Below are 226203 nucleotides of genomic sequence, written 5' to 3'. Positions count from 1 at the left end.
CATCGGCGTCTCCGGCGGCACGGTGCCCGAGGAGGTCGTCGCCACCATGGCCGACGACGCGATCATCTTCGCGATGGCCAACCCCAACCCCGAGGTGCACCCCGAAGTCGCGCACCGCCACGCGCGGGTCGTCGCGACCGGGCGCTCCGACTTCCCCAACCAGATCAACAACGTGCTGGCCTTCCCGGGCATCTTCCGGGGCGCCTTCGACGTGCACGCCAGCGCGATCACCGAGGGCATGAAGGTCGCCGCGGCCGACGCGCTCGCCGCGCTCGTGGGCGACGACCTCGCGGAGGACCTGGTCATCCCGTCGCCGTTCGACCCGCGGGTCGGGCCGGCGGTCGCCGCCGCTGTGGCCGAGGCCGCACGACGAGACGGTGTCGCGCGGGTCTGATCCCCCGATAGCGTCGGCACCATGTTCGCTGTCTACGCCGACTCCTTCGCCAGCTCCGCCGACGACCCGCTGACCGGCCTCGTGCTGGGCGAGCGCCCCGACCCGGTCGCCCCCGAGGGCTGGACCACCGTCACCGTGAAGGCCGCCTCGCTCAACCACCACGACCTGTGGTCGCTGCGCGGAGTGGGACTCAAGGCCGAGGCGCTGCCGATGATCCTCGGCTGCGACGCGGCGGGCTACGACGAGGACGGCAACGAGGTCGTCGTCCACGCCGTCGTCTCCGACCCGGACTGGACCGGCGACGAGACCTTCGATCCGCGCCGCTCACTGCTCTCCGAGCGCCACCAGGGGACCCTGGCCGACCAGGTGATCGTGCCGCGGCGCAATGTGGTGCCGAAGCCCGCCTCGCTGTCCTTCGAGGAGGCCGCCTGCCTGCCGACGGCGTGGCTGACGGCGTACCGGATGCTGTTCACGCAGGGCGGGCTCAAGGCCGGCGACACGGTGCTGGTGCAGGGCGCCGGCGGTGGCGTCGCGACCGCGCTGATCGCGCTCGGCCGGGCCGGTGGGCTGCGGGTGCTCGCGACCTCGCGCGACGAGGCGAAGCGGGCCAAGGCGCTCGAGCTGGGCGCCCACGAGGTGTTCGAGTCGGGAGCCCGGCTGCCCGAGAAGGTGGACGCGGTGATGGAGACGGTCGGTCGCGCGACCTGGTCGCACTCCATCCGCGCGCTGCGTCCGGGCGGCCGGATCGTGATCTCCGGTACGACCTCGGGCCCGAACCTCGACGACGCCGAGCTGACCCGGATCTTCTTCCTCCAGCTCAGCGTCGTCGGCTCCACCATGGGCACCCGCGGCGAGCTGGCCGCGCTGGTCAACCTGCTCGACAGCACCGGCGTGCGGCCCGTCATCGACCGGGTGCTGCCGATGACCGAGGCGCGCGACGGCTTCGCCGCGATGGCCAGCGGCGACGTGTTCGGGAAGATCGTCTTCACGCGCTGAGGCGGGCTGCAGGCTGAGGCGGGCGCCATGGCGGGGCTCGGGTTGGTGACCCCTTTTAACCATTGGCGGGAATGACTGTCGGTGCTGGACGATTGACTCCTGTCAGCGCCCGATGGGGCGGGCCGATGAACTTCCTCGGTCCGCCGTGTCGAATCGGGGACGGCTGGTTCGTCGTACGAATGAAGCGACGGCCAGCCCGAGCCACCCGGCGTCCCAGGGTCGGCCACCGCCAGCCCCTGCCACCCAACCGATAGGACCTGTCATGACTGCGCCCTCCGGACCCGCTGAGACCGGCGACATCGCCGCGTTCGAGCAGGAGTTCACGAGCGCCCCGGCGACCCCGGGACGGACTCCGCTCGTCATCAAGCTGCTGGTCGCGGCGACCTTCGTCGTGATCCTCAACGAGACCACCCTGGTCAACGCGGTCCCTCGGCTGATGGAGGACTTCCGCATCACCGAGACCACCGCCCAGTGGTCCCTGACCGTGTTCATGCTGACCATGGCCGCGGTCATCCCGGTGACCGGCTGGTTCCTCCAGCGGGTGACCACGCGCACGGCGTACGCCACCGCGATGATCACCTTCAGCGTCGGCACCCTGGTCGCGGCGGTGGCCCCGACCTTCGGCGTGCTGCTCGTCGGCCGGGTGGTCCAGGCGGGCGGCACCGCCGTGATGATGCCGCTGCTGATGACGACCCTGATGACGGTGGTCGCCGCCGAGGACCGGGGCCGGGTGATGGGTCAGGTCACGCTCGCCATGTCCTGCGCCCCGGCGCTGGGCCCGGCGGTGTCCGGCATCCTGCTGCACTTCGGCTCGTGGCGGCTGATCTTCGCGGTGGTGCTCCCCATCGCCGTCCTGGTCGGCTACGTCGGCCTGCGCCAGCTCGAGAACGTCGGCGAGACCAACCGCAGCCCGATCAGCTGGCTCAGCGTGGTGCTCGCGGCCGGCGGCTTCAGCACCTTCGTCTTCGGGCTGAGCAAGGTCGGCAACGCCGACTGGCCCGAGCCCGCGCTGCTCATCGCCGGCGGCGTCGTGCTGATCGCGGCCTTCGCGCTCTACCAGCTCCACCTGCAGCGCTCGGACCGGCCGCTGATGGACCTGCGCACGCTCAAGGTCCGCAACTTCACGGTCTCGCTGATCCTGATGTCGGCCGGCTTCATGGCCTTCCTCGGCTCGATGCTCCTGCTGCCGCTCTACTTCCAGAACCTGCGCGGGCTCAGCGAGCTGCAGACCGGCCTGCTGGTCATGCCCGGTGGCCTGGCAATGGGCCTGCTCGGCCCGCAGGTCGGCAAGGTGTTCGACCGGATCGGCGCCCGCCCGCTGGTGATCCCGGGCTCGGTCGCGATGGTGGCGCTGCTGTTCGCGCTGAGCCGGATCGGCGTCGACACGCCCTACGTCCTGCTGGTCGCGCTCCACGTCGCGCTGATGGCGAGCCTGGCCACCATCTTCACGCCGGTCTTCACCATCGGCCTGGGCGACCTTGCGCCGCAGCTGTACTCCCACGGCAGCTCGCTGCTCGGCACGCTCCAGCAGGTCGCCGGCGCCATCGGCACCGCGCTGCTGGTCGTGATCATGACCAACCGCAGCGAGAGCCTCGCCGAGTCCGGGAGCTCACCGGCCGACGCGTTCATGGGCGGCCTGCAGTGGGCGTTCTTCGCGGGTGCGGTGATCGGTGTCGTGGTGATCGCGATGTCGCTGCTGCTGCCGGCCAAGGCCGACACCCCGGCGGGTGCTCACGGCGGGCACTGACCGCTCGGCGTGGGGTGCAGGAATCGCCGGTCGACCGGCGATTCCTGCACTTGTCGGGCGTTGCAACGCCCGACAAGTGACAGAACTACGCGTCAAGTGTGGCCGATGAGGCTGGAGCGACCTCATCGAGGAACGCGTCGAGCAGCGGCCAGCTGACCTCGGCGGCCTTCGGGCCGGCGACCAGGCCGAGGTGGCTGAGGCCGTCGGCCGCGGCGTACCGGGCGCCGGGTACGACGTCCACCCCGGCCCGCACGGCCGGCCCGTCGGCGATGTTGTCGGTCCGGCTGCCGACGAACAGCACGGGCGTGCGGACCTCGCCGAGCCGGATCTCGCGCTTGCGGCTGAGCCGCACGGTGCCGGTGGCCAGCTCGTTGCGCACCATCAGCCGAGTGTGGATCTGGTGGTACGCCCGGCCCGGGTAGCCCGGCATCTCGCCGATGAAGTCGTCGATGGCGCTGGTGCGGGCCAGGGCCTCGGTGTCGAGGATGTTCCTCGCCAGGTGTACGGCCTTGGTGAGCTCGCGCTTGGGCGCCATCGCCCGGTAGCTGGCGCGCACCAGGTGCCGGGGTACGCCGCCGAGGGCGGCGGTGGGCGCGGTGACGGCGCGGCTGCCGAGCAGGCGGTCGGCGACGACCAGCGGCTGGACGGCCGGGACCTGCGCGTAGTCGATGGGCGTGCCGAAGGCGGTCAGCGACGTGATCGGCAGGTCGGGGTGGGCGGCCGCGGTGAGCAGGCTCAACGTGCCGCCGAGCGACCAGCCGACCAGGTCGACGCCGTCGGCGTGGTCCCCACCGGCGGCGTGGTCGGCCAGCACGGCGCGGATCGCGGTCGGGAGGATGTCGTCGACCCAGGCCTCGAAGCCCATGCCGCGGTCGGCGAAGGTGATCCGCCCGTAGTCGACGAGGTACGTCGCCCGCCCGGCCTCCAGCAGGTGGGCGGCGAGGCTCTGGCCCGGGCGCAGGTCGAAGCAGCGCGCGGAGACGGCCAGCGGCGGGACGAGCAGCACCGGGCGGGCCGCCCGGGCGGTGGTGGTCCGGTCGTAGCGCACCAGCCGCCGGTGCGGGGCGTCGCAGAGCACGGTGGCCGGGAGGCCGTCGTACTGCTCGACGCCGTCGCCGAGGGGGGAGATCGCCCAGGCGTTGCGGGCGGCGGTGCTCAGGAGGTCGGTCGCGGTCGGCACCGCGACATGGTGACTGCCGGGTGGACCGGGCGTCCATCGAACGTGACGAGCGTGACGCTCATCCGATTGCGGTCACCAGCAGGGGACGATGTCCTGTGCGCCGGCCACGCCGTCGAAGACCTCCATCAGGGTGCCCCGCATCGTGCGGACCTGCGGGTCGGCCCACGCCATCGTGGTGTCGGCCGGGCCGCCGTTGCCGGCGATGGTGACCTTGCGGGCGGTGACGTGAAAGACGACGCGGTGGGCGTTCGTGCCGGGGAAGCAGGCCGAGGCGCGGTGCTTGGTCGCGGCGGTGGCCTGGTCGATGCCGCTGCCGGCCGGGACGCCCTTGTAGCGCAGGGCGACGATGGCCTGGAAGCCGGACGGGTGCGGCGAGGCCGCCTCCCAGGTGCCGGTGATCCCGATCGACAGCCCGTGGGTCCGGCTCGACGGCACCACGAAGACGACCTTGCCGTCGCGCACCGGGCGCGTCTTGCTGGCCCACCAGCGCTCGCGCAGACCCTGCTGGACGAAGACCTGGCAGCCCTCGCAGTCGGCGACCTTGACGACGACCCGGGTGCGGCCGGCCGCCGCCGAGGCCGGCGTCGCGACGAGGAAGGTGGCGAGCAGGCCCGCGACGAGGGCGAGGACGGCGGCGACGGCGGGGGAGGTGCGGCGGGCCGGGACGGTCATGGGGTGCTCCTGGAGGTGGGGGACGGTCCATCTGGAAGACGCGTGCGCACCCCGCCGGGGTTGCCTCACGTCGTACGCGAATGCCAGTTGCGGGCGCCGACCAGCATCATCCGCAGCTGGGTGCGGGCGGCGTCGGCGATCCGCTCCTCGGCGGCGGAGCCGGGCTCGGTGCCGAGCAGGCGCTCGGCGGTGGTGACCATGGAGCCCACGATGAGCTCGGAGAGGACCTGGAGGTCGCGCTCGGACCAGGTGTCGGTGCCGGGCAGGTGGGCGATGTCGGTGGCGAGCTCGCGTTCGGCGAGCTCGATGCCGCGGGCGATCGCCGTACGGACGGCGGCCGGCCCGGCGAACCGCTCGCGGGCGATGAAGCCGTAGTGGGCGTGGTCGTGGCGGACCTGCTCGACGAGCACCGCGACCGAGCCGTCGATGATCGTCGCCGCGTCCTCCCCGGCGGTGTGGCGCAGCTCGCGCAGCAGCGCGCGGAGGGTGTCGAGGGACTCCTCGACCAGCGCCAGGCCGAGGTGCTCGATCGAGGGGAAGTGGCGGTAGAAGGCGGTCGGCACGATGCCGACCTCCTTGGCGACCTGCCGTAGCGAGATCGCGACCAGGGTGGAGTCCTCGGACAGGTCGAGCGCCGCGTCGAGGATGGCGCGGCGAGTCCGCTCCTTCTGCTCCACGCGGGTCTGGGCCATGGCCCGATCCTACGTGAGTGTACATGTGTGCACTGTCACGTGGTCGGGTCGTTGACCAATGCTGGGCCGACGGGAGAGAGTTTCGGAGTACGGATGTACACCCAAACTTCCGCCAATGAAGGAGGCGCGATGTCCGCGCTCATCTCTCCGCCGGTCTCCGGCGGCGCGGGTCCGCTGGTCGGCCGGCTGCTGCGCTCGCGGCTTGCCGCGGCACTGACCACCCCGCACGGCGTCGACCGGTATCTCGAGCGGCTCAACCCGATGTGGGCGGCGCACGAGGTGCGCGCCCGCGTCGTCTCGGTCCACCGCGAGACCAGCGGGACCGACTCCGCCCCGGTCGCCACGCTGACCCTGCAGCCCACCAGCACCTGGCGCGGCCACCGCGCCGGCCAGCACGTTCTCGTCGGCGTCGAGCTCCCCGGCTCGGCCAAGCGGCACACCCGCGCTTTCTCCATCTCCTCGGCCGCGTCGGCGCCGGGGGAGCGGTTCACGCTCACGATCCGAGCGCACGTCGAGGGCCAGGTGTCGTCGTACCTCGTCCGTGAGGCGCAGCCCGGCACCTTGCTCCACCTCAGCCAGGCGCAGGGCGAGTTCACCCTCGTCGAGAGCCCGGCGACGCCGACGATCAGCCGGCTGCTGTTCATCACCGGTGGCTCCGGCATCACCCCGGCCATGTCGATGGTCCGCACCCTGCTCCGCGACGGGTACGACGGCCACGCGGGCCGCAAGGTGACCTTCCTGCACTTCGCCCGCAGCCCCGAGGACCAGATCTTCGCCGACGAGCTCGCCGCGATCGCCGCGGCCGACAACGGCGTCGACGTCCACCTGCGCTACGGCGACCAGCTGTTCAGCGAGTTCGAGCTGCGCCGCCTGGTGCCGGACTTCCGCGACACCGACACCTGGCTGTGCGGCCCCGCGGGCCTCGTCGAGCTGGTCAAGAACGCCTACGCCGACCCGGCAAGCAGGGAGCTCTCGCCACGGCTGCGGATGGAGTTCTTCAAGCCCGCCGTCGCCCGGGCCGCTGCTCCGGGCGAGGAGGTCGCGGGCGAGGTGTCGTTCACCCGCTCGGGAGCGACCGCCGCCGCCACCGGCGCCAGCCTGCTGGAGCAGGCCGAGGAGCTGGGGCTGAAGCCGGAGTTCGGCTGCCGGATGGGCATCTGCTTCTCCTGCACCCGCACCAAGACCGCCGGCACCGTCCGCAACGTCCTCACCGGCGAGGAGTCCTCCCTGCCGGACGAGGAGATCCGCATCTGCGTCACCGCCGCCGCCGGTGACTGCCACATCGACCTGTGAGGAGACTCCCATGAGCACCGAGACCCTGAGCACCCCCCTGGCCGACGAGAAGTACCACGGCCTCACCGCCGAGCAGATCGAGCAGCTCGGAACCGAGCTCGACGCGCTGCGCCAGCGGGTCCTCGCCGACCTCGGCGAGGCGGACGCGGCGTACCTCCGCAAGGTGGTCACCACCCAGCGCAAGATGGAGATCGCCGGCCGCGCGCTGTTCTACCTGCCCGTCGTCGGCTGGCTGCCGGCCGTCGCCTGCCTGAGCGTGTCGAAGATCCTCGACAACATGGAGATCGGGCACAACGTGATGCACGGTCAGTACGACTTCCTGGGCGACCCGGCGTTCAACTCGCGGATGTTCGACTGGGACACCGTGTGCCCCGGCGAGCAGTGGAAGTACAGCCACAACTACATCCACCACACGTTCACGAACATCGTCGGCAAGGACCGCGACGTGGGCTACGGCATCCTGCGGATGGACCCCGACCAGAAGTGGCACCCCTACTACCTCGGCAACCCGCTCTACGCGTTCTTGCTGATGACCTTCTTCGAGTGGGGCGTGGCGCTGCACGACCTCGAGGTCGAGAACATCGTGTCCGGAAAGCGCAAGCTGTCCGACAACAAGCCGCTGTACCCCGGCCTGATCCGCAAGATCCGGCGCCAGGCGGTCAAGGACTACGTCCTGTTCCCCGCGCTCACCGGCCCGCTCTTCCCGCTGACCTTCGCCGGCAACGCGGTCGCCAACCTGGTCCGCAACGTGTGGGCGTTCAACATCATCTTCTGCGGCCACTTCCCGGCCGGCGTCGCGTCCTTCTCCGAGGAGGAGACCGCGAACGAGACCCGCGGCCACTGGTACCTGCGCCAGATGCTCGGCTCGGCCAACATCAAGGGCGGCAAGCTCATGCACCTGATGAGCGGCAACCTCTCGCACCAGATCGAGCACCACCTGTTCCCCGACCTGCCGGCCCGCCGCTACCCGGAGCTGGCCGTCGAGGTCCAGGAGATCTGCGAGCGCTACGGCCTGCCCTACAACACCGGTCGACTGCACCAGCAGCTGTGGAGCGTCTTCAAGAAGATCTGCCGCTACTCGCTGCCCGGCGGTGACGCGAAGGTCGCGCCGGTCCGCGGCCCCGGGACCGTGACCGAGGACTCGTTGGCGGCCTGAGCCCGCGCGGGGGACACTGACGCCATGAGCGACGGACGCGACCACCTCAGCAAGGCCGAGATCACCAAGGACGCGCTCCAGGCGGGCGCCGAGGCCGCGGCCCAGACCGTCGGCGAGGTCGCGAGCATCGTGACCCGCGCCGTCGGCGAGGTGGCCGCGGCCGTCGGCGGCTTCGCCACCGAGATCTTCGAGATCAAGGACTCCTCCCAGCGCGCGCTCGCCGAGCACGGTGGTGGCGCCCAGGTCGAGCCGGGTGCTGACGTGGCGGCGTTGGAGGAGGGCGACGTCGCCGAGTAGGCGGGTTGTCCCCAGCCTGTGCACAACTGGTCTGGCCACCTGCGGTTTGGGACCAAACCGCGTGCCCCGGACCCGAAATGTTGCGGTTTGGGACCAAACCGCAACCTCCCGCGTTCCACTCAGTCGAACGCGAGCCGAAACCCCGCCATCCGGAACGACCCCAGCTGACGGGCCTCCCGCATGAACCCGAGCGGCCCGTCGGCGGCGAAGGTCCACCGCCCGCGACACGGCAGCGCCTTGGCGCTGCCCTTCATCACGACGTTCGCGGTGTCCGGGTGCTCGGCGATGCCGGGCTGCTCGACCAGTCCGGTGAACGGCATCCGGATCGCGGCGCGGGAGATGTCGGTGAAGCTCGCCTCCACGATCGGTCGCCGCTCGACGGTGGCGGACCAGTCGGTGGAGGTGACCGGGCTGCGGAAGCTGGTGTCGAGGTCGAAGTCGCACAGCTCCTTCGGGATCGCCCACAGCGCCCGGCCGCCGGCCTGCGACGCGGGGGAGTCGACCCAGATGTCGGTGATCGTCACCGCGCCCTTGCCTGCCTGGTTCTTCACCGTCCGGGCGAGCAGCAGCTCGTGGTAGGTCAGGGGGCTGGGCTCCTCATAGGAGACCAGCGCGACGCCGTACGTCCCGGCCGAGTGCCGCTCGTCGATGTCGCGCGCGAGGCGGAACACCGAGAGCCAGAGCGACCCGTGCATGTGCCAGGGTGCCGGGGGATAGGCGGTCACTGGTCCTCCAGGAAGAGCTGCGCGGTGTGCTCGAGCTCGGCCTCCATGGCGGCCGGCAGGTCGTCGGTCAGCTCGTCGGCGATCGGGCTCTGCTCGCGGGGTCCGAGCCCGGCCGCGGCCTTCTCGACGGCGCCGGCGACGTCGATGACCGTCGCCTGGCGGACGTAGGGCTTCTCGAGCTCCTTGGCGACGTACTTCGCCACGAACCGGCGCAGCTCGCCCTCGACGTTGGCCGCCTTGCTGGTCAGCGAGGCGCGCAGGCCCTGCGCCTTGAGTCGTACGACGACCTGGGTGGCGGGCGGCGGCGTCACGTCGAGCGCGATGGCCAGGTCGGCTCGGCCGTGGGCGGTGATGACGAGCGGCACGGTGATCTCGGCATCGAAGTGCTGCTTGTCCATGCCGAGGTCGATGCTGAACTTCAAGGTCACCGGCAGGTCGACGTGGAAGGACACCGGGTCGGCCCCGACCCGCTCGCCGGTGGCGGTGCCGATGGTCCCGCGTGCGGTGACCTTGGCGATCCGGCCCGGTCCGACGCCGAGGGGCCCGACGTCGATCGGGCGCCCGGCCAGCACGTTGACGCCGGCGAGCACCCGCTCGGCGGTCACGGCGGTGGCGAAGAACCGCTCGCCCCAGGCCGCGTAGTCGATCAGCTCCTCGCTCACGCGGGTGACACTAGTGGGTGGCGCGCCCGCGCGGGCCGGTCGCCAGTCCGCGGCTGACCAGGTCGAGGGTGCGCTCGAGCGCGGTCTCCCGCTCCGCCGGGCCCAGGTCGGACAGTGGCCCGTCGGTGAGCAGCATCGCCAGGCCGTGGACCGCGGCCCACGGACCGGCCTCCGCGCCGGGCCGGTCCTCCGGGGCGAGGTAGCCGACCGCGACGAGCTGGTCGAGCATCTCCCCGAGCAGGACGTACGGCGCCGGCTCGCCCATCCCGTCGCTGCCGGGGTCGCGCAGGCCGCCGGTGAAGCAGGTGCGGAACACCCCCGGCTCCTCGATCGCGAACCTGACGTAGCCGCGCCCGGTCGAGCGCAGCCGCTCCACGGCCAGGGTGACGGGGTCGCCCTGGGTCGGCACCTCGGCGAGATAGTCGGCCATCGCGGCGACCATGCCGTCCATGGCCAGGGCACGAGCGGCCTCGAGGAGGTCGGCCTGGTTCTCGAAGTGCCGGTACGCCGCGGTCGGGGTGACGCCCACCTCGCGTGCCGCGCCGCGGATGGTGACCGCGTCCGGGCCGCCGGTCGCGGCCAGCTCGGCCGCCGCCCGGATCAGCGCATTGCGCAGGTCGCCGTGGTGGTAGCTCCGCTTCGAGGTCGTCACGGGCAACATGTTGACACCCGTACACATCCATGCCAAGTTAACACCCACAAAGTTTACGGGCGCACACATTGGAGGAGCGCGATGTTCAGCTGGATAGGTGGAGTGGTGACGAGGCGGGCGCGCACGGTGCTCGGCCTCGGTCTGCTGGGGGTGGTGCTCGCGGCGGTCGTCGGCGTCGGCGCCTTCGGCAAGCTGCAGACGGCCGGCTTCGACGACCCCGACTCGGAGAGCAGTCGCGCCGCGAGCCTGCTCGAGGAGCGGTTCGCCGGGGGAGCCGACTACGTGTTCGTCGTCGAGGCCGTCGGCGGCGACATCGACGCCCCTGCCGCGGCCCGCGCGGGAGCCGCGCTGACCGAGCGGCTCCGTGCGGACCCGGCGCTGGCCGACGTGGCGTCGTACTTCGACACCCGGGCCGGTCCGATGCGCTCGACCGACGGTCGCTACGCCCTGGTCACGGCCTCGCTCGCGCCCGGCACGGAGGCGGACCCGGGCGCCGTGATCGACGCGTACGCCGGGGCCGACGGGCCGCTGAGCGTCGACGTCGGCGGCGGCGAGGTGGTCGGCGAGGAGGTCGGCGCCCGGATCGGCCAGGACCTCGGGTTGGCCGAGAGCATCGCGATCCCGCTCATCCTGGTGCTGCTCGTGCTCGCGTTCGGCAATGTCGTCGGTGCGCTGGTCACCCTCGCGGTCGGCGTCGCCGCGATCTTCGGCACCTTCGCCGAGCTGTCGATCCTCGGCTCCGTCACCGACGTCTCGATCTACGCCGTCAACCTCACCACCGGCCTCGGGCTCGGCCTCGCCGTCGACTACGGGCTGCTGATGGTGGCCCGGGTGCGCGAGGAGCGGGCTGCGGGACGCGCCCACCCGGACGCCGTACGCCGAGCGGTGGAGACCGCGGGCCGCACCATCGCCTTCAGCGCGACCACGGTCGCGGTGGCGCTGGCCGCACTGCTGGTCTTCCCGATGTACTTCCTGCGCTCGTTCGCCTACGCCGGCATCGGCGTCATGCTGATCACCGCCTTCGCCGCGATCGTCGTCCTCCCGGCGGGCATCAGCCTGCTCGGCGACCGGATCGACGCCTGGCGGGTGCCGCGGGTGCGTGGCATCCGTGGCGAGGAGGCACCGGCCTGGGCCCGCCTGGCCCGGTTCGTGGCGCGGCGGCCGCTGCTCAGCGCGCTGCCCGTGCTCGCCGGCCTGCTGGTCGTGGCGATCCCCCTCGCCGGCATCGAGCTCGGTACGCCGGACGACCGCGTACTGCCCACCAGTGCGACCAGCCGACAGGCCGGTGACGTACTGCGCTCGTCCTTCGCCGGCGACGGCACCCACCCGATCCAGGTGGTCACGACCACGAGTGTTCCGGAGGCCGAGCTGACGTCGTACGCCGCGACGTTGGGCCAGCTGCCCGACGTGGTCCGGGTGGACGTCCAGGCCGGCCGGGACGCCGACCTGGTCGCGGTGGTCACCGACCTCGACCCGATGTCCGCGGCCGCGCGGGCCCTGGTCGACGAGGTACGGGCGGTGCCGGCGCCGGGCGGCGCCGAGGCGCTGGTCGGTGGTGCGAGCGCCGAGCTGCACGACCAGATGACGGGGATCGGCGACCGGCTGCCGCTGGTGGCGGGCTGGCTGGTGCTGACGACGCTCGTGATCCTGTTCCTGTTCACCGGCAGCGTGGTCCAGCCGCTGCGGGCGCTGGTCCTCAACGCGGTTGGGCTGGGCGCCACCCTCGGTGCGATGGTGTGGGTGTTCCAGGACGGCCACCTGTCCGGGGTGCTCGGCTTCACGCCGCAGCCGATGGACAGCTCGATGATGGTGCTGCTGTTCTGCGTCGCCTTCGGGCTGTCGATGGACTACGAGGTGTTCGTGATGAGCCGGATCAAGGAGATGCGCGACCGGGGGCTGGCCAACGACGAGGCGATGATCCACGGCCTGGCCCACACCGGCCGGATCGTCAGCACGGCGGCGGCGCTGATCGCGATCAGCTTCTTCGCCTTCTTGGTGAGCTCGGTCAGCTTCATCCAGTTCTTCGGCCTCGGCACCGGGCTGGCCATCCTGATCGACGCCACCCTGGTCCGCGGCGTACTCCTCCCGGCGAGCGTCCGGCTCCTGGGCGAGCGCTCCTGGTGGGCGCCGGGGCCGCTGCGGGCCCTGCACCGCCGGGTCGGCCTTTCCGAGTCGGTGCCGTCGGTCGCGCCGACCCGGCAGAAACTGGCTCAGGAATTGCGCTGACCCGGCAGAAACTTGCCTGAAAAAGCCGCCGACCCGGCAGAACTTTCTGCCGGGTCGGCGCGATTCTCACGCAACTTCGTGCCGGGTCGGCGTCAGTCCTCGGGGTCGTCGAGGCGGGCCAGCCAGGTGGCGAACCGCTCGACGGCCGTCTCGAACTCCGGGTGGGTGTCGACGAACTCCTGGAGCCGCTCGCCGAGCCAGGCCAGGGTGACCTCCTCGTCGCCCCGGCGCCGCTCGAGCTCCTCGATCCCGCGGTCGGTGAAGTACATCAGGCGAAGGCCTCGCCGATGAGGACCTTGGCCTCCTCCTGGTGGCGCTTGGCCGTGCCGACGGCCGTGGTGGAGGACGCGGCCCGGGTGACGGGCTGGATGGGCCGGCCGAGGTGCGGGACGACGTTCAGGTAGAACGACGGCCACGGGCCCTGGTTGTAGGGCTCGTCCTGGACCCACTTCACGGTGGCGTTCGGGTACTTCGCGAGCTCGGCCTGCACGGCCTCGGTCGGCCAGGGGTAGAGCTGCTCGACGCGCAGGATCGCCACGTCGTCGCGCTCGGACTTCTGCCGCTCGACCATCAGGTCCCAGGTGAGCCGGCCCGAGACGAGCAGCACGGTCTTCACCTTCGCCGGGTCGGCCGTCGCGTCGCCGATCACGGGGCGGAACTCGCCGGAGGTGAAGTCGGCCGGCTGCGAGGCGGCCTCCTTGCGCTTGAGCATCGACTTCGGCGTGAACACGATGAGCGGCTTGTGCTCCCCGCCGAGGGAGTGGCGGCGCAGCAGGTGGAAGTACGACGCCGGCGTCGACGGCTGGGCCACGACCATCGAGTCCTCGGCGCACAGCGCGAGGAAGCGCTCGATGCGGGCCGAGGAGTGGTCGGCGCCCTGGCCCTCGTAGCCGTGCGGCAGCAGCAGCACGACGCCGGAGTCCTGGCCCCACTTGGTCTTGCCGGCCGAGATGTACTCGTCGATGACCGACTGGGCGCCGTTGACGAAGTCGCCGAACTGCGCCTCCCAGAGCACCAGGGCGTCGGGGCGGGCCACCGAGTAGCCGTACTCGAAGCCGAGCGCGGCGTACTCCGAGAGCAGGCTGTCGTAGACGAAGAACTTCGCCTGCTCCTCGGTCAGGTTGGCCAGCGGCGTCCACTCGTCGGCGTTGACCCGGTCGATGATCGTCGCGAAGCGCTGCACGAAGGTGCCGCGGCGCGAGTCCTGGCCGGCCAGGCGCACCGGCCGGCCGTCCATGAGCAGCGAGCCGAACGCGAGGATCTCGCCGGTGCCCCAGTCGATCGGGCCGTCGGCGATCGCGGCGGCGCGGCGCTGGAGCTGGGGCATCACCTTCGGGTGGACGGTGAACCCGTCGGGCGGGGTGACGTAGGCGTCGGCGATCCGCTTGAGGACCTCCGGCGTGACGGCGGTCTGGGTCTCGCCGACCGACTTGTCCGGGTAGTCCGGGACGGTGGTCCACTCCTTGGGGGCCTCCGACGCCTCGCGGACCTCGGTGAACACCCGCTCCAGCTGCTGCTGGTAGTCGCGCAGCACCTGTTCGGCCTCCTCGATCGTGATGTCGCCACGACCGATCAGGGACTCCGTGTAGAGCTTGCGGACCGAGCGCTTCTGCTCGATGAGGTCGTACATCAGCGGCTGGGTGTACGACGGGTCGTCGCCCTCGTTGTGACCGCGGCGGCGGTAGCAGACCAGGTCGATGACGACGTCGCTGTTGAACGCCTGGCGGTACTCGAACGCGAGCCGCGCGACGCGGATGCACGCCTCGGGGTCGTCGCCGTTGACGTGGAAGATCGGCGCCTGCACCATCCGGGCCACGTCGGTGCAGTAGAGCGTCGAGCGCGACGAGCCGGGCGAGGTGGTGAACCCGACCTGGTTGTTGATGACCACGTGGATCGTGCCGCCGGTGCGGTAGCCGCGCAGCTGCGAGAGGTTGAGCGTCTCGGCCACGACACCCTGGCCCGCGAAGGCCGCGTCGCCGTGGATGAGCATCGGCAGCACCGGGAACTCGGCGCCACGGTCGAGCACGTCCTGCTTGGCGCGGGCGATGCCCTCGAGGACCGGGTCCACCGTCTCGAGGTGTGAGGGGTTCGCGGCGATCGACACGGCGATGGTCTCGCCGGTGCCGGCCACGAAGGTGCCCTCGGCGCCGAGGTGGTACTTCACGTCGCCGGAGCCCTGGACCGTGCGCGGGTCGATGTTGCCCTCGAACTCGCGGAAGATCTGGTTGTAGGACTTGCCGACGATGTTGGCCAGCATGTTGAGCCGGCCGCGGTGGGCCATGCCGATCGCGACCTCGACCAGGCCGGCCTGCGCGGCCGCCTCGGCGATCTCGTCGACGACGGGGACCGTGGTCTCGCCGCCCTCGAGGGAGAACCTCTTCTGACCGACGAACTTGGTCTGCAGGAAGGTCTCGAAGGCCTCGGCCTGGTTGAGCTTCAGCAGGATCCGCAGCTGCTCCTCGCGGGGCGGCTTGCTGTGGGGCTGCTCGACGCGCTCCTGGATCCACGCGCGCTGCTCGGGGTCCATGATGTGCATGTACTCGATGCCGGTGGTGCGGCAGTAGGAGTCGCGCAGGATGCCGAGGATGTCGCGCAGCTTCATGAACCGCCGGTCGCGCCCGCCGAACGAGCCGGTGGGGAACTCGCGCTCGAGGTCCCACAGGGTCAGTCCGTGCGACTCGATGCGCAGGTCGGGGTGGCTGCGCTGCTTGTACTCCAGCGGGTCGGTGTCGGCCATCAGGTGGCCGCGCACGCGGTAGGCGTGGATCAGCTCGAGGATCCTGGCCTGCTTGTCGATCTGGTCGTCGTGGGACGTCGCGATGTCGGCGTTCCAGCGGATCGGCTCGTAGGGGATGCGCAGCGCGCGGAAGATCTCGTCGTAGAAGCCGTCCTGGCCGAGCAGGTACTTGTGCACCTGGCCGAGGAACTCGCCCGACTGCGCGCCCTGGATCACGCGGTGGTCGTAGGTCGAGGTCATCGTCATGATCCGGGAGATCGCGTTGCGCGCGATCGTGTCCTCGGACGCGCCCTGGAACTCCGGCGGGTAGTCCATCGAGCCGACGCCGATGATCGCGGCCTGGCCCTGCATGAGGCGCGGCACCGAGTTGTTGGTGCCGAGGCCGCCGACGTTGGTGAGGCTGACGGTCGTGCCGGAGTAGTCCTCCATGGTCAGCTTGTTGTCCTTGGCCTTGCGCACGATGTCCTCGTACGCCGTCCAGAACTGCGCGAAGTCCATCGACTCGCACGCCTTGATGCTGGGGGCGACCAGCTGGCGGGTGCCGTCCTTCTTCTGCTGGTCGATCGCCAGGCCCAGGTTGATGTGGGCCGGCGTCACCATGGTCGGCTTGCCGTCGATCTCGGCGTAGGTGTTGTTCATCGCCGGCAGCGCCTTGATCGCCTTGACGATGGCGTAGCCGATGAGGTGGGTGAAGGAGACCTTGCCGCCGCGGGCGCGCTTGAGGTGGCTGTTGATGACGATGCGGTTGTCCCACAGCAGCTTGACCGGGATGTTGCGCACCGAGGTCGCCGTCGGAACCGACAGCGAGATGTCCATGTTCTTGGCGGTCGCGGCCGGGATGCCGCGCAGCACCGTCAGGGTCGGCTCGTCGCTGGCCGTCACCGGCGCCGGGCGCGGGGCGTCCTTGGGGGTCGGGGCGGGGGAGTCGGCCTTCGGCGGCGTCGGCGTCGTCGAGGAGGCGGGGCTCACCTGGGGTGCGGGGGTGGCCTTCGGGGTGGCCGGGGTGGTGGCGGCAGCGGCCGGGGCGGCGGGCGCGGGAGCCGTCGTCGTGGCGGGCGCGGCGGCCGGAGCGACCTTGGTCGCCGTGCCGTTGCCGCTGCCGTTCCTGAAGAACGTCGCCCACGCGGGATCGACGCTGCTCGGGTCGGCCTCGAACCGTTCCTTCATCTCCTCCACGAGCCACTCGTTGGCTCCGAAGTCCTCAGGAACGGGAGATCCGGTGGACTGGTCTGACGACTGCGTCACGACGTGCTTCGCCTCTTCCGATGAGCTGGACCTACCCGCCGCCGATAGCGGGTGGCTGTCGACCGCCAAGGCTAGTCCCAAGGGGAAGCAAATACCGCCCCGTGGGCACCCTTTGCCGCCAGGTGTTGCGCATCAGACATCGAGCGGGTGTCCCGAGCGTGTGGAACGTGTTCTCGTCAGGCCGTCAGTACGCCGTCGCGCGCCTCGCGCGCACCCCGTCCGGCGAGGGCGTCCGCCCGCTCGTTGCCGGGGTCGCCGGCGTGCCCCTTGACCCAGTGCCAGGCCACGTCGTGGCCGGCCGCGGCGGCGTCGAGCCGGCGCCACAGGTCGTCGTTCTTGACCGGCGCCTTGGCGGCCGTGCGCCAGCCGTTGGCCTTCCACTTCGCCACCCAGGACAGGATCCCGTTGCGGACGTAGCTGCTGTCGGTGTGGAGGTCGACCGCCGAGGGGCGGTTGAGCAGCTCGAGGGCCTGGATGGCCGCCATCAGCTCCATCCGGTTGTTGGTCGTGGCCGGCTCGCCGCCGTAGAGCTCCTTCTCGTACCGCCCGTACCTCAGCACCGCACCCCAGCCGCCGGGTCCCGGGTTCCCGAGGCAGGCGCCGTCGGTGTGGATGGTGACGCGGGAGGTCGGGTCGGTCGGCACATCGGGATCGTAGAGCGCCCGAGACGAGAAGAACCGCAGGCCGTGGGCCTGCGGTTCTCGTGGCGCCTCCGGCAGGATTCGAACCTGCGACACCTGGTACCGGAAACCAGTGCTCTATCCCCTGAGCTACGGAGGCATGCGCCGCGACGGTGAGGTCGGTGGCGCGATGAGGAACCCTACCGGTCGATATCCGTGCAAAGGAAACCGGTGCCCCTCGATACGCTTTGCCGGTGACTCCAGCGCAGCTCTCCACCACGATCGTCGACGCACTCTCGACGCTCGTCGACCGGGGCGATCTCGCCCTGCCCGACGGCGTCCCGAGCGAGGTGACGGTGGAGCGACCGCGGCAGAAGGGGCACGGCGACTACGCCACCAACGTCGCGCTGCAGCTCGCCAAGAAGGCGGGTACGAACCCGCGGGCGCTCGGCGAGCTGTTGGCGGCTCGGCTCGAGGAGGCCGACGGCATCGCCGGCGTCGAGCTGGCGGGTCCGGGCTTCCTCAACATCACCGTCGAGGCGGGTGCCCAGGGCCAGGTGGCGGCCGACGTGGTGGCCGCCGGGCCGGCGTACGGACGCACCGACACCCTCGGCGGGCAGAAGATCAACGTCGAGTTCATCTCCGCCAACCCGACCGGTCCGCTGCACCTCGGCCACACCCGGTGGGCGGTGCTCGGCGACGCGATCGGGCGGGTGCTCGCGGCGGCGGGCGCCGACGTGACCCGCGAGTTCTACATCAACGACCGCGGCGTGCAGATGAACCACTTCGCCGACTCGATCATCGCGGCCGCTCTCGGCGACGACAAGCCCGCCGACGGGTACGCCGGCGCCTACATCACCGATCTCGCCCAGGCCGTCGAGGCGGCCAGCCCCGGGATCTTCCAGCTCGAGGGCGAGGAGCGGCGGGCCGCCGTGCGCGCGAAGGGCTACGAGATCCAGCTCAAGGAGCAGCAGGACCAGCTCGACGGCTTCAACACCCACTTCGACGTCTGGTTCTCCGAGCTCTCGCTCCACGAGTCGGGCTCGGTGCCCGAGACGCTGGCGCGGCTCAAGGAGCTCGGTCACGTCTTCGAGCAGGACGGCGCGCTGTGGATGCGCACGACCGACTTCGGCGACGACAAGGACCGGGTGCTCATCAAGTCCGACGGCGAGCTCACCTACTTCGCGTCCGACACCGCGTACTACCTCAACAAGCGCGCACGTGGGTTCGACCACTGCATCTACCTGCTCGGCGCCGACCACCACGGGTACGTCGGCCGGCTGCGTGCGATGGCGGCCTGCGTCGGCGACGACCCGGACCAGACCCTCGACGTGCTGATCGGCCAGCTGGTCAAGATCCTCAAGGACGGCGAGGAGCTCAAGCTCTCCAAGCGCGCCGGCAACATCGTCACCCTCGACGAGCTGGCCCAGGAGATCGGCGTCGACGCGCTGCGCTACTCCCTGGCGCGCTACCCGGCCGACTCGCCGCTGACCCTCGACGTCGCCGAGATCACCAAGGCGTCCAACGACAACCCGGTCTACTACGTGCAGTACGCCCACGCCCGCACCAGCGCGATGATTCGCAATGCCACCGACCTCGGCATGACCCTGCCCGGCGACGCGTTCGACCCGAGCCTGCTGTCCCACGAACGCGACGGCCAGCTGCTGCGGGCGCTGGCGGAGTACCCCCGCGTCGTGGCCAGTGCCGCCGAGCTGCGCGAGCCGCACCGGGTCGCGCGCTACCTGGAGGACACCGCCTCGGTCTTCAACAAGTGGTACGACACCAAGGAGTGCCGGATGCTGCCCCAGGGCGACGAGCCGGTCGGTCCGGCCAATCTCGCGCGCCTGGTGCTCGTCGTGGCCACCCGGACCGTGCTCGCCAACGGTCTCGACCTGCTCGGCGTCTCCGCGCCCGAGCGGATGTGATGGGACGCGTCCCGCCCGGCGACTACGCCGGCACCTCGCCCGTCTGGCTGCGCGAGCCGGCCGACGTCAACGCCCTCGTCCCCGTGCTGTGGTCGGCGACCGCACGCAAGGACGACGGCGTGCTGTCGGTCGGGGGCCTGCCGGTCCCCGACCTGGTCGCCGACGTCAACACCCCGGCGTACGTCCTCGACGAGGACGACTTCCGTGCGCGGGCCCGCGCCTTCCGCGACGGCTTCGCGGGCTACGACATCTACTACGCCGGCAAGGCGTTCCTGTGCACCACCGTCGCCCGCTGGGTGGCGGAGGAGGGGCTGCGCCTCGACGTGTGCAGCGACGGTGAGCTGACCGTCGCGCTGCGGGCCGGTACCGACCCGGCCCGGATCGGCTACCACGGCAACAACAAGACCGCGATGGAGCTGCGCCGCGCGGTCGACGCCGGCGTGGGCCGGATCATCGTCGACTCCTTCCACGAGATCGAGCGGGTCGCCGACGTGGCCCGCCAGCTCGGCGTCCGCCAGGGCGTGATGGTGCGGGTCACCGCGGGTGTCGAGGCGCACACCCACGAGTTCATCGCGACCGCCCACGAGGACCAGAAGTTCGGCTTCTCGATCTCCTCCGGCGACGCCTTCGAGGCCGCGTCGCGCGTCGTCGCCGCCGAGGGGCTGGAGCTGCGCGGCCTGCACAGCCACATCGGCTCGCAGATCTTCGACACCTCCGGCTGGGAGGTCGCCGCGCGCCGCGTGCTCGCGCTGCACGCCCGGATCGCCGTCGAGCTCGGCCAGGAGCTGCCCGAGCTCGACCTCGGCGGCGGCTTCGGCATCGCCTACACCACCCAGGACGACCCGGCGGAGCCGGCGGTGCTGGCCGAGCAGATCACCAGGATCGTGACGGGGGAGTGCGCCGCGCTCGGCATCGCCGTCCCGCACCTGTCGATCGAGCCCGGGCGTGCCATCGTCGGCCCGGCGATGTGCACCGTCTACACCGTCGGCACGGTCAAGCGGGTCCAGCTCGACGGTGGCGCCACCCGCACCTACGTCTCCGTCGACGGCGGGATGAGCGACAACATCCGCACCGCCCTCTACGACGCCGACTACTCCTGCACCCTCGCCTCCCGTGCGTCCGACGCGGCGCCGGTGCTGGCCCGGGTCGTCGGCAAGCACTGCGAGTCGGGCGACATCGTGGTCAAGGACGAGTTCCTGCCCGGCGACGTCGCACCGGGCGACCTGGTGGCGGTCCCCGGCACCGGCGCCTACGGCCGGTCGATGGCCTCCAACTACAACCACGCCCTCCGCCCGCCGGTGGTCGCGGTCAAGGACGGGCAGGCCCGCGTCGTCGTCCGCCGGGAGACGGTCGACGACCTGCTGGCGACCGACCTGGGCTGACTACCGGGAGCGCCCGACCAGCCGCACCGGCCCGTCGCCGTACTCCTTCAGCACGTCGCCCGGGTTGGCCAGCGAGCACGACTTGAGCGACAGGCAGCCGCAGCCGATGCAGTCGTCGAGGGTGTCGCGCAGCCGCTCGAGCCGGCTGATCCGGTCGTCGAGGGCGCCGCGCCAGGTCCGGGACAGCCGGGCCCAGTCGGCCTTGGTGGGCGTGCGGCCCTCGGGGAGGGTGGCGAGCGCGTCGCGGATCTCGGCGAGGGACACCCCGACGCCCTGGGAGACCCGGATGAACGCGACCCGGCGCAGCACGTCGCGGTGGTAGCGGCGCTGGTTGCCGGCGGTGCGGATGCTGGTGATCAGGCCTTCCCGCTCGTAGTAGTGGAGGGCGGAGACGGCCACGCCGGAGCGGTGGGCGACGTCGCCGGAGGTCAGGTCGTGGCTGCGGAGGGCGCGGTTCGGGTCCATTGACCTCAACCTTAGTTCAGGTTGTCGAATGACGTCATGCACGCGATCCGCCACCACGCCTTCGGGCCCGCCGACCTCCTCCGCCTCGAGCAGCTGCCCGACCTCGACCCCGCCCCCGGCCAGCTCCGGATCGCCGTCGAGGCCGCGGGCGTCCACCTGCTCGACACCTCGATCCGGGCGGGGGAGTCCTTCGGGCTCGGCCAGGCGCCCGAGCTGCCCGTCGTGCCCGGCCGGGAGGTCGCGGGGACCGTCGACGGGGTCGGCGCCGGGGTGGACCGGAGCTGGCTGGGCCGACGCGTGGTCGCCCACCTCGGCCTCGCCGGCGGCGGGTACGCCGACCAGGCGGTCGTCGACGCGGCCCGGGCGTACCCGCTGCCGGACCACCTCGACGCCGCCACCGCCGTCGCCGTCATCGGCACCGGCCGCACCGCCGCCGCGATCCTCGACCTGGCCCGGATCGCCACCGACGACCTGGTCGCCGTGACCTCCGCGGCCGGCGGCCTCGGGACGCTGCTGCTCCAGGGCGCCCGCAACGTCGGCGCGCGGGCGGTCGGCGTCGCCGGCGGCCCCGACAAGGTCGCCGTCGCAGCCCGCCACGGCGCCGACCCGGCGCTCGACCGTCGTACGCCGGGCTGGGCGGAGGCCGTCCCCGGCCCACTCACGGTGGTCCTCGACGGCGTGGGTGGCGAGGTCGGGCAGGCGCTCTACGAACGGCTCGCGCCGGGCGGCCGGCTGGTCCGCTACGGCTGGGCGTCCGGCGTCCAGAACACCTACGACGACCCGGCCCGCCCCGTCGTCGACGTGCTCGGGCCGCCGATCATGAGCCGGCTCGCGGAGTTCGAGCGCGCGGCCCTGGCCGCGGCGGCCGACGGCTCCCGGGTGCCGCACGTCGGCAGTGCGTTCCCGCTCGCCGAGGCGGCCGCGGCCCATCGAGCGCTCGAGGCGGGCGCCACCACGGGCAAGGTGGTCCTCCTGGTCGAGCGGCCGGCGACGTGACCGCTCTCGACGACGCCACGACGACCTCGCCGTGGCGGGGCCGGCACGCCCGCACCACCGTCGGCGTGTTCTCCCTCGCCTTCCTGTTCGCCTTCGAGGCGCTCGCGGTCGCGACGGTGATGCCCGACGTGGCCGACGACCTCGACGGGCTGCGCTGGTACGCCGTCGCCTTCGCCGCCCCGCTCGCCGCCTCGGTCGTCGCGCTGGCGGCGGCCGGCGCGGAGGTCGACCGCCGCGGCCCCGCCCCGGCGCTCCGGCGCGGGCTGGTCGTCTTCTGCGCCGGCGTCGTGATCGCCGGCCTGGCGCCGTCGATGCCGGTCTTCCTGCTCGGCCGCCTGGTCCACGGCTACGGCGGCGGCGTGCTCGGGGTGGCTCTCTACGTCGTGATCGCGCAGGCCTACCCGGAGCGGCTGCGGCCGCGGGTGTTCGCGGTGCTCACGACCGCGTGGGTGCTGCCGGCGCTGGTCGGTCCGCTGCTGGCTGCCCAGATCGCGGCCGCGGTCGGCTGGCGCTGGGTGTTCCTCGGCGTGCCGCTCGTCGCGGTCGCCGCCTGGCTACTGGTCGCCGACGCCCCCTCGCGCCCCGGCGTGGACCGGTCCGAGCCGGGCCGGCTGGCGTGGGCGCTGCTGGCCGCGGGCGGCGTGCTGCTGGTCAGCCTGGCCGGCCAGCGCACCCTGCCCGCCTGGCCGCTCCTGGTGGTGGCCGGGCTCGCCGCGATCGTCGGCGGGGCCCGGCGCCTGCTGCCCGCGGGCGCCTGGCGGATGGGCCCCGGGCTGCCGGCCGTCCTCGGCTCGCGGGCCGCGATCGGCACCGCCTTCGCCGCGGCCGAGGTCTACGTCCCGCTCCTGCTCACCCTGCGGCGCGACCTCTCGCTCGCCGAGGCCGGCTGGGTGCTCACCGTCGGGGCCGTCACCTGGTCCGGCGGCGCGGTGCTCGCCGCCCGGTGGTCGGTCCTCGCGGACCAGCCCACCCGGGTCCGGCTCGGCGCGGCGCTCCTGGCCGGCGGGGTCGGTGGCTTCGCGCTGGTCGCCGCGCCGGGCGTGCCGCTCGTCGTACCGGTGCTCGGGTGGGCCGCCGCCGGGCTCGGCATCGGCATGGCCTTCTCGACGCTGTCGGTGCTCGCCCTCGCGACCGCGCGGGACGGCGAGGAGGGACGCACCTCCTCGGCGCTGCAGCTCAACGACTACCTCGCCAACAGTGCCGGGCTGGCCCTCGGCGGCGTGGTCTTCGCCGGGTTCGCGGTGTCGGCGCCGGTTCCCGCCGCCACCGGGCTGGTCCTCGCCGCGGCCGTGCTGGCCGCGCTGGCGCTGGTGCCGGCCACCCGGCTGCGCTAGACCGACGCCCGCAGCGAGAACCGGGCGCGGTACTGCTGCGGAGACAGCCCGACCCGGTCCCGGAAGTGCTTGCGCAGCGCCGCGGCGGTGGCGAAGCCGGCGCGCTCCGCGACCAGGTCGACGACGGCGTCGCTGGTCTCCAGCAGCTCCTTGGCGCGCTCGACGCGCGCCTGCACCAGCCAGTTCCCGAGGGTCAGGCCGGTCTCGTCGCGGAACCTGCGGGTCAGGGTCCGCACGCTGACGCCGAACGCCGCGGCGACCTCGTCGAGGCTGACCGGGCGGTCGAGGCGGTCCAGGAGCCAGGCGCGCACGTCGGCGGTGGTCCCCGGACCCTCGGCGACGACCGGCCGCGCGACGAACTGCGACTGACCGCCCCCGCGGTGTGGGGGAGCGAGGGTCGCCCGGGAGACGTCGGCGGCGACGGCGGCCCCGAGGTCCTTGGCGATGATGTGCAGGGTGAGGTCGACGGCGGCCGACGCACCGGCCGCGGTCAGGACGTCGTCCTCGTCGACGAAGAGCGCGTCCGGCCGGAAGTCGATCCGGGGGAAGGCGACCCGGAAGTGCTCCGCCATGCGCCAGTGGGTGGTCGCCGCCCGGCCGTCGAGCCGGCCGGAGGAGGCGACGGTGAAGGCGCCGGTGCAGTACGACACCACCCGCTGTGCGGTGTGGTCGGCGAGACCGATCGGGTCGCCGCCGTCGGGGGCGGTGTCCCACGGGGGGACGACGATCGTGTCGACCTCGGCGAGCACCGAGCGATCGGCGCGGACCGCGACCGAGAAGTCGGCGGAGGTCGGCACCGGCCGTCCGTCCAGGCTGCAGGTCACCACCTCGTAGGCGGGCCGGCCGTCGACCTCGGCGGCGCCGAAGAAGCGCGAGGCGACGCCGAGCTCGTAGGCGTAGACGCCGGGCAGGGCGACCACGCCGATGCGGTGGGGGCGAGGCGAGGGCATGGCCAGATCATGACATATATCGTCCATCTGGCCACTGGTGAGTGACCTCGCCGGCCGGAAGGCTGGGGGCACCCCAGGCGGACGAGCCTGGACGAACCTGAAGGAGGAGCGATGCGCGCAGTGCGCTACACCGGGGCCGGTGCGGCCGCCGAGGTCATCGAGCTGGTCGAGCTGGCCGAGCCGGTGCCCGCCGACGACGAGGTGCTGGTCCGGGTAGCGGCCGTCGGGCTGAACCCGGTCGACGTCAAGATCCGAGCGGCGGGGACCGACTTCGGGCCGATCGAGTACGCGCTCCGGCCCGGCTGGGACGTGGCCGGCGAGGTGGTCGCCACCGGGTCGGCGGTGACCTCGCTGGAGGTGGGCGACGCCGTGTTCGGCCTGGCCCGCTTCCCGCGGGCGGCGCACACCCTCGCCGAGCTGGTCGCCGTGCCCGCGGCCGACCTCGCGAAGGCGCCGACCTCGTGGAAGGTCGAGCAGCGGGGCGCCGCTCCGCTCGCCGTGCTCACGGCCTGGCACGCCTTCGCGGCGGCCGGCCTGGTCGGCGACGCGACCGGCCGGCGGGTGCTCGTGCTCGGCGGCGCCGGCGGGGTCGGCCATCTCGCGATCCAGGTCGCGAAGTCCCGCGGCGCCCATGTGGTCGCGACGGCGAGCCCGGGCAAGCACGCCGTGCTCGCCGGCCTCGGCGCCGACGAGCTGGTCGACTACCGCGACGCGGAGGCGCTCGCGGCGATCGAGCCCGTCGACGTCGTGCTCTCGACCGTCGACGACGGTGTTCCCCCGTTGGGCGCGGTCCGGGAGGGCACCGCGGTCGTCACGATCACCGGCTTCCCCGACGGCGCCGCCGAGGAGCTGCGGGCCGTGGGCGCGACCGGCCTGGAGCGGATCATGGTCGCCGCCGACGGGGCCGCCCTCGCCGAGGTCGCCACCCTGGCGGACGCCGGCCGGCTGACCGTGCTGGTCGAGGCGGCCTTCCCGCTCGACGACGTCGTCGCCGCCCAGGAGCGGCTGGAGACCGGGCGGGTGACGGGGAAGGTGGTCGTCACCCTGCCGTGATCGAGCCCTGACCGAGCCCTGACCGAGCCCTGGCCGAGCCCTGACCACGAGCCCGACCCGGGGCCGGACGGCCGCAAGGTGTCCGCGTTCTGCCGTCGCTGACGGGACACTCCGCCGCCGCCGATACGATCAGCGGGTGAACAGTCCTCTCAAGGTTGCCGTGCTCGGCTGCGGTTCCGTGGGGTCGCAGGTGGTGCGACTGCTCGGCGAGCAGGCCGACGACCTTGCGGCCCGGGTCGGGGCCCCCGTGGAGCTGGTCGGCGTCGCCGTACGACGTCTCGACAGCCCGCGCGAGGTCGAGGTGCCGGCCGGGCTGCTCACGACCGACGCCGAGGGCCTGGTCGCCCGCGACGACGTCGACGTGGTGATCGAGGTGATCGGCGGCATCGAGCCCGCCCGGTCCCTCATCCTGTCCGCGCTCGAGCACGGCGCCTCGGTCGTCACGGCCAACAAGGCGCTGCTCGCCGAGGACGGCGCGACGCTCTTCGAGGCCGCCGAGAAGGCCGGCCGCGACCTCTACTACGAGGCGGCCGTCGCCGGAGCCATCCCGATCCTGCGCCCGCTGCGCGAGTCGCTGGCCGGTGACAAGGTGACCCGGGTGCTCGGCATCGTCAACGGCACCACCAACTTCATCCTCGACAAGATGGACACCTCCGGCGCGGGCTTCGGCGACGCGCTGGAGGAGGCCCAGGCGCTCGGGTACGCCGAGGCCGACCCCACCGCCGACGTCGAGGGCTTCGACGCCGCCGCGAAGGCCGCCATCCTGGCCAGCCTGGCGTTCCACTCCCGCGTGACGGCCAACGACGTGCACCGCGAGGGGATCACCGAGGTCAGCGCCGGCGACGTCCGCTCGGCGCGCGACATGGACAGCGTCGTCAAGCTGCTCGCGATCGCCGAGCTGCGCAGCGACGAGCAGGGCGAGGAGGCGGTCAGCGTCCGCGTCCACCCCGCGATGATCCCCAGGTCGCATCCGCTGGCCAGCGTCCGCGAGGCCTACAACGCGGTGTTCGTCGAGTCCGAGGCCGCCGGCCAGCTGATGTTCTACGGACCCGGCGCGGGGGGCGCCCCGACCGCCAGCGCCGTCCTCGGTGACCTGGTCACCGTCGCCCGCAACCACCGCCAGGGCACCCGCGGCGTCGGCGAGTCGGCGTACGCCGACCGGGCCGTGCTGCCGATGGGGGAGACCCGCACCCGCTACCACGTCGCCATCGACGTCGACGACCGGGCGGGCGTGCTCGCCGCGGTGGCGCAGGCCTTCGCCGAGCACGGCGTCTCCATCCAGACCGTTCGTCAGGAGGGCCGGGGCGACGACGCCCAGCTCGTCGTCGTCTCGCACGAGGCCACGGACGCGGCGCTGGCCGCCACCGTCGACCACCTGCGGGACATGGACATCGTGCGTGAGGTCACCTCGGTGATGCGCGTCGAGGGAACCGAAGAGTGAGCATGAGCAACACCCCCAACGGTCAGGCCAACGGACAGTGGCGCGGCGTCATCGAGGAGTACCGCGAGCTCCTCGACATCCCGGCCGGCACTCCCGCCGTCACCCTGCGTGAGGGCGGCACGCCCCTGGTCCACTCCGAGTGGCTCTCCGGCCTCACCGGCGCCCAGGTGTGGCTCAAGGTCGAGGGCAACAACCCGACCGGCTCGTTCAAGGACCGCGGCATGACCACCGCACTCTCGGTCGCCGTCCACGAGGGTGCCGAGGCGGTCGTGTGCGCCTCGACCGGCAACACCTCGGCCTCGATGGCGGCGTACGCCGCGAAGGCCGGCGTCACGCCGATCGTGCTCGTCCCCGAGGGCAAGATCGCGGCCGGCAAGATGGCGCAGGCCGTGCTCCACGGATCCCAGGTGATCCAGGTCCGCGGCAACTTCGACGACTGTCTGCGGATGGCGCGGGAGATGGCGTGGAAGTACCCCGTCGCCCTGGTCAACTCGGTCAACCCGCACCGCCTCGAGGGCCAGAAGACCGCCGCCTTCGAGATCGTCGACTTCCTCGGCGACGCCCCCGACTTCCATTTGCTGCCGGTCGGCAACGCCGGCAACATCTCGGCGTACTGGCTCGGCTACACCCAGTACGCCGGCCTCGGCCGGGCCTCGAAGAAGCCCGTCATGCGCGGCTTCCAGGCCGAAGGCGCGGCGCCGCTGGTCACCGGCGAGCCCTTCCCCGACCCCGAGACCCGCGCGACCGCGATCCGGATCGGCAACCCCGCCTCGTGGAAGCTCGCCGAGGCGGCCCGCGACGAGTCCGGCGGCCGGTTCGCCGCCGTCTCCGACGGCCAGATCCTCGCGGCGCAGAAGGCGCTCGCGGCCAATGACGGCGTCTTCGTCGAGCCCGCGTCGGCCGCCGGAGTCGCCGGCCTGCTCGCGGAGCTCGACGCCGGGGAGTCCTACGCCGGCGCCACCGTCGCGATCACGGTCACCGGCCACGGTCTCAAGGACATCGCGACGGCCCTCGACGGCCTGGTCCTGCCCGACGTGGTGGTCGACGCCGACGTCGACGCCGCCGCCGCGGCCGCGGGCCTGTGAATCGATGACCTTCGTGGAGGGCCCGGTCCGGGTCCGGGTGCCCGCGACGTCCGCCAACCTCGGCCCCGGCTTCGACACCCTCGGCCTGGCCCTCGACCTGCACGACCGGCTCGAGGCCGAGGTGCTGCCCGAGGGCCTGGTCGTCGAGGTCCGGGGGTACGGCGAGGGGCAGGTCCCGCTCGACGAGCGGCACCTGGTGGTCCGGGCGATGCGGGTGACCTTCGACCGTCTCGGCAAGCAGCCGAGCGGACTCCGGCTGTCCTGCACGAACGTGATCCCGCATGCCCGTGGCCTCGGCTCCTCCTCGGCCGCGATCGTGGCCGGGGTGTGGCTGGCCCGGGAGCTGGTCGCGGGCGGGCGGCTGCTGCTCGACGACGCGGCGCTGCTCGACCTCGCCGCCCGGCTCGAGGGCCACCCCGACAATGTCGCCCCGGCGCTGCTCGGCGGCTTCGTGATCTCCGGGCAGGACGCCGACGGCACCTTCTGGGCCGTCCCCGGCAGCGTCGACCCGCGGGTGGGCGCGGTCGTCTTCGTCCCCACCACGCCCGTCGAGACGGAGGCCGCGCGTGGGCTGCTGCCGGCCGAGGTACCCCACGGCGACGCGGCGGCCAACGCCGGCCGGGCCGCGCTGCTGGTCGCGGCGCTCTCCGGGCATCCCGAGGAGCTGCTGCGGGCGACCGAGGACCGGCTGCACCAGGAGTACCGCCGGCCCGCCATGCCCGAGAGCCTCGCGCTGGTCGAGGCGCTGCGTGCCGACGGGGTGCCCGCCGTGATCTCCGGCGCGGGACCGACGGTGCTGGCGTTCACCGACGGCCCCGGCTCCCTCGCCACCGAGGAGCTGCTCGCCCGCTGCCCCGAGTGCTGGGGCGCGCACGCGCTCGCGGTGGCCGGTGTCGGCGCCGCGCCGGACCTGCCCGCGACGCGGTGATCCTCGCCAGCGTGGTGGTAGATTGACGCAGCGCCGCAGTTCTCGGCGCCCCGGCGGGCTCGGTCCGCCCCTCTTTCAGGCTCGCACCGGCCGCCGGCCGGACGGACCTTCGCAGAACCAGACCAGTGCGTGTTCCGCCGTCGTGCGATCGCGGAACCCACGAGATACGTGGGAAGGACTCACGTGACCGAAACTCCCGAATCCACCGCGCCCGCCGCTGCCGCGGCCCCCAAGAAGCGCTCGGGTGGACTCAACGCCATGCTCCTCGCCGACCTCAAGGCGATGGCCTCCGGCATGGGCATCCGCGGCGCCGGCTCGATGAAGAAGGCCGCCCTCGTCGACGCGATCAAGGCCGCCCAGGCCGGTGCGGCGACCCAGCGCAGCGCGCCCGCCGAGCAGCCGCAGGCGGCCCCGAAGGCGGAGGCGGCCCCGAAGGCGGAGGCGGCGCCGAAGGCGGAGGCGGCGCCGAAGGCGGAGGCGCCCAAGACCGACGCCCCGAAGGCGGAGGCGCCCCGGGCCGAGAAGGCCGACAAGGCCGAGAAGCCGGAGCGGACCGAGCGGACCGAGCGCTCGGAGCGCGCGGAACAGCCCGAGAAGCCCAAGGCCGACGAGCCCAAGGCCCAGCAGAAGCAGGGCGGCCAGCGTCAGCAGAAGCAGGGTGGCCAGAACCAGCAGCAGAAGCAGCAGGGCGGCCAGCCGAAGCAGGACCAGCAGCAGAAGCAGGACCAGCAGAGCAAGCAGCAGCAGGACCAGGCCCGGCCGGCCGCGGCCGCCGCTGACCACGACGACGCCGACGACGACGGCGACGGCGAGGGTGGCAGCCGCCGCAACCGGCGCCGCCGGGGCCGCGACCGCGACCGCACCAACCGCGCGGGGCGCGAGCCCGACACCGAGGTGCGCGAGGACGACGTGCTGGTGCCCGCGGCGGGCATCCTCGACGTACTCGACAACTATGCGTTCGTCCGCACGGGCGGCTACCTCGCCGGGCCCGACGACGTCTACCTGTCGCTGTCGATGGTGCGCAAGTACGGTCTGCGCCGCGGCGACGCGATCGCCGGCCAGGTCCGCCAGCCGCGCGACGGCGAGCGCCGCGAGAAGTTCAACCCGATGGTCCGCATCGAGTCGGTCAACGGCGTGGACCCGGAGCAGGCCAAGAACCGGGTCGAGTACACCCAGCTCACCCCGGTCTCGCCGACCGAGCGGCTGCGGCTCGAGACCGGGCCCGACGACCTGACCGGTCGGCTGATCGACATGGCCGCGCCGGTCGGCAAGGGCCAGCGCGGCCTGATCGTCTCGCCGGCCCGCGCCGGCAAGACCACGCTGCTGCAGTCGATCGCGAACGCGATCACGGCCAACAACCCCGAGTGCCACCTGATGGTCGTCCTCGTCGACGAGCGCCCCGAGGAGGTCACCGACTTCGAGCGCTCGATCAAGGGCGAGGTCATCGCGAGCACCTTCGACCGGCCCGCCGCCGACCACACCACCGTGGCCGAGCTGGCCGTCGAGCGCGCCAAGCGCCTGGTCGAGCTGGGCCACGACGTGGTGATCCTGCTCGACGGGCTGACCCGCCTGGGCCGGGCCTACAACCTGGCGGCGCCCGCCAGCGGCCGGATCCTGTCCGGCGGCGTCGACTCCTCGGCGCTGTTCCCGCCCAAGCGCTTCTTCGGCGCCGCCCGCAACATCGAGAACGGCGGCTCGCTGACCATCCTCGCCACCGCCGTCGTCGACTCCGGCTCCCGCGTGGACGAGGTGATCTTCGAGGAGCTGCGCGGCACCGAGAACCTCGAGCTGCGGCTGCGCAGCGACTTCGCCGAGAAGCGCCAGTTCCCGGCGATCGACGTCGTCGCCTCCGGCACCCGCCGCGAGGAGCTGCTGCTCGGCAAGGAGGAGCTCGAGATCATCTGGAAGCTGCGCCGCGAGCTCGCCGAGGGCGACCGGGCCGAGGCACACGCCGCACTGCTGCAGCGGCTGCGGAACTCGCGCACCAACTACGAGTTCCTGCTCAAGGTCCAGCGCGACTGAGCCGGCTCGCGCGTACGGCACCCGGCATTTGGGTGGCGTACGCGCGAGCCGTAGAATCGTCTGTTGGCTCCGGTTCACGCTCCACAACCCGTGGTGCGACCCGGACCCCCGTGAGAGGACACCATGAAGAAGGACATCCACCCCGAGTACGTCGTGACCCAGGTGACCTGCACCTGTGGCGCCTCGTTCACCACCCGCAGCACCGCCACGTCCGGCTCGATCCACGCCGACGTCTGCTCGCAGTGCCACCCGTTCTACACCGGCAAGCAGAAGATCCTCGACACCGGCGGCCGCGTCGCCCGCTTCGAGGCCCGCTACGCCAACGTCGGCAAGAAGTAGCCGGCTCCGAGCGCCGGCCGTCCGCCCCGTGCGGATGGCCGGCGTTTCGCTTTGTCCCGGCCACTTGACGGGCATTTCTGGCACTTGTCGGCCGTTGCAACGCCCGACAAGCGTCGGAATCGCCGGTCGACCGGCGATTCCTGCAGCCGCACCACCACCCGAGGAGTCCAGGTGTTCGAAGCCGTCGAGGGCATGCTCACCGAGCACGCCGACCTCGAGTCGAAGCTGGCGCTTCCCGAGACCCACGCCGACGCCCGCCTGGCCCGCACCCTCAACCGCCGCTACGCCGAGCTGAACGCGGTGATCGCGACCTGGCGCGAGTGGCAGCGCCACGGCGAGGACGCCGAGGCGGCGCGGGAGCTGGCGGCCGACGACCCGGCCTTCGCCGAGGAGGTCGAGTCCCTCCTGGCCCAGCGCGAGGACGCGGCCGAGCGGCTGCGCCGGCTGCTCGTGCCGCGCGACCCGGCCGACGACAAGGACGTGCTGCTCGAGGTGAAGTCGGGGGAGGGCGGCGAAGAGAGCGCGCTGTTCGCCGGCGACCTGCTCCGCATGTACTCGCGCTATGCGGAGCGCCGCGGCTGGAAGAGCGAGATCCTCGACGCCACCGAGTCCGACCTCGGCGGCTACAAGTCGGTGACGGTCGCGGTGAAGAGCCCGGGCAGCGCCGAGCCGGGGCAGACGCCGTACGCCCTGCTCAAGTACGAGGGCGGCGTGCACCGCGTGCAGCGGGTGCCCGTCACCGAGTCGCAGGGCCGGATCCACACCAGTGCGGCCGGGGTGCTGGTGATGCCGGAGGCCGAGCAGGTCGACGTGGAGATCAACGACAACGACCTGCGCATCGACGTCTTCCGCTCCTCGGGGCCGGGCGGCCAGAGCGTCAACACGACCGACTCGGCGGTGCGGATCACCCATCTGCCGACCGGGATCGTGGTCAGCTGCCAGAACGAGAAGTCGCAGCTGCAGAACAAGGAGCAGGCGATGCGCATCCTGCGGGCCCGGCTGCTCCAGGCCGCCCAGGAGGCCGCCGACGCCGAGGCCAGCGACGCGCGCCGCAGCCAGGTCCGCACCGTCGACCGCTCCGAGCGGATCCGCACCTACAACTTCCCGGAGAACCGGATCTCCGACCACCGCACCGGCTACAAGGCCTACAACCTCGACCAGGTCCTCGACGGCGACCTCCAGCCGGTCCTCGACTCCTGCGTCGAGGCGGACCTGGCCGCCCGGCTCGCCGCGCTCGAGGACTGAGATGCCGGCGAAGCAGCTCGTCCGGGTCGCGGCGCAGCGGCTCGGCGAGGCCGGGGTCGCGAGCCCCGAGCACGACGCCGCCGAGCTCCTGGCCCACGTCCTCGGTACGACGCGCGGCGCCCTCCTGCTCGACCCGCCGGTGAGCGCCGACCAGGCCCAGCGGTACGACGACCTGCTGGCCCGCCGGGCCGCCCGGGAGCCGCTGCAGCACCTCCTCGGCGCGGCCTGGTTCCGCCACGTCGAGGTGGCGGTCGGCCCGGGCGTCTTCGTGCCGCGTCCCGAGACCGAGCTGCTCGCCGGCTGGGCGATCGAGCACGCCGCCGCCCTCGCGGCCACCGGAGCGCGACCGCTGGTCGTCGACCTGTGCACCGGCTCCGGGGTGATCGCGAAGAGCATCGCCGACGAGGTGCCGCAGGCGCGGGTGCACGCCGTCGAGCTCGACCCGCCCGCCCACGCCTGGGCGGAGCGCAACCTCGCCGGCACGGGCGTCGAGCTGCGCCTCGGCGACCTCGCCACCGCCTTCGACGACCTCGCCGGGCAGGTCGACGTGCTGGTGAGCAACCCGCCGTACGTCCCGCTGGAGGCATGGGAGTCGGTGGCTGTGGAGGCCCGCGACCACGATCCGCACCTGGCCCTGTTTTCCGGGGCCGACGGGCTGGACGCGATCCGGGTGATCGCCGCCCGTGGCCTGGTGCTGCTGAGGCCGGGCGGGGTGGTCGGCGTCGAGCACGCCGACGCCCAGGGGGAGTCCGCGCCGGCGGTGTTCAGCCGCGGCGGGCGCTGGGAGGAGGTCCGCGACCACCGCGACCTCGCCGGCCGGCCGCGGTTCACCACGGCACGCCGCCCGCGCCATGAGCGCGAGGCAGTGGAAGGATGGAGCGCGTGAGTGCCGAGCGGTTCCCGACCGAGACCGACGAGGAGCGCGAGGCGGCGCTGGACGCGGCGAGCCGTGCCGTCCGGCTGGGCCGCCTGGTCGTGCTCCCCACCGACACCGTCTACGGCGTCGGCGCCGACGCCTTCGACCCCGAGGCGGTCACCCGGCTGCTGGCCGCCAAGGGCCGCGGCCGCGAGATGCCGCCGCCCGTGCTGGTCGGCACCAAGGGCACCCTCGAGGCGCTCGCGACCCGGGTGCCGGCGTACGTCACCCCGCTGGTCGAGCGGTTCTGGCCGGGCGCGCTGACCATCGTGTGCCACCAGCAGCCCTCACTGCAGTGGGACCTGGGGGAGACCCGCGGCACGGTCGCGATCCGGATGCCCGACCACGCCGTGGCCCGCGAGCTGCTGGACCGCACCGGCCCGCTCGCGGTGAGCTCGGCCAACCTGTCCGGCAGCCCCGCCGCGCTCGACGCGGACGCGGCGCTGGAGATGCTGGGGGAGTCGGTGGCGGTCGTCGTCGACGCGGGCGCCTCGCCGGGCGGCGTGCCGTCGACCATCGTCGACGCCACCGGCGAGCGGCCCCGGCTGCTGCGGCTGGGCGCGATCCCGGTCGCCGACCTCGACGCCGCGCTCGCCGACCTCGGCGTCACCGTCCAGGTCGAGCCCGACGACGCGCCCGACGAGCCCGAGGAGCCCGAGGGTCAGGGGGCCGCACCCGCCGATGCGTGAGTACCTCGTCGTCTTCCTCGTCGCCGCGATCGTCACCTACCTGCTGACGGTCGTCGCCCGGGAGATCGCGCTGCGCACGGGCGCGGTCGCGAAGGTGCGCGACCGCGACGTCCACGCCGAGCCGATCCCCTATCTCGGGGGGCTGGCGATGCTGGGTGGGCTGTGGGCGGCCTACCTCGTCGCCCAGCAGCTGCCCTTCCTGAGCACCCGCAACCCGTTCTCCGACGACGCGCTGTCGGTGCTGGTGGCCGGGACCCTGGTCTGCGCGGTCGGCGTGGTCGACGACATCTTCGACCTCGACGCGCTCACCAAGTTCGGTGGCCAGGTGCTGGCGGTGGGAGTGCTGGTGTACGCCGGCATCCAGTTCAAGTACTTCTACCAGGCCACCGGCGAGGTCTTCTCCCTCGACCTGGCGCAGGGGGCGCTGCTGACCGCCTTCGTGGTGCTGGCGACGGTGAACGCCGTCAACTTCATCGACGGGCTCGACGGGCTGGCCGCCGGCGTGATCGGGATCAGCGCGTCGGCGTTCTTCCTGTTCTGCTACGCGCTCTCGGTGCTCAACGACGTCAGCCGGGCCACGACCGGAGCACTGCTCTCGGCGGCCCTGGCGGGCGCCTGCGTGGGCTTCCTGGTGCACAACTTCCACCCGGCCCGGCTGTTCATGGGCGACAGCGGCTCGATGCTGATCGGGCTGGTCCTCTCGGCCACCGCGATCACGATCACCACCCAGTTCGCGCCCGGCGACCTGGCCCAGGGCGCCGACGGCACCCGGTCCAGCCTGCTGCCGGTGCTGCTGCCGTTCGCGCTCCCGATCCTGATCCTGATCGTGCCGCTGGGCGACCTGGTGCTGGCCGTCGTACGACGCACGCGGGCCGGGCGCTCGCCGTTCGCCCCCGACAAGCAGCACCTCCACCACCGGCTGCTCGAGATCGGGCACTCCCACCGCCGCGCGGTGATCATCATGTGGCTGTGGGCCGGGCTGATCGCCTTCGGCGTGGTGCTGGCCAGCGTGTTCACCGGCCCGGTGGTGTGGGCCGGCCTCGGCGTGGCCCTGGTGGTGACCCTGGTGCTCACGTTCGCGCTGCCGCACGTGCACGACCCGGCGGAGGCCGCCGGTGACGGGGCCGCGGCACCCGCGGACCGCACCCCCGATTCGGAGCCCTCCGGGACTTTGTGATAACTTTCACGAACTCCCGGAGAGCAGTCTCCGGGACCGCCCAGGACGCACCCGAGCAGAACGGCCGCCGATGCTGACGACCGAGACCCGGACCCACCGCGTGGTGACGCGTGCAGCCCTGGTGGCCGCCGTCGCCGCGGTGCTCCTCGTCGCGGTCGCGGCCCTGGTCGCCGGCTCGGCGGCCGCGCTCGGCGCCGCCGTCGGGGGAGTGATCGCCGTCGGCGTCTTCGCCTTCGGCTCCTTCGCCGTCGAGCTCGTCTCGCGGCTGATGCCGACCGCGTCGCTGCTGTTCGCGATGGTGACCTACACCTTCCAGGTGGTGGCCATGGCGCTCGTCTTCGTGGCGCTCAACGAGTCGGGCCTGCTCGACGACGAGCTCGACAGCACCTGGGTCGGCGTGGCCATCATCCTCGGCGCCTTCGTGTGGATGACGGTGCAGATCGTGCTGGCCACGACGGCGCGGATACCGGCCTTCGAGCCGCGTCCCGGCGCCCCGGTCGAGGGCGGTGCGCGGTGACCCTGAGCTGCTGCTATTGTCCGGGTCGCAATGAGTCAGCCCGAGGAGAAGCCCCAGGGCGATCCGTGGCATGCGTTCGGCTACGTCGTGGCCGGGGTCGCCTTCTACGGCTTTCTCGGCTGGCTCGCAGACCGCTGGCTGGGCACCACGTTCCTCGTGGCGGTGGGCATTCTCGCGGGTGCCGCGCTGGGGATCTTCATGACGGCCAGGCGGTTCCGCACGATGCCACCTGCGCCACCAGCATCACCAGCTCCACCCGACAGCCCGAAGCCCGACAGTTCCGACGAGCAGTGACCGTAGAGGAGACCTGGTGACCATCGCAGCCAGTGCCACCATCGCCGCCGAGGGTGGAGAGGGGTACACCGCCCCGGGGCCCAGCCTGTTCGACCTGCCCGGCATCGCCGGCACCGAGGTCACCAAGCCGATGGTCCAGCTGTTCCTCGCGGCGATCCTGGTGTTCGGGTTCTTCTACCTCGCCGCCCGCAAGCGCGCGCTGGTCCCCGGCAAGCTGCAGTTCGCCGGCGAGGGCGCCTACGGCTTCGTCCGCAACAGCGTGGCCCGCGACATCATCGGCAGCCACGACTTCCAGAAGTTCGTGCCCTATCTCGTCACGGTCTTCTTCTTCATCCTGGTCAACAACATCTTCGCGACCATCCCGTTCATCCAGTTCCCGACCTTCAGCCGCGCCGGCATGGCCTACGCGCTGGCGGGTCTGTCCTGGGTCGTCTACAACGGCGTCGGCATCGCGCGGCACGGCTTCCTCGGCTACCTCAAGCTGCAGAGCGTCCCCTCGGGCGTGAGCCCGGTGATGTACCCGCTGCTGGTCCCGCTGGAGTTCTTCTCCAACATCCTGGTCCGCCCGGTCACGCTCGCGCTGCGTCTGTTCTGCAACATGTTCGCGGGCCACATCCTGCTCGCGCTGTTCGCGACGGGTGGCCTCTACCTCATCGAGCACGTCGGGGGGATCGGCTACGTCGCCGGCCCGCTGGCCTGGGTGCTCGCGATCCTCGTGAGCTTCCTGGAGATCCTGGTCCAGTTCCTGCAGGCCTACGTGTTCGTCCTGCTGAACGCCATGTACATCCAGGGCGCGCTCGCCGACGAGCACTGACGCTCCGCCCCGACCACAACCCCACAGTTCTCACCAAGAGAAAACAACCCGAAAGGAAAGTAGCCATGGGTGGCTCTCTCAACATGATCGGTTACGGCCTGGCTGCCATCGGCCCGGGTATCGGCATCGGTCTCATCTTCGCCGCGTACATCAACGGCGTTGCCCGCCAGCCCGAGGCGCAGAGCCGCCTCCAGTCGATCGCGATCCTCGGCTTCGCGCTCGCCGAGGCCCTCGCCATCATCGGCATCGCCCTGGCGTTCGTCCTCAAGGCCAGCAACACCTGAGCCGAACCGGCCGCCTCCTGTCAGCTCGAGATCTAGGTCAGGTCCATGAAGTCACTTTTGGTCATCGCCGCCGCTGAGGGCGAGGAGCACAACCCGCTCGTCCCCGAGTGGATCGAGGTCGTGCTCGCCCTCGTGGTGTTCGCGATCCTGTTCTTCGCCATCAAGAAGTTCGTCGTCCCGAACTTCGAGAAGACGTTCGCCGAGCGCTCCGCGGCGATCGAGGGCGGCATCGCCGCGGCTGCGACCAAGCAGGCCGAGGCGGACGCCAAGCTGGCCGAGCTCGAGCAGCAGCTGGCCGACGCCCGTCACGAGGCCGCGCGCATCCGCGAGGAGGCGCGCGAGCAGGGTGCTGCGATCGTGGCCGAGATGCGGGAGCAGGCCCAGGCCGAGTCCAACCGCATCCTCGAGCACGGCAAGGCGCAGATCGAGGCCGAGCGCCAGCAGGCGGTCACCTCGCTCCGTGCCGAGGTCGGCACCCTCGCCACCGGTCTCGCCGGCCGCATCGTGGGCGAGTCGCTCGACGACGACGCCCGCCAGGCGCGAGTCGTCGAGCGGTTCCTCGCCGAGCTGGAGACGGCCGACGCCTCCGACGCGGGCAAGGACGCCTGATGGTGTCCTTCCGCGGCGCCTCCGCAGACGCCATGGCCGCCCTCACCGACCAGGTCGGTGGGGTGGCCGAGGCGTCGGCCTCGGCGGTGGCCGGCGACCTGTTCTCCGCGGCCCGCACCGTTCGGGACGAGCCGGCGCTGCGCCGGGTCGTGACCGACCAGTCGGTTCCGGCCGAGGCCCGCTCGGGCCTGGTCGGCGACCTGTTCACCGGCAAGGTCGACGCGGCCACGGTCGGCCTGCTGCGCGACGCGGCCGGCCGGCGCTGGACCCGTCCGCGCGACCTGGCCGACGCCCTCGAGCAGCTCGGCGTCGTCGCCGCCGTCCGGTCCGTCGGCCTGCAGGCCGGCACCCTGGTCGACGAGCTGTTCGCCGTCCGCCAGCTGGTCAACGCCAACCACGGCCTGCGCGACGCGCTGTCCGACCCGGTCCGCTCCGCGGCCGACAAGGGCACGCTGGTCGACACCCTGCTCGCCGGCAAGGTGCTCCCGACCACCGTCCAGCTGGTCAAGCAGGCCCTGTCCGGCTCCTACCGGACCGTCGTCTCCGCGCTCGAGGACTACGAGCGCACCGCAGCCCAGGTGCAGGGCGAGGGCGTGGCCACGGTCCACGTCGCGCGCCCGCTCACCGAGGCCGACCAGCAGCGCCTCGCCTCCGCACTGACGCGCCAGTACGGCCGCCCGGTGCACCTCAACATCGTCGTCGACCCCGGCGTGCTCGGCGGCATGAAGGTCGAGATCGGTGACGACGTCATCGACGGGACCGTGCTGTCCCGCCTCGACGACGCCCGCCGCAAGATCGCCGGCTGACCCGGCCGATCGCCGTACCACCCACGACTTCACAGCTGTAGACAAGAGAGAAGGCACCTGAGATGACGGAACTCTCCATCCGTCCGGACGAGATCCGCGACGCCCTCGCCAAGTACGTCGCTGACTTCCAGCCCGCGGCCGCGAGCAAGGAAGAGGTCGGCACCGTCGCCTCCGCCGCGGACGGCATCGCCCGCGTGTCGGGCCTCCCGTCGGCCATGGCCAACGAGCTCCTCGAGTTCGAGGACGGCACGCTCGGCCTCGCGCTGAACCTCGAGGACCGCGAGATCGGTGTCGTCATCCTCGGTGACTTCGACAAGATCGAGGAGGGCCAGACGGTCCGCCGCACCGGTGAGATCCTCTCCGTCCCCGTGGGCGAGGGCTACCTCGGCCGCGTGGTCGACCCGCTCGGCAAGCCGATCGACGGCCTCGGCGAGATCGCCACCGAGGGTCGCCGCGCCCTCGAGCTGCAGGCCCCCGGCGTGATGGCCCGCAAGTCGGTCCACGAGCCGCTCGCCACCGGCATCAAGGCCATCGACTCGATGACCCCGATCGGCCGCGGCCAGCGCCAGCTGATCATCGGCGACCGCGCCACCGGCAAGACCACGGTCGCGATCGACACGATCATCAACCAGAAGCAGAACTGGGAGTCGGGCGACCCGACCAAGCAGGTCCGCTGCATCTACGTCGCCATCGGCCAGAAGGGCTCGACCATCGCCTCCGTGCGTGGTGCCCTCGAGGAGGCCGGCGCGCTGGAGTACACCACCATCGTGGCGGCTCCGGCGTCCGACAGCGCGGGCTTCAAGTACCTCGCCCCCTACACCGGCTCGGCCATCGGCCAGCACTGGATGTACGCCGGCAAGCACGTCCTCATCGTGTTCGACGACCTGACCAAGCAGGCCGAGGCCTACCGCGCCGTGTCGCTGCTGCTGCGCCGCCCGCCGGGCCGCGAGGCGTACCCGGGCGACGTCTTCTACCTGCACTCCCGCCTGCTGGAGCGCTGCGCGAAGCTGTCCGACGAGCTCGGCGCCGGCTCGATGACCGGTCTGCCGATCATCGAGACCAAGGCCAACGACGTCTCGGCGTTCATCCCGACCAACGTCATCTCGATCACCGACGGCCAGATCTTCCTGCAGTCGGACCTGTTCGCGGCCAACCAGCGTCCCGCGATCGACGTCGGCATCTCGGTCTCCCGCGTCGGTGGCGCGGCGATGACCAAGGCGATGAAGGCCGTCACCGGCTCGCTCAAGGTCGACCTCGCGCAGTACCGCGCGATGGAGGCCTTCGCGATGTTCGCCTCCGACCTCGACGCCGCGTCGAAGCAGCAGCTGGCCCGCGGCCAGCGGCTGATGGCGCTGCTCAAGCAGCCGGCCTACTCGCCCTACCCGCTGGCCGACATGACCGTCTCGCTGTGGCTCGGCACCTCCGGTCGCCTCGACGCGGTCGACACCGGTGACGTGCTCCGCTTCGAGCGCGAGTTCCTCGACTACCTGCACCGCTCGCACGACGGCATCCTCGCCGCCATCCGCGAGACCCAGAAGTTCGAGGACGAGGACGGCCTGGCCGCCGCCTACGACTCCTTCCTGAGCCAGTTCGAGACCTCCGACGGCGGCAGCATCAAGGTCGGGCACGAGCCCGAGGCCGAGGCGCTCGCCGACGACGAGCTCGAGCAGGAGCAGATCGTCAAGCAGAAGCGGGGCTGACGCATGGCCGTATCGCTGCGTGAGTACCGCGCGCGGATCAAGTCGACGGAGTCGATGAAGAAGATCACGCGCGCCATGGAGCTCATCGCTGCGTCCCGGATCATCAAGGCGCAGCAGCGGGCGCAGGCGGCAGCGCCGTACGCCCGGGAGCTGACCCGTGCCGTGTCGGCGGTGGCGACGTTCTCCAACGTCGACCACCCGCTGACCCGGGAGGAGGAGAACCCCAAGCGGGCCGCCGTCCTGGTCATCACCAGCGACCGCGGTCTGGCGGGTGCCTACTCCTCGAGTGTCATCAAGGAGACCGAGCGGCTCGCCGAGCGGCTGCGGGCCGAGGGCAAGGAGCTCGACTTCTACCTCGCCGGCCGCAAGGCCGAGGCGTACTTCAAGTTCCGCGGGCGTCCGTACGTCCAGGCCTGGACCGGGTTCTCCGACCAGCCGACGTACGACAAGGCGGCCGAGATCGGGGCCGCCCTGATCGAGGCGTTCTTGAAGGAGCAGGGCGAGGAGGGTGACGTCGATGAGGTCCACGTCGTCTACACCCGGTTCCGCTCCATGCTCACCCAGGAGCCGACCGCGATCCGGCTGCTGCCGCTCGAGGTCGTCGAGGGCGAGGAGGCCCCCGAGGCCGACGAGCTGCTGCCGCTCTACGAGTTCGAGCCGTCGGCGGCCGAGGTGCTGGACGGGCTGCTGCCGCAGTACGTCCAGAGCCGGATCTTCTACGCCCTCCTGCAGGCCGCGGCCTCCGAGCTCGCCGCCCGTCAGAAGGCGATGAAGTCGGCGACCGACAACGCCGAGGAGCTGATCAAGAAGCTCACCCGGATCGCCAACCAGGCACGCCAGGCGGGCATCACCCAGGAGATCAGTGAGATCGTGGGTGGCGTGAACGCGCTCGCCGACGCCCAGGCTGCGAACGACTGACCCACCAGAGAAAACATCAACGGAGTAAGACATGACTGCAACGGTTGAAGAGACCACCGCCAGCGGTGCGGCCTCGGTGGGTCGGATCGCTCGGGTCATCGGCCCGGTCGTGGACATCGAGTTCCCGACCGACGCGATGCCCGACATCTACAACAAGCTCGAGGCCGAGATCACCCTCGACGGCGAGACCTCGGTCCTGCCGCTCGAGGTGGCCCAGCACATCGGCGACGGCATGGTCCGCGCCATCTCCCTGAAGCCGACCGACGGCCTGGTCCGCGGCCAGACCGTGTCCGACACGGGCAGCCCGATCTCGGTCCCCGTCGGCGACGTCACCCTCGGCAAGGTGTTCAACGCCACCGGCGACTTCCTCAACCTCGCCGAGGGCGAGACCGTCGAGGTCACCGAGCGTTGGGGCATCCACCGCAAGGCGCCGGCCTTCGACCAGCTGGAGTCGAAGACCCAGATGTTCGAGACCGGCATCAAGGTCATCGACCTGCTCGCGCCGTATGTCACCGGTGGAAAGATCGGCCTGTTCGGTGGCGCCGGCGTCGGCAAGACCGTGCTCATCCAGGAGATGATCGCGCGCGTCGCCAAGAACCACGGTGGTGTGTCGGTGTTCGCCGGTGTCGGCGAGCGCACCCGTGAGGGCAACGACCTGATCGTCGAGATGCAGGAGGCCGGCGTCTTCGACAAGGTCGCCCTGGTCTTCGGCCAGATGGACGAGCCGCCGGGCACGCGCCTCCGCGTCGCCCTGTCCGCGCTGACGATGGCGGAGTACTTCCGCGACGTCCAGGGCCAGGACGTGCTGCTGTTCATCGACAACATCTTCCGGTTCACCCAGGCGGGCTCCGAGGTCTCGACCCTGCTCGGCCGGATGCCGTCCGCGGTGGGCTACCAGCCCAACCTGGCCGACGAGATGGGCACCCTGCAGGAGCGGATCACCTCGACCCGCGGTCGCTCGATCACCTCGATGCAGGCGATCTACGTCCCCGCGGACGACTACACCGACCCGGCCCCGGCGGCGACCTTCGCGCACCTCGACGCCACGACCGAGCTCTCCCGTGAGATCGCGTCGCTCGGCATCTACCCGGCGGTCGACCCGCTGACCTCGACCTCGCGGATCCTCGACCCGCAGTACATCGGGCAGGCGCACTACGACTGCGCGATCCGGATCAAGCAGATCCTGCAGCGCAACAAGGAGCTCCAGGACATCATCGCGATCCTCGGTGTCGACGAGCTCTCCGAGGAAGACAAGATCATCGTCTCCCGCGCCCGTCGCATCCAGCGGTTCCTGTCGCAGAACACCTACGTCGCCAAGCAGTTCACCGGCATCGAGGGCTCGACGGTTCCCGTGGCCGAGACCATCGAGGCGTTCAACAAGATCGCCGACGGTGAGTACGACCACGTCGCCGAGCAGGCCTTCTTCATGTGCGGTGGTCTCGACGACGTCGAGCGCAACTGGGCCGAGATCCAGAAGAGCCTCTGATCATGGCTGACACCACGGTCGAGCACCTGCACGTCGAGCTCGTCGCTGCCGACCGGACCGTGTGGTCCGGTGAGGCGGCGATGATCATCGCGCGCACGCTCGACGGAGACATCGGCGTGCTGCGCGGTCACGCGCCCACGCTGTCGCTGCTCTCGGCCTCCGTGGTCGAGATCCAGGTCGCGAACTCCAACCAGCTCGTGGTCGTCGCCGTCGACGGTGGCTTCCTCTCGGTCGCCAACGACCGCGTGTCGATCCTGGCCGAGCGGGTCGAGCTCGCCGAGGACATCGAGGTGTCCCAGGCGCGCATCGACCTCGAGGAGGCCAAGCGGCTGCTCGACTCGAGCAACGAGGCCGAGCAGCGCGTGCGTCACGCCGAGGCGCGGATCCGCGCCGCGGAGAAGGTCGCGTAGAAGGTCACTGACACGCAGATGGCATGGTGGGAGTGGCTGCTCGACATCTGTGGCGCGCTCCTGCTGCTGTGTGTGCTGTACGGCGCCGGACTCATCGTCCGGCGCCGTACGCTCTCCCGGCACGGTGGCACCTTCGAGCTGAGCCACCGGCTGCGCACCGAGCAGCCCGGCCGCGGCTGGGTGCTCGGTCTGGGGCGCTACTCCGGCGAGACGCTGGAGTGGTTCCGGATCTTCACCCTCTCGCGTCGCCCGCGCCGGTCCTGGCGCCGCGACGAGCTGGAGTACGACGGTCGCCGTGAGCCCGTCGGCACCGAGCAGGCCTCGCTGTATCCCGACCACCTGGTCATCCGCTGCCACTCGCCCGAGGGCGAGGTCGAGCTCGCGATGAGCGTCTCCTCGTTGACCGGCTTCCAGGCCTGGCTCGAGGCGATGCCTCCCGGTACCGACTGGAACCGGCGCTAGTCTCCGGGTGTGGACCCGACCTGCGCCGACGTCACCGTCGGGTCGCGGGTCGGTCGCACCGTCCTCGCCGCGGCGATCCTCGGCTCCTCCCTCGCGCTGCTCGACAGCACCGTCGTCAACGTCGCCCTGCACCGGATCGGGGAGGACCTCGACGCCAGCCTCGGCGAGCTGCAGTGGGTCTCCAACGGCTACCTGCTGAGCCTGGCCTCGCTCACCCTGCTCGGCGGCTCCCTGGGCGACCGGTTCGGTCGCCGTCGGATCTTCATGACCGGCGTCCTGGGCTTCGCGGTGACGTCCCTCGCCTGCGGGCTGGCGCCGAGCGCGCCGGCGCTGATCCTGGCCCGGGTCGCCCAGGGGATCGCGGCCGCGCTGCTGGTGCCGGGCAGCCTCGCCATGATCCAGGGCGCGTTCGCGCCCGCGGACCGTTCGCGCGCGATCGGCACCTGGTCGGGGCTCGGCGGCGTCGCCACCGCGATCGGTCCGTTCCTCGGCGGCTGGCTGGTGCAGGCGGTGAGCTGGCGGTGGGTCTTCCTGATCAACCTCCCGGTCGCGCTGGTCACGCTGGCCGTCGCCCGACGGGTGCCCGAGACCCGGGACCCGTCGGCGGTGCGTGGCTTCGACGCGTCCGGAGCGGCACTCGGCGCGCTCGCGCTGGGTGGGATCACCTATGCCCTGATCGAGTGGACCACCTCGCCGGGCGTCGCGGCCGCCGCACTCGGCCTGGGCCTGCTCGCCGGGGTCGGCTTCTGGCTCGACGAACGCCGCTCGCACGCGCCGCTGCTGCCGCCCGGGCTGTTCGCGTCGCGCCAGTTCAGCGCCGCCAACGCGATGACCCTGCTGACCTATGCCGCCCTCGGCGGGGTGCTCTTCTTCCTCGTCCTGCAGCTGCAGACCGTCGCCGGTCTCGGTCCCCTGGAGGCCGGTCTCTCCACGCTCCCGATCACGGTCGTGATGCTGCTGCTCGCCGGTCGCGGGGGAGCGCTCGCCGGCCGGATCGGACCCCGGCTGCCGATGACCGTCGGACCCCTGCTGTGCGCGCTCGGTGCCCTGCTGCTCAGTCGGATCGACGCCGACCTCGACTACTGGACCGAGGTGGCGCTGCCCCTCACCGTCTTCGGCCTCGGGCTGGCCGCGCTGGTGGCTCCGCTCACGGCGGCGGTGCTGGCCGCCGTACCTGACGAGCACGCCGGCGTCGCGTCGGGCGTCAACAACGCCGTCGCGCGCGCCGGCTCCCTGCTCGCGGTCGCCGCCCTCCCGTTCCTGGTCGGGCTCTCGGGGGCGGACTACCAGCGTGCCGACGTCTTCGAGGCCGGCTACCGCGCCGCGATGCTGTGCTGCGCGGGCCTGCTGGTCGCCGGGGGTGCGCTGTCGTGGCTGCTGATCCGCAACCCGGAGGACCGGCGCGCCACGCCCGCACCTTGAGGGCGGCGGAGCCGCCTCAGTCCTCGAACAGCCCCCGGATGTCGTCGGCCCCGATGGAGGTGCTCATCGCCCCGTCGCCGTCGATGACCTGCGCGAACAGCTCGGCCTTGCGGGCCTTGAGCTCCATCACCTTCTCCTCGATGGTGTCGCTCGCGACCAGGCGGTAGACGTGGACGTGGCGGGTCTGGCCGATCCGGTGGGCGCGGTCGACCGCCTGGGCCTCGGCGGCGGGGTTCCACCACGGGTCGAGGACGAAGACGTAGTCGGCCTCGGTGAGGGTGAGACCGGTGCCGCCGGCCTTGAGCGAGATGAGGAACACGGGGGAGTCGCCGGAGCGGAACCGGTCGATCACGGCGGCGCGGTCGCGGGTGGTGCCGTCGAGGTAGGTGGTGGCGATGCCGACGTCGTCGAGGCGGGAGCGGACCCGGGTGAGGAAGGACGTGAACTGGCTGAACACCAGGGCGCGGTGGCCCTCGGCGGTGATCTCGGCGAGGTGCTCGACCAGGACGTCGAGCTTGGCCGAGCCGACCGCCTCGTGCTCGTCGTCGACGAGGGCGGGGTCGAGGGCGAGCTGGCGGAGCTTGGTGAGGGCGCTGAAGATGGCCACCCGGTTGCGGTCGAAGTCCTCGACCAGGCCGAGGATCCGTTGCCGCTCCTTGGCCAGGTGGGTGTCGTAGATGCGGCGGTGGGCGGCGGCCAGGTCGACCTGGAGCACCTGCTCCTGCTTCGGCGGCAGGTCGTCGGCGACCAGCTCCTTGGTGCGTCGCAGCAGGAACGGCCTGATCCGGGCGCGGAACCGGTCGAGCACGACCTTGTCGCCGTCGCGCTCGACCGGCCGCACCACCTTCTCGGCGAAGGCGCGCGGCCACGGGTAGAGGCCGGGCACGGTGATCGACAGCAGCGACCAGAGCTCCATCAGCCGGTTCTCGAAGGGGGTGCCGGTGACGGCGAGCCGGAACGGCGCGGCGATGGTGCGGATCGCCTGGTAGGTCTTGCTCTGGTGGTTCTTGGCCTGCTGCGCCTCGTCGAGCACCAGCCCGGACCAGGCCAGGTCGGCGTACGCCTCGTGGGCGAGCCGGAGCAGGGTGTAGGTGGTGACGACGATGTCATGGTCGCGGGCCAGCGCCGCCACGTCGTCGGTACGACGCGAGGCCACCGCCACCCGCAGGCCGGGGGCGTGCCGGGTGGCCTCGGTGGCCCAGGCGGTGACGACGCTGGTCGGGGCGACGACGAGGAAGGGAGCGTCGAGGGGACGCTCGGCGCGGGCGTGGGAGATCAGGGCGAGCACCTGCAGGGTCTTGCCGAGGCCCATGTCGTCGGCGAGGACGCCACCGAGGCCGTGCTGCCACAGGAACGCCAGCCACCAGAATCCCTCGCGCTGGTAGCTGCGCAGGTCGGTGACCAGCCCGCGCGGCTCGGGCCGCGGAAGGTCGGTGAGGTCACGCAGCGCCTGGGCCCGCTCGACCCATTCGGCGACCTGGGCGTCGACGAGACCGGTCTCGGCCAGCTGGGCCCACAGGCCGAGGTCGTGGTGGCCGACGCCGATCCGGTCGCCCTCGCGCTCGCGCAGCTCGGCCGCGGCGGCGACCACCTCGCGCAGCCGGTCGAACTCGGGCCGGTCGGTCGTGACGTAGAGCCCGCTCGGCAGCACCAGGAACTCCTGGTCGAGGGTGAGCGCCGCGAGGACGTCGGGCAGCGGGATCTGCTCCCCGGCCACGCTGACGGTCACGGCGAGGTCGAGCCAGTCGGTGGTCGTGGCCTCCGGCTCGACCAGGTCGAACCGGATCTCCGGCGCCACGTCGGCCTCCCGGAAGTCGGGCCGCTCCTCCTCGACCACCCGCACGCCCTCGGTCTCGCGCAGGTGGGGCAGGTCGTGGATGGCCAGGCTGAGCGCGTCGCCGTCGGTGAGCGTGGTGGCCTCGAGCAGCGCAGGCGGCACGGTGGCGAGCAGCGCCTGCTCGGCGGCCCGGTCGCGGACTCCTCCGAGGGAGTCGCGGCCGGTCAGCGGGCAGCTGCGCTCGGGGTCGGGGCCGTACTGCCAGTGCCAGCCCAGCCCGGCCTTGGTCGAGGTGTGCCACGAGACGGTCAGCACCAGCGTCGGCGCGAGCGGCTCGGGCAGCTCGACGGCGGAGTCGTCGGCCCGCACCGGCACCAGCCGCATCAGGCCGGGCAGCGTCTCGCGGAAGTCGGCGAGGTCGGCCGGCGGGATGAGGATCGGCGGCCCGTCGACGAGGTGGCGCAGCGCGGGCGGCACGGGAGCCGTCGTCGCGGCGACGACGAGGTGGCCGCGGTCGTCGAGCAGGCCGACGACGGACGCGGGGGAGCCGACCAGCACCACCGACTCGTCGCGCCAGGTGCGCTCGCCGAGGGTGACGACCGCGCGCATGGTCGTGCCGCCGTCGACGTCGCCCAGCTCGGCGACCACCTCGGCCGGCTCGTCGGCGACCTCGACCGAGACCAGCGGCCGGGCCGCGAGCAGGGTGACCCCGGCGTCGCGGGCGTTGCGCAGGGCGCGCACCACCTGGTCGCCGAACTCGTCGAGCGCGGGGGAGACGCCGGCGGAGTAGTAGCCGCGATGGCCCGCCCACTGGGTGTGGAGCGCCGCCAGCGCGTCGGCCTGGCGGGGCACGAAGCCGCGCGGGCCGCCGCCGATGTCGCTCCACTCGGCACCGCTCTTGATCCATGGCTTGCCCTTGCCCTGGCGCAGCGGACGGACCCGCAGCGTCGGGCCGGCCGTGCGGTAGCTGGCCCGGCCCCGGTCGAGGGTGATCTCGAGCGCGAGCGGGACCTCCTCGTGCACCGAGGGCTGCTGGCGCTCCAGCTCGCCCACCAGCCGCTCCACCGAGCGCCGCCACGCGGCCTCGCCCGCGGGCTGGGTGAAGGTCTGGCGCAGGGTCAGGGCCAGGGCGGCGCCATGCTTGCACACCGAGCGCACCGGGCAGGTGCACACCGTGAACACCCAGCCGGCGTAGCTCGCGTTGGGGGCCTCGACGTGGAGCTGGACCTGGTACGGCGTCTCGCGGCTCCCGAGGACCTCCGCCGTCGCGGTCACCGACGCGGCCGAGCGCATCCCGATCTCGGGCCGCCGGACCCCGCCCGCGGCGACGATCCCGCGGGCGCGCTCCAGCGTCCCGGCGTCGAAGTGGCGCGCCAGGAAGTCATCGGTCAGCTCGGCGAGGACGTCCACGGTCCTCTCATCGTGGCATGGCCCTCCGACGATTCCCGGATCCGCGCGGGGCGCTGCTCACCGCCCGCCGCGGCGCCGCTTCCCGGTGCCCTCGGGGAAGGGCCAGGCCACCGTGAGCGAGCCGCCGAGCGGCAGGGCCGACCAGCGGTCGGCGAAGTCGTCGTACCTGTCGAAGAGGCGGGCCATCAGGGCCGGATCGACGCCGCTGTCCTCGATCCGCCCCGGCCACGCGGGGTCGGGGCGGCGCCGGCCGCGGGCCACCTCCCACAGGGCGACGCTCAGCGACGCCAGCCGCTCGGAGCGGGCCATGTCGGCCGACTCTTCGGCGGTCGGGGTCCGGCGCCTCTTCAGCGACGCGCGCCTGGCCGCCGGGTCGGCCGGCCAGAACATGCCGTCGTCGCCGTCGGCCGCGGCCAGCCGGCCGTAGACGCCGCCCCGGATCCCGTCCTCGACCTCCACCAGCAGGTGGGCGACGTCGTGGGGCACCGCGTCGCTGTGGCCGGGCCCGTTGCGGGGTGCGAGCGCCGCGCCGGCCGAGCGGTCGACGGCGATCTCGTAGCGCCCGGCGAGCTTGGTGAAGGTGACGTCCACCGCTGCATGGTCGGCAGCGCGTGCCGCCCGACGCAACGGGTTATCGCTCGCCCCCGGGCACCCAGAGCACGTCGCCCTGCTCGCGGTTGGCGTGCCGGGCCAGGATGAAGACCAGGTCGGAGAGCCGGTTGAGGTAGGTGATCGCGAGCGGGTTCATCACCTCGCCGTGCACCTCGTAGGCCGCCCAGGCGGCCCGCTCCGCCCGGCGGATCACGGTGCGCGCGACGTGGAGCTGGGCGGCGGCCGGGGTGCCGCCGTTGAGGATGAAGGAGCGGAGCTTGGGCAGCGGCTCGTTGTAGTGGTCGCACCAGCCCTCCAGGCGGTCGACGTAGTCCTGCTCGATGCGCAGCGGCGGGAACTCCGGCTCGGCCACCACCGGCGTGCACAGGTCGGCGCCGACGTCGAAGAGGTCGTTCTGGACCCGGAAGAGCACCTGCGTCACGTCGTCCTCGAGCCCACCGGTCGCCACCGCGACCCCGAGCACCGCGTTGGCCTCGTCGACGTCGGCGTACGCCTGCAGCCGCAGATCGGTCTTGGTCGTCACGCTCATGTCGCCCAGACGGGTCTCGCCGGCGTCGCCGGTGCGGGTGTAGATGCGGGTGAGGTTGACCATGACTCGGAGGGTAGTCGCGTGGGCGCCGCGAAAAACTTCGGCCCGGGATGCAACCGATCGGACTGCTGGAGCGTCATGGTGGGTAACAGGCGTGTGGGGCGCCTGTCCGGATCGATCTCGGGAGGGAAGCATGGGAGCACGACCGCCGGTGGCCATCGTCGAGCATGTCCTCGGCGAGCCCATCCTGATCCTGGCAGGCGATCTCGACGTCCGCAGCACCAGCGAGCTGCGCGCCGCGGTCCACGAGCACATCCGGGTCTGCGGCACCGACCGGATCAGTCCGGTCGTGCTCGACATCAGCGCGGTGCGCTCGGTCGACGCGACCGCGCTCAAGGTGATCGCCGCGGCCAGCCGCCAGGCCCAGCGCTACGGCGTGCGGGTGGTGCTGCGCGGCGCCCAGCCCGCGGTCCGCCGGATGCTCCATCTCACCCACCTGATCCGGCTGATCGAGCTCGAGCGGGAGCCGGTCCCCGCCTGAGGCGGCGATCGTTGTGGAGAAGCCCACACGGACGACGGTTACCAACAGGTAGTGATCGGCCTACGCTTCGGCCTATGAGCACCTCGCCCGACGCAGCCGGCACCCCCGCGAAGGCATCGCACGCCAAGGACCGTCCCTGGGTGATGCGGACCTACGCCGGTCACTCGACCGCCGAGGCGTCCAACGCGCTGTACCGGACCAACCTCGCCAAGGGCCAGACCGGCCTCTCGGTCGCCTTCGACCTGCCGACGCAGACCGGCTACGACCCCGACAGCCCGCTCTCGCGCGGCGAGGTCGGCAAGGTCGGCGTACCCGTCCCGCACCTCGGCGAGATGCGCAAGCTCTTCGACCAGATCCCGCTCACCGAGATGAACACCTCGATGACGATCAACGCGACCGCCATGTGGCTGCTCGCGATGTACCAGGTCGTCGCCGAGGAGCAGAACCCGGACCTGTCGCCGTCGGAGGTCGCCCACCAGTTGGCGGGCACCACCCAGAACGACATCATCAAGGAGTACCTCTCGCGCGGGACCTACGTGTTCCCGCCCGAGCACTCCCTGCGCCTGATCGGCGACATGATCGCCTACACGGTCCACGAGATCCCCAAGTGGAACCCGATCAACATCTGCAGCTACCACCTCCAGGAGGCCGGCGCGACGCCGGTGCAGGAGATCGCGTACGCCATGTGCACCGCGATCGCGGTGCTCGACCAGGTGAAGAACTCCGGCCAGGTCTCGCCGGACGACTTCGAGAAGGTGGTCGGCCGGATCTCCTTCTTCGTCAACGCCGGCGTGCGCTTCGTCGAGGAGATGTGCAAGATGCGCGCCTTCGTCGAGCTGTGGGACGAGATCACCCGGGAGCGCTACGGCGTCACCGACGAGAAGATGCGCCGCTTCCGCTACGGCGTCCAGGTCAACAGCCTCGGCCTCACCGAGGCGCAGCCCGAGAACAACGTGCAGCGCATCGTCCTCGAGATGCTCGCCGTGACGCTGTCGAAGAAGGCCCGCGCCCGCGCCGTCCAGCTGCCCGCGTGGAACGAGGCGCTCGGCCTCCCACGTCCGTGGGACCAGCAGTGGTCGCTGCGCCTCCAGCAGGTCCTCGCCTTCGAGTCCGACCTGCTCGAGTACGACGACATCTTCGACGGCTCGCCGGTCATCGAGGCCAAGGTGCAGGAGCTGGTCGCCGGTGCCAAGGCCGAGATCGACCGGGTCCAGGCGATGGGCGGCGCGATCGCGGCCGTCGACTCCGGCTACATGAAGCAGGAGCTGGTCTCCTCCCACGCCCGCCGCCGCGCGGCGATCGAGGCCGGCGAGGAGATCATCGTCGGCGTCAACAAGTTCGACACCACCGAGCAGAGCCCGCTCACCGCGGACCTCGACGGCGCGATCATGGTCGCCGACCCCGAGGCCGAGAAGTCCGCCCTCGCCTCGGTCGAGGCCTGGAAGGCGCAGCGCGACGCCGGTGAGGTCGAGGCCGCGCTGGCCCGGCTCGCCGAGGACGCCAAGACCGGCACCAACCTGATGGCCGCCACCCTCGCCGCCGCCCGTGCCGGCGCGACCACGGGGGAGTGGGCCGGCGTGCTCCGCGAGGTGTTCGGCGAGTTCCGCGCCCCCACCGGCGTCGCCGGCGCCGTGGGCGTCGCCGAGGCCGGCGCCGAGCTGACCGCCGTCCGCGAGGCGGTGCGCACCACCGGCGAGGAGCTGGGCGGCCGACTGCGGCTGCTCGTCGGCAAGCCCGGCCTCGACGGTCACTCCAACGGCGCCGAGCAGGTCGCCGTCCGCGCTCGGGACGCGGGCTTCGAGGTGATCTACCAGGGCATCCGGCTCACCCCGGAGCAGATCGTCGCCGCTGCCGTCGCCGAGGACGTCCACTGCGTCGGCCTGTCGATCCTCTCCGGCTCCCACATGGAGCTGGTGCCGGCCGTCCTCGACGGGCTGCGCGCCGCCGGGATGGGCGAGGTGCCCGTCATCGTCGGCGGGATCATCCCCGAGTCCGACGGCAAGGCGCTGGTCGAGCTCGGCGTCGCCGCGGTCTACACGCCCAAGGACTTCGGGCTGACCGAGATCATGGGCGGCATCGTCGAGGTGATCCGCAAGGCCAACGGCCTGAGCTGAGCCGAGTCATCGGGCGCTCGCTGCGCTCGCGCATGTCGCGCCGCCTTCGGCGCCGTTTCTTCCTTCCCCGCGCGCTCCCTCGTTCCTCGGTCGCGCTGTAACACGTTGTCCGCCTGACTGCCCGGCGCCTGTCAGCCGGGATGTGGCCTCGAACGCCGTTTCTCTGCTGACAGGTGGCAGCCAGTCGGGCAGACAGCGTGTTACTTGCCCTCGCTCGCTCTCCGTGCAGAAACGGCGGGCGGCGCGACGCAACCCCCGCTCGGGGTCGGTGGGGCGCCGGAGCGGCAGCTCAGCCCGCGTCGATGACCCGGGCGAGCGACTCGGGGTCGCGGCCGACGACCGTCGTACCGTCGGAGGCCGTGAGGATCGGGCGCTGGATGAGCCGGGGGTGGGCGGCCATCAGGTCCAGCCAGGCGGCGCGGTGCTCGGCGGCCTTGGCGGGCGGCGTGACGCCCAGCTTGCCCGCGTCGGCGGTGCGGGCGATGTCCCACGGCTCCAGCCCGAGCCGGGCGAGGACGTCCTCGAGCTCGGCGACGGTGGGCGGCTGGTCCAGGTAGCGGCGCACGGTGTAGTCGACGCCGGCGGCCCGCAGCTCGCTCTCGGCGGTGCGGCACTTGGAGCAGGCGGGGTTCAGCCAGATCTCGATCACGGTCGCACCCTAGGCCCTGTCTCCCGAGGCCCGCCCTCGTGGCCGCTGCCACGTGTGATGCGCGTCACGTCGGTTAGGTCTGCCTACCCTGAATCGCCTACGCTCGTGGGGTGGGCAAGGACAAGAAGAAGTCGAAGGGGAAGGTGCGCAAGCTCCCCAAGACGAAGTGCTGCGTGTCCAAGTCGCGCTGCGGTCGCTGCCCCATCCGGATGCTCAAGGAGGGCACCCTTCCCGAGGGCTACACCGTCAAGAAGCGGGTGCTGGTGCGCGCCGACGGCAAGAAGGCCACCAAGAAGAGCCTGCAGAAGGCCGCCTGAGCGGGCGCGCGGGCGCCCACTAGGCTGACGCCCATGGCCGCACCTCGCTTCACCGACCAGCTCAACGTCCAGATCGGCAACGAGTTCGCCGCGCACAACCAGTACCTCGCCTGCGCCGTCCACTACGACGCCCTCACCATGCCGCAGCTGGCCGCGTTCTTCTATGGCCAGGCGCTCGAGGAGCGCCTGCACGCGATGATGATGGTGCAGTACCTCCTCGACACCGACGCGCCCGTGCAGATCCCGGGCGTCGAGGCGCCTGTCTCGGCCTTCGAGGACGTGGTCGCACCGATCGCGCTGGCCCTGGAGCAGGAGAAGCGGGTCACCGAGCAGATCAACGGCCTGCTCCGCATCGCCCGCGAGGAGAACGACTTCGCCTCCGAGCAGTTCATGCAGTGGTTCATCAAGGAGCAGGTCGAGGAGGTCGCGACCATGAACGACCTGCTCGCCGTCGTCACCCGCAGCAAGGACGACATCAACGCGATCGAGGACTGGGTCGCCCGCGAGCAGGGTGCCGGCGACGCCGACCCGACCGCTCCGCCGGCTGCCGGGGCCTGATCGCTCAGCCGCCGGCCCGCGGGTGGCGGCGGCGGTAGACGCGGACCGCGAGCAGCGCGCCCAGGACGACGCCCAGCAGGCCTCCGACCGCCGGTCCGGCGTCGGCGGAGACCAGGGCGCCCACGGCCAGGCCCGCCACGCCGACGAGCAGCACGATGCACCCGACGGCGAGGTTGAAGAAGACCTCGCGGAAGTAGAGCCGCGAGAAGCTCTCCTGGGGCGCCGGCCGCGCCGGCCGCGCCGGCCGCGCCGGCCGCGCCGGCCGTGCCGTCGGGTCCGCCGCGAGAGCGGTCGGCTCGGGTGCGGCCGGGACCGCGGGTGTGGCCGGTCGGTCCAGCGGGATCGCCTTGAGCACCGCGGTGACCGGCAGCGGTCCGTAGATGTGGGGGAACGTCTCGGCCGCCCCGGGGGCGGGCGCCTCCTCCACCACGGGTACGTCGAGCCGCGCCGGGTCGATCTGGAGCAGCACCATCGGCTCGGTGACGTCGCCGTAGAACCGGTCGCGTACGCCGGTCCACTGGTCGGCCCGGCTGGCGTGGATGAAGCCCTCCTCGGCGAGGGTGCGCCCCCGGGTGGAGACCGTGTAGGCGCCGGCGCGCTGCGCCTGCTCCCAGTCGCGGAGCAGGGCGAGGTGGAAGATCGGCTGCATGGCGGCGCGGCTCAGAAGAGCCGGTCCTCGGCGTTGTCGAGCCCGCGGAGCGCGTCGTAGTCGATGACGGCGCAGGTGATCCCGCGGTCCTCGGCGAGCACCCGGGCCTGCGGCTTGATCTCCTGGGCGGCGAAGATGCCGCGCACGGCGCCCTTGCCGGTGAGGAGCGGGTCGCGGTTGAGCAGCTCGAGATAGCGGGTGAGCTGCTCGACGCCGTCGATCTCGCCGCGGCGCTTGACCTCGACGGCGACCGAGAGGCCGCCGGCGTCGCGGCACATCAGGTCGACCGGGCCGATCGCGGTGGGGAACTCGCGCCGGACCAGGACCAGTCCACTGGCGAGGGTCGCGGGGTGCTCGGCGAGCAGCTCCTGCAGGTGCTTCTCGACGCCGTCCTTCTGCAGGCCGGGGTCGATCCCCAGCTCGTGCTGCGTGTCGTGGTGGATCTCCTCGATCAGGATCCGCAGCGTGTCGGGGGTCTGGCCCTTCGGGGCCTTGGCGGTGACGGTCCACTCGACCCGGCCGTCCTCGGCCTCGCCCTCGCGCACGGTGCACGGCGGCGACATCCAGTTCAGCGGCTTGTAGGAGCCGCCGTCGGAGTGGACGAGCACCGAGCCGTCGGCCTTGATCATGAGCACCCGGGTCGCCATCGGGAGGTGGGCGGTCAGTCGGCCGGCGTAGTCCACCTGGCAGCGCGCAACGACGAGTCTCACGGGCGACGAATCTACAGTCTGTGCCGTGGAGATCGACGACCAGCCGTGGTGGCGTCCCGAGCGGGCCGAGGAGGCGGGCGGTGCGACGACCTGGCTGCTCGCGGTCCGGGTCCAGCCCGGCGCGTCCCGCACGGGCGCGGCCGGGCCGGCGGGCGTCGACGGCGCCGAGCTCAAGGTGCGCCTGTCGTCGCCGCCCGTGGACGGCCGGGCCAACGCCGAGCTGGTCCGCTGGCTGGCGAAGGAGCTCGGCGTGCCGCGGTCGGCCGTCACCCTGGTGCGCGGCCAGACGTCGCGGTCCAAGGTGCTGCGGATCGCGGTACCGCACCCGCGGGACTGAGTTTCTGTGACCTCTGTCTCGATCGCCGATCGGTGGTTACCGACGGGTAGTCACGGCCCCTCGTGGGTGTCAGAATCCGGCCCATGACTTCGAGCGAGCAGATCTTCAACACGCTGGTGCTGCCGTACCTCAACCACGCGGTGCGCACCTACGAGTCGGGCTACGCCTCGGTGGGCGACATCGACGCGGCCATGCGGTTCGGCTGCGGCTACCCCAAGGGCCCGCTCACCGTCGTCGACGAGATCGGCGTCGCCGAGGTGCGCGACCGGCTCGCCGCACGGTACGCCGAGACCGGCGACCACCTGCACGAGCCGGCCGGGCTGCTCGACAAGCTGGTCGCCGAGGGCCGCAGCTTCGCCGACGAGGCCGCCGCCGCGGGGGACGCCGCCGCGCCGGAGTTCAAGCACGACATCGGCAAGGTCGGCGTCGTCGGCACCGGCACCATGGCCTCCGGCATCGTCCAGGTCTTCGCCCAGGCCGGCTACGAGGTGATCTTCGTGGGCCGCGGCCAGGACAAGCTCGACGGCGTGATCGGCTACATCACCAACAACCTCGACCGCGCCATCGCCAAGGGCAAGGGCACCGAGGGCGACAAGGACGCGCTGCTGGGCCGGCTGACCGGCTCGACCGAGCGTGAGGCGCTGGGCGGCGTTGACATCGTCGTCGAGGCGATCGCCGAGGACCTCGAGCTCAAGCTCCAGCTCTTCCGCGACCTGGACCGGATCTGCAAGCCGGGCGCGATCCTCGCGACCACCACCTCCTCGCTGCCGATCACCAAGCTGGGCGAGGCCACCGGCCGCCCGCAGGACGTCATCGGCATGCACTTCTTCAACCCGGCGCCGGTCATGAAGCTGGTCGAGATCATCACCACCTCGGCCACCTCCGCCGACGTCGACGAGACCGTGCGCGCGCTGACCGCCAACGTCGGCAAGGTCGGCGTCTCCGCCGGCGACCGCGCGGGCTTCATCGTCAACCTGCTGCTCTTCCCCTACCTCAACGACGCGGTCCGGCTCGCCGAGGGCGGCGTGGAGCTCGCCACCATCGACGCCGCGATCAAGGAGACCGCCGGCTTCCCGATGGGTCCCTTCGAGCTGCTCGACGTGGTCGGCAACGACGTGTCGCTGGCCATCCAGCGCGAGCTGTACGGCGAGTTCGGCGAGCCCGGCTTCGAGCCGGCCGCCACCCTGGTCGCGAAGGTGGAGGCCGGCGAGCTCGGTCGCAAGACCAAGAAGGGCTTCCACGACTACGCCTGACACAATGACTGCGTGACTCTTCATCACACGGCTCTCGGCGCGACCGGGAGCCGTGTGGTCTTTCTCCACGGCCTGTTCGGCCAGGGCAAGAACTGGACCGGCATCGCCAAGCAGCTCGCCGAGCGACACCGGGTGCTCCTCGTCGACCTGCCCCACCACGGTCGCTCCGCGTGGCCCGAGCGCTTCGACTTCGCCGAGACCGCGGCGCTCGTCGCCGAGGTCGTCCCCGACGACGAGCCGGTGGCGCTGGTCGGCCACTCCCTGGGTGGCAAGGTCGCCATGGTGCTGGCCCTGCTGCATCCTGAGCGAGTCGAGCGGCTCTGCGTCGCCGACATCTCGCCGGTGGCCTATCCGGAGGGGCGGGAGTTCCCCGGCTACATCTCCGCGATGCGGGGGATGGACCTGACCCAGGTGGTGCGCCGGGAGGACGCCGAGCGGCTGCTGGAGCCCGCCGTGCCCGACCCGACGGTGCGCTCCTTCCTGCTGCAGAACCTGCGCCGCGACCCGGCCGCCCCCGCCGGGTGGAGCTGGCAGGCCAACCTCGAGGTGCTCGGCCGCGACCTGGCGACCATCAGCGGCTGGCCGGAGGCGGAGCTGGCCGGCGCGGCGCCGTACGACGGGCCGGTGCTGTGGCTGGCCGGCGGCCGGTCCAGCTATGTCCAGCCGGCGTACGACGGCGCGATGGATCGCTGGTTCCCCCGCAACCGCAAGGTGACCCTCAAGGACACCGGGCACTGGCTGCACTCCGAGCGTCCCGAGCTGTTCCTGGAGATCCTCCAGCGCTTCCTGGGCGACTGAGCGGGCTCAGCCTGGATCCACCGATCTCCCGCTGCTGCGCGCCACCAGCTGGGCACCCGGCAGATCGGTGGAGCCAGGCTCAGCCCTCCTCGGCCTGGCGAGCGCGGTAGGCCGCCACGGCGTTGCGGTTGCCGCAGGTGACCGAGCAGAACCGCTTGGAGCGGTTGCGGGACAGGTCGAGCACGACGCCCTCGCAGGTCGCGTCGGCGCACACGGACAGCCGTGACATCTCGTCGGCGCGGATCACGTCGATCATGGCCATCGCGGTCTCGACGACGATCCGCTCGGCGAGCGGGGCCTGGTTGTCGACGGCGTGCAGGTGCCAGTCGTGGCCGTCGTGGCGGCGCAGCTGGGGGAGCGCGGATGCCTCGCGCAGCATGGCGTTCACGATCGTGGCGGCCTCGTCGCGCCCGGCGGTGAGCAGCTCGCGCAGCCGCGGCGCGATCGCGAGGAGGGCGTCCACCTCGGCCTGGTCGCCGTCGTGGCGCCCGGTGTAGCCGTGGTCGGCGAAGAAGGCGTCGACGTCGTCGGGGGTGCGGATCGTCACCGGCTCCAGGCTGCCGTTGACCAGGGCGACCGCCGCCTGCAAGGACAGCGAGGTGTCATGGGCGAAAACCACTTTGACAGGTTACCGCACGGCGGCCTACTGTCATGAGTCATGACGACGTTGACTCGTGACCGCTCCCGCGTCGGGCTGCTCTTCGCGCTCACCTCCGCGGTCACGTTCGCGCTCTCGGGGGCCCTCGCCCGGCCGCTGCTCGACAGCGGCTGGACCGCGGGCAGCATCGTGCTGCTCCGGATCGCGATCGGCGCCGTCGCCGTCCTGCCCTTCGGCCTGGTCGCGCTGCGCGGTCGCTGGGGGCTGCTGCGCCGCGCCGCGCCCACCGTCCTCCTCTACGGCGGCCTGGCGGTCGCCGGCGCCCAGTACTGCTACTTCTCCGCCGTGCGCACCATGGAGGTCGGTCCGGCGCTGCTCATCGAGTACACCGCTCCCGCCGCGGTCGTCGTCTGGATGTGGCTGGTCCACGGCCAGCGCCCCGGACGCCTGACCGTGGCCGGCGCCCTCGTGGCCGCGCTCGGGCTGGTGCTCGTCCTCGATCTCTTCGCCGGCGCCGACGTCGACCTTCGGGGCGCCGCCTGGGCGCTCGCGGCGATGGTGGGCGCGGCGACGTACTTCGTCATCTCCGCCGACGAGCGCAGCGGGATCCCGCCGATCACGCTGGCGGCCGGGGGACTCGTGGTCGGCGGCGTGCTGCTCGGGCTGCTCGGGCTGGTCGGGCTGATGCCGATGGCGAGCTCCTCGGCCGACGTCGCGTACGCCGGCGTCGAGGTGGCGCCGTGGGTGGCGCTGCTGCTCCTCGGCCTGGTGACCGCCGCCCTCGCCTACGCGAGCGGGATCGCGGCCAGCCGGCGCCTCGGCTCGCGGCTGGCCTCGTTCGTCGCGCTCAGCGAGGTCGTCGCCGCGGTCGTGTGGGCCTGGCTGCTCCTCGACCAGCTGCCGGCGCCGGTGCAGTTCCTCGGCGGCGCGCTCATCCTCGCCGGCGTGATCGGGGTCAAGATCGGCGAGCGCAGCGTCGTGGTCGGAACCGATCCGCTGCCCGTCACGTCTGTGGACCATGAGCCCGAGACGGTGGACGGTGTGGCTGGCGGTGTCGCTGGTGGTGTCGCTGGCGACGACGTCCTCGTGCAGCAGCCCGACCCGGCCGCCACCAGCTGAGCAGCCGCGCACCGGGCCCGCGCCAGGCGCCGAGCAGCCGGGCTGGCGCACCGAGACCTGGGCCGGGCTGAGCGTCGACGTACCAGTCACGTGGGAGTACGGCGCGGCGCCGGCCCGGCTGGGTGGCTCGCTGGCCGTGTGCGGACCGGTCGCGGGCGTCGGGCGGCCGGTGCCGCGCTCCGACGTGTGCGCGGTCTACCCGTGGCTGGCGGGGCTCCCGATCACCCAGCCCTACGTCTGGTTGGGCGCCGACCTCGAGCCGGGTGTCGTCCGCTACGAGGGCGGCCTGGTCCAGGAGACCGTCGCCGCCCAGGGCACCACGCTGACCGTGGCGAGCCCGGACGCCGCCCTGCGGTCCCGGATCCTGGGCTCGGCCCGGCCGGCGCGGTGGTGCGGGGACGCGCCGCCGGCCGCGGGGGAGGTCGAGCTCTGCGGCTATCGACGCACGGCGAGCGGGGAACGGGTGCTCGGGTTCGCGGAGCGGGTGGCGACCGGCGTGGCGGAGGCGGTGCTGGCGGCCGCCCGGCGTGCGCCGCGGACGGCAGCCGACCCGGGCTGCGGCCCGCTCGCCGGCGAGGTGGTCGAGCTGCGCGAGCCGGACCGCCGGATCGTGCTCGACCTGGGGTGCGGGACGGTCGATCCCGGCGACGGCGAGCGCCGCCGGCTGACCGACGAGGCGGTCGAGCCGTGGGCGAGCCCGATGGCTCGCGCCAGCCTGACCTACCTCATCGGTCCGCAGGGGTGAGGCTCAGCTTGGATCCACCGATCTCCCGCTGCTGCGCGCCACCACATGGGCACGTTGGCTGCGTTGCCGACGCTCGACAGCCCACCAGGCTGCCTTCGCGCCGGGCGCCTTGCCACCGCAACCCATCTGGTGACGCTCGCGACGCGGCAGATCGGTGGATCCAAGCTCAGCGCAGGTCCTGCTGCTTGACCACGACCTCGCGCACGACCAGCAGGATCGCCGCCGCGACCGGGATGGCGAGCAGCGCGCCGACCACGCCGAGCAGGGCGGTGCCGACCAGGGCGGCGATCACGATGACCGCGCCGGGCAGGTCGACGGACTTGCTCATCACCCGCGGGTAGACGACGTAGTTCTCGAACTGCTGGTAGACGACGTAGAACACCACGCAGGCGATGCCGGTCTTGACGTCGGTCGCGAACGCGATCGCCGAGACGATGACCGCGCCGAGGGTGGCGCCGATCATCGGGATCACGTCGAGGACGGCGACCACGAAGGCCAGCGCGACGGCGTACTCGCCGATCGGGGTGAGCGAGAGGAACACCAGCGAGCTCAGGCCGGCGCACAGCGCGACCAGGAAGGCGCCCGAGACGTAGCCTCCGATGTTGGCGATCACCTTGTCGCCGAGCTTGGCGACCCGGTCGCGGCGCGAGGCGGGGGCGAGCTTGTAGAGCGCGCCGGTGGTCGTGCGCAGCGAGGCGAGGAAGTAGAGCGTCAGCACGACGATCACGAACAGGTTGAACAGCGCCGACACGATCTTGAGGCCGAAGCCGAGCGCGCCGCCGAACAGCGCCGAGAGGAAGTTCTCGTCGGTGATCTTGGCCTGGAGCTTGTCGATGATGTCGTACTCGTCGTTGAGCTGCTGGATCTTCTTGTTCTTCTGCAGCTCGTCGAGCCAGCCGGGCGCGTTCTTGGTGATCGCGGTGATCTGGTCGGTGATGACCGGGACGATCGCGACCAGGAAGAGCGCGACGGTGCCGAGCGCCAGCACGATCACGACCGTCACCGCGAACGAGCGGCGCAGCCCGCGCCGCTCGAGGAAGGTCACCGCGGGGTTGAGGCCCGCGGCCAGGAAGAAGGACACCACCACGAGCATCAGCACCGAGCCGATGCCGAGGACGGCCTGGAACAGCCAGAACGCGATCAGCGCGCCCAGGGCGCCGACGAAGCCGTAGTAGAAGGGCGAGCGCCGGTCGAACGGCTTGCCGAGCTCGCCGTACGGCGCCGGGTCGCCGTCGACCGGAGCCGCCGGGTCGATCCCGGCGTGCTCGGCGACGCCGTCGGCGGCCTCCGCGGCTCCCTCGGCGGCGCTGCTCAACTCTCGTCCTCGCCGAAGCCGGCGACGAGGTCGGCGAGCGAGGACAGCTGGGCGGTGATCGACGCGCGGCGCTTGGTCAGCCGGTCGAGCTCGGCGCGCTTGGCCGCGATCTCGCGCTGCAGCTCGGCGTCGCCGCTGGCGGTGATCGCCTCGGCCTGGGCGCGGGCCGAGGCGATGACCTGCTCGGCCTCGCGGCGGGCGCGGGTGAGCACGCCCTCGGCCTCGGTCTGCGCGGCCGCCCGGTTGGCGGCGGCCTGCTTGCTCGCCTCGGCAGCCCGCGCCTCGGCGGCGTTGGCGCGCTCCTCGGCCTCCTGGACCAGGCGCCGGGTCTCGGCGACCGCGGTGTTGTGGTGGTCGGTGGCCTCGCGGGCGAGCCGCTCCTTCTCCATGGCCAGGGCGCGCCGCGCCTCCTGGACCTCGCGGTCGACGGCGGCCCGGGCCTGCTCGACCTCGCGCTGGGCCTGGGCGCGCTGCTCGGTGGTCTCCTGCTGCGTGGCGAGCCGGAGCTGGTCGGACTCGCGGCGGGCGGCGGCGAGGGTGTCGGCGGCCTCGCTCTGGGCCAGCGCGCGCTCCTGCTCGGCGTCGGCGAGCAGCCGGGTGCGGTTCTCCTCGAGCTCACGCAGCTGGACCGCGCGCATGTCGTCGGCCTCGCGGGCGGCCTCGGCGCGGATCGCCTTGGCGTCGCGGGTCGCCTGGTCGCGGATCTCGGCGGCGTCGGACTCGGCCGTCGCGCGGATCTCGGCGGCCTCCTCCTCGGCGAGCCGGAGCATCGCGCTGGCCCGGCCACCCAGCCCGGCGTACGACGGGTTGTCGATCTCGGCGAGCTCGGAGCGCAGCCGGGCGACCTCCTGCTCGAGGTCGATGACGCGCTGCTCGGACTCCGAGAGGCTGGCGCCGAGCGTGGCCTTCTCACTGGCGAGCTGGCGGATCTGGGCGTCGACCGCGTCGCGGTCGTAGCCGCCCTTGCGGACGATCGGCAGCCCCGCGGTCGTGGCGGGGGAGCCGAACCCGACCGGGCGCCCGGCAGGCGCCGCGGCTGCCGGCGGAGCGGTGGGTCGTGGGGTCGGCGTGGTCCGGGAGGCCGCGGGGGTGGCCGGGGGCGCGGCCGGGGTCTCGGCCGTCTTCACCGCCGGGATGACCTGGGTCGGCTCGTCGTCGGTGGCCTTGGTGGTCACGGTCCTGGGCTCCTCGGTCGGGGTGGGCTCGTCGTCGAAGATGGACAGACCCTCGTCGCTCATGGGAACTGAGCCTCCCTGGCTCTCGCTGCGGTCATGGGGGGATGGCGTGCACGAACCCGCCCATGATCCCTGATGGCGCAACCGATTCCCACCCCGCCTCGCCGCGTCGTGCGCGGATCCGCACCCGCAGACGCCACCGGGCGGGCCCGCGCTCGCGCGCGGACCCGCCCGGTCGTCGTACCGCAGGCTGAGGGAGCTCAGATCCCGCGGAACAGGTTGATCTTGTCGAGGTGCTTCTCGCGCAGCTCCTCGTTCTTGACGCCGAGACCCTCCTCGGGGGAGAGGCACAGCACGCCGACCTTGCCCTGGTGCTTGTTGTGGTGCACGTCGAGCGCGGCCTGGCCGGTGTCCTCGAGCTTGTAGGTGCGCGACAGGGTGGGGTGGATCTTGCCCTGCGCGATGAGGCGGTTGGCCTCCCACGACTCGCGGTAGTTGGCGAAGTGGCTGGAGATGATCTTCTTGAGGTTCATCCACAGGTAGCGGTTGTCGTACTCGTGCATGTAGCCCGAGGTCGACGCGCAGGTGGTGATGGTGCCGCCCTTGCGGGTGACGTAGACGGAGGCGCCGAAGGTCTCGCGGCCCGGGTGCTCGAAGACGATGTCGATGTCCTCGCCGCCGGTGAGCTCGCGGATCGCCTTGCCGAAGCGCTGCCACTCCTTGGGGTTCTGCTGGGTGCCCTCCTCGTTCCAGAACTTCGGCGCGAGCTCGGAGCGGTTGATCACCATCTCGGCGCCCATGTTGCGCACGATCTGGGCCTTCTCCTCGTTGGAGACCACGCAGATCGGGTTGGCGCCGCCGTTGAGGGCGTACTGGGTCGCGAAGCCGCCGAGGCCGCCGGACGCGCCCCAGATGAGGACGTTGTCGCCCTGCTTCATGTTGCCGCCGTTGGCGGAGACGAGCTGGCGGTACGCCGTGCAGTTGACCAGGCCGGGGGAGGCGGCCTCCTCCCAGGTGAGGTGCTCGGGCTTCGGCATCAGCTGGTTGGCCTTGACCATCGCGACGTCGGCGAGGCCGCCGAAGTTGGTCTCGAAGCCCCAGATCCGCTGGGAGGGGTCCATCATCGTGTCGTTGTGGCCGTCGGGCGCCTCGAGCTCGACGGACAGGCAGTGGGCCACGACCCGGTCGCCGGGCTTCCACTTGGTCACGCCCGCGCCCACGGCCAGCACGACGCCGGACAGGTCGGAGCCGACGATGTGGTAGTCGAGGTTGTGGCGCGCGCCGAGCTCGGACTCGCGGCCGTAGCGCTCGAGGAAGCCGAAGGTGGAGACCGGCTCGAAGATCGAGGTCCACACCGTGTTGTAGTTGATCGCCGAGGCCATCACCGCGACGAAGGCCTCGCCGGGGCCGAGCTCGGGGAGGGCGACCTGGTCGACGTGCAGGGACTTGCGGGGGTCCTTGTCGCGAGAGGCGATGCCCTCGAACATGTCGACCTCGTCCTTGTGGACGGTGACGGCCCGGTAGGACTCGGGAAGGTCGAGGTTGGCGAAGTCCTCCGCGGAGGCCTCCGCCTGGATGGCGTCGAGGATGTGCTGCACGGTCGTCGTCTCCTGGGAATCGTCGCGAGCCAGTCGGCCCAGCGGGACTGGGTGGCACCTAAGGCCGCCGCGAAGATACCCGCCGGTAATCTCTCGGTGGCGGGTTCGTGACACGCGTCTCATCGAGAGCGTGGTCCGCGGCGACCGCACCGTCCTGGGCTCGGCGGCGCGTCGATGAGCCACGATAGGGCCATGACGTTGCATCCGGGTTCGATGTCCACGTCGGGGGTCGTCGATCTCAATGCCGACGTCGGGGAGTCCTTCGGGCGCTGGCGCCTCGGCGACGACGACGCGCTGCTCCCGCACCTCACCAGCGCCAACGTCGCGTGCGGCTTCCACGCCGGCGACCCGCTCACGCTGCGGCGCACCTGCTCGCTCGCGGTGTCGCTGGGCGTCACCATCGGCGCCCAGGTCGGCTATCGCGACCTGGCCGGCTTCGGGCGCCGGTACGTCGACGTACCGGCCGACGAGCTGGCCGCCGACGTGCTCTACCAGCTCGGCGCCCTCGACGGGATCGCGCGCGCGGCGGGCGGCCGGGTCGCCTACGTCAAGCCGCACGGCGCGCTCTACCACGCCGTCTCCCGGCATCCCGAGCAGGCGCAGGCGGTCGTCGACGCGGTGCGCGCCTACGGCGGGCTGCCGGTGCTCGGCCTGGCCGGCTCGGCGTTCCTCGCGGCGGTCGGCGAGGCCGGGCTGGAGGCGGTCGGCGAGGGCTTCGCCGACCGGGCCTACCTGCCCGACGGGGGACTGGTGCCCCGGAGCGCTCCCGGCGCCGTGCTCACCGACCCGGTCGCCGTCGCGGCCCAGGCGGTCGAGCTGGCCCGCTCGGGCGACGTACGGTCGCTGTGCGTGCACGGCGACTCGCCCGGCGCGCCCGAGCTGGCCGCGGCGGTGCGTGGCGCGCTCGAGCAGGCCGGGCTCCCGGTGGGGGCGTTCGCCGCCGGGTGAGCGTCGTATCTGACGAACGGGTCGTCGCCGAGGCCGTTTCGCAGCCCGTTCGTCAGATACGCGGGGAAGAACCCGAGCCCACGCCCGGTGGGTCAGTGGGCGTCGGCCGCGGGCTCGACCAGCTCGACGAGGACCCCGCCGGCGTCCTTGGGGTGCACGAAGTTGATCCGGCTGTTCGCCGTGCCGCGGCGGGCCTCGGGGTAGAGCAGGCGCAGGCCGCGCTCGCGCAGGATCGCGGAGACCTGGTCGAGGTCGGTGACCCGGTAGGCGAGCTGCTGCAGGCCCGGGCCGCTGCGGTCGATGAACTTCGCGATGGTCGACTCGGCGTTGAGCGGGGCGAGCAGCTGGATCTTGGAGTCGGTGTCGCCGACGGCGACCATCGCCTCGCGCACGCCCTGCTCCTCGTTGGTCTCCTCGTGGGCGACGTGCATGCCGAAGTTGTCGCGGTAGAACGCGATCGCCTCGTCGAGGTCGGGGACCGCGATGCCGACGTGGTCGATCGCCGTGAACAGGTGGGTGGGGACGCCGTCAGTGATGCTCATGCGCGTCATTGTGCCGTCGCCCCTCTCCTTCGGGGGTGTGACGAGTCCCTCATCGACCGCACGATGGACCCCTCGCCGGGCCCGGATACCCGCGAGTAGAGTCGAAATGTTCCGACCACACGTCTGCACGGAGGATCCATGTCCGACAACCCCAGCGTCATCGTCGCCGGCGCCCGTACGCCGATCGGTCGCCACCTCGGCGCCCTCAAGACCCTGTCGGCCGCTGACCTCGCCGGTGTCGCGATCAAGGGCGCGCTGGAGAAGGCCGGTGTCTCCGGCGACCAGGTCGACTACCTGATCGTGGGCCAGGTGCTCCAGGCCGGTGCCGGCCAGAACCCGGCCCGCACCGCCGGTCTCGCCGCGGGCCTCCCGCCGAGCGTGCCCTCGATCACCATCAACAAGGTGTGCCTGTCGGGCATCAACGCCATCGCCCAGGCCGACCAGCTGATCCGTGCCGGCGAGGCCGACATCGTGGTCGCCGGCGGCACCGAGTCGATGACCCAGGCGCCCCACCTGCTCCCGAAGTCGCGCGAGGGCTTCAAGTACGGCGACACGACGCTCGTCGACTCGCTGGCCTACGACGCGCTGTTCGACCAGGCGACCCAGCAGGGCATGGGCAACCTGACCGAGGCCACCAACGCCTGCCGCACCACCCCGCTGAGCCGCGAGGAGCAGGACGCCTTCTCCGCCCGCTCGCACCAGCTCGCCGCCGCCGCGCAGAAGAACGGCGTCTTCGACGACGAGATCGTCCCGGTGAGCATCCCGCAGCGCAAGGGCGACCCGGTCGTCGTCAGCCAGGACGAGGGCGTGCGCGGCGACACCACCGCCGAGGGCCTCGCGGGCCTGCGCCCGGCGTTCGCCAAGGACGGCACGATCACCGCCGCGTCCTCCTCGCAGATCTCCGACGGCGCGGCCGCGGTCGTGGTGACCAGCAAGAAGAAGGCCGAGGAGCTCGGCCTCCCGATCCTCGCCGAGATCGTCAGCCACGGCCAGGTCGCCGGCCCCGACTCGACCCTGCAGCTGCAGCCGGCCAATGCCACCAAGAAGGCCCTCGACAAGGCCGGACTGAGCGCCGCCGACCTCGACCTGGTCGAGTTCAACGAGGCCTTCGCCGCCGTCGGCATCGAGTCGGCCCGGGCCCTCGGCATCGACGAGGACAAGGTCAACGTCAACGGTGGCGCCATCGCCATCGGTCACCCGCTCGGCGCATCCGGTGCGCGGATCACGCTGCACCTCGCGCTCGAGCTCAAGCGCCGCGGTGGCGGCCTCGGTGCCGCCGCGCTCTGCGGCGGCGGGGGCCAGGGCGACGCGCTGGTGCTCCGGGTCCCGTCCGCCTGAGCGGACAGCCTTGCCCGAAGCAAGCATCCAGGGCGGCCGTCGCGGGATCACCGCGGCGGCCGTTCCTGCCTTGGTCGAGAAGGCGCGCACGGGCGACCCGAGGTCCGTGGGCCGGCTGGTGTCGCTCGTCGAGGACGAGTCGGCACTGCTGCCGGAGCTGATGCGCGCCCTCGCGCCGTACGCCGGGCACGCCCACGTCATCGGCCTCACCGGCTCGCCGGGCGTCGGCAAGTCGACGTCCACCAATGCGCTGATCGGCGAGCTGCGCCGCCGCGGCCGTCGGGTCGCCGTGCTCGCGGTCGACCCGTCGTCGCCGTTCTCGGGGGGCGCGCTGCTCGGCGACCGGATCCGGATGGGCGACCACATCCTGGACCCCGGCGTCTTCATCCGCTCGATGGCCGCCCGCGGACATCTCGGCGGGCTGGCCTGGACCACCCCGCAGGCGCTGCGGGTGCTCGACGGCGCCGGCTTCGACGTCGTCCTGGTCGAGACGGTCGGCGTCGGCCAGAGCGAGGTCGAGGTCGCCGGCCAGGCCGACACGACGATCGTGCTGCTCGCGCCCGGGATGGGCGACGGGATCCAGGCCGCCAAGGCCGGCATCCTCGAGATCGGCGACCTCTATGTCGTCAACAAGTCCGACCGCGACGGCGCCGACAAGGTCCGCCGCGACCTGCGCTCCATGCTCGGTCTCGCCGAGCGCCGCGAGGGCGCCTGGCGCCCGCCGGTCCTCAAGACCACGGCGTCGACCGGCGACGGCGTGACCGACGTCGTCGACGCGATCGACGAGCACGCCGCCTGGCTGCGCGAGAGCGGGGAGCTCGACCGGCGCCGGCTGCGCCGCGCCCGCGACGAGATCGAGACGCTCGCGCTCACCGCGCTGCGTAGGCGCTGGGGCAGCGTGGGCGAGGGCGACCGGCTCGACGAGCTCGCCGCCGCGGTGGTCGCCGGCGAGGTCGACCCGCACGCGGCCGCGGCCGAGCTCGCGCTCAGCTGAACTTCGGGCCGAGGGCCAAGAAGGGCGGCTCGGGGAGCTCGACGCGCGGTGCGCTCGCGGCGTCGACGATGGTCACCGGCGCGGTCGGCTGCGCGATCCGCAGCCCCTCGGGGTCGCGGAGCGCGAGCGTGAAGGTCTCCGGCGGCTCCACGACGGCGTCGGCCGCGATCGGGATCCGCACCGTCACGCGCACCCTGCCGGCGGGAATCTCCACGCGGGCCCGGAAGGGCGGCAGGTCGGCGCCGACGCTCGCCGTACCGGAGACGGCCTCGACGACCACCGCGGTGTCCCGGCCCGCCGGCTGGGCGAGCTCGAGGGTGACGACGGCGTCGGTGCCCTCGACCGCCTGGCCCGCGACGGCGGTGACGTCGGGGGTCGGGAAGCCGGGGCGGCCGCGCTCGTCGAGCGCGGTGAAGCAGTAGCCGCGCCGCTTCGCCACCCGGATCACCCGGTCCACGGCGCCGACCGAGATCGGCGAGCGGGTCACCCCGTCGTGCTGGAGCACGATGTTGCGGCCGGGGCGCAGCCCGGCCAGGATCCGCCGCGCGATCTGCCGAGAGGTGCCCGACTTCCAGTCGAGCGAGTCGTCGGTCCACAGCACCGGGACGTAGCCGGAGTCGCGGATCGCCCGGCGCGCGGGCTTCGCCAGGGCGCCGTACGGCGGTCGCATCAGGTCGGTGGGGTGCAGCCCGGCGTCGAGCATCGCGCGGCGCGTGGCCCGCAGCGAGCGGCGCACGTCGCGATAGGACTGCCGGCTCATGTCCTGGTGCGCCCAGCTGTGGTTGGCCGTCAGGAAGCCGGCCCGCTCGACCTCGAGCGCCGCGGCCGGGTTCGCCGCGACCCGCTGGCCGACCATGAAGAAGGTCGCCGGGACGTGGTGGCGCCGCAGCACCCGCACCAGCCGGTGCGTCGTGCCGGCGGCCGGTCCGTCGTCGAAGGTGAGGGCGACCCGTCCGGTGCAACCCTGCGTGGGCGCGGCCGGGGCCGCCTCGGCGGGGGAGCCGGTCGCCACCCCCGCGAGGGTCAGCAGGACGACGAGGAGCGCGTGGACGGGACGGAGCACGGGCACAGCATGAAGGGTCAGCGGCCCGGGTTCCGGCATTTCGGAGGATTCCGGGCTGTGCCGTCGCTCCTGCGAGGATGACGGGGTGAAGGACGTCGTCATCCTCGGCTCGACCGGCTCGATCGGCACCCAGGCGCTCGACCTGGTCCGCGCCAACCCGGACCGGTTCCGGGTGGTGGGCCTCACGGCCGGGGGCGGCAACCGAGACCTGTTCGACCGGCAGGTGGCCGAGTTCGCCCCGCGCTTCCACGGGCTCGGCGAGCAGGCCAGCGTCGAGGCCGCCCAGCAGGAGTGCGATGTCGTCCTCAACGGCATCACCGGCGCCGTCGGCCTGCTGCCGACCCTGGCCGCCCTGGAGGCCGGCAGCACGCTCGCGCTCGCCAACAAGGAGTCGCTCGTCATGGGCGGTCCGCTCGTGCTCGACAAGGCGAAGCCGGGCCAGATCGTGCCGGTCGACTCCGAGCACAGCGCGCTCGCCCAGTGCCTGCGCGGCGGCACCCCCGACGAGGTACGCCGCCTGGTGCTGACCGCCAGCGGCGGCCCGTTCCGCGGCCGGAGCCGCGCCGAGCTCGCCGACGTCACCCCGGAGCAGGCCGGCAACCACCCGACCTGGGACATGGGCCCGGTGATCACCATCAACTCCGCGACCCTGGTCAACAAGGGCCTCGAGGTGATCGAGGCCCACCTGCTCTTCGGCATCCCCTACGACCGGATCGAGGTCGTGGTCCACCCCACCAGCGTGGTGCACTCGATGGTCGAGTTCGTCGACGGCTCGACGCTGGTCCAGGCCAGCCCGCCGACCATGCTGATCCCGATCGCGCTAGGGCTCTCGTGGCCCGACCGGGTGCCCGATGCGGCCCCCGCCGTGGACTGGACCCGGCCCGAGACCTGGGAGTTCCTGCCGCTCGACGACGAGGCGTTCCCCGCGGTGGCGCTGGCCCGGGCGGCGGGGGAGCGCGGCGCGACCGCGCCGGCCGTCTACAACGCGGCCAACGAGGTCGCGGTCGACGCCTTCCGCGCCGGCCGGCTGGGCTTCACCGGGATCGTCGACCTGGTTGCCGACGTGCTAGCCGCCCACGACGTACCCTCGGAGGGGCAGCTCTCCCTCGACGACGTCCTCGCGGCCGACGCGTGGGCGCGGGAGGCGGCCAGCCAGCTCATCGACCCGAGGACCGCACCCCGCCCATGACCGCACTGCTCTACCTGCTCGGCGTCCTCGTCTTCGTCGTCGCGATCCTCGCCTCGATCGGACTGCACGAGCTCGGCCACATGATCCCGGCCAAGGCCTTCGGCGGGAAGGTCACCCAGTACTTCATCGGCTTCGGGCCCACGGTGTGGAGCCGGCAGGTCGGCGAGACCGAGTACGGCGTCAAGGCGATCCCGCTCGGCGGCTACGTCAAGATCGTCGGCATGCTCCCGCCCGGCGCGGTCGAGCTCGCCGACCAGGTCGAGGTGGATGCCGACGGCAACCACGTGGTCCGGGTCCGCAAGTCCAACACCGGCATGTTCACCCAGCTCATCTCGGACGCGCGGGCGGCCGAGTGGGAGACGATCCGGCCCGAGGACGCCGACCGGCTCTTCTACAAGTTCCCGTGGTGGAAGAAGGTCATCGTGATGGGCGGCGGCCCCACGGTGAACCTCGTCATCGCCTTCCTGATCTTCGCCGGGGTCTTCGCGACGTACGGCAACCCCGGCGACCGGACCGTCGAGACCACCATCGCCGAGGTCAACGCCTGCGTCATCCCCGGCTACCAGAAGGACCGGGTCTGCACCCCGGAGGAGGTCGCCACGCGACCGACCCCGGCGTACGCCGCGGGGATCGAGGCCGGCGACCGGATCGTGTCGTTCAACGGCACCCCCGTGACGAGCTGGACCCAGGTGCAGAGCCTGGTCAAGGCCAACGGCACCGCCGAGGCCGACGTGGTCGTCGAGCGCGACGGCAAGCAGCTGACCTTCACCACCGAGACCGCGGTGCGCCCGCCCGACAAGAAGGGGCAGAAGACCGACGACAAGGTCGGCTTCCTCGGCGTCGTGCCCCGCTCGCACCCCACCACCGGCGGCGTGATCTACACCGTCGACCAGATGGGCACGATGACCGTCGAGGTGGTCAAGTCCCTCGCCACCCTGCCCGCCAAGGTGTGGGGCGTCGCCGAGGCGATCGTCGGGGTCCAGGAGCGCGACCCGATGGGCCCGGTCAGCATCGTCGGCGGTGGTCGCCTGGCCGGCGAGACCGCCTCCCACGACGAGATCCCGGTCCAGGCCAAGCTGATCTCGCTGCTGATGCTGGTCGCCGGATTCAACTTCTTCATCGGCATGTTCAACTTCGTGCCGCTGCTGCCGCTCGACGGCGGTCACATCGCCGGCGCCCTGTGGGAGGCCGTGCGCCGGGGCTGGGCCCGGCTGCGGCGCCGGCCCGACCCGGGCTACGTCGACGTGGCCAAGCTGCTGCCGGTCGCCTATGTCGTCGGCCTGGCCATCTTGGTGATGGGCGTCGTGCTCATCGTCGGTGACCTCGTCGTACCGGTTCACCTCGAATCCTGATCCACCCCCTCCGGAAAGTAGTCTTGACGCCATGACGTCGATCAGTCTGGGCATGCCCGAGGCGCCCCCGCCGGTGCTGGCCCCCCGCCGCCGGACCCGCCAGATCCGGGTCGGCAAGGTCGGGGTCGGCAGCGACCACCCGATCTCGGTGCAGTCGATGACCACGACCCTCACCTCCGACGTCAACAGCACGCTCCAGCAGATCGCCGAGCTCACCGCCGCCGGCTGCGACATCGTCCGGGTCGCGTGCCCCAGCCAGGACGACGCCGACGCGCTGCCCGAGATCGCCCAGCACAGCCAGATCCCGGTGATCGCCGACATCCACTTCCAGCCGAAGTACGTCTTCGCCGCGATCGAGGCGGGCTGCGCCGCCGTCCGGGTCAACCCGGGCAACATCAAGAAGTTCGACGACCAGGTCAAGGAGATCGCCAAGGCGGCCCAGGACCACGGCACCTCGATCCGGATCGGCGTCAACGCGGGCTCGCTCGACAAGCGGCTGCTCGAGAAGTACGGCAAGGCCACGCCCGAGGCGCTCGTCGAGTCGGCCGTGTGGGAGGCGAGCCTTTTCGAGGAGCACGGCTTCCGCGACTTCAAGATCTCGGTCAAGCACAACGACCCGGTCGTGATGGTGCGCGCCTACGAGCTGCTCGCCGAGCAGGGTGACTGGCCGCTCCACCTCGGGGTCACCGAGGCGGGCCCGGCGTTCCAGGGCACCATCAAGTCGGCCACCGCCTTCGGCGCCCTCCTCTCGCGCGGCATCGGCGACACCATCCGGGTCTCGCTCTCGGCGCCGCCGGTCGAGGAGGTCAAGGTCGGCATCCAGATCCTCCAGTCGCTCAACCTGCGCCCGCGCAAGCTCGAGATCGTCTCCTGCCCCTCGTGCGGTCGCGCCCAGGTCGACGTCTACACCCTCGCCGAGCGGGTCACCGCCGGCCTCGACGGGCTCGAGGTCCCGCTGCGGGTGGCCGTCATGGGCTGCGTCGTCAACGGCCCCGGCGAGGCGCGCGAGGCAGACCTCGGCGTCGCCTCCGGCAACGGCAAGGGCCAGATCTTCGTCAAGGGCGAGGTGATCAAGACCGTACCCGAGGCCGAGATCGTCGAGACGCTGATCGAGGAGGCGATGAAGATCGCCGAGTCGATGGAGCCGGTCGAGGGCGCCGAGGCCACCGTCTCGGTCGGTTGAGGACCGCCGGGCCCGATCGCCACTGGTGGTCGAGCCGGACCACTAGGGTGGTCGCGTGTTGACCACCCGGCACGGCGTGCGCGTCCTCGCGCAGGCCGACCTTCCCGCCTTCGTGGCGCTCGCGGGCCTCGACCCGGTCGTCAACGTGTTCGCGATCCATCGCGCCCACACCACCAACCTCGAGCCACGCTGGCTCGGCGGTGAGATGTGGGGCCGGTTCGAGGGCGGTCACCTGGTGGCCGCGTGCCATGTCGCCGCGAACCTGGTGCCGGTGCAGGCCACGCCGGAGGACGCCGAGGTGTTCGCCGGGCGCGCCCTGGCCCGCCGTCGTACCGCCTCGACGATCGTGGGTCCCCAGGACGCCGTCCGCGCGTTCTGGGGCCTGGTCGCTCCGGAGTGGGGGCAGCCGCGCGACATGCGCTGGGACCAGCGACACCTGGTGATCGACACCGAGCCGCTCGTCGCGCCCGACCACGGCGTGCGCCACGGCACGCCCGCCGACATCCCGACGCTCTACCCGGCCTGCGTGGCGATGTACACCGAGGAGGTCGGCGTCTCGCCCGAGGTCGGCGGGGGCGGTGACCTCTACCGCGCCCGGGTGGCGCAGCTGGTCAGCCGCGCCTGGTCCTTCGTCCGCTACGACGGCGACGAGCTCGTCTTCAAGGCCGAGGTGGCCTGCGCGACCCCCGACGCGGCCCAGATCCAGGGGGTCTGGGTGCCGCCCCATCGCCGGGGCGAGGGGCTGGCGACCGCCGGCATGGCCGCCGTCGTGCGGCACGTGCGGGCCCGGATCGCGCCCACGGTGTCGCTCTACGTCAACGACTGGAACCGGCCCGCGCGGCGGGCCTACGAGCGGGTCGGGTTCACCGAGACCGCGCGCTTCGCGACCGTCATGTTCTGACCTCGCCGAGGTGGGGGAGACCGCTCCACAGCAGGCGGGCGGCGACCTCGGTCACCTCGTCGAGGGTGGCGGCCGGGTGCTCCTGCCACCAGCGGGCCACGCCGTCGACGCCGGTGATGAGCAGCTCGACCACCACCTCGGCCGCCGTCGAGCCGTGGGGGAGCCCGGCGCGCGTGAGGTCGGGGCCGAGCATGGTGGCGACGGCCTGGGCGCGGGCGGTGCGGAAGGTGCGCAGCGCTCGGTCCAGCTCGGGGTCGCCGGTCGGGATCGGGTCGACCAGGATCCTGCGGGCGGCCGGGCGCTGCCGCGCGAAGGAGAGGTACGCCGCCACGGTGGCCCGCATCCGGTCCCGGCCGGCGCCCGCGCCGGTGATCCCGGCGCCGACCTCGGCCAGCATCGCGGCGTTCTGGGTGTCGAGGACGTGGAGGTAGAGCTCGCGCTTGGAGCGGAAGTGGTCGTAGAGCACGGTGCGGCTGACGCCGGCGGCGCCCGCGATCTCGCCGACCGACGCGGCGTCGTACCCGCGCGCGGCGAAGACCTCGACCGCCGCGCCCTCGATCCGCTCCCGGCGTGCGGACGCCGTGAGCCGCCGGCGGACCGCCTCGGTGCTGCTCACGCGCTCTCCTCGTCGTCGCCACCGACATCAGTGTCGGTGGAGCAGGGCCGGGCCTTGACCTGGTGTGGCCTGGGTCACGATACTCGCAGCCAACGGATACCGACACTGGTGTCGGTTGGAGATCATGGGGTGATCGCCGATGGCGCAGCTGGACCGTCGTACCTTGCTCACGTCCGCGGGCGCCGTCGGCGCCGGCGCGGCCCTCGCCGGTGCCGGTCTCGCGCCGGCCTTCGCCGCCACGCCCGGCCGGCGGGTCGCGGTGCTCGGAGGTGGCATGGCCGGCCTGACCGCCGCCCACGAGCTGGTCGAGCGCGGCTTCGAGGTGACCGTCTTCGAGCCCTCCGCCTGGGGCGGCAAGGCCCGCAGCATCCCGGTCGCCGGCACCGGCGCGGGCGGCCGGGCGGACCTGCCCGGCGAGCACGGCTTCCGGTTCTTCCCGGGCTTCTACCACCACGTGCCGGAGACCATGCGCCGCATCCCGTTCGGCAACGGCACCGTCGGCGACAACCTGGTGGCGGCCAGCGGCGGCAAGTTCCTGCGCGGCGGCGACCACGCCGACGCCTTCGTGTTCGGCATCGGGCCCGACCCGCAGCAGCTGCTGACCGTCGACGGGCTGCGCCGGTTCCTGCGCGACACCCTCGGCGGACACGCCGTGCCGCCGCACGAGCTCACCTACTTCGTGGAGCGGCTGCTCGTCTTCCTCACCAGCTGCGACGAGCGCCGCCTCGGGCAGTGGGAGAAGGTGAGCTGGTGGGACTTCGTCGGCGCGGCGAAGCGGTCCACGCCGTACCAGCGGATCCTCGCCGCCGGCCTGACCCGCAACCTGGTCGCGGCCAAGGAGACCATCGCCAGCACCCGCACCATCGGCACCATGGGCGAGGCCTTCGTCTACAACATGATGGGCCGCGGCAACGACGGCGCCCTCGACCGGGTGCTCGACCTGCCGACCAACGAGGCGTGGATCGACCCCTGGCTGACCTACCTCCGGGGGCGCGGCGTCCGCTTCGTCGCCGGTCAGGGACTGGTGCGCTACGAGACCGCGGGCGGCCGGGTCACCGCCGCCGTGCTGGCCGACGCCGCCGGTACGACCAGCCGGGTCGAGGCGGACTGGTTCGTCAGCGCGATGCCGGTCGAGCGGGTGCTGCCGACGCTGACGCCCGACGTCCTTGCGCTCGACCCCGCGCTGCGCCGGCTCTCGGCGCTGAAGACCGACTGGATGGTCGGCATCCAGTTCTTCCTGCGCGCGCCGGTTCCCGTCACCAAGGGGCACATCACCTTCATCGACTCGCCGTGGGCGCTCACCGCGCTCACCCAGGGGCAGTTCTGGGCGGACCGCGTGATCAGCCGCGACTACGGCACCGGCGAGGTCGTCGACATCCTCTCCGTCGACATCTCCAACTGGGACGCGCCCGGCATCCGCTACGGCAAGCCGGCCAAGGAGTGCACCCGCCAGCAGATCGCCGACGAGGTGCTCGCCCAGATCCGCGACCACCACACGGTCGGGGACCTGCTGCCGGACGACATCATCCACTCCTGGTTCCTCGACCCCGGCGTGCAGTGGGACGCCGCCGCGGGCCGCAACACCAACGAGACCCCGCTGCTCGTCAACACCGTCGACTCCTGGTCCAGCCGGCCGACCGCCCGCACCCGGATCCCCAACCTGCTGCTCAGCGGCGACTTCGTGCGCACCGACATCGACCTGGCCACCATGGAGGGCGCCAACGAGTCGGCCCGGCACGCCGTCAACGCGCTCCTCGACGAGGCCGGCTCGAGCGCCGCCCGGGCGAAGACCTTCACGCTCTACGACCCGCCGGAGTTCAAGGCGCTCAAGGCGACCGACAAGCTGCTCTACAAGCTGGGCCTGCGCAACGCCCTCGACCTGGGCTGAGCCGGGAGCCACCGATCTCCCGCTGCTGCGCGCCACCAGCTGGGCACGTTGGCTGCGTTGCCGACGCTCGACAGCCAACCAGGCTGCCATCGCGCCGGACGCCTTGCCACCGCACCCATCTGGTGACGCTCGCCACGCGGCAGATCGGTGGATCCAGGCTGAGCCGGGCTGAGAGGGTGGGCCCATGCCCGTCCCCCTCACCGCTCGTGCGGTCACCGGCGCGTTCCTGGTCAGTGGCGTCGTCCACCTCGTCAAGCCCGAGGTGTTCGAGCCGCTCGTCCCCGAGCAGCTCCCCGGCGGCCCGCGGCCGTGGGTGACCTGGAGCGGCGTCGCCGAGCTGGCCTGCGCCGGGGGCATGCTGCACCCGCGCACCCGCCGGGTGGCGGCGTACGCGAGCGCGGCGCTGCTCGTCGGCGTGCTGCCGGGCAACCTGAAGATGGCACTGGACGCCCAGCGCGGTGACAACGCCGCGCTGAAGGCCGGCACCCTGGCCCGGATCCCGCTGCAGGTCCCGATGATCCGCGGGATGCTGAAGGCCGCTCGCTCCGCCTGACCCTCTTACTGGTTCGCGGCGCCGGTGGGCCCGGCCGTAGGCTTCGGCCCGTGCTGATGCGGATGTCGACCCTGTTCGTGCGGACCCTGCGGGAGGACCCCTCCGACGCCGAGGTCCCGAGCCACCGGCTGCTCCTGCGGGCCGGCTACATCCGCCGTGCCGCGCCGGGCATCTACACCTGGCTGCCGCTCGGACTGGCGGTGCTGCGCAAGATCGAGGGCATCATCCGCGACGAGATGAATGCGATCGGCGCGCAGGAGGTGTCCTTCCCGGCGCTGCTGCCCCGCGAGCCCTACGAGGCCACCAACCGCTGGACCGAGTACGGCGAGGGCATCTTCCGCCTCAAGGACCGCAAGGAGGCCGACTACCTGCTCGGCCCCACCCACGAGGAGATGTTCACGCTCCTGGTCAAGGACATGTACAGCTCCTACAAGGACCTGCCGCTGAGCCTCTACCAGATCCAGACCAAGTACCGCGACGAGGCGCGGCCGCGTGCGGGCCTGCTCCGCGGTCGCGAGTTCACCATGAAGGACTCCTACTCCTTCGACGTCAGCGACGCCGGCCTCGACGCGTCGTACCAGCTGCACCGCGACGCCTACGTCCGGATCTTCGACCGGCTCGGCTTCGACTACGCCATCGTCAAGGCCACGGCCGGCGCGATGGGGGGCTCGAAGTCCGAGGAGTTCCTCGCCAAGGCCGAGGTCGGCGAGGACACCTACGTGCGCTGCTCCAACTGCGACTACGCCGCCAACGTCGAGGCCGTCCAGGTCCGCCCGCCCGCGCCCACGTCGTACGACGGGCTGCCGGCCGCGCACGCGGAGCCGACCCCCGACACCCCGACCATCGACACCCTGGTCGACCACCTCAACGCGGCCTTCCCCCGCGAGGACCGTCCCTGGGCCGCGAGCGACACGCTCAAGAACGTGCTCGTCGTCCTCAAGCACCCCGACGGCACCCGCGAGCCCCTCGCCATCGGGCTGCCGGGCGACCGCGAGGTCGACCAGAAGCGGCTCGAGGGCCAGCTCGAGCCGATCGAGGTCGAGGCGATGGACGAGACCGAGTTCGCCAAGCACCCGGCGCTGGTCAAGGGCTACATCGGGCCGGGCGTGCTGGGGGAGGAGCGGGCCAGCGGGATCCGCTATCTGGTCGACCCCCGGGTCGCCGACGGCACCAGCTGGGTCACCGGCGCCGACGTCGCCGGCTCCCACGTCATCGACCTGGTCGCCGGCCGCGACTTCACCGCCGACGGCACCATCGAGGCCGCCGAGGTCCGCGACGGCGACGCCTGCCCCAACTGCGCCGACGGCGTCCTCGAGTCGGCCCGCGGCATCGAGATGGGCCACGTGTTCCAGCTCGGCCGCAAGTACGCCGAGGCGCTCGACCTCAAGGTGCTCGACGAGAACGGCAAGCTGGTGACCGTCACCATGGGCTCCTACGGCATCGGCGTCACCCGTGCCGTGGCCGCGATCGCCGAGGACACCCTCGACGAGATCGGCCTGTGCTGGCCGCGCCATGTCGCGCCCGCCGACGTCCACGTCGTCGCCGCCGGCAAGGACGAGGCCGTCTTCGCCGCGGCCGAGGAGCTCGTCGCCGGGCTCACCGGCGCCGGCCTCGACGTCATCTACGACGACCGCGCGGGCAAGATCAGCCCCGGCGTGAAGTTCAAGGACGCCGAGCTGATCGGCGTGCCCACCATCGTCACGGTGGGCCGCGGCGTGGCCGACCCCGACAACCGGGTGATCGAGATCAAGGACCGGCGCACGGGCGAGCGGCAGGAGGTCGCTCTCACCGACGCGGTCGCCGCGCTCGCCGCGGTCGTTCGGGACTGAGCCCGATGGCGGTCGACGCGGTCATCTTCGACTGGGGCGGCACGCTCACCGCCTGGCACGACATCGACTTCCACGCCGAGTCGCTCGCGCTCGCCCAGGCGGTGCGGACCACGCCGGACGTCTCCGACGACCACCACGCGCACGCCGCGCGGCTGCACGAGGCGGGCAGCGTGGTCTGGGGGCGCAGCCGCGACCACCAGCAGAGCGCGACGATCGGCGACCTGTTCGACGCCGCCGGCCTCGACCACGACCCGGACCTGCTCGACGCCTACTACGCGTTCTGGGAGCCGCACACCCTCACCGACCCCGAGGTCGGCCCGCTGTGGCGGTGGCTGCGCGCCGAGGGGGTCAGGGTCGGCGTACTGTCCAACACGATCTGGCCGCGGGCCTGGCACCGCGGCTTCTTCGAGCGCGACGGCGTCCTCGACCTGCTCGACGGCGACGTCTACACCAGCGAGATCCCGTGGACGAAGCCCTCGCCCGAGGCGTTCCGCGCCGCCATGGCCGCCGTCGGCGTCACCGACCCCACCGCCTGCGTCTACGTCGGCGACCGGCTCTTCGACGACGTCTGGGGCGCGCAGAACGCCGGGATGCGCGCGGTCCACATCCCGCACAGCACCATTCCGGCCGACCAGATCGGTCACACCGAGGGCGAGCCGGACGCCGTCGCCCACCGGCTGGCGGACCTCCCGGACCTGCTCGCGCCCTGGCGCTGACCTGCGGCGATGTCCTTCTGGACCGCCTCAGGTGAGGTTCCCTCATCTGCAGTTTTGTGCAGTGCACATTTATGAGGATCGCTATCGCGGGCCCTCGGCCGCGTTCTGTTGCATGATTGTGCACGGCGATCGGTGAGCCCCACCTCTCCCAGTCGCCGATGACCGTTGTCCCCGGTCACCAGCGGTTCGCGACCCCGGCTTCGGGGGACGTCTCGGGAGTTCCCCGGATGTCGAGGTCGCGAGCCGCTGGCGTTTTTGCCGGGCCCGCCCGCTCCGCGGCGTGGTGAACGCTCAGAGTCCCGGCAGCCGGTCCGGCCTGCCGCCGAAGCCCACGATCCGCAGCGCCGCGTCGACCAGGGCGTCGACGGCCCAGGCGCGGGCATCGCCCGTGGTGCTCGCGACCAGGTAGGCGTAGGTCGCGGTGGCCGACTCCTCCAGGGCGCGGGCCCGGTCGGTGACGGCGACGGGGGAGCCCAGGTCGGCGGGCAGGCCGTAGCCCGGCTCCGCCGCGACCGGGTCGGCGCCGGCGGCCTCGAGGCGGGCCATCAGGTCGTCGCGACGCGTGCGGTGGGTGGTGTACGCCGAGGTGACGGCGGCGTAGAGGGCGGGGGAGCCGGACGCGGAGGTCTGCCCGCCGAGGACGCCGTAGACGAAGACGGCGGCGTGCTCGGCCGCGAGCGTGGTCTGCAGCGCCTCGACGGCGGGCGGCGGGTCGCCGGCGACCGCGGGCAGGGGGGCGATGGGCAGTGCGCCGCGGCCGACGACGGCCTGGCTGAGCGCGGCGGCCATCGAGGCGAGCACCTGGGCCAGGCCGCCGCTGCCGGCCTGGTGGGCGGCCTCGACGAGGCGGTCGCGCAGGCCGGTCTCGGCGGTGACGAGGGCGGCCCGGGCCGCGGCCCGGTCGGCGGCGACGGCCGGAGCCGCCGGCGCGGGGCCGGAGCCGCCGCCGAGCTCGGCGGCGTGCGCGTCGTGGGTGCGGGCCAGCCGGGTCGCGACCCTCAGGCCGGGGAAGGCCGCGGCGGTGGCCGTGGCGAGGGCGCCGGTCGTCGCGACCGCTGAGCGCACGCCCTCGACGAGGGCGCTGTCGGCGTCGGCCGGGGGAGCGGTGGGGGTCACCGCGCCCGACACGCCCGGGTCGTCGCCGGACCCGAGGACGTCGTCGATCGGGTCGCACGCACCGAGCACCAGCGTGGCTGCGCCCATCCCGCCGACGACGAGCAGCCGTCGGGAGACGGGGCGGGGCGGCACGGGCACCCGGCGACCCTATCGGGCCGCGCCGGGCCGGGTATCGTGTGCCACGCACAGCCACAACAGGACACGGGGAGACTCACCATGGGTACTCATTCCGCTCAGGGAGCGACCACCGAGCGGATCGAGCACGTCCTCGTCGCTCCGCTCGCCGAGCTGGGCCTCGACCTCGAGGCGGTGGAGCTCACCCCGGCCGGGAAGCGCCGGGTGCTGCGCATCGCCGTCGACACCGACGGCGGGCTCACCCTCGACGACGTCGCGGCCGCCACCAAGGTGATCGACCGGGTCCTGGAGGACGACGGCCCCGACGGGGGCGCGAAGATCCTCGGCGAGCTGCCCTACACCCTGGAGGTCACCTCCCGCGGGGTGGACCGGCCGCTCACGCTGCCGCGCCACTGGCGCCGCAACCAGGGCCGACTGGTCAAGGTGTCGCTCGCCGACGACGAGTCGGTGACCGGCCGGATCGGCGGCTCCGACGAGGAGGGCGTCACCCTGGAGGTGGCCGGGACCCAGCGCCGGGTCGCCTACGACGACGTCCGCAAGGCGCTGGTGCAGATCGAGTTCAACCGCAAAGACCCGAAGAACGACGCGAACGACGAGAACGACAAGGACGCCGACTGATGGACATCGACCTCAGCATCCTGCGGACGCTGGAGCGCGAGAAGGAGATCAAGTTCGACGTCCTCGTCGAGGCGATCGAGCAGGCGCTGCTCACGGCTTACCACAAGACCGAGGGCTCGGTCTCCCAGGCGCGGGTCGAGCTCAACCGCAAGACCGGGCATGTCACGGTGCTGGCCGCGGAGCTCGACGCCGAGGGCAACAAGGTCGGCGAGTACGACGACACCCCCGACGGCTTCGGCCGGATCGCGGCGACCACGGCCAAGCAGATCATGCTGCAGCGGCTGCGCGACGCCGAGGACGAGATCAAGTTCGGCGAGTTCTCCGGCAAGGAGGGCGACATCATCTCCGGCGTCATCCAGCAGGGCCGCAACCCCGACGACGTCCTGGTCGACCTGGGCCGGATCGAGGCCCAGCTGCCCGCCAGCGAGCGGGTCCCGGGCGAGGACTACCGCCACGGCACCCGGATCAAGTGCCTGGTCGTCTCGGTGCGCAAGGGCATGCGCGGCCCGCAGGTCACCCTGTCCCGCTCGCACCCGAGCCTGGTCAAGAAGCTGTTCGCGCTCGAGGTCCCCGAGATCGCCGACGGCACCGTCGAGATCGCGGCGATCGCCCGCGAGGCCGGCCATCGCACCAAGATCGCGGTGAAGTCCACCGTCTCGGGCGTCAACGCCAAGGGCGCCTGCATCGGCCCGATGGGCCAGCGGGTGCGCAACGTGATGGCCGAGCTCGGCGGCGAGAAGATCGACATCGTCGACTGGTCCGACGACCCGGCCCGGCTGGTCGCCAACGCGCTCTCGCCGGCCCAGGTCCAGTCGGTGACGGTCGTCGACGCCGCCGCCCGCTCGGCGCGGGTCGTGGTCCCCGACTTCCAGCTGTCGCTCGCGATCGGCAAGGAGGGGCAGAACGCCCGCCTCGCCGCGCGGCTCACCGGCTGGCGGATCGACATCCACTCGGACGAGGAGGCCGGCGCGGCCGGCTGACGAGTCCGAGCGGATCTGGCCGTCGCGCGGCTCCCGGTTCGTGAACTCGACACCCCAACCGGTAGAGTTGGCTATCGGTGGCACACCGACCGAATTCCCCTGCTCGACCTGACGCCGTCCCGATCCCGGGGCCCGTCCGGACCTGCGTCGGATGCCGGGCGCGCGCCACCAAGAGCGAGTTGTTGCGGGTGACCGCCGGCTCGGGACCCGACGGCCAGCCGGCCGTCGTCCCGGATCCCGGAGGCACCGCGCCGGGCCGTGGAGCGCACCTGCACCCCACGACCGGTTGCTACGACCTCGCCGTACGGCGGAAGGCCTTCTCCCGTGCGCTCCGGATCGCTCCGGGCGCGGGTGGGCTGTCCAGCGTGCCGGTGGGGGAGTACGTCGCCCAGGCGACCGCAGCTCGGACCGATCCGACCGACAGAGACTGGAGCAACAGCTCATGAGCACTCGATGAGTACCTCGCGATGAGCCAGTTCGTTCTGCACCACCCACCAACGGTCTAGAGATCCACCCGGGTCTTGGGCCAGAAGGAGAACCGTGGCCAAGACCCGAGTTTCCGAACTCGCGAAGCAGTACGGCATCAAGAGCGCCGACGCGCTCAAGATGCTCAGTGACATCGGCGAGTTCGCCAAGACGGCGTCGTCGAGCATCGAGCTCCCCGCCGTGAAGAAGTTCGAGGCGACCTATGGAGCCGAGCTCCTCGCCAAGATGAAGCCCGCCGGCGACGCCGGTGAGGCCAAGCCGGCCCCGAAGGCGCCGGCCACGAAGGCTGCCGCCGCGCCCGAGGCGCCGGCCGCCGCCGCGCCCGCTCCCGCTGCCGAGGCCCCCGCGGCCGAGGCGCCGGCTGCTCCGGCCGCCAAGCCGGGCGGTCCCCGCCCGGGACCGCGACCCGGTCCGAAGGCTCCCGCCGCCCCCGAGGCGCCGGCGGTCGAGGACAAGCCCGCCGCCGCGGCTCCGGCAGCGCCCGAGGCCCCCGCGGCCCCGGCCGCTCCCGCAGCTCCGGCCGCTCCGGCCGCCAAGCCCGGTGCGCCGAAGCCCCCGACGCCCAAGGCGCCGGCCCCGGCTCCGCGTCCGGTCGGCAAGCCCGGTGGCACGCCGCGGCCCGGCAACAACCCGTTCGCGCCCAGCCAGGGCATGGGCCGTCGTCCCGCCCCGCCGCCGCGTGAGGGCGAGGCCGGTCCGGCCGGCCCGCGTCCGCCGGCCGGCGCCGGTGGCGGTGCCCGTCCCGGCATGCCGCGTCCCAACCCGGCGATGATGCCGAAGTCCGCCGGTGCCTTCGGGCAGGGTGGGCCCGGCGGTCGTGGCCCGGGTGGTCCCGGTCGCCCCGGTCCCGGTGGGCGTGGCCCGGGTGGTCCCGGCCGCGCCGGTGCTCCGGGGCGTCCCGGCGCCGGCGCCGGCGCCGGTGCTCCCGGCGGTCGCGGTCCCGGTGGCTTCGGCCCCGGTGGCGGCGGTCGTCCCGGTGGCGGCGGTCGTCCCGGTCAGCGTGGCCAGACCCAGGGTGCCTTCGGTCGCCCGGGTGGTCCCGCGCGGCGTGGCCGCAAGTCCAAGCGGGCGCGTCGCCAGGAGTTCGAGGCCATGGAGGCCCCGACGATCGGCGGCATGCGGGTCCGCAAGGGCAACGGCGAGACGGTCCGTCTCGCCCGGGGCTCCTCGCTGACCGACTTCGCCGACAAGATCGGCGTCGACGCCGCCTCGCTGGTGCAGATGCTCTTCCACCTCGGCGAGATGGTCACGGCCACCCAGTCGGTGGGCGACGAGACGCTGGAGCTGCTCGGCGACGAGCTCAACTACGTCGTCGAGGTCGTCTCCCCGGAGGACGAGGACCGCGAGCTGCTGGAGTCCTTCGACATCGAGTTCGGTGCCGACGAGGGCAGCGAGGACGACCTGGTCGTCCGCCCGCCGGTCGTCACGGTCATGGGTCACGTCGACCACGGAAAGACCAAGCTCCTCGACGCGCTGCGCAACGCCAACGTCGTCGAGGGCGAGGCCGGTGGCATCACCCAGCACATCGGTGCCTACCAGGTCCACACCGAGGTCGACGGCGACGACCGCCGGATCACCTTCATCGACACCCCGGGTCACGAGGCGTTCACCGCCATGCGTGCCCGTGGTGCGCAGGCGACCGACATCGCCGTCCTGGTGGTCGCGGCCGACGACGGCGTCATGCCGCAGACGGTCGAGGCGCTCAACCACGCCAAGGCGGCCAATGTGCCGATCGTGGTGGCGGTCAACAAGATCGACAAGGAGTCCGCGGACCCGACCAAGGTCCGGGGCCAGCTCTCCGAGTACGGCCTGATCCCCGAGGAGTACGGCGGCGACGCGATGTTCGTCGACGTCTCGGCCAAGGCCGGGCTCAACCTCGACAAGCTGCTCGAGGCGATCGTGCTCACCGCCGACGCGTCCCTGGACCTGCGGGCCAACCCGGTCCAGGACGCGCAGGGCCTCGTGGTCGAGGCGCACCTCGACCGCGGCCGCGGCCCGGTGGCCACGATCCTGGTCCAGCGCGGCACGCTGCGCGTCGGCGACTCGATCGTCGCCGGCCCGGCCCACGGTCGCGTCCGCGCCATGCTCGACGAGCACGGCAACGAGCTGACCGAGGCCGACCCGGCCCGGCCCGCGATGGTTCTCGGCCTCTCGTCCGTCCCGGGCGCCGGCCAGAACTTCATCGTGGTCGAGGACGACCGGATGGCGCGCCAGATCGCCGAGAAGCGCGAGGCCCGCGAGCGGGCGGCCATGCAGGCCAAGCGCCGCGTGCGTCGTACCCTCGAGGACTTCATGGCCTCCATGGAGAAGGGCGAGAGCCAGGAGCTCAACCTCATCCTCAAGGGCGACGTGTCCGGTTCGGTCGAGGCCCTCGAGGACGCTCTCGCCCAGATCGACGTGGGCGAGGAGGTCAGCCTGCGGGTCATCGACCGCGGTGTCGGTGCGATCACCGAGACCAACGTCGACCTCGCCGCCGCCTCCGACGCGATCATCATCGGCTTCAACGTCCGCCCGCAGGGCAAGGCGGGTCAGATGGCCGAGAAGGAAGGCGTCGAAATCCGCTACTACTCGGTCATCTACCAGGCGATCGAGGAGATCGAGGCGGCCCTCAAGGGCATGCTCAAGCCGGAGTACGAGGAGCACGCTCTCGGCCAGGCGGAGATCCGTGCGATCTTCCGCTCGTCCAAGATCGGCAACATCGCCGGCTGCATGGTCACCAGTGGTGTCATCCGCCGCAACGCCAAGGTCCGCGTCCTGCGCGACGGCGCCGTGGTGGCCGACAACCTCGACCTGGCCTCGCTCAAGCGGGAGAAGGACGATGCGGCCGAGGTCCGGGAGGGCTTCGAGTGCGGTCTCGTGCTCCGCAACTTCCAGGACATCAAGGAGGGCGACATCGTCGAGGCCTTCGAGATGCGGGAGATCCCGCGGAGCTGATCACGCCGACCCGTCACGAAGGTGCGCTTCCCCAGGCACCTTCGTGACGGGTCGACATCATTCGCCCGCACATTCGTGACGGGTCGGCGAGAGAAGGAACAGACATGGCCAGCCCGCGCGTACGCAAGATCGCCGACCGGATCCAGGTGATCGTCGCCGAGATGCTCGAGCGCCGGATCAAGGACCCGCGTCTCGGCTTCGTCACCGTGACCGAGGTGCGCCTGACGGGCGACGCCCAGAACGCCACGATCTACTACACCGTGCTCGGCGAGGACGCCGACCAGCAGGCGACCGCGGCGGCGCTCGAGTCCGCCAAGGGCGTGCTGCGCTCCGAGGTCGGCAAGCAGCTCGGCATGCGCCACGTCCCCTCGCTCGCCTTCGAGTTCGACGGCATCCCCGAGAGCGCCCGCCACCTCGACGAGGTGCTCGCCAAGGCCCGGGAGGCCGACGCCGCGGTCGCGGCCGCCCGCGAGGGCGCGCAGCCGGCCGGCGAGGCCGACCCCTACAAGAAGCCGCGCGAGGTCGTCGACGAAGAGGCCGAGGACCAGGACTGATGGCGAGCGTCCCGTCGGGCCTCGTCGTCGTCGACAAGCCCGCCGGCATCACCTCGCACGCCGTCGTCTCGCGGGTACGCCGGGCGGTCGGGACCCGCAAGGTCGGCCACGCCGGAACGCTGGACCCGATGGCGACCGGGGTGCTGGTGCTCGGCGTCGAGCGTGCCACCCGGCTGCTCGGCCACCTGATGCTCACCGAGAAGGCCTACGCCGCCACGGTGCGTCTCGGCGCCTCGACCACCACCGACGACGCCGAGGGTGAGCCGCTCGCCGCGACGCCGGCCGGTCACCTGGCGCCCGAGGCGGTCGCGGCCGCGTTCGCGACCCAGGTCGGCGAGATCCTCCAGGTGCCGACCGCGGTGAGCGCGATCAAGGTCGACGGCAAGCGCGCCTACCAGCGGGTGCGCGACGGCGAGGAGGTCGAGCTCAAGGCCCGGCCGGTGACCGTCCACGAGCTCACCGTCCACGACCAGCGGGTCGTGGGGGACTTCCTCGACGTCGACATCACCGTGCGCTGCTCCAGCGGCACCTACATCCGCGCCATCGCCCGCGACGTCGGCGGGGCGCTCGGCGTGGGCGGGCACCTCATCGCGCTGCGTCGCACCGCCGTGGGTCCGTTCACCCTCGACGGCGCGGTGACCGACCTCGAGCAGGTCACGGTCACGCCGCTCGCCGACGCGGCGCGCGCGAGCTTCCCGGCGCTCGACCTCGACGCCGGACAGGCCCAGGCGGTCCGCTACGGCCGCCCGCTGCCGCTCGGCATCGACACGCTGACGGGGGTCTTCGCGCCCGACGGCGAGTTCCTGGCGCTGTACCGCCCCGAGGGCGGCACGGCGCGCCCGGCGGCCGTCTTCGTCGGCTGACCCGCCATGTGGGAGAGTTGCCGCCGTGCGAGTGTGGCGTGACCTCTCCGACGTGCCGGCCGACCTCGGTCGCACGGTGGCGACGATCGGGAACTTCGACGGCATGCACCTCGGCCACCAGCACGTCGTACGACGGGCGCGCGAGGTGGCGGCCGAGGTGGGTGCCGCCACGGCGGTCGACGGCGTGGTGGCGGTCACCTTCGACCCGCACCCGATCGCGGTGCTGCGGCCCGAGCACGCCCCGCCGACGCTGACCACGATCGACCAGCGGCTCCGGCTGCTGGGCGAGGCGGGCGTGGACGACGTGCTCGTCATCCCGTTCTCCCGCGAGATCGCGTCCTGGACGCCGGAGGAGTTCATCGACCGGATCCTGGTCGGGACGCTGCACGTCAAGGCCGTGGTGGTGGGCGCCAACTTCCGCTTCGGCAACCGGGCGGCCGGTGACTGCAACCTGCTGCGCAGTGCCGGACTCGACCACGACTTCGTGCTCGAGGAGGTCAGCCTCGACGGCGGGCCCCAGGTGTGGTCCTCGACGTACGTGCGGACCTGTCTGGCGGCCGGCGACGTGACCGGCGCCGCCGAGGCGCTGGGCCGGGCGTTCACCGTCACCGGCGTGGTGGTCGAGGGCGACAAGCGTGGCCGCGAGCTCGGGTTCCCGACGGCGAACGTGCCGGTGCGCGCGGGTGCGGCGGCGCCGGCCGACGGGGTGTACGCCGGGCGGCTCACCGTGCTCGACGGACCCGACGCCGGCACGACCCATCCCGCCGCGATCAGCGTCGGCACCAATCCCACCTTCGCCGGAGAGCGTGAGCGCCGGGTGGAGTCCTACGTGCTCGACCGCACCGACCTCGACCTGTACGGCGACGAGGTCGAGGTCTCCTTCGTCGAGCGGCTGCGCGGCATGGTCCGCTTCGACTCCATCGACGACCTGCTGACCGCCATGGCCGCCGACGTCGACCGGGCCCGGACGATCCTCGCCGACTGAGCCCGGACATGGCCGACGTGCGCGACGACCTGGTGGCCGCCGAGCGGTGGTTCGTCGACCACGGTCTGCCGTACTTCGTCGACGACTACCGGGCCGCCGTCGCGCGCGGGCTGCGCCGGGCCCGGCTGGTCCCGGCCCTCGCCGTGGCCGTCGTCCTCGCCGCCGTCGCGGGGCTGGTCACGGGCGCCTGGCTGGGCGTGGCGTCCGCGCTCGGGGCGGCGCTGACGGCCTTCGGGGTGGTCGTCGCGGTGTACGCCGTGGCCGTGCTCCGCGCCTGGCTGATCGTGGGCTGGGCGATCCGGCGTACCTTCCGCTCGATGGGGCTGATGCTGCCTCTCGTCACGCGGGCGCTGCCGCTGCTGCTGCTGTTCATCACCTTCCTGTTCATCAACACCGAGGTGTGGCAGGTCGCGGCCAGCCTCGACGGCGGGGTGCTCTGGGTGACCGTGCTGCTGTTCGCGGCCATCGCCGTCGGCTTCCTGCTGACCCGGCTGCCGGAGGAGCTCGACAGCGTCGACGACGAGGTCGAGTCCGCACAGCTGATCGAGGCCTGCACCGGCACCCCGCTGGAGCCCGCCGCGCGGCGGATCGCCGCCCGGGTCGACCGGGTGGGTGCGGTGGACGCCGAGGTGAGCGGGCTGCAGAAGGCCAACCTGGTGCTGGTCCTGCTGGTCGCCCAGGCGGTGCAGGTGCTGCTGCTCGCGCTGGCGGTCTTCGCCTTCTTCATCGTCTTCGGCCTGGTCGCGATGGACCCCGAGGTGCTGGAGCTGTGGCTGGCCCACCCGGTGCACGCCCTGGACGGGCCGGTCGGGCAGCTCCTCGGCGACCGGCTCAGCCTCGAGCTGCTCCGGGTCTCGACCTTCCTGGCGGCGTTCAGCGGCCTCTACTTCACGGTGTACGCCGTGACCGACGAGCTCTACCGCCGGCAGTTCTTCTCGGTGGTGATCCGCGAGCTGGAGCGGGCGGTCAGCGCCCGGGTGGCCTACCGCTCGCTGCGCGACGAGGACCTGGTGTGAGCGCGCGGCTGCCCGTCGTACTGGACGGCGATCCCGGCACCGACGACGCCGTCGCGATCCTGCTCGCCGCGCTCCATCCGCGGCTGGAGCTGCTCGGGGTCACCACCGTGTGGGGCAACCACGACCTGCGCGACACGACCGACAACGCGCTGCGCGTGCTCGATCTCGTCGGCCGGGGCGACGTCGGCGTGCACCCGGGCCGCAACGAGCCGGTCCGGCCGCGCCGGGAGCCGCTCCCCAGCGGGCGCGACGACCTGCCGCCGAGCCTGGACCTGCCGGCGCCGGTGTCGGCGGCGAGCGAGGAGGCGGTGGAGTGGCTGGTCGCCACGCTGCGCGCCGCCACCGAGCCCGTGGCGCTGGTCGCGACCGGGCCGCTCACCAACCTGGCCGCGGCCCTGGCGGCCGACCGGTCGCTCACCGGCTCGGTCGGCCGGCTGGTGGTGCTGGGCGGGGCGCACCGGGCGGCCGGGGTGACGCCGTACGCCGAGCGCAATGTGTGGTGCGATCCCGAGGCTGCCGCCGACGTCCTGGCCGCCCCCTTCCGCGATCTGCTGCTGGTGACCATGGACGCCACCTTCTCCGCCCCGCTCACCGCCGCCGACGCGGCCCGGCTGCGCGCGCACGGGACGCCGGCCGCCGTCGCCGCGGCGGCCTTCGTCGAGGCGCGGATCGAGTGGTACCGCCGTGATCCCGCGCTGGCCGCCGCCGGGGCCGCGCCGCTGCACGACCCGCTGGCCGTCGCCGCGCTGGTCGAGCCGGACCTGCTCACCACGCTGCGGGCATCGGTCCGCGTCGAGCGCACGGATCCCACGACCTATGGCGCGACCCGCTTCGCCGCCGAGGTCGACGAGGCCCGCGGCCGGGTGGCGGTGGCGGTGCGCGCCGACCGGCGCCGCTATGTCGACCTGCTCTGCGCGACGCTCGGGGGAGCGGCACCCACCCAAAAAGGGCATTAAATACAGCAACTAACTCGTGTTAACGTCGGGCCATGACCCCGAACGCGATGCGCCGTCGTGCGGTGCTCGGCCTGCCCGCCGCCGGGCTGGCCGGCGCCACCCTCGCCCAGGTCGGCCCGCTGGCTCCCCGCGCGGGCGCCGGGGCGCCGGCGATCCTGAAGCCGCTGTCCGCCGAGGCGTTCGTCGACTACGGTACCAACGCCGAGATGCGATGGGACTCGGTCGACCCCCACCGGTACCTCACCGCGCAGTCCCGGCTGTTCGTGCGCAACCACACGCGCACGCCGCAGCTCGACGCGGCGAGCTACCGGCTGCGGGTGCACGGCGACGGCCTCGCCGACGCGGCGGGCGTCACGCTGAGCCTGGCCGAGCTGAAGCGCCGGTTCCGGACCGTCGAGGTGACCTCGGTGCACGAGTGCACCGGCAACGGCCGCAGCTTCTTCGACACCCAGCAGGGGACCAAGGCATCGGGCACCGCCTGGACCCTCGGCGCGGTCGGCACCCTCACCTGGCAGGGCGTGCGGTTGCGCGACGTGCTGCGTTGGGCCGGGCTGCGGGCCGACGCGGTGTCGGTGCAGGGCGTCGGCCTCGACGACGAGTACGTCGACAAGGGCGAGAACCTGGGCCGGGTCCGGCGACCCTTCCCGATCGCGAAGGCGCTCGACGACGCGCTGCTGGCGTGGGGCGCGAACGGCGAGCCGCTGCTGCCCGACCACGGCTACCCGCTGCGGCTGGTGCTGCCCGGCTGGGTGGGGATCGCGAGCATCAAGTGGCTGGGCGAGCTCGAGGTCTCCACCTCGCAGCTGAACTCGCCCTGGAACACCCGCTGGTACAACATCGGCGGCCCGCTGAGCACCAACCCGGTCCGTTCGGCCTGGGAGCTGCCCCGCGACGCGCTGCTGCCCGCCCGACGTACGGCGGTGCTGACCGGGCGGTCCTGGTCGGGTGCGGCCCCGATCGCGCGGGTCGAGGTGAGCACCGACGGCGGCGCGACCTGGTCGGCCGCCCGGCTGCGCCCCGCCCCCGGTCCGCGCACCGAGGGTCACGGCTGGACCCGCTGGACCCACACCTGGCACGCGCCCACCGCCGGTCGGCACGAGCTGCTCGCCCGCGCGACCGACCTGCACGGACGCACCCAGCCCGACGTCGCGGCGTTCAACCCCAACGGCTACTTCTTCGACGCCGTGGTGCGGCACCCGGTGACGGTCGGCTAGCTCGAGCCGGCTCAGTCCTCGACCCGGCCGCGCAGCTGCTTGGTCTCGCCGCGCCGGCGCTTCGCGTCGAGCCGGCGCTCCGTGGAGCCGCGGGTGGGCTTGGTGGCCCGCCGGGCCGGGGGCGGAGGAGCCAGCAGCTCCCGGACCCGGGCGGCGAGGCGCTCGCGGACGGCGACCCGGTTGCGGTGCTGGGAGCGGTGCTCGTGGGCGACGGCGACCACCGGCCCCGAGACGCGGGCGAGCAGCCGGGTGCGCTGGGCGCCGGTGAGCACGCTCGAGGAGGCGGGGTCCCAGACCAGCTCGACCCGGCTGTCGGTGGTGTTGACCGACTGCCCGCCGGGGCCGGGGGAGCGGGAGAAGCGCTCGACCAGCTCGGTGTCGGGGATGACCAGCCCGTCCGGGAGACCCGGGCCGGGCGGGACGCTCAGGTCCACGACGTGACGGTGACGGGTACGCCGGACAGCGCGGCGTTCCCGGAGACGTCGAGGCGCTCGGGGTCGGTGAGGTCGTTGATCGAGACCCCGGCGACTCCGGCCGCGACACCGAGCCGGGCACCGGGCCGGCCGTGGCCGTAGCCGTGGGGGAGCGAGACCACGCCGGGCATCACGTCCTCGGTCGCGCTCACCTCGACCCGCACCTCGCCGACCCGGGAGCGCACGCGCACCACGGCGCCGTCGGTGAGGCCGCGGGCGTCGAGGTCGGCCGGGTGCATGAGCAGCTGGTGGCGGGCCTTGCCGCGGGTCAGCCGGTCGGTGTTGTGCAGCCACGAGTTGCAGTCGCGCTGGTGCCGCCGGCCGATGAGCAGCAGCTCGCCGTCGCTCGGGAGCGGGCGCTCGCGCAGCCGGGCGACGTCCGCGGCCACCAGCGGGGGCAGCGCGTCGATCCGCCCGTCGCGGGTCCGCAGCCGGTCGGGCAGCTGCTCCGCGCGCAGCGGACCGAGGTCGACGCCCTCGGGGTGCCTGCGCAGCTCGGTCAGCGTGGTCTGCGAGCGTCCCGAGCGCAGCAGCATCCCGATCAGGAAGGTCGGGCTCATCCGCATCCGGGCCTCGGTCGCGATCCGCCGCCTCAGGGGCGGCTTGCGGTGGCGCCGGCGGGTGACGCGCAGGTAGAGGTCGCGGAAGATCTCCCAGTCGTGGCGCTGGTCGCGGCCCTTGGGGAACACCGCGGGGGTGAACCGGGAGGTGTTGCGCACCGCGAGCAGGTGGAACACCAGGTCGTAGTGGTCCCGCTCCAGCAGCGTCGTCGGGGGCAGCACCACGTCGGCGTGCCGGGTGGTCTCGTTGAGGTAGATGTCGATCGCGGCATAGAAGTCCAGGCCTTGGATCGCGCGGTCCAGGGCGGCGCCGTCGGGCGTCGAGAGGACCGGGTTGCCGGCGACCGTCAGCAGCGCTCGCACCTGGCCCTCGCCGGGCGTCTCGATCTCCTCGCGCAGCACCGCGACCGGCAGCTCGCCGCCGAACTCGGCCGCCTGCCGCACCCGCGAGCGGTACCTGTCGTGGTGGCCGCGACCGATCAGCCCGCGTCCGACCGCGTCGATCGCCGGGTTGGTGAACAGCACCCCGCCCTCGCGGTCCAGGTTCCCGGTGACCAGGTTGAGCAGCTGGACCGCCCACTGGCAGACCGTGCCGAACTCCTGGGTCGACACCCCGATCCGGCCGTACGCCGCCGCGCCGTCCGCGGCCGCGAAGTCCCGTGCGAGCCGGCGGATCACGTCGGCCGGCAGCCCGCTGACCCGCTCCGCCAGCTCGGGGCTGACGTCGGCGACCAGCTCCTCCACGGCGGCCAGGCCGTCGACGTACGCCGGCGGCTGGGTCAGGCCCTCGGCGAACAGCACGTGCAGCAGGGCCAGCAGCACCCAGGCGTCGGTGCCGGGCCGGACGAAGTGGTGCTCGTCGGCCACCTTCGCGGTCTCGGTGCGCCGCGGGTCGAGCACCACCATCCGGCCGCCGCGGGCCCGCAGCGCGCGCAGCCGCCCGGGGAAGTCCGGGACGGTCATCAGCGAGCCGTTGGAGGCCATCGGGTTGGCGCCGAGCACCAGGAAGTAGGAGGTGCGGTCGATGTCGGGCACGGGCAGCAGCAGCTGGTGGCCGTAGAGCAGGTACCCGAGCACCTGGTGGGGGAGCTGGTCGACCGACGTGGCGCTGAACTTGTTGCGGGTGCGGAAGGACTGGGCCAGGGCGACGCCGTGGGTCATCGCCCCGAGGCTGTGCACATTGGGGTTGCCGAGGTAGATCGCCAGCGCGTCCTCGCCGTGCTCGTTGACCGCGTCGGCCAGGCCGTCGGCGACCAGGTCGAGTGCCTCGTCCCAGCCGATCTCCTCCCAGCGGGCCTCGTCTCCCCGGCCGATGCGTCGGACGGGACGGCGCAGCCGGTCCGGATCGGCGTGCACGTCGCCGATCGCCACCCCCTTGGGGCAGATGTGGCCGCGGGAGAGCGGGTCGTCGGGATTGCCGCGCACGCCGGTCACCGCGCCGTCCTCGATGGTCAGCAGCAGGCCGCAGGTGGCCTCGCACAGGTTGCACACGCCCACCCGCTGGTCGACCCGTCGCGTCTCCACGCCGGCATCGTCGCACGCTCCGGGCTAGGAGGCGGGGAACCAGTCGCCCGTCGTGGCCAGGTCGACCAGCCGGTCGCGGGACAGCGGCGGCGCCCCGGAGCCGGTGGCGGTCAGGTCGATGACGAGGCCGTCGCGGCGGAAGTAGGTCACCCGCGCGAACCGGGTGCGCGGGTCGGGGACGAGCGCGTCCGGCTTCCCGGCCATCGAGATCGCCCAGCCGTCGTCGGTGACCGTGCATCGGGTGGGGCCGTCGTTGCCCCCTGCCAGCACCGGCTCGCACATCTCGGCGGCGTCGACGGCCGCGCCGTAGACCTCGGTCGAGTCGTAGGCCAGGGCGGCGACGATGCCGCGGTCGTAGCCGCGCTCGACCTCGACCCGCCCCGGGGTCTGCGTGCCGTGGCGGGTCGTGCTGCCGCCCTCGAGCACGACGGCCAGCCGCTGGTCGAGCTCCTCGGGGGTCGGCAGCCGCAGGGTGACCGGGGCGGTGGTGTCCGCGGCCGGTCCGGGATCGTCGGCGGCCGGGTCCGCGCCGCCGGCCACGGCCATCGTCGCCCCGAGAGCCGCGGCGAGCGCGAGCCCGCCGCCGGCGTACGCCGCCCGGCGGCGGTGGCTGCGCCGCCGGGCGGTGCGCAGGACCGAGCCCAGCAGCGCCTCGTCGGCGTGGACGTCGGCCATCGCGCTCCGGGCCAGGGTCGCGAACCGGTCCTCCGTGGTGGTGGTCATGACAGCTCCTTGTCGGGTCGGGCGGGAGTGGCCCCCGCGAGGTCGGGGTCGAGCAGGTGGCGCAGCCGGGCCAGCGCGCGGCTGCTGCGGCTGCGGACCGCCTGGCCGGTCAGGCCCAGGTCCGCGGCCACGCCGGCGACGTCCTGGTCGAGCAGGTAGCGCTGCACGACGACGGCCCGGTCCACCGGCGCCAGCTCGCGCAGCGCGGCGACCAGGGTCTGGCGCAGCGCGACGTCGGGCTCCTCGCTCACCGCCGGGCGCAGGTCGTCGTCGGGCAGCCCCGGTCGCTCCCCGGCGCTGCGCCGGCGGGTCGAGTCGACGTAGCGGCGCACCAGGACGGTGCGGGCGTACGCGACCGGGTTGTCGGCCCGGCGTACCCGCGACCAGCGGGTGAGCACCCGCACCAGCGTCTCCTGGAGCAGGTCCTCGGCCGCCGGCCGGCTGCCGGTCAGCAGCCAGGCCGCCCGCAGCAGCTCGCTCGAGCGAGCGCGCACGAACTCCTCGAACTCCGCCTGCTCCCCGGCCCTCATCCACGTCCTCCTGTGCTCGTCCGTCATCCTGCTCGACGGGCCGGCCGCGCCGGATGTGTCAGCCGTCAGCGATTCGGCCGGGTCCGGGCCGCGCTGTTAGCCTTGTGCGGTTGCCGTCAGAACGGCCGCGGACCAAGAGAGCTCCAGGATTTCAGGCTGGGGCGCCGCGCAACGAGCGAACAAGGAGTTCACATGGCAGTCGGTACCGACGCTGAGACCAAGAAGAAGATCATCGCCGAGTACGCCACGACCGAGGGTGACACCGGTTCGCCCGAGGTGCAGATCGCGCTGCTCTCGCACCGCATCAGCCACCTGACCGAGCACCTCAAGCAGCACAAGCACGACCACCACAGCCGTCGTGGCCTGCTCCTGCTCGTCGGTCAGCGCCGTCGGCTCCTCAACTACCTGAAGAAGACCGAGATCGAGCGCTACCGCTCCATTGTCGAGCGCCTCGGCCTCCGCCGCTGATTTCCGCCGCTCGGCGGAGCGTCTCCGGCGTTGCGGGCCCTCGACGGCCCGCTCCGCTTGAAGGCCGCCTTCGGGCCCGCGCCTTGGAGCCGCACGCGCCGAGCGACGGAAATACCCAAGAACGGGTGACCCCCTCCGGGGTCGCCCGTTCCGCATTTCCCGCACCGGTCGATATGGTGGCTGGTGACATTCACGTCCATTCCCGCGGGGCAACGCGTCCCGCACCGTACGAAACAAGAGAAAACATTGACTGAGCCCGTGATCTCCGAGGTCGAGACCGTTCTCGACAACGGCAAGTTCGGCACCCGCACCATCAAGTTCGAGACGGGCGTCCTCGCCCGCCAGGCCGCCGGTTCGGTGAGCGCCTACCTCGACGGCGACACCATGCTGCTGTCGGCCACCACCGCCGGCAAGCACCCGAAGGACCACTTCGACTTCTTCCCGCTGACCATCGACGTCGAGGAGCGGATGTACGCCGCGGGCCGCATCCCCGGCTCGTTCTTCCGCTCAGAGGGCCGCCCGGGCGAGGACGCGATCCTGGCCTGCCGCCTCATCGACCGTCCGCTGCGCCCGACCTTCAAGAAGGGCCTGCGCAACGAGGTCCAGGTCGTCATCACCGTGATGGCGCTCAACCCCGACACCCCCTACGACGTGCTCGCGATCAACGCCGCGTCGCTGTCGACCCAGCTCTCCGGCCTGCCGTTCAGCGGCCCGGTCGGCGCCACCCGCGTCGCCCTCATCGAGGGTCAGTGGGTCGCCTTCCCGACCCACAGCCAGCTGGAGAAGGCCGTGTTCGACATGGTCGTCGCCGGCCGGGTCACCGAGACCGGCGACGTCGCGATCATGATGGTCGAGGCCGAGGCCACCGAGGAGACCATCGAGCTGGTCCGCGGCGGCGCCCAGGCGCCGACCGAGGAGGTCGTGGCCGGTGGTCTCGAGGCCGCCAAGCCCTTCATCAAGCAGCTGGTCGAGGCTCAGGTCGAGCTCGCCAACGTGGCCGCCAAGCCGGTCCAGGAGTTCCCGATCTTCCTCGACTACGAGGACGACGTCTACGCCGCCGTCGAGGCCGCCGCGAAGGCCGACCTGGTCGCCGCGATGACCATCGGCGACAAGCAGGAGCGCGAGGCCCGCACCGACGAGCTCAAGGCCGCCCTGCTCGAGAAGCTCGCCGGCCAGTTCGAGGGCCGCGAGAAGGAGATCGGCGCGGCCTTCCGCTCGGTCAACAAGCAGGTCGTGCGCGAGCGCGTGCTGCGCGACAAGGTCCGCATCGACGGCCGTGGCCTCGCCGACATCCGTCCGCTGCACGCCGAGGTCGACGTGATCCCGCGCGTCCACGGCTCCGCGCTGTTCGAGCGTGGCGAGACCCAGATCCTGGGCGTCACCACCCTCGACATGCTCAAGATGGAGCAGCAGATCGACACGCTGTCGCCCGAGAGCCACCGGCGCTACATGCACAAGTACATCTTCCCGCCGTTCTCCACCGGCGAGACCGGCCGCGTCGGCTCGCCGAAGCGGCGCGAGGTCGGCCACGGCGCGCTCGCGCGTCGCGCGCTGCTGCCGGTGCTGCCGAGCCGCGAGGAGTTCCCCTACGCCATCCGCCAGCTCTCCGAGGCCATGGGCTCCAACGGCTCCACCTCGATGGGCTCGGTCTGCGCCTCGACCCTGTCGCTGCTGCAGGCCGGTGTGCCGCTGAAGGCGCCCGTCGCCGGCATCGCCATGGGCCTCATCTCGGGCGAGATCGACGGCAAGACCGAGTACGTCGCGCTGACCGACATCCTCGGCGCCGAGGACGCCTTCGGCGACATGGACTTCAAGGTCGCCGGCACCAAGGAGTTCGTCACCGCGCTCCAGCTCGACACCAAGCTCGACGGCATCCCGGCCGAGGTCCTCGCCGCGGCGCTGACCCAGGCCCGCGACGCCCGGCTGACCATCCTCGAGGTGATGGGCGAGGCGATCGACGCTCCCGAGGAGATGTCGGTCCACGCCCCGCGGATCATCACCGTCAAGGTGCCCGTCGACAAGATCGGCGAGGTCATCGGGCCCAAGGGCAAGGTCATCAACCAGCTGCAGGACGACACCGGCGCCTCGATCTCCATCGAGGACGACGGCACGGTCTACATCGGTGCGACCAACGGCGAGGCGGCCGAGGCGGCCCGGGCCGCGATCAACGCGATCGCGAACCCGACCATGCCCGAGGTCGGCGAGCGCTACCTCGGCACCGTCGTCAAGACGACCAACTTCGGTGCGTTCATCGCGCTCATGCCCGGCAAGGACGGCCTGCTCCACATCAGCAAGCTGCGTGGCCTCGCCGGCGGCAAGCGCGTCGAGAACGTCGAGGACGTCGTCGCCGTGGGCCAGAAGCTGCAGGTCGAGATCGCCGAGATCGACGACCGCGGCAAGCTGTCGCTCATCCCGGTGGTCGAGGAGTCGGACGCCCCCGAGGCGGCCGAGGGCGAGGAGTCTGACTCCGAGTGAGCACCCGCAGCTCCACGACGGCCGGCCAGCGCTCTGCTGGCCGGCCGTCGGCCGTCTCCCGCGCCGGAGCGTCCACGCGGACCCTCGAGACGGTGCGCGACCAGTCCGGGCAGGTGACCTCGCTGGTCCGGCGTACCCAGCTCCCGTCGGGGCTGCGGATCGTCACCGAGCAGATGACCGGCGCCCGCTCCGCGTCCGTCGGCGTCTGGGTCGGCGTCGGCTCGCGCGACGAGACGGCCACGACCCACGGTGCCTCGCACTTCCTCGAGCACCTGCTCTTCAAGGGCACCACCGAGCGCTCCGCGCTCGACATCTCCATCGAGCTCGACGCGGTGGGTGGTGAGTTCAACGCGTTCACCGCGAAGGAGTACACCTGCTTCCACGCGCGGGTGCTCTCCGACGACCTGCCACTGGCCGTCGACGTCCTCGGCGACATGATCACCGGCTCGGTGATCGCCACCCACGACGTCGACGCCGAGCGCGACGTGATCCTCGACGAGATCGCGATGCACGACGACGACCCCGACGACGTCGTCCAGAACCTGCTCGCCGAGCTCGCCTGGGGCGCCGACTCGCCCCTCGGCCGCCCGATCGCCGGCACCACCGGCTCGATCGAGGCGATGACGCCGGCGCAGATCAAGCGCTTCTACCGGCGCCACTACTCGCCGGCCAACACCGTCGTCTCGGTCGCCGGCGCGCTCGACCACGCGGCCGTCGTACGCACGGTCAAGAAGGCCTTCGGCCGCCACGGCTGGCTCGACGCGCCGGCCGCCCCCACGGCTCCGCGCACGACCACCGCCCGGCGCCGCCCGAAGGTCGTCGCCGGCGACGGCCGGGTCGACCGGCCGTTCGAGCAGGTCAACCTGGTGCTCGGCCGTGAGGGCCTGACCCGCGACGACGAGCGCCGCTACGCGCTCGGCGTGCTCAACACCGCCCTCGGGGGCGGCACGTCCAGCCGGCTGTTCCAGGAGGTCCGCGAGGTCCGCGGGCTGGCCTACTCCGTCTACTCCTTCGCCAGCCACTACGCCGACTCCGGCATCGTCGGGGTCGCCGTCGGCTGCCTGCCCGACCGTACCGACGAGGTGCTGGCCGTGGTCCGCGAGCAGCTGCGGCTGATCGCGGAGGAGGGGATCACCGACGACGAGCTGGTCCGCGGCAAGGGTCAGCTGGTCGGCGGGATGATCCTCGGTCTCGAGGACTCCGGCTCCCGGATGATGCGCCTGGGCAAGAACGAGCTGGTCAACGGCGAGGTGCTCGGCATCGACGAGGTGATCGCCCGGATCGAGGCGGTCACGCTCGAGCAGGTGCGCGAGGTCGCCGCCGAGGTCTTCGGCCGGCCCGAGCTGCTCGCGCTGGTCGGGCCGGCGTAGCGGGGGCCTGGGGCTGGGGGAGCAGGATTCACCACGGGATGTAGGTGAATGCCCGCATCCCGTGCGGAGTTCCACTACAGATGTGCGGGCTCGCCTACATCCCGTGATGAATCCCAGCCCCGCCCGCAGTCACCCCGCCGTCACCCCGGGGGTAGGAGCCCCCGCCCGACCGACCTCGGCGTCCGGCGCGGGCTCAGCCGCCGGGTCGGGCTCGGGCTCCGGGTCGACCGGCTCGATCGACAGCACGAAGTCGTCGCCGTGCTCGGTGACGCCGGTGATCACGGCCTGCTCGACCGCCTCCTCGCCGTAGCGGCGGCGGACGACCATCGGGTCGGTGCGCAGCTCGCGGACCAGCGCCGCGGCCAGGCCGATCATGATCAGCACGAACGGGAGCGCGGCGACGATGGTGATCGTCTGCAGGCCGGTGAGCGCGTCCTCGCCGCCGGCGAGCAGCATCACCGCGGCCACGGCGCCGGTGGCGACGCCCCAGAAGACGACGACCGTACGCCGGGGCTCGGTGGTGCCGCGCTCGGAGAGGCTGCCCATCACGATCGACGCGGCGTCGGCGCCGGACACGAAGAAGATCGCGACCAGCACCATCACCAGCACGCTGGCAACCGTGGCGAGGGGGAGGGCGTCGAGAGTGCCGAAGAGCTGGGCCTCGAGGCCGTCGGCGTTGGCGATGTCGGTGCCGTCGCGCTGCAGGTCGATGGCGGTGCCGCCGAGGATGCAGAACCAGATCACGCTGACGACGCTCGGCACCAGCAGCACGCCGGTGACGAACTGGCGGATCGTGCGGCCGCGCGAGATGCGGGCGATGAACATGCCGACGAAGGGTGTCCACGACAGCCACCAGGCCCAGTAGAAGACCGTCCAACCGCTCAGCCAGGCCTCGGTGTCGGGGCCCTCGGCGCCGGTGCGCGCGGCCATCATGGCGAGGTCCTGGACGTAGCTGCCGAGCGAGGTGGGCACCAGGTTCAAGATGAACACGGTCGGGCCGACGACGAACAGGAACAGCGCCAGAACGACGGCCAGCACCATGTTGATGTTGGACAGCCACTGGATGCCCTTGGCGACGCCGGAGACGGCCGAGAGCACGAAGGCGACGGTGAGCACGCTGATGATGCCGACCAGGACGCCGTTGCCGAGCGGGCCGATGTCGCCGACGATCTCGAGGCCGCTGCTGATCTGCAGCGCGCCCAGGCCGAGGGAGGTCGCGGAGCCGAACAGGGTCGCGAAGATCGCGAACATGTCGATCACCTTGCCGGCGCCGCCGGAGGCGCGCTCGCCGAGCAGCGGCGCGAACGCGGCGGAGATCAGCTGCACCCGGCCCTTGCGGTAGACGCCGTAGGCGATCGCGAGGCCGACGACGGCGTAGATCGCCCACGGGTGCAGGGTCCAGTGGAACATCGTGGTCGCCATGGCGGTCTGCGCGGCGGCGTCGGGGTCGCCGGAGGTGCCGGGCGGCGGGCTCACGAAGTGGGAGAGCGGCTCGCTGACGCCGTAGAACATCAGCCCGATGCCCATGCCGGCGCTGAACATCATCGCGATCCACGACGTGGTGCGGAACTCCGGCTCCTCGTCGTCGCGGCCGAGCGGGATCGTGCCGTACTTGCTCATCGCGAGCCAGATCACGAACACCACGAAGCCGCTGGACGTCAGCACGAACAGCCAGCCGGTGTTGGTCATCACCCAGTCCAGCGCCTTGCCGGAGGCGGTGCCGAGCGAGGTGGTGCTCACCAGGCCCCACACCACGAAGGCGATGCTGACCGCGGCGGCCACGCCGAAGACGAGGGGGTCCAGGCCACGGCGGGTGGGCGCGTCCACCTCGACGGCCTGGTCCAGCGCCGGGTGGGGTACGACGTCCGCCGCCGGGGTCGTCAGGATGCTGGTCGGGGTGGTGCTGGGACTTCGGGTCACGTCTCTCCAGGGTCTCGCCGGTCAGGACGAGCACGCGCGCCGAGGCGGTGAGAGAGGACCGAGAGGTGACGTCAGGCCAGCCCCGAGACGGGCATGCTGCCCTTGCACGTTAACAAGAGCCCACCCCGCCGCGTCGAATCGGGGACGCGCCGGGAGGCGTCAGCGACGGCCGATGATGCCGATCACCGGCGGCATCTTGGAGTCCACGATGTAGACCCGGAAGCCGCCGTCGCGCAGCTGCTCGGAGGCCTTGGCGAGGATGTCGGAGACCTGCTCGGGCCGCGTGGTGTCGAAGAAGAGGTTGACCGAGCCGCCGGGCATCAGCCGCTCGTGGAGGAGCGCGATCTCCTCGTGGGCGTCGCGCACCCAGAACAGGTTGACGTCGAAGGCGAACACCTTGGTGAGCCGCTTGACCGGCACCCGCAGCGTGGCCAGGTCGATCTGGCGCACGGTGAGCCTGCCGGCGGCGATGTGCTCGGCGCAGCGGGCCTTGGTGCGGTCCACGCCGGCCTCGGAGCGGTCGATCGCGAACATCTTGCCCTTGCCCTCGAGGCGTCGGCAGATGAGGTCCGCGGCCGCGCCGTTCCCGCAGCCGATCTCCAGCACGTGGTCGTTGGGCTGGACGTCCATGAAGTCCACCGCCCACCGGATCCGGGCCGGGATCTTGTTCACCATGGGGGTCAGCCTGCCAGAACGCGGGCCGGGGTGACGCACTACCTTGGTGCCGTGAGTTCACGTGTCGCGGATCAGGGCGCCGGCGAGCGCCTCCAGGTGGGTGTCCTCGGGGCCCGGGGCAAGGTCGGCGCCGAGGTCGTCAAGGCGGTCGAGGGCGCCGACGACCTGGACTTCACCGTCGGCGTCGACCAGGGCGACCCGGTCGGCTCGCTGGTCGACAGCGGCACCCAGGTGGTCGTCGACTTCACCCACCCCGACGTGGTCATGGACAACCTGCGCTTCTGCATCGACAACGGCATCCACGCCGTCGTCGGTACGACGGGCTTCGACGACGCCCGCCTCGACACGCTGCGCGGCTGGCTCGCCGACCGCCCCGGCACCGGCGTGCTGATCGCCCCCAACTTCTCCATCGGCGCGATCCTGATGATGCGCTTCTCCGCCGTCGCCGCGCCCTTCTTCGAGTCCGTCGAGGTCGTCGAGCTGCACCACCCCACCAAGGCCGACGCCCCGAGCGGCACGGCCGGCCGCACCGCCGAGCTGATCGCGGCCGCCCGCCGCGAGGCCGGCAGCGGCCCGATCCCCGACGCGACGAGCACCGGTCTCGACGGCGCCCGCGGCGCCGACGTCGACGGCGTCCGGGTCCACAGCGTCCGGGTCCGCGGCCTGGTCGCCCACCAGGAGGTCATCCTCGGCGGGCTGGGGGAGACGCTCACCATCCGGCACGACTCGCTCGACCGGGTCTCCTTCACGCCCGGCGTGCTGACCGGCGTCCGGCGGATCGGCTCGTTCCCGGGGCTCACCGTCGGGCTGGAGCACTTCCTCGACCTGGGCTGACGGGGTCAGAGCAGCCGCACGAGGGCGGCCACCGCCGCCGCGCCGAAGACCACGACCAGGAAGGGCGCGCGGGCGAGCAGGAGCAGCACCGCCACGCCCAGCGCGAGCACCCGCGCGTCGAGCACCAGCGCCCGGCCCTCGGGCGCCGCGAGCACCTGCACGGTCACCAGTGCGGCCAGCAGCGCCACCGGGATCAGGTCGGCGATCCGCGCCACGAGCGGGTTGCCGAGCACCCGCGGCGGCACCGAGAGGCCGGCCAGCTTGAGCAGGTAGCAGCCCACGCCGGCGCCGAGCACGGCCCACCACATCATCGGGTCAGCGCTCCCACCAGCACCGCCACGCCCGCGGCGACCAGCACGGGTACGCCGGCCGGGGTCACCGTCACCGCGCCGGCGGCCACCAGCGCGGCCAGGGCCGCGGTCGCCTTGAGCACCGGCGTCGTCAGCCGCGGCCACAGCAGGGCCAGGAAGGCGGCCCCGACGGCCGCGTCCAGGCCCAGGTCACGGGGATCGCCGAGGTGCTCGCCGGCGAGCGCGCCGACGAGCGTGGTGAGATTCCACAGCACGAAGATGGTCACCCCGGTGGTGAGGAAGCCGGCGCGCGCCAGCTCTCGGCTCGGCCGGGTCACCGCCATCGCCGTCGACTCGTCGATGAGGACCTGGGCGGCGGCGTACCGGCGCCAGCCGCGGTAGCCCAGCAGCGGAGCCAAGCGCAGCCCGTAGAGCGAGTTGCGGGTACCGAGCAGCAGCGCGGTGAGCGCACCGGCGAGCGGCGTGCCACCGGAGCCCAGGACGCCGGCCAGCGCGAACTGCGACGCCCCCGTGAACATCACCAGCGACAGCGCGCAGGTCTGGGCCAGGCTCAGGCCCGACGCCACGCCGACCGCGCCGAAGCTGAGGCCGTAGGTGCCGGTCGCGATCGCGACGCCGAGGCTGTCGCGGAGCACGGTGCGCCGGGTCGGCTCGCTCACGGGCGAGACACCCTAGGCCAGGGCGGTGTGCAGCCGGACCTGCTTGACCGTCGTACCGGACTCGTCGGCGAGCTCGCGGCTCGCGCCGTCGGCCGCCCAGCCGGCGCTGGTCAGGAACGCCCGGAGCACGTCGTCGGTGGTGTCCACCCAGCACACGGCGCGGGTGAAGCCGTCGGCGCCCAGGGTGTCGGCGCCGGCCTGCAGCAGCCGCGAGCCGTGGCCGGCCCGGGTGGCGTCGGGGTCGACGGTGAACTCGGCCAGCTCGCCGTCGGTGGCGGGGTCGGCGTCGGGGTCCGGGCTCGGACCGGTCAGGGCGAAGCCGACCACCTGGTCGCCGGCCAGCGCGACCAGTGCGCGGTGCCGGGCCTCCGGGGGCCGGGAGAGGGACTGGCGCCAGGCCTCGGCGAGGGTCGGGGCGTCGACGGCCGGACCGTTGGCGTACCGCTGCTGCCAGGCGCGCAGCTGGACCGCCGCGATCCCGGTGGCGTCGGCGGGCCAGGCGACCCGGACGGAGACGTCGGAAACGACCATGCGGCCATCCTGTCAGGGCCTCGGTGTGGCCCGGCGCACTAGGGTCGGGGGCATGGAGATTCGCAACCTCGGGGCGAGTGGCCTCCGCATCTCGGCCATCGCCTACGGCAACTGGATCACCCACGGCTCCCAGGTCGAGGAGGACGGCGCGCTGGCCTGCGTCCGCCGGGCGCTGGACGAGGGGATCACCACCTTCGACACCGCCGACGTCTATGCCAACACCGCCGCCGAGACCGTCCTCGGGCGGGCGCTGGCCGGCGAGCGGCGCGAGGGCCTGGAGATCTTCACCAAGGTCTTCTGGCCGACCGGGCCCGGCAGGCACAACGACCACGGCCTCTCGCGCAAGCACATCCTGGAGTCGATCGACGGCTCGCTGCGCCGCCTCGGCACCGACTACGTCGACCTCTACCAGGCCCACCGCTACGACCACGAGACGCCGCTCGAGGAGACCATGCTGGCGTTCGCGGACGTCGTCCGGTCGGGAAAGGCCCTCTACATCGGCGTCTCGGAGTGGCGCGCCGAGGAGATCCGCGCCGCCGCCGAGCTGGCTCGTGAGCTGCGGGTGCCGCTGGTGTCCAACCAGCCGCAGTACTCCATGCTCTGGCGGGTCATCGAGTCCGAGGTGGTTCCGGCCTGCGAGGAGCTCGGCATCGGCCAGATCGTCTGGTCGCCGATCGCGCAGGGCGTGCTCACCGGCAAGTACCTGCCCGGCCAGGCGCCGCCAGCCGGCTCGCGGGCCACCGACGAGAAGGGCGGGGCCAACGACATCAGCCGCTGGCTGCGCGACGACGTGCTCGAGCGGGTCCAGCTGCTGCGCCCGATCGCCGAGGAGTCCGGGCTCTCGTTGGCCCAGTTGGCGGTCGCCTGGGTGCTCCAGAACGACAACGTCTCGGCCGCGATCATCGGCGCCAGCCGACCCGACCAGGTGACCGAGAACGTCAAGGCCGCCGGCGTCCGCCTCGACGCCGACACGCTCGCCGCGATCGACCGGGCGCTGGACGGCGTCGTCACCACCGATCCCTCGCTCACCCGCTCGCCGCGGCGCTCCGAGATCCTGGGCTGAGCGTGGCTGAGGGCTACAGCGCGAACACGTAGCGGCTGGTCGGCACCAGGTCGAGCCCCTCGGCCGCGCCGAAGCGGGCGCAGCTGTCCATCAGCGTCGTGAACCGGCGCTGGAGCTCGGCCTCGTCGCCGCCGCTGCCGTAGAAGGCGTGCTGGTCGGCCATCGCGGCCATCGGGAACAGCTCCTCGACGATCCCCGCCACGTCCTGCCCACCATCGGTCAGATGCTCGACGACCGGGTTCTGGACGTAGCCGAAGGTGCCCTGGGTGTCGATCGCCACCTGGGTGTGCCGGTCCAGCCAGTCGGCGAGCCACGCGGCATGCGGCAGCGACGGCGGCCGGCGCAGGAAGGCCAGGTTCGCGAGCGCGTCGGCGCGGACGCCGTCGGCCACCGCGGGCGGGACCAGGGGCTCCCGCTCGTCGACCGACCAGGCGTGGGCGTCCGCGTCGTGCCGTCGTACGACGGCCAGCAGGCCCGCGGGGTCGGCCTCGGTCCACGCGGTGACCACGGCGGTGATCGGCGTACCGGGGCCGAAGCGCAACGCCGGGGCGACCGCGTCGTCGTCGAGATTGACCTGCAGCCGGGTGGCGCCGGCTGTGGCGACCTCGGCGCGGAAGGCGGGCTCGAGCAGGGCGGGACCGGGCCCGTGCAGCGCGGCGATGAGCTTCACCCGCCGCAACCTACCCGGGCTAGCGGTCGTAGTCGTCAGGAAGCGGCTGGCCGATCTTGACCCGCGCCTTGGGCAGCCGCATGAACTTCATCTGCATCGACCGGGTCAGGGCGTAGTAGGTCGTGCCCTTGAGCGGCTCGTCGGGGAAGCGCTGCTTGAGCTCGCGGCGCAGCCGGAAGCGGAGCACGAGCATGTCGGTGACCACGAACAGCACGGTGGCGAGCAGCACCATGCTGCTGGCCTGCACGAGCGCGGAGCTGCCGGTGTAGCCGAGCATCAGGCCGACGATCATCAGCGGGATGACCATCTCGACGATGGAGAACCGGCGGTCGACGTAGTCGCGGATGAACCGCCGCACCCGGCCCTTGTCGCGGGGCAGGAAGTAGCGCTCGTCGCCGGCCTTCATGCCCTGGCGGATCTTGCGGCTCTCCTCGGCGCGGAACTCCCGCTGGCGGCGCGAGGCCTCGCGCCGGTCGGTCGGGGCCTTGGCCCGGGCCTTCGCGGCGGCCTCCGCCTCCTTGCGGGTCGGCGTCGGGCGGCCCTTGCCGCCGGGCTTGCCCTCGGCGGCAGGGGCGGCCGGCTCGGCGGCGGCGGGGGACTTGGTGCGCTTGAACACGATCAGGCCTTCCGGACCAGGCTGGACTTGAGCTGCATCGGACCGAACCCGTCGACCTTGCAGTCGAGGTCGTGGTCGCCGACCCGGAGGTCGGGGGCGACGAGGCGGATGTTGCGGACCTTGGTGCCGGACTTGATCGGCTTGGGCGCTCCCTTGACGGGGAGGTCCTTGACCACGATCACGTCGTCGCCCTCGGCGAGCGGGTTCCCGTTGGCGTCGCGCACGACGCCCGCGGCCGCCGCCTCGTCGGCCGCCGCGGCCGCCTCGGCCGGCGACCACTCGTGGGCGCACTCCGGGCAGACGAGCAGGTCACCCATGGCGTACGCGTACGCACCCGAGCACTCCGGACAGGCGGGCTGGGCGTCAGTCACGGTGGGACTTCCCGGGCAGGTCGAGCATCCGCTGCAGCGCGGTGAGCGCGTCGGCCTCGGTCTGCGGGTCGACCTCGATCTGGTTGACGACGACGCCCTCGACCAGGTTCTCCAGCGCCCAGACGAAGTGGGGCAGGTCGATCCGGTTCATCGTCGAGCAGTAGCAGACGTTGCGGTCGAGGAACATGATGTTCTTGTCGGGATGCGCGTCGGCGAGGCGCTGCACCAGGTTGAGCTCGGTGCCGATCGCCCAGCTCGAGCCGGCCGGCGCCGCCTCGATGGTCTTGATGATGAACTCGGTGGAGCCCACCAGGTCGGCCATGAGCACCACGTCGTGCTGGCACTCGGGGTGGACCAGGACGTTGAGGTCGGGCACCTTGGCGCGCAGCTCGTCGACGACGTCGGCGGAGAACCGGCCGTGGACCGAGCAGTGGCCCTTCCACAGGATCATCCGGGCGCCCGCGAGCTCCTCGGCGGTGAGGCCGCCGTTGGGCAGCAGCGGGTTCCACACGACGCACTCGTCGAGGGAGTAGCCGAGCTGGAGCACGGCGGTGTTGCGGCCGAGGTGCTGGTCGGGCAGGAACAGGACCTTGGTGTCGGGGCCCTTCTGCTCGAAGGCCCAGTCGAGGGCGACCTCGGCGTTGGACGAGGTGCACACGACGCCGCCGTTGCGGCCGCAGAACGCCTTGATGGCGGCGCTGGAGTTCATGTAGGTGACCGGGACGACCTGGTCCTGGATGCCGGCCGCCGCCAGCGCCTCCCAGGCGCGCTCGACCTGGGCGATCCGCGCCATGTCGGCCATCGAGCAGCCCGCGGCGAGGTCGGGCAGGATGACCTTCTGGTCGGGGCCGGTGAGGATGTCGGCGGACTCGGCCATGAAGTGCACGCCGCAGAACACGATGAACTCCGCGTCCGGGCGCGCCGCCGCGTCGCGGGCGAGCTTGAAGGAGTCGCCGGTCACGTCGGCGAACTGGATGACCTCGTCGCGCTGGTAGTGGTGCCCGAGCACGAAGAGCCGGTCACCCAGCTTGTCCTTGGCCGCGCGGGCCCGCGCCACCAGATCGGGGTCGGAGGGCGCCGGCAGGTCGCCGGGGCAGTCGACGCCGCGCTCGGAGAGCGCGTCCGTGCCGCGGCCCAGGGGCAGCAGCGGGAGGTCCACGGTGGTCATGAGCGCAGTCTAGTTTGGGTGCACAGCGCTACAGCAGCGCCCCGTGGTGGACGTACGGCGCCGGGGGCGCCATGCCGCGCAGGCCGAGGTACCCGCGGGCGACCAGGTCCAGTCGGGCGCTGAGCGCGACCTCGACCGCCCAGTAGTTCGCCGACGTGACGTGGGCGGCCTCGTAGCGCTCCTCGGCGCTCGCCAGGCACTCCCAGAGCAGGGTGCGGGCGGTGTCCTCGTCACGGGCGGCGAGCAGCGCGAGCATCCGGCCGTTCGTGTAGGCGTAGCCCGACCGGTCGCTCGCCACGACCAGCCGGCCGGCGCCCAGCAGCCGCTCGTGGTCGGGCCCGTGCGGCCCGCCCCGCAGGGCCCGGTCGAGGTCGTCCATCCAGGCCAGGTCGTCGGCCCCGCCCTCGCGTACGCCGTGCACCGCCGGCAGGGCCGTGCGGTCGACGGCGCCGTGGAGCGTGAGCTGGGGGTGCAGCCGGAACCCGGCCTGGTGGTAGCGGCGCAGCGCCCGCGGGTCGACCGAGGCGGCGAGCATCCCGCGGGGCCGGTCGGCGCCGTACGCGACCGCGGCGTCGAGGACCCGGGCGCCGATCCCGGCGCCCTGCAGGCCCGGGCGCACCGCGAAGGTCGCCAGGCACCACACCTGCTCGCGGCGGAAGCTGGTGGCGAAGCCGACCAGCTCGCCGTCCTGCTCGGCGACCCACGAGCCGTCGGGGTCGGAGGCGAGGAAGCCGCGGGTCCGGGCCTCCCATGCCCCGCTCTGCACGGGGGAGCGGCGCTGGGGTGGGGCCGCCGCGGGGACCCGCTGCGCGGTGTCGAGGGCGAAGAAGGCGTCATCGCTGATCCGCTCGGCCTCGGGGACGTCGGCGTCGGTCATCGGGCGGATCAGCACGTCGCGCACGTCGGCGACGGTAGCCGTCCCCCATGATGTGACGCATGCGGATTCTGGTCGCCCCCGACAAGTTCGCGGGCACCCTCACGGCCGTCGAGGCCGCGGAGGCGATCGCGGCCGGCTGGCGCCGGCAGGCTCCCGACGACGAGCTGGCGCTCGCGCCGATGTCGGACGGGGGGCCGGGCTTCGTCGACGTCCTGCACGCGACCCTCGGCGGCGAGCTGCTGGCCGTGGTGGGGGAGGCGCCGCAGGGCCACGAGGTGCCGGCCACGATCCTCGCGGTCGGCGAGACGGTCTACATCGAGAGCGCCCAGGTCTGCGGGGTGCACCTGACCGGGGGCAGGCTCGGTGAGTTCGGTACGACGGTCGGCGTCGGCCGGCTGCTCCTGGAGGCGGTCAACGCCGGGGCACGCCGGATCGTGGTCGGCCTCGGCGGCTCGGGCACCAACGACGGCGGCGCCGGCCTGCTGGCCGCGCTCGGCGCGGACGCCGACGTGGCGCTCGACGTCGGCGGGATCTTCCTCGACGGCGTCAGCCGGGTCGACCTGAGCATCCCGCGCGGCCTGGTCGACGGCGTGGAGATCATCGCGGCGACCGACGTCGACAACCCGCTGACCGGGCTGTTCGGCGCGAGCAAGACCTTCGGCCCGCAGAAGGGGCTCGACGAGGAGACCCAGGTGCTGCTCGACGGCTTCCTGGAGCGGTTCGCGGCCGCGACCGACCGCCGGGTCGCCCTCGAGCCCGGCGCGGGCGCCGCCGGCGGCCTCGGCTTCGCCCTGATGCTGCTCGGCGGCACCCGGGTCTCCGGCATCGAGCTGGTCGCCGAGGCGGTCGGCCTGGCCCGCCAGGCGCGCCAGGCCGACCTGGTGATCACCGGCGAGGGCGCCTTCGACTTCAGCAGCCGTGCCGGCAAGGTCCCGGCCGGCGTGGCCGCGGTGGCCGCGGACGCCCTGCGTCCCTGCGTGGCGCTGGCCGGCCAGGTCCTGGTCGGCTCGCGGGAGATGCGCGCGCTCGGCATGGACGCGGCGTACTCGCTCGTCGACGCGGTCGGCGAGGAGCGCGCCTTCGCCGACCCCGCGGGCGCGTTGGCCGACCTCGCCGCCCGGGTCGCGCGCACCTGGTCGAGCTGAGCAGACCCCCGCAGCGCACCAGCCCCGAAGGGGGTTTCCGACATGCGCGAGCGCAGCGAGCGCCAAACAAGCACCGTGAGTCCCTCGCGTAGCGCGCCGACCCGGCATCACGCCAGCCACGCGGGGGTTTTCCGTCGCGCCGCCCGCCGTTTCTGCACGGAGGAGCGTGCGACCGAGGAACGAGGGAGCGCGCGGGGGAGGAAGAAACGGCGCCAAAAGGCGGCGCGACATGCGAGCGGAGCGAGCCAAACCAACACCGTGAGTCCCTCGCGCAGCGCGCCGACCCGAGAGTCTTCCGACCCGCGAGCAAGACGAGCCCAGCCCCACCCCCTCGCGGCCACCTGAAACCTGTTCTAGATTGCTCGCGTGACGGACATCAGATCCCGCTTCGACGACCTGCGGGCCGCGGAGCACGCGGACCCCGCCGACCTCGACGCCCTGTGGGCCGATCTCGCGACCGTGGAGGTGGCCGAGATGCTCGGCGCCTGGCGCGGCGGCGACTTCGCCACCGGCCACGTCGCCAGCGCGGTGCTGGAGAAGGTGCGCTGGCACGGCAAGCGGTTCGACGGCCCGCTCGAGGCGGTGCCGCTGGTCTGTCGCGACGAGAACGGGGAGCTCTACTCCAACCTCGCGGCCGGGGGCGGCGGGGAGGCGTCGCTGTGGCCGGTCGGCTTCCGCGGCGAGGTCACCGCGACCATGGTCTACGACAAGATGCCCGTCCTCGACCACTTCAAGAAGGTCGACGCCGACACCGTCATGGGCATCATGAACGGCAAGCTCGCCGGGACGTTCGGCATCGACGACCTCTACTACTTCTGGCTGGAGCGTGACGCGTGAGGACGACCGCCTACCTCGTCGAGGAGCCCGGAGGCGACTTCGTGGCCGCGGAGGTCGAGCTGGAGGAGCCGCGGGACGACGAGGTGCTGGTCCGCATCGTCGCCACCGGGCTGTGCCACACCGACCTGACCGTGCCGACCATGCTGCCCCCGGAGATGCTGCCGACCGTCGTGGGCCACGAGGGGACGGGCGTCGTCGAGAAGGTGGGCGCCGCGGTCAGCGGCATCGAGGTCGGCGACCACGTGGTGCTGAGCTTCCGCTCCTGCCGGCAGTGCGGGCCCTGTCGGGCCGGCGACGTCGGCTACTGCGAGCAGTCCCTGCTGCTCAACTACATGGGCATGCGCGCCGACGGCTCGACCACGATGAAGCGCGGCGAGCAGACGGTGTTCGGGAACTTCTTCGGCCAGTCCAGCTTCGCCCGCCACGCCCTCGCGTACGCCGACAACTGCGTCGTCGTCGACCGGTCCCTCGACCTGACCCGGCTGGCGCCCTTCGCCTGCGGCTTCCAGACCGGCGCCGGCACCGTCCTCAACGTGCTCGACCCGAAGCCGGGCGACAGCATCGTCGTGTACGGCGCCGGGGCGGTCGGCCTCGCCGCGGTCGCCGTCGCCCGGGGCACCGGCGTGGACACGGTCGTCGCCGTCGACCCGGTCGCGGCCCGGCGCGAGGTGGCCGCCGGCTACGGCGCCACCGCGCTCGACCCGACCGAGGAGGGCGCCGGTCCCGTCGAGGACCGGGTCCGGGAGCTGACCGGTGGTGGGGCGACGTACGCCATCGACACCACGGCCATCCCGGCGGTGGTGCTTCAGGCCCAGCGCTCGCTGCGCCCGCGGGGCCTGCTGGTGGCGCTCGGCCTGGGTGCGCCGGAGTACACCATCGACGCGATCGACCTGCTCCAGTCCGGCAAGGTCGTGCGCTCCTCGATCGAGGGGGAGGCCGACCCGCTGGTCACCATCCCCGAGCTGATCGCGCTGCGCGAGGCCGGCCGGTTCGACGTGGACCACCTGGTCACGACCTACCCGTTCGAGAGGATCGCCGACGCCGTGGCCGACTCGAAGGCCGGCACGGTGGTCAAGCCGGTCCTCGTGTGGGGGGAATAACCAGGGCTGTGCGACCATTGGGCTAGTCGACCCCCGACCTGACACACCCTGGAGTGAGCATGAGCGACAGCTGCTGCGGAGGCGGCCACAGCCACGACGCCCCCGGCGCGACCACGACCGTCGCGGCCCCGGTGGACTTCGAGCGCCGTGAGGACCAGATCAACCTGAGCCCGGTGGCGGCCACGAAGGTGAAGAGCCTGCTCGAGCAGGAGGGGCGTGACGACCTCTCCCTGCGCATCTCCGTGCAGCCCGGTGGCTGCTCGGGCCTGCGCTACCAGCTCTTCTTCGACGAGCGCACCCTCGACGGCGACGTCGTCACCGACTTCGACGGCGTGGGCGTCGTCGTCGACCGGATGAGCGTCCCCTACCTCAACGGCGCGGTGATCGACTTCGTCGACACCATCGAGAAGCAGGGCTTCACGATCGACAACCCGAACGCCACGGGTTCCTGCGCCTGCGGCGACTCGTTCCACTGAGTCACGCGTCCGCCACGACGAAGGCCCCAGCCGATCGGCTGGGGCCTTCGTCGTTCCCGCGGCGTACGCGGGACGTCAGTCCAGGTGGAGGTGCAGCGCGTTGGCGAGGCGCTGGGCGGCCTCGGAGATCTGGATGTCGCGCTTCGGCAGCTCGCGGGGCTGCTCGTCGAAGTGGATGCTCGGGGCGGGGCGGGTGGCCTGGACGGCGGCGGCCTGGAGGCGGCGGCTCACCGCCTGGCAGTCGGCGTGCAGCTCGGCGGGGCTGGCGATCTCTTCGTACGGCGGCATGCCATCGACGCTAAGCGTTACTTTCGGGTAGACCCAGAGGGAACGCCGTCGGTGGGGCAACGGCTGGGTTAACCTTCCGTATCGTGACTGCACCCACGGGCTCCCTGCTCATCGCCGGCTCGATCGCCACCGACCACCTGATGACCTTCGGTGGCAAGTTCGCCGACTCGCTCGTGGTCGAGCAGCTCGACAAGCTGTCGGTGTCCTTCCTGGTCAACGACCTCGAGATCCGGCGCGGCGGCGTCGCTCCCAACATGTGCTTCGGCCTGGCCCGGCTCGGCCTGCGCCCGGTGCTCGTGGGCGCGGCCGGCGAGGACTTCGCCGACTACCGCTCCTGGCTCGAGCGCAACGGCGTCGACTGCGACTCGGTGCACATCTCCGAGAGCAAGCACACCGCCCGCTTCGTGTGCACGACCGACACCACGATGGCCCAGTTCGCGTCCTTCTACCCGGGCGCGATGAGCGAGGCCAGCCAGATCGAGCTGCTCCCGATCGTGGAGCGGGTCGGCGCGCCGACGTACGTCCTCATCGGCGCCGACGACCCCGACGCGATGAAGCGCCACACCGAGGAGTGCCGCCAGCGCGACTACGCCTTCATCGCCGACTGCTCCCAGCAGCTCGCCTTCGCCGAGGGCGACCTGATCCGCGACCTGATCGACGGCGCCGCGATCCTGTTCTCCAACGAGTACGAGTCGCACGTCATCGAGAAGAAGACCGGCTGGAGCGCCGAGGAGGTGCTCGCCCGGGTCGGCCTGCAGGTCACCACGCTCGGCAAGGACGGTGTCCGGGTCACCAGCAGGGACGGGACCTCGTTCGAGGTCCCCGCGGCCAAGGACGTGGCCGCGGTCGAGCCGACGGGCGTCGGCGACGCCTTCCGCGGCGGCTTCCTCGCCGCCCTGTCCTGGGGCAGCTCGCTCGAGCGCGCCGCCCAGGTCGGCTGCGTGCTGGCGGCCTACGTGGTCGAGACGGTCGGCACCCAGGAGTACGACTTCACCCACCCGCAGTTCGTGTCCCGGATCCGGGAGTCGTACGGCGACGAGGCCGCCGACGAGGTCGCCAAGCACCTCGGCGTCTGAGCCGGGCCGATCGCTCCGGTCAGCTGACCCGGCGCACGACGTACCGGGGTGCGCCGTCGTCGGCGACCTGCTCGCCGACGTACTCCTGACCACGCATCCGGCACCACGCAGGCACGTCGTGGCGTGCGGCCGGGTCGCGGGCGACGACCGCGAGCAGCTCGCCGACCGGTACCGAGGGCAGCGCCTTGGCGAGCTCGATGATCGGGCGCGGACAGGGCAGGTCGCGGCAGTCGAGCTCGACGGTCACAGCCCGGCCTCCGACCGGATCCGGGTGACCTCCTCGGCGAGGGCCGCGCAGAATGCCTCGACCTGCTCGGCGGTGGTCTCGCGGCCCAGGGAGACCCGCACGTTGCCGTGGGTGAGCGCGCCCATGGCGGCGAGCACGTGGCTGGGCTCGAGGGTCGAGGCGGTGCAGGCCGACCCGCTGGCGACCCCGAAGCCGCGGCGGGCCAGCGCGGTCACGATCTCGTCGCCGCCGACGTAGAGGCAGGAGAAGGTCACCAGGTGGGGGAGCCGGGCCACCGGGTCGCCGACGACCTCGGTGTCGGGCAGCGCGGCCGCCGCCGCCCGGATCCGGTCGACCAGGGCGTGCTGGCGCGCCGCCACCTCCTCGCGCTCGGCCAGCACGGCCTGCAGTGCCGCGGCGGCCGCCAGCGCGGCGGGCACGTCGGGGAAGCCGCCGAGCTGGTCGAGGCCGTCGTCGCCGGGGAACGGGTTGACCCAGCGGGTGCCACGGCGGACGGCCAGGATCCCGACCCCGGCCGGGCCGCCCCACTTGTGGGCGGAGGCGGTCAGGGCGTCCCAGGGCCGGGGGAGCGGCACGTGTCCGACGGCGGCGGCCGCGTCCACGAGCAGTGGTACGCCGGCGGGGAGGTCGAGCTCGTCGACCGGCTGCAGCGTCCCCACCTCCTGGTTGGCGGCCTGGAGCGCCACCGCGCCCACGCCGGGCCGCGCCGCCGCGGCGCCGAGCGCGGCCGGGTCCACCCGGCCGGTCGCGTCGACCCCGACCGCCGCGTGAGCGGGGGAGGGCCGCCAGGCGGCGGCGTGGAGCACCGAGGAGTGCTCGACGGCGCCGTGGACGATGCCGTCGCGGCCCGTCGCCGCGGTCAGCCCGAGCAGGCCCCGGTGCACCGCGTCGGTCCCCGAGGCGGTGAAGCCCACCTCGTCGGGCCGCGCGCCGAGGCACTGCGCCACGACCGCGCGGGCGTTGTCGAGCAGCAGCCGCGCGTCGCGCCCCGTCGCGTGGAGCCGGCGCGGGTCGCCGTACCCGCGGTCGAGGGCGGCCAGCAGGGTGGCGCGCGCCGCGGGGTGGAGCGGGGCGGAGGAGGCCGAGTCGAGGTAGACCTCGGAGGTGCTGCTCACGGCTCCGACCCTAGTTGAGCGCGCCTCGTAGGCTCGTCCCGCGGTGGTGCCACGCCTCACAGGTCCCGGAAGACCCACCCCGCCACCCGACCGGGGTCGCTCTCCGCTAGTGTTCGCAGTGGTTCTGACCCTCGAGAGGAAGGCTCGTTCGTGGGCTGGTGGCACCCCGAGCGCACGCGTGGCGCGCAGCGACGATTCCGTCGCGCGACCCCGCTCGCCGGATTCGTCGTACTCGCGCTCGCGCTGTCCGGCTGCTCGACCGACACCCAGTGGGAGCGGTTCGGCATGCCGGAGATCACGACGGTGCAGGGTGAGCACATCCTGCACCTGTGGCAGGGCGCCTGGATCGCCGCGCTGGTGACCGGCGTCATCACGTGGGCGCTCATCATCGGCGTCCCGATCTGGTTCCGGCGTCGCAGCGACGACGAGGTCCCGGTGCAGACGCGCTACAACCTGCCGATCGAGATCTTCTACACGATCTTCCCGGTCATCATGGTCATCGCGTTCTTCTCGCAGACCGTGCGGGTGCAGAACATCGCGCTCGAGCACGACCCCAACCCCGACGTGGTCGTGACGGTCGTGGGCCAGAAGTGGCAGTGGACGTTCAACCAGCCCTACGAGGGCCGCAACGTCTACGTCTCGGGCACCGGCGAGGACATCCCCGACCTGGTCATCCCGGTCGACAAGACGATCGAGTTCCAGCTGCGCAGCCCCGACGTGATCCACAACTTCGGCATCCCGGCCTTCGCGATGCGCATGGACGTCGTGCCGGGCAACGAGAACTCCTACCAGGTCACGCCGACCGAGATCGGCGACTACGACGGCAAGTGCTACGAGCTCTGCGGCGTCTACCACTCGCGGATGCTCTTCAACGTGAAGGTCGTCTCCGAGGCCGACTACGAGGCCTACCTGGCCCAGCTCGCCGAGAACCCCGACCACGTCTCCGACGAGCCGGTCGTGGGCGGCAAGTACGCCTCGCAGCCCATCAACGATGACGAGGGGGAGCACGAGTGACCACGCTCGCGCGTTCCGCGGACCTCAGCCAGCGCAAGCCGCTCGGCCAGCAGCTCGTCCGCATCATGACGACCACCGATCACAAGCTGATCGGCAACCTGTACTTCGGTACCGCGCTCGCCTGGTTCATGGCCGGCGGCATCATGGCGCTGCTCATCCGGTCCGAGCTCGCCTACCCCGGCAGCCAGATCGTCAACGAGGAGCTCTACAACCAGCTCTTCACCATGCACGGCACGATCATGCTGCTGCTGTTCGCGACGCCGCTGTTCTTCGGCTTCGGCAACGCGATCATGCCGCTCCAGATCGGCGCGCCCGACGTCGCGTTCCCGCGGCTGAACATGTTCAGCTACTGGCTCTACCTGTTCGGCGGCCTGATCGTCGGCGCCGGCTTCCTCACCCCGGGTGGCGCCGCCTCCTTCGGCTGGTTCGCCTACACGCCGCTGTCCGACTCGGTCAACAGCCCCGGCGTCGGTGGCGACCTGTGGATCATGGGCCTGTGGATGGCCGGTCTCGGCACCATCCTGGGCGCGGTCAACTTCATCACCACGATCATCTGCATGCGGGCCCCCGGCATGACCATGTTCCGGATGCCGATCTTCGTGTGGACCGTGCTGATCACCGCGATCCTGGTGCTGGTCGCCTTCCCGATCCTCGCCGGCGCGCTGCTCTCCCTCGAGGCCGACCGCCAGCTCGGCGCCCACGTCTTCGACTCCTCCCATGGTGGAGCGATCCTGTGGCAGCACCTCTTCTGGTTCTTCGGCCATCCCGAGGTCTACATCATCGCGCTGCCGTTCTTCGGCATCATCTCCGAGATCCTCCCGGTCTTCAGCCGCAAGCCGATCTTCGGCTACGTCGGCCTGGTCGGCGCGACGCTCGGCATCGCGATCCTCTCGGTGGCGGTGTGGGCCCACCACATGTTCGTCACCGGAGCGGTCAACCTGCCGTTCTTCTCCGGCATGACCTTCCTGATCGCCGTGCCCACGGGTGTGAAGTTCTTCAACTGGATCGGCACGATGTGGGGCGGATCAGTGCGCATGGACACCCCCATGCTCTGGTCGATCGGCTTCCTCACGACCTTCCTGTTCGGTGGCCTGACCGGCATCATCCTGGCCAGCCCGCCGCTCGACTTCCACGTCTCCGACTCCTACTTCGTGGTGGCCCACTTCCACTACACGGTGTTCGGCACGGTCGTCTTCGCGATGTTCGCCGGCTTCTACTTCTGGTGGCCCAAGCTCACCGGTCGGATGCTCGACGAGCGGCTCGGCAAGATCCACTTCTGGCTGCTGTTCATCGGCTTCCACACCACCTTCCTGGTCCAGCACTGGCTCGGCATCGAGGGCATGTCGCGGCGCTACGCCGACTACCTGCCGCGCGACGGCTTCACCGCCCTCAACCAGGTCTCGACGATCGGCGCCTTCATCCTGGCCTCCTCGATGCTGCCGTTCTTCTACAACGTCTACGTCTCCCGCAAGGGCCCGCTCGTCAACACCGACGACCCGTGGGGCTGGGGCCGGTCGCTGGAGTGGGCCACGAGCTGCCCGCCGCCGCGTCACAACTTCCACTCGATCCCGCGGATCCGCTCGGAGTCGCCGGCGTTCGACCTCCACCACCCGGAGATCGCCGCCATCGAGATGTACGACGAGCCGGTCGCCGCGGGCGCCGGCGCCAAGGAGGTCGACGCCTGATGAAGGTCGAAGCATGGATCTTCGGCGTGACCACGGTCTTCCTGGTCCTGGTCAGCCCTGCCTACTGGTTCATCACCGACGGAAGTGACCACGGCGCCGACTGGACCGGCACCTCCGCCCTGGTGATGACCACGCTGCTGTGTGCCATGGTCACGCTCTACCTCGGGTTCCACGCCAACCGGATGGACGCCCGTCCGGAGGACCTCAAGGACGGCGAGATCGCCGACGGCGCGGGCGAGCTGGGCTTCTTCCCGCCCTACTCGTGGTGGCCGCTGTGGTGCGCGCTGACGCTCAGCCTGATCGTGTTCGCGCTGGCCGTCCTCGCCTGGTGGCTGCTCATCATCGCCTTCGTGCTCGGCGCGATCGCGCTGAGCGGCTGGATCTTCGAGTACTACCGCGGCGTCTACGCCCACTGATCGACCCCGCTGAGCCGCGCTCAGCCCCTCGTCGGCGGTGTCCCACCTCACGGTGTGACACCGCCGACGTGCTCTCCAGCCCGGATTCGTCGGTCCTGGCAGGTACCCTCGGTGCGTGCCTTCCCCGTTGACACGCTCCCGATCGCGCGCGCTGCGCGCCGCCGCCGTCCTGGCGGCCGTCGCGCTCGTCGCCGCCGCCTGCGACGGCTCCGGGTTCGTGCCGGGCGGCGACGACCCGGCGGCCGACGAGACCACCGCCGCGGCGGCCTCCGAGGCGATCGTGACGACCAACGTCGAGGACCAGGCGTCCGGCGTACCCGTCGACAAGGTGGTCCGGGTCAAGGCCGAGAAGGGCACCCTCACCACCGTCGTGGTCAAGTCCAAGGCCGGCCGCGTCCAGGGCGAGCTGCGCGCCGACGGCACCCGCTGGGTGTCCTCCGGCGGCCTCGAGCCCGACACCCGCTACCGGGTGCGGGCGGTGGCCCGCAACGGTGACGGCAAGGAGGTCCGGAGCGTGTCGACCTTCACCACCCAGGCGCTGAGCCTGAGCCAGCAGACCTACGCCTCGGTGGCGCCGCTGCAGGGCGAGACGGTCGGCGTCGGCATGCCCGTGATCGTCACCTTCGACGTCCCGGTCACCGACCAGGCCAGCTTCGAGAAGCACATGAGCGTCACCTCCACGCCCGCGCAGCCCGGCTCGTGGCACTGGGTCAGCAGCACCGAGGCGCACTGGCGCCCCGAGGCCTACTGGCAGGCCGGCACCAAGGTCAGCGTCGACGTCGCCGTCAACGGCGTCAGCGCCGGCGGCGGCATCTACGGCCAGGAGGACCGCAAGGTCGACTTCGAGATCGGCGCCGCCCACGTCTACAAGGTCAACGCCCGCACCCACCAGATGAAGGTCTTCGAGAACGGCAAGCTGCTGCGCACGCTGCCGATCACGACCGGCAAGGCCGGCTTCACCACGCGCTCGGGCGTCAAGGTCATCATGGAGAAGTACGCCCAGAAGCGGATGAACTCCGAGACCGTCGGCATCGCCCGCGGCTCCGCCGAGGCCTACGACATCGACGACGTCAAGTGGGCGATGCGGCTGACCAGCTCCGGCGAGTTCATCCACGCGGCGCCCTGGTCCGTCGGCTCCCAGGGCCGCGCCAACGTCTCCCACGGCTGCACCGGCATGAGCACCGACAACGCCGCCTGGCTCTACTCCATGACCCGCCGCGGCGACGTCGTCGAGTACGTCGGCACCGACCGCCCGATGGAGCCCGGCAACGGCTGGGGCGACTGGAACGTCGCGTGGAACGACTACGTCGCGGGCTCCGCGCTGAGCTGAGTCGCGGAGCCCGTCGGCTCAGCGCGCCTTGACCGTCACCCAGGCCGAGCTGGAGCCGGTCGTGTTGGTCATCCCCTTGTAGACCGCGCGGAACTTGTACTTGCCCTTCACCTTGAGCTTGATCTTGGTGACGCCGGTGTTGGCGCCGTTCAGGGTGATGGTCTTCGTCTTCACGCCGGACTTGCGCGGGATGACGATCTCGATCGTGACCGTCCCGAGCCCGGTACGGCCGGCGGCCGTCACCACGGCCGTGAGGGTCACCTTCTTGCCCCGGCGCAGCTTCGCGGCGGAGCGGGTGAGGGTGGTGCTGGTCGATACCTTGGTGTTCGCGGCGGGGGCCACCGAGACGCGGTTGGACTCGGTCACGCCGTCCGCGTGGCCGGCGAGTCGCCCGGTCGCCCGGACCGAGACGGTGTGACCGGCATCGGCCGACTGGACGGCGTAGGTCTCGCCGGTCTTGCCGCTGATCGTCTTGCCGTCGCGCAGCCACTGGTAGGTGGTCGTGGCGCCATTGCTCCACACGGCTCCCGTGGTGACGCTGAGGCTGCCGCCGACCCGCGGGTCCCCGCCGACGACCGGGGCGGTGACGACGCTGGGCGCCGCGACCGCACCCGGGGTGACCGTGCCGCTGGTGGACACCCCGTCCTGGTAGCCGGCGACCTGGAGTGTGGCGACCACCTTGAGGGCCTTGCCGAAGTCGTCGGCCGTCACGACGTAGGTCTTCCCGGTGGCGCCGGGGATCGCCGTACTGCCCCGGAACCACTGGTAGGTCGTGTCGGCGACGTCCCCGAAGTCCCAGACGGGCGGCGTGAGGGTCAACGGTGCGCCGACCGTGCTGCTGGTGGGGATGCTGACGGCGGTGGTCGCGGTCGGCTTGAGCGCCACCTGGAAGGTGCGCCAGGCGGTGGCCGAGCCCCAGGGCGTGCTGCCGCGGTAGCCGGTCACCCGCCACTCCCAGGTGCCGGCCGTCCCGAGCGCACCGGTCGGCGCCCAGGCGAGACCGGTGGTGGTCTGCGAGGAGACGGTGGTGCTGTTGGCGACTCGCCACTCGACCTTGTACTGGCTGGCGCCCTCGACCGGGCCCCAGCTCATCAGCAGGTCCTGGGGCGCGATGTTCGCTCCGGCTGCCGGGAGGTTCTGGGCGGGCGAGTCCGGCGAGACGGTGAACTGGGCCCACTCGCTCCACCGCATCTGGTTGTCGTTGGCGTCGATGCCGCGCACCCGCCAGGTGTAGAGCCCGGCGGTGAGCAGGCTGCTCGTCGGCGTCCACGAGGTGCCGTAGACGGTCTCCCTGACCTTGCGGTCCGTGGTGCTGGTGCCCTGGGGGATGCCGCCGGCGTAGACCTCGAGCACGTAGGTCGGCGCATAGGGCGCGTAGTCCCAGGTCAGCGCCTGCCTGCCGCTCACGGTGGAGGCGGCGGCCGACGGGGTCAGGCCGGTGGTCGTGGGGGAGGTGATCGTGAACTGAGCGGTGTCGCTCCAGTTGAGCGGTTTGCCGTCGTCGTCGATCGCCCGCACCTTCCAGTACACGTCGCCGTCGCTCAGGGGGGCCGGCGGGGTGTAGTAGGTGTGGTCGACGCTCACTGTCACCGCGTTCGAGAAGTTCTCGAGCCGGCTGTAGCTGAGCTGGTACTTCACTGCCTCGGTGTCGGCGTGGCTGTTGCCGAGCGAGGTGCCGCCGGGGAGCGCCTGGGCCTGGGCCTCGAGCATGTCCTTCCACTCGAAGACGAGGTCGTTGGCCGCGGCGGTGTCGGTGATCGGCACGGTGGCGCCGTTGGTGGGTGAGACCGTGACCGCCTTGTCGTACGACTTGTTGAAGGCGTGCGCCAGCGGGGCGTTGATCGTGGGGTCGACGCTGGCGGCGGTGGCGCAGGCGGTGTAGCCGCAGGGGATCAGCTGCACCCAGTACGCCGACGTGCTGCCTGCCTGGCCGGCTTGGGCGTCCGCGAGCGGAACGACCGGCATCCAGGCGTGGCGGCGCACCACGATGTCCTTGTAGCCGGGGACCGTGGTGGTGCGCGCCTGGTCGGCGTACAGGGACAGCTTGTAGAACGCGATGTTCGGGTTCTCGGCCGCCGTGTCGCGGGGCCGCCAGCGAAGGATCGGCGTCTGGCGCAGGTCGGTGCAGCCGGTCGTCGCGGTCGTCAGCTCGCAGCGGTCGGCGGTGTCGCCCGCGTTGCCGTACATCGTGTTGCCACTGAGCGCCGCGGTGATCTCGGTGCCGGCGAGCCAGTCGCCGTAGCTCATCGCCGTCGGCGCGTCCGGGTCGTAGAGCGGCTTGACGGTGAAGGTGCCGACGGAGCTCTCGGCCAGGGGCGTGCTTCCGGCGGACGGCAGGACCTTCCACTCGTAGGTGCCGGGCGCGGCGAAGGAGGTCGTGTTGTCCTGGCCGGCCGGGTAGGCGAAGGTGTCGGAGATCTGCTGCCAGGCGCTGTCGCCCTGGGGGCGGACCCGCACGACGTACTTCGTCGCGCCGGTGACGGGCTGCCAGGCCAGCGTCGGCGCGCGGTACCCGTCGACACCGTCGGTCAGCAGCGCCGGTGCCCCGGCCACGGGTCCGTCGGCCGCATAGGCGCTGACCGTGAACCGGCGCTGGGCGGACAGCTCGAGATAGCCGATCGCGACGCCGTCGATCGTCCGCGGGACCACGTCCCAGGCATAGGTGCCGGGGTCGAGCAGCGCGCGCGGGGTGAAGGCGGTGGTCGCCGTCGTCTTCGTGATCTCGTCGCCGTTGCCGAGGTTGGTGATCTTGACCTGGTAGGTCGCGGCGAAGGTGACCGGGTTCCAGGTCAGCGTGGGGACCTGGCCGGCGGCGAGGGTGGCGTTGGCCGCGGGGCTCACCTTGGTGGGGCGGGCGATCACGGACTGGTAGCGCCGGACCTGGGCCGAGCCGACCTCGGTCTGGGTGGTGTGGGTGTAGGTGTTGCCGCTGGCGTTGATCCCGAGGGTGTCGTCCTCGTTGGCCAGGACCCGCCAGTAGGTCCAGCCGTTCGGGTTGCCGCCGCACTCGCCGACGTAGGTGGTGTGGGAGGAGCGGCACTCCTTGCGACCGATCGTGAAGTCCGCGTCCCAGGCCGTCTGCAGGGTGTAGTAGTCGGCGCGGCGTACGGCGCGCCACTCGTAGTACATGTCGGCCGTGGGCTCGGCGGCGTCGTCCAGCGGCCACTGCAGGACCGGCTGGTCGGTCCAGCTCCGGACGAAGTGGCGGACGTTCGACCAGTGGTGCGGATTGCCGTTGGCGTCCTTGGCGCGCACCCGCCAGTACCAGGTGCGGTTGTCGAGCACGTTGGGGTTGGGGCTCCACCGGGTGGCGGTGATCGTGGTGTCGACCCGGACTCCCGTGCTGAACTGCTCGTCCCAGCCGACCTGGACCTGGTACGTCGCGGCGCCTGGCTTCGGGTCCCAGTCCAAGGTGACGTCGCCGTTCAGGCTGGTGGCGCCGTTCCCCGGGCTCACCAGCGCGGGCGCGCCGAGGTTGGCCAGGTCGAACAGCCGCGGCGACGTCCACTCGGAGAACACGCTGTTGGGCAGCGTCGCGCGCACGCACCAGTAGTAGGGCTGGCCCGGGGCGAGCACCCGGTCCCGCAGGACGAACCGGGTGGACTCGCTCGTCCAGCCGCCGGTCTTCACCTGGGCCGTTTCGCACTCCGAGGAGTCCGTGGTGGCGATCCGGACCTGGTAGCTCGACGCGCCCGCCACGGCGTTCCAGGTGAGGGACGGGGCGGAGCCGGCGGTCAGCGTCGTGCCGCTGGCAGGCAGGGGTGCGCTCGGTGCGGCCAGGATGCCGCGCTGCTGGCTCACGGTGGCACTCCACGGACCACCGGTGGCCTGGACCCGGACATACAGCGTCCCGACGGGCATCTGGCTCGGCGTGACATAGCTGTCGTTCACGGTCGTGACGCTGACCAGCGTCGAGGAGAAGTCCTCGTTGTCGTCGACCTGCACCTGGTAGCCGGTCGCCCCGGCGACCCGGTTCCAGCTGATCTGCGCACTGCCCGCGCTGATGTCGGCCGTCACCTGGGTGGGAGCGTCCAGCGCCGCCGTGGCGGTCGGGGTCGCCACCAGCACCCCGGTCAGCGCGAGCGCGCCCGCGACGGCGAGGCGAGTGAGCGGAGCGGGCAGTGGCACGGTTCCCCCTTGGGTGGTGCTGTGAGCGCGCCCACAGTAGGTCGGATCGCGGGAGCAGGGACGCCTTTCCCAGGTCGAATAGTCCGGGAGGACTACGAAATTTGTCCGTTCTGACCCCGGTTCGAGGCCGACCAGGAGGCTGCGGCGAGGACGAGGTCGGCCACCGTGTGCACGATCCGGACCAGCAGCGCGGCCGCGGTGGCGGCACCGAACCCGACAGCCGGGGCGAGCAGGGCGATCATCGTCGCCTCGCGGGCGCCGAGCCCGGCGGGTGCGAACACGACGATGACGCCCGCGACGTGGCCGAGGGCGAACACCCCGACCGCCAGGGGCAGGTCGGTGGGGCCGAGCGTGGGGAGCAGCGCGAGCAGCGCGGCGCCGTACGCCGTCCAGACCAGGCCCATGAGCCCGACCGCGCCGGCGAGGTCGCGGCCCCGCACGGCGAGCCGGCCGCGGGAGCCCGCGGCCAGGACGGCGAGAGCGGCGAGGGCGGCCGCGGCCGAGAGGGCCCAGACCCACCGGGGGCCGGGCGCGTCCAGCGGGCCGGCGGCGACCAGGGCGGCGCCGGCGGCCGCGCCGGTGAGGGTGTGGACCAGGAGGAAGACCCCGGAGGCGGTGAGGCTCGCCCGGGCCGGTACGCCGAGCGGCCGGCCGAGCTGTGCCTGGGCGGCGAAGTTCCAGATCGAGCCCGGGATGTACTTGCCGAGCTGGCCGACGAAGAAGACCCGGGCGGCGGCCGGGACCGCCAGCTCGCTGCCGGCCCACCGCAGGCAGTGCCGCCAGAGCACGGCGGTGAGGCACAGCCCGGCTGTGGCGAGCAGCCAGCCGGCGACCAGCCGGCCGGGGCCCACCCGGCCGGCGGCGTCGGCGATCTCGCCCCAGCGGCCGTGGAAGCCCCATGCCGCGCAGCCCAGTGCGACGAGAACGAAGCCGGCGCGGACCAGGTCGAGTGCCCGGGCCCGGGTCACGAGGTCGCCCGGCGGAGCAACGCGGTCCGGGTCGGGTAGGGGAGTGCCGGGGTGAGACCGCGGGTGGTGGTGACCGTCACCTGGGCGCCGAGCCGGTCGATGGCGTCGCGGTAGCGGCGCCGGTCGACGTTGTCGAACACGAGCAGACCGTCCGGCGCGAGCCGGTGCAGGGCGTGGTCGAGGCAGGCCTCCCGGGCCCGCCCGTCGACCACGATGACGTCGTAGACACCCTCGGTCGCGTCGATCGCGCTCACGTAGTCGGTGAAGTCGAGCCCCTGGTGGCCCTTCTTCCGCGAGCCCACCTCCGGTCGCGTGCTCGCGACGGGCGGGACCAGGGTGAGCTCGACGTGCGCGGGCAGCACGGCGCGGAGCCGGTCCGCCCAGGCGCCGTCGTGCTCCACGGAGTGGACGCCGGCCGCGCGCCGGGCCAGCCACAGCGTGGACGCGCCCGATCCCCACTCGAAGACCCGGGCGCCCGGCCGCGCGGCCAGGTGGGCGTCGACGAGGTCCGCGGAGGCGAAGGTCCACCACGGCACGTCGAGGCCGCTGAGTCCCTCCAGGTCGTAGATCGCGAACAGCGAGCGGAGCCAGGTGGCGAGACGGGACCGGGGCGCCCACCGATCGAGCAGGCCGAGCAGCCCGATGCGGCCGAGCAGCCCGCCGGCGACGCCGGTGATCCGCAGGTACGCCGACCTCGCCGTCATCGGCCCCGTCCGGCCGGAGCGGGGTCTGCGGCCAGGGCGGCCAGTCGGATCTCCTTGGTGTGCTCGAGCCCGGTCTCGATCAGCGAGCGGTTGGTGCGGATCAGGTCGGACAGGATGCCGAGCATCACGCTCAGGAAGGCCATCAGCAGCAGGGCGGCGCCGACGAGGAGCGACTGGACGTGGCCGCCGTCCTCGTCGAGCGCGATCAACACCGCATAGCGGGCGTAGGGCACCAGCCCCGCGACCGCGAAGAGCGCGGCCAGCCAGCCGAAGACCATGTAGGGCCGGTACATGATCGAGGCGCGGATGATCGCCGCCGCCGACTTCAGCACGTGTTGCCGGGTCGAGGTGAACAGCCGCGACTCGCGGGTCTTCGGGTTGGTGACGATCGGCACGCTCGCGATGGCGAGGCGCTTGTAGCCCGCCTGGATGATCGTCTCCATGCAGTAGGAGAACCGGGTGACGGTGTTGAGCCGGATCAGGCTGGTGCGGGAGTAGGCGCGGAAGCCGCTCGCCGCGTCCGGCAGGTCGGTGCCGGCGGCCCGGTTGACCACAGCGCTCCCGACCCGCTGCAGGAGCTTCTTGGTGGGGGAGAAGTGACCGATCGACCCGGTCTGCCGGTCCGCGATCACGATGTCGGCCCGGCCCTCGAGGATCGGCGCCACCAGGTCCGGGATCCGGTGCTGCGGGTACTGGTTGTCGCCGTCGGTGTTGACGACGATGTCGGCCCCGATGCTGAGCGCGTAGTTCACGCCGTCGGTGAACGAGCGGGCCAGGCCCTGGTTGCCTCGATGCCGTACGACGTGCTCGACGCCGTACGCGCGGGCCACCTCGACCGTGGCGTCGGTGGAGCCGTCGTCGATCACCACGACGACGATGTCGCTGATCCCGGGGATCTCGCGTGGGATGCTCGCCAGCACGAGGGGGAGGGTCTCCTCCTCGTTGAGGCAGGGGATCTGCACGACCAGCTTCACGATCGACCTCACAGGGAATGGTCCCGACGGACCCGCTCAGGGTAGATCCGGCGACCGCGGTCGATCACCGGAAACCTCTCAGGACCATGCAGAAATGGCCGATCGGACATTCCTGCATGGTTAGCCGGGCCCGCGAGCCGCCGGCCGCCGAGAATGCTGGGCGTGTCACGACGTGCCTGGGTCCCCGCGGTGCTGCTCGCCGTCCTCGCCGTCGGGTACGGCGTCACGGCCTCCCGCGGTGCGGTCAGCCTCGACGTGTGGTCGGCGAACCTCGCCTCCTGGAGCATCGGGACCACCGGGACGCCCCTGACCGACCTGGACCGCTTCCCCGCGCTCGCCGACAACGACCTGCGAGCCACCTGGGTGGTGCAGCGCGCCGACGGGCGCGATGTCGTCGGCCGGGCCCCGGGCACGGTCGCGGCGGCCGTCCCGGCGTACGCGCTGGCGCATCTGTTCGGGGCGAGCGGAATGTCCATCGTGCCCGGCGGACTGACCGCCGCGCTGCTGACGGCGATCGCGATCACCCTGCTCTTCCTGGCACTCCGAGAACGCCTCGGCGAGCGTCCCGCGCTGGCCGCCTCCCTCGTGCTGGGCCTGACCACTCCGGTCTGGTCGGTCGCCGCCGACGGCGTGTGGCCGCACACGCTGACGGTGCTCGGCATCCTGGGGATGGCGTGGGCGGCGGAGCGGGAACGCTGGTGGCTGCTCGGGCTCTTCGGCGGCGTCGCCCTGTGGGGACGCCTGCATGCCGCCGTGATCTGCGCGGTCGTGGGCCTGCTGCTGGCCTGGTGGCGGCGCCGGCCCGACCTGCTGCTGAAGACCGGTGCGGCCTGCGGGGCGATGCTGGGGCTGATGATGGTCTGGACGCAATGGATGTACGGCAGGTGGGACCCGACCGCTGCCTACGATGTCGGCGTGTTCGTCTCGATCGCCCAGGACCAGGGCCTCGACGGGCTCAACCTGGCCGGCTTCCTCGTGTCGCCCGGCCGGGGCATGCTGGTCTGGACGCCGATCCTGGTCCTGCTGCTGCCCGCGCTGGTGCGGTCCTGGCGTGCCCTGCCGGACTGGTCGCGGGCGCTGGCGGTCGGTGGCGTCGGCTACACCGCCGTCCAGCTCGCGCTGAACGCCTTCAAGGGCGGGGAGGCCTTCTTCGGCTACCGGATCGGGCTCGAGCTGCTCGCCTGCCTGGCGCCCGCGCTGGCGCTGAGCACGCCCCGGATCGGCACGGTCGGGCGGCGGCTGCTGGTCCCCGTCATCGTCGCGCAGGCGGCGGTGTTCGGCTTCGGCGCCCTCGCCGGGCCCGACACGGCGCCCCGGATCAGCAGCACCTGGGACAGCAACGAGCTGGTCGCGCGGGTGGCCGACCAGCCGGCGTACTCGATCGCGCTGCTGCTCGCCTGCGCCGCGCTGGCCGCCGTGGTGGTCCGGATGTGGAACGATCCCGAGCTGCGGAGGAAGGACGGGGCGTCGTGACCGGGCCACATCCCTCCACGGCGCGCTGGGCGGCGCCGGCGCTGTTCGCGGCGCTGGTGGTCGTCTATGTCGCCACCATGGGGCGGGCGCTGAGCTTCGACGTCTTCGCCGCGAACCTGGCGTCGTGGCACATCGCCGAGACCGGCTCGCCGTTCGTGGACCTGACGGACTTCCCGAAGCTGAACAACTGGCCCACTCGGGAGATCTGGATCGTCGAGGCGGCCGACGGGCGCGACGTCATCGGTCGCTCGTCCGGGGTGATCGCCGCCGCGGTGCCGGCGTACCGGCTGGCCGGGCTGCTCGGCTTCCACGACATGGACACGGTGCCGGCGAGCGTGACCGCCGCGGTGCTCACCGCCGCCGCCGTCACCCTGCTGTACGTCGTGCTCCGACGCCGGCTGGCGCAACGCGAGGCGCTGCTGGCGGCCCTGCTGTTCGGCCTGACCACGCCGGTGTGGAGCGTGGCGGCCGACGGCATGTGGCCGCACACGGTGACCGTCTTCGGGATCATGGGAATGGCCTGGGCCGCCGACCGGGAGCGTTGGTGGCTGGTCGGCGTCTTCGGCGGCATCACGCTGTGGGGTCGTTTACACGCAGCGGTGATCTGCGCGGTGGTCGGGCTGCTCCTCGCCTGGTGGCGCAGGAGTCCCGCGATCGCGGCCAAGGTCGCGATGACCAGCGGGGCGCTGCTGGCGCTGACCTGCCTGTGGTCGCACTGGATGTACGGGACGTGGAGCCCGACGGCGGCGTACCGGATCGGCGACTTCACCGCCAACGTCGAACAGAGCCCCGTCGACGTGGTGAACCAGCTCGGGCTGTGGATCTCGCCCGGACGGGGGATGCTGTGGTGGACGCCGCTGCTCCTGGTGCTCGGCTTCGCCCTGGTCCGGGGCTGGCGGGACCTCCCCGACTGGTCCCGGGCCCTGGTGGTCGGGGGAGCGGGCTACACGCTCGCCCAGCTGATGCTGAACCGCTACACCGGGGGCGGCTCGTTCTTCGGCTACCGGATCGGGCTGGAGATGCTGGCCTGCCTGACGCCCGCCCTGGCGCTCAGCGCGCACCGGATGGGCCGGGTGGCCCGGAGGCTGTTCGCCCCGGTCGCCGTCCTCCAGCTCGCCGTGTTCGCCGCCGGTGCCGTGAGCAGCCCCGCGCTCTTCCCCGACGCCGACGACCGCTGGACCCGCAACGAGTACCTGTGGTGGCTGGGCGAGCGGCCGCTCTTCGTCGGGCTCGTCAGCGGCGGCGCGGCGGTCATCGGGATCGTCGTGTGGCGGATGTGGACCGACCCGGACCTGAAGCGGGACTGAGGCGGGACCGACGGCCACCGGGCCGGGTTCCCGCGTCGCACCCGGCATTCGGGTCGTCGATCCACCCGCCGGGCGACCCAGCTGCCGGGTACGACGAGGGGCCCAGCGGATGGATCCGCTGGGCCCCTCGGGTGTCGATCAGGCGGTCAGTGCTCGGTCGGACCGTGCCGGTTGGGGCCGGCCGCGATCTGCGACTCGAGCTCGTGGAGCTCGTGCTCCGCGTGGTGCTGAGCCTCGTGCAGCTCCTCGGCCGTGGGCTTCTGCACGTTGTCCGCGAAGAACACCGTGGCCAGCTTGGCCCGCAGCCTGCGCAGCCGCGCGCTGCGACCGGTGACGCCGGAGGCCTCGATCTCCTCGACCGTCTCGGGCGTCGGGTCGTCGTCGCGGGCGGTGAGCGTGTAGGCCTTGCCCTCGGGGAGGGGGAGGTGCTTCTCGGCGTACCCACCCTCGGGGGAGCGGACCAGCACACCGGTCTCGTAGCCGTGGAGCAGCTTGCCCTCGTCGTGACGCTGGAGCGAGATGCACCAGCGGCGAGTGATGATGAAGGCGATGACCGGGCCGATGAACACGGCGCCACGCATGAAGTACGTGATCTGGTTGATGCTGAGGTGCAGCTTGATCGCGATGATGTCGTTGCCGCCCGCGGCCCAGGAGAGGCCGTAGAAGGTCATCAGCGCGACCATGATCGCGGTCCGGGTCGGAGCATTGCGCGGACGCTGGAGCAGGTGGTGCTCCCGCTTGTCGCCGGTGATCCAGGACTCGATGAACGGCAGCGCCATCAGGATCATGAGCATCAGCGGCGGCATCACCAGGATCGGGATCATCACGTTCCAGGACAGGGTGATGCCCCAGATGTGGGTCTCCCAGGCCGGGATGATGCGCAGCAGCCCGTCGGGCCAGCCCATGTACCAGTCGGGCTGCGAGCCCGCGGTCACCTTGGACGGGTCGTAGGGGCCGTACTTCCAGACCGCGTTGATCGAGAACAGTCCGCCCATCGTGGCGATGGTGCCGAAGACGATGAAGAAGAAGCCGCCCGCCTTGGCCGCGTAGACCGGGAGCATGGGGTAACCGACGACGTTCTGCTCGGTCCGGCCGGGACCAGGCCACTGGGTGTGCTTGTGGTAGACGAGCAGCAGCATGTGGGCGGCCACCAGGGCGAGCAGCAGGCCCGGGATGAGCAGGATGTGCATGGCGTAGAAGCGCGGGATGATCGCGTCACCCGGGAACTCGCCGCCGAACAGGAAGAACGACATGTAGGAGCCGATGACCGGCGAGGCCTTCATGAAGCCGTCGGCCGCCCGGACGCCCGTGCCGGAGAGCAGGTCGTCGGGGAGGGAGTAGCCGGTGAAGCCCTCGATCGTGCCGAGCAGCAGCAGCAGGCAGCCGATGATCCAGTTCAGCTCGCGCGGCTTGCGGAACGCACCGGTCAGGTAGACGCGGAGCATGTGGATCATCATCGAGGCGATGAAGATCATCGCGCCCCAGTGGTGCATCTGCCGCATGAGCAGACCGCCACGGACGTCGAAGGAGATGTCGAGCGAGGAGGCGTACGCCGACGACATGTGGACGCCGCGCAGCGGGTCGTAGGCGCCGTCGTACTGCACCTCGGTCATGCTCGGGTCGAACCACAGGGTCAGGAAGACACCGGTCAGCAGGACGACGACGAAGCTCCACAGGGCGATCTCGCCGAGCATGAACGACCAGTGGTCCGGAAAGACCTTGCGGATGTTCTTCTTCATCGCCGAGCCGAGGCCGAGGCGCTCGTCGGCCCAGTTGGCGATGGCTCCGGCGGCCTTCCCACCCTTGGTGGTGGCGGGCGTCGTGCCGTTGGTCGTGGCGACCTTGCTCATGTCACCAACGGTCATAGTAGTCACGCTCCCAGAAGCTCGGGCCGACGGGCTCGTCGAAGTCACTCTGTGCGACCAGGTAGCCCTCGTCGTCGACCGTGATCGGCAGCTGCGGCAGCGGCCGGCCGGCGGGGCCGAACACCACCTTGCCGGAGTCGGCGAGGTCGAAGGTGGACTGGTGGCAGGGGCACAGCAGGTGGTGGGTCGTCCGCTCGTTCAGCGAGATCGGGCAGCCGACGTGGGTGCAGATCTTCGAGTAGGCGACGATGCCGTTGACCGTCCAGTTGGCCCGGCTCTCGCCCTTGGCGTCCTTGCCCGGCTTGATGTCGCCCGGGTTCATCCGGAGCAGGATCAGCGACGCCTTGGACTTGTGGATCTGGAGGTTCACGCCCTCGACCTCGGTCGGGTCGATGTCGTAGCGCTCCGGGTTGTGCAGGGCGTCGGGCTGGCAGTTGACCAGGTCGCCGATCTCGAGGTCCGAGGCGAGGATGGGGGTCCAGATGCCGTCGCGCACGATGCGCATCGGCTTGTCCTTGGTCCCCTTGCCCCAGATCGTGTGGTAGAGCTTGTCGCCCGGCAGCGGACCGAGGTCGCGCAGCAGCACCACCGCCGGCAGGCCCAGCAGGCCCACCGCGCCGAGCAGCGAGTTGCGGATCAGGGGCCGGCGGCCGATGCCCGACTCGGCGATGCCGTCGTTGAGCGCCTGGACGGCGACCTCGCGGTCGTCGTCGGAGGACTTCGCCGGGTGCCGCAGCTCGGCGATCTCGTGGTCGGCCATGAGCTTGCGGGCCCAGTGGATGATGCCGACGCCGATGAACAGCAGTGCGAGGCCGAGGAAGAGGCCCAGCGCCATCGTGGACGCGCCGAAGCCGCCGATGATGTGCCAGTCGTCACCGATGTCGAGGGTGAAGTAGGAGACCAGGAAGGCGATCGTCGCGAGCGCGGAGAGGCCGAACAGGGTGGCCACCTGACGCTCGGCGCGCTTCTCCTTGGCGGGGTCGACGTCGGTCGGCCGCCACTGGTGCTCGGGCAGGCCCGGGTCCGCGATGGGGACCGCGAGCTCGCCCCCGCTCGCGTCGGGGTGGTTGTCGTGTGCGTCGGTCACGCTGCCGCCTCGTCCTTCTTCTTGCTCGAGCGGGTGGTGTGGGCCGCGATCCAGACGGCGAAGCCGACCAGGAGGCCGATGCCGAAGACCCAGGCGATGATGCCCTCGCTCACCGGGCCCAGGCTGCCGAGCGTGAAGCCGCTGTAGCTCGGGGCCTCGTCCAGCTCGTTGAGGTAGGCGATGACGGCCTTCTTGTCCTCGGGCGGGATGTTGCCGTCGGAGAAGGTGTCCATCGACTGGGGGCCGGTCAGCATCGCCTCGTAGATGTGCTTGGAGTCGACGCCGCGGATCTTGGGCGCGTAGCCGCCGCGCGGCATGGCGCCGCCGGAGCCCTCGAAGTTGTGGCAGGCCGTGCAGTTGGCGAGGAAGATCTGGCCGCCGCGGACGACGAGCTCCTCGATCTCCTTCTCGCTCATTCCCTCGGTGGAGTAGAGCTCCTTGTCGGGGATGGCCGGACCGGTGCCGAGCGAGGCGACGTACGCCGCCAGGGCAGCCGTCTCCTCCTCGGTGTAGACGGCCTCCTTGCGCGGGGCCTGGGCGCCGGGCTGGGCCATGGGCATGCGGCCGGTGCTGACCTGGAAGTCGACCGCGGCGGCGCCGACGTCGGTCAGGGCAGGGCCGTACTGCGAGCCGCCCTGGGTCAGGACGCCCTCGCCGTTCTGGCCGTGGCAGAACGCGCAGCCGACCAGGAAGAGCTCACGGCCCTCCTTGACCAGCGCCGCCTCGTCCTGGTCGTTGTCGGCCTGGGCCGGCGCGAGCGCTGCGTAGAGACCACCTGTCAGCAGGAGGCCGCAGACCAGCACCAGGAGTCCGGCGATCGGACCGCGGCGGTGCCGCGAGAGTCGACCGGCGGAACGGTTCAGAAGGCGCACATTCAGTCCTTGTCAGTCCGGAGGATCCAACAGCTCTTCGTCATCGGAGGCAGTCGCGTCACTTGATCAGGTAGATCGTCGCGAACAGACCGATCCACACGACGTCGACGAAGTGCCAGTAGTACGAGACGACGATCGCGCTGACCGCCTGCTCGTGCGTGAAGCGCCTGGCGACGTACGTGCGGCCGAGGACGAAGAGGAAGGCGATGAGACCGCCGGTCACGTGGATGCCGTGGAAGCCGGTGGTCAGGTAGAACATCGTGCCGTAGGCGTCATGGGGGATGGTGACGCCCTCGTGGATCAGCTCGGCGTACTCGAGGGCCTGGCCGCCGACGAAGATGGCGCCCATGACGTAGGTCACGATGAACCACTCGCGCAGGCCCCACTTGCCGACCTGGAGCAGCGAGCCCGCGCGCGAGACCTGGCCGCGCTCGGCGGCGAACACGCCCAGCTGGCAGGTGAACGACGACAGCACGAGGATCGTGGTGTTGATCGAGGCGAACGGCACGTTCAGCAGCGCGGTGTTGTCGGCCCACATCTCGGGCGAGACCGAGCGGATCGTGAAGTACGACGCGAACAGCGCCGCGAAGAACATGAGCTCGCTGGACAGCCAGATGATGGTGCCGACCGCGACCATGGAGGGTCGGTCGTGCTGGCCGTGCAGGCGCGAGGCCGGGAGAGTTGCCGAAGCTGAGATCGCCACGGTCGCCATTATGGCGGTAACGCTTCCCGTCGGCATCCCGACCCCCCGTTCTGGGTGCTCACCACCCACGACCTACGCTCGAACGGGTCCTGAAACGGGGCCGATCGGTGGAGGGGTGACGGGTGGGACTGGTGGTGTCAGCGGGGGGCGCGGGGGTCGAGAGCCTGCCGCCGTTCGACGCGGGGGCGCTGCTCACCCAGTGGGGCATCGCGCCGCTGCCGCTGATCATCACCGTCTGGGCCACCGGCCTCTACGTCGTCGGCGTGCTCACGCTGCGCCGCCGGGGCGACGACTGGCCGGTCGGGCGCACCCTTGCTTGGGGCGTCGGGATGCTCGCCTTCTACCTTGCGACCTCGTCCGGGCTGGCGGCCTACGACACGGTGCTGCTCAGCGCGCACATGGTCCAGCACATGATCCTGTCGATGATCGTGCCGCTCTCGCTGGCCTTGGGCGCGCCGGTCACGCTCGCGCTGCGCACCCTGCCCCGCCGCCCGCGCGGCTGGCTGCTCGCGCTGCTGCACTCCCGACTGGCCAAGGTGCTGGGCTTCCCGCCGCTCACCTTCGGGCTCTACGTCATCTCGCCGTGGGCGCTCTACTTCTCCGGCTGGTACGAGGCGTCGCTGCGCTCGACGTACGTCCACGAGATGATGCACGTCCACCTCGTCGTGGTCGGCGCGCTGTTCTTCTGGCCGATCGTCGGCGTGGACCCGCTGCCCGGCCGGGTCGGCCACCCCTTCCGGGTGCTGCTGACCGTGATGACGCTGCCCTTCCACGCCTTCCTCGGCGTCACGATCATGGGCCAGTCCACGCTGCTGGGCGGCGACTGGTACCCCTCTCTCCACGACGGTCCGCTCGGGGCGTGGCTCCCGGATCCCTACGACGACCAGAAGCTCGCCGGCGGGATCCTGTGGGGCGCGGGGGACCTGGTCGGGCTGGTGTTCTTCGTCGTGCTCTTCGCCCAGTGGGTGCGCTCGTCGATGAAGGAGGCCGAGCGGGAGGACCGCCGGCTGGACCGGCTCGAGCGCCAGGGCCAACGCGCCGCGACGGAGGTCACACCCGCGGACCCGGCACCCTCCGAGTAGCATCGCGCGGGTGACGTCCCCCAAGACTCTGAAGGTGCTCGTCTACAGCGACGACGTGCACACCCGTGAGCAGGTCATCCTGGCGCTGGGGCGCCGTCCCCACCCGGACCTGCCGGAGCTCGAGTACGTCGAGGTCGCCACCGAGCCGGTGGTCATCCAGAACATGGACGCCGGCGGCCTGGCCCTCGCCATCCTCGACGGCGAGGCGGTCCCCGCGGGCGGGATGGGCATCGCCAAGCAGCTCAAGGACGAGATCCTCGACTGCCCGCCGCTGGTGGTGCTCACCGGGCGGCCGCAGGACGCCTGGCTGGCGACCTGGTCCCGCGCCGACGCCGCCGTCCCGCACCCGCTCGACCCGATCCAGCTCGCGGAGGCGGTCGTCTCGCTGCTCCGCGCCCGCGTCCCCGCCTGACGTGGCGACCTGGCCCGACGTCCTCGGTGCGCTCGTCGCCGGGGAGGACCTGACCCCTGCCCAGGCGGCCTGGGCGATGGGACAGATCCTCGCCGGCGAGGCCACCCCCGCCCAGATCGCGGGCTTCGTGGTGGCGCTGCGCGCCAAGGGGGAGTCGATCGACGAGCTGACCGGGCTGGTCGAGGCGATGTACGCCGTGATGACCCCGATCTCGGTCCCCGGCCGGCTGCTCGACGTCGTCGGCACGGGCGGTGACCGCTCGTTCTCGGTCAACATCTCGACCATGTCGGCGATCGTCGCCGCCGGCGCGGGCGCCCGCGTGGTCAAGCACGGCAACCGCTCCGCGTCCTCCCAGGCCGGCACCGCCGACGTCCTCGAGGCGCTCGGCGTCCGGCTCGACCTCCCGGTCGCGCGGGTGGCCGAGGTGGTCGACGAGGCCGGGATCACCTTCTGCTTCGCCGCCGCCTTCCACCCGGCGATGCGGCACGCCGCCGTGCCCCGCAAGGAGCTCGGCATCGGCACCGCCTTCAACGCGCTCGGCCCGCTCGCCAACCCCACCCGCCCCGCCGCCCAGGCGATCGGGTGCGCCGACCCGCGGCTGGCGCCGGTGATGGCCGGCGTGTTCGCCCGCCGCGGCGTCGACGCCTGGGTGTTCCGTGGTGACGACGGGCTCGACGAGCTCACCACGACCACCACCTCCCGGCTGTGGCGGGTGCACGCCGGAGAGGTCGGCGAGCTCGTCGTCGACCCGACCGCCTTCGGCATCGCACCGGCGACGGCCGAGGACCTGCGCGGCGGCGACGCCCAGCACAATGCCGGCGTGGTCCGCGAGCTGCTCGACGGCAGGACCGGCCCGGTGCGCGACGCCGTCCTGCTCAACGCGGGCGCCGCGCTCGCGGTCTACGACGCCCCCGACGCGCCGTACGACGACGCGCTCGCGGCCGGCATCGCCCGCGCCGCCGAGGCGATCGACTCCGGCGCCGCACGGGCCACGCTCGAGCGGTGGGTGGCGGCGGCCGGAGCCTAGGTCGGCGTCAGCCGGCCGGAGGGGCGAGCAGGACCAGCTCGTCGGTGCGCTGCTCGACCGACCAGCCGACGTGCTGCAGGGCGTAGGCCAGCGGCGCGTCGTCGGGCAGCAGCGCGACCCGCGGCGCGAGCCGGGCGAGGGTGTGGTCCCATCCCGGCGCGAGGTGGTCGAGGTCGGCATAGCGCCGCAGCTCAGCGTCGGTGTAGACGTCGCCGTAGCCGTGGAGCGGAACGTCGAGGCGGGGCGTGAGCCACAGCAGGATGCCGCCGGTCGGCCAGTCGGTGAGCACTCGTGACCCGGCGGGCAGGGCGTCGAGGCGTGCGGCGAACGGCCGGACTCGGTCGGCGGGGTCGTCGACGACGGTCTGGGCGGGGGCGATGGCCACCACGGCCGCCGCCAGGGCGAGCACGACGGCCAGCTCGGGGCGGGACACCGCGGGGCGGTCGCGACGGCGGGCGAGCTCGGCCGCCACGAGCGTCGCGAGGGTGACCACGGCGAGGGGGAGGGTGCGGCCGGAGTAGACGGCGAAGGCGCCGCCCATCGCCAGCAGGCCGAGGTCGTAGGGGCGCACGTCGGCGCGCCGGGCCAGCAGCAGCACGGCCAGGGCGGCCAGCGCCGTCACCGGCGCCGCGCCGAGCGACACCAGCTCGGGCGCCGACCACTCGGCGAAGTAGTCGGCCCTCGCGTTGACCTGCAGCACGGCGGTCAGCAGCCGTGGACCGACCGGCGTCACGAGCGCGGCGAGGAGCATCCCGGCCGGCACCGCCAGCAGGGCCAGGGCCCGGGCACGCTGCGGGCGGCGCTCCGCGACCACCAGCACCGCGAGCAGCAGGCAGGCGGCCACCCCGATGATCCACATGCCGTGGCAGGTGGCCCACAGCCAGCCGAGCGGGATCAGCAGCCAGGGTGGTCGGCCGGAGGTGCGGGCGCGATCCCAGCCGGCCAGCACGGCGACCAGGAAGAGATAGCTCAGCACCTGGGGGCGCAGCGACAGACTGGGCAGGCACCCGAGCACCACGACCGCGCTCAGGGCGACCGCGAGGCCCGGACCGGCGTGGCGGCGGAGCAGCAGGTAGGTCGCGCACACGAAGCCGACCACGAGCACCGCGAAGGCCAGCACCAGGGCGGGGCGGCCATAGGCCTCGTCGAGCCGGGCGAGGACGACCTGTGGCAGCCACTGGGTGGGCACCCATGCGGCACTCGACGCGGAGCTCAGCTGGCCCGGGTGGGCGATCGACCAGCCGTCGAGGAACTCCGCGCCGAAGCGCAGGTGGAAGTAGGTGTCGAAGGCGCGCAGCGGCCGCCGGGCCAGGGCGAGCAGGAGCGCGGCCAGCAGCAGCCCCGCGATCGGCGGGCAGGCCCGGGCGAGCAGGGGGAACCGGGACCCGCCCCGCGCCAGGCCGGCCATCCTCAGTCGAGGCCCAGCGAGAACGCCGCCTCGAGGTCGTGGCGCGAGTAGGCGCGGTAGGCGATGTGGGTCTCGGTGTCGACCACGCCCTCGACCTTGTTGAGGCGGTCGGCCACCACGGCGGCGATGTCGTCGTGGGAGCTCACCCGGACCAGCGCGATCAGGTCGATCTGGCCGGTCACCGAGTAGACCTCGCTGACGCCGTCGAGCGCCGCGATCGCCTCGGCGACCTCCGGGATCCGGGCGGTCTCGGCCTGGACGAAGACGATGGCGGTGATCATGGACTCACCCTAGTCAGCAGCGTCGCGTGGCGGCCCGCGCCCCGCACCGGGCAGGCCCACTCGCCGACGACCTCGACCAGCCGGACGCCCGGCGACTCCAGCCAGCGCAGGATCCGCTCGGACTCCTCAGCCGTGGCCGCCGGCGTCGGGCCGATCGTCGGCAGCACGGTCTCGGCCGAGGCGCGCAGGCCCTCGACGTACGCGACGGCGTCGGCGCCCGCCGGGATCACGCCCGCGGCCGCGAGCCGGCCGTGGCGCACGACGTGGACCGCCCAGCGGCCGTCGTCCTCGCGGCGGGCCGCGACCACCTCCGGGCAGCCGGTCAAGGCGGTCAGCCGCTGGGTGCGCGCCGCGGCCCGGACGAAGTCGGCCAGCCGGTCGCGGTGGTGGGCCGCCTCCTCGAACCGCTCCTGCTCGGCCAGCGCGGACATCCGGTCGTGGACCAGGTCGACCACGTCGTCGGGCCGGGTGAGCAGGGTGTCGCGCAGCTGGCGGACGACGGCGGCGTACGTCTGGGGGTCGACGCTGCCGTCGCACGGGCTCAGGCAGCGCTGCATCTCGGCCAGCACGCAGGCGCTGCGCCGCGGCTGCCGCCCGAACCGGTGGGTGCACTGACGGATCGGGAACACCTCGTGGAGCGCCGCCAGGGAGCTCTCCGCGGCGGCGCGGGAGGAGAACGGGCCGAGGTAGTCGGCGTCGTCGTCGAGCACCCGCTTGACCAGCGAGAGCCGCGGCCACGGCTCGCGGGTGAGCTTGAGCCAGGTGACCTTCTCGGGGTGGCGGGAGCGGCGGTTGTAGGGCGGCTTGTGCTCGGCGATCAGGCGCAGCTCGCGGACCGAGGCCTCGAGGGGGGTCGCGCACTCCACCCCGCTCACCGACGACGCGATCTGGACCATCTCGCCGATGCGGGTGCGCTTCTCGGAGGCGGTGAAGTAGCTGCGGACCCGGCGGCGCAGGTCGCGGGAGGTGCCGACGTAGAGCACCCGGGAGCTGTCGTCGCGGAACAGGTAGACCCCCGGGGCGTGGGGGAGGTGCTCGGCGAGATGGCGCTTGCGCCGGGCGGCGCTCGCGACCTTGCTGGAGTAGCCCTGCAGCTCCTCGAGGGTCTGGACGCCGAGCCCGCCGAGACGCTCCATCAGGCCGTGGAGCACGTCGACCGTCGCCCGCGCGTCGGCCAGCGCGCGGTGGTTGGGCGTCGTGGCGGACCGGAACACCCGCGCCAGCGAGGACAGCTTGTGGTTGGGCGCCTCGTCGCGGGTCACGACGTGGCGCGCCAGCTTGACGGTGTCGAGCACCTCGAAGTCGGGCCAGGCGAGGTCGAGCTCGAGGGCGAAGTGGCGCAGGAAGCCCACGTCGAAGCGGGCGTTGTGGGCGACCAGCACCGAGCCCGCGGCGAACTCCAGGAACGCCGGCAGCGCCGAGCGGATCGGCGGCGCGTCGGCGACCATGCCGTTGGTGATCCCGGTGAGCACCGCGATGAACGCCGGGATCGAGGTGTGGGGGTTGACCAGGGTCTGGAACTCGCCGAGCACCTCGCCTCCGCGCACCTTGACCGCGCCGATCTCGGTGATCCGGTCGCCGTCGCCCACCGAGCCGCCGGTGGTCTCGAGGTCCACGACGCAGAAGGTCACGTCGTGGAGCGGGCGGCCGAGCTCGTCGAAGCTCCGCTGCGCGTCCCACTGGCGTGTGACGGGGGCGGCGGTCATGGGAGTGACGGTAGGCGGGACCTCCGACGGAATAGGGGAGACGCGCGCCGATCGCACCCGGCATCTCGGTCGCGGCCGTGTCCGAACCGCGACCCGGATGCCGGGTACGACGGCGAGGACCGGAGGCCGACCGGGGGCGGACCGCGGGCCGCTCGGGGGTTTGTGTCGGGGGTCCCTGCCACCCTCCCTGCCATGACGAAGATCGACTGCGACACCTGTGTGGTGCGGGGCCTGGCCTGCCACGACTGCGTGGTGACGGTGCTGCTCGGGCCGCCGCCCGAGCTGGTGATCGGTGACGACGAGATGGCGGCGCTCGAGGCGCTGGCCGACGGAGGGCTGGTGCCGCCGCTGCGGCTCGTCCAGCCCGTCGACGGTCCGCACGTCGAGTCCGCCTGAGCGGATGCAAGCTGAGCCTGGAGGGACTGATGTGACGGAGGTGACCCATGTGACGCGCGATCGTGCTCAACACGCCCCCGACCGGTTTGGCGCGACCGTGGCCCGGGACTAGGCTGCACCCTCAGGTGTCCGAGGAAGTGGGTCGACCGACCCGCGCGGGCACCGCGCTGAGTCCGGGCCCACTCGGGGGTTCGGAGCCGGGGAACCAACCACTCTGGGGTGAATCCCGCACGAGGCGCGCAGGCGAGGGTCCGACCGGACCACCGTCGACGCGAGGAGTGCGGGTAGGGCGAGTCGTGCCCGAACCCGTCAGCTCACCCGGTAGGCGTACGACAGCAGAGGGGACCGCCAGCTCGTGCTGAACGGCCGGACACGTACCACCGCCGCGCTCGCGGCACTCGCCGTCACCGGAGCGATCACGCTGTCCATCAGTGGCAGCCCCGCGCAGGCCGAGCCCGACATCGAGACCGTGAAGGCCCGGGTCGACCGGCTCTTCCACGAGTCCGAGCAGGCCGCCGAGCGCTACAACGACGCCGAGCTCGAGCTCGCCGAGCTCGACGGCGACCTGTCCTCGCTCGAGGCCGACCAGTCCCGCCAGGGTGACGCCCTCGCCGGCGTGCGGTCCGACGTGCGCGACTCGCTCATCCAGCAGTACCAGTCCGGCAGCCTCGGCCCGACCGGCGAGCTGCTGTCCTCCGACTCGCAGGGCTTCCTCGACGAGCTCTCCACCCTGTCGACGGTGGAGGGCCTGCAGGACTCGCTGCTCGCCGACTACGGCGACGAGCTCGAGGCCTACGACATCCGCAAGGAGCAGACCGAGAAGCGCCGCTCCGACATCAACCAGCTCAAGGCGACGCTCGCGGAGGAGAAGAAGACCGCCGACGCCAAGCTCGCCGAGGCCAAGGACCTGCTCTCGCAGCTCGAGGCCGAGCAGCGCGCGGAGTTCCTCTCGCGCAACGCCGGGCGGCCGATCGACGCCAACACCATCCCGGCCAGCGGCCGCGCGGCGGTGGCGATCAAGTACGCGCTCGCCCAGGTCGGCGACGCCTACGTCTGGGGTGCCGCCGGGCCGAACGCCTTCGACTGCTCGGGCCTGACGATGATGGCCTACGCCCAGGCCAACGTCAGCCTGCCCCACTCCTCGCGCGCCCAGTACGGCAGCGGCGCCCACGTCGCCAAGAGCGACCTGCAGGCGGGCGACCTGGTCTTCTACTACAGCCCGATCAGCCACGTGGGGATCTACCTCGGCAACGGCCTGATCGTGCACGCGGCCAACCCGGGCGCCGGCGTCAAGGTCTCCGACCTCGACGAGATGCCCTACGCCGGAGCGGTCCGGCCTGGGTGAGCCGGCGGGCCGGGCGCCAGCTCGCAGTCGTTCTCCTCGCCGTCGCGCTGGTGGCGGGCGGCTGCTCGAAGGACGAGTACGTCGCGCCGCCCCCGCCGACGACCAGCGAGGTCGCCGACCCCGCGACCGCGGCCGACACCCTGGCCTCGCTGCAGGCGGCGATCCACGACGGTGACCCCGCGGCGGCCGCCGAGCTCGGCGCCGACGCGGCCGGCCGGGACCTGCTGACCGCGGTCGTCGCCAATGCGGCCGCGCTCGGGCTCAGCGACGTCACGCTGCGCTACGTGACCGAGACCGGCCGGACCGGCGGTGCCGACGGCTGGGACGGCGAGGTCGCGGTGACCTGGCGGATCGAGGGGCACGACGCCGCCGCCGCGCGGACCGAGCTGCCGGTCTCCTTCGCGAGCCACGGCGCCACCATCGCCGGGATCGGGGGCGACGGGGCCCGGCTGCCGCTGTGGCTCTCCGGGCCGCTGCGCGTCGAGCGCGCCGACGACGTGCTGGTGGCGGTGGCCGGCGACCCGGCCCGGGCGCCGGACTACCTCGCCGCCGCGCGTCGTGCCGTCGCGCAGGCGCGGGCCGTCGTCCCCGGCAGGAGTGGGCTGGTCGTCGAGGTGCCGGCCGATCCCGACGGCCTGCAGCGCACGCTCGACACCTCGCCCGGCCAGTACGCCGCGATCGCCGCGGTCACCGCGTCCGTCGACGGCTCCCAGGCGGCCGGCAGCCCGGTGCACGTCTTCCTCAACCGCACCGTCTACGACGACCTCGACCGGGTCGCCGCCCAGGTCGTGATGACCCACGAGGCGGTGCACGCGCTCACCGACGCGATCGCGGCCCGGCAGGCGCCGCTCTGGCTGGTCGAGGGCTTCGCCGACTACGTCGCGCTGCGCGACGTCGACCTGCCGCTCACCAGGACGGCGGGGCAGATCGCGACCGAGGTGCGCCAGGACGGCGTACCGAAGACCTTGCCGCAGGATGGCGACTTCGATCCGTCGGCGAGTCACCTCGGCGGGGTCTACGAGGCCGCGTGGCTGGTCTGCGTCACGATCGCGGAGCATGCCGGCGAGCGCGCGCTGGTCGATCTCTACGAGCAGGTGCGGGCGGGGGGCGAGCCGGCCGACGCGCTGCGCGAGCACGCCGGCTGGACCGAGGCCGAGCTGACCGCGGCCTGGCAGCAGCGCCTGCGCGCATTGCCCGGCGTGGCAGGCTGACTGCTGTGGAGGACCGATCGGCGGTGCGCAGGGTCGCGCTCGGCACGGTCCTGGTGGGCGCGGCCGCCTTCGCGCTCGTCGCCGCGACCCGGGTGCCGTGGCACCCGGTGCCGGGCGGCCTGCCCGATCCGGTGACCGCCTCCTCGGTGTTCACCCAGGCCCAGATCGACCGCGGCGAGCACTACGCCCTGTGGGGCCGGATCTGGAGCTGGTCGCGGCTCGCGGTCTCGCTGGGCGTCGCCGCCTGGCTGGGCTTCGGCCCGCTGGGCCGCCGCTGGGTGGCCCGGCTGCGCGGCTGGTGGTGGGTCCGGGTCGTGACGGCCGTGGCGGGCCTGACCCTGGTCGGCGTCCTGGTCACGCTGCCGTTCGGCATCGCGCTGCGCCGGCTCGGCCTCCAGGAGGGCCTGGTCACCGGGACCTGGGCGGCCTGGGGGACCGACCAGGTGAAGAGCTATCTCGTCACCGTCGTCGGCACGTCGATCGCGGTGGTCGCCCTCGTCGGCTGCATGCGGCGGCTGCCCCGGCTGTGGCCGGCGGTGGCGGGCCTGGCGGCGGCCGTGCTGGTGGTGCTCGGCTCCTTCGCCTACCCGGTGGTCGTGGAGCCGGTCTTCAACCGCTTCTCCTCGCTGCCCGAGGGCCCGCTGCGCACCCAGGTGCTGGCACTGGCCGACGCGGAGGGGGTCCGGGTCGACGACGTGCTGGTCGCCGACGCGTCCCGGCGCACGACCACCTTGAACGCCTATGTCTCCGGCTTCGGCGACAGCCGCCGGGTGGTGCTCTACGACAACCTGGTCACCGGCACTCCCACCGACGAGACGCTCTCCGTCGTCGCGCACGAGCTGGCTCATGCGAAGTACGACGACGTCCTCACCGGGACGCTGCTGGGTGCGGCGGGCGCGGCGCTCGGCGTGGGGCTGCTGGGCCTGCTGCTGGCCGTGCCGCGCCGCGGGCGGCCGGGGGAGTCCGACGAGGTGTCCGCCGTACCCCGGGTGCTGGCGCTCGTCGCGATCGCGACGGTCCTGGCGGCGCCGGTCCAGAACGGGGTGAGCCGGGCGATCGAGACCCGGGCGGACCAGACGGCGCTGGAGGTCACGAACGCCCCGCAGGCATTCGTGGACCTCCAGCGCCGTCTGGCGCTGCGCTCCCATGCCGACCCCACACCTCCGGCGTGGTCGCAGTGGTGGTTCGGCTCGCACCCGACGGTGCTGCAGCGGATCGGGCTGGCCAACCAGTACGAGGCGCGCGCTACGGACTGAGCGCGGAGTCGAAGCTCGCGTTGGTCTTCTCGAAGAGTCCGTCCACGCCGCCACCGAGCATCACGACCGCGAAGACGATGACGGCGGCGAGCAGGGCCACCAGCAGGCCGTACTCGACGGCGGTGGCGCCGCGCTGGTCGGGAGTGCTCGGCGTGGTCATGACGTTCCTTCGGGTCGAGGTGCCGGAAACGGCATCGGCCGCGTCCCCGTGACGGTGACGCGGCCGATGCTGAGGTTCGATCAGGCTCAGCCGGCGCTGTCGAGGCTGTCGTTGACCTTGCCGAAGGCGTCGTCGAGCTTGCCGCCGAGCAGGATCACGGCGCCGATGATGACGGCGGCGATGAGGGCGACGAGCAGGCCGTACTCGACGGCGGTCGCACCGCGCTCCTCCATCTTCGCGAGGCGGCCGTTGAGCAGGATGTTGAGGTACTGGATCATCGGGGTCTCCCTGTGCACTGGTTCTTCGTGTCCCCGGGGAGTGCTTTCCCCGATGACCAGAACTCTGCCGGAACGCCGCCGGAGACGGATCGGGAGTTCGTCTCCTCGCTGCTAGTCACTTCGGACTACCGGCGAGCGACGGCCCGGACCACCCCTCAGCGCGCCGCCGGCTGCACGGTCGAGAGCAGCCCGATCCGCATGGCGGTGACCAGTGCCTGGGCGCGGTTGGCGGCGCCCAGCTTCTGGTAGATCCGGGCGATGTGGGACTTCGTGGTGGACTCGGAGAGGTACAGCTGGGCGCCGATCGCGGCGGCGTTGAGGCCCTCGGCGAGCAGCAGCAGCACGTCGTGCTCACGCTCGGTCAGCGCGGTCGACTCCGCGGACTGCCGGCGCATCATCGCGCCCACCAGGCCCGCGCAGACGAAGGCCCGGGGCGAGACGGCGGCATGGCGGGCCGCCTTGATCACCTCGGTGGAGGGGGCGTCCTTGCCGACGAAGCCGGAGGCGCCGGCCTGCATGGCGGCGAAGATCTGCTCGTCACCGGAGTGCATCGTCAGCACGATGAGACCGATGTCGTCGCTCTCCTTGCGCAGGGTGCGGACCACGTCGAGCCCGGTGCCGTCCTGCATCTGCAGGTCGGTGATCACGACGTCGGGCCGCACCTCGCGGGCGCGCTGGATCCCCTCGCCGACCGACCCCGCCGTGGCGACGACGTTGAGGTCGGGCTCGAGGTCGATGACGGCGCCGAGGCCGTCGCGGATCAGCTCGTGGTCGTCGATCAGGAGGACCGTCGTGGTGTCGCTCATCGCTGCTCCGTGAGGATAGGGGAGTCGCCGCTCGCGCCCGCGCTCCGGGGGATCTTGAGGGCCACCGAGACGGTGAGTCCCCTGCTGGCGTTGTCACGGACCACGAGCTCCGCGCCGATCAGTCTGGCACGTTCGCGCATGATCTTGAGTCCGTGCGAGTCCGCGCGCGCCGCCTGCAGCCCGACGCCGTCGTCGGTGACCGTGATGATCGCCTCCGGGGCGTAGACCTGGCACCGGACGTCGATCGAGGTGGCCCGGGCGTGCTTGACGGCGTTGTTCATCGCCTCCTGGGCGATCCGGAACAGCTCGGCCTCCACCTCGGGGCGCAGCCGGGTCGGCTGCTCGTCGAGCCGGACCCGGATCGGGATGCCGGAGGACTCGGAGAGGTGGCGCGCGACATTGCTGATCGCCGCGCCGAGGCTCTCGCTCTCGCCGATGCTGGTGCGCAGGTTCATCACCGACTGCCGTACCTCGGCGACGACTTTCGATACCCGCTCACGCAGCATGCCGAGGGCCTTGGCCTGCTGCTCGTCGGCGGGCCGGGCGGCCAGCGCGTCGATGATGTAGCCGAGCGACGCGATGTCCTGGGCGACGCCGTCGTGCATCTCGCGGGCCAGCCGGTTGCGCTCGTCGGCGGTGGCGGCGTCGCGGAACTGGGCGAAGAGCAGGGCGGCGTCCAGCTTCACCGAGATGTCGGTGAGGTCGGCGACCGTGGCGCTCAGCGGCAGCGGCCGGGAGACGTCGGCGCCGACCGGGCGCAGCCCGGCGACGATCGCGTGGTCGCTGGCCCGGAACGCGAAGCCCTCGCCGATCTGGACCGGTCGCGCGTCGCCGCCGTCGCGGATCCGGACGTCGCCGGCGAGGGTCTCGGCCGCGACGGCGTCGGCGGAGTCGGCGTCGATGGTCGAGGCGACCGGGGTGAGCGTCTCGCCGCGTGGCACGTAGACGACCAGTCCCCGGTTGGGGATGTCGTCGCTGACCTGGCTCAGCAGCTCGCCGGCGAGCGCGCCGACGTCGAGGCCCGAGCTGAGGCTGCCCGCGAGCTCGAGCAGCTGGCGCAGGTGCTCCTGGGCGTCGCGGTACGGCGCGAGCGGGTCGGGGACCCGGTCGGAGCTGAAGGTGACCGCGGCGATCAGGCTCAGCCCCAGCCCCGCCATCGACCAGGTGAAGATCGCGACCGCCTGGTCGGCGGTGATGGTCTCCCACCACATCAGGCCCAGCGCGACGACGGCGATCAGCTCGACGAGCACGGTGCGGATCATGGTGCGGACGCCGGCGACGGCGGTCGCGTAGAGCGGTGGCACGACCAGGGCCGCGAGGATGACCGGCGCGTCGGACATGGCCAGGGCGCAGACGATCCCGATCGCGGCGCCCTCGGTCATCGGGCTCAGCGACAGCTCGAGCTCGCGGCGGGTCGCGGTCACCGCCTGGTAGACCCACACCGCGCCGACGGCGGCGAGCGCCATCAGCCCCTGCTCCTGATGGAACCAGACGATCGGGCCGCCGATCGCCAGCAGCGCGAACAGACGCGCGGCGCCGACGACGGCGTACGTCTGGCTGCTCGGCATGGTCTCCACCCTAGTGCTGAGCCGGCCTGCTCACTTGCCGTTGAACGCGTCGAGTGCGTTCAGCACGGCAGGCCCCATGACGACGACGAACAGGCAGGGGAGGATGAAGAAGATCAGCGGGACCATGATCTTCACCGGCACCTGCTGGGCCTTCTCCTCGGCGTACTGGCGCCGCTTGACCCGGATCTCGCTGGACTGCACGCGCAGCACCTGGGCGATCGGGATGCCGAAGGCGTCGGCCTGCACCATCGAGCCGACGAAGGTGTTGAGGTCCTCGACATTGCTCCGGGCGCCCATCGCCTTGAGCGCCTCGGAGCGGCTCATGCCGAGCTGCATCTCGCGCAGCACCCGGGAGAACTCCTCGGCGATCGGGCCGGTGGTGTTGCGCGCGACCTGCTGGACCGCCGCGTCGAAGCCGAGACCGGCCTCCACGCTGATGGTGAGCAGGTCGACGGCGTCGGCCAGGGTGCGCCTCATCTGGTCGGCGCGGTGGGCGGCCTTGTTGTACAGGTAGAGGTCGGGGCCGACGAAGCCCAGCAGCGCGGCGGCGACGGCGACCACGAGCAGCACGGTGAACGAGCCGCCCAGGAGCAGCCCGTAGGCCACCACGACGACCGGGAGCACGACCGCGCACAGCACCTTCATGGACAGCACCCGGTCGATGGTCCAGCCGCGCGGGTTGCCGGCGAAGTCGAGCCGGCGCCGGATCCGGTCGGCCTTGTCGGCACCGGTCAGCCGCCGCCCGAGGGCCAGGGCCCGGGCCTGGAAGGGCGCGAGGATCCGGTCGGCGAAGGGCTGGTCGGCCTGCTCGGCCAGCTCGTGGCCGGCCTGACCGGACCGCTCGAGGGCCTCGAGAGCGCGGGCGAGCCCGCTCGGCGGCTCCTTGGCGAAGGCAGCGCCGGTGGCGGCGATCGCCGCGACGAACAGCACGAATGCGAGCAGGAGCAGCATCAGGCATCCACCTTCACCATGCGTGACATCCAGAAGCTCCCGATGCTCATCCACAAGATGCCGAACCCGGAGAGCACCCAGCCGCGCGGGTCGTGGATCAGCGGGTCGAGGAAGGGCCGGTTCACCAGGAAGAGGAAGAGGAAGAAGCAGATCGGCAGCGCGCACAGGATGACCGCGGACAGCCGGCCCTCGGCCGACAGTGCCCGCACGTGCCGGCGCAGGTACTGCCGCTCGCGCATGGTCGCCGCGACCGTCGTCAGCAGCTCGGCCAGGTTGCCGCCGACCTGACGCTGGATCCGGATCGCCATCACGGCCCAGCCGAAGTCCTTGCTCTGGAAGCGGTGCGCGACGCCCTCGAAGGCGTCCTCGATGGAGACCCCGATCCGGGCCTCGACCAGCACCCGCTTGAACTCGGAGGCGATCGGCTCGGGCCCCTCGCGAACGACCGTGTCGACCGCCTGGGCGAGGGACAGGCCGGCGCTCAGCGCGCCCGACAGCAGCTGCAGCACCTCGGGCAGGGCCGCGTCGAAGGCGCGTCGGCGGCGACCGGCCATGAACCTCAGGTACAGCGGCGGGAGCGCGAACCCGACGAGCATGAAGAGCAGCCCGACGACGAGGTTGCCCTGGCCGAGCAGCAGACCGACGACACCTCCCGCGACGACCGCGCCGACGTGCAGCAGCAGCCACTCCGAGGGCTTGAACTCGCTGCCGGCGGCTCCCAGCCGGCGGGTCATCCGGTCGTTGAGGGCGCTGTTGCGCTGCAGGATCTCGGCCGCGGCCGCCTTGGCCTGGTCGAGCACCGGGTCGGCCTGCGGCTTGTGGGCGCGCTCCTCGACGCCCGCCACCCGGGTGCTGTACGCCGTCACCCGGTCCGCGATGCTCATCGGCGCGGGCTTGGGCGGCACCAGCAGCAGCGCCACCGACACCAGGCCGACGGCGAACACGCCGACGCCGACCCACAGCAGCCAGTCGGGGGCGGTGAACCCGCCGCCGTCCGGGTCGGCGATGGTGGGCAGCGGGGCCGCGGTGCCCGGCGTGCTGGCCGCCTCGATGGTGGCCAGGCTGCGCGCGACGACCGGCTCGCCGTCGCTCGTCGGCAGGCTGACCTCGACGGTCGCGACCCGGGCGGAGAAGCCGGAGGGGAGCGGCGCGGTGACGAGGACCTGGTCGGCCAGTGCCTCGGCCTGCTCGGCGAAGGCGGCGGCCAGGGCCGGTCCGGTGGAGGTGATCACCTCGCCCTTGGCCGCGCCGGCGATGGTGCGCAGCGGGGTGAGCTCGTTCTCGGCGAGGTCGAGTCCGACGATGTTGACCCGGGTGCCGGCGTCCTTGATCGCGGCGGTGGCGTCCTCGATGGACGCCGCGGAGCCCGCGTCCGCGCCGTCGGAGAGCAGCAGCACGGCGCGCTGTCCGGTGTCGCCGGCGAGGTCGGTGGCGGCGATGATGCCGTCGTACAGCAGGGTGTTGCGCTGCAGGCTCAGCCCGTCGACGACGGCGCGCGCGGCGGCTCGGTCGGTCGTCGGCTCCAGCGCCACGTCGACGGTGCTGTCGAAGGTGACGATGCCGACCTCGACGTCGTCGGGGACCGCGTCGAGGTAGCTCGTCGCGGCCTGCTGGGCGGCCTCGAACCGGCCCTGCTTGCGCATCGAGTTGCTGGTGTCGATCGCCAGCACCGTGGTGCGCTTGACCGCCGAGCCGGACGTGGTGCTGCTCGCGGTCGCGTCCAGGGAGGTGCCGTCGAGGCTCGCGGTCGCGCCGGACAGCTCGACCCGGCTGCCGGCAGGCACGTCGACGAGGATCCGGATGCCGTCGCCGGTCGACTCGACGTGGGCGATGCCCCCGTCCACGGCGTACGCCGGCGCCCCGACCAGGACCGCGAGGAGGGCGAGCAGCAGCGACGCCGTCCACCGGGCGCACCCGCGGGCCATCCGCCGCCCGGGCATCAGATGCGTTCCGTCCGGAAGATCGTGGGGTCGACGGCGACGTTGGCGTAGGCCAGCTTCTCCAGGAACTTGGGCCGCAGGCCGGTGGAGCGCAGCCGGCCGAGGATCCGGCCGTTCTCGTCGAAGCCGGCGGAGTTGTCGAAGACGAAGATGTCCTGGAGGGTGATGATGTCGCCCTCCATCCGCTCCACCTCGGTGATGTGGGTGATCCGGCGCGAGCCGTCCTTGAAGCGCGTCTGGTGCACGATCAGGTCGACGGCCGAGGCGACCTGCTCGCGGATCGCGCGGATCGGCAGGTCCATGCCGGCCATCAGCACCATCGTCTCCATGCGGGCCAGCGTGTCGCGGGGGCCGTTGGAGTGCAGGGTGCAGATCGAGCCGTCGTGGCCGGTGTTCATGGCCTGGAGCATGTCGAGCGCCGAGGCGTCGCGGACCTCGCCGACGACGATCCGGTCGGGGCGCATGCGCAGGCTGTTGCGGACCAGGTCGCGGATGGTCACCGCGCCCTTGCCCTCGATGTTGGCCGGGCGCGACTCGAGCCGCACCACGTGGTCCTGCTTGAGCTGGAGCTCGGCGGCGTCCTCGATGGTGACGATCCGCTCGTCGGTCGGGATGAACGACGACAGTACGTTGAGGGTGGTCGTCTTGCCGGCGCCGGTGCCGCCGGACACGATCACGTTCAGTCGCCCGCGCACGCAGGCGTCGAGGAAGTCGGCGGTCTGCGGGGTCAGGGAGCCGAAGTTGATCAGGTCCTGGACGGTCAGCGGGTCGGTGGAGAACTTGCGGATGGTCAGCGCGGAGCCGTCGATCGCCAGCGGCGGCACGATGGCGTTGACGCGGCTGCCGTCGGGCAGGCGCGCGTCGACCATGGGGGAGGACTCGTCGACGCGGCGGCCGATGCGCGACACGATCTTGTCGATGGTGCGGCGCAGGTGCGCCTCGTCGGCGAAGTGCGCCTCGGCCTTGACCAGTCGGCCGTCCTTCTCCAGCCAGACCTCGTCGTGGCCGTTGACCATGACCTCGGAGACCTCGGGGTCGCGCAGGTAGGGGTCGATCGGGCCGTAGCCGAGGATGTCGTCGGTGATCTCCTGGGTCACCCGGACCCGGTCGGCCGCGCTGAGCGGGCGGTCCTGCGCGCCGAGGACGTCGGACAGGACGGTGCGGACGGTCTGGTCCAGCTCCTCCTGGTCCATCTCCGCGTCGTACAGGTGCGGGCCGAGCTGCTTGATCAGCTCGGTGTGCACGCTGGACTTGAGGTCCTCGAGGCGGTCGGTCTCGGTGCCGGCGATCCGGCGTCCCGGCTTGCCGTCGGCACCCGCCGCGGCGGCCCGGGACGAGAGCGGGCCGGGGGTCTTCTGCCCGGAGGCGGGCGCCTCGCCGTCCGACGCGGGCGAGGTGGGTGGTGCGGCTGGTGCGGGCGCGGCGGGCTCGGTCGCGCCGACCACGTCGGCGAGGAGCGCGGCGTCGGCGGCCGGCGCTGCGGCGTGGCGGCCCTGGGCCGCGGCCTCGCGGCGGGCCGCGGCGAGGCGCTCGGAGAGGCTCGACATGTCAGCCCCTCCCGCGCCGGAACAGGCCGCGGGAGCGCGGCGGCTCGGGCGGCTCCTGGACGGCGGACGACGGCGCGGGCACCGGCTCGCCGGTGACCGACGCGGCGAGGTGGGCGTAGGCCAGGCTCGCGGGGTGGCCGGGCTTGTGCGAGACGATGGGCGTTCCGGCGTTGGTGGCGGCGGCGATGTCGACGGCCGTGGCGACCTGTGCGCTGACCGGCATGTTGAGGATGCTCTCGACCTTCTCCACGCTGATGCCGACCTCGTCGTCGGCGCGGTTGAGGAGCAGGTGCCGGTGGCCGCGGGCGATGGACAGCATGTCCATGGTCTCGAGGGCGACCTTGACGTTCTTCAGCGTCGGCACGTCGAGGGTCGCGACGATCACGCACTCGTCGGTCTCGTCCAGCGCGGTCAGGGTGGCGTCGTCGAAGGACGGCGAGGTGTCGACCACGATGTAGTCGAAGCCGTCGCGCAGGGCCCGCAGGATGCGGGAGATGAGCAGCGGCGTGACCCGCTCGCGGACGTCGGGGTGGGCCGGTGCGGCCAGGACGGTCAGGGAGTCCTGGTGCCGGGTGAGCAGGCCCTCCAGCATCGCGAGGTCGATCGAGTCCTCCGAGCCGACGGCCTGCTCGATCGAGTGCGTGGGGAACAGCTGCATCGTGATCGCGACGTCGCCGAACGCCAGGTCCAGGTCGACCAGGCACACCTTGCGGGCGCCCCGGTCGGTCAGCGCGAGCGCCAGGTTGACCGACGAGGTCGTCTTGCCGACGCCGCCCTTGGGGGAGAAGACGGTGACGACCCGGCCGAGCTGGCGGGCGCCGCCCGGGCCGCGGAGCGCCTGGTAGAGCTGGTGGGCGCGCTCGACGGCGCTGGTGAGCGCCTTCTCGTCGCCGCCCGCGACCACGACGTCGCGGACGCCGGCGTGCATCGCCTTGGTCAGGACGTCGGTGTCGAAGTGGTCGCGGACCAGGACGACGCTGACCGTGGGGCGCTTGATGCGCAGCTCCTCGGCGGTGGCCAGGGCGGCGCCGAGGTCGACGGTCGGGCCGAGGGCCACGACGTACTCGTCCGGGTGCTGGTCGAGCCAGGCCAGGGCCCGCTCGGCCGAGGCGACCGCGTGGGAACCGGTGGGCATGGCGCGCACCAGGCTGTCGACGAGCGACGGATCCTGTTCGACGAGAACCGGCATGTCGTCCTCACTCGCTGTCGCGGATGGTGGCGCAGGGGCCCGTCTTGTCGAGCTGGACGTCGCTCTCTGCGTTGAGCAGGGCCACGGACAGCTCGCCGCGCTCGCGACCGTCCTGCAGCCATTCGAACTGCTTCTGGGTCACGGCGAGGTGGAGGGCCGGCGCGGCCTTCTCGGCGCTGTCACTGCTGCCGTCGGTGGCGGTCTCGGTCTGCCCGCCCTTCGAGAGGACGGTGACGCGGTCGATGAGCAGGCAGGTGGGCGTGCTCGGGTTGACCGTCAGGAAGACGGCGAGCTGCGAGCCGGGCTCGATGAACGCGCCGACCGGGAGGTCGAAGGACTCCGGCTTGGCGATCATGCCCGTGGGCAGCGGCAGCGAGGCCACGTCGACCGGGTCGCCGACGCCGCCGAACTTGGTGGACAGCAGCTGCTCGCCGGCGTACAGCGTGGTCAGCGCGACCTTGCCGTCGAGATCGCCCAGGTCGCTCTGGCGCAGCGCGTTCTCCAGGACCTGGCCCTGCGGCACGTCGGTCTCGGTGAGCTTGTTGGTCTTCAGCGCCGAGGCGATGCTCTCGCCCGCGACCACCGTCTTCCCGGCGGCCACGGTGACGACCTTCGTCGTCTGGTACTTCTCCGCGGCCCGCGACTCCGCGCCCCGCGCGAAGACGAAGACCAGCGCGACGCCGAGCGCGGCGATCACCGCGGCGACGACGAGCAACAACCTGCGACGGTCCACTTCAGAGCCCTCCCGCTCCCCATGTGCATGGTCACTGCTCCCCGGCTGCAGCGCACGGCGAGGCTAGCGAAGTCGACTGCGGTGGTGTGAGCAAAAGCCCCAATTGGAGCCGAATGATGCCCGATCGCAACGTCGGGGATGGCCCGTTGGGACTATGTCCCGGCAGGAGTGCCCGTCCGGCCGGGCCGCGGGCCTCAGCCGTAGAGGGCGGCGATCTCGTCGCGACACTCGCGCATCACGACATTGCGCTTCAGCTTCAGGCTCGGCGTCACCTGACCGGCCTCCTCGGTCCAGTCCGCCGGCAGGATGGCGAACTTCCGGATCGACTCGGCCTTGGAGACGGCCTTGTTGGCCTCGTCGACCGCGGCCTGCACCTCGGCGCGCAGGTCCTCGTCGTCGACCAGGTCGGCCACCTTGCCGGTCTTGCCGTGCTGCTCGGCCCAGGCCGGGAAGGCCTCCTCGTCGATGGTGACCAGCGCCGCGATGAACGGCTGGCCGTCGCCGACGACCAGGCACTGGCTGACCAGGGCGGCCGCCCGGACCCGGTCCTCGAGGACGGCCGGGGCGACGTTCTTGCCGCCGGCGGTCACCAGGATCTCCTTCTTGCGTCCGGTGATCCGCACGAAGCCCTCGTCGTCGACCTCGCCCACGTCGCCGGTGTGGAACCAGCCGTCGGCGTCGATCGCCTCGGCCGTGGCGGCCGGGTTCTGCCAGTAGCCGGTGAAGACCTGGCCGCCGCGGAACAGCAGCTCGCCGTCGTCGGCGATCCGGACGGCGGTGCCGGGGATCGGGCGCCCGACCGTGCCGACCTTCTGGGCGTCGGGCAGGTTCACGGTCAGCGCCGCGGTGGACTCGGTCAGCCCGTAGCCCTCGAGCACGGTGACCCCGATCCCGCGGTAGAAGTGCCCGAGCCGGTCGCCGAGCGGCGCCCCGCCGGAGACCGCGAACTCGCAGCGTCCGCCGAGGGCGGTGCGCAGCTTGCCGTAGACCAGCCGCGAGAACAGGGCGTGCTGGGCCCGCACCCGGATCGGCACCCGCCCGCCGTCGAGCGCACGGGAGTAGGCGATCGCGGTCTCGGCCGCGCGGTCGAAGATCTTGCCCTTGCCGTCGGCCGTCGCCTTCTGGGACGCGGTGTTGAACACCTTCTCGAAGACGCGGGGGACCGCGAGGATGAACGTCGGCTGGAAGGTGGCCAGCTGGGGGAGCAGGTTCTTGATGTCGGCGCTGTGGCCCAGGCGGGTGCGGGACTTGATGCAGCCGACCTGGATGATCCGCGCGAACACGTGCGCCAGCGGCAGGAACAGCAGCGTCGAGGCGCCCTCGGCGTCGAAGAGCCGCTCCAGCTCGGCGACCGCGACGCCCAGCTCGGTCTGGAAGTTGTCGTGGGTGAGCATGCAGCCCTTGGGCCGCCCGGTGGTGCCGGAGGTGTAGATCAGGGTCGCGAGGTCGGCCGGGCCGGCCGTCGTACGCCGGGCCTCGAGGGTGGCGTCGTCGATCGCCGTCCCCAGCTCGGTCAGGGCCGCGACGGCACCGTCCTCGATGGTCCACAGGTGCTCGAGCGCGGGCAGCGTGGCGCGGGTCGCCTCGACCCGGGCGCGGTGGCCCGCGTCCTCGCAGACGACGGCGCGGGCGCCCGAGTCGGAGAGGATCCAGCCGATCTGCTCCTCCGAGGAGGACTCGTAGATCGGCACGGTCGCCGCGCCCGCGAACCAGATCGCGTAGTCGAGCAGGGTCCACTCGTAGCGGGTGCGCGAGATCAGGGCCACCCGGTCGCCGGGCGCGACGCCGGCCGCCATCAGCCCCTTCGCGACCGCCGACACCTCGGCGAGGAAGGTGGCGCACGACACGTCGTCCCAGCCCCCGTCGACGTTCGCGCGGCTGAACTGGACGGCGTCCGGCGCCTCCGCCGCGTTGCGGACCACGTCGTCGGTGAGGTTGCCCGTCGTCGGGATCTCGATGGTCTGCGGGGTCGAGTACTCGCGCACCCGTGCAGGTTACCGCCGAGTTGGGCCCGCGCGGACCACACCCGTCGGCGGTGCCGGTTCGGTCCGGTAGCCTTCCGGCCATGGCCGAACAGACGTCCTCGTCGATCGTCGTCGACGCCCCTGCCGCGGATGTGATGGCCGTCATCGCCGACTTCGCGGCCTACCCGCAGTGGGCCAAGGGCGTCACCGTGGCCGACGTGCGCTCGTCCTACGACGCCGCCGACCCGACCCAGGCCGGCCGGGCCCGCGAGGTGTTCTTCGCGCTGGACGTGTCGCCGATCAAGGACGAGTACACCCTCTCCTACGTGTGGGACGGCGACCGCCAGGTCACCTGGACCCTGGTCGAGGGCAAGATGCTCAAGGCGCTGGAGGGCGCCTACGTGCTGCGCGAGACCGGCGGCGCGACCGAGGTGACCTACCGGCTGGCGCTCGACGTCTCCATCCCGCTGATCGGCATGCTCAAGCGCAAGGGCGAGAAGATCCTGATCGACACCGCGCTCAAGGGCCTGAAGAAGCGCGTCGAGTCCGGCGCCTGAGGTCTGCCCGTGCGGATCGTTCTCTTCACCGGCAAGGGCGGTGTCGGCAAGTCCACCGTGGCCGCCGGCACCGCCGCCCTCGCGGCCGCGCGCGGGCTGCGCACCCTGGTGATCTCGACCGACGCCGCGCACTCCCTGGCCGACGCGTACGGCGCGGTCTCGGCGGGCTCGACCAACCCGGGCGCCGAGCCGATCGAGGTGGCGCCCGGCCTCCACCTGCAGCAGGTCGACGCCCAGCTCCGCTTCGAGCAGTCCTGGGCCGACATCCAGCGCTACCTGCTCTCCGTCCTCGACGCCGTCGGGATGGACCCGGTGGCGGCCGAGGAGATGACGGTGATCCCGGGCGCCGAGGAGGTGCTGGCCCTGCTGGAGCTGCGCCAGCACGCCCGCTCCGGGAGCTGGGACGTGATCGTCGTCGACTGCGCACCGACCGCCGAGACGCTGCGCCTGCTGGCCCTGCCCGAGGCGCTGGGCTGGTACCTCGAGCGGCTGCTGCCCATCCAGCGGCGCCTGGTCAAGGCGCTGCGGCCGGTGCTCAACCGGGCCGCGGGCGTGCCGATGCCGGGCGACGCCGTCTTCGACACGATCACCCGCCTGCACGGCGAGCTCGACGACGTCCACGCGCTGCTGTCCGGCCCCGACTCGACGGTGCGCCTGGTGCTCACGCCCGAGCAGGTCGTGCTCGCCGAGGCGCGCCGGGCCTACACCAGCCTGTGCCTGTTCGGGTACCGCGTCGACGGGGTGGTCGCCAACCGGGTCTTCCCGGCCGGCGACGACGACCCGTGGCGGGCGGGCTGGGTGCGCGCCCAGGCCGACGTGCTGCGCGAGGTCGCCCAGTCCTTCGGCGGGCTGCCGGTGTGGACCTCGGAGTACCAGGCCGCCGAGCCGGTCGGCGTGCCGGCGCTGAGCACCCTCGCGGCCGAGCTGTACGGCGCCGCCGACCCGCTCGCCGTACCCGCCGGCGAGGGGCCGTTCCGGGTGTCCCGCGGCGACGACGGCGGCGCCGTCGCCCACCTGTCCCTGCCGCACGTGTCCCGCTCCGAGGTCGACCTGGCCCGCAACGGCGACGAGCTCGTGCTCACCGTCGGCTCCTACCGCCGGCTGCTGACCCTGCCGCCGGGCCTGGCGCGGCTGCGGGTGGCGGGCGCGCGGGTGGTCGAGGGCGAGCTGCGGGTGCGGTTCACCGAGCCCGAGCGGGTGGAGGCGCGATGACCGACGACAGGCCCGGCGACAGGCCCGACGACAAGCCCGACGACATCGGCAGCGTGGGCGAGGAGGCGATGAAGCTCCTCGGCGCCTTCGCCGACCTGGCCCGCCAGCACACCGGCGACGCCGCGGGCGGGCTCGGCAACCTCGCGGGGCAGGCCGCGTCGATGGCCCACGAGGTCGGCGAGCACCTCGCGACCGACGCGGTCGAGTGCAGGTACTGCCCGGTGTGCCGGGTGGTCCACGCGGTCCGGCAGACCTCCCCGGAGGTCAAGGCGCACCTGATGGTGGCAGCCTCGTCCCTGCTGCAGGCCGCGGCCGGCCTGTTGGAGACGCCGCGGGACGGCTCGACCCGGGGCTCCGAGGTGCAGCGGATCGACCTCGACGACGAGGAGCCCACACCGTGACCGGCAGCCTGACCTGCGGCATCGACATCGGCGGCACCAAGATCGCCGGCGCGGTCGTCGACGAGGACGGCACCGTCCTCGCCGAGGCGCGCGTCGTCTCGCCCGCCACCGACCCGACCGCGATCGAGGCCGCGGTCGCCGGGCTGGTCGGGAAGCTGGTCGCCGAGCACGCCGTGACCGCGGTCGGCGTCGGCGCCGCCGGCTACATCGCCTCGGACCGCTCCACGGTGCTCTTCGCCCCCAACATCGCCTGGCGCAACGAGCCGCTGGGCGCCGACCTCGGCCGGCTGGTCGGGCTGCCGGTGGTGGTCGAGAACGACGGCAACGTCGCGGCCTGGGGCGAGTTCCGCTACGGCGCCGGGCGCGACCACGACGACCAGCTGATGGTGACCGTCGGCACCGGCGTCGGCGGTGGCGTGATCGCCGGGGGCCGGCTGCTGCGCGGCGCCCACGGCGTCGCCGGCGAGATCGGCCACCTGCGCCTGGTGCCCGACGGCCGCCTGTGCGGGTGCGGCAACCACGGCTGCCTGGAGCAGTACGCCAGCGGCTCCGCGCTGGTTCGCGACACCCGCGAGGCGGTGCTGGCCCACCCGGCCGCGGCGGCCGGACTGCTCGAGCGCGCCGGCGGCAGCGTCGAGGCGATCGACGGACCCTTGATCACGACGGCCGCGCAGGCCGGCGACGCGTTCGCGGTCGGCCGGCTGGAGGTGCTCGGCGACGCGCTGGGCCAGGGGATCGCGTCCCTGGCCGCCGTGCTCGATCCGGGCGTCGTGGTGATCGGCGGTGGGGTCAGCGAGGCCCGCGAGCTGCTCCTCGACCCGGTCCGGGCGGCCTTCGAGCGCGAGCTCACCGGCCGCGGCTACCGGCCCGAGGCGGAGATCCGGCTGGCCGCGATGGGGAACCGCGCCGGGGTCGTCGGCGCGGCGGACCTGGCCCGCGGCTGAGATGACCACCGACACCTGGGTCGGCGTCGACGTCGGCGGCACCAAGGTGCTCGCCGTGCGGATCGACGCCGCCGGCGTCGTCCGGGCGAGTGCGACCCGCCCGATGCCGGGCCGCTCCGCGGGCGGAGCGGAGGTCGAGGAGGCGGTGGCGCGCGCCGCCCGTGACGTGTACGCCGACCGGGAGCCGCGAGCGCTCGGCCTCTCGGCGGCCGGGCTGGTCGACGGAGCGGGGGAGCGCTTCCTGTTCGGCGCCCACCTGCCGTGGCGGGACGCGCCGGTGCGGCGTGCGCTCGCCGAGCGCACCGGACTGCCCGTCGTCCTCGACAACGACGCCAACTGCGCGGCCCACGCGGAGCTGGTCGCGGGCGCGGCCGTCGGCGCCGGCTCGGCCCTGCTCATCACCATCGGCACCGGCATCGGGGGCGCGCTCGTGCTCGGCGGCCGGGTGGTGCGCGGGGCGCACGGACTGGCGGGGGAGTTCGGGCACATGCAGGTCGTGCCCGACGGCCTGGCCTGCGAGTGCGGGCTGCGCGGCTGCTGGGAGCAGTACTGCAGCGGCCGGGCCCTGGAGCGGGTGACCCGGGTGGCGCTCGGCCGTCACCTCGACGGCCCGGAGGTGACCGCCTTGGCGCTCGCGGGCGACCGGGTCGCGCTCAGCTCGTTCGCCTCGGTCGGCACCTGGCTGGGCGTCGGCGCGGCGGGGCTGGTCTCGGCGTTCGACCCGGAGCTGGTCGTCGTCGGCGGCGGGGTGTCCGCGGTGGGAGAGCTGCTGCTCGGCCCGGCGCGCACCGCCCTCGCCGGCGCGCTGCAGGGCACCGGCTACCGCGCCGTACCCGACCTGGTGCCGGCCCGGCTCGGTCCCGAGGCGGGCGCGATCGGCGCCGCCCTGCTCGCCCGGGACGGCCGCGGGTGAGCGAGCGGCTCGACCCGGTGCGGGCCTGGCTGCTGTGGGGACTGACCAGGCTGGTGCTGGTCGTGCTGCTGCTGACCTGGGAGTCCGGCTCGGTCACCGATCTCAACTACTACCGGTCCAGCCTCGCCGACCTCGACGCCCACGGCGTCGGCGGGACGCTGGCGGAGTACCCGGTGCCGGCGTTCCTGCTGCTCGTCGCGCCCTACGCCCTGCTGTCCCTCGCCGGCCTCACCGACCTCTACCAGGCGCTGGTCCTGGTCCTGCTGCTGCTCCTCGACGCCGCCTTCCTGCGCGCCCTGCTGCACCGCGCGCGGACGGTGCCGCCCGTGCTGGCGTGGATCGTCGCCACGGCGGCGCTCGGTGCGATCAGCTATGCGCGCTTCGACCTGGTCCCCGGCGTCCTCGTCGGCCTCGCCCTGCTCCGCCTTGTCGACGCGCCCCGACGCGCGGCGGTGCTCGGGGCGCTCGCGACGGGCGTCAAGTACAGCCCGGCGCTGGTGCTGCCCGCGCTGGCGGCGCCCGCCGCCGCCCGGTCGCGAGTGGTCGGAGCCGGGGCGCTGGCGGGGCTCGGGCTGGTGGCGGTCAGCGTCGCCGTCGGGGGCTGGGACCGGATCGTGTCCCCGCTGTCGTACCAGAGCGACCGGGGCCTCCAGATCGAGTCGGTCGCCGCCACGCCCGCGATGCTCCGCTGGGCGCTCGCTCCCGGCGAGCACCGGATCTTCTTCGCGCGCTCGCTCGCGTGGGAGATCGACGGGCCCTGGACCGACGCGCTGCTCGTCGGGTCCGGCATCGTCACGGCGCTGCTGCTCGTCGTGCTGGTCGGCCTGTGGGCGCTGGCCTGGGTCCGGCTGCCCGACGCCCGGACGGGACTACCGGCCGTGGTGTGGCTGACGCTCGGCGCGCTGAGCGCGTTCGTGGTGAGCGGCAAGGTGCTCAGCCCGCAGTACCTGCTCTGGCTGCTCCCCGCCGCGTGCGCCGGGCTCGCGCTGCTGGAGGGGACGGACCGCCGGAGACTGGGCCACTGGACCGTCGCCCTCCTGGTCGCGGCGGTGCTGTCGCACGTCGTGTACCCGCACGCCTACCGCTCCTTCATCGACGGGCACTCCGGCACCAGCCTCGCGGCGGCGCTGGTGCTGGCCGTGCGCAACCTGCTGCTCACCGGTCTGTGCGTGGCGGCGCTGGCGGCGGCAGGGGACGCGCTCAGACGCGTGCCCCGTCGTCCCAGGGATCCCGCGGCGAGCCCGGTGTCCTGAGCACGAGATAGCAGAACCCGCCGACGAACCAGGCCACGAGCAGCCAGCCGAGCCACGTCGGCATGCCGATCCCGAGCACCAGGAAGACCAGCAGCACCGTCGGGGAGCCGAAGACGCCCAGCCAGGCGAGCAGCCGGTCGGCCGGCGGCACGGGCACGGGCGGCGCCTGGTCGGGCACGAACCGGTCGTCGTCGACGAGGTCGATCTCGTCGTAGGCCGCCTCGTAGCGGTCGTCGTAGCGCTCCTCGTCGTCCTCGGCGTCGGGCGCCGGGCCGGGGTCGAGGTCCTCCCCGTCGCGCGCCTCGAGATCGACGCGCTCGCCGTAGTTGTCGACGATCGCCTGCCAGGCGGCGGCGTCGTAGTCCGGGTCGTCCCGTTGCACGCCTTCAGGCTACGCCTCGGAGCCAGCGCGGGTCAGACCCCGGCCACCCGCGCGACGAACGCCGCCGACTCCTCGAAGATGGTGGGCGCGTCGTTGTCGAGGGTGGCGACGTGGAAGCTGTCGGGAAGGGCCACCCGGGTGACATCGGTCGAGGAGATCCCGGCGCGCACCAGCGGCTCGGAGGCCTCGTCGACGACGTGGTCGTCGGCGGAGCGGAAGTAGATCAGGGGAGCGGTGATCCGCGGCAGGTCGGCGCGCAGCGCGGGCCAGGCCTGGATCAGCGAGTGGATCGCCTTGAGCGGGGTGCGGTCGTAGCCGTGCTCGTCGACCCCGGGCTTCTTGATGTCGTTGGCGATCGCGGGGAAGGAGGGCACCAGGTGCTTGAGGACCGGCAGCAGCCGTACGTCGAGCCGCTTGGTCGCGACGGCCGGGTTGACCACCATCACGCCGGCGACCTCGTCGGGCCGGTCGGCGGCCAGCCGGAGCACGAGTGCGCCGCCCATCGAGAGCCCGCCGACCACGACCGCGTCGTGCTCGGCCCGGAGCGCGTCGAAGGTGCGGGTGAGCTCGGCGTACCAGTCCGTCCAGCGGAGGGTGTTGAGCTCGCGCCAGGTGGTGCCGTGGCCCGGCAGCAGGGGGACGGCGACGGCGTACCCGAGCGCGCCGAGGTGCTCGCCCCAGGGCCGCATCGACGCCGGCGAGCCGGTGAAGCCGTGGCTGAGCAGCACGGCGATCCGGCGCCCGCCGGTCAGCTCCGGCCGGGCCGGGATGGTCAGGGGGGCGGACGCGTCGGCGGCGTGGCCCGGGGTGCTCGGAGGCATGACGGGATTGTGCCGCACCCTCCCGGCGAGGACACCCACTCATCTAGGATCCGTGGCAGTGGCGTCCGTCCGGGCGGGGGCCGTCCCTGGGGAAAGGTCCGAGAAGGTTGTTCTACTGGTTCTTGAAGTTCGTCGCTCTCGGCCCACTGCTGAAGGTCGTGTTCCGTCCTCGTGCCGAGGGCGTCGAGAACGTCCCCGCCACCGGGCCGGCGATCCTCGCCAGCAACCACCTCTCCTACGCCGACTGGCTGTTCATGCCGCTCGTGATCCCGCGGATGGTGCGCTTCGTCGCGAAGGCGGAGTACTTCACCTCGCCCGGCATCAAGGGCTGGCTGCAGAAGAACTTCTTCAGCGGCACCGGCAACATCCCGATCGACCGCACCAGCGGTGACGCCGCGTCGGGCGCGCTGGTGTCCGCGAAGCGGGTGCTGGCCGACGGCGAGCTGTTCGGCATCTACCCCGAGGGCACCCGCTCCCACGACGGCCGCCTCTACCGCGGCAAGACCGGCATCGCGCGGCTGGCCCTGGAGACCGGCGTCCCCGTCATCCCGGTGGCCGTCGTCGGCACCGACGTGGTGGCGCCCCCGGGCAAGAAGTTCGGCCGGATCACGCGCCCGACGGTGCGCTTCGGCAAGCCGCTCGACTTCTCGCGCTACGCCGGCATGGAGAACGACAGGTTCATCCTGCGCTCGATCACCGACGAGATCATGTACGAGATCATGCGGCTCTCCCAGCAGGAGTACGTCGACATGTACGCCACGCGCGCCAAGGCCGAGTCGCGCAAGTCCGACGGCAAGCCCGACGGCGGCGACCAGCGGAAGCTCGCATCCTGAACTACGCCGCGCTCGCCGTCGAGGACCGGATGTTCCGGGCCCTGGCGGTGCTGCGGGTCGTGGTGCTCGGCTACGCCGTCGCCCTCAACGCCTACCGCAGCAACTTCGACCACCCGGTGCTCGGCTGGGTCTGCGTGGCGGTGATGGTGGTCGCGACCGTCGCCGCGACCGTCGTGTACGCCGCCCCGGAGCGGCGGGTCCCGGCGGTGCTGCTGGCCGACCTGGCCCTGGCGGTCGGGCTGCTGCTCGCGACGCCGGTCGTCAAGGGACCCTGGTTCCAGGCGACCATCCCCGGCTACTGGATCGTCGGCGCGCTGCTGGCCTGGGCGGTGCGCTATGGCTGGCGCGGCGGGACGGTCGCCGCCGTCCTGCTGGGCGCGGTCGACCTGCTGACCCGCGACCACGTCGCCCAGAAGGACTGGGGCAACGTCTTCCTGATCCTCCTCGGCGGCTCGATGGTCGGCTTCGTCTGTGAGTCGCTGAAGGCGATGGCCGCCGAGCGCGACCAGGCCCAGCGCGAGGCCGCGGCCGCCGCGGAGCGGGCCCGGCTGGCCCGGGCGGTCCACGACGGGGTGCTGCAGGTGCTGTCCCTGGTGCAGCGTCAAGGCGGCGAGCTGGGCCGCGCGGCCGGCGCCCAGGAGCAGGCGCTGCGCACCCTGATCCGCTCCCAGGACGCGGTCACCGCGACGCCGCAGGCGCTCGCCGGGCACGCCGACCTCGCCGGTGCGCTGGGCGCGCTGGGGTCCCGGCCCGGCGTCGAGGTCGCCCTGCCCGCGGGTACGGTCGCGCTGCCCGCCCACGCCGTGACCGAGCTGGCGGCCGTGGTCGGGGCCTGCCTCGACAACGTCGAGCGCCACGTCGGTGCCGACGCCCGGGCCTGGGTGCTGGTGGACGACCTCGGCGACCGGGTCGAGGTGAGCGTGCGCGACGAGGGCCCCGGCATCGCCCCCGGCCGGCTGGAGGTCGCGGAGCAGGAGGGGCGGCTCGGCGTGAGCGAGTCGATCCGGGGCCGGATCCGCGACCTCGGCGGGACCGCCTCGCTCGACACCGGCTCCTACGGGACCGAGTGGACCTTCGTCGTACCGCGGGAGGAGGACCGATGACCATCCACAGCACCCATCCCTTCGCCGACGCGGATCCCGACCCGGCACGCCGTTTCCGCGGCCGGGTCGGCGGCGCCGTCACGCTGTGGACCGCGGGCGACGAGCGGGACCGCGCCGGCCTGACCGTGACCTCGCTGATGGTCGCGCTCGGCCCGGCGCCGTCGGTGCTCGCGCTGCTCGACCCCGACTCCGACCTGCTGGACGAGCTGCGCTCCTCGGGCCGGGCCGTCGTCCAGCTGCTGACCTGGGCCGACCGCCAGCTCGCCGAGGCCTTCGCCGGCACCGCGCCCGCGCCCGGTGGCCCGTTCCGCCAGGCCGCCTTCGTCGCCGAGGCCCACGGGCCGCGCCTCGCGAGCGCCACCACCTGGGCCGGTGTCCGGCTGAGCGAGGAGCGGGAGGTCGGCTGGTCGGTGGAGGTGACGGCCGTCCTCGAGCAGGTCGTGGTCGGCGACGAGGACGACCCGCTGCTGCACCGCCGTGGTCGGTTCCTGCGGGTGCCGTGAGCACCGGCTAGGGTCCCTGCCATGACGGACCCGATCCGGGTGATGGTCGTCGACGACCACCCGATGTGGCGCGACGCCGTCGAGCGCGACCTCCAGGCGGCGGGCTTCGACGTGGTCGCGGTGGCGGCCACCGGCGCCGAGGCGATCGCGCGCTTCCGCGCGACCCGGCCGCAGGTCGTCGTCCTCGACCTGCAGATCCCCGAGCCGAGCGGCGTCGAGGTGACCGCGCAGGTCCTGGCGGCCGAGCCGTCCTCCCGGGTGCTCATCCTCTCGGCGTCCGGCGAGCAGGACGACGTGCTCGCCGCGGTCAAGGCGGGCGCGACGGGCTACCTCCTCAAGTCCGCGTCGCGCGACGACCTGCTCACCGCCGTACGCCGGGTCGCGAAGGGCGACACCGTCTTCACCCCCGGCCTGGCGGCGCTGGTGCTGGGGGAGTTCCGGCGGATGAACGAGCCGGCCACCCCGCCCGGCGAGCGGCTGACCGACCGCGAGACCGAGGTGCTGCGGATGGTGGCCAAGGGACTGTCGTACAAGGAGATCGCCGAGCGACTGGTGATCTCCCACCGCACCGCGCAGAACCACGTGCAGAACTCGCTGCGCAAGCTGCAGATGCACAACCGGGTCGAGCTCACCCGGTACGTCATCGAGCAGGGCCTCGACCAGGACGAGGACTGACGGCTCCGTGGCGGAGCGGCAGCGGGCCCGGCCGCGCCAGGAACGGGCGGTCCAGACGCGGCGGCTGCTGCTCGACACCGCGGTCCGGATCCTCGACCGCGACGGCCTCGACCGGCTGACCACGACGGCGGTGATCCGCGACGCGCACGTCAGCAGCGGGACCTTCTACCGCTACTTCAACGACCGCACCGAGCTGCTCGGCGTCCTTCGGGAGGAGGCGGTGCGCGCGATCAGCGACGACCTGATGGTCAGCGTCGTCGACGCGCTCGAGCTCGACCTCGACGCCGCGCTGCGGATGGTCGTGGTGACCCTCGTCGACGGCTTCGAGCGACACCGCGGCGTGATCACGGCGATGGTCAACCAGCTGCCGGCCGGCAGCAGCGCCAACGTGCTGCCCGAGATCGAGGCCGACCTGCACCGGCTGGCCTCGCTGCTGCCGCGCCGGCACCGCCCCGACCTCGCGCCGGAGCAGCTCGAGGCCGTGGTGTTCATGCTGATGGGCGTCCTGGTCTCGACCTGCCTGCGGATCGCGCTCGCCCGGCCCGAGGGCGTGGCCCGCGCGGACCTGGTCGACCTCACCGTCGCGATGATCGGCGCCGGGCTGCGATGAGTCTGGAAGACTCCGAGCGTGGCTGACCTGCTGGAGATCGCCGACGAGCTCTACGCGCTGCCGCTCGCGGAGTTCACCCCGACCCGCGACGCGCGGGCCAAGGAGCTCAAGGGCACGGCGCTCGCCGCGCAGGTCAAGGCGCTGCGCAAGCCCAGCACCGCCGCCTGGGTCGTCGACCTGCTGGTCCGCCGGGAGGCGGGCCAGGTCGACCAGGTCCTCAGCGTCGGGGCCGCCCTGCGCGAGGCCCAGCAGGCGATGTCGGCCGGCGAGCTGCGGGCGCTGACCAAGCAGCGCCGCCAGGTCACCGCGGCCGTGACCACCCAGGCCCGCCGGATCGCCGCCGAGGAGGGGATGCGCGTCACCGAGGCCGTCGCCGAGCAGGTGGAGGCCACCTTGACCGCCGCGATGGTCGACGCCGAGTGCGGCCGCGCGGTCCGCAGCGGCCTGCTCGTCAGCGCCCTGCGCACCACCGGCGTCGAGCCGATGGACGCCGCCGACCTCGCCAGCGCGGTGGCCCTGCCCGAGGCGCTGGGCTTCAGCGCGACGCCGCGCGAGGCCCCCCGACCGGGACCACCCGACCTGCACGTCGTACCCGACCCGGACCGGGCGGCCAAGGCCGTCGCCGCCGCGGAGGAGCGCCTCGCCGCGGCCGAGGAGGAGTACGACGCCGCCCGGGCCGCCCACGACGACGCCTCCGGCGAGGTGGACCGGCTCTCCGCGCGCTCGCTGCAGCTCGAGGCGGAGACCGACGAGCTGCGTCGCCGGCTGGCCGACCTGGAGGACCAGGCCGAGGCGCTGGAGGAGGAGCTGGCCGAGGCGGAGGAGGTCCGCGACGGCACCGGCGCGGACCTGCGCACCGCCACCGCGGAGCGGGACGCGGCGCAGCGGGCGTTGGAGCGGGTCAAGGCTCGTTGACCGACCCGCCGGCCGCCGGGTCGGCGTACTCCTGGAGGTGCGGTCACAGCAGCCCCAGGAGTGTCACTGGGCGGGTGTTTCTGGCACTTGTCCTGCGTTGCAACGCCCGACAAGTGCAGGAATCGCCGGTCGACCGGCGATTCCTGCAACCCCTCACCCGTCGCCGCGCACGATCCCCAACACCCGCCGGTCGATCCAGGCCAGGTCGGGCGCGACCCGCATCTCGTAGTTCTCGGTGCCGACCCAGGTGTGGAAGTCGCGCAGCCCGGCCGCGGCGGCGAACGCCTCCAGCTCCTCGCGCAGCGCCGGGTCGACGGCGACCTTCTCCTCGTCGGTGGAGGCGGTCAGGTAGAGGTCGTGCAGGTCGAGCAGCCGGGTCAGCTCGTCGATCGGCGCGGCGTGGTCGTCGACGCGCAGGTCGACCGCGACGTCGTCGAGGCCGCCGTAGCCGGCGCCCTCGCGGACCACGAGGATCGCCGCCGACTGGCGGCCGCGGCGGTCGCCGCCGCTGGCGTCGCCGGCCGCCAGCGCCGCCAGCAGCCGGTCCTGCAGCGGCGCGTCGGGCGGGCTCTCCAGCCAGGCCGACTCCATGGCCGCGACGACCTCCTCGCCGGCCAGGCAGTTGCCCTGGACGGCGTAGCCGTCGCCGGTGCGGCCACCGGCCCAGGGGATGCACTCGGCCCCGGTGTGGGAGGCGGCGTTGCCGTCGAGGTCGACGATGCCGACCTGCCGGTGGGCGCGGCCCTCGTCCTCCTCCAGCAGGCGCTGCAGTGCGACGGATGCGGTCGCGCCCTCGTCGAGGTGCGAGAGCGCGAGGCCCTTGTAGGCGACATTGGCGTCGGCCTGGGTGGCGAGCGCACCGACTCCCGCGACCGCCGCGGGTACGGCGGAGCCGACCGCGAGGAACTTGGAGGCGACGGCGACACCCCAGGTCTCGCCGTCGGCGGAGCGGGCCACGATCGAGAAGGTCATGGGCAGAGCCTAGATACCGCGCCGAGAAGCGACGTACGTTGGGAGCCATGCGCGTGGGAGTGCTGACCGGAGGCGGTGACTGCCCGGGGCTGAACGCCGTGATCCGGGCCGTGGTGCGCAAGGGGGTGAACGACCACGGGTTCGAGTTCGTCGGCTTCCGCGACGGCTGGCGCGGGCCGCTGGAGGGCGTGACGATGCCGCTCGGCATCGAGCAGTGCCGCGGCATCCTGCCGCGGGGAGGCACCATCCTCGGCTCGTCGCGCACCAACCCGTTCGCCATCGACGACGGCGTGCAGCGGATCAAGGACAACCTCGCGGCCGCCGGCGTCGACGCGCTGGTCGCGATCGGGGGCGAGGACACCCTCGGCGTCGCGACCCGGCTGGCCGACCTCGGGGTCGCGGTGGTCGGCGTACCCAAGACGATCGACAACGACCTCTCCGGCACCGACTTCACCTTCGGCTTCGACACGGCCGTCAACATCGCGACCGAGGCGATCGACCGGCTGCACACCACCGCCGAGTCCCATCACCGGGTGCTCGTCGTGGAGGTGATGGGCCGCCACGCCGGCTGGATCGCGCTGCACGCCGGGATCGCCGGGGGAGCCAGCGCCGTGCTCATCCCCGAGGTGCCCTTCGACATCGAGGCGGTCTGCGCGCACGTCGAGACCCGCTTCCGCAGCGAGTACGCGCCGATCATCGTGGTCTCGGAGGGCGCGCTTCCCGCCGACGGCACCGGCATGACGCTGGTCAGCGGCGAGAAGGACGCGTTCGGGCACGTCCGTCTCGGCGGGATCGGCGACCGGCTCGCCCACGAGATCGAGCAGCGCACCGGCAAGGAGGCGCGGGCCGTGGTGCTCGGCCACATCCAGCGCGGCGGCACGCCCTCCGCCTTCGACCGCTGGCTGGCGACCCGGTTCGGGCTGCAGGCCATCGACGCGGTCGCCGACGGCGAGTTCGGCGTGATGGTGGCGCTGCGCGGCACCCGGATCGAGCGGGTGCCGCTGGTCGAGGGCACCGGCGAGCTCAAGCTGGTCAGCCCGCAGGAGTACGCCGAGGCCCAGGTCTTCTTCGGCTGACCGGATCCGCGGCGAGGTCGACGTCGACGACCAGCGCCCGGTGGTCGGAGAGCCGCATCAGCCGGGCCTCGGCGACCGCCGGCAGGACCGGCTCGGACAGCACGTGGTCGAGCTGCTCGACCGGCCGGTCGGCGGGGAAGGTCGGCTCGGCGGCGAGGGGGTGCAGCCCCGAGATCCGGGCGGCCCGGTCGACGCCCAGGTTGAGGTCGCCGGTCAGCAGCAGCGGCCGGGGCGACCCGGACAGCGCTCGGACCAGCCGCCGCAGCTGGCGCCCGTTCCACCACCGCACGAAGGACAGGTGGGTGGTCGCGACGGTCACCGGGCCGTGCTCGGCGGCGACGGTCGCCGCCACCGCGACCCGCGGCTCGTCGCGCACCCAGGTCGGCCGGGTCCGGCCGGGGAACCACATCGGCACCCGCGTCGCCGTCGCGGGCAGCCGGACCACCTGCCAGCCGGTCACCGGCAGTCGGCTGAGCAGGGCGATGCCGTACGCCGCGTCGGTCGGCTGCTCGTCCCCGGTGGCCGCGGTCCAGGTCGCGCCCGGGCTGCCGGCGAGCGCGGCGACGAAGCGGTGGTCCGTGGCGCCCATCGCCTCCGCGGCCAGCGCGGTCAGGTCCGCGTGGCCCGAGCGCTGGAGCAGGTGGTCGACCTCCTGCAACGCCAGCACGTCGGCGTCGAGGTCGCGGATGGCGTCCTGCAGCACGCTCACGTCGACCTCGTGGTCGTGCTGGGTGCGGCCGCCGAGGATGTTGAAGGTCACGATGCGCATCCCGTCCCCGGTACCCGCCCGGATGCTCGGCACCCGGCCGGGTACCTCGACCACGCGAGGTGATGCCGGGTGGTCGAGGCAGGGGAGGGTGCCGGAGGATCCGGACACCTGCGGGAGGCGCTGAAGCTGGTGGCCGTGCGCCTGAAGGAGGCCGACGTGCCGTTCGCCCTGGCGGGCAGCTACGGCCTGTGGGCCCGGGGCGGCCCCGAGCCCGACCACGACGTCGACTTCATGATCGCCGAGGAGGACGCGGCCCGGGTGAAGGACGTGCTCGCCGAGAGCGGCCTCGACGTCGTCCAGCCGCCCGAGGACTGGCTGTTCAAGGTGTTCGTCGACCGGGCGATGGTCGACGTGATCTTCCGGGTGCGCAACGAGCCGATCGCCCGCGCCCGCTTCGCCGACGCGGAGGAGATCGAGGTCGAGTCGGTGCGGATGCCGGTGCTGTCCGCGACGGTGCTGATGGCCGACAAGCTCGGCTCGCTGGAGGAGCACGCCTGCGACTTCACCGCCGTGCTGCCGGTGGCGCGGGCCGTCCGTGAGCAGGTCGACTGGCGCACCGTCGCCACCGAGACCGCCGACAACCCGTTCGCCGCCGCCTTCCTCGGCCTGCTCGAGGCACTCGGCGTGGCGTCGGCCCAGCGCGGCGACATGCCGCCCTCGCCCCCAAATGCTTCCGTTTCGCCGCGTCCTGCGCGAAGGTGAGGCACGGGTACTTCCGACATCGGGGAAGGAACGACACCAGATGAGCACCGAGACCACGGGCGCCACCGCGCCGGGACAGCAGGGACAGCCGGAGCTGAAGCGCGTCCTCGGACCAGGGCTGCTCCTCCTGTTCATCGTCGGCGACATCCTCGGCGCGGGCGTGTACGCCGTCACCGGCCGGCTCGCCGGACAGGTCGGCGGGATCGCCTGGCTGCCGTTCCTCGTGGCGTTCGCGATCGCCACGCTGACGGCCTTCTCCTATCTCGAGCTCGTCACGAAATACCCGCAGGCGGCCGGGGCGGCGCTCTACGCCCACAAGGCGTTCGGCATCCACTTCGTGACCTTCCTGGTCGCCTTCACCGTCGTGTGCTCGGGCATCACCAGCGCCTCGACGTCCTCGGGCCTGCTGGCGTCCAACCTGCTGATCGGGCTCGGCAACGACGCACCGAGCAACGGCCTGGTGCTGACCGTCGCCCTGGCGTTCATGCTGGTGCTGGCGCTGGTCAACCTGCGCGGCGTCGGCGAGAGCGTGAAGTTCAACGTGGTGCTCACCCTGGTCGAGATGACCGCGCTGGCGATCGTCATCGCGATCGGCTTCTGGGTCATCGGCAAGGGCGACGGCAACCTCGACCGGGTCACGGTCTTCGAGAGCCCCGACGACAAGGGCCTGTTCATGGCGGTCACCGTCGCGACCGCCATCGCGTTCTTCTCGATGGTCGGCTTCGAGGACTCGGTCAACATGGTCGAGGAGACCAAGGACCCCGAGCGGATCTTCCCGCGGATGATGCTCACCGGGCTCGGCATCGCGGTGATCATCTACATGCTGGTCGCGATCTCGGTGGTGGCGGTGATCCCGACCGACAAGATCGGCACGCCCACCAACGCCGAGGCCGGCATCCTCATCGACGTCGTCAAGATCGGCGCCCCGGACCTGCCGATCGACGACTTCTTCCCGTTCATGACGGTCTTCGCGGTCGCCAACACCGCGCTGATCAACATGCTGATGGCGAGCCGGCTGATCTACGGCATGGCCCAGCAGCGGGTGCTGCCGCCGGTGCTCGGCAAGGTGCTGCCGAGCCGCCGCTCGCCGTACGTCGCGATCGGGTTCACCACCCTGCTGGCCTTCGCCCTGATCACCTACGTCCGCCTCGGCTCCGAGAGCACCATCGTCGGCTCGCTGTCCGGCACGACCGCGCTGCTGCTCCTCGCGGTCTTCACCATCGTCAACATCGCCTGCCTGGTCCTGCGCCGCGAGCCGAGCCGGCCGCACGCCTTCAAGGCGCCGACGGTGGTGCCGATCCTCGGCGCGATCCTGTGCGCCTACCTGCTCGGTCCGTGGGCCCGGCTGGAGGCCGACATGATCCAGTACAAGATCGCCGCCGGCCTGCTCGGCCTCGGCATCGTGCTGTGGCTGCTGACCCGCCTCGTCTACAAGCCCGAGGGCGGGCACTTCGCCGACATCGAGCACATGGACGTCGATCCGACCGACGACTGAGCACTGGGTACGATTGGGCGGTGAGCAGCCTTCCGTCCCTCGAGCAGTTGCACGCCATCGGAGCGAAGCAGCAGCCGACGTACGACGACCCAGCGGCCCTGGCCGCCGCCGTCGCACGCCTGCGCACGCTGCCCCCGCTGGTCTTTGCGGGCGAGTGCGACGAGCTCAAGGCCAAGATCGCGGCGGCCAGCCGGGGTGAGGCATTCCTGCTCCAGGGCGGCGACTGCGCCGAGACCTTCGTCGACGCCACCGCCGACAACACCCGCAACAAGCTGCGGGTGCTGCTCCAGATGGCGGTGGTGCTGACCTACGCCGCGTCCGTGCCCGTGGTCAAGGTCGGTCGGCTGGCCGGCCAGTACGCCAAGCCGCGCTCCTCCGACACCGAGACCCGCGACGGGGTCAGCCTGCCGGCGTACCGCGGCGACGCGGTCAACGGCTTCGAGTTCACCCCCGAGTCGCGCCGGCCCGACCCCCAGCGGCTGCTCGACGTCTACCACGCGTCGGCGTCCACGCTGAACCTCGTGCGCGCCTTCACCACCGGCGGCTACGCCGACCTGCGCCAGGTGCACACCTGGAACTCCGAGTTCGTGCGCAACTCGCCCGTGGGCCAGCACTACGAGGCGATGGCCGCCGAGATCGACCGTGCCCTGACCTTCATGAAGGCGATCGGCGCCGACCCCGAGGAGTTCCACCGGGTCGACTTCTACTCCTCCCACGAGGCGCTGCTGCTCGAGTACGAGCACGCCATGACCCGCATCGACTCGCGCACCGAGAAGCCCTACAACGTCTCGGGCCACATGGTCTGGATCGGCGAGCGCACCCGCCAGCTCGACGGCGCCCACGTCGAGTACTTCAGCCACATCAGCAACCCCATCGGCTGCAAGCTCGGCCCGACCGCGACCGCCGACGACGCGCTCGCCCTCGCCGCCAGGCTCAACCCCACCAACGAGCCCGGCCGGCTGACCTTCATCACCCGCTTCGGCGCCGGCAAGATCCGCGACGGCCTGCCCGGCCTGGTCGAGAAGGTCACCGCCGAGGGCGTCGACGTCGCCTGGGTGTGCGACGCGATGCACGGCAACACCTTCGAGGCGTCCAACGGCTACAAGACCCGCCGCTTCGAGGACGTGCTCGACGAGGTGCAGGGCTTCTTCGACGTCCACCGCGCGCTCGGCACGGTCCCCGCCGGCATCCTCGTCGAGAACACCGGCGACGACGTCACCGAGATCGTCGGCGGCGGCGAGGAGCTCGACGAGCAGGGCCTGGCCCACCGCTACGAGTCCGTGGTCGACCCGCGCCTGAACCGCGTGCAGTCGCTGGAGCTGGCCTTCCAGGTCGCCCAGATGCTCGGCCGGGCCTGACGGTCAGGCCGGGGCGCCGCGGAGGCGCACGTCGCTGATCGCGGTGAAGTCCCGGCCGTTCGGGCCCTTGCCCGGCGCCGACACCTCGACCAGGTGGAGCACCACCCGTCGGGTCGCGACCGGACCGACCGGCGTCAGCTGCATGCTCTGCCGGTTGTCGAGCTCCTGGGTGATCCGGGTGCCGTCGTCGAACTCCCACTGCACGGCCCGGATCCGCCGGTTGCCGTGGTACCAGTCGTCGGCGCCGTCGACCTTGGCGTAGCCGTTGACCAGGCCCACCTCGGTCAGCACGACGTCCTCGCCGAGGTCGAAGACCAGGGTGGCGCCGGTGCCGTCGCCGGGCATCCGCCAGGCGGTGCGCGGCCGGCCGTCGAGCATGTTCTCCGCGACGAAGCTCACCGGACGGTTCTCCCGGTCCCGCGACTCCGGCGCGGTCGCGGGGACCTCGGCGCGGGCCCCCGCCGTCAGGTCGCGTACGTCGCCCGGCGCGGGGGCCTCGACCGGCCCACCGGTGCCGGTGCTGTCGGGTGTGCCCGGGGTGACCGGGGTGACCGGGGTGACCGGCGTGACCGGCCCGGTGCCGTCGTCGGCCCGGGACGAGCCGTCGCTCGCGCCGTCGCCACCGGCCCGCACCAGCAGGAAGGCGCCGATGCCGGCGACGAGCGCCAGCACCGCGATGCCGGCCAGCCAGGGCAGCCAGGGGGTGCCGCTCCGCTCGCGGCCGGGTCCGGGCGCGGGCGGGGGAGGCGGCGCGACCTGGGTCACCGCCGCCGGAGGGGGCGGCGGGGCCGCGGGAGGCGGGCCGGGCGGCGAGGTCGGCGCGTCGGCGTACAGCGGATAGCGCGCGGCGGGCGGCAGCTGCCCGGTCGGCGGGGGCACGACGGGCGCACTCGGGACGGGCGCCGCCTCCGGGTGCCGGCCGGGAACGGGCTGTCCGCAGTTCGTGCAGAACCGGCCGACCCCGAGCGCGTGCCCGCAGCTGGTGCAGTCCGTCGGGGTGGTCATCGCGGGGCTCACCGTACCCCGAGGGGACGGTGAGCGGCCGAAACTGCGCGCTCAGCCCGCCAGCGCGCGGCGGCAGGCCTCCGCCTCGATGTCCTCCAGGTCGTGCTCGAGCACCTTGCGGGTGCGGTCGTAGCTGAATCCGCCGAACATCGCCCACATCGCCCGCGACAGCACGGAGCGGTGGCTCATCTCCACCGTCGTGGTCATCGCCAGCCGGGTCCCGGTCGCCTCCGGGCCGGACGGCGTGAGCCGGTAGGCGGTGCGGATCACGTCGTTGCCGACCTCGGCCTCGACGACGGTGCGCCGCTCCGGCTCGGACTCGACGACGTGGAGCTCCTCGGGCCCGTGGTGCCCGAAGAGGGTGCGCCGCTCGCGCCAGGTGGTGCCGACGTCGTAGCCGCCCTCGGTGAGCAGCTCGCTGTCGCTGACGCTGCGCAGCACGTCGTCGGCGTGGGCGACGTCGGTGATGACGTCCCAGACCTGGGCGGGCGGGGCGGGGATCGTGCTGTGCACGTGGATGATGTGACCGGCCATGTTCACTCCCAAGGGTTGGTCCCCCCACCTCCCATGGTGCGCCCGACGGCCCGGTCTGGCCAGCCCTCACACCGCGAGGTGGGTGACCTCGCCCTCGACGTGCCGGCGGGGGACCAGCTCGACCACGAGCATCGCGACCAGGACCAGCAGCCCGCCGCCGAGCATCCGCGGGCTCAGCGACTCGCCGCCGAGCAGCACGGCGAAGAGCGCCGCGAACACCGGCTCCGTGCTCATGATGATCGCGCTGCGGGTCGGCGGCAGGTGCGCCTGCGCCCAGGTCTGCGCGAGCAGCGCCGCCGCGCCCGCGAACAGCGCCATGTAGACCAGGCTCAGCCAGTCGCCGCCCCGCTCCGGCAGCACGATCCCGGGCTCGCCCGACACCAGCGCGGCCACCAGGCAGATCACGGCGATCACCAGGAGCTGCAGGATCGACATGCCGAGCGCGTCGCCGGCGCGCGACCAGACGCCGAGGGCGACGATGTGCGCGGCGTAGAGCAGTGCCGCGACCAGGGTGAGCGCCTCGCCGTACCCGATCGAGAGGCCGTCGAGGGTCAGCACCCCGAGCCCTGCGGTGGCGAGCAGCACCGCGCCCCACGTCGCCGGCGTGATCCGGGCGCGCAGCACCACGGCGGCGAGCAGCGGCGTCGCCACGACGTACAGGCCGGTGACGAAGCCCGACACGCTGGCGGGGGTCTGCGCCAGGCCGGCGGTCTGCAGCAGCTGGGCGAGCCCGTAGAGCGCGCCCAGCGCCACCGCCCGGCGGCGTACGTCGGGAGCGAGCCGCGCCACCGCCCGCGGCGCCACCAGCAGCATCACGCCCCCGGCGAGCAGGAAGCGCACCGCCAGGAAGTCGACCGTCGGGACCCGCTCGAGGAGGTCCTTGATGAGGAAGAAGGTCGAGCCCCAGCACGCGGTCATCGCGAGCAGGGCGAGCGTCGCCAGCAGCGAGGTACGACGGGAGCTGCTGCCGGCGAGCGCGGACGGCTCAGACGACATACAGCACGACCGTGCTGCCCTTGCGCACCTTGGCACCGCCGCCCGGCTCGGTGCTCCAGGCCACCGAGCCGTTGATGTAGATGTCGGCGTGCTCGACGCGGACCTTCAGCCCGAGGTCCTCGAGCATCGCGATCGCGTCGTCGGTGGACTTCAGCCGCACCGCCGGCACCACGACCAGCTCGGGGCCCTTGGACACGACCAGCTCGACCTTGTCGCCCTTGTAGAGGGTGCCGGTCTCGGGGGTCTGGCTGATCACGCGGCCCTCGGGGACGTCGTCGCTGTACGTCTCGTCGACGACCTCCACGTCGAGGCCCTTCTTGCCCAGCACCTGCTTCGCCTTGTCGGCGTCCTTGCCGACGAAGCTGCGGACCTTGAGCGGCTTGCGGCCCTTGGACACGACCAGGGTCACCGAGGTGCCGACCGGCAGCCGCTGCGCCTCGGGAGTTCCGAAGGCCGGAGTGGACCGGATCACCCGGCCCGCCTCGACCGTCTCCGACCACTCCTCGACCGGCTGGCCGGCGACGAACTTCACCTCGGCCAGGGCCGCGGTCGCCTCGTCGACGGTCTTGCCGGTGAGGTCGGGGACGTCATAGCGCTCCTTGCCGAGGGAGACCGTGAGGCGCACGTCGCCGTCGGGCAGGATCCGGTCGCCGGGACGCGGGTCGGTCGCGATCACCACGCCCTTGGCGACGCTCTCGGAGTAGACCTCCTCGACCTTCACGCCCAGTCCCGCCTCGTCGAGCTTGGTGGTCGCGGCGGCGCGCTCCATCCCGATCACGCCGGGCGTGGTGGTGTAGCGACCCCAGCCGACCCACCAGCCGGTGCCGCCGATCGCGGCGGCGAGCAGGACGAGCACGAGGGCGACGGCGATCCGCTTGGCGCGGCCGGGCCTGCGCTGGCGAGCGGGCCGGCGCTCCTTCGGCGGGGCCGGGGGAGCGGGCGGTGGGGGCGGCACTGGCGCGGCGGCCCGGGGCCGCTCGACGATCACGGAGGTGCGCTCGTGGTCGGCCGTGACCAGGTCCGGCATGCCGTCCCACAGCGAGCTGACCGGCTCCGGGGTGGTGTCGCCGTCGACCTCGGCCACCTGGGCGGCACGCACGGCCGGCAGCAGGTCGGCGACCAGCTCCGGGTCGCTGCGCACGCCGTGGTGCAGGGCCTGGACGACCCGGCGGACGTGGTGGAGCAGCACCGTCGCGTCGGCCGGGCGCAGGCTCGGGTCGCGGGTCGTGGCGCGCGCGGTCAGCGCGTCGACGTAGTCGGGGATGCCGGGGACGACGGACGACGGCGGCGGGACGTCCTCGTGCACGTGGCGGTAGGCCACCGCGATCGGCGTCTCGCCGGTGTGGGGCTTGGTGCCGGTCAGCAGCTCGAACAGGATCACGCCGGCGGCGTAGACGTCGGCCCGGGCGTCGGCCCGCTGCTCGACGACCAGCTCCGGCGCGAGGTAGGAGACGGTGCCGATGAGCACGCCATTGGTCGCGGTGTGCTGGGTGTCGGCGCTGACCGCCCTGGCCAGCCCGAAGTCGGCGACCTTGACCCGGCCGTCGTCGGCGATGAGCACGTTCTCGGGCTTGACGTCGCGGTGGATCAGGCCGGCGCGGTGGGCGGCGCCCAGCGCGGAGAGCACCGGGTCGAGGAGGGCGAGTGCCCGCTCCGGCGACATCGGCGCGTCCTTGGTCACGGTGTCGCGCAGGGTGTGCCCCGGGACGTACTCCATGACCAGGTAGACGGTGCCGTCGGTCTCGTCGCGGCCCTGGTCGAACACCGCGACCACGTTGGGGTGGGAGATCCGGGCCGCGGCCTTGGCCTCGCTGACGAACCGGCGCGCGAACGAGTCGTCGTCGTGGGTGGTCGAGTCGCCGAGCCCGGGATGCATGATCTTGACCGCGACGGTGCGGTCCAGCCGGGTGTCGACGGCCTCGTAGACGCTGGCCATGCCGCCGCGCGCGATCCGGATGCCGATCCGGTAGCGGCCGTCGAGCAGCCGCCCGAACTGGTGGTCCTCCACCCGCTTCGTGGCTGAGGGGTCGCCTGACCGCGCGGCGGGGCCGCCGCGAGCGCGCTGGTCTTCGTGCACAGCGACCCTCCTGTGCATGTTCTGCTGGACCGGCCGGGGAAGTGACCGGAACGACCATGGTACGGGCCCGGGCCACGCCCGGGCGCAGCCACGCCGGGGCCGGGAGCCGGGCCACGGCGGGGTCGCGCGCGCGGTGAGGGAAGATGGACCCATGAGCGAACCGCGACTGGCCGACCACGATCTCGCCGTCCTCGTCGAGGACTGGTTGGACTGGGACCAGGCCGCCGACCTGATCGGGGTCACCCCCGCCAAGGTGCGCACCATGGTCCGCGAGCACCAGCTCGCCGCCGCCGTGCCCGCCCCCGGCCGGCGCCAGGCGATCCCCGCGCTCTTCCTCGTCGACGGCGAGCCGGTCAAGGGCCTGCCCGGCCTGCTGACGGTGCTCCACGACAACGGCTTCGACGACCGCGAGTGCATCGCCTGGATCTTCCTCGACGCCGACCTCCCGGGCCGCCCGATCGACGCGCTGCTCGAGAACCGCGGCTCCGAGGTCAAGCGCCGCGCGCAGGCGCTCGCCTTCTGAGGATGAGCCGGCGTACGACCCAGGTCGTCTCCTCGATCGTCACCGTCGTCCTGCTGGTCGGCGTGTGGTGGCTGCAGGCGCGGGGCGGCGACGACGCGGGTCCGTCCCGGGCGAGCCAGAGCCCGAGCGTCGCCTCGACCCCGAGCGCGACGACCTCGGCACGCCCCTCCGCCACGCCGACCCGGTCCGCCTCCCGCGACGAGGATGGCGTCGCGTACGTCGACCTCGCCGACCTGCCGCCCGAGGCGGCCGAGACGGTCGCGCTGATCGACGCCGGCGGCCCGTTCCCCTACCCGGGCAAGGACGGCTCCACCTTCGGCAACTTCGAGGGCGTGCTCCCCGACCGGCCACGGGGCTACTACGCGGAGTACACCGTCGACACGCCCGGCCTCAGCCATCGCGGCGCCCGGCGGATCATCGCCGGCGACGGGGGCGAGCTGTACTGGACCGAGGACCACTACGAGTCGTTCGAGAGGATCCGCCGATGAGCGGGCTCGCCGCCGTACTCGCCGGCCGGCACGCGCCGGGCGTGCACCGCTGGGCCTCCGCGCTCGACGTCGCCGACGTACGCCAGGCCGTCGAGCACGCCGGCTGGGGCTTCGGGTACGTCGACGGCGTGGGTCTCGAGGACCGCGCCGGCGTGCTCCGCGCGATCGGCGGGGCGCTCGCGTTCCCCGACCACTACGGCGCCAACCTGGACGCCCTCAACGACTGCCTGCGCGACCTGCCCGGCCCGACGGTGCTGCTGTGGGACGCCTGGTCCGGCTTCGCCCGCGCGGAACCGCGCTGGTTCGGCGTCGTCGTCGACGTGCTCTCGCGGCGCGATCCCGGCGACCCGGCGGTCGAGGTGCTGTTGCGCGGCGAGGGGCCGACGGACGCCGTCGCGCTGCTCGACTGATCCGCCTCAGCCCGCCGTCTCGGCGTAGAACGACGCGGCGGTGCGCGACATCAGCCGGGCGAGCACGGCCCCGCCCCGCGGTCCGGGGTGGATGCGGTCGTCCGCGAAGTCGGGGACCCGCGGGCGCAGCGCGGCCCAGTCGGCGATCCGGGTGTGCGGCTGGCTCCGGGCGTAGCGGCGCAGCTTGGCGTTCACGGGCCCGATCCAGGAGCGCGGACCGCTGGCCGTGACCAGCACGAAGCGGTGACCGGGGCCGGCGGCGTCGATGGCGTCGGTGAGCTGGTGGGGTGCGAAGTCGCCATTGGTGCCGAGCGCGATCACCACGACCGGGCGCAGCGCCCCGGTCTTGCGCAGCGTCCGGATCCGCTTCTCCAGGCTCCACATCTGCATGCCCACGTGGGCCCGGAGGTCGACGTGGGGGAGCAGGTCGTAGAGCGCGGGGGCGGCGGCGACGGTGACCGAGTCGCCGATGACGGTGAGGTCGCGGCCGTCGCCGGGAGCGGGCGCGGTCCACGGCGACACCGCGGGCGCGGCGTCGGGGGCGGCGTCGGGGGCCGGCGCGGCCGGTGCCGGCGGCGCCGCCTCGCGGTGCGCCTCGATCGCGGCCTGGCCTGCGTCGAGGCTGACCTGGAGCGCGCTGTGGTCGCGGGAGTTGCCGAGGCCGGCGGTGACGGTGGCGGAGACCAGAGCCGCCACCACGGTGCTGACGGCGATGCCGACCAGGCCGGTCCGCTGCCCGAGGGCCACCATCCGGCGCGCCGACGCCCGGTAGCCGCTCCGCAGGACCGGCCGCTCGACATAGCGCCACGACAGCGCCGCGAGCGCCAGCGTGATCGGTACCGCGGCCACCGCGAGCGGCAGGCCGGGCGCGACCTGCAGCAGCACCACGATGACCGGCCAGTGCCACAGGTAGATCCCGTAGCTGCGCCGTCCCGCCCAGCGCAGCAGCGGCGCGGACAGGGCGAGGGCGACCGGCGACCGGCCGCAGTCGACGCGCCGGGCGTCGCCGGTCACGTGGAGCACGAGCAGGGCGGTGGCGGTCGCGACCGCGGCCATGCCGCCGAGATAGGTGAGCGCGGCGTCCCAGGGGAGCAACAGGATCGCGAGCAGGATCCCGCCCGACAGCGCGACCGCGGTCCGCAGCCGCACCTCGACGACCCACAGCGCGGCGGTCGCGCCGACCAGCAGGGCGAAGCCGTGGGTGTCGGTGCCGAAGTAGAGCCGGTCCAGCGAGCCGCCACCCAGCCGTCCGAGCGCCATGGCCGCGACGCCGAGCGCGGCGAGGACCGCCACGACCAGCCCGCGCCGGTCCGCGCCCCACCGGCGGGTCACGACCAGCAGCAGCCACAGCAGCACCGGCCACACCAGGTAGAACTGCTCCTCGACGGCCAGCGACCACAGGTGCTGCAGCACCGGCGCCTCGTACCTGTCGGCGTACGACGACGGCCCGCCCGCCTGGTACCAGTTGCTGCTGAAGGTCAGCGCCGCCAGCACCTGCTGGCGCAGCCGCACCTCCAGTGCACCACCGAGCAGCCCGGCGGTCGCGGTGACCGCGAGCAGGACCGCGAGCAGGGCCGGGAGGATCCGGCGGGCCCGGCGCACCCAGAACCGGGCGAAGCGCGGCCGACCCGTCCCGTCGGCCTCGCGCACCAGCTCCGCCGTGATCAGGAAGCCGGACAGGACGAAGAACATGTCGACGCCCAGGAAGCCGCCGGGCAGGCGGTGGGGGAACAGGTGGTAGCCGACGACGGCGAGCACGGCCACGCCTCGCAGCCCGTCCAGGGCGGGCACCCGGGCGGGGCGGGAGTCGGGGAGCGGTTCGGTCGGGTTCACGCGGAGCAGGCGGCCCGAGGCGGGGTCAGTGGGCGCGCCGCGTGGCCGCGGCGGCGAGCTGTTCCAGGGCCCGGCAGGCCTCGGCGTCCCAGCCGGCCTCGGCCTGGCCGCGGTGCAGCGCGTCGACCGCCTGCCGGGCCAGGTCGTCGATCATCGACTCGACCTCGGCGCGGGCGCCGCAGCCGTCGATGATGGCCCGGAGGTCGGCGACCTCCGCGTCGGAGAGGGCGGTGCCGAGCGCGCGGTCGAGCCGCTCGCCGTCGGCGACGGGTGCCCGGTCGAGCGCGAGCGCCACCAGCACCGTGCGCTTGCCCTCCACGAGGTCGTCGCCGGCGGGCTTGCCGGTGGTGGCCGGGTCGCCGAAGACGCCGAGCAGGTCGTCGCGCAGCTGGAACGCCTCGCCGAGCGGCAGGCCGAACGCCGTGAGCAGGTCGAGGGTCGCGGCGTCCGCTCCGGCCAGCGCGGCGCCGACGTGGAGCGGCCGCTCGATGGAGTACTTCGCCGACTTGTAGCGCAGCACGGTCATCGCCTGGGTGACGTCGGCGCGGCCGCGGGCCTGGACCGAGACGTCGAGGAACTGCCCGGCGATCACCTCCGAGCGGCACAGGTCGAACACGTCGAGCGCCGGACCGACCCGGTCCCAGCCCAGGCCGCAGCGGCGCAGCAGCTCGTCGGACCACGACAGCAGCAGGTCGCCGAGGAGGATCGCCGCCGCCGCGCCGTACTGCTCAGGGTCGCCGCGCCAGCCGTCGGCGCGGTGGGCGCGCTCAAAGGTGCGATGGGTCGCGGAGCGGCCGCGGCGGGTGTCGGAGGCGTCCATCAGGTCGTCGTGGACCAGGGCGCTGGCGTGGAGCAGCTCGAGCGCGGCCGCGGCCCGGCGTACGGCCTCGGCGTCGGCACCGCTCGGCGCGCCGGCGAGCGCGGCATAGCCCCAGTGGCAGAACGCCGCCCGGAACCGCTTGCCGCCGGTCACGGTCACCCGCGCCTCCGACAGCAGCCGCGCGGCGTCGCCACCGAGCGGCGCGAGCCGGTCCGCCTGGTCGGCGAGGAAGGCGTCGAGGGTGGCCTGGACGTCGGTCCGGAAGGAGGTCGGGTCCCACGCCTGCTGTGTCACGGATGTGAGCCTAGTGACTCCGGTGATCGGCGAGATGCCCGGCCCCGGCCCCCTCCGGCGACCTACACTGCGGCCCATGACCACCGGTGCTGGGCGCTCCCTCGGCGAGATCATCCGTGAGGGCGGCCGTTCGTTCTCCTTCGAGTTCTTCCCTCCCAAGGACGAGGCGGGTGAGGCGCAGCTCTGGGACGCGATCCGGGCGCTCGAGCCCTACCAGCCCACCTTCGTGTCGGTCACCTACGGCGCCGGCGGCAGCACACGCGACAAGACCGTCGCGATCACCGGCCGGATCGCGCGCGAGACCTCGATGGTCCCGATGGCGCACCTCACCTGCGTCGGCCACACCCGCGAGGAGCTCGAGGCCATCCTCGACGCCTACGTCGCCGAGGGCGTGAGCCACGTGATGGCGCTGCGCGGCGACCCGCAGGAAGGCCCCCGCGCCGACTGGACCCCCACCGACGGCGGGCTCAACTACGCCCTCGACCTGGTCGAGCTGGCCCGCTCGCGCGGCGACTTCCGGATCGGCGTCGCCGCCTTCCCCGAGGGCCACCCGTCGGCCGACTCGCTCGACGCCGACGCCGACGTCCTGGTGGCCAAGGCCCGGGCCGGCGCGGAGTTCGCGGTCACCCAGATGTTCTTCCGCGCCTCCGACTACTTCGACCTGGTCGGGCGGGTCCGCGCCCGCGGCGTCGACATCCCGATCCTGCCGGGCATCATGCCGATCCTGAACCTGGCCGCGATCCGGCGCCAGAGCGAGCTGATCGGCACCAGCGTGCCCGACGACGTCGTCGCGCGGATCAGCGCCCACGACGGCGACCCCGCCGCCGTCCGCGCCGAGGGCATCCGGATCGCCGCCGAGCTGTGCGACGAGCTGCTCGCCGGGGGCGCCCCGGGCCTGCACTTCTACACGCTCAACCGCTCGAAGGCCACGCTCGAGATCTTCGAGGCGCTGCAGATCACGGTCTGACCGGCCCGCCCGACCGCGCCGCTTCGGGGTGGGCGTGGATTCATCACGGTATGTAGACGAATCCGTGCTTCTGTAGCGGAACTCCGCTACAGAAGCAGGCACCCGCCTACATACCGTGGTGAATCGCCACCCCGAGCGCTCACGACGGCCCGATCAGCTGCGCGACCAGCGCCGCGGACTGGGTCACGAACGGCACCCCCGCCCCCGGGGCGGCGTGCGCGCCGGCGGCGTACACGCCGGCGACGGGGGTGCTCGGACCGAGGCGGCGGCGGACCGTGCCGCGGCCCTGCCAGAGCACGCCCATCGGTGAGCCGCGCCACTGCTCGACCTGGTCGCGCGGTGACAGGTCGACGCGGGTCACCACGTTCTCGCGGACGTCGAGCCGGTGGCGTGCCAGCGCGTCGAGCAGGTCCTCGGCGATCTTGCCGCGCCCGTGGACGGTCCAGGCGGCGCCGCCGTCGGGGGCGATCCCGCCCGGGCGCACGGTCAGCAGCGGCTCCTCGTGGATGACCAGCTCGTGCGGCAGCTCGGGTACGTCGCCCGCCAGGCCGACGTGGGTCACGACCGGCGGGATCGACGGCATCGTCCGCTCGACGTACGCCGCCAGGGCGGGCAGCCGGCGCGGGTCGATCGCGACCACGACGGCATCGGCGTCCGCCTCGCCCTCCGCCGTCCGCACGGCGACCACCCGGCCCTCGCGGACCACCAGGTCCTGGACCTCGACGCCGGTGCGGACCTCCACGCCACGGGTCTCCAGCCGCGCGGCCAGCAGCTCGGCGATCCGCCCCATCCCGCCCGGTGCCCGCCACCCGCCGAAGCACTGCTCCAGGTAGGCGGTCACGCCCACCCAGGAGGGGACGTTGCGCAGGTCGTGCCCCTCGGCGACGGCCGGGTAGCCCGCGACCAGTGCCAGCCGCTCGTCGCGCAGCGCGTGGCGCAGCCGCTTGTGGAGGGTCTCGCGGATGTCGAACATCGAGTCGAGCTCGCGGGGGACGGCGCCCTTGGTGCGCGGGTCCCAGGGCACCTCGACGTAGTGGCGGCGCAGCACGTCCCAGACCGGGCCGTAGATGTCGACGTGGGCCGCCCACTTCTCGCCGAGGCCGCGGTCGAGCGCGTCGAACGCCGCGATCTGGTCGGCGCGGGAGCCGCCGGGCAGCAGCACCGAGGTGCGGTCGGCGAACCGGTGCTCGCGCAGCACCGGCAGCGGCTCCAGGTCGGTGCCGAGCTCCTTCTCCAGGGGCCGGCCGGACTTGCGGAACAGGTCGCGCAGGGCGGCCGGCAGCAGCGTGCTCGCCGGTCCGGCGTCCCAGCGGTAGCCGTCCTGCTCGACGGGGGCGAGCGCCCCGCCGAGCCGGCCGGACGCCTCCAGGAGAGCGACCTGGTGGCCGAGCTTGGCCAGGCGGGCGGCCGCGGCCAGGCCGCCGAGACCGCCGCCGACGACGACGACGCGCACCCGCTCAGTCCTTCGCGACGTCGAGCGGCTCGGCGCCGGTGAGCGCGAGCAGCTCGTCGTACGTCGTCGAGAAGACCGCCGCCGGGTGCCCGGCCGCCGCCCAGACCACCTCGTGGCGCCGCAGCCACGGGTCGAGGTAGGTGCGCACGGGGGTCGGGTGGCCGATGGGGGAGACCCCGCCGATCACCTGTCCGGTGTGCTCGCGGACGAAGTCCGGCTTCGCGCGGCGCAGGGCCGGGCCGCCGATGGTGGTCCGCACCAGCTCGGTGTCGACCCGGTGCGCGCCGGAGGTGAGGATGAGCACGGGCGTACCGTCGGCGTCGAACAGCAGACTGTTGGCGATCGCGCCCACCTCGCACCCCAGTGCCTCGGCGGCCAGTGCGGCGGTGTGGACCGTGTCGGGCAGAATGACGATCTCGCCGGTTCCGCCCCGGCGCTGGTGCTCGTCGCGGAACCGGGTGATCGAGGGATGCTCGGCCGACATGGGGGTGACCCTACCGAGCACGCCCCCACCACGGACTGGAGGAACCATGCCCGAGACCGACGTCGAGCAGCAGGCCGAGCCGACGGCCCGTCCGCCCGCGGTCGTGATCGCGTGCTGGCTGCTGTGGTTCCTGGTCGCGGCCGGACTGCTGGTGTGCGTGCTCGTCGTCACCCAGCGCGACGACCTCGGCAGCGTCTGGTCGCCGATGCAGGTCGGTGACAGCACCGTCCAGCCGGTCGAGTTCGTCCCCGTCATCCTGGTCCTGTACGGCGTCACGGCGGTGCTCGCCGCGACGCTGATCGCGCTCTTCCGGGTCGGCTACAACTGGGCCCGGCACTCGCTGGCCGCGATCGTCGCCGGCGTGATCGTGGTCGCCGTGGCGACGGTGCGCACCGACCCGCCCACCATGGTCGACGGCATGGCCATCGCGGCCGCGGTGATCGGCGCGGTGACGCTCGTCTTCCTCTGGCACCCGCAGAGCACGGCGTACGTGCGCACCGCCGGCCGCTGAGCCGTCCTCCCTGCCCGCCCGGTCGCTGCCCGCCCGTCCCTGCCCGCCCGTCCCTGCCCGCCCGTCCCTGCCCGCCCGGCCCCGGCCGGCTGGGATCCGTCGTACCCGGCATTCGGGTCGCGGATCGGGCCGGGACGCGACCCGGATGCCGGGTACGACGCTCGGCCCGGGCCCCGGCGCCGCGTCGCCCTTGAGCTGTGTCGGACCCCGGGTGTACCTTCGACTCATTCGAACACCTGTTCGAATCCGACCGGAGGAGAAGTCGCCGTGGCCCACCAGTCCGCCCCGTTCACGATCAGCCCGCACGCCCTGCCCGCGACCACCCACAACTACCTCATCCGCTCGGCGGAGTCCCTGAGCGAGGCGGTGGCCGCCCGCGACGTGGCCACCCGCTACGCCTGCGCCCACGTGGCGGCGCTCCGGGCGGCCGCGGCGTTGCTGGCCGCCCGGGCGCGCCCCGAGACCGGGCGTCGGCGCGCCCAGCGCAACGCCTGGGTGCTGCTCGCCGACGTGGCGCCCGAGCTGGCGGAGTGGGCGAGCTTCTTCGCGGCCGGGGCGAGCAAGCGCGCGGCCGCCGAGGCCGGCTCGGCCCGGGCCGCCACCGAGCGTGAGGCCGACGACCTGGTCCGCGACGCCGACCGCTTCCTCGCGGTCGTGGAGCAGGCCCTCGGACTGACCCCGCACGTGCCGCTCGGCGAGCAGCTGGCCGGTCTGGCGGTGGGCTGACGGAGCGCCTGCCCGCGTGGGTGGAGGGGACCACTAGTGTTCGGCGCATGGCCTCTCGCGAGCAGCGTGGATCGGTCCGCACCGCGGTCGTGTGGGACGCCCTCGAGTCCGCGCTCGCGGGTGGACCCCGCGACGTGGTCGACCTCGGTGGCGGCACCGGCGGCTTCGCCGTGCGCCTGGCGGAGTCGGGCCACCGGGTCCGCGTGGTCGACCCCAGTCCCGACGCCCTGGCGGCCCTGGCTCGCCGGGCCCGGGAGGTCGACCTGGAGGTGTCCGGACTGCAGGGCGACGTCACCGACCTCGTCGACGTGGTCGGGGCCGGGAGCGCCGACGTGGTGCTGTGCCACGGCGTCCTCGAGGTGGTCGACCCGTCCCTCGCGCTGGCGCGGATCGCCGAGGTGCTGCGCCCCGGCGGCCTGCTCAGCCTGGTCGTCGGCCAGCGCCACGCCGCCGTCATCACCCGGGCCATGGCCGGCCACTTCCAGCTCGCGCGCGAGCTGCTCGACGACCAGCAGCCCGTCGACACCCGCACCGGCCGCCGGTTCACCGCCGACGAGGTCCGTGACCTCCTGGCCGCCCACGGCTTCGGCGCGGTCTCGGTCCATGCCGTGCGCGTGTTCGCCGACCTGGTCCCGGCGGCCCTGGTCGACCAGGAGCCCGGCGCCGCGGCGGCGCTCGTCGACCTGGAGCGCGCGGTCGCCCAGCGCCCCGAGTACCTCCCGCTGGCCACCCAGCTGCACGTCCTGGCGTACGCCGCCTCCTGACCCGCGGCGACCCGGGCCCGGCCCCGGGGGCGGGTCGTGAGCCTCGACTGCCCGATCCTCCACGTCGACATGGACGCGTTCTACGCGTCGGTGATGATCCGCGACCGCCCCGAGCTCCACGACGTCCCGGTGGTGGTCGGCGGCGGGCACCGCGGCGTGGTGCTCTCGGCCAACTACCCGGCCCGGCGCTACGGCATCCGCTCCGGCATGCCCGGCGCCGAGGCGGCCCGGCTGTGCCCCCAGGCCGTGACCATGCCGCCCGACTTCGGGCTGCTGACCCCGGTCTCGAAGGCGATCATGGAGACCTTCCGCACGATCACCCCGCTCGTCGAGGTGACCTCGCTCGACGAGGCCTTCCTCGACGTGCGGGGCGCGGTGCGCCTGTTCGGGCCACCCGAGGCGATCGCCGAGCGGCTGCGCTCGCGGATCCGCGCCGAGCACGGCATCACCTGCTCGGTCGGCATCGCCGCCTCGATCTCGGTCGCCAAGCTCGCCAGCCGGCAGGCCAAGCCCGACGGCGTCCGGGTGATCGTGCCGGACCGGTTCGTCGCGGAGGTGCATCCACTCGACGTGGGCGTGCTCTACGGCGTCGGCGAGGCCACCCGCCAGCGGCTGCACCGGCTCGGGCTGGTCACGGTCGGCGACGTCGCGGCGATCGAGGTCGGCCTGCTGCGGCGGATGCTCGGACACCACCTCGGCGGCCACCTCCACGCCCTGGTCTGGGGGAGCGACCGCACCGAGCTGGTGCCGGGCGGCGCGGGCGTCTTCGGGTTCGGGGAGGGCGAGCCCGAGGGCAGCATGGGCGCGCAACACACCCTGGCGGTCGACGTACGCGACCGGGCCGCGCTGCGTCGTGAGCTGCTCCGGCTGACCGCCCGCGTCACCGCCCGGGTCCGTGGTGCCGCCCGCACCGGCCGCACCGTCACCGTCACGGTCCGCTTCACCGACTTCACCACCGTCCAGCGCTCGCGCACCCTGCCGGAGCCGACCGACGTCACCCAGGAGGTGTACGCCGTGGCGGTCACCCTGCTCGACGCCCTCCTCGACGCCCGGCGGCCCCGCCCGGCGGCGGTCCGCCTGGTCGGCGTCCGGGTCGAGGGCCTGCGCCACCTGCGACCGGTCGACACCCGCCAGCTGGCGCTCGGCGAGCGCGACCCGGGCTGGCCCGACGCCGACCGTGCCGTGGACCGCGCCGTCGGCCGGTTCGGCTCGGCGGCGGTCCGCCGTGCGAGCCTGCTGTGACCACCTGTCCGGGCCGGTAGGAACCTCCGAGTGCACAATTTCGGGGGACGGCCTACCACCGCTGGAGATGCCTGCCTACACTTGGAGGAAGAGTCATCGGCGGAGACCCGCCTCACACGTGTCGGAGGATTCGGTGCCACTCTCGGAAGAGGAGCTGCGACTGCTGGAGCAGATGGAGCGCGCCCTCAGCGAGGAGGACCCCAAGTTCGCGTCCACCCTCCGGGGCACGACCCTCCGCCAGGCAGCCCGTCGGCGCGCCATCGTCGCCGGCGTCGTCTTCGCCGCGGGCGTCGCGGTGATGATGGGCGGAGCCGTCAGCGGCTACTGGCCCGTCGGCATCGCCGGCTTCGTGATCATGCTCGGCTCGGCCACCGTCCTGCTCGGCTCGATCCGCGGCCAGCGCGGTGGCGCCGCCCCCTCCGTGACCTCCCACCCCTCCGGGTTCGGCGTGGTCGACGGTGGTCGCCGGGGCCACCACGGCCGTGGCCACGGACGCTCCTCCGGCTTCATGGACACCCTCCAGGCCCGCTGGCGCCGCCGCCGCGACCGCGGCGGTTTCTGAGCCCGACTCCCACCCCGAGCCCGTCCCGGCCTTCGCCGCGGCGGGCTCGCTCACGTCACGGCCCGCTCGACGCCGCAGGCGTCGGACGGCAACCGCCGGGCGGCGAAGTCGGGGTGCCGTCGGCGCTGCGCAGAACGGTCGCGTCACGCGCGCGAGAGGCGCCGACGGCGGGGTCCTCGCTCCGAGCCGCCCGGCGGTTGCTGGGTGACGCCGGAGGCGTCGGGCGGGCGGCCGCCGACCAACCCGCCGCGGCGAAGGCCGGGTCAGCGCCGCCAGACCGACAGCGGCACCCAGCGCGCCCGCCGCCGCGCCCGCGGGGTGACCCCGGCCTCCAGCGCGGCCACGACGAGCGCGCCGTCGGCGGCGACGGAGCTGCGCTCCAGGGTGGCGACGGCGCCGGGCCGGGCGTACCTGGTCTGCTCGACGGCGAGGACCAGCCGGTCGAGGGCGGCGGCGGCCTCGGGTGCGGCGTCGGGGCCGGTGCGGGGACGTTCGGCGGGGTGGTCGGTGGGGCTGGCGAGGTGGTCGAGGAGGAAGGCGCCGGCCTCGCGGGGCGAGCGGCCGGCGGGCCAGGGCAGGCCGAGGTCGAGGGCGGTGGCGCGCAGCTCGGCCCAGACGTCGTCGGGCGACCCCGAGAGTCGGGTACGACGGCCGCGGGAGCGGACTGTCGTCGGCCCGCCGAGGGCGGCGGCCGCGGCGAGGAGCAGCACGAGCAGCACCGCACCCCCGATCAGCACGGGAAGCGGCAGGCCGCCCTCGTCGGCGTTCGTGGTGGTGCCGGCGTCGCGCTCGATCTCGGGGCGGTTGTTGGCGCCCCGGCTGGGGGCGACCGTCGAGGTGGCGCCCGGGGCGGCGGAGCTGGCGGCGGTCGGGCCGCCGCGCGGGTCGTCGCTGCCGCCGTCGACCGGCACCCGGGTGTAGGCGGGGACGGTCTCGACCCGGCCCGACGGAGTGGGCTCGAAGCGCACCCAGCCGGCGCCGGCGAAGTAGAGCTCGGGCCAGGCGTGCAGGTCGTGGCTGCTGTACTCCCAGGTGTCCTTGCCGGTGCGGTCCGGCTCGAGGAAGCCGACGGCGACCCGGGCGGGGATGCCGAGGACGCGGGCCATCACGGCCATCGCGGAGGCGAACTGCTCGCAGTAGCCGACCCGGCCGTTGCGGGCCAGGAAGCCCTCGAGGGTCTGGTTGCCGGTGCCCTTCGGCGCCTTCTGCAGGTCGTAGGTGAAGCCCCCGTCCTGGCGGAACCAACGCTGCAGCAGCAGGGCCCGCTCGTAGTCGGTGCTCGCGCCGGAGGTGACGTCGCGGGCCAGGTTGCGCACCAGCGGGGGCACCGAGCCGGGGAGGTGGAGGACCTCCTCGGGGACGTCGCCGGTGCGGGCGTTGCCGAAGAAGGCGCGGTTGGTGCCGAAGTCGAGGTCGACGCCCTTCATCGTGTAGCTGATGCCCCGGGTGTCGAGGTCGTCGTCGGCGGCGAGGAAGTCCATCGTGGCGGGGTCGAAGCGCCAGTCGCCGGGGGCGTCGACCTCGGAGACCGGGTACTGGGTCGGCAGCCAGGTCGAGTCGAGCTCGTCGGTGATCGACACGTCGTAGCCGTAGGTCGTGCCGGGGACGTCGTCGGAGAGCCCCGCGGAGAGCGGCACCGCCCCGTCGGCGCGGTCGTCGCGGGCCACGTCGCGATCGCCGCTGCTCCACTCGTCGCCGGTGAAGCGGTTGAGCACCGAGATCCGCAGGTACGACGGCGCGGGGTCGTCGGTGCGCAGCCGGACCAGCGGCACGTCCTCGCCGCGCTCGAGGTCGCGGCGCATGTCGGCGATGGGCTTGCGGATCCGGATGTCGCCGTTGCCGCCGCCGTTGCCGAGGTCGAGCACGTTGACGCCGGTGGCGGGCAGCAGCAGGGGTACGACGAGCGCCAGTCCGGTCGCCGTGATCCCGATCCGGCCGGCGCCGGCCCGCATCGCCTCGCGCAGCGGGTTGCCGCGCCACCGGTTGTCCTGGCCGGGGCCGATGGTGCGTCCCCAGCGCAGCAGGCCCTCGCGGGACTCGAGGTGGAGCAGGACGAGGAAGCCGGCGGCGGCGCCGAGGAAGCTGAGGGCGTCGGGCCCGCCGTCGAGCACGCCACTGGGCAGGGCGTAGACGGCGAGCAGCCCGAGCCCGGCGGCGGGGACGCGGCGCAGGGTGCAGGCGAGCGTCTCGACGAGCACCAGGATCGCGGCGCCGGCGACGACGAGGAGCGGCCAGACGGGGGGTACCCGGTCGCTGATCGGCGCGGCGTACTCGCGGGCGGAGCGGGTCGAGGTCTCCAGCGCCCGCCAGATCTCGGCGGCGGTGCCGCCGAGCGGGATCGGCGAGCCGGTGAGGTGCTGGGACACGAAGAGGGTGGCGAGCAGCACCTGGGCCAGCGCGGTGACCCAGCGCGGGGCGCCGGACCAGCGCAGGGTGGCTCCGCTGAGGGCGAGCAGGCCGGCGAGCACGGCGAGTGGTCGCAGGTAGCTGCCGGGCGCCTCGACGAAGCCGCGCCAGGCCGTGAGCGCGGCCCAGGTGGTGAGGACGGCGACCACCGCGAGCAGCAGGACCGGCCCGAAGGCGCCGCGGCGGTCGGTGATGGCGGGGGCGGTGGGGGAGCCGCTCGTGGTCATCGGCGGGCACCTCCGCGCACCGGGGCCCGGCCCAGCTCGCGCCACGCGGCGTCGAGATGGTCGCGCGGGCCGAGCGAGGTGGCCCGCCAGGCGAGGGAGGTCACCGGGGCGGCGGCCGCGGCGCCGAGTGCGGCGCGGCTGGGGGACCACTGCTCGACGTCGAGCACCAGGGCCAGCGCCGCGCCGGCGTCGTGCCGGATCCGACGCAGGGCCGCGTTGTCGTCGGCGAGGAAGCCGCCGAGCACCGCGACCACCACGCCGCCGCGGGCCTGCTCGCCGGACCAGGCGACGTCGAGGGTGGCCCGGTGTGCCATCTCCAGGACGGCGAGGTGCTCGAGCGCGCGCTCGGCACCGAGGGTGGGGTCGCCGAGTGCGCCGCCGCCGATCCCGTCGGCGGTGCAGAGCTGGACGGCGTAGCCGTGCTGCTCGAGGTGGACCGCGACCGAGGCGGCGGCGATCACGGCGGCCTCCAGGCTGGACGCGGGTCCCTGGCCGCGGTGGGCGAGGCGCCGGTTGTCGAGCAGGACGGTCGCATGAGCCTCCCAGGGCTGCTCCTCGCGGCGCACCATCAGCTCGCCGATCCGCGCGGAGCTGCGCCAGTGGACGCGACGCAGGTCGTCGCCGCGGCGGTACTCGCGCACGCTCGCGTCCTCGGCCGAGCCGGACGCGAAGGCCTGGGGCCGGTGCTCGCCCGCGCCCTGCCAGCCGCCGGCCAGCGGGATCGACGGCAGCGGTACGACGCGGGGGGTGACGGTCAGCTGGGCGGTGCCGCCGATCGGCCGCCGGCGCTCGACCAGGCCGAAGGGGTCGGCCAGGCGGGCGACGACGGGTCCGACGACGTAGCGGCCCCGGATGTCGGAGCGCACCGGGTACGAGACGGTGCGCTCCCAGGCCCCGCCGAGGCCCTGCAGCACGAACCGGGCCCGGCCGCCGAGCGCGTAGGGGAGCGTGTCCTCGACGAGCAGGGCGCCGTCGGAGCGCTTGCGGTCGCTGGCGATGGTGAGGTCGATCCGCGCGGTCTCGCCGGCCCGGAGCAGCCGCGGCCACACGGTGCGGGCCACGGTCGGGTCGTGCTTGCGGCGGCTGACCACGAGCGCGGCCAGCAGCGGCAGGCTCAGCACGAGCACCCCGACCCGGGTCAGCGCGGGCTGGCCGAAGCCGATGGCGCAGGCGACCGCGGTCGCTCCGGCCGCCAGGAAGGCCCGGCCGCGGAGGGTGAGAGAGGAGAGGTGCCGGCGCATGGGCTGACCGCGGGTGCTCGTCAGGACGGGGTCGGCTCGGGCACGGGGACCTGCGCGGCGATGCCCTCCAGGATGGTCGCGACGTTGCGGCCGCCGATCGCCGCCTCGGCGCTGGGGAGCAGCCGGTGGGCGAGCACCGGCTGGATCAGCGCCCGCAGGTCGTCGGGCAGCACGTAGTCGCGGCGGTGCAGCGCGGCCCGGGCCTTGGCGGCGCGGACCAGGTGGAGGGTCGCGCGGGGCGAGGCGCCGAGCACCAGCTCGGGGGTGTTGCGGGTGGCGGCGGTGAGCGCGACGGCGTACCGCTGGACGGTGTCGGAGACGTGGACCTGGCTGACGATCGCGCACATCTTGCGGATCTCGGCGCTGTCGGTCACCGGCTCCAGGTCGTCGAGCGGGTTGAGCGCGCCGTGGCTGGCGAGCATGGCGATCTCGGCGGCCGGGACCGGGTAGCCGATGGAGACCCGGGCGAGGAAGCGGTCGCGCTGCGCCTCCGGGAGGGGATAGGTGCCCTCCATCTCGACCGGGTTCTGGGTCGCGATCACCATGAACGGCGACTCCAGCTGGTAGGTGATGTTGTCGACGGTCACCTGGCGCTCGGCCATGCACTCCAGCAGCGCGGACTGGGTCTTGGGGGAGGCCCGGTTGATCTCGTCGCCGATGACCACGTTGGCGAACACGCCGCCGGGACGGAACTCGAACTCCCGCGTCGACTGGTTGAACACCGACACGCCCGTGATGTCGGACGGCAGCAGGTCGGGGGTGAACTGGATCCGGCGCACCGTGGAGTCGATGCTGCGCGCCAGCGCCTTGCTCAGCATGGTCTTGCCGACGCCGGGGACGTCCTCGAGGAGCAGGTGACCCTCGGCCAGCAGGACGACGATCGAGGCCGAGACGACCTCGCCCTTGCCCTCGATGACCTTCTCGACGTTGGCCTGGATCCGGCCGGCGACCCGGGCAACGGTGTCGACATCGGTGCTCGGCGACTCCACGGCTGTTCTCCCTCTCTCGGCAGCCACCTCGCTGCGGTGCGCCAACTTTAGGCCGCCGCTGGGAACCGCGGCATCACTCAGGTCGGCGCCGCCCGCCGATGCCGGTGCTCCCCACCGGCCCTCCACTTCTCCTCCACTCCGCTCCACCGGCGCTCCCAGCGCGCTGACCTGCGCTTTCAGAGCGCGCGGTGGTGCGAAACGCCCGGAGAAGTGGTGCGTCGGTGGTTGACGGTGGGGGAAAGTGGAGTACTGTGGGGGAAAGTGGAGGACGGCGGAGTCCGGTGGGACGGCTGGGGGTGGCCCGGATGCTCTTCATGGGCACCTACACCCCGAAGCTCGACGACAAGGGCCGCCTCTTCCTCCCGGCGAAGTTCAGGGATCGACTGGCGGAGGGCCTCGTGGTCACACAGGGACAGGACAAGTGCCTCGTCGTCTGGCCGACCGATGTCTTCGCCGAGGAGGCCGAGCGGCAGGCCGCCCGGCCGATGACCAACCGCGCCGCCCGGCGCTACGCCCGGGTGCTCTTCGCCGGCGGCGACGAGAGCACCCCCGACAAGCAGGGCCGGATCGGCATCCCGGCCCACCTGCGTGAGTACGCCGGACTCGAGCGCGACGTGGTCGTGATCGGCGTCCGGGACCGGCTGGAGATCTGGAACCCCACCGCCTGGCGCGAGTTCCAGCTCGAGGCCCTGGAGGAGTTCGCCGACCTCGACGAGGACGACGACTAGCCGCCACCGAACCAACCAGCAGCAACCAGCAACCACAACACAACAGCGGATCCGCAGGACGAGGTCTCAGCCCGTTCCCGCTCCCCAGGCGTCCACCTGTAGCACCTTCCCCGGCCACAGGCGCCACGCCGAACCCCGCCTTCTGGGGCACCTTCCCCGGCACCAGAAGGCATCCCGAACACCGGACCGGGAGCGGGCCGGGACCTGGCTCTGCGGATCCGCTCATTTTCGAGCAGGTTCCGTTCCCAGGGTCGAGGGGTCAGCATGAGCGTCGTTCGCACGCAGCCGCCGGAGGCATCCGGTGTGCGCCGCGTCCGCGAGCAGGCCCGCGACGCCGTCACCTTGATGGCCTTCTCCGCCTCCCTCTCCCTCGGCTGCGCGCTCCTGCTCGTGCTCACCCACCTCGCGGGCCGCTGAGATGAGCAGCCCCCGCCACGTCCCCGTCCTGCTGGACCGGGTCGTCGCCCTTCTCGCGCCCGCCCTCGACGACGACGGCGCCGTGCTGGTCGACTGCACGCTCGGTCTCGGCGGTCACACCGAGGCGGTCCTGGAACGCTGCCCGCGGGCCCGGGTGATCGGCATCGACCGCGACCCCCAGGCCCTCGCCATGAGCCGCGAGCGGCTGGCGTCGTACGGCGAGCGGTTCACCGGCGTGCAGGCGGTCTACGACGAGATCGCCGACGTGCTCGCCGACCAGGGTCTGCCCGAGGTGGCCGGGGTGCTGTTCGACCTCGGCGTCTCCTCCATGCAGCTGGACCTGCCCGAGCGCGGGTTCGCCTACTCCGTGGACGCGCCGCTCGACATGCGGATGGGGGACACCGGGCCGACCGCCGCCGACGTGCTCAACACCTACGGTGCGGCCGAGCTGGCGCGGGTGCTCAAGGAGTACGGCGAGGAGAAGCTGGCCCGCCGGATCGCCGACGCCATCGTGCGCGAGCGCGAGGTCGCGCCGTTCACCAGCTCGGCCCGCCTCGTCGAGCTGCTGTACGACGTCATCCCGGCCCCCGCACGCCGCACCGGCGGCAACCCCGCGAAGCGCACCTTCCAGGCGCTGCGGATGGAGGTCAACGACGAGCTGCGGGTGCTGCAGCGGGCGCTGCCCGCCGCGGTGGAGGCGATCGGCGTCGGCGGCCGGGTGGTCGTGGAGTCGTACCACTCCCTCGAGGACCGGCTGGTCAAGCGGACCTTCGCCGCCGCGACCCGGCTCGACGTCCCCGACGACCTGCCGTTCGTGCCCGAGGGCGCCGAGCCGTCGTACCGGCTGGTGACCCGGGGCGCCGAACAGGCCACGCCCGCGGAGGTGGAGGAGAACCCGCGCGCCGCCTCCGTCCGACTTCGCGCGATCGAGCGCATCCGAGAGAACACCCGTCCGAGCAGGTCATCTGGCAAGGGAGCCGCATAGACATGTCCGCCACCTCACCGCTGCGCAACCGGCTCCCCAATGTCGCTCCTCGCGTCGCCCAGGCGGCGCTCGAGCGAGCCCGGCTGACCGTCGTCCCGCGCCGGCGCACCCGCGCGCCGCGGGTGCCCTTCGTGACCTTCGTCAGCGTGATCCTGCTCGGCGGCGTGATCGGGCTGCTGATGTTCAACACCTCGATGCAGCAGGCATCCTTCCGGGAGACGGCGCTGCGCAAGCAGGCCACCGACCTCGGTGCCCAGCAGGAGGCGCTGGAGATGGACCTCCAGGAGCTCAACGACCCGGCCCACGTCGCCCGGGCCGCCGAGCGGCTCGGCATGGTGATGCCGACGACCGGCGCCGGCGTGCTCAAGCTCGGCTCCGGCATCACCGGCGACCCGCAGCCCGCCACCGGCGAGGACCGGCTGCCGCTCCAACAGCCGGGCCCGAAGCGGCCGGCGAGCCTGGACCCGCCGCCCGTCAAGCAGAAGGTGAAGGCCACCACTGACGGCGTGCCCGCCACGGTTCAGTGACCCTCGCGCCGTAGCCTCGATCCGTGACGAGCCGACCCCTCCCCAGCCGCCTGCGGCGTCGCCCCGGTGAGGTCCTGCGGGGCTCACCGCACCGCCGGATGCGCGTCGGGTTCCTGCTCATCGCGATCGTGCTGTCGGTGTTCGCCGCGCGCCTCGTGCAGCTGCAGGGCGTTGACCCGCAGTCGTACGCCCAGATGGCCGCCGCGGAGGGCCAGGTGCGGGTGACCCTGCCCGCGACCCGCGGCGAGATCCTGGACCGCAACGGCACGTCGATGGCCGACACCGTCGACGGCCGGATGATCGTCGCCGACCCGAAGGTGACCGAGCCGGTCGCGCCCGAGCTGGCGACGATCCTGGCGGACCGGCTCGACGTCGACTACTTCGAGACCCTGCGCAAGCTGCGGGTCGAGGGCAGCCGGTTCCAGTACATCGCCCGCCAGGTGCCGGCGAGCAAGGCCGAGAAGGTCGTGGCCGACATCCAGGAGCGGTTCAAGGACGACAAGGACCGCCCGTTCGCCGGGCTGATGACCGAGCGGGACCCGCTGCGCGTCTACCCCAACCACACCGTCGCGGCCAACCTGGTCGGCTTCCTCGGCGAGAACGGCAAGAAGGGCAAGGACGCCGCGATCATCGGCCTCGCCGGGCTCGAGGACTCCTTCAACACCTACCTGTCCGGCAAGGACGGCGAGGCGCGCTACGAGGTCGGCGCCGGCAACCAGATCCCGCTCGGCGACAACACCGTCACCCCCGCGGTCGACGGCAAGAACCTGACCCTGACCATCGACAGCGACCTGCAGTACTACACCCAGCGAGTGCTGCAGCAGACCGTGCAGAAGTCCGGCGGCGAGTCCGGCATGGCGCTGATCCAGGACACCAAGACCGGTGAGCTGCTGGCGCTGGCCGACTACCCGACGTACGACGCCTCCGACCCGGCCGCCTATCCCAAGGAGCTCTACAAGTCCTCGGCGCTCACCGACGTCTACGAGCCCGGCTCGGTCGAGAAGGTGCTGACCATCAGCTCGCTGGTCGACGCCGGACTGTCCTTCAAGGAGCAGCGGTTCAAGGTCCCCGGTCAGCTGCACCGCCAGGACCGCCCGATCGGCGACTACTGGGACCACGGGACGCTCAAGCTCACCCTGGCCGGCATCCTCGCCAAGTCGTCCAATGTCGGCACCGTGCTCGCGGCCGACCAGTTCAAGCCCGGCCAGCTGCGCCGCTACCTCACCGAGTTCGGACTCGGCTCCCGGACCGCGATCGGCCTCGGCGGCGAGACCCGCGGCCTGCTGCCGCAGGGTGCGGCCTGGACCTCGCAGGTCGGCGACCGCATCGCGTTCGGGCAGTCCCTGTCGGTCAACGCGGTGCAGATGATCTCGGCCGTCAACACCATCGCCAACGGCGGGGTCCGGGTCGCGCCGAGCCTGGTCAAGGGCGAGGCGCGCACCGACGACGGCGCCACGGTCGGCACCGACGTCGCCACCAGCAGGCGCGTGATCAGCGCCGACGCCGCCCACGAGACCATGCTGATGATGGAGCGCGTGGTGGACCCCGAGGCCGGCGTCGCGCCGAAGGCCGCGGTCCCGGGCTATCGGGTCGCCGGCAAGACCGGCACCGCCCAGCGCGTCGTCGACGGCCGCTACGACGGCAGCCTCACCGTCTCGTTCGCGGGCTTCGCGCCCGCCGACGACCCGCGGTTCACCATCTACGTCGTGGTCCACAACCCGCGCGCCGGCAGTGGCGGCGGCAGCGTCGCCGGCCCGGCGTTCTCGAAGCTGATGAGCCACGCCCTGCGCCGCTACGGCGTCGCCCCCACGGGCGCGCAGCCCAACCAGACGCCGGTCGAGTGGTGAGCACCCCCACCACCCGCCCTGCTCACCCGCCGCTGACGTCCCTCGACACCGTCGCCCGGGCCCTGGGCCTGGCCCCGGCCTCGACCGGCGCCGAGCTGAGCGGGGTGACCCTCGACTCGCGCCGGGTCCGGCCGGGTGACCTGTACGCCGCCCTGCCCGGCTCGCGGGCCCACGGCGCCGCGTTCGCCGAGCAGGCCGCGGCGGCCGGCGCGGTGGCGCTGCTGACCGACGCCGAGGGCGCGGCCCTGGCCGCTCCGACCGGGCTGCCGGCCCTCGTGGTCGACGACCCGCGCCGGGTCCTGGGCGCCGTCGCCGCGCTGGTCTACGGCCAGCCGGCCGCCCGGCTGCGCACCATCGGCGTGACCGGCACCCAGGGCAAGACCACGGTCACCCGACTGCTCGACGGCGGCCTGCTCGCGGCCGGCGTGCGCAGCGCCGTGATCGGCACCGTCGGCACCCGGATCGCCGGCGAGGAGGTCAAGACCGCGCTCACCACGCCGGAGGCGCCGGACCTGCACGGCCTGTTCGCGCGGATGGGCGAGCTGGACGTGACGGCCTGCGCGATGGAGGTCTCCAGCCATGCGCTGGTGATGGGCCGGGTGGACGGCGTGGTGTTCGACGTCGCCGTGTTCACCAACCTGGGTCGCGACCACCTCGACTTCCATGCCGACCTCGAGGACTACTTCGCCGCCAAGGCGCTGCTGTTCACGCCCGAGCACGCCCGGCTCGGCCTGGTCTGCGTCGACGACGAGCACGGGCGGCTGCTGGTGACCCGGGCGTCGGTCCCGGTGCGCACCTATGCCGTGCGGGGTGACGCCGACTGGACCGTCTCCGGGATCGACCAGCGCCCCGACGGCTCCACCTTCACCGTCCACGGGCCCGGCGGCGTGCGGGTGCGGGCCGCCGTCCCGCTCGCGGGGGAGTTCAACGTCGCCAACGCGCTGGCGGCGATCGCGGCGGCGGCCGAGGCGGGCTTCGACCCCCAGCAGGTCGCCGACGGGATCGGCGGTGCCGGAGGCGTCCCCGGCCGGCTGGAGCGGATCGAGACCGGCCGCGACCTGACCGTGGTGGTCGACTACGCCCACAAGCCCGACGCGGTCGACGCGGTGCTGCGCACCCTGCGCCCGGTGACCCGTGGCAGGCTGGTGATCGTGATCGGCGCCGGTGGTGACCGCGACCGGGGCAAGCGCCCGGTGATGGGAGCGATCGCCGCCGAGCTGGCCGACCTGGTCGTCGTGACCGACGACAACCCGCGCACCGAGGACCCGGCCGCGATCCGCGCCGAGGTGCTGGCCGGAGCCCGCGGCGGGCCCGCCGAGGTGCTCGAGATCGGCGACCGGCGCGAGGCGATCGCGACCGCGCTGCGCACCGCCGGACCGGGCGACGTCGTCCTGGTCGCGGGCAAGGGACACGAGGCCGGCCAGGAGGTGGCCGGCGTGGTCCACCCGTTCGACGACCGCGAGGTCGTCCGGGAGCTGCTCGCGGAGCTGCCGGGTGGTGCGTCGTGATCCCGCTCTCGCTCTCGGTGATCGCCGACGTGGTCGGCGGCACCCTGCACGGCGCCGACGTCACCGTCTCCGCTCCGGCGTACGTCGACAGCCGGACCCCGCTCGCCGACGGGCTGTTCGTCGCCGTCGTCGGGGAGCGGGTCGACGGCCACGACTACGCCGACGGCGCCCACGCCGTGCTCGGCAGCCGCCCGACCAGCGCGCCGACGGTGGTCGTGACCGACCCGGTGGCCGCGCTGGGCCGGCTGGCCCGCCACGTCCTGGACCGGCTCGACGTCACGGTGCTGGCGATGACCGGCTCCCAGGGCAAGACCGGCACCAAGGACTATCTCGCGGCGGTGCTGCGCGCCCTCGCCGGCGACGCCGCGGTGGTCGCGACCGCGGCCAACAACAACAACGAGCTCGGCGTGCCGCTCACCGTGCTGCGCGCCGACGCCGGCACCCGCTTCCTGGTCCTCGAGATGGGCGCGCGCGGGGTCGGTCACCTCTCCTATCTGTGCGACATCGCGCCGCCGTCGATCGGGGCGGTGCTCAATGTCGGCACCGCCCACGTCGGCGAGTTCGGCGGGCGCGACCAGATCGCCCGGGCGAAGGGCGAGCTGGTCGAGGCGCTCGGGCCCGACGGCACGGCCGTGCTCAACGCCGACGACCCGCTGGTGGCCGCGATGACCGCACGCACCCGGGCCGGGATCCTCACCTTCGGCACGTCCGGCGACGTCCGCTGGCGCGACGTCCGGCTCGACGAGCTGGGCCGGCCCGGCTTCGTCCTGTCGTACGCCGACGGCTCGGCGCCCGTGCGGCTGCGGCAGACCGGTCCCCACCAGGTCCTCAACGCGGCCGCCGCCGCCGCGATGGCGCTCGCGGCCGGCTTCGCGCTGGCCGACGTCGCCCGGGCGCTGGGGGAGGCGACCCCGGCGTCGCGCTGGCGGATGGAGGTCACCCGGCGGGCCGACGGCCTGACCGTGATCAACGACGCGTACAACGCCAACCCCGACTCGATGCGGGCCGCCCTCGAGGCGCTGGTCGGCGTCGCCGAGGCAGGCGGGCGTCGTACCGTCGCGGTGCTGGGGGAGATGCGCGAGCTGGGCGACGAGCACGACGCGGGCCACCGCGCGGTCGGCGCCGACGCCGCGCGACTGGGCGTCGACGTGGTCGTGGTGGTCGGCGCGGCCGCCTCCGGGATCGCCGAGGGCGCGCGCTCGGGCGCCGGTGAGGTGATCGTCACGGCGGGCCGCGAGGAAGCCACGGCCTGGGTGCGGCAGAATGCCGGGTCGGAGGACGTCGTCCTCGTCAAGGCGTCGCGCGGCGCCGCCTTGGAAGTCGTGGCAGAGGCGATCGTGATGAGTGGCACCGAGGAGACGACGGCGTGAGGGCGATCCTGCTCGGCGGCGGCATCGCCCTGCTGATCTCGCTGCTCGGCACCCGGGTGGCGATCAACGCGTTCACCAAGCTGGGCTACGGCCAGGAGATCCGCGAGGACGGCCCGACCAGCCACCACACCAAGCGCGGTACGCCCACCATGGGCGGGGTGGTCATCATCCTGGCCGCGGTGGTCGGCTACTTCGCGGCCAAGCTGATCACCCTCACCGAGCCGAGCGCGTCGGCGCTGCTGCTGCTCTTCCTGTTCGTCGGGATGGGCCTGGTCGGCTTCCTCGACGACTTCATCAAGATCTACAAGCAGCGCAGCCTCGGCCTGCGCAGCAAGGCCAAGATGGCCGGCCAGACCGTGATCGCGCTGGTGTTCGGCTGGCTCGCGCTCTCGCCGATGCTCGAGGACTCCCACGGCCGCACCCCGGCCAGCGAGAAGGTCTCCTTCCTGCGCGAGCTGGACTGGTTCGTGCTGCCGATGATCCTGGCGATCCTGCTGATCTGGCTGTTCGTGGCGGGCTTCAGCAATGCCGTCAACCTCACCGACGGGCTCGACGGCCTGGCGGCCGGCGCGTCGGTGATGGTCTTCGGCGCCTACACGCTGGTGAACATCTGGCAGAGCAACCAGTTCTGCCAGGAGGAGCCGAGCGCCACCTGCTACAACGTGCGCGACCCGCTGGACCTCGCGATCATCGCCGCGGCCATCACCGGCGCCTGCTTCGGCTTCCTGTGGTGGAACGCCTCGCCGGCCAAGATCTTCATGGGCGACACCGGCTCGCTCGCACTCGGCAGCGCGCTCGCCGGGTTCGCGATCCTCACCCGGACCGAGCTGCTCCTGGTCATCCTCGGTGGGCTGTTCGTCCTGGAGACGGTGTCGGTGATGATGCAGGTCGGCTTCTTCAAGCTGACCAAGGGCCGCCGGATCTTCCGGATGGCGCCGATCCACCACCACTTCGAGATGCTCGGCTGGGAGCAGGTCACCGTCGTGATCCGGTTCTGGATCATCACCGGTCTCTTCGTCGCCACCGGTCTCGGCATCTTCTACGCCGAATGGGTCTCCCGTCTCTGATGCCTGACGTCTCCAGCCTCGGCCGCACCGACTCCTGGGAGGGCGTGCGCGCGGTCGTCGCCGGCTTCGGCACCAGTGGCGCCGCGGCCGTCGACAACCTGCTCCACCTCGGCGCCACCGTGCACGCGGTCGCGGAGTCGGTCAGCCCCGCCATCCTGGAGCGCGCCGAGCTGCTCGAGGTCCTCGGTGCGACCATCGAGGTCCACGAGGGTGCGACCGCGCGCCTGCCCGAGGCGGCCGACGTGCTGGTCGTCTCGCCGGGCTTCCGCCCCGACGCGCCGATCATCGTGGCCGCCCGCGAGCGGGGCGTCCCCGTCTGGGGCGAGGTCGAGCTGGCCTGGCGGCTGCGTGACCCCGAGCGTCCCGCGCCCTGGCTCTGCGTCACCGGCACCAACGGCAAGACCACCACGGTGCAGATGCTCGACAGCATCCTGCGCGCGGCCGGCCTGCGCAGCGTCGCCGCCGGCAACGTCGGCCTGCCGCTCACCGAGGTGGTCATGGACCCCGAGCCCTACGACGTGATCGCGGTCGAGCTGTCCAGCTTCCAGCTCCACTACACCGACTCGATGTCGGCCGAGAGTGCGGTCGTGCTCAACGTCGCCGAGGACCACCTCGACTGGTACGCCGGCCCGTCGGGCATGGCCGACTACGCCCGCGACAAGGGCCGGATCTACGCCGGCGTGCAGCGCGCCTGCGTCTACAACGTCGCGGACCCCGTCACCGAGGAGCTGGTCCGCGAGGCCGACGTGGTCGAGGGGGCCCGCGCGATCGGCTTCACCCTCGGCACCCCGGCCGTCGGGATGCTCGGCGTGGTCGAGGACATCCTCGTCGACCGGGCCTTCATCGAGGAGCGCGCCACCAGCGCGGCCGAGCTGTGCACGCTCGACGACCTCGCCTCGCGCGCGCCCCACTTCGTCGCCAACGCGCTCGCGGCCGCGGCGCTCGCGCGGGCCCACGGGATCAGCCAGGCCGCCGTCCGCGACGGCCTGCGCTCCTTCCGCCCCGACGGGCACCGGATCGCCGTCGTCGCCGAGCACGACGAGCTGACCTGGGTCGACGACTCCAAGGCGACCAACCCCCATGCCGCCGCGTCCTCGCTGGCCGCCTTCGCGCCCGTCGTCTGGGTCGCCGGCGGCCTCGCCAAGGGGGCGTCCTTCGACGACCTCGTCGGCGCGGTCGGCGACCGGCTGCGCGCCGTCGTGCTGATCGGGCGCGACCGGGCCGTGATCGCCGAGGCGCTTTCGCGACACGCAGCCGATGTGCCGGTGATCGAGGTGGACACCCCTGAGACTGGTCCCGTCGGAGAGCTCGACCTGATGAGGCGCGTCGTCGCCGCAGCAGCCGAGGCCGCCCAGCCGGGCGACACCGTCCTGCTGGCGCCGGGATGCGCCTCGATGGACCAGTTCACCGACTACGCCGCGCGGGGTGACGCGTTCGCCACGGCGGTGCGCGAACACGTCAGCGGCTGAGCCTGAGCAAGGGGGAGCGCCATCACCACCGCCAACCCCGAGACGACCCGGCCCGCGCGGCTGAGGCTGCGCCTGGGGCTCCCGGCCCGGACCCGCCGGCCCGGATGGCTCAGCGCCCTCAAGGAGGCGCTGGACCGCCCGTTGACCACCTACTACCTGCTCCTGGGCGCCACCGCGCTGCTGCTCGTGATCGGGCTGATCATGGTGCTCAGCGCGTCGAGCGTGCGCGCCTACCGCGAGACCGGCGACTCCTACACCATCGTGCGCCGCCAGCTGATGTGGGTGGTCATCGGCGTGCCCTGCGCGGTCATCGCCTCGCGGGTGTCCGAGCGCTGGGTCCGCCGGCTGTCGTACCCCGCCTTCGCCGTGTCGCTCGCGCTGCTCTTCGTGACCGCCTTCGCCGGCAAGGAGGTCAACGGCAACACGAACTGGCTGGTGCTCGGACCCGTGCAGGTCCAGCCCTCCGAGATCGCCAAGCTCTCGCTGATCATCTGGGCCAGCAACATCTACGCCAACAAGGAGCGCCGGCTCGGCAACCTGCACCAGATGCTGGTGCCGGTCGTGCCCGGCATGGTGCTCGCCACCGGCCTGGTCGTGCTCGGCAAGGACCTCGGCACCGCGCTGATCTTCTTCGCACTGCTCGTGGCGATGCTCTGGGTGGTCGGCGCCCCCGGGCGCCTGTTCGGCATGGTCTTCGCCGTCGTGAGCGTCGCGGCCCTCGGCCTGGCGGCCACCTCGCCCACCCGGCTCGCCCGGATCGCGAACTTCGCCGACCCGTTCAAGGACTACCACGGCACCGGCTGGCAGCCCGCCCACGGCCTGTACGCCATGGCCAGCGGCGGCGTGCTCGGCGAGGGCATCGGGGCCAGCCAGCAGAAGTGGGGCCAGCTGCCCGAGGCCCACACCGACTTCATCTTCGCGGTGCTCGGCGAGGAGCTCGGCCTGGTCGGCACCCTGCTCGTGATCGGGCTGTTCCTGGTGCTCGCCTACGCCGGCGTCCGGGTCGCGCGCGAGACCGCGCGCCCCTTCGTGCGCTACTGCACCTTCGGCATCGTGGTCTGGCTGCTGTGCCAGATGATCATCAACGTCGGCATGGTGCTCGCCCTGCTGCCCGTCATCGGCATCCCCCTGCCCCTGGTGTCCTATGGCGGCTCGAGCCTGCTCCCGACCCTGAGCGCGCTCGGTCTGATCATCGGCTTCGCGCGCCGTGAGCCCGCGGCGGCCCGGGCGCTCGCCCAGCGGCGCCGGGCCCGTTCGGCGGGTCTGAGTGCCTGAAGTAGGTTCTGCCGCGTGAGGATTCTTCTGGCCGGCGGGGGCACGGCGGGGCACACCTCTCCGCTGCTCGCGACCGCCGACGCCCTGCGCCGTCTCGACCCGGCCACCGAGATCACCTGCCTCGGGACGCCCCGCGGCCTGGAGAACAAGGTGGTGCCCGAGGCCGGCTACCCGCTGCGCCTGGTGCCGCCCGTCCCGCTGCCGCGCAAGCCCGGCAAGGACCTCGCCCTGGTGCCGTCGCGGCTGCGCGGCGCGGTCAAGGCGGCGCTCGACGTGGTCGACGACGTACGACCCGACGTGATCGTCGGCTACGGCGGCTACGTCTCCGTGCCGGCGTACGTCGCCGCCCGGCGCCGGAGGCTGCCCCTCGTCGTCCACGAGCAGAACGCGCTGCCCGGCATCGCCAACAAGCTCGGCGCCCGGATCGCCGACCGGGTCGCGGTCAGCTTCCCCGACACCCCGCTCAAGGGCGGCGAGTACGTCGGCCTCCCCATCCGCCGGATGATCTCCACCCTCGACCGGCCGGCGCTGCGCGCGCAGGCGCGTGACTTCTTCGGCCTCGATCCCGAGCTGCCGACCCTCGTGGTGACCGGTGGCTCCCAGGGCGCGCGCCGGCTCAACCAGGCGGTGAGCGGGGCCGCCGCGGCGCTCGGCTCGGCCGGCGTCCAGGTGCTGCACGTCATCGGCCCCAACGGCGCGAGCGACCCGAGCTGGACCGAGCCGGTCCCGACCGGGGTGCCCTACGTCGTGCTGCCGTTCGTCGAGCGGATGGACCTCGCCCTCGCCGCCGCCGACGTCATGGTCTGCCGCTCCGGCGCGTCCAGCGTCGTCGAGGCGGCGGCGACCGGCGTACCCGCGATCTTCGTGCCGCTCCCGATCGGCAACGGCGAGCAGGCCCTCAACGCGCGGCCCGTCGTCGACGCCGGGGGAGCGCTGCTCGTCGAGGACTCCGCGTTCAGTGCCGACTACGTCGCCGACACCGTCCCCGCCCTGGTCCGCGACGCCGACCGGCTGGCCCGGATGGGCGCGGCGGCCGCCGACCTGGTCCCGCGCGACGCCGACGACCGGCTGGCCCGGATCATCCTGGACGCCGCCCGGTGAAGATCCCGGTCCCCGACGAGATCCTCCCCGCCGACCGGCTCGGTCACGTCCACTTCGTCGGCATCGGCGGCGCCGGGCTGTCCGGCATCGCGCGGCTGATGCACCAGGCCGGCGTGACCGTCAGCGGCAGCGACGCCAGCGACTCGGCCGTCGTCGCGGCGCTGCGCGCGGAGGGGATCACCGTCCACGTCGGGCACGACGCGGCCCACCTCGACGGCGTCGACACGGTGGTCGCCACCACCGCCGCTCGCGACGACAACCCCGAGATCGTCGCCGCGCTGGCCCGGGGGCTGCGCCTGTGGCCGCGCTCGGCCGGCCTGCAGTCGGTGCTGGTGGGGCGCGACGTCGTGGCGATCGCCGGCACCCACGGCAAGACCACCACCACCGCGATGACCGTGATGGCGCTGCGCGAGGCAGGCGTCGACCTGACCTTCGCGATCGGCGCCGAGGTCGAGGCGCTCGGCACCAACGCCCGCCTCGGCGGCGGCGCGGTCGCCGTCGTCGAGGCCGACGAGTCCGACGGCGCCTTCCTCGTCTACACCCCCCGGATCGCCGTCGTCACCAATGTCGACGCCGACCACCTCGACCACTGGGGCACCGAGCAGGCCTACGAGGCGGCCTTCGCCGACTTCGCCGCGCGCGCGTCCGTGACGCTCACCGACCGGGCCGACCTCGCCACCCGCACCGTCGGCTTCGCCGACGGCGCCCGGCTGCGCGGGCACGACCTCGTCATCGACGGCGGCCGCACCCGGTTCCGGGTGACCAGCGACGGCGCCGACCTCGGCACCGTCGAGCTCGGCGTACCCGGTCGCCACTACGCCCAGGACGCCCTGCTCGCCCTCGCCGTCGGGCTCGAGCTCGGCCTCGACCCCGCCGCCCTGATCCGCGGGCTGGCCCGGCACCAGGGCGCCAAGCGCCGGATGGAGCCGGTCGGCGAGGCCGGGGGAGTGCGGGTCTACGACTCCTACGCCCACCACCCCAGCGAGATCCGCGGCGACCTCGAGGCCGCCCGCTCCGTCGTCGGCGAGGGCCGGCTGATCGTGTGCTTCCAGCCGCACCTCGTCTCCCGCACCCGGATCTTCGGCGAGGCGATGGGTCGCGAGCTCGGTGCGGCCGACGAGGTCGTCGTGATGGACGTCTACGTCGCCCGCGAGGACCCCGACCCCGCCGTGACCGGCGCGCTGGTCGCGGGTGCGGTGCCGCTCGCCGGCGACCGGGTCCGGTTCGTGTCCGACCGGGCCGCCGTCGTCCCCACGCTGGTGGGGCTGGCCCGGCCCGGCGACCTGGTGCTCACCCTCGGCGCGGGCGACGTGACCGCGCTCGCGCCCCAGGTGCTCGCCGCCCTCGCGGAGGTGGGCGATGGCGAGGCGTAGCGGCCGGGCGTCCGACCCGCAGGCCCGGACCCGTCGCGCCTTCGCCCGGCGCCAGCGCGCCCGCCGCTGGCTGACCTGGCGCTACGTCTTGGCCGCCGTCCTGCTCGTCGGCGCGGTCGGCTTCGGCGTCTACGCCCTCTACTTCTCGCCCTGGCTGCGCGCCGACGGCGTCCAGGTCGTCGGCAACGCCCAGCTCACCGAGAAGCAGGTGCTCGCCACCGCCGACGTCCCCCTCGGCGGCCCGCTCGCCACCGTCGACCTGCACCGGATCGAGCTGCGCCTCAAGTCGCTCGCCACCGTCAAGACCGTCGACGTCTCCCGCACCTGGCCCCACGACGTCCGCATCGACATCGTCGAACGCACCCCGGTCGCCGTCCTCGACCGCGGGGACCGGCTCACCAACCTCGACGCCACCGGCGTCGCCTTCGGCACGCTCGCCAAGGCCCCCGACGGCCTGCCCCGGGTCAAGGTCGGCCCCGGCGCCGACGGCGACGCCCTCGCCGAGGGCGCCGCCGTGGTCGTCGCCCTCGACCCCGCCGTCACCGAGCTCGTCGACTACGTCGAGGTCCGCACCGTCGACGAGATCGACCTGCGCCTGCGCGACGGGCGGCTGGTGCGGTGGGGGAGCGCGGAGCAGGCCGACGACAAGGCCGCGGTGCTGCTGGAGCTGCTGGAGCGCAAGGCGAAGGTGTACGACGTGTCCGTGCCGGGGGCTCCGACGACGAGCTGAGCGGGCTGCAGGAATCGCCGGTCGACCGGTTGTTCCTGCACTTGTCGGGCGTTGCAATGCCCGACAAGTGCCAGTTTCGCCGGTCAACCGGCGATTCCTGCACCCCCACGGCGTGTCTCCACGATCGCGCGTCGCGACCTACCTACTGTCATGACCACGACGAGGTTGACATAACTATAACCCTCAGGTTGAGGGTAAGGGTTGTGGCGACACGCCGGCGGACCACGGGGAAGCGGTCCGGCCGCCTTCGTCGGTGAACGGACACATGAAACTTTCGGACAACACCGGAGAGGTGGAGCCGCCGTGGCAGCTGCACAGAACTACCTGGCCATCATCAAGGTCGTCGGGATCGGCGGGGGTGGCGTCAACGCCGTCAACCGGATGATCGAGGTCGGCCTCAAGGGCGTCGAGTTCATCGCGATCAACACCGACGCCCAGGCGCTGCTGATGAGCGACGCCGACGTGAAGCTCGACATCGGTCGCGAGCTGACCCGCGGCCTCGGTGCGGGCGCGAACCCCGACGTGGGCGGCAAGGCCGCCGAGGACCACGCGGAGGAGATCGAGGAGGTGCTCAAGGGCGCCGACATGGTCTTCGTGACCGCGGGCGAGGGCGGCGGCACCGGCACCGGAGGTGCGCCGGTCGTGGCCCGGATCGCCCGCTCGCTCGGCGCGCTGACCATCGGAGTGGTGACCCGTCCGTTCACCTTCGAGGGCGCCCGCCGCAAGAAGTCCGCCGACGAGGGCATCGAGCGTCTCCGCGAGGAGGTCGACACCCTCATCGTCATCCCCAACGACCGGCTGCTGCAGATCTCGGACCGCAACGTGTCGATGCTCGACGCGTTCAAGCAGGCCGACCAGGTGCTGCTCCAGGGCGTCTCGGGCATCACCGACCTGATCACCACCCCCGGACTGATCAACGTCGACTTCGCCGACGTCAAGGCGGTCATGAGCAACGCCGGCTCGGCGCTGATGGGGATCGGCTCCGCCCGCGGCGAGGACCGCGCGCTGGCCGCCGCCGAGATGGCCATCAGCAGCCCGCTGCTCGAGGCCTCGATCGACGGCGCCCACGGCGTCCTGCTGTCCATCGCGGGCGGATCGGACCTCGGCATCTTCGAGATCAACGAGGCCGCGGCGATGGTCGCCGACGCCGTCCACGAGGACGCCAACATCATCTTCGGCACGATCATCGACGACGCCCTCGGCGACGAGGTCCGGGTGACCGTCATCGCCGCCGGCTTCGACGGTGGCCTGCCCAAGCGTCGCGACGAGACCGCCGTACGCCGACCGGCCCAGCAGGCGCCGGCCACCCCGGCCCCCGCGCGCCCCGCCCAGCAGCAGGCCCCCGCCCAGCAGGCCCAGCCGGCCCAGACCCGCGAGACCCGCGAGAGCCGCGAGGCTCCCGCGACTCCCGCCGAGCCGCAGCCGGTGGGTGCCCGCACCACGCCGGCGCCGATGCAGTTCGACGACGGCGACGACCTGGACGTCCCCGACTTCCTCAAGTGAGTCGTGTTCGCCTTCCGTGAGTCCGTCCCCCTCGACCCGGCCGCCCTCGACGCGGGCCGGGTCGAGGTCGCGTTCACGGACTCCTCCCTCGACCTTCGCGAGGGCGACCGGCTCGCCGGCGTGCTCGACGCCCTGCGGGAGGAGGCCGGCGTACCGTTCGCGCGCCTGCACCAGGTCCACGGCGACGTGGTCGTCACCGTGGACGGCCCGCCGGGCGAGGTGCCGACCGCCGACGCCCAGGTGACGGCGCTGCGCGGCGTCGGCCTGATGGTCCGTGTCGCCGACTGCGTCCCGGTCGTCCTCGCCGACCCGGCGGCCGGCGTCCTGGGTGTCGCCCACGCCGGCCGGCGCGGCGTCCAGGTCGACGTCGTCACCCGCACCGTCGAGCGGATGCGCGAGCTCGGCGCCCGCGACGTCCGCGCCTGGATCGGCCCCCACGTGTGCGGCCGGTGCTACGAAGTCCCTGCCACCCTGCGCGACGAGGTCGTCGCCGCGGTGCCCGAGACGTACGCCGAGACGAGCTGGGGCACCCCCGCGCTCGACCTCGGCGCCGGCGTCGCCGCGCAGCTCGCGGCCGCAGGCGTCCCGGCGAGCGTGGTCCCGGGCTGCACGCTCGAGGACGCCACCTTCCCCTCCTACCGACGCGACGGCGAGAGCGCCGGCCGCTTCGCCGGGCTGGTGTGGCTCCGATGACCCGTGCCGACGAGCTGCGCGCCCACCTGGCGGCCGTCCGCGACCGGATCGCGCGCGCCGCGACCGACGCCGGCCGCGCCGCCAACGAGGTCGCGCTGACCGTGGTCACCAAGTACTTCCCGGCCTCCGACGTCCGCCTCCTCGCCGGCCTCGGCGTCACCGACGTGGGGGAGAACCGCCACCAGGAGGCGGAGGCCAAGGCCGCGGAGTGTGCCGACCTCGACCTGCGCTGGCACTTCATCGGCGGGCTGCAGTCCAACAAGGCCGCCGCCGTGGCGCGGTACGCCGACGTGGTCGAGTCGGTCGACCGGGTGGCCCTGGTGCCTCGCCTGGCCCGGGGTGCCGCCGACGCCGGCCGGGTCGTCGACGTACTGCTCCAGGTCAGCCTCGACCCGCCGGGACGCGACCACCGCGCCGGTGCCGACCCGGCGAGCCTCGCGGCCCTCGCCGACGAGGTCGCCCGCACGCCGGAGCTGCGGCTGCGGGGCCTGATGGCCGTCGCGCCGCTCGACGACGACCCCGCGCTGGCCTTCGCGCGCCTGGCCGGGATCCGCGCGGACTTCCTCGCCCGCCACCCCGACGCGACCGTCCTGTCAGCCGGGATGAGCGGCGACCTGGAGGCGGCCGTGACCGTCGGCGCGACACACGTCCGCATTGGCTCCGCGGTCCTCGGAACGAGGCCCACGGTCCAGTAATGTCCACAACACCACCAGTCGTCCCCGATCGGGGACGCGGATCACGGAGGCAACAGTCATGAGCGGTGCGATGCGCAGGATCGGTGAGTACCTCGGCCTGCTGGAGGACACCGGCTATGACGAGGCCGGCTACGACGACTACGGCGACGAGGCGAGCGAGCCCGCCCGCGGACGCGACGCCCGGGAGGCTCGCGAGCCCCGGGAGCCGCGGCAGGAGCGCCCGGTGCGCGCCGTGCCGTCCGGCACCGTCGCCGACCTCGACGAGCGTCGCCGCCCCGTCGCGGTCGCCCCGCAGCCGGTCGTCGCCGAGCTGTCCCGGATCACGACCCTGCACCCCACCACCTACAACGAGGCGCGCTCGATCGGCGAGGAGTACCGCGAGGGCACTCCCGTCATCATGAACCTCACCGAGATGGACGACGCCGACGCCAAGCGCCTGGTCGACTTCGCCGCCGGCCTGATCTTCGCCACGCGGGGCAGCATCGAGCGGGTCACCAACAAGGTGTTCCTGCTCTCGCCGCCGAACGTCACCGTGGCCGCCGAGGACAAGCAGGCCATCGCGGCCGACGGCTTCTTCAACCAGAGCTGAGCTGGATGGCGCGAGCGTGTCGCTCGTTCCTCGCGCCACGCTGCCGCGCGCGCGGTCGAGTCGGTCGGTGGTCACCTTCGCGTGGCGGCAAGACTGTCGGCTCGCGGAAAGACTTGCCTCCTCCGCTCCGGTCGCTCGTTCCTCGCTCCCTGCGCTCCGTCGGCCGCGCTTCCCGCGACGACCGACGTGGGATGGGCCGAGCGTGTCGCTCGTTCCTCCCCTTCTGGGCCGAGCGTGTCGCTCGTTCCTCGCGCCACGCTGCCGGCCGCGCGGTCGTCTTCCGTAGGTCCAGCCTTGGCATGGCGGCAAGACGGTCGGCTCGCGGAAAGACTTGCCTCCTCCGCTCCGGTCGCTCGTTCCTCGCTCCCTGCGCTCCGTCGGCCGCGCTTCCCGCGACGACCGACGTGGGATGGGCCGAGCGTGTCGCTCGTTCCTCCCCTTCTGGGCCGAGCGTGTCGCTCGTTCCTCGCGCCACGCTGCCGGCCGCGCGGTCGTCTTCCGTAGGTCCAGCCTTGGCATGGCGGCAAGACGGTCGGCTCGCGGAAAGACTTGCCTCCTCCGCTCCGGTCGCTCGTTCCTCGCTCCCTGCGCTCCGTCGGCCGCGCTTCCCGCGACGACCGACGTTGAATGGCGCGAGCGCGCAGTCGAGTCGGTCGGTGGTCACCTTCGCGTGGCGGCAAGACGGTCGGCTCGCGGAAAGACTTGCCTCCTCCGCTCCGGTCGCTCGTTCCTCGCTCCCTGCGCTCCGTCGGCCGCGCTTCCCGCGACGACCGACGTGGAATGGGCCGAGCGCGCATCGGGCGGGTGTGCCGTCGGGGCCGTTGCCCGGCGGCGATAGGTTGATGCCGTGACGATCGTCGGCTGGATCATCGAGGGCGTGCTGTTCGCCTTCATCGGATTCTTGTGGGTGCGCTTCATCACCGACTGGGTCCAGGTGTTCGCGCGCGCCTGGGAGCCCCGGGGGCCGGTGCTGGTCTTCCTGGAGCTGGCCTACTCGACGACCGACCCGCCGATCAACGGCCTGCGTCGGGTGATCAAGCCGATCCGGATCGGGAACTTCGCGCTGGACATCAGCTTCATCCTGGTGATGATCCTGGCCTACGTGCTGCTCGAGGTGAACCGGCGCACCCTGCTGTTGTGAGACTGCTGTGACGCCAGGGACGGGACGCGGATGCCGTCTTCGACCGTCCAGGCGCTATGGTTCGTGAAGACATACCGTCGAGATTCTTCTTTATAGATTGGTGAGGTCATGCCCCTGACGCCAGAGGACGTGAGCAACAAGCGCTTTACGCCGGTTCGGCTGCGCGAGGGCTACGACATGGGCGAGGTCGACCAGTTCCTGGACGAGGTCGAGGCCGAGCTCGCCCGCCTGACCCAGGAGAACGACGACCTTCGCGCGAAGCTCGCCGCCGCGCAGGCCGGGTCGTCGTCGGCGACCTTCGACGCTCCGACCCAGCTGGCGCCGGTGCCCGAGACCCTGCCCGAGCCGCCGGCTCCGGCCCCCGTCGCCGCGCCCGCCCCGGTCGAGCCCGTCGTCGCCGCTCCGGCCCCCGTCGCCGCGCCCGCGCCGGCCGCCACCGGCGGTGTCGAGACGATCCGGGTCGAGACCGTGCCCGAGGCGTCGAACGCCGCGGCCCGCCTGCTCGAGATCGCCACGCGCAACGCCGACGAGCTCGTCGAGGACGCCAAGAACGAGGCCGACAAGATCGTCGGCGAGGCCCGCACCAAGTCCGAGCGGCTCGCCTCCGAGGCCAAGGTCAAGGCCGACCGCCTCGAGTCCGACGCCCGCACCCGCGCCGAGATGCTCGACGCCGAGACCGCCGAGCGTCGTACCCAGCTCTTCGGCGACCTCGAGAAGGAGCGCGACAAGCTCTCCGCCGAGGTCGAGACGCTGCGCTCCTTCGAGCGCGAGTACCGCTCGCGGCTCAAGAGCTACTTCACCCAGCAGCTCGAGTCGCTGCAGACGCCGGGCGACACCCTGGCGCCCGTCGAGGAGGCCCCGGCCCCCAAGCGACTGCGCTCCATCCTCGGCGAGGAAGAGGCCTGAGCCTCTCCTGACAGCTCGACCTGACCGGTCGGCCCGCACCGCGGGTCGGCCGGTTCCGTCGTTCCCGGCCGATCTCGCTCCCTGCGCGCCTCCTTGGACCGCTTCGCCGTACCCGCTACCCTCCGCAGCACGCCCACCGCACGCTGGCGCGTGGGTCGCCGCCTCTGAGGAGTCCTTCATGGCCCGCAGTACGAAGAAGTCGTTGGCCGGTCAGGCCGCCACCGCCGCCCGGAAGATCATCCGCCCGCGAAAGACAGCCGCCACGGCCGCGGCCCCGGCGAAGAAGACCGCCGCGAAGCCCGCCGCGCCCGCGAAGAAGGCGGCTCCCGCGAAGAAGGCGGCGCCGGCCAAGAAGGCGGCTCCCGCGAAGAAGGCGGCTCCCGCGAAGAAGGCGGCTCCCGCGAAGAAGGCGGCTCCCGCGAAGAAGGCCGCTCCCGCCAAGAAGGCGGCCCCGGCCAAGAAGGCCGCTCCCGCCAAGAAGGCGGCTCCGGCCAAGAAGGCGGCCCCCGCAAAGAAGGCGGCCCCCGCGAAGAAGGCGGCCCCCGCGAAGAAGGCGGCCCCCGCGAAGAAGGCGGCCCCCGCGAAGAAGGCGGCCCCCGCGAAGAAGGCGGCCCCCGCGAAGAAGGCGGCCCCCGCGAAGAAGGCGGCCCCCGCGAGGAAGGCGGCCCCCGCGAAGAAGGCGGCCCCCGCGAAGAAGGCCGCGACCCGGAAGGCCACCCCCGGCTCCCTGGTCGTCCTCGAGCACGAGGAGGCCTGGTCGGCCGCCGAGCTGGCCGAGGTGCTGGCCGAGCTCCACGAGCAGCGCGAGGCGAGCGCCCGGATCCTGGAGGAGCAGGAGGCCGACCTGAGCGGCCTGCTGCGCGACTCGGGCGACGGCGCCGGCCAGGACCAGGCCGACCTCGGGGCGACCAGCTTCGAGCGCGACCACGAGCTGACCGTGCTCAACCACGAGCGGGAGAAGGTGGCCCAGATCGACCGGGCCCTGGCGCGCATCGACGACGGCACGTACGGCGTGTGCGAGTCCTGCGGGAACCCGATCGGCAAGATGCGGCTGATGGCGTTCCCGCGTGCCACCTTGTGCATGACGTGCAAGCAGCGCGAGGAGAAGCACGGCGTTCGCTAGGGGCCGTCTCCCGTCGACATCCGTGGCCTCGGTCGATCCGGGACTCGACGGCGCTACGCTCGCCGCGTGAGGCCCGGCCGCGACCGTTGGAGCGTCGTCGAGATCGGCTTCGTCGCGCTCATCGCCGTCCCTGCACTCCTCTCCGCCGTCTACGGCGCCACCATCCCTGAGCGGTTCGGCGTCCAGACCGTCCTGAACGCCGTCGGGGGAGCGGTGGTGGCCGGATCGGCGGCCGTCGCCGTGCTGGGGTTCGGCGCGGCACTGTGGGCACTCGTCACCGACGGCCTCCCGGCGGGACTGGACACGGGCGACCGCCAGGGCGCCGCACCCGTCCGCCGAGCACGGTACGAGACGCTCGCCGTCCTGGCCGCCGTCCTCACGCTCTTCGCGGCGCTGTCTCTCACGGTCCCCGCGGGCCCGGGCGACTTCCCCGTCGCCGGTCTCGGGGTGCTGTTCCTCGCCGTCGCGCTGCCGTGCGCGCGGGTCGCCCGCCGCGGATCTCAATCCGGCTCCTGGCCACGAGTGATCGCCACGGTCTGCTACGTCTGGGGCGTGGCGATGCTCGTCGTGGCACTCGCGGCGTGGCTCTCCCTCGGCAACGCCTAGGGACGGGGAGGCCACGGTGCGCCGTCGCCGGCGCTCACCACCGCCCACCTGAGGCGGCGCCCGCGAATAGTTGCGCCGCTCCTCGGCGTGCGAACATTGGTCCCGAAATGCTGACACTTCGTTGCGCCAGTCGAGCGGCGCTGGACCGTTCCTCTCGCCGTGTGTACGTCGGCACCGCCGGAGCGACGCGATGACGGCAGCGCGACGAGCTCCGCTCGACCACCACGACGACGGACCCGGCCGCTCCGGAGCGCTGCTGGCCCACCCGCGCGGGTGGCTGCTCTTCGCCGCGGTCGCCGCGGTCATGGTGGCGATCGACCAGGTCGCGAAGGTGCTGGCCGTGCGCCATCTCGCCGGCGAGCCGGACCGTGAGCTCGTCGGCGAGCTGCTGCAGCTGCACCTGACGTACAACCCGGGGGCGGCCTTCAGCCTCGGCACCCGGTTCACCGTCGTCATCGCCTGCCTGGCCTGGGTCGCGACCCTGGTCGTGCTGTGGGTCAGCCGCCGGGTCGTCAGCAAGGTCTGGGCGGTCGGCCTGGGCCTGCTGCTGGCCGGCATCGACGGCAACCTGATCGACCGGATGGTCCGTGAGCCCGGTCCGTTCCGGGGCCACGTCGTCGACTTCCTGATGCTGCCGAACTGGCCGGTCTTCAACGTCGCCGACATCTGCATCAACGTGGGCGTCGGGCTGATCCTGCTCCAGGTGCTGCGCGGGGTGAACCTCGACGGGACCCGCGCGACCAGCGCCGAGGCGAAGGAGCAGGCATGAGCGCCGTCGACCACCGCAGCCTGCCGGTCCCCGACAGCCTCGACGGCGAGCGGGTCGACGTCGCGATGGCGCAGCTGTTCGGCGTCTCGCGGACCCGGGCGGCCGAGCTGATCGCCCAGGACCTGGTGGTGCTCGACGGCGCGCCGGTGGGCGGCAAGAGCGAGCGGGTGCTCGGCGGCTCCGTGCTCGACGTCTCCATCCCGGCCGAGGCCGACCCGCTGGAGGTGGTCCCCGAGCTGGTCGAGGGGATCAAGATCATCCACGACGACGACGCCATCGTGGTGATCGACAAGCCGGTCGGCGTGGCGGTGCACCCGTCGCCGGGCTGGCGCGGTCCGACCGTGGTCGGCCACCTCGCCGGGGCCGGCTTCCGGATCTCGACCTCCGGGGCCAAGGAGCGGGAGGGCATCGTCCAGCGACTCGACGTCGGCACGTCGGGCGTGATGGTGATCGCCAAGTCCGAGCACGCCTACTCGGTGCTGAAGAACGCCTTCCGCCGCCGTACGGTCGACAAGACCTACCACGCGCTGGTCCAGGGCCACCCCGACCCGCTCGAGGGCACCATCGACGCGCCGATCGGCCGGCACCCGCGCTTCGACTACAAGTTCGCGGTGATGGAGGACGGCCGACACAGCGTCACCCACTACGAGACGCTCGAGGCGCACCGCTTCGCGAGCCTGCTCGAGATCCACCTCGAGACCGGCCGGACCCACCAGATCCGGGTGCACATGAGCGCGCTCAAGCATCCCTGCGTCGGTGACCTGACCTATGGCGCCGACCCGGTGCTGGCGCGCCGCGTCGGCCTCGAGCGGCAGTGGCTGCATGCCGTCAAGCTGGGCTTCGAGCACCCCGAGACCGGTGCGTACGTCGAGTACGAGTCGACCTACCCCGCGGACCTCGCGCACGCGCTCGAGGTCATCCGTGACGCCCACTGAGCTGCTGCTGCGCCCCGCGACGCCGGCCGACGTGCCCGGGATCGCGGCGGTCCAGGTCGCGGCCCGGGCGAGCGCGGCGATGCCGCCGGGGATCCACGGTCCCGAGGAGATCCGGACCTATCTCGCCGCGCGATTCGGCGCGGCCGAGAACTGGGTCGCCGAGGCCGGGGGCCGGGTGGTCGGCTACGCCCGGTTCACCCGCGAGTGGCTCAACGACCTGTACGTCGACCCGGCCCACCAGGGCGCCGGCGTGGGCGGCGCCCTGCTGGACCTGGTCAAGGCCCGCCACCCCGAGGGGTTCAGCCTGTGGGTCTTCGAGCAGAACGCCCCCGCGCGGGCCTTCTACGCCGCTCGCGGACTGGTCGAGCGCGAGCACACCGACGGCTCGGAGAACGAGGAGCGGGCCCCGGACCTGCGGATGGAGTGGGCGCCCGGATCTGTCGGAGGGTCGTCCTAGAGTCTCCTCGTCCGTCACGTAGGCTGGTCCTCTTCCCCGAGCGACCACCCTTTGATCACTGAGGAGCGCCGAACCACCGATGGCTGCTGACGCCGGGGACTTCGTCCACCTGCACGTCCACACCGAGTACTCCATGCTCGACGGAGCGTCGCTGCTCGACGGGCTGTTCACGCGGGTCAACGACCTCGGCATGTCGGCGATCGCGATGACCGACCACGGCAACCTCCACGGCGCCTACGACTTCTACTCCAAGGCCAAGAAGTACGGCGTCCAGCCGATCATCGGCATCGAGGCCTACATCACCCCCGGCACCCAGCGCGGTGAGCGGCGCCGGGTGCGCTGGGGCCAGAGCAACACCGCAGACGCCGCCGAGGAGGGCGGCAATGATGTGGCCGGCGGTGGCGCCTACACCCACATGACGATGTGGGCGGAGTCCACCGAGGGGATGCACAACCTCTTCCGGCTCTCCTCGCGCTCGAGCCTGGAGGGCTACTACTTCAAGCCCCGGATGGACAAGGAGATCCTCGCCGAGCACAGCAAGGGGATCATCGTCTCCACCGGCTGTCCCAGCGGCGCGATCCAGACCCGGCTGCGCCTGGGACAGTGGGACGAGGCGGTCCGCGAGGCGGCCGAGTTGCAGGACATCTTCGGCAAGGAGTCGGTCTTCCTGGAGCTGATGGACCACGGCATCTCCATCGAGAAGCGGGTCCGCGACGACCTGCTGCGCCTCGGCAAGGAGCTCGGCATCCCGCCGATCGCCACCAACGACTCCCACTACAACAACCCCGAGGACGCCGACGCCCACGACGCCCTCATCTGCGTCGCCTCCGGCAAGCGGCTCTCCGACCCCAACCGGCTCAAGTTCGACGGCGGCGGCTACTACATCAAGTCCGCCGCCGAGATGCGCGAGCTGTGGGCCGACCGGTTCGGCATGCCCCAGGCCTGCGACAACACCGTCGCGATCGCGGAGCGCTGCTCGGTCGAGTTCACCGAGTCCACCGGCGGCTACATGGCCCGCGCCGACATCCCGGCCGGCGAGACCGAGGAGTCTTGGTTCCGCAAGGAGGTCTGGCGCGGGATCGAGGCGCGCTACCCCGGCGACAAGCTGACCCAGGAGGTCAAGGACCGGGTCGAGATGGAGCTCGGCGTCGTCTCCCAGAAGGGCTACTGCGGCTACTACCTCGTGGTCGCCGACTTCATCCAGTGGTCCAAGCGCAACGGCATCCGGGTCGGCCCCGGCCGTGGCTCGGGTGCGGGCTCGATCGCGGCGTACGCGCTCAGCATCACCGACCTGTGCCCGCTCGAGCACGGCCTGTTCTTCGAGCGCTTCCTCAACCCCGAGCGCCCCTCGATGCCCGACTTCGACATCGACTTCGACGACGCGCGCCGCGGCGAGGTGATCCAGTACGTCAGCGAGAAGTACGGCGCCGAGCGGGTCGCCCAGATCGCCACCTTCGGCCGGCTCAAGGCCAAGGCCGCGATCAAGGACGCCGCCCGCGTGCTCGACCACGGCTTCGCGATCGGCGACAAGATCACCAAGGCGATGCCGCCCGACGTCATGGGCAAGGGCGTGCCGCTCAAGGAGATCTTCAACCCCGAGCACAAGCGCTACAACGACGGCGGCGAGTTCCGTGCGCTCTACGAGTCCGACGCCGACGTGCGCACCATCTACCAGACCGCCGTCGGCCTCGAGGGCCAGATCCGCAACTGGGGCGTGCACGCCGCCGGCGTGATCATGTCCAGCGAGCCGCTGATCGACATCGTGCCGATCATGGCCCGCCCCCAGGACGGCGCGGTGATCACCCAGTTCGACTACCCGATGTGCGAGTCGCTGGGCCTGGTCAAGATGGACTTCCTCGGCCTGTCCAACCTGCGCATCCTCGAGGACGCGCTGGTCAACATCAAGGCCAACAAGGGCGAGGACGTGGTCCTCGAGGAGCTCGGCTTCGACGACAAGGCGACCTACGAGCTGATGGGCCGGGGCGACACCCTGGGCGTGTTCCAGCTCGATGGTGGTGGCATGCGCGCGCTGCTGCGCTCGATGCTGCCCGACAAGTTCGCCGACATCACCGCGGTCAGTGCGCTCTACCGCCCCGGCCCGATGGGTGCCGACTCCCACAACAAGTACGCCCACCGCAAGAACGGGCGCCAGCCGATCGAGCCGATCCACCCGGCCCTCGCCGAGGCGCTCGAGCCGGTGCTGGGGGAGACCTACGGCCTGATCGTCTACCAGGAGCAGGTGATGGCGATCGCCCAGGTCCTGGCCGGCTTCTCCCTGGGCGCCGCCGACAACATGCGCCGCGCCATGGGCAAGAAGAAGAAGGAGGAGCTCGACAAGCAGTACGCCGGCTTCGAGGCCGGCATGCTCGAGCGCGGCTACCCCAAGGACGCGGTCAAGACGCTCTGGGAGATCCTGGTCCCGTTCGCCGACTACGCCTTCAACAAGTCCCACTCCGCGGCCTACGGCGTCATCACCTACTGGACCGCCTATCTCAAGGCCAACTACCCGACCGAGTACATGGCCGCGCTCCTGACGTCCGTCAAGGACGACAAGGACAAGATGGCGATCTACCTCAACGAGTGCCGCCGGATGAAGATCCAGGTGCTCCCCCCCGACGTCAACGAGTCCGCCCACAACTTCACCGCGGTCGGCCGTGACATCCGCTTCGGGCTCACCGCCGTGCGCAATGTCGGCTCCAACGTCGTCGACGGCATCGTCGAGGCCCGGCGCGAGAAGGGCCGGTTCACCGACTTCAACGACTTCCTGTCCAAGGTGCCGGCCACGGTCTGCAACAAGCGGGTGATCGACTCGCTGATCAAGGCCGGCGCCTACGACGACATGAAGCACCTCCGCCGGGCGCTGGTCGCGATCCACGAGACCGCTGTCGACCAGTACGTCGACATCAAGCGCAACGAGGCGATCGGCCAGGACTCGCTGTTCGCCGGCCTGGGCGACGACGACGGAGGTGACGGCGGGTTCGGCGTGAGCGTGGCGATCCCCGACATCGACGAGTGGGACAAGATGACCCTGCTCGGCCACGAGCGCGAGATGCTCGGCCTCTACGTCTCGGACCACCCGCTGCTCGGCCTCGAGCACGTCCTGTCCAATGGCACCGACTGCACCATCGGCCAGCTGGTCACCGACGAGAGCCGGGCCCACAACTCGACGGTGACGGTGGCGGGACTGGTCACCTCGATCCAGCGCAAGATCACCAAGAACGGCGACCCGTGGGCCACGGTGACCCTGGAGGACCTCGAGGGCGCGATCGACGTGCTGCTGTTCCCGAGCAGCTACCGCCTGGCCGCGCCCTATCTCACCGAGGACGCGATCATCCGGGTCCGCGGCCAGCTCGACACCGACCGCGAGCCGGCTCAGCTGCGCGGCCAGGAGGTCACCGTCCCCGACCTGGAGCGGGGCAGCGACGGCCCGGTCGTGATCAGCCTGCCCTCGACCCGGTGCACCGGGCCGGTGGTGGCCCAGCTGCGCGAGGTGCTGACCAGCCATGCCGGCCTGACCGAGGTCCGGCTGCAGCTGCTGAGCCGCGACTCCACGAAGCTGATGCGGCTGGGGGACAATCTCCGGGTGACTCCCTCGTCCGCGCTGTTCGCCGACCTCAAGCAGCTCCTCGGTCCCGGGTGCCTGGCCGGATGAGCCGGCTGCGGCTCGCGGTCCCGGTCGTCCTCGGCGTCGCGCTCGGCGCGCTGGGCGGCTGGCTGTGGTGGACCTGGTGGGGTCCGGCCCCGAACGGCAAGATCTACGACACCGCGGCCGGCAAGGCCTGGTACCCCGAGCCGTTCGACCCCGGCATCACCCGCGACTTCAGCGGCACGGCGACCTATGTCGTGATCGCCTTCGCGCTGGCCCTGCTGCTCGGACTGGTGGGCGGCTGGATCGCGCGCGACCAGGCCGTGCTGGGAGTGCTCGGGGTGCTGGTCGGCGCCGGCCTCGGGGTGCTGGTGATGACGCTGCTGGGGGAGTCGTTCAGCCCGGCCGACCCCACGACGCTGCTGGCCGCCCACCAGGTCGGCGACGCGCTGCCGGGCCATCTGGCGGTGTCCGGCTGGACGCCCTACCTGGCCTGGCCGGTGGGCGCGATGTTCGCCTACCTGGTGCTGATGGTCTCGCTCAACCCGGCTGGCGGCACCCCCGCTAGCGACCGATCGCCGCGACCCGAGCAGCCGTCAGCCGCACCAGCTCCGCAGGGCTGAGCTCGAGGTCCAGTCCGCGGCGCCCGCCCGACACGAAGACCGTGGGATGGGTGAGCGCGGACTCGTCGACGACGGTGGGGTGGGTCTTGCGCTGACCCAGCGGGGAGATGCCCCCCACGACATAGCCGGTGGCCCGCTCGGCGGCCCTCGGGTCGGCCATCGCGGCCTTGCGCCCCCCGACGGCCCGCGCCAGCGCCTTGAGGTCGAGCTGCCCCGAGACCGGCACCACCCCCACCACGAGCGCGCCGTCGACGTCGGCGAACAGGGTCTTGAAGACCCGCTCGGGGGCGATGCCCAGCGCCTCGGCCGCCTCGCCGCCGTAGGACTCCGCGCGGGCGTCGTGGTCGTACTCGTGCACGGTGAACGCGACGCCGGCCGACGCGAGCACGGTGGTGGCCGGCGTACCCCCGCCCGGCTTGCGCTTCGCCATCAGTTGGGGCTCCACCGGGTGCGCGCGACCTCGGTTGCGGGCAGCGAGGTGATCACGTTGATCGCGCGCAGCTCCGCGCGCAGCAGGTCGGTCACCAGGACCAGCCGCTCCGTGGCGTCGGCCGCCTCGAGCAGCTGCTGTCGCTCGCCCATCGGCAGCGGGGTGCACGCCGCGAGCGTCCACGACAGGTAGGTCGGGTCCTTCGGCAGCTCGCCCTGCAGCGGGTCGCCGGCGATCGAGCGCAGCACGTGCCGGTAGGCCGTGAACACCGCTCGGGCCTGCTGCTCGACCTCCTCGGGCACCTCCGTGTCCGGGCCGGGGACCAGGGTGACCTCGCCGACGGGGAACTCCCCACTGGTCAGCAGCCGGTCGAGCTGGATCCGGTCGCGACCGACGGCCACGACGTCGAAGCTGCCGTCGCCCCGCGCCTCGACGTCGGTCAGCTGGAGCCGCACCCCGACCCGGTACAACGACTGGGTGCCGTGGTCGCCGACCTCGTAGCCCTCCCGGATCGCCACCGACCCGAACAGCCGCTGCGAGGGGTCCTCGGTGCGCAGCAGGTGATGCACGAGCGCGCGGTAGCGGTCCTCGAAGACGTGCAGCGGCACGCTGACTCCCGGGTAGAGCACCGCGTTGAGCGGGAACATCGGGAGCTGGTCGGTCACCTGTCCAACGTAGCGGGCCGGGACCTGTGGATGAGCACGGCACGCGCCTGCGGGTCGTCCTACGGTCGTCCCACGCCCGTGGAGTTCCTCGCGCTTCCGGGCGGAGTCACCGACCTCATGCTCGACCTGGTCGCCGCGCGTTTCCCCGTCCTGTCGGTCCTCAAGGACCGCAGCACCTGGCTCCTGCCGGCGAGCTGACGCGGGGGGAGCGCCTCACCACCCGGGACGCGGCGGGGGCGACCCGCGCGCCGACCGTAGAATCGGGGCATGTCCCTGATCCGTCGCATCGACCTGCGTGACGCCGGTGCTGGCTCGGCCACCGTCGACTACCGCGCAGCAGTGCCCCGTGCCGACTTCGACATCGAGGCGGCGGTGCCGGCGGTGCATGCGATCTGCGAGGAGGTCCGCACCCGCGGCCTGGACGCGATCGTGGAGTTCGGGGAGCGCTTCGACGGCGTGCGCGTCGACGACATCCGGGTCGCGCCCGAGGCGCTGCGCAGCGCGCTCGACAACCTCGATCCCGACATCCGCGCGGGTCTGGAGGAGTCGATCCGGCGGCTGCGGGCGACCTGCGCCAACGAGCTCGAGCAGGACGCGGTCACCGACCTGGGGCCCGGGGCCCGGGTGACCCACCGCAAGGTGCCGGTCGGCCGGGTCGGCCTCTACGTGCCGGGCGGCCTCGCGCCGCTGGTGTCCTCCGTGCTGATGAACGTCGTCCCCGCCCAGACCGCGGGTGTGGGGTCGATCGCGCTGGCGAGCCCGCCCCAGAAGGAGTTCGGCGGTGCCGTCCACCCCACGATCCTGGCGGCGTGCGCGCTGTTGGGCGTCGAGGAGGTGTACGCCGTCGGCGGTGCCCAGGCGATCGCGATGTTCGCCTACGGCACCGGACCCTGCCGGCGGGTCGATCTCGTCACCGGCCCCGGCAACATCTGGGTGGTCACCGCGAAGCGGATCCTCAAGGGCCAGGTCGGGATCGACTCCGAGGCCGGCCCGACCGAGATCGCGATCCTGGCCGACGACACCGGCAACGCCGCCTATGTCGCGGCCGACCTGATCAGCCAGGCCGAGCACGACCCGCTGGCCGCCTCCGTCCTGGTCACGACCTCCGAGCGGCTCGCCGCCGAGGTGGAGGCCGAGCTCGACGTCCAGGTCGCGGCGACCAAGCACAGCGAGCGGATCACGACCTCGCTCGGCGGCAAGCAGTCCGGCATCGTGCTGGTCCGCGACCTCGAGCAGGGACTCGAGGTGGTCGACGCCTACGCCGCCGAGCACCTCGAGATCCACACCGAGGACGCCGCCGGCTGGGCCGCGCGGGTGCGCAACGCCGGTGCGATCTTCGTCGGCCCGCACGCCCCGGTGAGCCTGGGCGACTACTGCGCCGGGTCCAACCACGTGCTCCCGACGGCCGGCTGCGCGTGCCACTCCTCGGGGCTCTCGGTGCGTGCGTTCACCAAGTCCGTCCACGTCATCGACTACTCCGCCGCCGCGCTCGCCGAGGTCGCCGGGCACGTCGTGACCCTCGCCGAGGCCGAGGACCTGCCCGGCCACGGCGCCGCCGTCACGGTCCGGTCGACGCGATGAGCGCGGCCGCTTGGCCGCCGCTGCGCGCGGAGCTGCGCGGGATCGAGCCCTACGGCGCCCCGCAGCTCGACGTACCGGTCCAGCTCAACGTCAACGAGAACCCCTACGGTCCCTCCGAGGCGTGCATCGCCGACATCGCGGCGGCGGCGGCCGCGGCGGCGAGCACGCTCAACCGCTATCCCGACCGCGAGTTCACCGCGCTGCGCGAGGCACTCGCGGCCTACCTCTCGCGGGACGCGCCCGCCGGGATCGTGCCCGAGCAGGTGTGGGCGGCCAACGGGTCCAACGAGGTGATGCTCCAGCTGCTGCAGGCCTTCGGCGGACCCGGCCGCACCGCACTGAGCTTCGCGCCGACGTACTCGATGTATCCGGAGTACGCCCGCGACACCAGCACCCGCTGGGTCGCGGGTCGGCGGGCCGAGGACTTCGCGCTCGACCTCGACGCGGCGCGCGACCTGGTCAAGACCGAGCAGCCGAGCGTGATCCTGCTGCCCAGCCCCAACAACCCGACCGGCACCGCGCTGCCGCCGGAGGCGGTGGCCGTGCTCTGCGAGGCCGCGGGCGAGGAGGGGATCGTCGTCGTCGACGAGGCGTACGGCGAGTTCCGGCGGGCCGGGGTGCCGAGCGCGCTCGAGCTGCTGCCGGTCCACCGCAACCTCGTGGTCACGCGCACCATGAGCAAGGCCTTCGCGGGGGCCGGGCTGCGGCTGGGCTACCTCGCCGCGGCGCCGGAGATCTGCGACGCGATCCGGGTGGTGCGGCTGCCGTACCACCTCTCCGCCGTCACCCAGGCGGTCGCGCTCGCCGCGCTGGACCACGCGCCCGAGCTGCTCGGCAAGGTCGACGACCTGCGCCGCGAGCGCGACGTGCTGGTCGAGTGGCTGCGCGCCGAGTCCTACGACGTCGCCGACTCGGACGCGAATTTCGTGTTGTTTGGGCGATTCGCCGACCGTCATGCTGTCTGGCAGGGTCTCCTCGACCGGGGAGTCCTGATCCGGGAGACCGGGCCCGAGGGATGGTTGCGGGTCTCGGTCGGCACCCCCGCGGAGATGGCGGCCTTCCGGTCCGCCCTGACTGAGGTAGAGGGAGAGCGCGCATGACTGCCAGGACCGCCCGCGTCGAGCGGCAGACCAGCGAGTCCAAGGTCCTCGTCGAGGTGAACCTCGACGGCACCGGCCGCCACGACATCTCCACCGGCGTGGGCTTCTACGACCACATGCTCACCGCCTTCGCGCGCCACGCGCTGGTCGACCTCACCGTGCAGACCGAGGGCGACGTCCACATCGACGCCCACCACACGACCGAGGACACCGCGATCGCGCTGGGCCAGGCGCTGCGCGAGGCGCTGGGGGACAAGGCGGGCATCCGCCGCTTCGGCGACGCCACCGTCCCGCTCGACGAGGCGCTGGTGCACGCCGTCGTCGACGTCTCGGGCCGTCCCTACTGCGTCCACACCGGCGAGCCCGAGGGCCAGCAGTACGTCCAGCTCGGTGGCTCCGGGGTGTCGTACCTCGGCTCGCTGACCCAGCACGTCTTCGAGTCGATCGCCTTCCACGGCCACTTCGCGCTGCACGTGCGGGTGCTCGCCGGTCGCGAGCCGCACCACATCGTCGAGACCCAGTTCAAGGCGTTCGCCCGGGCGTTCCGCGACGCGGTCGCGCTCGACCCGCGCGAGACGGGCATCCCGTCCACGAAGGGTGCTCTGTGAGCGCTCCGTCCGTCGTCGTCCTCGACTACGGCTCCGGCAACCTGCGCTCCGCCGTCCGCGCCGTCGAGCGGGCCGGGGCGTCGGTCACCCTCACCGGAGACCTGGACACGGCGATGGAGGCCGACGGGCTGCTGGTGCCCGGCGTCGGCGCCTACGAGGCGTGCATGCGCGGCCTGCGCGCGATCCGCGGCGAGCGGATCATCGCGCGCCGCCTGTCCGGCGGCCGGCCGGTGCTCGGCATCTGCGTGGGCATGCAGATCCTGTTCGAGCGCGGCATCGAGCACGGCGTCGAGACCGAGGGCTGCGGCGAGTGGCCGGGCGTCGTGGAGCGGCTGCAGGCGCCGATCGTCCCGCACATGGGCTGGAACACGGTCTCGGCGCCCGAGCAGACCCGCCTCTTCGCCGGGATCGAGGACGAGCGCTTCTACTTCGTGCACTCCTACGGCGTGCGCGACTGGACCCTGGTCACCAACGACCGCACCCCCGACAGCCACCAGCCGCTGGTCACCTGGGCCGAGCACGGCGGCGACCGCTTCGTCGCGGCCGTCGAGAACGGTCCGCTGTGCGCGACCCAGTTCCACCCGGAGAAGTCGGGCGACGCGGGCGCCCAGCTGCTGCGCAACTGGGTCGGCTCGCTGGGCTGACGGGCCGGCCCCCGAGGGCCGGCCCGGACCCGGTCAGCGGACCTTGAGCTTGGTGGTGCCGGTGGAGGCGCCGACCGTCCCGGTGTACGACGCCGTGACGGTGTAGCGGCCCTTCGCGGTGACCTTCTTGAAGACCGCCTTCGCCCGTCCCGCGGTGACCGCGACGGTCTTGGTCTTCACCTGCTTGCCCTTCTTCAAGGTGAAGGTGACCGTGCCGGCCGGGGTCGCGCCGGGCGCGCTGACGGTGGCGCTGACCTTGGCCTTGCGCGCCTTCTTCGCGTACTTCGCCTTCACCGTGGTGGTCGACGCCGGCGCGGCGGTGACGCCGATGGTGCTGATCACCCGGTTGCTGCCCGCAGCGGGCGTGCAGGGCACGTCGATGGGCGTCGGGGCCTGGCCGGTCTTGTAGATCGTGATCGTGACGGCCTGGTTGCCGGCGGCGATCTGGTGGCTCGCGCCCTCGGTCCCCGCGGTGATCGCGG

Annotated in this window: 223 protein-coding genes, 1 tRNA gene and 1 riboswitch (2 of these 225 only partly in view); of the genes, 142 read left to right on the top strand and 82 right to left on the bottom strand. The window is 72.7% G+C overall.

Going from position 1 to position 226203, the window contains the following annotated elements; all coding sequences use genetic code 11:
* The 3 genes from JOD66_RS02450 to JOD66_RS02440 form a co-directional block, all read left to right on the top strand.
* On the top strand, positions 1–394 hold the end of the coding sequence (locus JOD66_RS02450) for an NAD(P)-dependent malic enzyme (RefSeq protein ID WP_239545740.1). Its footprint begins 722 nt before the window's first position; only the last 394 of its 1116 coding nucleotides appear in the window; the start codon falls outside the window, past its left edge; it ends in the stop codon at positions 392–394.
* 21 nt (positions 395–415) lie between these two features.
* Entirely contained in the window at positions 416–1390 is a 975-nt protein-coding gene (locus JOD66_RS02445; protein WP_204835355.1) for a zinc-binding dehydrogenase, read from the top strand.
* 262 nt (positions 1391–1652) lie between these two features.
* Positions 1653–3137 (top strand): MDR family MFS transporter, encoded by a 1485-nt coding sequence (locus tag JOD66_RS02440; RefSeq protein WP_204835354.1) that lies wholly within the window; start codon positions 1653–1655, stop codon positions 3135–3137.
* 85 nt (positions 3138–3222) lie between these two features.
* Here the strand turns inward: JOD66_RS02440 and JOD66_RS02435 are convergent, their stop codons facing one another.
* From JOD66_RS02435 to JOD66_RS02425, 3 genes are all read right to left on the bottom strand, one after another.
* Positions 3223–4317, bottom strand: coding sequence for a polyhydroxyalkanoate synthase family protein (locus JOD66_RS02435; RefSeq protein WP_204835353.1), 1095 nt, complete (start codon positions 4315–4317; stop codon positions 3223–3225).
* A 72-nt stretch (positions 4318–4389) separates the two neighbouring features.
* Complete coding sequence (locus tag JOD66_RS02430) at positions 4390–4989, bottom strand: hypothetical protein (RefSeq protein ID WP_204835352.1); 600 nt, start codon at positions 4987–4989, stop codon at positions 4390–4392.
* A 65-nt stretch (positions 4990–5054) separates the two neighbouring features.
* Positions 5055–5681, bottom strand: coding sequence for a TetR family transcriptional regulator (locus tag JOD66_RS02425; RefSeq protein WP_204835351.1), 627 nt, complete (start codon positions 5679–5681; stop codon positions 5055–5057).
* A 129-nt stretch (positions 5682–5810) separates the two neighbouring features.
* Between JOD66_RS02425 and JOD66_RS02420 the strand changes: the two genes are divergently transcribed.
* Genes JOD66_RS02420 through JOD66_RS02410 form a run of 3 tightly spaced genes read left to right on the top strand, consistent with a single transcriptional unit; the run spans position 5811 to position 8427 of the window.
* On the top strand, positions 5811–6974 hold the full coding sequence (locus JOD66_RS02420; protein ID WP_204835350.1) for a flavin reductase family protein: 1164 nt from the start codon (positions 5811–5813) through the stop codon (positions 6972–6974).
* A 10-nt stretch (positions 6975–6984) separates the two neighbouring features.
* Positions 6985–8130, top strand: a complete 1146-nt coding sequence (locus JOD66_RS02415; protein ID WP_204835349.1) for a fatty acid desaturase family protein — start codon at positions 6985–6987, stop codon at positions 8128–8130.
* 24 nt (positions 8131–8154) lie between these two features.
* Positions 8155–8427: a hypothetical protein gene (locus tag JOD66_RS02410; RefSeq protein ID WP_204835348.1), complete on the top strand. Its 273-nt coding sequence runs from the start codon at positions 8155–8157 to the stop codon at positions 8425–8427.
* Positions 8428–8546: 119 nt separating this feature from the next.
* Here the strand turns inward: JOD66_RS02410 and JOD66_RS02405 are convergent, their stop codons facing one another.
* From JOD66_RS02405 to JOD66_RS02395, 3 genes are read right to left on the bottom strand one after another with little or no spacing between them, the layout of a single operon-like run.
* The gene (locus tag JOD66_RS02405; protein WP_204835347.1) at positions 8547–9122 is read right to left on the bottom strand and encodes an acetoacetate decarboxylase family protein; all 576 of its coding nucleotides are present in this window, start codon (positions 9120–9122) and stop codon (positions 8547–8549) included.
* A gap of 26 nt (positions 9123–9148) precedes the next feature.
* A complete protein-coding gene (locus JOD66_RS02400; protein WP_204835346.1) occupies positions 9149–9814 on the bottom strand; it encodes a hypothetical protein in 666 nt (221 codons plus the stop codon).
* A gap of 10 nt (positions 9815–9824) precedes the next feature.
* Positions 9825–10466, bottom strand: a complete 642-nt coding sequence (locus JOD66_RS02395; RefSeq protein ID WP_204835345.1) for a TetR/AcrR family transcriptional regulator — start codon at positions 10464–10466, stop codon at positions 9825–9827.
* Positions 10467–10571: 105 nt separating this feature from the next.
* On the opposite strand from JOD66_RS02395, the gene JOD66_RS02390 reads away from it, so the two are divergent.
* The gene (locus JOD66_RS02390) at positions 10572–12692 is read left to right on the top strand and encodes an MMPL family transporter (protein ID WP_204835344.1); all 2121 of its coding nucleotides are present in this window, start codon (positions 10572–10574) and stop codon (positions 12690–12692) included.
* A 92-nt stretch (positions 12693–12784) separates the two neighbouring features.
* Here JOD66_RS02390 and JOD66_RS02385 read toward each other — a convergent pair whose 3' ends face one another.
* The 4 genes from JOD66_RS02385 to JOD66_RS02370 all read right to left on the bottom strand — a co-directional run bounded on the left by JOD66_RS02385 (position 12785) and on the right by JOD66_RS02370 (position 17454).
* Positions 12785–12961, bottom strand: coding sequence for a DUF6104 family protein (locus tag JOD66_RS02385; RefSeq protein WP_204835343.1), 177 nt, complete (start codon positions 12959–12961; stop codon positions 12785–12787).
* Positions 12961–16674: a multifunctional oxoglutarate decarboxylase/oxoglutarate dehydrogenase thiamine pyrophosphate-binding subunit/dihydrolipoyllysine-residue succinyltransferase subunit gene (locus tag JOD66_RS02380; protein ID WP_204835342.1), complete on the bottom strand. Its 3714-nt coding sequence runs from the start codon at positions 16672–16674 to the stop codon at positions 12961–12963. The genes JOD66_RS02385 and JOD66_RS02380 overlap by 1 nt, the downstream gene beginning before the upstream one ends.
* A gap of 176 nt (positions 16675–16850) precedes the next feature.
* The gene (gene rnhA / locus JOD66_RS02375; RefSeq protein ID WP_204835341.1) at positions 16851–17318 is read right to left on the bottom strand and encodes a ribonuclease HI; all 468 of its coding nucleotides are present in this window, start codon (positions 17316–17318) and stop codon (positions 16851–16853) included.
* A 60-nt stretch (positions 17319–17378) separates the two neighbouring features.
* A tRNA-Arg gene (locus JOD66_RS02370) sits at positions 17379–17454 on the bottom strand.
* A 94-nt stretch (positions 17455–17548) separates the two neighbouring features.
* Here JOD66_RS02370 and argS point away from each other — a divergent pair.
* Both argS and lysA read left to right on the top strand, forming a co-directional pair.
* The gene (gene argS, locus JOD66_RS02365; RefSeq protein ID WP_204835340.1) at positions 17549–19219 is read left to right on the top strand and encodes an arginine--tRNA ligase; all 1671 of its coding nucleotides are present in this window, start codon (positions 17549–17551) and stop codon (positions 19217–19219) included.
* The gene (lysA, locus tag JOD66_RS02360) at positions 19219–20601 is read left to right on the top strand and encodes a diaminopimelate decarboxylase (RefSeq protein WP_204835339.1); all 1383 of its coding nucleotides are present in this window, start codon (positions 19219–19221) and stop codon (positions 20599–20601) included. Before argS ends, lysA begins: the two co-directional genes overlap by 1 nt.
* Here lysA and soxR read toward each other — a convergent pair whose 3' ends face one another.
* The gene (soxR, locus tag JOD66_RS02355; RefSeq protein WP_204835338.1) at positions 20602–21066 is read right to left on the bottom strand and encodes a redox-sensitive transcriptional activator SoxR; all 465 of its coding nucleotides are present in this window, start codon (positions 21064–21066) and stop codon (positions 20602–20604) included.
* A gap of 36 nt (positions 21067–21102) precedes the next feature.
* On the opposite strand from soxR, the gene JOD66_RS02350 reads away from it, so the two are divergent.
* Both JOD66_RS02350 and JOD66_RS02345 read left to right on the top strand, forming a co-directional pair.
* Complete coding sequence (locus JOD66_RS02350) at positions 21103–22062, top strand: zinc-binding dehydrogenase (RefSeq protein ID WP_204835337.1); 960 nt, start codon at positions 21103–21105, stop codon at positions 22060–22062.
* On the top strand, positions 22059–23396 hold the full coding sequence (locus JOD66_RS02345) for an MFS transporter (protein ID WP_204835336.1): 1338 nt from the start codon (positions 22059–22061) through the stop codon (positions 23394–23396). The genes JOD66_RS02350 and JOD66_RS02345 overlap by 4 nt, the downstream gene beginning before the upstream one ends.
* Here the strand turns inward: JOD66_RS02345 and JOD66_RS02340 are convergent.
* The gene (locus tag JOD66_RS02340; RefSeq protein ID WP_204835335.1) at positions 23393–24346 is read right to left on the bottom strand and encodes a GlxA family transcriptional regulator; all 954 of its coding nucleotides are present in this window, start codon (positions 24344–24346) and stop codon (positions 23393–23395) included. The genes JOD66_RS02345 and JOD66_RS02340 overlap by 4 nt on opposite strands.
* Before the next feature lie 111 nt (positions 24347–24457).
* On the opposite strand from JOD66_RS02340, the gene JOD66_RS02335 reads away from it, so the two are divergent.
* From JOD66_RS02335 to JOD66_RS02230, 22 genes are all read left to right on the top strand, one after another.
* On the top strand, positions 24458–25399 hold the full coding sequence (locus tag JOD66_RS02335) for an NADP-dependent oxidoreductase (RefSeq protein WP_204835334.1): 942 nt from the start codon (positions 24458–24460) through the stop codon (positions 25397–25399).
* A gap of 136 nt (positions 25400–25535) precedes the next feature.
* Complete coding sequence (locus tag JOD66_RS02330) at positions 25536–26840, top strand: homoserine dehydrogenase (RefSeq protein ID WP_204835333.1); 1305 nt, start codon at positions 25536–25538, stop codon at positions 26838–26840.
* A gap of 2 nt (positions 26841–26842) precedes the next feature.
* Complete coding sequence (thrC, locus tag JOD66_RS02325; RefSeq protein ID WP_204835332.1) at positions 26843–27925, top strand: threonine synthase; 1083 nt, start codon at positions 26843–26845, stop codon at positions 27923–27925.
* A 4-nt stretch (positions 27926–27929) separates the two neighbouring features.
* Entirely contained in the window at positions 27930–28853 is a 924-nt protein-coding gene (thrB, locus tag JOD66_RS02320; protein ID WP_204835331.1) for a homoserine kinase, read from the top strand.
* A gap of 258 nt (positions 28854–29111) precedes the next feature.
* A complete protein-coding gene (rho, locus tag JOD66_RS02315) occupies positions 29112–30875 on the top strand; it encodes a transcription termination factor Rho (protein ID WP_239545729.1) in 1764 nt (587 codons plus the stop codon).
* 123 nt (positions 30876–30998) lie between these two features.
* Entirely contained in the window at positions 30999–31214 is a 216-nt protein-coding gene (gene rpmE, locus JOD66_RS02310) for a 50S ribosomal protein L31 (protein ID WP_203046779.1), read from the top strand.
* 171 nt (positions 31215–31385) lie between these two features.
* Complete coding sequence (prfA, locus tag JOD66_RS02305; protein WP_204835329.1) at positions 31386–32459, top strand: peptide chain release factor 1; 1074 nt, start codon at positions 31386–31388, stop codon at positions 32457–32459.
* Position 32460: 1 nt separating this feature from the next.
* Positions 32461–33345 carry a peptide chain release factor N(5)-glutamine methyltransferase gene (gene prmC / locus JOD66_RS02300; RefSeq protein ID WP_204835328.1) on the top strand — a complete coding sequence of 295 codons (885 nt, stop codon included), beginning with the start codon at positions 32461–32463 and terminating at the stop codon, positions 33343–33345.
* A complete protein-coding gene (locus JOD66_RS02295; protein WP_307823249.1) occupies positions 33342–34064 on the top strand; it encodes an L-threonylcarbamoyladenylate synthase in 723 nt (240 codons plus the stop codon). The genes prmC and JOD66_RS02295 overlap by 4 nt, the downstream gene beginning before the upstream one ends.
* Positions 34057–35241 (top strand): glycosyltransferase family 4 protein, encoded by a 1185-nt coding sequence (locus tag JOD66_RS02290; RefSeq protein ID WP_204835326.1) that lies wholly within the window; start codon positions 34057–34059, stop codon positions 35239–35241. Before JOD66_RS02295 ends, JOD66_RS02290 begins: the two co-directional genes overlap by 8 nt.
* Positions 35242–35311: 70 nt before the next feature.
* A complete protein-coding gene (locus JOD66_RS02285) occupies positions 35312–35758 on the top strand; it encodes a hypothetical protein (protein WP_204835325.1) in 447 nt (148 codons plus the stop codon).
* A gap of 30 nt (positions 35759–35788) precedes the next feature.
* The gene (locus tag JOD66_RS02280) at positions 35789–36052 is read left to right on the top strand and encodes an AtpZ/AtpI family protein (protein ID WP_204835324.1); all 264 of its coding nucleotides are present in this window, start codon (positions 35789–35791) and stop codon (positions 36050–36052) included.
* 16 nt (positions 36053–36068) lie between these two features.
* Positions 36069–36866 (top strand): F0F1 ATP synthase subunit A, encoded by a 798-nt coding sequence (gene atpB, locus JOD66_RS02275; protein WP_204835323.1) that lies wholly within the window; start codon positions 36069–36071, stop codon positions 36864–36866.
* A gap of 65 nt (positions 36867–36931) precedes the next feature.
* Positions 36932–37150 carry an ATP synthase F0 subunit C gene (atpE, locus tag JOD66_RS02270; protein WP_036542107.1) on the top strand — a complete coding sequence of 73 codons (219 nt, stop codon included), beginning with the start codon at positions 36932–36934 and terminating at the stop codon, positions 37148–37150.
* A 45-nt stretch (positions 37151–37195) separates the two neighbouring features.
* Positions 37196–37759, top strand: coding sequence for a F0F1 ATP synthase subunit B (locus JOD66_RS02265; protein WP_204835322.1), 564 nt, complete (start codon positions 37196–37198; stop codon positions 37757–37759).
* The gene (locus JOD66_RS02260) at positions 37759–38565 is read left to right on the top strand and encodes a F0F1 ATP synthase subunit delta (RefSeq protein WP_204835321.1); all 807 of its coding nucleotides are present in this window, start codon (positions 37759–37761) and stop codon (positions 38563–38565) included. The genes JOD66_RS02265 and JOD66_RS02260 overlap by 1 nt, the downstream gene beginning before the upstream one ends.
* A 62-nt stretch (positions 38566–38627) precedes the next feature.
* Entirely contained in the window at positions 38628–40265 is a 1638-nt protein-coding gene (gene atpA / locus JOD66_RS02255) for a F0F1 ATP synthase subunit alpha (protein ID WP_204835320.1), read from the top strand.
* 3 nt (positions 40266–40268) lie between these two features.
* The gene (locus tag JOD66_RS02250) at positions 40269–41183 is read left to right on the top strand and encodes a F0F1 ATP synthase subunit gamma (protein ID WP_204835319.1); all 915 of its coding nucleotides are present in this window, start codon (positions 40269–40271) and stop codon (positions 41181–41183) included.
* 31 nt (positions 41184–41214) lie between these two features.
* The gene (gene atpD / locus JOD66_RS02245; RefSeq protein WP_204835318.1) at positions 41215–42669 is read left to right on the top strand and encodes a F0F1 ATP synthase subunit beta; all 1455 of its coding nucleotides are present in this window, start codon (positions 41215–41217) and stop codon (positions 42667–42669) included.
* Between the two features lie 2 nt (positions 42670–42671).
* A complete protein-coding gene (locus JOD66_RS02240; RefSeq protein WP_204835317.1) occupies positions 42672–43079 on the top strand; it encodes a F0F1 ATP synthase subunit epsilon in 408 nt (135 codons plus the stop codon).
* Positions 43080–43097: 18 nt separating this feature from the next.
* Entirely contained in the window at positions 43098–43541 is a 444-nt protein-coding gene (locus JOD66_RS02235) for a DUF2550 domain-containing protein (RefSeq protein ID WP_204835316.1), read from the top strand.
* Positions 43542–43550: 9 nt separating this feature from the next.
* On the top strand, positions 43551–44963 hold the full coding sequence (locus tag JOD66_RS02230) for an MFS transporter (protein ID WP_204835315.1): 1413 nt from the start codon (positions 43551–43553) through the stop codon (positions 44961–44963).
* Positions 44964–44979: 16 nt separating this feature from the next.
* Here the strand turns inward: JOD66_RS02230 and JOD66_RS28895 are convergent, their stop codons facing one another.
* From JOD66_RS28895 to JOD66_RS02215, 3 genes are read right to left on the bottom strand one after another with little or no spacing between them, the layout of a single operon-like run.
* Positions 44980–48150, bottom strand: coding sequence for a DEAD/DEAH box helicase (locus tag JOD66_RS28895; RefSeq protein WP_204835314.1), 3171 nt, complete (start codon positions 48148–48150; stop codon positions 44980–44982).
* A 57-nt stretch (positions 48151–48207) separates the two neighbouring features.
* Positions 48208–48741: a hypothetical protein gene (locus JOD66_RS02220; protein ID WP_204835313.1), complete on the bottom strand. Its 534-nt coding sequence runs from the start codon at positions 48739–48741 to the stop codon at positions 48208–48210.
* A 40-nt stretch (positions 48742–48781) separates the two neighbouring features.
* Positions 48782–49354, bottom strand: coding sequence for a cob(I)yrinic acid a,c-diamide adenosyltransferase (locus tag JOD66_RS02215; protein WP_204835312.1), 573 nt, complete (start codon positions 49352–49354; stop codon positions 48782–48784).
* A 130-nt stretch (positions 49355–49484) separates the two neighbouring features.
* On the opposite strand from JOD66_RS02215, the gene JOD66_RS02210 reads away from it, so the two are divergent.
* Together JOD66_RS02210 and JOD66_RS02205 are read left to right on the top strand one after the other, a co-directional pair.
* A complete protein-coding gene (locus JOD66_RS02210; RefSeq protein ID WP_204835311.1) occupies positions 49485–49832 on the top strand; it encodes an STAS domain-containing protein in 348 nt (115 codons plus the stop codon).
* A 74-nt stretch (positions 49833–49906) separates the two neighbouring features.
* Positions 49907–51946, top strand: a complete 2040-nt coding sequence (locus JOD66_RS02205) for an ethylmalonyl-CoA mutase (RefSeq protein ID WP_204835310.1) — start codon at positions 49907–49909, stop codon at positions 51944–51946.
* A gap of 289 nt (positions 51947–52235) precedes the next feature.
* On the opposite strand, the gene JOD66_RS02200 is transcribed toward JOD66_RS02205, so the two are convergent.
* Complete coding sequence (locus JOD66_RS02200; protein ID WP_307823248.1) at positions 52236–52595, bottom strand: ArsC/Spx/MgsR family protein; 360 nt, start codon at positions 52593–52595, stop codon at positions 52236–52238.
* Positions 52596–52705: 110 nt separating this feature from the next.
* On the opposite strand from JOD66_RS02200, the gene JOD66_RS02195 reads away from it, so the two are divergent.
* The gene (locus JOD66_RS02195) at positions 52706–52912 is read left to right on the top strand and encodes a hypothetical protein (protein WP_204835309.1); all 207 of its coding nucleotides are present in this window, start codon (positions 52706–52708) and stop codon (positions 52910–52912) included.
* A gap of 33 nt (positions 52913–52945) precedes the next feature.
* A complete protein-coding gene (locus tag JOD66_RS02190; protein WP_204835308.1) occupies positions 52946–53470 on the top strand; it encodes a ferritin in 525 nt (174 codons plus the stop codon).
* Between the two features lie 4 nt (positions 53471–53474).
* Here the strand turns inward: JOD66_RS02190 and JOD66_RS28040 are convergent, their stop codons facing one another.
* Both JOD66_RS28040 and nucS read right to left on the bottom strand, forming a co-directional pair.
* Positions 53475–54119 (bottom strand): DUF952 domain-containing protein, encoded by a 645-nt coding sequence (locus tag JOD66_RS28040; RefSeq protein ID WP_239545038.1) that lies wholly within the window; start codon positions 54117–54119, stop codon positions 53475–53477.
* A gap of 11 nt (positions 54120–54130) precedes the next feature.
* A complete protein-coding gene (gene nucS, locus JOD66_RS02180; protein WP_204835307.1) occupies positions 54131–54829 on the bottom strand; it encodes an endonuclease NucS in 699 nt (232 codons plus the stop codon).
* A gap of 25 nt (positions 54830–54854) precedes the next feature.
* Here nucS and JOD66_RS02175 point away from each other — a divergent pair, with 25 nt between their 5' ends.
* The 3 genes from JOD66_RS02175 (at position 54855) to JOD66_RS02165 (ending at position 57217) form a co-directional block, all read left to right on the top strand.
* A complete protein-coding gene (locus JOD66_RS02175; RefSeq protein WP_307823247.1) occupies positions 54855–55166 on the top strand; it encodes a DUF167 domain-containing protein in 312 nt (103 codons plus the stop codon).
* Between the two features lie 83 nt (positions 55167–55249).
* The gene (locus JOD66_RS02170) at positions 55250–56419 is read left to right on the top strand and encodes a 3-hydroxyacyl-CoA dehydrogenase family protein (protein WP_204835306.1); all 1170 of its coding nucleotides are present in this window, start codon (positions 55250–55252) and stop codon (positions 56417–56419) included.
* 12 nt (positions 56420–56431) lie between these two features.
* A complete protein-coding gene (locus JOD66_RS02165; RefSeq protein WP_204835305.1) occupies positions 56432–57217 on the top strand; it encodes an alpha/beta fold hydrolase in 786 nt (261 codons plus the stop codon).
* A 79-nt stretch (positions 57218–57296) separates the two neighbouring features.
* On the opposite strand, the gene JOD66_RS02160 is transcribed toward JOD66_RS02165, so the two are convergent.
* Complete coding sequence (locus JOD66_RS02160; RefSeq protein ID WP_204835304.1) at positions 57297–57836, bottom strand: CGNR zinc finger domain-containing protein; 540 nt, start codon at positions 57834–57836, stop codon at positions 57297–57299.
* A gap of 39 nt (positions 57837–57875) precedes the next feature.
* Here JOD66_RS02160 and JOD66_RS02155 point away from each other — a divergent pair, with 39 nt between their 5' ends.
* Complete coding sequence (locus tag JOD66_RS02155; RefSeq protein ID WP_204835303.1) at positions 57876–58934, top strand: EamA family transporter; 1059 nt, start codon at positions 57876–57878, stop codon at positions 58932–58934.
* Positions 58876–59679 (top strand): hypothetical protein, encoded by an 804-nt coding sequence (locus tag JOD66_RS02150; protein ID WP_204835302.1) that lies wholly within the window; start codon positions 58876–58878, stop codon positions 59677–59679. Before JOD66_RS02155 ends, JOD66_RS02150 begins: the two co-directional genes overlap by 59 nt.
* A 166-nt stretch (positions 59680–59845) precedes the next feature.
* On the opposite strand, the gene JOD66_RS02145 is transcribed toward JOD66_RS02150, so the two are convergent.
* The 3 genes from JOD66_RS02145 to ccrA all read right to left on the bottom strand — a co-directional run bounded on the left by JOD66_RS02145 (position 59846) and on the right by ccrA (position 63767).
* Positions 59846–60994 (bottom strand): AI-2E family transporter, encoded by a 1149-nt coding sequence (locus JOD66_RS02145; protein WP_204835301.1) that lies wholly within the window; start codon positions 60992–60994, stop codon positions 59846–59848.
* Positions 60991–62232 (bottom strand): coiled-coil domain-containing protein, encoded by a 1242-nt coding sequence (locus tag JOD66_RS02140; protein ID WP_204835300.1) that lies wholly within the window; start codon positions 62230–62232, stop codon positions 60991–60993. The genes JOD66_RS02145 and JOD66_RS02140 overlap by 4 nt, the downstream gene beginning before the upstream one ends.
* Before the next feature lie 197 nt (positions 62233–62429).
* Positions 62430–63767: a crotonyl-CoA carboxylase/reductase gene (ccrA, locus tag JOD66_RS02135; RefSeq protein WP_204835299.1), complete on the bottom strand. Its 1338-nt coding sequence runs from the start codon at positions 63765–63767 to the stop codon at positions 62430–62432.
* Positions 63768–63959: 192 nt separating this feature from the next.
* Between ccrA and JOD66_RS02130 the strand changes: the two genes are divergently transcribed.
* Positions 63960–64715 carry a LamB/YcsF family protein gene (locus JOD66_RS02130; protein ID WP_239545036.1) on the top strand — a complete coding sequence of 252 codons (756 nt, stop codon included), beginning with the start codon at positions 63960–63962 and terminating at the stop codon, positions 64713–64715.
* Positions 64716–64807: 92 nt separating this feature from the next.
* On the opposite strand, the gene mce is transcribed toward JOD66_RS02130, so the two are convergent.
* The gene (gene mce, locus JOD66_RS02125) at positions 64808–65257 is read right to left on the bottom strand and encodes a methylmalonyl-CoA epimerase (protein ID WP_204835298.1); all 450 of its coding nucleotides are present in this window, start codon (positions 65255–65257) and stop codon (positions 64808–64810) included.
* 138 nt (positions 65258–65395) lie between these two features.
* Here mce and JOD66_RS02120 point away from each other — a divergent pair, with 138 nt between their 5' ends.
* On the top strand, positions 65396–66595 hold the full coding sequence (locus JOD66_RS02120; protein ID WP_204835297.1) for an acetyl-CoA C-acetyltransferase: 1200 nt from the start codon (positions 65396–65398) through the stop codon (positions 66593–66595).
* 10 nt (positions 66596–66605) lie between these two features.
* Complete coding sequence (meaB, locus tag JOD66_RS02115) at positions 66606–67589, top strand: methylmalonyl Co-A mutase-associated GTPase MeaB (protein ID WP_239545034.1); 984 nt, start codon at positions 66606–66608, stop codon at positions 67587–67589.
* Here meaB and JOD66_RS02110 read toward each other — a convergent pair.
* Complete coding sequence (locus JOD66_RS02110) at positions 67582–68652, bottom strand: polysaccharide deacetylase family protein (RefSeq protein ID WP_204835296.1); 1071 nt, start codon at positions 68650–68652, stop codon at positions 67582–67584. The two genes, meaB and JOD66_RS02110, sit on opposite strands and share 8 nt — an antisense overlap.
* Positions 68653–68737: 85 nt before the next feature.
* Here JOD66_RS02110 and dxr point away from each other — a divergent pair, with 85 nt between their 5' ends.
* The 4 genes from dxr to JOD66_RS02090 are packed head-to-tail and all read left to right on the top strand — an operon-like array spanning position 68738 to position 73277.
* Positions 68738–69841, top strand: coding sequence for a 1-deoxy-D-xylulose-5-phosphate reductoisomerase (dxr, locus tag JOD66_RS02105; protein ID WP_204835295.1), 1104 nt, complete (start codon positions 68738–68740; stop codon positions 69839–69841).
* Positions 69838–71193, top strand: coding sequence for a M50 family metallopeptidase (locus JOD66_RS02100; RefSeq protein WP_204835294.1), 1356 nt, complete (start codon positions 69838–69840; stop codon positions 71191–71193). The genes dxr and JOD66_RS02100 overlap by 4 nt, the downstream gene beginning before the upstream one ends.
* A gap of 31 nt (positions 71194–71224) precedes the next feature.
* Complete coding sequence (gene ispG, locus JOD66_RS02095) at positions 71225–72376, top strand: flavodoxin-dependent (E)-4-hydroxy-3-methylbut-2-enyl-diphosphate synthase (RefSeq protein WP_204835293.1); 1152 nt, start codon at positions 71225–71227, stop codon at positions 72374–72376.
* Between the two features lie 55 nt (positions 72377–72431).
* A complete protein-coding gene (locus JOD66_RS02090) occupies positions 72432–73277 on the top strand; it encodes a GNAT family N-acetyltransferase (RefSeq protein ID WP_204835292.1) in 846 nt (281 codons plus the stop codon).
* Here JOD66_RS02090 and JOD66_RS02085 read toward each other — a convergent pair.
* Entirely contained in the window at positions 73267–73893 is a 627-nt protein-coding gene (locus tag JOD66_RS02085; protein WP_204835291.1) for a TetR/AcrR family transcriptional regulator, read from the bottom strand. The two genes, JOD66_RS02090 and JOD66_RS02085, sit on opposite strands and share 11 nt — an antisense overlap.
* A gap of 139 nt (positions 73894–74032) precedes the next feature.
* Here JOD66_RS02085 and JOD66_RS02080 point away from each other — a divergent pair, with 139 nt between their 5' ends.
* The 4 genes from JOD66_RS02080 to JOD66_RS02065 all read left to right on the top strand — a co-directional run bounded on the left by JOD66_RS02080 (position 74033) and on the right by JOD66_RS02065 (position 78879).
* On the top strand, positions 74033–75781 hold the full coding sequence (locus tag JOD66_RS02080) for a hydroxysqualene dehydroxylase (protein WP_204835290.1): 1749 nt from the start codon (positions 74033–74035) through the stop codon (positions 75779–75781).
* Between the two features lie 184 nt (positions 75782–75965).
* Entirely contained in the window at positions 75966–76334 is a 369-nt protein-coding gene (locus JOD66_RS02075; protein WP_204835289.1) for a DoxX family protein, read from the top strand.
* Between the two features lie 50 nt (positions 76335–76384).
* Complete coding sequence (locus JOD66_RS02070; RefSeq protein ID WP_204835288.1) at positions 76385–78163, top strand: proline--tRNA ligase; 1779 nt, start codon at positions 76385–76387, stop codon at positions 78161–78163.
* Between the two features lie 5 nt (positions 78164–78168).
* The gene (locus tag JOD66_RS02065; RefSeq protein ID WP_204835287.1) at positions 78169–78879 is read left to right on the top strand and encodes an HAD family hydrolase; all 711 of its coding nucleotides are present in this window, start codon (positions 78169–78171) and stop codon (positions 78877–78879) included.
* Positions 78880–79170: 291 nt separating this feature from the next.
* Here the strand turns inward: JOD66_RS02065 and JOD66_RS29335 are convergent, their stop codons facing one another.
* The gene (locus JOD66_RS29335) at positions 79171–80133 is read right to left on the bottom strand and encodes a ferritin-like domain-containing protein (RefSeq protein WP_204835286.1); all 963 of its coding nucleotides are present in this window, start codon (positions 80131–80133) and stop codon (positions 79171–79173) included.
* A 78-nt stretch (positions 80134–80211) separates the two neighbouring features.
* Between JOD66_RS29335 and rimP the strand changes: the two genes are divergently transcribed.
* The 10 genes from rimP to JOD66_RS02010 all read left to right on the top strand — a co-directional run bounded on the left by rimP (position 80212) and on the right by JOD66_RS02010 (position 90736).
* On the top strand, positions 80212–80748 hold the full coding sequence (gene rimP / locus JOD66_RS02055; RefSeq protein WP_204835285.1) for a ribosome maturation factor RimP: 537 nt from the start codon (positions 80212–80214) through the stop codon (positions 80746–80748).
* Positions 80748–81728, top strand: a complete 981-nt coding sequence (nusA, locus tag JOD66_RS02050) for a transcription termination factor NusA (protein WP_204835284.1) — start codon at positions 80748–80750, stop codon at positions 81726–81728. Before rimP ends, nusA begins: the two co-directional genes overlap by 1 nt.
* Before the next feature lie 77 nt (positions 81729–81805).
* Complete coding sequence (locus tag JOD66_RS02045) at positions 81806–82174, top strand: YlxR family protein (protein WP_307823244.1); 369 nt, start codon at positions 81806–81808, stop codon at positions 82172–82174.
* A 94-nt stretch (positions 82175–82268) separates the two neighbouring features.
* Complete coding sequence (gene infB, locus JOD66_RS02040) at positions 82269–85148, top strand: translation initiation factor IF-2 (protein ID WP_204835283.1); 2880 nt, start codon at positions 82269–82271, stop codon at positions 85146–85148.
* A 104-nt stretch (positions 85149–85252) separates the two neighbouring features.
* The gene (rbfA, locus tag JOD66_RS02035) at positions 85253–85702 is read left to right on the top strand and encodes a 30S ribosome-binding factor RbfA (protein WP_204835282.1); all 450 of its coding nucleotides are present in this window, start codon (positions 85253–85255) and stop codon (positions 85700–85702) included.
* Positions 85702–86565: a tRNA pseudouridine(55) synthase TruB gene (gene truB, locus JOD66_RS02030; RefSeq protein ID WP_204835281.1), complete on the top strand. Its 864-nt coding sequence runs from the start codon at positions 85702–85704 to the stop codon at positions 86563–86565. The genes rbfA and truB overlap by 1 nt, the downstream gene beginning before the upstream one ends.
* Positions 86566–86590: 25 nt before the next feature.
* Positions 86591–87550 carry a bifunctional riboflavin kinase/FAD synthetase gene (locus tag JOD66_RS02025; RefSeq protein ID WP_204835280.1) on the top strand — a complete coding sequence of 320 codons (960 nt, stop codon included), beginning with the start codon at positions 86591–86593 and terminating at the stop codon, positions 87548–87550.
* Between the two features lie 8 nt (positions 87551–87558).
* Positions 87559–88566 carry a hypothetical protein gene (locus JOD66_RS02020; protein WP_204835279.1) on the top strand — a complete coding sequence of 336 codons (1008 nt, stop codon included), beginning with the start codon at positions 87559–87561 and terminating at the stop codon, positions 88564–88566.
* Positions 88563–89522, top strand: a complete 960-nt coding sequence (locus JOD66_RS02015; RefSeq protein ID WP_204835278.1) for a nucleoside hydrolase — start codon at positions 88563–88565, stop codon at positions 89520–89522. Before JOD66_RS02020 ends, JOD66_RS02015 begins: the two co-directional genes overlap by 4 nt.
* 32 nt (positions 89523–89554) lie before the next feature.
* Positions 89555–90736 (top strand): molybdopterin-dependent oxidoreductase, encoded by a 1182-nt coding sequence (locus JOD66_RS02010; RefSeq protein ID WP_204835277.1) that lies wholly within the window; start codon positions 89555–89557, stop codon positions 90734–90736.
* 11 nt (positions 90737–90747) lie between these two features.
* Here JOD66_RS02010 and arfB read toward each other — a convergent pair whose 3' ends face one another.
* The 4 genes from arfB to JOD66_RS02000 are packed head-to-tail and all read right to left on the bottom strand — an operon-like array spanning position 90748 to position 94546.
* Positions 90748–91170, bottom strand: a complete 423-nt coding sequence (gene arfB, locus JOD66_RS28030; protein ID WP_372442386.1) for an alternative ribosome rescue aminoacyl-tRNA hydrolase ArfB — start codon at positions 91168–91170, stop codon at positions 90748–90750.
* Complete coding sequence (locus JOD66_RS02005; protein WP_307823243.1) at positions 91161–93293, bottom strand: molybdopterin-dependent oxidoreductase; 2133 nt, start codon at positions 93291–93293, stop codon at positions 91161–91163. The genes arfB and JOD66_RS02005 overlap by 10 nt, the downstream gene beginning before the upstream one ends.
* Positions 93294–93317: 24 nt before the next feature.
* A complete protein-coding gene (locus JOD66_RS28025) occupies positions 93318–94016 on the bottom strand; it encodes a hypothetical protein (protein ID WP_239545030.1) in 699 nt (232 codons plus the stop codon).
* Positions 94013–94546, bottom strand: a complete 534-nt coding sequence (locus JOD66_RS02000) for a SigE family RNA polymerase sigma factor (protein ID WP_204835276.1) — start codon at positions 94544–94546, stop codon at positions 94013–94015. Before JOD66_RS02000 ends, JOD66_RS28025 begins: the two co-directional genes overlap by 4 nt.
* A gap of 192 nt (positions 94547–94738) precedes the next feature.
* Here JOD66_RS02000 and rpsO point away from each other — a divergent pair, with 192 nt between their 5' ends.
* The 3 genes from rpsO (at position 94739) to JOD66_RS01985 (ending at position 98859) form a co-directional block, all read left to right on the top strand.
* Positions 94739–95014: a 30S ribosomal protein S15 gene (rpsO, locus tag JOD66_RS01995; RefSeq protein WP_036542197.1), complete on the top strand. Its 276-nt coding sequence runs from the start codon at positions 94739–94741 to the stop codon at positions 95012–95014.
* Positions 95015–95260: 246 nt separating this feature from the next.
* Entirely contained in the window at positions 95261–97489 is a 2229-nt protein-coding gene (locus JOD66_RS01990) for a polyribonucleotide nucleotidyltransferase (RefSeq protein WP_204835275.1), read from the top strand.
* The gene (locus JOD66_RS01985; RefSeq protein WP_204835274.1) at positions 97486–98859 is read left to right on the top strand and encodes a M16 family metallopeptidase; all 1374 of its coding nucleotides are present in this window, start codon (positions 97486–97488) and stop codon (positions 98857–98859) included. Before JOD66_RS01990 ends, JOD66_RS01985 begins: the two co-directional genes overlap by 4 nt.
* A gap of 129 nt (positions 98860–98988) precedes the next feature.
* On the opposite strand, the gene JOD66_RS01980 is transcribed toward JOD66_RS01985, so the two are convergent.
* Together JOD66_RS01980 and JOD66_RS01975 are read right to left on the bottom strand one after the other, a co-directional pair.
* Positions 98989–100779 carry a BCCT family transporter gene (locus tag JOD66_RS01980; protein ID WP_307823241.1) on the bottom strand — a complete coding sequence of 597 codons (1791 nt, stop codon included), beginning with the start codon at positions 100777–100779 and terminating at the stop codon, positions 98989–98991.
* Between the two features lie 159 nt (positions 100780–100938).
* Complete coding sequence (locus tag JOD66_RS01975; RefSeq protein WP_204835273.1) at positions 100939–101454, bottom strand: class I SAM-dependent methyltransferase; 516 nt, start codon at positions 101452–101454, stop codon at positions 100939–100941.
* A 51-nt stretch (positions 101455–101505) separates the two neighbouring features.
* On the opposite strand from JOD66_RS01975, the gene dapB reads away from it, so the two are divergent.
* On the top strand, positions 101506–102288 hold the full coding sequence (dapB, locus tag JOD66_RS01970; protein ID WP_204835272.1) for a 4-hydroxy-tetrahydrodipicolinate reductase: 783 nt from the start codon (positions 101506–101508) through the stop codon (positions 102286–102288).
* 5 nt (positions 102289–102293) lie between these two features.
* Here the strand turns inward: dapB and JOD66_RS01965 are convergent, their stop codons facing one another.
* The 3 genes from JOD66_RS01965 to JOD66_RS01955 are packed head-to-tail and all read right to left on the bottom strand — an operon-like array spanning position 102294 to position 103789.
* On the bottom strand, positions 102294–102599 hold the full coding sequence (locus tag JOD66_RS01965; protein ID WP_204835271.1) for an AzlD domain-containing protein: 306 nt from the start codon (positions 102597–102599) through the stop codon (positions 102294–102296).
* Positions 102596–103258 (bottom strand): AzlC family ABC transporter permease, encoded by a 663-nt coding sequence (locus tag JOD66_RS01960; protein WP_204835270.1) that lies wholly within the window; start codon positions 103256–103258, stop codon positions 102596–102598. The genes JOD66_RS01965 and JOD66_RS01960 overlap by 4 nt, the downstream gene beginning before the upstream one ends.
* A gap of 12 nt (positions 103259–103270) precedes the next feature.
* Positions 103271–103789: a GNAT family N-acetyltransferase gene (locus tag JOD66_RS01955; protein ID WP_204835269.1), complete on the bottom strand. Its 519-nt coding sequence runs from the start codon at positions 103787–103789 to the stop codon at positions 103271–103273.
* Positions 103790–103841: 52 nt separating this feature from the next.
* Here JOD66_RS01955 and JOD66_RS01950 point away from each other — a divergent pair, with 52 nt between their 5' ends.
* Complete coding sequence (locus tag JOD66_RS01950; RefSeq protein ID WP_204835268.1) at positions 103842–104852, top strand: aldo/keto reductase family protein; 1011 nt, start codon at positions 103842–103844, stop codon at positions 104850–104852.
* Between the two features lie 13 nt (positions 104853–104865).
* Here the strand turns inward: JOD66_RS01950 and JOD66_RS01945 are convergent, their stop codons facing one another.
* From JOD66_RS01945 to JOD66_RS01925, 5 genes are read right to left on the bottom strand one after another with little or no spacing between them, the layout of a single operon-like run.
* Complete coding sequence (locus JOD66_RS01945) at positions 104866–105522, bottom strand: hypothetical protein (RefSeq protein ID WP_204835267.1); 657 nt, start codon at positions 105520–105522, stop codon at positions 104866–104868.
* A gap of 19 nt (positions 105523–105541) precedes the next feature.
* A complete protein-coding gene (locus tag JOD66_RS01940; protein ID WP_204835266.1) occupies positions 105542–106138 on the bottom strand; it encodes a DUF3043 domain-containing protein in 597 nt (198 codons plus the stop codon).
* Positions 106139–106140: 2 nt separating this feature from the next.
* Complete coding sequence (locus JOD66_RS01935; RefSeq protein ID WP_204835265.1) at positions 106141–106509, bottom strand: zinc ribbon domain-containing protein YjdM; 369 nt, start codon at positions 106507–106509, stop codon at positions 106141–106143.
* Positions 106502–107677 (bottom strand): quinolinate synthase NadA, encoded by a 1176-nt coding sequence (gene nadA, locus JOD66_RS01930; protein ID WP_204835264.1) that lies wholly within the window; start codon positions 107675–107677, stop codon positions 106502–106504. Before nadA ends, JOD66_RS01935 begins: the two co-directional genes overlap by 8 nt.
* 28 nt (positions 107678–107705) lie before the next feature.
* Complete coding sequence (locus JOD66_RS01925; RefSeq protein ID WP_204835263.1) at positions 107706–108578, bottom strand: GNAT family N-acetyltransferase; 873 nt, start codon at positions 108576–108578, stop codon at positions 107706–107708.
* A gap of 35 nt (positions 108579–108613) precedes the next feature.
* Between JOD66_RS01925 and JOD66_RS01920 the strand changes: the two genes are divergently transcribed.
* The 4 genes from JOD66_RS01920 to erpA all read left to right on the top strand — a co-directional run bounded on the left by JOD66_RS01920 (position 108614) and on the right by erpA (position 112112).
* The gene (locus JOD66_RS01920) at positions 108614–109699 is read left to right on the top strand and encodes a glycerate kinase family protein (protein WP_204835262.1); all 1086 of its coding nucleotides are present in this window, start codon (positions 108614–108616) and stop codon (positions 109697–109699) included.
* 366 nt (positions 109700–110065) lie between these two features.
* Positions 110066–110536 carry a DUF4334 domain-containing protein gene (locus JOD66_RS01915; RefSeq protein ID WP_204835261.1) on the top strand — a complete coding sequence of 157 codons (471 nt, stop codon included), beginning with the start codon at positions 110066–110068 and terminating at the stop codon, positions 110534–110536.
* Positions 110533–111636: an NAD(P)-dependent alcohol dehydrogenase gene (locus JOD66_RS01910; protein WP_204835260.1), complete on the top strand. Its 1104-nt coding sequence runs from the start codon at positions 110533–110535 to the stop codon at positions 111634–111636. The genes JOD66_RS01915 and JOD66_RS01910 overlap by 4 nt, the downstream gene beginning before the upstream one ends.
* Positions 111637–111695: 59 nt before the next feature.
* On the top strand, positions 111696–112112 hold the full coding sequence (gene erpA, locus JOD66_RS01905; RefSeq protein ID WP_239545028.1) for an iron-sulfur cluster insertion protein ErpA: 417 nt from the start codon (positions 111696–111698) through the stop codon (positions 112110–112112).
* A gap of 75 nt (positions 112113–112187) precedes the next feature.
* Here erpA and JOD66_RS01900 read toward each other — a convergent pair whose 3' ends face one another.
* Positions 112188–112400, bottom strand: coding sequence for a hypothetical protein (locus tag JOD66_RS01900; RefSeq protein ID WP_204835259.1), 213 nt, complete (start codon positions 112398–112400; stop codon positions 112188–112190).
* 140 nt (positions 112401–112540) lie between these two features.
* Here JOD66_RS01900 and JOD66_RS01895 point away from each other — a divergent pair, with 140 nt between their 5' ends.
* Positions 112541–113476: a carbohydrate kinase family protein gene (locus JOD66_RS01895; RefSeq protein ID WP_205126203.1), complete on the top strand. Its 936-nt coding sequence runs from the start codon at positions 112541–112543 to the stop codon at positions 113474–113476.
* Positions 113477–113495: 19 nt separating this feature from the next.
* Here JOD66_RS01895 and JOD66_RS28890 read toward each other — a convergent pair whose 3' ends face one another.
* Together JOD66_RS28890 and JOD66_RS01885 are read right to left on the bottom strand one after the other, a co-directional pair.
* On the bottom strand, positions 113496–113723 hold the full coding sequence (locus tag JOD66_RS28890) for a sulfurtransferase TusA family protein (protein ID WP_204835258.1): 228 nt from the start codon (positions 113721–113723) through the stop codon (positions 113496–113498).
* Positions 113720–114838, bottom strand: coding sequence for a cysteine desulfurase family protein (locus JOD66_RS01885; protein ID WP_204835257.1), 1119 nt, complete (start codon positions 114836–114838; stop codon positions 113720–113722). The genes JOD66_RS28890 and JOD66_RS01885 overlap by 4 nt, the downstream gene beginning before the upstream one ends.
* Positions 114839–114988: 150 nt before the next feature.
* Between JOD66_RS01885 and ctaC the strand changes: the two genes are divergently transcribed.
* The 4 genes from ctaC (at position 114989) to JOD66_RS01865 (ending at position 119283) form a co-directional block, all read left to right on the top strand.
* Positions 114989–115852 (top strand): aa3-type cytochrome oxidase subunit II, encoded by an 864-nt coding sequence (ctaC, locus tag JOD66_RS01880; RefSeq protein WP_307823240.1) that lies wholly within the window; start codon positions 114989–114991, stop codon positions 115850–115852.
* A complete protein-coding gene (ctaD, locus tag JOD66_RS01875; protein WP_443678733.1) occupies positions 115849–117537 on the top strand; it encodes an aa3-type cytochrome oxidase subunit I in 1689 nt (562 codons plus the stop codon). Before ctaC ends, ctaD begins: the two co-directional genes overlap by 4 nt.
* Positions 117537–117953 carry a cytochrome c oxidase subunit 4 gene (locus tag JOD66_RS01870; RefSeq protein ID WP_204835256.1) on the top strand — a complete coding sequence of 139 codons (417 nt, stop codon included), beginning with the start codon at positions 117537–117539 and terminating at the stop codon, positions 117951–117953. The genes ctaD and JOD66_RS01870 overlap by 1 nt, the downstream gene beginning before the upstream one ends.
* Before the next feature lie 115 nt (positions 117954–118068).
* A complete protein-coding gene (locus JOD66_RS01865; protein ID WP_307823239.1) occupies positions 118069–119283 on the top strand; it encodes a L,D-transpeptidase in 1215 nt (404 codons plus the stop codon).
* 18 nt (positions 119284–119301) lie between these two features.
* On the opposite strand, the gene JOD66_RS01860 is transcribed toward JOD66_RS01865, so the two are convergent.
* From JOD66_RS01860 to JOD66_RS01845, 4 genes are all read right to left on the bottom strand, one after another.
* Positions 119302–123411, bottom strand: coding sequence for a DUF4962 domain-containing protein (locus JOD66_RS01860; protein ID WP_204835255.1), 4110 nt, complete (start codon positions 123409–123411; stop codon positions 119302–119304).
* A 92-nt stretch (positions 123412–123503) separates the two neighbouring features.
* Positions 123504–124379 (bottom strand): lysylphosphatidylglycerol synthase domain-containing protein, encoded by an 876-nt coding sequence (locus JOD66_RS01855; protein WP_204835254.1) that lies wholly within the window; start codon positions 124377–124379, stop codon positions 123504–123506.
* Positions 124376–125083: an O-methyltransferase gene (locus JOD66_RS01850; protein WP_204835253.1), complete on the bottom strand. Its 708-nt coding sequence runs from the start codon at positions 125081–125083 to the stop codon at positions 124376–124378. Before JOD66_RS01850 ends, JOD66_RS01855 begins: the two co-directional genes overlap by 4 nt.
* Entirely contained in the window at positions 125080–126069 is a 990-nt protein-coding gene (locus tag JOD66_RS01845) for a glycosyltransferase family 2 protein (protein WP_307823238.1), read from the bottom strand. Before JOD66_RS01845 ends, JOD66_RS01850 begins: the two co-directional genes overlap by 4 nt.
* 150 nt (positions 126070–126219) lie before the next feature.
* Here JOD66_RS01845 and JOD66_RS01840 point away from each other — a divergent pair, with 150 nt between their 5' ends.
* Positions 126220–127530 carry a glycosyltransferase family protein gene (locus JOD66_RS01840; RefSeq protein WP_204835252.1) on the top strand — a complete coding sequence of 437 codons (1311 nt, stop codon included), beginning with the start codon at positions 126220–126222 and terminating at the stop codon, positions 127528–127530.
* Positions 127527–128837: a hypothetical protein gene (locus JOD66_RS01835; protein WP_204835251.1), complete on the top strand. Its 1311-nt coding sequence runs from the start codon at positions 127527–127529 to the stop codon at positions 128835–128837. The genes JOD66_RS01840 and JOD66_RS01835 overlap by 4 nt, the downstream gene beginning before the upstream one ends.
* A 146-nt stretch (positions 128838–128983) precedes the next feature.
* Here the strand turns inward: JOD66_RS01835 and qcrB are convergent, their stop codons facing one another.
* Genes qcrB through ctaE form a run of 4 tightly spaced genes read right to left on the bottom strand, consistent with a single transcriptional unit; the run spans position 128984 to position 133373 of the window.
* The gene (gene qcrB, locus JOD66_RS01830) at positions 128984–130687 is read right to left on the bottom strand and encodes a cytochrome bc1 complex cytochrome b subunit (protein WP_239545026.1); all 1704 of its coding nucleotides are present in this window, start codon (positions 130685–130687) and stop codon (positions 128984–128986) included.
* Between the two features lies 1 nt (position 130688).
* Positions 130689–131789 (bottom strand): cytochrome bc1 complex Rieske iron-sulfur subunit, encoded by a 1101-nt coding sequence (gene qcrA / locus JOD66_RS01825; RefSeq protein WP_204835249.1) that lies wholly within the window; start codon positions 131787–131789, stop codon positions 130689–130691.
* Positions 131786–132661 (bottom strand): cytochrome bc1 complex diheme cytochrome c subunit, encoded by an 876-nt coding sequence (gene qcrC, locus JOD66_RS01820; RefSeq protein WP_204835248.1) that lies wholly within the window; start codon positions 132659–132661, stop codon positions 131786–131788. Before qcrC ends, qcrA begins: the two co-directional genes overlap by 4 nt.
* A 58-nt stretch (positions 132662–132719) precedes the next feature.
* Entirely contained in the window at positions 132720–133373 is a 654-nt protein-coding gene (gene ctaE / locus JOD66_RS01815; protein ID WP_204835247.1) for an aa3-type cytochrome oxidase subunit III, read from the bottom strand.
* Positions 133374–133486: 113 nt separating this feature from the next.
* Between ctaE and JOD66_RS01810 the strand changes: the two genes are divergently transcribed.
* From JOD66_RS01810 to trpD, 3 genes are read left to right on the top strand one after another with little or no spacing between them, the layout of a single operon-like run.
* Positions 133487–134446: a cytochrome c oxidase assembly protein gene (locus tag JOD66_RS01810; protein ID WP_307823237.1), complete on the top strand. Its 960-nt coding sequence runs from the start codon at positions 133487–133489 to the stop codon at positions 134444–134446.
* A 10-nt stretch (positions 134447–134456) separates the two neighbouring features.
* Entirely contained in the window at positions 134457–134858 is a 402-nt protein-coding gene (locus JOD66_RS01805) for an Rv3143 family two-component system response regulator (protein ID WP_204835246.1), read from the top strand.
* Between the two features lies 1 nt (position 134859).
* The gene (gene trpD, locus JOD66_RS01800; RefSeq protein WP_204835245.1) at positions 134860–135885 is read left to right on the top strand and encodes an anthranilate phosphoribosyltransferase; all 1026 of its coding nucleotides are present in this window, start codon (positions 134860–134862) and stop codon (positions 135883–135885) included.
* A gap of 7 nt (positions 135886–135892) precedes the next feature.
* On the opposite strand, the gene JOD66_RS01795 is transcribed toward trpD, so the two are convergent.
* The 3 genes from JOD66_RS01795 to JOD66_RS01785 are packed head-to-tail and all read right to left on the bottom strand — an operon-like array spanning position 135893 to position 139280.
* Positions 135893–137293: a hypothetical protein gene (locus JOD66_RS01795; RefSeq protein WP_204835244.1), complete on the bottom strand. Its 1401-nt coding sequence runs from the start codon at positions 137291–137293 to the stop codon at positions 135893–135895.
* 2 nt (positions 137294–137295) lie between these two features.
* Positions 137296–137574 carry an Lrp/AsnC family transcriptional regulator gene (locus JOD66_RS01790; protein ID WP_204835243.1) on the bottom strand — a complete coding sequence of 93 codons (279 nt, stop codon included), beginning with the start codon at positions 137572–137574 and terminating at the stop codon, positions 137296–137298.
* Positions 137571–139280: a DEDD exonuclease domain-containing protein gene (locus JOD66_RS01785; RefSeq protein WP_204835242.1), complete on the bottom strand. Its 1710-nt coding sequence runs from the start codon at positions 139278–139280 to the stop codon at positions 137571–137573. Before JOD66_RS01785 ends, JOD66_RS01790 begins: the two co-directional genes overlap by 4 nt.
* Before the next feature lie 192 nt (positions 139281–139472).
* Here JOD66_RS01785 and JOD66_RS01780 point away from each other — a divergent pair, with 192 nt between their 5' ends.
* The 4 genes from JOD66_RS01780 to JOD66_RS01765 all read left to right on the top strand — a co-directional run bounded on the left by JOD66_RS01780 (position 139473) and on the right by JOD66_RS01765 (position 143488).
* On the top strand, positions 139473–139676 hold the full coding sequence (locus tag JOD66_RS01780) for a hypothetical protein (protein ID WP_204835241.1): 204 nt from the start codon (positions 139473–139475) through the stop codon (positions 139674–139676).
* Positions 139677–139842: 166 nt separating this feature from the next.
* Positions 139843–140019, top strand: a riboswitch (cyclic di-AMP (ydaO/yuaA leader).
* Positions 140020–140031: 12 nt separating this feature from the next.
* A complete protein-coding gene (locus JOD66_RS01775; protein ID WP_307823236.1) occupies positions 140032–141021 on the top strand; it encodes a C40 family peptidase in 990 nt (329 codons plus the stop codon).
* Positions 141018–142232 carry a hypothetical protein gene (locus tag JOD66_RS01770; protein WP_204835240.1) on the top strand — a complete coding sequence of 405 codons (1215 nt, stop codon included), beginning with the start codon at positions 141018–141020 and terminating at the stop codon, positions 142230–142232. The genes JOD66_RS01775 and JOD66_RS01770 overlap by 4 nt, the downstream gene beginning before the upstream one ends.
* A 5-nt stretch (positions 142233–142237) precedes the next feature.
* Complete coding sequence (locus tag JOD66_RS01765; RefSeq protein ID WP_204835239.1) at positions 142238–143488, top strand: M48 family metallopeptidase; 1251 nt, start codon at positions 142238–142240, stop codon at positions 143486–143488.
* On the opposite strand, the gene JOD66_RS01760 is transcribed toward JOD66_RS01765, so the two are convergent.
* From JOD66_RS01760 to JOD66_RS01715, 10 genes are all read right to left on the bottom strand, one after another.
* Positions 143478–143648 (bottom strand): Flp family type IVb pilin, encoded by a 171-nt coding sequence (locus JOD66_RS01760; protein ID WP_204835238.1) that lies wholly within the window; start codon positions 143646–143648, stop codon positions 143478–143480. The genes JOD66_RS01765 and JOD66_RS01760 overlap by 11 nt on opposite strands.
* 86 nt (positions 143649–143734) lie before the next feature.
* On the bottom strand, positions 143735–143926 hold the full coding sequence (locus JOD66_RS01755; RefSeq protein WP_204835237.1) for a Flp family type IVb pilin: 192 nt from the start codon (positions 143924–143926) through the stop codon (positions 143735–143737).
* Positions 143927–144081: 155 nt separating this feature from the next.
* Entirely contained in the window at positions 144082–144732 is a 651-nt protein-coding gene (locus JOD66_RS01750; RefSeq protein WP_204835236.1) for a response regulator, read from the bottom strand.
* A complete protein-coding gene (locus JOD66_RS01745; RefSeq protein WP_204835235.1) occupies positions 144729–146300 on the bottom strand; it encodes a sensor histidine kinase in 1572 nt (523 codons plus the stop codon). The genes JOD66_RS01750 and JOD66_RS01745 overlap by 4 nt, the downstream gene beginning before the upstream one ends.
* 30 nt (positions 146301–146330) lie before the next feature.
* Positions 146331–147251 (bottom strand): type II secretion system F family protein, encoded by a 921-nt coding sequence (locus JOD66_RS01740; protein WP_204835234.1) that lies wholly within the window; start codon positions 147249–147251, stop codon positions 146331–146333.
* The gene (locus JOD66_RS01735) at positions 147251–149191 is read right to left on the bottom strand and encodes a type II secretion system F family protein (RefSeq protein WP_204835233.1); all 1941 of its coding nucleotides are present in this window, start codon (positions 149189–149191) and stop codon (positions 147251–147253) included. Before JOD66_RS01735 ends, JOD66_RS01740 begins: the two co-directional genes overlap by 1 nt.
* Complete coding sequence (locus JOD66_RS01730) at positions 149191–150738, bottom strand: TadA family conjugal transfer-associated ATPase (protein WP_204835232.1); 1548 nt, start codon at positions 150736–150738, stop codon at positions 149191–149193. Before JOD66_RS01730 ends, JOD66_RS01735 begins: the two co-directional genes overlap by 1 nt.
* Before the next feature lies 1 nt (position 150739).
* Positions 150740–151927, bottom strand: coding sequence for a CpaE/TadZ family protein (locus JOD66_RS01725; protein ID WP_204835231.1), 1188 nt, complete (start codon positions 151925–151927; stop codon positions 150740–150742).
* Between the two features lie 7 nt (positions 151928–151934).
* The gene (gene cpaB / locus JOD66_RS01720) at positions 151935–152645 is read right to left on the bottom strand and encodes a Flp pilus assembly protein CpaB (protein WP_204835230.1); all 711 of its coding nucleotides are present in this window, start codon (positions 152643–152645) and stop codon (positions 151935–151937) included.
* Positions 152646–152854: 209 nt separating this feature from the next.
* Complete coding sequence (locus JOD66_RS01715) at positions 152855–154645, bottom strand: AMP-dependent synthetase/ligase (RefSeq protein ID WP_204835229.1); 1791 nt, start codon at positions 154643–154645, stop codon at positions 152855–152857.
* A gap of 80 nt (positions 154646–154725) precedes the next feature.
* Between JOD66_RS01715 and JOD66_RS01710 the strand changes: the two genes are divergently transcribed.
* The 6 genes from JOD66_RS01710 to JOD66_RS01685 are packed head-to-tail and all read left to right on the top strand — an operon-like array spanning position 154726 to position 159904.
* Positions 154726–155181: an SRPBCC family protein gene (locus JOD66_RS01710; protein WP_204835228.1), complete on the top strand. Its 456-nt coding sequence runs from the start codon at positions 154726–154728 to the stop codon at positions 155179–155181.
* A 9-nt stretch (positions 155182–155190) separates the two neighbouring features.
* Positions 155191–156393, top strand: coding sequence for an ArsA family ATPase (locus JOD66_RS01705; protein WP_204835227.1), 1203 nt, complete (start codon positions 155191–155193; stop codon positions 156391–156393).
* Complete coding sequence (locus JOD66_RS01700) at positions 156390–156794, top strand: hypothetical protein (protein WP_204835226.1); 405 nt, start codon at positions 156390–156392, stop codon at positions 156792–156794. The genes JOD66_RS01705 and JOD66_RS01700 overlap by 4 nt, the downstream gene beginning before the upstream one ends.
* On the top strand, positions 156791–157738 hold the full coding sequence (locus JOD66_RS01695; protein ID WP_307823235.1) for an ROK family glucokinase: 948 nt from the start codon (positions 156791–156793) through the stop codon (positions 157736–157738). The genes JOD66_RS01700 and JOD66_RS01695 overlap by 4 nt, the downstream gene beginning before the upstream one ends.
* Before the next feature lies 1 nt (position 157739).
* Complete coding sequence (locus tag JOD66_RS01690; RefSeq protein WP_204835225.1) at positions 157740–158651, top strand: ROK family protein; 912 nt, start codon at positions 157740–157742, stop codon at positions 158649–158651.
* On the top strand, positions 158648–159904 hold the full coding sequence (locus tag JOD66_RS01685; protein WP_204835224.1) for a glycosyltransferase 87 family protein: 1257 nt from the start codon (positions 158648–158650) through the stop codon (positions 159902–159904). The genes JOD66_RS01690 and JOD66_RS01685 overlap by 4 nt, the downstream gene beginning before the upstream one ends.
* Here JOD66_RS01685 and JOD66_RS01680 read toward each other — a convergent pair.
* Both JOD66_RS01680 and JOD66_RS01675 read right to left on the bottom strand, forming a co-directional pair.
* Entirely contained in the window at positions 159852–160286 is a 435-nt protein-coding gene (locus JOD66_RS01680; RefSeq protein WP_204835223.1) for a hypothetical protein, read from the bottom strand. The two genes, JOD66_RS01685 and JOD66_RS01680, sit on opposite strands and share 53 nt — an antisense overlap.
* Before the next feature lie 32 nt (positions 160287–160318).
* The gene (locus JOD66_RS01675; RefSeq protein WP_204835222.1) at positions 160319–161107 is read right to left on the bottom strand and encodes an alpha/beta hydrolase; all 789 of its coding nucleotides are present in this window, start codon (positions 161105–161107) and stop codon (positions 160319–160321) included.
* Between the two features lie 122 nt (positions 161108–161229).
* On the opposite strand from JOD66_RS01675, the gene JOD66_RS01670 reads away from it, so the two are divergent.
* The 6 genes from JOD66_RS01670 to JOD66_RS01645 are packed head-to-tail and all read left to right on the top strand — an operon-like array spanning position 161230 to position 165746.
* Positions 161230–161940, top strand: coding sequence for a lysophospholipid acyltransferase family protein (locus JOD66_RS01670; protein ID WP_307823234.1), 711 nt, complete (start codon positions 161230–161232; stop codon positions 161938–161940).
* A gap of 29 nt (positions 161941–161969) precedes the next feature.
* Positions 161970–163043, top strand: a complete 1074-nt coding sequence (gene macS, locus JOD66_RS01665) for a MacS family sensor histidine kinase (protein ID WP_239545024.1) — start codon at positions 161970–161972, stop codon at positions 163041–163043.
* Positions 163040–163546 (top strand): flavin reductase family protein, encoded by a 507-nt coding sequence (locus JOD66_RS01660; RefSeq protein WP_204835220.1) that lies wholly within the window; start codon positions 163040–163042, stop codon positions 163544–163546. Before macS ends, JOD66_RS01660 begins: the two co-directional genes overlap by 4 nt.
* A 21-nt stretch (positions 163547–163567) precedes the next feature.
* Positions 163568–164221, top strand: coding sequence for a response regulator (locus tag JOD66_RS01655; protein WP_204835219.1), 654 nt, complete (start codon positions 163568–163570; stop codon positions 164219–164221).
* 7 nt (positions 164222–164228) lie between these two features.
* Positions 164229–164831: a TetR/AcrR family transcriptional regulator gene (locus tag JOD66_RS01650; RefSeq protein ID WP_204835218.1), complete on the top strand. Its 603-nt coding sequence runs from the start codon at positions 164229–164231 to the stop codon at positions 164829–164831.
* An 18-nt stretch (positions 164832–164849) separates the two neighbouring features.
* Positions 164850–165746, top strand: coding sequence for a hypothetical protein (locus JOD66_RS01645; protein ID WP_204835217.1), 897 nt, complete (start codon positions 164850–164852; stop codon positions 165744–165746).
* A 153-nt stretch (positions 165747–165899) separates the two neighbouring features.
* On the opposite strand, the gene JOD66_RS01640 is transcribed toward JOD66_RS01645, so the two are convergent.
* On the bottom strand, positions 165900–166718 hold the full coding sequence (locus JOD66_RS01640) for a DUF1028 domain-containing protein (protein WP_204835216.1): 819 nt from the start codon (positions 166716–166718) through the stop codon (positions 165900–165902).
* A gap of 47 nt (positions 166719–166765) precedes the next feature.
* Here JOD66_RS01640 and JOD66_RS01635 point away from each other — a divergent pair, with 47 nt between their 5' ends.
* Positions 166766–167794: a 6-phosphofructokinase gene (locus JOD66_RS01635; RefSeq protein ID WP_204835215.1), complete on the top strand. Its 1029-nt coding sequence runs from the start codon at positions 166766–166768 to the stop codon at positions 167792–167794.
* On the opposite strand, the gene JOD66_RS01630 is transcribed toward JOD66_RS01635, so the two are convergent.
* On the bottom strand, positions 167751–168563 hold the full coding sequence (locus tag JOD66_RS01630) for an endonuclease/exonuclease/phosphatase family protein (RefSeq protein WP_204835214.1): 813 nt from the start codon (positions 168561–168563) through the stop codon (positions 167751–167753). The two genes, JOD66_RS01635 and JOD66_RS01630, sit on opposite strands and share 44 nt — an antisense overlap.
* A 69-nt stretch (positions 168564–168632) precedes the next feature.
* Here JOD66_RS01630 and JOD66_RS01625 point away from each other — a divergent pair, with 69 nt between their 5' ends.
* Genes JOD66_RS01625 through JOD66_RS01615 form a run of 3 tightly spaced genes read left to right on the top strand, consistent with a single transcriptional unit; the run spans position 168633 to position 172118 of the window.
* Entirely contained in the window at positions 168633–169265 is a 633-nt protein-coding gene (locus JOD66_RS01625) for a nucleotidyltransferase domain-containing protein (protein WP_204835213.1), read from the top strand.
* A gap of 40 nt (positions 169266–169305) precedes the next feature.
* Positions 169306–170760, top strand: a complete 1455-nt coding sequence (locus tag JOD66_RS01620) for an APC family permease (RefSeq protein ID WP_204835212.1) — start codon at positions 169306–169308, stop codon at positions 170758–170760.
* A gap of 20 nt (positions 170761–170780) precedes the next feature.
* Positions 170781–172118 (top strand): class II 3-deoxy-7-phosphoheptulonate synthase, encoded by a 1338-nt coding sequence (locus JOD66_RS01615; RefSeq protein ID WP_204835211.1) that lies wholly within the window; start codon positions 170781–170783, stop codon positions 172116–172118.
* Positions 172119–172121: 3 nt separating this feature from the next.
* Here the strand turns inward: JOD66_RS01615 and JOD66_RS01610 are convergent, their stop codons facing one another.
* The 4 genes from JOD66_RS01610 to pknB all read right to left on the bottom strand — a co-directional run bounded on the left by JOD66_RS01610 (position 172122) and on the right by pknB (position 176661).
* Positions 172122–173123 (bottom strand): discoidin domain-containing protein, encoded by a 1002-nt coding sequence (locus JOD66_RS01610; protein WP_204835210.1) that lies wholly within the window; start codon positions 173121–173123, stop codon positions 172122–172124.
* 51 nt (positions 173124–173174) lie between these two features.
* The gene (locus JOD66_RS01605; RefSeq protein ID WP_204835209.1) at positions 173175–173657 is read right to left on the bottom strand and encodes an SRPBCC family protein; all 483 of its coding nucleotides are present in this window, start codon (positions 173655–173657) and stop codon (positions 173175–173177) included.
* Positions 173658–173723: 66 nt separating this feature from the next.
* The gene (locus JOD66_RS01600; RefSeq protein WP_204835208.1) at positions 173724–174653 is read right to left on the bottom strand and encodes a DMT family transporter; all 930 of its coding nucleotides are present in this window, start codon (positions 174651–174653) and stop codon (positions 173724–173726) included.
* Complete coding sequence (gene pknB / locus JOD66_RS01595) at positions 174643–176661, bottom strand: Stk1 family PASTA domain-containing Ser/Thr kinase (RefSeq protein WP_307823232.1); 2019 nt, start codon at positions 176659–176661, stop codon at positions 174643–174645. Before pknB ends, JOD66_RS01600 begins: the two co-directional genes overlap by 11 nt.
* Positions 176662–176881: 220 nt before the next feature.
* On the opposite strand from pknB, the gene JOD66_RS01590 reads away from it, so the two are divergent.
* From JOD66_RS01590 to JOD66_RS01580, 3 genes are read left to right on the top strand one after another with little or no spacing between them, the layout of a single operon-like run.
* A complete protein-coding gene (locus JOD66_RS01590; protein WP_204835206.1) occupies positions 176882–177253 on the top strand; it encodes an Rv2175c family DNA-binding protein in 372 nt (123 codons plus the stop codon).
* 2 nt (positions 177254–177255) lie between these two features.
* Positions 177256–177741 carry a guanyl-specific ribonuclease gene (locus JOD66_RS01585; protein ID WP_204835205.1) on the top strand — a complete coding sequence of 162 codons (486 nt, stop codon included), beginning with the start codon at positions 177256–177258 and terminating at the stop codon, positions 177739–177741.
* Positions 177738–178151 carry a barstar family protein gene (locus JOD66_RS01580; protein WP_204835204.1) on the top strand — a complete coding sequence of 138 codons (414 nt, stop codon included), beginning with the start codon at positions 177738–177740 and terminating at the stop codon, positions 178149–178151. Before JOD66_RS01585 ends, JOD66_RS01580 begins: the two co-directional genes overlap by 4 nt.
* Before the next feature lie 6 nt (positions 178152–178157).
* Here the strand turns inward: JOD66_RS01580 and JOD66_RS01575 are convergent, their stop codons facing one another.
* Both JOD66_RS01575 and JOD66_RS01570 read right to left on the bottom strand, forming a co-directional pair.
* A complete protein-coding gene (locus JOD66_RS01575; protein WP_204835203.1) occupies positions 178158–179984 on the bottom strand; it encodes an acyltransferase family protein in 1827 nt (608 codons plus the stop codon).
* Between the two features lie 25 nt (positions 179985–180009).
* On the bottom strand, positions 180010–181098 hold the full coding sequence (locus JOD66_RS01570; RefSeq protein WP_307823231.1) for a polyprenyl synthetase family protein: 1089 nt from the start codon (positions 181096–181098) through the stop codon (positions 180010–180012).
* Between the two features lie 76 nt (positions 181099–181174).
* Here JOD66_RS01570 and metF point away from each other — a divergent pair, with 76 nt between their 5' ends.
* Positions 181175–182065: a methylenetetrahydrofolate reductase [NAD(P)H] gene (metF, locus tag JOD66_RS01565; RefSeq protein WP_204835201.1), complete on the top strand. Its 891-nt coding sequence runs from the start codon at positions 181175–181177 to the stop codon at positions 182063–182065.
* Between the two features lie 139 nt (positions 182066–182204).
* Here metF and JOD66_RS01560 read toward each other — a convergent pair whose 3' ends face one another.
* Positions 182205–183518: a phytoene desaturase family protein gene (locus JOD66_RS01560; RefSeq protein ID WP_204835200.1), complete on the bottom strand. Its 1314-nt coding sequence runs from the start codon at positions 183516–183518 to the stop codon at positions 182205–182207.
* Between the two features lie 4 nt (positions 183519–183522).
* On the bottom strand, positions 183523–184002 hold the full coding sequence (locus JOD66_RS01555) for a YbaK/EbsC family protein (RefSeq protein ID WP_204835199.1): 480 nt from the start codon (positions 184000–184002) through the stop codon (positions 183523–183525).
* A gap of 46 nt (positions 184003–184048) precedes the next feature.
* Between JOD66_RS01555 and JOD66_RS01550 the strand changes: the two genes are divergently transcribed.
* From JOD66_RS01550 to JOD66_RS01530, 5 genes are all read left to right on the top strand, one after another.
* Positions 184049–184513 carry a hypothetical protein gene (locus JOD66_RS01550; protein WP_204835198.1) on the top strand — a complete coding sequence of 155 codons (465 nt, stop codon included), beginning with the start codon at positions 184049–184051 and terminating at the stop codon, positions 184511–184513.
* Positions 184514–184780: 267 nt separating this feature from the next.
* Complete coding sequence (locus JOD66_RS01545; protein ID WP_307823230.1) at positions 184781–185239, top strand: SAV_6107 family HEPN domain-containing protein; 459 nt, start codon at positions 184781–184783, stop codon at positions 185237–185239.
* A 47-nt stretch (positions 185240–185286) separates the two neighbouring features.
* Positions 185287–186003, top strand: coding sequence for a methyltransferase domain-containing protein (locus JOD66_RS01540; protein ID WP_204835197.1), 717 nt, complete (start codon positions 185287–185289; stop codon positions 186001–186003).
* A 36-nt stretch (positions 186004–186039) separates the two neighbouring features.
* Positions 186040–187245: a DNA polymerase IV gene (gene dinB, locus JOD66_RS01535; RefSeq protein ID WP_307823228.1), complete on the top strand. Its 1206-nt coding sequence runs from the start codon at positions 186040–186042 to the stop codon at positions 187243–187245.
* A gap of 133 nt (positions 187246–187378) precedes the next feature.
* On the top strand, positions 187379–187807 hold the full coding sequence (locus tag JOD66_RS01530; protein ID WP_204835196.1) for an SCO2097 family morphological protein: 429 nt from the start codon (positions 187379–187381) through the stop codon (positions 187805–187807).
* A gap of 263 nt (positions 187808–188070) precedes the next feature.
* On the opposite strand, the gene JOD66_RS01525 is transcribed toward JOD66_RS01530, so the two are convergent.
* Genes JOD66_RS01525 through JOD66_RS01515 form a run of 3 tightly spaced genes read right to left on the bottom strand, consistent with a single transcriptional unit; the run spans position 188071 to position 192670 of the window.
* Positions 188071–190440 carry a transglutaminase TgpA family protein gene (locus tag JOD66_RS01525; RefSeq protein WP_204835195.1) on the bottom strand — a complete coding sequence of 790 codons (2370 nt, stop codon included), beginning with the start codon at positions 190438–190440 and terminating at the stop codon, positions 188071–188073.
* Positions 190437–191681 carry a DUF58 domain-containing protein gene (locus tag JOD66_RS01520; RefSeq protein WP_204835194.1) on the bottom strand — a complete coding sequence of 415 codons (1245 nt, stop codon included), beginning with the start codon at positions 191679–191681 and terminating at the stop codon, positions 190437–190439. The genes JOD66_RS01525 and JOD66_RS01520 overlap by 4 nt, the downstream gene beginning before the upstream one ends.
* 20 nt (positions 191682–191701) lie before the next feature.
* Positions 191702–192670 carry an AAA family ATPase gene (locus tag JOD66_RS01515; protein ID WP_204835193.1) on the bottom strand — a complete coding sequence of 323 codons (969 nt, stop codon included), beginning with the start codon at positions 192668–192670 and terminating at the stop codon, positions 191702–191704.
* 305 nt (positions 192671–192975) lie between these two features.
* On the opposite strand from JOD66_RS01515, the gene mraZ reads away from it, so the two are divergent.
* The 26 genes from mraZ (at position 192976) to JOD66_RS01385 (ending at position 220693) form a co-directional block, all read left to right on the top strand.
* Entirely contained in the window at positions 192976–193398 is a 423-nt protein-coding gene (gene mraZ / locus JOD66_RS01510; RefSeq protein ID WP_036542364.1) for a division/cell wall cluster transcriptional repressor MraZ, read from the top strand.
* A gap of 264 nt (positions 193399–193662) precedes the next feature.
* A complete protein-coding gene (locus JOD66_RS01505; protein ID WP_204835192.1) occupies positions 193663–193815 on the top strand; it encodes a hypothetical protein in 153 nt (50 codons plus the stop codon).
* 1 nt (position 193816) lies between these two features.
* Entirely contained in the window at positions 193817–194800 is a 984-nt protein-coding gene (gene rsmH, locus JOD66_RS01500; RefSeq protein ID WP_204835191.1) for a 16S rRNA (cytosine(1402)-N(4))-methyltransferase RsmH, read from the top strand.
* A gap of 2 nt (positions 194801–194802) precedes the next feature.
* Entirely contained in the window at positions 194803–195327 is a 525-nt protein-coding gene (gene ftsL / locus JOD66_RS01495) for a cell division protein FtsL (protein WP_204835190.1), read from the top strand.
* A 23-nt stretch (positions 195328–195350) separates the two neighbouring features.
* Positions 195351–197174 carry a peptidoglycan D,D-transpeptidase FtsI family protein gene (locus tag JOD66_RS01490; RefSeq protein ID WP_307823226.1) on the top strand — a complete coding sequence of 608 codons (1824 nt, stop codon included), beginning with the start codon at positions 195351–195353 and terminating at the stop codon, positions 197172–197174.
* The gene (locus JOD66_RS01485; protein ID WP_464582539.1) at positions 197168–198682 is read left to right on the top strand and encodes a UDP-N-acetylmuramoyl-L-alanyl-D-glutamate--2,6-diaminopimelate ligase; all 1515 of its coding nucleotides are present in this window, start codon (positions 197168–197170) and stop codon (positions 198680–198682) included. Before JOD66_RS01490 ends, JOD66_RS01485 begins: the two co-directional genes overlap by 7 nt.
* A complete protein-coding gene (locus JOD66_RS01480) occupies positions 198679–200052 on the top strand; it encodes a UDP-N-acetylmuramoyl-tripeptide--D-alanyl-D-alanine ligase (RefSeq protein WP_204835188.1) in 1374 nt (457 codons plus the stop codon). Before JOD66_RS01485 ends, JOD66_RS01480 begins: the two co-directional genes overlap by 4 nt.
* Complete coding sequence (gene mraY / locus JOD66_RS01475) at positions 200049–201119, top strand: phospho-N-acetylmuramoyl-pentapeptide-transferase (RefSeq protein WP_204835187.1); 1071 nt, start codon at positions 200049–200051, stop codon at positions 201117–201119. Before JOD66_RS01480 ends, mraY begins: the two co-directional genes overlap by 4 nt.
* Complete coding sequence (murD, locus tag JOD66_RS01470) at positions 201119–202588, top strand: UDP-N-acetylmuramoyl-L-alanine--D-glutamate ligase (RefSeq protein ID WP_204835186.1); 1470 nt, start codon at positions 201119–201121, stop codon at positions 202586–202588. The genes mraY and murD overlap by 1 nt, the downstream gene beginning before the upstream one ends.
* 141 nt (positions 202589–202729) lie before the next feature.
* On the top strand, positions 202730–203863 hold the full coding sequence (gene ftsW, locus JOD66_RS01465) for a putative lipid II flippase FtsW (protein WP_239545020.1): 1134 nt from the start codon (positions 202730–202732) through the stop codon (positions 203861–203863).
* A 15-nt stretch (positions 203864–203878) separates the two neighbouring features.
* Entirely contained in the window at positions 203879–204964 is a 1086-nt protein-coding gene (murG, locus tag JOD66_RS01460) for an undecaprenyldiphospho-muramoylpentapeptide beta-N-acetylglucosaminyltransferase (protein ID WP_204835185.1), read from the top strand.
* Positions 204961–206337: a UDP-N-acetylmuramate--L-alanine ligase gene (gene murC / locus JOD66_RS01455; RefSeq protein ID WP_204835184.1), complete on the top strand. Its 1377-nt coding sequence runs from the start codon at positions 204961–204963 to the stop codon at positions 206335–206337. Before murG ends, murC begins: the two co-directional genes overlap by 4 nt.
* On the top strand, positions 206324–207067 hold the full coding sequence (locus JOD66_RS01450) for a cell division protein FtsQ/DivIB (RefSeq protein ID WP_204835183.1): 744 nt from the start codon (positions 206324–206326) through the stop codon (positions 207065–207067). Before murC ends, JOD66_RS01450 begins: the two co-directional genes overlap by 14 nt.
* A gap of 303 nt (positions 207068–207370) precedes the next feature.
* Positions 207371–208570: a cell division protein FtsZ gene (gene ftsZ, locus JOD66_RS01445; protein WP_204835182.1), complete on the top strand. Its 1200-nt coding sequence runs from the start codon at positions 207371–207373 to the stop codon at positions 208568–208570.
* A gap of 3 nt (positions 208571–208573) precedes the next feature.
* Positions 208574–209263 carry a purine nucleoside phosphorylase YfiH/LACC1 family protein gene (locus tag JOD66_RS01440; RefSeq protein WP_204835181.1) on the top strand — a complete coding sequence of 230 codons (690 nt, stop codon included), beginning with the start codon at positions 208574–208576 and terminating at the stop codon, positions 209261–209263.
* The gene (locus JOD66_RS01435; RefSeq protein WP_204835180.1) at positions 209260–209958 is read left to right on the top strand and encodes a YggS family pyridoxal phosphate-dependent enzyme; all 699 of its coding nucleotides are present in this window, start codon (positions 209260–209262) and stop codon (positions 209956–209958) included. Before JOD66_RS01440 ends, JOD66_RS01435 begins: the two co-directional genes overlap by 4 nt.
* A gap of 58 nt (positions 209959–210016) precedes the next feature.
* Positions 210017–210547: a cell division protein SepF gene (locus JOD66_RS01430; protein ID WP_204835179.1), complete on the top strand. Its 531-nt coding sequence runs from the start codon at positions 210017–210019 to the stop codon at positions 210545–210547.
* An 847-nt stretch (positions 210548–211394) separates the two neighbouring features.
* The gene (locus JOD66_RS01425) at positions 211395–211688 is read left to right on the top strand and encodes a YggT family protein (RefSeq protein ID WP_204835178.1); all 294 of its coding nucleotides are present in this window, start codon (positions 211395–211397) and stop codon (positions 211686–211688) included.
* A gap of 108 nt (positions 211689–211796) precedes the next feature.
* The gene (locus JOD66_RS01420; RefSeq protein WP_204835177.1) at positions 211797–212594 is read left to right on the top strand and encodes a DivIVA domain-containing protein; all 798 of its coding nucleotides are present in this window, start codon (positions 211797–211799) and stop codon (positions 212592–212594) included.
* A 178-nt stretch (positions 212595–212772) separates the two neighbouring features.
* Entirely contained in the window at positions 212773–213717 is a 945-nt protein-coding gene (locus JOD66_RS01415; protein WP_204835176.1) for a TraR/DksA family transcriptional regulator, read from the top strand.
* Positions 213718–213783: 66 nt separating this feature from the next.
* Positions 213784–214323 carry a hypothetical protein gene (locus JOD66_RS01410; protein WP_204835175.1) on the top strand — a complete coding sequence of 180 codons (540 nt, stop codon included), beginning with the start codon at positions 213784–213786 and terminating at the stop codon, positions 214321–214323.
* A 190-nt stretch (positions 214324–214513) separates the two neighbouring features.
* The gene (gene lspA / locus JOD66_RS01405; protein ID WP_204835174.1) at positions 214514–215092 is read left to right on the top strand and encodes a signal peptidase II; all 579 of its coding nucleotides are present in this window, start codon (positions 214514–214516) and stop codon (positions 215090–215092) included.
* A complete protein-coding gene (locus JOD66_RS01400) occupies positions 215089–216027 on the top strand; it encodes an RluA family pseudouridine synthase (RefSeq protein WP_204835173.1) in 939 nt (312 codons plus the stop codon). The genes lspA and JOD66_RS01400 overlap by 4 nt, the downstream gene beginning before the upstream one ends.
* A complete protein-coding gene (locus JOD66_RS01395) occupies positions 216014–216484 on the top strand; it encodes a GNAT family N-acetyltransferase (RefSeq protein WP_204835172.1) in 471 nt (156 codons plus the stop codon). The genes JOD66_RS01400 and JOD66_RS01395 overlap by 14 nt, the downstream gene beginning before the upstream one ends.
* A gap of 79 nt (positions 216485–216563) precedes the next feature.
* Positions 216564–220136, top strand: coding sequence for a DNA polymerase III subunit alpha (gene dnaE, locus JOD66_RS01390; RefSeq protein ID WP_204835171.1), 3573 nt, complete (start codon positions 216564–216566; stop codon positions 220134–220136).
* Positions 220133–220693, top strand: coding sequence for a hypothetical protein (locus tag JOD66_RS01385; RefSeq protein ID WP_204835170.1), 561 nt, complete (start codon positions 220133–220135; stop codon positions 220691–220693). Before dnaE ends, JOD66_RS01385 begins: the two co-directional genes overlap by 4 nt.
* Here the strand turns inward: JOD66_RS01385 and ybaK are convergent.
* Together ybaK and JOD66_RS01375 are read right to left on the bottom strand one after the other, a co-directional pair.
* On the bottom strand, positions 220635–221123 hold the full coding sequence (gene ybaK / locus JOD66_RS01380) for a Cys-tRNA(Pro) deacylase (RefSeq protein WP_204835169.1): 489 nt from the start codon (positions 221121–221123) through the stop codon (positions 220635–220637). The two genes, JOD66_RS01385 and ybaK, sit on opposite strands and share 59 nt — an antisense overlap.
* Entirely contained in the window at positions 221123–221788 is a 666-nt protein-coding gene (locus tag JOD66_RS01375) for an LON peptidase substrate-binding domain-containing protein (protein WP_204835168.1), read from the bottom strand. The genes ybaK and JOD66_RS01375 overlap by 1 nt, the downstream gene beginning before the upstream one ends.
* Positions 221789–221818: 30 nt before the next feature.
* On the opposite strand from JOD66_RS01375, the gene JOD66_RS01370 reads away from it, so the two are divergent.
* From JOD66_RS01370 to hisH, 5 genes are all read left to right on the top strand, one after another.
* Positions 221819–221986 (top strand): hypothetical protein, encoded by a 168-nt coding sequence (locus JOD66_RS01370; protein WP_204835167.1) that lies wholly within the window; start codon positions 221819–221821, stop codon positions 221984–221986.
* A gap of 75 nt (positions 221987–222061) precedes the next feature.
* Positions 222062–223369 carry a histidinol dehydrogenase gene (hisD, locus tag JOD66_RS01365; protein WP_372442823.1) on the top strand — a complete coding sequence of 436 codons (1308 nt, stop codon included), beginning with the start codon at positions 222062–222064 and terminating at the stop codon, positions 223367–223369.
* Complete coding sequence (locus JOD66_RS01360) at positions 223366–224469, top strand: histidinol-phosphate transaminase (protein WP_204835165.1); 1104 nt, start codon at positions 223366–223368, stop codon at positions 224467–224469. Before hisD ends, JOD66_RS01360 begins: the two co-directional genes overlap by 4 nt.
* Positions 224466–225077 carry an imidazoleglycerol-phosphate dehydratase HisB gene (gene hisB / locus JOD66_RS01355; protein ID WP_204835164.1) on the top strand — a complete coding sequence of 204 codons (612 nt, stop codon included), beginning with the start codon at positions 224466–224468 and terminating at the stop codon, positions 225075–225077. The genes JOD66_RS01360 and hisB overlap by 4 nt, the downstream gene beginning before the upstream one ends.
* Positions 225074–225721 (top strand): imidazole glycerol phosphate synthase subunit HisH, encoded by a 648-nt coding sequence (hisH, locus tag JOD66_RS01350; protein WP_204835163.1) that lies wholly within the window; start codon positions 225074–225076, stop codon positions 225719–225721. Before hisB ends, hisH begins: the two co-directional genes overlap by 4 nt.
* A 33-nt stretch (positions 225722–225754) precedes the next feature.
* On the opposite strand, the gene JOD66_RS01345 is transcribed toward hisH, so the two are convergent.
* On the bottom strand, positions 225755–226203 hold the 3' portion of the coding sequence (locus JOD66_RS01345; protein ID WP_204835162.1) for a DUF6801 domain-containing protein. Its footprint extends 409 nt past the window's final position; only the last 449 of its 858 coding nucleotides appear in the window; its start codon lies beyond the right edge, outside the window; it ends in the stop codon at positions 225755–225757.

This window comes from Nocardioides nitrophenolicus (genome assembly GCF_016907515.1).
Classification (GTDB): domain Bacteria; phylum Actinomycetota; class Actinomycetes; order Propionibacteriales; family Nocardioidaceae; genus Nocardioides; species Nocardioides nitrophenolicus.
The sequence above is the reverse complement of the archived record's forward strand: the minus strand, read 5'-3'. Positions and strand labels throughout refer to the sequence as shown.

Coding starts and splice junctions, on each gene's coding strand:
- JOD66_RS02445 (WP_204835355.1), top strand. CDS start 416: ATGTTCGCTGTCTACGCCGACTCCTTCGCCAGCTCCGCCGACGACCCG.
- JOD66_RS02440 (WP_204835354.1), top strand. CDS start 1,653: ATGACTGCGCCCTCCGGACCCGCTGAGACCGGCGACATCGCCGCGTTC.
- JOD66_RS02430 (WP_204835352.1), bottom strand. CDS start 4,989: ATGACCGTCCCGGCCCGCCGCACCTCCCCCGCCGTCGCCGCCGTCCTC.
- JOD66_RS02425 (WP_204835351.1), bottom strand. CDS start 5,681: ATGGCCCAGACCCGCGTGGAGCAGAAGGAGCGGACTCGCCGCGCCATC.
- JOD66_RS02420 (WP_204835350.1), top strand. CDS start 5,811: ATGTCCGCGCTCATCTCTCCGCCGGTCTCCGGCGGCGCGGGTCCGCTG.
- JOD66_RS02415 (WP_204835349.1), top strand. CDS start 6,985: ATGAGCACCGAGACCCTGAGCACCCCCCTGGCCGACGAGAAGTACCAC.
- JOD66_RS02410 (WP_204835348.1), top strand. CDS start 8,155: ATGAGCGACGGACGCGACCACCTCAGCAAGGCCGAGATCACCAAGGAC.
- JOD66_RS02405 (WP_204835347.1), bottom strand. CDS start 9,122: ATGCACGGGTCGCTCTGGCTCTCGGTGTTCCGCCTCGCGCGCGACATC.
- JOD66_RS02385 (WP_204835343.1), bottom strand. CDS start 12,961: ATGTACTTCACCGACCGCGGGATCGAGGAGCTCGAGCGGCGCCGGGGC.
- lysA (WP_204835339.1), top strand. CDS start 19,219: ATGGGACGCGTCCCGCCCGGCGACTACGCCGGCACCTCGCCCGTCTGG.
- soxR (WP_204835338.1), bottom strand. CDS start 21,066: ATGGACCCGAACCGCGCCCTCCGCAGCCACGACCTGACCTCCGGCGAC.
- JOD66_RS02350 (WP_204835337.1), top strand. CDS start 21,103: ATGCACGCGATCCGCCACCACGCCTTCGGGCCCGCCGACCTCCTCCGC.
- JOD66_RS02340 (WP_204835335.1), bottom strand. CDS start 24,346: ATGCCCTCGCCTCGCCCCCACCGCATCGGCGTGGTCGCCCTGCCCGGC.
- JOD66_RS02335 (WP_204835334.1), top strand. CDS start 24,458: ATGCGCGCAGTGCGCTACACCGGGGCCGGTGCGGCCGCCGAGGTCATC.
- thrC (WP_204835332.1), top strand. CDS start 26,843: ATGAGCAACACCCCCAACGGTCAGGCCAACGGACAGTGGCGCGGCGTC.
- thrB (WP_204835331.1), top strand. CDS start 27,930: ATGACCTTCGTGGAGGGCCCGGTCCGGGTCCGGGTGCCCGCGACGTCC.
- rho (WP_239545729.1), top strand. CDS start 29,112: ATGCTCCTCGCCGACCTCAAGGCGATGGCCTCCGGCATGGGCATCCGC.
- rpmE (WP_203046779.1), top strand. CDS start 30,999: ATGAAGAAGGACATCCACCCCGAGTACGTCGTGACCCAGGTGACCTGC.
- prmC (WP_204835328.1), top strand. CDS start 32,461: ATGCCGGCGAAGCAGCTCGTCCGGGTCGCGGCGCAGCGGCTCGGCGAG.
- JOD66_RS02290 (WP_204835326.1), top strand. CDS start 34,057: ATGCGTGAGTACCTCGTCGTCTTCCTCGTCGCCGCGATCGTCACCTAC.
- JOD66_RS02285 (WP_204835325.1), top strand. CDS start 35,312: ATGCTGACGACCGAGACCCGGACCCACCGCGTGGTGACGCGTGCAGCC.
- JOD66_RS02280 (WP_204835324.1), top strand. CDS start 35,789: ATGAGTCAGCCCGAGGAGAAGCCCCAGGGCGATCCGTGGCATGCGTTC.
- atpE (WP_036542107.1), top strand. CDS start 36,932: ATGGGTGGCTCTCTCAACATGATCGGTTACGGCCTGGCTGCCATCGGC.
- JOD66_RS02265 (WP_204835322.1), top strand. CDS start 37,196: ATGAAGTCACTTTTGGTCATCGCCGCCGCTGAGGGCGAGGAGCACAAC.
- JOD66_RS02260 (WP_204835321.1), top strand. CDS start 37,759: ATGGTGTCCTTCCGCGGCGCCTCCGCAGACGCCATGGCCGCCCTCACC.
- atpA (WP_204835320.1), top strand. CDS start 38,628: ATGACGGAACTCTCCATCCGTCCGGACGAGATCCGCGACGCCCTCGCC.
- JOD66_RS02250 (WP_204835319.1), top strand. CDS start 40,269: ATGGCCGTATCGCTGCGTGAGTACCGCGCGCGGATCAAGTCGACGGAG.
- atpD (WP_204835318.1), top strand. CDS start 41,215: ATGACTGCAACGGTTGAAGAGACCACCGCCAGCGGTGCGGCCTCGGTG.
- JOD66_RS02240 (WP_204835317.1), top strand. CDS start 42,672: ATGGCTGACACCACGGTCGAGCACCTGCACGTCGAGCTCGTCGCTGCC.
- JOD66_RS02235 (WP_204835316.1), top strand. CDS start 43,098: ATGGCATGGTGGGAGTGGCTGCTCGACATCTGTGGCGCGCTCCTGCTG.
- JOD66_RS02215 (WP_204835312.1), bottom strand. CDS start 49,354: ATGGTCAACCTCACCCGCATCTACACCCGCACCGGCGACGCCGGCGAG.
- JOD66_RS02210 (WP_204835311.1), top strand. CDS start 49,485: ATGGGAGCACGACCGCCGGTGGCCATCGTCGAGCATGTCCTCGGCGAG.
- JOD66_RS02205 (WP_204835310.1), top strand. CDS start 49,907: ATGAGCACCTCGCCCGACGCAGCCGGCACCCCCGCGAAGGCATCGCAC.
- JOD66_RS02190 (WP_204835308.1), top strand. CDS start 52,946: ATGGCCGCACCTCGCTTCACCGACCAGCTCAACGTCCAGATCGGCAAC.
- JOD66_RS28040 (WP_239545038.1), bottom strand. CDS start 54,119: ATGCAGCCGATCTTCCACCTCGCCCTGCTCCGCGACTGGGAGCAGGCG.
- JOD66_RS02170 (WP_204835306.1), top strand. CDS start 55,250: ATGACTTCGAGCGAGCAGATCTTCAACACGCTGGTGCTGCCGTACCTC.
- JOD66_RS02155 (WP_204835303.1), top strand. CDS start 57,876: ATGACGACGTTGACTCGTGACCGCTCCCGCGTCGGGCTGCTCTTCGCG.
- JOD66_RS02140 (WP_204835300.1), bottom strand. CDS start 62,232: ATGAGCGACGAGGGTCTGTCCATCTTCGACGACGAGCCCACCCCGACC.
- JOD66_RS02130 (WP_239545036.1), top strand. CDS start 63,960: ATGACGTTGCATCCGGGTTCGATGTCCACGTCGGGGGTCGTCGATCTC.
- mce (WP_204835298.1), bottom strand. CDS start 65,257: ATGAGCATCACTGACGGCGTCCCCACCCACCTGTTCACGGCGATCGAC.
- JOD66_RS02120 (WP_204835297.1), top strand. CDS start 65,396: ATGTCCGACAACCCCAGCGTCATCGTCGCCGGCGCCCGTACGCCGATC.
- JOD66_RS02100 (WP_204835294.1), top strand. CDS start 69,838: ATGACCGCACTGCTCTACCTGCTCGGCGTCCTCGTCTTCGTCGTCGCG.
- ispG (WP_204835293.1), top strand. CDS start 71,225: ATGACGTCGATCAGTCTGGGCATGCCCGAGGCGCCCCCGCCGGTGCTG.
- JOD66_RS02080 (WP_204835290.1), top strand. CDS start 74,033: ATGGCGCAGCTGGACCGTCGTACCTTGCTCACGTCCGCGGGCGCCGTC.
- JOD66_RS02075 (WP_204835289.1), top strand. CDS start 75,966: ATGCCCGTCCCCCTCACCGCTCGTGCGGTCACCGGCGCGTTCCTGGTC.
- JOD66_RS02065 (WP_204835287.1), top strand. CDS start 78,169: ATGGCGGTCGACGCGGTCATCTTCGACTGGGGCGGCACGCTCACCGCC.
- rimP (WP_204835285.1), top strand. CDS start 80,212: ATGGGTACTCATTCCGCTCAGGGAGCGACCACCGAGCGGATCGAGCAC.
- nusA (WP_204835284.1), top strand. CDS start 80,748: ATGGACATCGACCTCAGCATCCTGCGGACGCTGGAGCGCGAGAAGGAG.
- rbfA (WP_204835282.1), top strand. CDS start 85,253: ATGGCCAGCCCGCGCGTACGCAAGATCGCCGACCGGATCCAGGTGATC.
- truB (WP_204835281.1), top strand. CDS start 85,702: ATGGCGAGCGTCCCGTCGGGCCTCGTCGTCGTCGACAAGCCCGCCGGC.
- JOD66_RS02020 (WP_204835279.1), top strand. CDS start 87,559: ATGGCCGACGTGCGCGACGACCTGGTGGCCGCCGAGCGGTGGTTCGTC.
- JOD66_RS02010 (WP_204835277.1), top strand. CDS start 89,555: ATGACCCCGAACGCGATGCGCCGTCGTGCGGTGCTCGGCCTGCCCGCC.
- JOD66_RS28025 (WP_239545030.1), bottom strand. CDS start 94,016: ATGACCACCACCACGGAGGACCGGTTCGCGACCCTGGCCCGGAGCGCG.
- JOD66_RS02000 (WP_204835276.1), bottom strand. CDS start 94,546: ATGAGGGCCGGGGAGCAGGCGGAGTTCGAGGAGTTCGTGCGCGCTCGC.
- rpsO (WP_036542197.1), top strand. CDS start 94,739: ATGGCAGTCGGTACCGACGCTGAGACCAAGAAGAAGATCATCGCCGAG.
- JOD66_RS01975 (WP_204835273.1), bottom strand. CDS start 101,454: ATGGTGAACAAGATCCCGGCCCGGATCCGGTGGGCGGTGGACTTCATG.
- JOD66_RS01965 (WP_204835271.1), bottom strand. CDS start 102,599: ATGATGTGGTGGGCCGTGCTCGGCGCCGGCGTGGGCTGCTACCTGCTC.
- JOD66_RS01955 (WP_204835269.1), bottom strand. CDS start 103,789: ATGGTCGTTTCCGACGTCTCCGTCCGGGTCGCCTGGCCCGCCGACGCC.
- JOD66_RS01950 (WP_204835268.1), top strand. CDS start 103,842: ATGGAGATTCGCAACCTCGGGGCGAGTGGCCTCCGCATCTCGGCCATC.
- nadA (WP_204835264.1), bottom strand. CDS start 107,677: ATGACCACCGTGGACCTCCCGCTGCTGCCCCTGGGCCGCGGCACGGAC.
- JOD66_RS01920 (WP_204835262.1), top strand. CDS start 108,614: ATGCGGATTCTGGTCGCCCCCGACAAGTTCGCGGGCACCCTCACGGCC.
- erpA (WP_239545028.1), top strand. CDS start 111,696: ATGAGCGACAGCTGCTGCGGAGGCGGCCACAGCCACGACGCCCCCGGC.
- JOD66_RS01900 (WP_204835259.1), bottom strand. CDS start 112,400: ATGCCGCCGTACGAAGAGATCGCCAGCCCCGCCGAGCTGCACGCCGAC.
- JOD66_RS01895 (WP_205126203.1), top strand. CDS start 112,541: ATGACCTTCGGTGGCAAGTTCGCCGACTCGCTCGTGGTCGAGCAGCTC.
- JOD66_RS01870 (WP_204835256.1), top strand. CDS start 117,537: ATGAAGGTCGAAGCATGGATCTTCGGCGTGACCACGGTCTTCCTGGTC.
- JOD66_RS01850 (WP_204835253.1), bottom strand. CDS start 125,083: ATGACGGCGAGGTCGGCGTACCTGCGGATCACCGGCGTCGCCGGCGGG.
- qcrB (WP_239545026.1), bottom strand. CDS start 130,687: ATGAGCAAGGTCGCCACGACCAACGGCACGACGCCCGCCACCACCAAG.
- ctaE (WP_204835247.1), bottom strand. CDS start 133,373: ATGGCGACCGTGGCGATCTCAGCTTCGGCAACTCTCCCGGCCTCGCGC.
- JOD66_RS01795 (WP_204835244.1), bottom strand. CDS start 137,293: ATGGCCGGCCTGGCGCGGGGCGGGTCCCGGTTCCCCCTGCTCGCCCGG.
- JOD66_RS01790 (WP_204835243.1), bottom strand. CDS start 137,574: ATGATCACCGCCATCGTCTTCGTCCAGGCCGAGACCGCCCGGATCCCG.
- JOD66_RS01785 (WP_204835242.1), bottom strand. CDS start 139,280: ATGACCGCCGCCCCCGTCACACGCCAGTGGGACGCGCAGCGGAGCTTC.
- JOD66_RS01780 (WP_204835241.1), top strand. CDS start 139,473: ATGACGAAGATCGACTGCGACACCTGTGTGGTGCGGGGCCTGGCCTGC.
- JOD66_RS01760 (WP_204835238.1), bottom strand. CDS start 143,648: ATGACCACGCCGAGCACTCCCGACCAGCGCGGCGCCACCGCCGTCGAG.
- JOD66_RS01755 (WP_204835237.1), bottom strand. CDS start 143,926: ATGATCCAGTACCTCAACATCCTGCTCAACGGCCGCCTCGCGAAGATG.
- JOD66_RS01750 (WP_204835236.1), bottom strand. CDS start 144,732: ATGAGCGACACCACGACGGTCCTCCTGATCGACGACCACGAGCTGATC.
- JOD66_RS01745 (WP_204835235.1), bottom strand. CDS start 146,300: ATGCCGAGCAGCCAGACGTACGCCGTCGTCGGCGCCGCGCGTCTGTTC.
- JOD66_RS01740 (WP_204835234.1), bottom strand. CDS start 147,251: ATGCTGCTCCTGCTCGCATTCGTGCTGTTCGTCGCGGCGATCGCCGCC.
- JOD66_RS01735 (WP_204835233.1), bottom strand. CDS start 149,191: ATGCCCGGGCGGCGGATGGCCCGCGGGTGCGCCCGGTGGACGGCGTCG.
- JOD66_RS01730 (WP_204835232.1), bottom strand. CDS start 150,738: ATGTCGAGCCTCTCCGAGCGCCTCGCCGCGGCCCGCCGCGAGGCCGCG.
- JOD66_RS01725 (WP_204835231.1), bottom strand. CDS start 151,927: ATGCCGGTTCTCGTCGAACAGGATCCGTCGCTCGTCGACAGCCTGGTG.
- JOD66_RS01710 (WP_204835228.1), top strand. CDS start 154,726: ATGGCCGAACAGACGTCCTCGTCGATCGTCGTCGACGCCCCTGCCGCG.
- JOD66_RS01700 (WP_204835226.1), top strand. CDS start 156,390: ATGACCGACGACAGGCCCGGCGACAGGCCCGACGACAAGCCCGACGAC.
- JOD66_RS01690 (WP_204835225.1), top strand. CDS start 157,740: ATGACCACCGACACCTGGGTCGGCGTCGACGTCGGCGGCACCAAGGTG.
- JOD66_RS01675 (WP_204835222.1), bottom strand. CDS start 161,107: ATGCCTCCGAGCACCCCGGGCCACGCCGCCGACGCGTCCGCCCCCCTG.
- macS (WP_239545024.1), top strand. CDS start 161,970: ATGTTCCGGGCCCTGGCGGTGCTGCGGGTCGTGGTGCTCGGCTACGCC.
- JOD66_RS01660 (WP_204835220.1), top strand. CDS start 163,040: ATGACCATCCACAGCACCCATCCCTTCGCCGACGCGGATCCCGACCCG.
- JOD66_RS01655 (WP_204835219.1), top strand. CDS start 163,568: ATGACGGACCCGATCCGGGTGATGGTCGTCGACGACCACCCGATGTGG.
- JOD66_RS01640 (WP_204835216.1), bottom strand. CDS start 166,718: ATGACCTTCTCGATCGTGGCCCGCTCCGCCGACGGCGAGACCTGGGGT.
- JOD66_RS01635 (WP_204835215.1), top strand. CDS start 166,766: ATGCGCGTGGGAGTGCTGACCGGAGGCGGTGACTGCCCGGGGCTGAAC.
- JOD66_RS01630 (WP_204835214.1), bottom strand. CDS start 168,563: ATGCGCATCGTGACCTTCAACATCCTCGGCGGCCGCACCCAGCACGAC.
- JOD66_RS01620 (WP_204835212.1), top strand. CDS start 169,306: ATGAGCACCGAGACCACGGGCGCCACCGCGCCGGGACAGCAGGGACAG.
- JOD66_RS01610 (WP_204835210.1), bottom strand. CDS start 173,123: ATGACCACCCCGACGGACTGCACCAGCTGCGGGCACGCGCTCGGGGTC.
- JOD66_RS01605 (WP_204835209.1), bottom strand. CDS start 173,657: ATGGCCGGTCACATCATCCACGTGCACAGCACGATCCCCGCCCCGCCC.
- JOD66_RS01600 (WP_204835208.1), bottom strand. CDS start 174,653: ATGTCGTCTGAGCCGTCCGCGCTCGCCGGCAGCAGCTCCCGTCGTACC.
- JOD66_RS01590 (WP_204835206.1), top strand. CDS start 176,882: ATGAGCGAACCGCGACTGGCCGACCACGATCTCGCCGTCCTCGTCGAG.
- JOD66_RS01585 (WP_204835205.1), top strand. CDS start 177,256: ATGAGCCGGCGTACGACCCAGGTCGTCTCCTCGATCGTCACCGTCGTC.
- JOD66_RS01580 (WP_204835204.1), top strand. CDS start 177,738: ATGAGCGGGCTCGCCGCCGTACTCGCCGGCCGGCACGCGCCGGGCGTG.
- metF (WP_204835201.1), top strand. CDS start 181,175: ATGACCACCGGTGCTGGGCGCTCCCTCGGCGAGATCATCCGTGAGGGC.
- JOD66_RS01555 (WP_204835199.1), bottom strand. CDS start 184,002: ATGTCGGCCGAGCATCCCTCGATCACCCGGTTCCGCGACGAGCACCAG.
- JOD66_RS01550 (WP_204835198.1), top strand. CDS start 184,049: ATGCCCGAGACCGACGTCGAGCAGCAGGCCGAGCCGACGGCCCGTCCG.
- JOD66_RS01540 (WP_204835197.1), top strand. CDS start 185,287: ATGGCCTCTCGCGAGCAGCGTGGATCGGTCCGCACCGCGGTCGTGTGG.
- JOD66_RS01525 (WP_204835195.1), bottom strand. CDS start 190,440: ATGACCACGAGCGGCTCCCCCACCGCCCCCGCCATCACCGACCGCCGC.
- JOD66_RS01520 (WP_204835194.1), bottom strand. CDS start 191,681: ATGCGCCGGCACCTCTCCTCTCTCACCCTCCGCGGCCGGGCCTTCCTG.
- mraZ (WP_036542364.1), top strand. CDS start 192,976: ATGCTCTTCATGGGCACCTACACCCCGAAGCTCGACGACAAGGGCCGC.
- JOD66_RS01505 (WP_204835192.1), top strand. CDS start 193,663: ATGAGCGTCGTTCGCACGCAGCCGCCGGAGGCATCCGGTGTGCGCCGC.
- rsmH (WP_204835191.1), top strand. CDS start 193,817: ATGAGCAGCCCCCGCCACGTCCCCGTCCTGCTGGACCGGGTCGTCGCC.
- ftsL (WP_204835190.1), top strand. CDS start 194,803: ATGTCCGCCACCTCACCGCTGCGCAACCGGCTCCCCAATGTCGCTCCT.
- murD (WP_204835186.1), top strand. CDS start 201,119: ATGCCTGACGTCTCCAGCCTCGGCCGCACCGACTCCTGGGAGGGCGTG.
- JOD66_RS01450 (WP_204835183.1), top strand. CDS start 206,324: ATGGCGAGGCGTAGCGGCCGGGCGTCCGACCCGCAGGCCCGGACCCGT.
- JOD66_RS01435 (WP_204835180.1), top strand. CDS start 209,260: ATGACCCGTGCCGACGAGCTGCGCGCCCACCTGGCGGCCGTCCGCGAC.
- JOD66_RS01430 (WP_204835179.1), top strand. CDS start 210,017: ATGAGCGGTGCGATGCGCAGGATCGGTGAGTACCTCGGCCTGCTGGAG.
- JOD66_RS01420 (WP_204835177.1), top strand. CDS start 211,797: ATGCCCCTGACGCCAGAGGACGTGAGCAACAAGCGCTTTACGCCGGTT.
- JOD66_RS01415 (WP_204835176.1), top strand. CDS start 212,773: ATGGCCCGCAGTACGAAGAAGTCGTTGGCCGGTCAGGCCGCCACCGCC.
- lspA (WP_204835174.1), top strand. CDS start 214,514: ATGACGGCAGCGCGACGAGCTCCGCTCGACCACCACGACGACGGACCC.
- JOD66_RS01400 (WP_204835173.1), top strand. CDS start 215,089: ATGAGCGCCGTCGACCACCGCAGCCTGCCGGTCCCCGACAGCCTCGAC.
- dnaE (WP_204835171.1), top strand. CDS start 216,564: ATGGCTGCTGACGCCGGGGACTTCGTCCACCTGCACGTCCACACCGAG.
- JOD66_RS01385 (WP_204835170.1), top strand. CDS start 220,133: ATGAGCCGGCTGCGGCTCGCGGTCCCGGTCGTCCTCGGCGTCGCGCTC.
- ybaK (WP_204835169.1), bottom strand. CDS start 221,123: ATGGCGAAGCGCAAGCCGGGCGGGGGTACGCCGGCCACCACCGTGCTC.
- JOD66_RS01370 (WP_204835167.1), top strand. CDS start 221,819: ATGAGCACGGCACGCGCCTGCGGGTCGTCCTACGGTCGTCCCACGCCC.
- JOD66_RS01360 (WP_204835165.1), top strand. CDS start 223,366: ATGAGCGCGGCCGCTTGGCCGCCGCTGCGCGCGGAGCTGCGCGGGATC.
- hisB (WP_204835164.1), top strand. CDS start 224,466: ATGACTGCCAGGACCGCCCGCGTCGAGCGGCAGACCAGCGAGTCCAAG.